The organism is Planctomycetia bacterium, assembly GCA_015075745.1.
Lineage (GTDB): Bacteria > Planctomycetota > Phycisphaerae > UBA1845 > UTPLA1 > UTPLA1.
Genome location: JABTTW010000002.1, coordinates 403,362 through 634,047 on the forward strand (window position 1 = coordinate 403,362; position 230,686 = coordinate 634,047).

The following is a 230,686-nucleotide window of genomic DNA, read 5'->3' on the forward strand; positions in this document are numbered from 1 at the left end:
AGGCGGCCATTGCGCCGATGAAACGATGAACCATCCAGGAGAGAATCGGAAACAGAAGCAATGCCACGAGGGGAATGTACAACATCGCATTCTTGTATTGTCTCTCGTAGATCGCAAACATTAAGAAGAACCACACGGCCGCGCACATACCGATCAGCGGATAGCCGGCCCTGGCGAAGCGGCGAGTCGCATCGACATCGTCACGAAGCCTGAGGCGGTTGTAGAAATCCGCCGGGCGAATCGCGACGTGTGAGACGGTTTGCAGCCATGCGCCGGGACTTCGTACCAACTGCCAGGCGCACCCGCGACGGGGCGTATCGACGAGCGACTTCGCCACAATCATGCCGCACTCCGGGCAGCGAGCTTCCATGGGGAGATCGGTCAAATCGTAGCCGCAGCTTTCGCAGCGTGGGGGCTGATCTTCATCGCTCGGCGCTTGCGCAACACCGCGCGCCGCGGCACTGAGCCAGTAGACCAGCGAGCCCGCGCTGCCAAAAAAAAGAATCGCGAGAAAGTATGGATCAATGATGTCTCTCGAAAGTACAAAACCCGCCGAATCGCTCAGATTATTCGAAAGTACGATTAACCCGCCGATGAGGATGGTCAGCGACCATAAGACGCCGAATCCTGATGCGACGGCGCGAAACGTCCGCCGGAACGCCGCCCATCCGGAACCGCCGCCATAGACCACCGGCAGCAGCAGCCATGCGGAGAACACCGCGGCGCCAAATGCCAACGCGCAGGCCCCGAGGAAGAAAAACTCCAGGTCACCGATCGTGCCGCCGGCATGCGCCTCCTGCCAGACTTCGGCGAACGAGATCGTGCGAGTCGCCAGCGGGGTGTAGATCGGCCTGCTCGTTGGCCCGGTACTGGTGATTGGCGGCGGCGCCCAGGTACGCTCAACCGTCAAATCCCACATGAGCAAACACGTCACGGTGCCGCCGTATAAGAGCAGGCCGCCGGCGAAGAAGACAAAGAACCCCCAGGGCGAACCATTCACCGCCCGCCGCGCCGCCTTCGCGGGACTGAAAATGTGAAAGAACGCCCCCACTAAGACGGCGTACCCCGCGCTCGGCGGAGGCGAAGAAACTCCCGATTCCGTTGCAGTCTGATTCACAAATGAGATGCCCGACCCTGAGTGGATGCTCTCTTCGATGGCTTCACATCAAGTCCGCCGATCGGCGAACCCACTCCATGGTATACGCCAGTGACAGGGAGAAGGCTCAGAACATGCCGCTGAATCGTCGCCGCCGCTACTGGATTTTCGCCGGGCCGCGCTTGTCGAATTCCTCGACCTCGCGGATCGACTCCAAGCTGAATACGTCGGTCGTGCGGCAATAAAGAGGACCGCCCTGCCGCCCTATCGCCTGAAGCTTGACCGGGTCGCAGACCATGTCGCCATCGACCAGGACGGAGTCGTCCACGTGAATCGCCAAGACGTCGCCGAAGACGGCCTGCCCGGCGCCCGGGCCGTCGCCGAGGCTGATGATTTGCCGCAGGCGGCACTCGATATTCACCGGGCTCTCCTTCACAAGCACGGGGCGCACGCATTTGGCGGTGACCGGCGTCAGGCCGCTCTTCTCAAACTCGCTGACGCCGGCGGCGAACTCGGTGCTGCAAACGTTCATCCGCTCGGCGATCGGCTCGGTCACCGTGGCGATGACGAACTCCTTCGTCGCCTGGATGTTGCGAAGCGTGTCCTTCGGCCGGCTGTGGCGATTGAGCGCGGGGGAAAAAACGACGACCGGCGGATTGGCGGAGAGCATGTTGTAGAAGGAGAACGGCGCCAGGTTCGGCCGGCCCTCTTCGTCGATGGTCGAGACAAAGGCGATGGGCCGCGGCTGAACGAAGGAGAGACACAGGCGTTGCGTCGCCCGCCAGGAATGCTCGGTGTTGGAGAGGTCGATGTACATGCTGCGGATTCTACTGATTCTCAGGAATCGTGGCACGCCCCGGTAACTGCTTCAATCCAGCGAGGGATCATACGGGGGTTTATGCTGTCAACAGCCCGCCCAAATGGCTAGAATAGTGGTTGTGAAGATCCCCGATGTCGACATTCCGATTACGCCTGTTCGCGTCCCAATGGAGTGGATCATGCGCGCCGAACGAGCTGTCGAAAAGGTTCGCGAGAAACTAGTCAAGACGTGCCGGGCGCTGGAGGGCGCAGGCGTTCCATACGTCGTCATCGGCGGAAACGCCGTGGCTGTCTGGGTCGGCAGCCGCGACGAAGGGGCCATCCGCAACACAAAGGACGTGGATATCCTGCTTAACCGGGCCGACCTCGATCGAGCGGCTCAGGCCATGTCGGCAGCAGGCTTTGACATGACCGAGATTGACGGCATCACGATGTTCCTGGATCGCGACGACCCGATGCCCAGTCGAGGCGTTCACGTTGTCTTCGCGGGCGAAAAGATCAAGCCGCATGATCGCTTCCCCGCGCCGGCCGTGGTCAAGGGCATTCGCAGTTCCGAAGGCGTGGACGCCATCGAGCTAAGAGAACTCTTGGTCTTGAAGTTGATCGCCTTTCGGGACATCGACCGCGTACACATCCGCGACATGATCAAAGTCGGGCTGATCGATGATGAAGTCGCCGATCAGATTCCAGTCGAGCTTCGCCCGCGGCTTGAGGAGATTCGGGCGAATCCTGACGGCTAGAGGTTCCAACAGCTTAATTTCTAATACTGGACGTCTCTAACCTTGTGCCGCGCCGCATGTCATCGGGACAAAGCCGCTTTTTTTCGTGGAACTGTTCCATAAAGCAATTACAATCCCACAACCAAGCCTCTTCGACAAGGTACTCCCTGTCATAAAGTATCCATATCAGTTTATCCCATTCATAGTTGGTCGGCTTTGCAACTAGTGTGACCTTGCTTCCCCGGCGACCGCTTGGTCTATTCGCCTTTACCTGATATCGAAAGCCGTCATAGGCAAAATCGAATCCTTTGGAAACTGCAGTTCTACTCTGCATTTGACGAGAATACTCTGCTTCACTACATCCGAGCATCATAGCCGCGTCGTACTCGGAGATTGCAGACGTAATCTGAGGCGCGACTCCAAACTGCTTCTGCCACTCCAGTGCCACTAGGATGAGCATTGGACGCAGTGAACATAGGTCCATTCTCTATACCTCATGCTCAACTCGGTCGTGCAGCGCCGCAGGAATGCCAGAATCAACGCACTTCGCCCCAACGGGTGTCCTGCTTGAGCAATTCAAATGCCCGATCGGCAAGAAGCTGAACTTCCTGCGGCAGGGCATCATAGCACTGCCGGAATTTAACGGTGGCCCGGTGCTTCACAGGTCGGTGCAACGTCCTTGCTGTGCGTCACGCAGAGCATCTTCAGCAAGCGAGTCCAACCTGCCGGACGCGATGTCCTGCTCCAACTGCTGATCCCACGCCTCTGCATCAAAACGCGCGAACCAACTACGAAACACGGCCAGCTCATCAGGCGTGAGTTTACAAACCGCGTCTTCGATGTCCTTGATGTTGCTCATGCTTCGCTATTATATCCTGCCGCCTTGACGATTGTCACGATCAGGCGGCTCGTCCCGCGCTGCCGATCTCGCTGAAACCAGACTTACAGGACTCAATTCAACGAGCAGGCGACTCATGCTCCACCCGGTTCTCCAGTGTCCCGAGCACGTCGAACTCCATGCGAATCGTGTCGCCGGGCTTCACAAACTGCTTGTGCCCTTGGCCTCTGCTGCCCGAAGGACCCCGTCGATAAGCTCCTTTCCCTTCCTAATCATTGAAAGATCGAACACATCGACCGAATCCGCTCCCACAATTGCGAGGGCGGTGGGATTTCCAAACATGGTCGGATTTGACCTCACAATCACAACCGTATCTCCACACAGGGAATAACGCCGCAACGCATGCGGGCCGCGACGCCCCTGGGCCTCTTCGACTTCAAGAATACCGGGCAACGTCCTGATCGACACCTTATTACGAAACCCGGTTAACTGCATGGTCAGAGGCAATACAGTAAGCACAACCAAACCACCCAACGCCATCTGCAGAACCTGAAACGGGTTTATCTGACGGCCTTGTGACGGCGGTACGACGATGCCGGTAAGGACTGCGACAAAGCAGAGCAGGACCACAAAGAGCACGATCCATTTAAACATACGGAGAAACCTAAACCGTCCGGCGTCAACTCGCATCTCCGTGAATTCGCCCCCAGCAGCTTTTGGAACTTCAGCTAGTCCGACGCACAACACAATAGGCCGGTCGGATTGCGATGCCCAACTACCAAGGACACATGCCCGTACTGCCCGCCAGTTAGGTTTGACCACACGCCAGCCAAGTTCCTCTTCGAGATCCGAAATTGCCGACGATGGCTGATGTTTGACGCTGGAATGCAAACAACTGCTTCTTAGCAGCTCGTAATGAGATTTTTTCTGACGCATCTTGCCAATGAATACCGCCCCCATAAGCGCGAAGGCAATCACGCAAATCGCGGAAATAAGATTGTTTGTGGAAGTGTCGACCCCACTGGGCTTATCTGTCGCAAGAATAGCCGCCAATCCAAGTCCGAGAGCAAACGCGACAAAGGAATAATACCAAATCAGACTGCCGAATTCGGGAAAGATTTGGACTAGCCTCATGCTTCCGACTTTGATTTCTTCGTCATCCATCACAACACGTCTTTGGTTCAATACCAACAGCCGCGACTAGAGGAAGTTCGCCCGGTGCGTAATAGCCACAATCACCGAAAAAAAAATGCACGAAAGGTCACCAAATCGAGACGGCTAACTCCGGGAACTTGTTGACTTCGCCCATTATGCTATCCCCGCTCGTGCTCTACCCGGTTCTCCAGTGTCCCGAGCACGTCGAACTCCATCCGGATCGTGTCGCCGGGCTTCATGAACTTCTTGTGCTCCGCGCCGCAGCCGCCGCCGACGGTGCCGCTGCCGAGGATGTCGCCGGGGTACATCCAGCGCGCCGTGCTGGCGAAGGCCACCATCGACTCAAACGAATGCTTCACCGTGCCGTAGCGGCCGTTGGTCCACTGCTCGTCGTTGACGAATGCCCTCATCCCGATCGCGCCGAGGTCGGGTATCTCATCCTTCGTCACCAGGAACGGCCCCAGCGCGCTGGCGAAATCCTTACCGGGGGCCGGGCCCATGTTGATCGGCATGGCCTTGGTCTGGCGTTGCCGGGCGGAGAGATCGTTCAAAATCGTGTAGCCGACGATCGCGTCGCGCGCCGTCTCCATCGTCGCATTGCGAATCGGCTTACCGATGATGCAGGCCATCTCGCACTCGAAGTCGATCCGCTCTTCGCCGGGCGGGTAGTAGGCCGTCATGCCGTGGCCGATCATGCTGGTGGCGTTGGAGTTGTAGTACGCGGGAATCTCGTACCACTCCGGCACGATGAAATCGAGACCGCGCTGCTTGCGCATGGTCATGACGTGTTCTTCGAAGGCGTAGAAGTCGAGGTACTGCGACGCGCGCAGGACGCAGGGGCCGAAGAAGACCTTCGCCGGGTCGAGCCCCCCTGCCGACGATAGCTTCTTCGCCTCTTCGCGAAATGCCGCCCACTCCGGCAGACCGGCCACGCTCGCGGTGAGGACGCCGGCGTATTGCGGCGAGTTGATCTCGCCGTGCTTCTTGGCGAGGTCGGTGACGTCGACGATTTTACCGTCGATCTGCAGACCCAGCCGGGCGGCGGTGGGCACGCGGCGAACGAGGTCGGCGGCGCGATCTTTTTCAGATAGATAGAATTGGCAAAGGTGCATCGCTAGTCCTCCATGGTGGAAATTGAAGGGCCTAGTATGCGCGGTGAGCTCAATAATTACAAAAAATAGGGGCTTCGCCCGGCGAATGGCTAAGGTATAGGCGTCGAAGTCGCTACTCGCCCTGGGAGGCCTCGAAGAGCGCCCGGAAGTTCCCCTCGCCGAAGCGCCCGCAGCCGCAGCGCTGGATCAGCTCGACGAAGACAGGCCCCGCATGCGGGCGGCGGAACTGCGTCGCTTGATCCTGGCAGAACGACTGGAGCAGATAGCCGGTCTTGTCCCCATCGACCAGGATGCCAAGGCGGCGAAGATCCTCCACGGAGTGCCCAAGCTGCGGCACTCCCTGAGCCGAAAGGCGACCGGGGAGCTGATCGTAGTAAGCCGAAGGCGTGAGCATGAAGCCGACGCCCTGATGACGTGCATGCTCGACCGCCTTGCCGATGTCGGCGACGGCCAGGGCGACATGCTGTATCCCGGGCCCTCGGTTCATGTCTACGTACATCTGTATCTGCGACTGTTCGAATCGCGGGCGAAGCGGCTCGTTGGTTGCCAGGGTAAAGCCGCCGGCCTCGTCTCCCATGGCGATGGACTTGAGCCCACTGCCGACGCCGGGCCGAAAGTCTTCCGTGTGGAAAGCGACATCCCAGCGCCGCGTGAGCCCCATGACGTGTTCGTAGAATGCGATGACCGGCATCAGCGTGCGGGTGTTGCCGGTGAGGTGATCGAACCCGGTGACGCCCAGCGGATTGACAGACGCGTCAAACGACCCGCACGAGTCCATGCCGGGGGCGAGCCTGTTCGTCGGCCCGGCGATCTCAATAAAGGCGAACTCCACGTCGCCCAGCGGCGTGGCGATGGCGATGTGCTTCCAGCGACCGTCGCCGGCAATCTCGTCGCGCGTGTGATCCACCGGCGTCGCGCTGCGCTCCAGCAGAAGTTCCTCGGTACGGCCGACATCCTGCACCAGAAAGTTGACCCGACTGATGCCTTCGGGGTGCTTTTCGAGATAGCGCCGGACGGTCGAACCGGCATGCACGGCTTCCTGAACGATCAGGCTCATGTCGCCACAGGCAATCATGTGACGGCGCGTGCCGGTGCATTCCAGCGCCGCGCCGGAGCTGACGCCGATATGCTGGAAGCCAAACCCCTGGGTCAGGTATGCCAGCCACGGGGCCGCGTCGTACACGGACATTTCGAGGCTGTGAATTCGTTCTATTCCGAGGCTTGCCTTGGCCATGGTCGCACTCCCTCGCGTGTGGCCTTCCGTTTTCGACGAGCAACCTGCCCGCCGCAGGGCGCAAAATGACGTGGCCCCGTCCACTGGAAGCAATAGGCTACTGCGTCGCCTCCGCCCGGTCGAGAGAAAAGTCAGACGTCGGGGAATCGCAAGAAGCTGATTTCCCGGTATGCTTTGCACTTCTTCACTTAAGGAAACGGTAGCACCGTGGGAAAGAGCCAGACAATTCCACCGGCCAAGAAGGCGGCGAAGACGGCGAAGCCTGCTTCGAGCGTCCCCCCCGCCATGCGGCAATACCTGGAGCAGAAGCAGCGCGTCGGCGACGCGATCCTGCTCTTCCGCATGGGCGATTTTTACGAGACCTTCTACGAAGACGCCAAGACGATCGCTCGGGTGCTGGGGCTGACGCTCACGGCGCGCGATAAGAACAGCGACGCGCCGATCCCCCTCGCGGGCGTGCCCTACCACGCCGTCGATCGCTACATCGCCCGGCTGGTCCGCGCCGGATACAAGGTCGCCCTCAGCGAGCAGCTCGAAGACCCCAAGACGGCCAAGGGGGTCGTCAAGCGCGACGTCGTTCGCATCATCACGCCGGGCACCCTGACCGACGAGAACATCCTCGACGAGCGCGAGGAGAACGTGCTCTGCGCACTTCTGCCGGAAGCCGCGAACTGGCGAACCGGGCAGGTCGGGCTGGCATGCGTGTCGCTTGCCTCGGGCCGGTTCTTTGCGCAGATGATCGACGCTGGCTCGATCCTCGATGAACTCGCGCGACTGCGACCGGCCGAGATCCTCGTCCCCGAATCGGCCATCGACGAGCCGAGCGCGCCGTGGGATGAAGTGCGTGACGCACTGTCGGCGGCGATCACGCCGCGCGCCCGGCATTCGTTCGACGCCCACCTCGGCGAACGCGCGATGTGCGAACAATTCGGCGTATCGGGCATGACCGGCTTCGGCTTCGATCGCTTCGATGCGTCGCTCTGCGCGGCGGCGGCGGTTCTGGACTACCTGAGAGAGACACAGAAATCGTCGCTTTCGCACATTTCCCGAATCACGCCGCGACAGACCGACGACGCCGTCATGATCGATCATTTCACCCTGCGCTCGCTGGAAGTGGAGCGCACGCTGCGCGACGGCGGGCGCGAGGGATCGCTGCTCGGCGCGATCGACATGACCGTCAGTTCGATGGGCTCGAGGCGGCTGCGGGAGTGGATCTGCTATCCGCTGAATCGCGCGAGCGAGATTCTCGGCAGACAACAGGCGATCACCGATCTGCGCTCGCAGCCCGATCGGCTGCGGCGCATTCGCGATCTCATCGGCGACATGGGCGATCTGGAGCGGATCATCGCCCGGGTCGGCGTCGGCAGGGCATCGCCGCGAGACCTGGCGGGCCTGACTCGCACACTGGAACTCTGCGGCCAGATTCCCGAGGCCATCGGCGCCGCCATCAGCGGCAAACAGAGCCAAGGCGACCTGCTCGCCGAAATCGCCCAATCAACAACCGGCCACGAGTCGCTCGCGGGCTATCTATCATCGGCCATCAAGGAAGACGCGCCCGGCGTCGTGCGGGACGGCGGCTTCATCGCGGATGGATTCAATGCCGAACTGGATCGGCTGCGACAGCTGGGCACAGCCGGTCATCAGAGCCTCGCGGAGTTTCAGGCGCGGGAGATCGAGCGGACCGGCATCAATTCGCTGAAGGTCGGCTACAACTCCGTCTTCGGATATTACATCGAGATCACCCATCAACACCGCGACAAGGTGCCGCCGGACTACGTTCGCCGACAGACGGTGCGCAACGCCGAGCGATACATCACCGACGAACTGAAGCAATACGAGAATGAAGTCCTCGGCGCAGCGGACCGGGCGAAGGCCCTGGAGATCGAGATTTTCGAGGAGGTCCGCGGGCGCGTTGCCCAGCAGGCCCCGGGATTGCAGAAGACGGCGGACGCCATCGCCGCGCTGGACGTCCTCGCCGGCCTCGCCGAACTGTCCCGCAGGCGCGATTACTGTCGCCCCGAGCTTGTTGCGGAGAGTGCCGGGCCGATTCTTGAGATCGTTGACGGCCGCCATCCTGTTCTGGATGAAGTCCTCGGCGAGCGATTCGTGCCGAACGATTGTCACCTGTCGGACGAGGCCATGCGCCTGGCGCTGATCACCGGGCCGAACATGGCGGGCAAGTCCACCTATATCCGCCAGGCCGCGCTCCTCGCCCTGTTGGCGCACACCGGCAGCTACGTCCCGGCGAAGTCCATGCGCTGGACCCCGGTCGACAGAATCTTCGCCCGAGTCGGCGCCAATGACGAACTGGCCCGTGGGCAGTCCACCTTCATGGTCGAAATGGTGGAGACGGCGAGAATCCTGAATAACGCCACCCAGCGCTCGCTGGTGATTCTCGACGAGATCGGGCGCGGCACCAGCACCTACGACGGATTAGCCATCGCCTGGGCCGTCACCGAATATCTCGCCGATCACCTGAAGTGCCTCGCGCTCTTCGCGACCCACTACCACGAACTCACCGCACTGGCCGATCGCCTGCCTTGCGCAGGCAATCTGAATGTCGCGGTTAAGGAGGAGCTTCGCCCGGCTGGAGGCGGTCGCGGTGTCGTCTTCCTGCACAAAATCCTGCCGGGCCCGACGGACCGCAGCTACGGTGTCCACGTCGCCGCCATGGCCGGCCTGCCGGGCAGCGTCGTGAAGCGAAGCGAGCAAATGCTCGAAGAGCTTGAGCGCGGGTTCGACAAGAAGGCAAACGCCCAACGCCAAAAGTCACAGGCACATAAGACCTCGGACCAACCCCTGCTGTTTGACTCCGCGCCGACCCTGCCGACTTGGTGGCGGGAATTGGTCGATGCCGTGACCGCGGTGGACGTGAATCGGACCGCCCCGATCGACGCCCTGCAGATTTTGGGGCGGCTCAAGGAGATTACGCAGGAAAGCGATCGGCGAAAGTGACGCATCAGGCGTCCAATCGACGAGACATCAGGCTCTCCAAGAATCCGCGGCGACCGGGACTTGAATTCGCGGCGGAAGTTCACGAGACTACCGGACATTGCCGCGCTGCGAACTTTTCTGTGCGTGCGGCACGGCAGCTCATCTGCGAGGCAAATACGGCATGCGACGATTCCTCATCTTGACCCTGGCCTGTGCGGCTTTCAGCGGCTGTGCCAACCCCAAGGAGAAATTCGGTCGCACCTGGTATATCGACGGGGCCGGAAACTGGGGCTTCGGCGTGCTGGACGTGCCGCTCGGCCTGGAGGACGCCGGTTACAAGGGGTTCGTCAGCAACTATCACTGGTCGCTGACCATGAACCCGGCGCTCGATCAGACGCTGCGCTTCATCGCCCGCGCTTCCGGATCGGTCCTGGCCGGTGAGATCACCGACTACCTCAAGCGAAACCCCGACGCCAATGCCAATATCATCGCACTTTCGGCGGGCACGGGCGTCGCTGTCTGGGCGGCGGAGGATATGAAGCCTCCCTACAAGATCAACAACATCATTCTCGTCGGGTCCAGCATCTCCAGCCGCCACGACCTGCGCAAGGCCCTCGCCAATATGAAGGGCAAGTTCTACTGTTATTACGCCGCGAGCGATCCGGTCCTGCAGGGACCGGTGCGCCTGCTAGGTACGATCGACGGCACCTACGACGACTCCGCCGGACTCGTCGGCCTGCGCGGACAGGGTTTCAACAGCGGTCGAGTCGTCAATGTCGGATGGAGTTCGCGCTACACGCGCCTCGGGTGGACCGGCGGGCATGCCGACTGCACTAACCGGCGATTTGTCGCCGGCGAGATCGCCAAGCGCATCGACCCCAAGCTGCCCGCCGCGAAACAAAGGACCGTCAAAGTGGCTTCGGATGACGGCGGGGACAAGGAAGCCGCCCCCCCGGAAGCCGGTGTCGAAAAAGGCACCTAGCGGGCCTGCGGCTCGTCAAGCCGATGATTTAAGCCTTTGACTGCCGCAGATTTGCAACTCACCGCACACTGATTAGTATAATTTGGTTCAAATGGAAAAGCGGACAGCACAAGGAAGCTCCATGCGCATTTGGTTGATCCTGGGAACAGTCGGTGTATTGGGCGGCGGTACCGCCCTCTTTACGAAATTTGGCAGCAGCGGCGGCGAGGGGACCTGCTTCAACGCCACCGTCGAGACCGGCCCCATCGTCATGACCGTCGAGACGCTCGGCACCATTGAGCCGCTCACCACGGTCACCGTGGGCTGCGAGACCACCGGCAAGATTGTGGAGATCGCCGTCGATTTTGATGAGCCCGTCTCCAAGGATCAGATCATCTGCCGAATCGACCCCGAACTGGCCGAGGCGCAGCATGCCCAATCAAAGGCCGAGCTGGCCAGGGCCAAAAGCTCAATCCTGGATGCCGAGATTCTACAAAAGGAGCAAGCCGCCAACCTCCCCGTTGCCACGCAACAGGCCCAGGGCAAGCTTCAGGAAGCCGAGGCCGCCTTACTCGCCGAAGCATACAACTGGAAGCGAATCGACAAGCTGTACGAATCAGGCGATGCCACGGAGGCCGAGTGGACCCTCATCAAGTCCAATCACACGCGGGCCCAGGCGGCGGTCTTGTTCGCTCAGGCGGCGCTCAAGATGGCGAAGAACAACGAGCAGTTTCTTCCGCAGCGGGCTCAGGAAGCGGTGGATCAGGCCAAGGCAGCCCTGCAACTTGCAGAAGCCAGGATTGAGGCTACGCAGGCCCAGCTCGATAAGTGCATCATCAAGTCGCCGATCGACGGCATCGTGCTCCAGCGCTATCTCGATGTGGGCACCACGGTGAATGCCGCCTTTCAGACCCCCCCGCTGTTTCTCCTCGCGCCCAGCCTGACGCGCATGAAAGTGAACGCCAAGGTCAGCGAGTCCGACATCGTTCACATCGACGTCGGGCAGCATGCAAGATTCACGGTCGAAGGCAAGCAGCGCGTCCATTTTGAAGGGCGGATTCTCCACAAGCGCAATCAGCCCGAGATCATTCAGGGCGTCACCACCTACACGGTCATTCTGGAAGTGGACAATGACGAGCGCAAGACGCTCCTTCCCGGCATGTCGGTCAATGTGGAAATCGAGTGCGTCAACCGGCCCAAAGCGACGAGAATCGCCAACAAGGCCCTGCGCTTCAAGCCGCCGCTTCCCATCGAGCAGCGGCAGGCGATGGTCGACGCGCTCCAGTGGCCGGACGAGCCCACGGCCGAAGGCGGCGGGCCGGCGCTCTATTGCAAGAAGACGCATCTCTGGCAATTCAGCGAAGCCTCGCGCCAGTGGCGGGCCGTGCCTGTCTGGATCGGCGTGACCGACAACGTCAACACGGAGATCCTCCTCGGCGCCAAGCCCGGCGATCAGTTCGTCCGCGAATTCGCCGATAGCTCCAGCGCCGGTTTCAGCCTGAAAGAAGCCATCAAACTGGCCAGCCCCGACAATCGAACACTGTAGCATCACCCTTAACCGTCCAGCGATCGGCGCGACGCCGTAAAGAGTCGGCCGACACCGCCATAGGTCCGTCAAGCATGGTACAAGCCGTCGAAGCACAGCCGAGCGACACCCCGAAGCGCCCCCAAACCGGCGCGGTGATCGAGCTCCGGGAGCTGCACAAGATCTACGACGCCGGCGAAACAGCCGTCCATGCCCTGCGCGGCGTCAATCTGCGCATCGACGAGGGCGACTACATCGCCATCATGGGCGCCAGCGGATCGGGCAAGTCCACCATGCTCAACGTCCTGGGCGCGCTCGACGTCCCCACGCGCGGCACCTACCACCTCGCCGGAAACGTCACCAGTGACATGTCGCGCGACGAGCTGGCCGCCTTGCGAAACACCTACATCGGGTTCATCTTTCAGAACTTCAATCTGCTAACGCGCAGCACGGCCCTCGAAAACGTCGAGCTGCCGATGGTCTACGCCGGCGTTCCCAAGCACACCCGGCACGCCGCGGCGCATGAAGCCATGAAGAAAGTCGATCTCGCCGACCGAACGCACCACCTGCCCTCGCAGCTATCCGGCGGTCAGCAGCAGCGCGTCGCGATCGCCCGGGCCCTGGTGAATAACCCGCGCGTCCTGCTGGCCGACGAACCGACGGGAAACCTCGACTCCCACACCAGCGGAGAAATCCTAAAAATCCTCGCCCATCTCCACGAAGTCGAAGGGCGAACCGTGGTCATGGTCACCCACGACCCGGGCGTTGCATCGTTTGCCGAACGGGTGATCGTGCTGCGCGACGGAGAAATCATTGCCGATCAGGCGACGCCGCGCAAAGGCGGCCCGCCGGTGCCGGATGTACGCGCCCTTTCGGCGATACCTGTATAAGACTGACCCTCGCGCGTTGATGCGCGTGAATTGAACAGGAGTCCGACGGAAAAAGTCATGCTGGCCCTTTGGATTGAATGCTTCAAGATGGGACTGCGGGAGCTGTGGCGGCACCGGCTGCGCTCCATGCTCACCATGATCGGCATGATCATGGGCGTCTCCGTCGTCATCATCTGCGTCAGCGTCGTCCAGGGCGTCAAGGAGTCGCTGATCGGCGACATCCGCAAGGCCGGACGCAACATGATCCTCGTCATCAACGAAGAAGGCGAGAAAAGCCGCGCCTCGTCGCTCGGCGGGCAGACCAGCCACCTCAGCGTCGCCGACAGCGAGGCCATCGAGCTGGAGTGTGATGCCGTCTCGATGACCTGCCCGTCGCATGGCACCAAGGCCGTCGTCTCCAGCGAGACCGACAGCACCTTGATCGACATCACCGGCGTCACCCAGACCTACACCGCCATTCGCAATTGGGGCGTCGCCGAGGGACGCGACTTTGAGCCGTTTGACATCGTCGCCCCGCGACGCGTCTGTCTCATCGGCCAGACCGCGGTCAACGACCTCTTCGGCGATAAGAACCCGGTCAACGAGACGATTCGCATCGGCCGGCTGTCGTTCAAGATCGTCGGTGTCCTCGCCCCCAAGGGTTTCAATCCGCTGGGCCAGGACGAGGACAAGGTGGTCATCGTCCCGCTGCCGATCATGCTCCGCGACATTCTGGCCGTGCGCGATCCGGCGGTTATTCTCTGCTCGGCCATCAGCGATGAGGCCGTAGAGCGAGCCGTCGTGCAGGTGCGCGACCTGCTCAGGCAACGGCACAAGCTGGCCGAGGTTGACGGCGACGACTTCAAGGTGACGACGCTCAAGGAAAAGGAAGAACAGGCCCGCAGCGTCAGCGATCAGATGACCCTGCTCATGTTCTTCCTCGCGCTGGTGAGTCTGGCGGTCGGCGGCGTGGGGATCATGAACATCATGCTCGTCGCCGTGACCGAGCGCACCCGGGAAATCGGCATTCGCATGGCCATCGGGGCCAGCACCAAGGCGATCAACCGGCAGTTCCTCATCGAGGCGTCGGTCATCTCCTCGGCGGGCGGCGCCGTGGGGATCGGGATCGGCGTGGTGTTCTCGATGCTGATCGCCTCGGCGATTCAGATTCAGGCGGTCCTGTCGGCGAGCATCATCATTCTTGCGTTCGTCTTCAGCGCCGGCGTGGGGGTGGTGTTCGGCCTATGGCCCGCGCGCCGCGCGGCGGGGTTGAACCCGATCGAGGCCCTACGGCACGACTAACCGCTAATGAGTGGAAATGTCTTCAAGCGGAATCCCGTCATCGCATGCCTTTCTCAATACCTGGCCCGGCTCGCCTTTGATAATGGCCCATCGATAGCGCATCCCGAATGCACCGACGTTGGCCATCGTGCATGACAAGATGCCCGTCGGGAAGGCTCCGACACAGCAGGTCGATCCGCTTTACTTCAGGCAGGAATTCAGCAGTTGCTGAACCGACTTCGTCACGCGGTCGACCATGACCTTGCGGCAGGCAGGGGCGCTCTGCTTGATCTTGTAGCCCTTGTCGCCGAGGGTGACCGAGATGCCCCAGTCGCTCAGGATCGACAGGTCGCGGAAGATGGTGCGCCGCGACGCCTTCAGTTTTGTCTGGAGCTGCCTGAGTGTCGCCCCGCTGCCGCCGAGCGTGCGACAGAGCTGCATCATCCGCTTCAGGTGTGCGCCATCAACGACGATTGTTCGAGACATGACAAATCCTCCAAACCATGGTCCGCCCCATTCACAATCAACGCCCTGTTCCGCATTCGAGCGCGGCCCGTCATTCGAAGGAATCCTATGAGCCGGGCGCCGATTTGTCACGCGCCAAGCGAAGTTAGTTTTCCGCCCCGACGCCTTGCACTTGGCGTGCCAAGCTAGCGGCCCTCCTGGCGGCCCCCACCGTGTAACTGCCACCATTCTCGCACACGATCAGGATTGTAATGTACGGCCTTTTCCCGCAGTGCCGCCAGGCGTGGCGTGAGATCAATGGACTCCGGATCCTCCTTAATCACGCCGAAAGTCATGCCCCCCACCTTGATCGTCAATATCGTGTTCCCCGACGGACCGTGCGTGCCCAGGATGCGGAGCCTGTTATCGCGGACGAGCAACCTCATGCCGAATTCAGCATATTCGACGCTCTCCGGCAGCAGGCTCTGCGGCAGCCCTGAAGGCCAGGTGAACGCGAGGGCATCCTGGGCCGCCGAAAGCAGCAATTCCCGGTCAATCGTCCCGGATTGCCCCGGCGGCGGCACTACCACGACCTCGACATCCGCAGATTTGATGTTGTCATCGACGATGTCGAGATTATTGATCCGCACGGATAATCGCCCCGTGGCCGTTCCCCTGCCCCAGGGACGCAGCCAATCTTCGACGGTGATGCCCGACACGCTCCCGGAGAGACGCAATCGCTCGATGTGCCCCAGTGCCAGATCGACGGCGTCGAGATTGATCGACGCGTCGCCGGCCAGTTCTCCCTGCCCGAACAGTCGCGCGAAGGGGGCCAGTTGAAGATGCTCGATGCGGCCCTTGCCCCGGAAATGCGTCACCACTTCGCCGCTCACTCGGGCAGCGTCCACGTTGACCGAGAACCGCCCCTCCAACGGACCCCACGCCACCGAACGCGTCAGCTCCGCCAGCTCCACGTCGGCGAGTTCCCCCTGAATCCAGACCTCGGGCCGTTCGGCGTGATCGATGTATTGAAGACTGCCGGCGAATTGGCCGTGCTCAACGTGGCTGCCTCCCAGCAAAGGACCGATGCCCATCGCCTCCAGCGGAATCTTCGGCACGGTGAGGAGTAGCTCGGAGACCTGCACGCCGCCCTGCGGGATAAATCGTGCGTGAATCTGAACGCCCTGGGCGATCGGCCGACCATTCAATTCGTAGGCGTGCAGTCGGGCAATGCCGGACTTCGGATCGGAAAAATCAATGGAGCCGAAAGTGTCGCGACAGCTCAGGCGAAAATCGCCCCGCTCGAAGGAAATCTCAAATCCCTCCATGTCCACATTGACGAGCTTGAGGTCTTCGAAATCGTGGCCCAGGCTCGATTCCAAAACCCGGCGATAGTCCTCCTTGACCCACCGGTCGCTGCGAATCGCCAGCATCCCGCTGACCAACTTAAGCTCGTTCGACTCGATCCCGTCCGATTTGTTTTCCTGCCAGATCGCGTCCTTGCAGGAAAACACCCGGTCGCGCTGATTCGGCAGCCAGATGACCACATCTTCAAACGTCCGGCTCGAAAACGTCCGGCCGCGAATCCGCCCGACTTCGCAGGGCAGCTCGAAGAAGCTGGTCAGATCTTCCTGCACCCTGCGCCGATAGGCGTCACTGCGCAGGTTGTAGGCATAGCTCGCCGTCCAGGTGATCGACCCGCCGACCAGAACGACGGCGGCAACAAGCAGGCTCTTTCGGTGCAACAACATCCCTGGGCATCCTCAACGGCTTTAGGGCACGTTCCTAACGGCCTGCCGTATGCTGTCAAGTTTCCCGCCGCATTATCGCCGGTTGAGTTAGCGGTGAAAGCCGGTAACATCGTCCCCTATTGGAGCGCGGGAATTCGCCCGCCGGGAGTTCGATCTCTATGGCCATCATGCCCGACATTCGCCCGACCCGACTCGAGCGCGACGAACTCGGCGGCGATCTGTGGACGCTGAACTTCGGCCCTCAGCACCCCGCCACCCACACGACCTTGCGACTCGTCCTGGAGCTCGACGGCGAGACGGTCATCGCCTGCACGCCGCACATCGGCTATCTCCACAGCGGCTTCGAAAAGCTCGGCGAGCATCTGAACTACAACCAGTACGTCGTCGTCACCGATCGGATGAACTACATCAGCCCGATGGCCAACAACATCGCCTGGCACGCCGCCTGCGAAAAGCTGTTCGGCATCGAACTGACCCCTCGCTGCAAAGTCATCCGCACCATCATCGCCGAACTCGCCCGCATCCAGGATCACCTCCTCTGCGTCGGTACGGCCGGCCTGGACCTCGGCGCCTTCACCGCCTTTCTCTACGCCTTCAACGAACGCGAGCACATTTACGACCTCTTCGAGGAGATCTGCGGCGCGCGCTTCACCACGAGCTACACCCGCGTCGGCGGCCTGATGCAGGACATGCCCCCCGATTGGCCCGACCACGTGAAGACCTTCATGGAGCGCGTCCCCCGCGCCATCGAAGATACCGAATCACTCCTCACCCGAAACCGCATCTTCGTCGAGCGCACCAAGGGCATCGGCGTCCTCGGTTACGACGACGCCGTCCAATGGGGCTGGACCGGCCCCATCGCCAGGGCATCCGGTGTCATGCGCGATCTGCGAAAGGATGAGCCCTACCTCTGCTACGCCGACAACTGGGACGGCAAAGGCTCGTCCGGTGTCCAGTTCAAGGTGCCCATCGGGCGAAACGGCGACGTGTACGATCGTTATCTCGTGCGCATGGAGGAGATGCGGCAGTCGCTGGCCATTCTTGCGCAGCTCGTGGACAACATCCCCGCCGGGCCGATCAACGTCCTGCCCGACGACAAGCATACCCTGCCCGACAAGCGCGAAGTCTATTTCTCCATCGAGGGGTTGATCAACCACTTCGAGCAGATCATGACCAACCGCGGCTTTCAGCCGCCGATCGGCGAGGCCTACGACGCCAACGAGACGGCCAACGGCGAACTCGGTTTCTACCTCGCCTCAGACGGCGAGAACTGCCCATACCGTGCTCGCTGCCGCCCGCCGAGCTTCATTAACTATTCAGTCTTCCCCAAGCTGGTCATCGGCCACTCGATCAGCGACGTGGTCGCCGTCCTGGGCAGCCTCAACATCATCGCGGCGGAACTGGATCGATAGCGAATCCGCGCCGACTTCGGCCTCACGGCAGCAAATCCGCCACCATGATGATCGCATCCGGCTTCGCCAGCGGAGAAATGACCGCGTCGGCAGAGTGCTGCTGCGATTCCGAGTAGCGAACGCCGAAATCCGCCTCGAGATCTTTGACAGGTTTGCGAAAGATGTGAACGCAGTTCTCGACCATATCGACAACCCAGTAGTCGTCAATGCCCGTCGATGCGTAAAGACTGGTCTTCTTTCCGAGGTCCAGTTCGCTGCTGGCGTCGCTCACTTCGACCACCAGCAAAGCAGTCGTCGGGTGCTGCGGGTAATCTCGCGGCGAGCCCCGCACGACCGCGATGTCCGGCTCCGGCTCCGATCCATCCGGACAGGTCAGGGGCAACTGTACCCGAATCCACACATCCGCCGAAAACACCCGCTGCACGGAGGCTTGGACCAGACCAATGCCCTGCGCGTGCCGATATCCTTGAGGACTCATTTCCAAGATATCTCCATCGATGAGCTGCACGCGCTGCCCCTCAAACAACCCGGCCTCGGCCATCCGGTAGTATTCCTCCCTCGACCATTTCCGGGCTCGGGGCGGCTGCGCGTTTGTCAAATCGACTGCCCGATGCATGATGTGGCTCCCATGCCACCCTTATTATATCATTCTCGACCGGATCGGCTGCGTATGATTTTCCGCCCGATCTGGAGTATCTAAATGTCGGAATCCATGAAGCGCCGCGCCGCCCTCGCGTCAGTCATCGTTGCTGTCTCCATTATGGCCGGCTGCGGCCCCAAGCCTCCCAGCGTGTTGCTGGAGACCCCGGCCCAGTTGCCCGCTGACCTCGGCGAAAAGAAGCTCTTCCACACGCCACAGGCCTACATCTATGCCCGAGACGAACTCGCCGCGGGCGAGATGGATCGCATGGTCAAGGACGTGGCCTCCTACGTGAAACGCAAGCACGGCCGCGAACTGGGCAAGGGGCTGGTCCTGATCATGGACCCGAAGGATGCACCGATCGCCGCGACCATCGAGGACCAGCTCGTATTGGAGCGCGATCCATCCATCATGGTGACAAAGCCGCGACACGCAAAAAGCCCGGCCGAGGTTAGAAACCGACTTGTGGACGAGGGCATCCCGGAGGGGCCAAGCATTCTCGCAGCCTCGGTCCCCCTGCCAACATCTAAGTGTCGCGAGTTGGGAATCGGCGGGACCCAGGCAAAATGGGCGGTTGCAGTTCCGTCGAACGAGCTGGCGCAGGAATGCGCAGTAGAAATCACGGTCGGCGCGCTCAGGAAAAAACGGCCCGACTTACCCGAAGAAAAGACGCGCTCATTGGCCCGCTCACTTTCGCTTTCAAAACCGTTCGAGGTTGGTCGATCCATACCGATTTATGTTTACTGGGCTCAGTCGCAGGCGGACTGGACCGACGGGCAGCGAATAGAAGCGATTCAGCGCTTTATCAAATACACATTTCGCTCCAACTGGCTCCCGGTCCCATCCGACGATGAGTTACAGTGGTGATCCCGGCGACATCGAAACTTCGCCTGATTGACACACAAGAATGACCCGACTGCTCATCAGAATGACCATCGCCGTCATTCTCGCGGCGCCGATCGGCTGGGCCGTGTGGGCTTCCCTCCAGCCCATCGACCGAATCTTCACCGAATCAGTCGCGGCCACATCCGGCGCCGCAAAGGCCCCTCAATGGGAGAACTACCGGCTCGCCATGACCCGCCTGCCCATGTGGCGCTTCATCCTGAACTCGCTGCTCATCACCTCCACCGCCGTCGTCGGCACCGTCCTCTCCGCGTCGATGGCCGCGTACTCATTCACGAGACACGATTGGCGCGGCCGCCGCATCTGGCTCGGCCTCGCCTTCATCGCCATGATGCTGCCTACCCAGATGCTCGTCATTCCGCAGTTTCTCATCTTCCAGCATCTCGGGTGGGTCAACACATACAAGCCGCTGATCGTGCCGGCCTGGCTCGGCGGTTCGGCTTTTTCCATCCTCCTGTTCTATCAATTCTTCAAAGGCGTGCCCCATGCCTACCAGGACGCGGCCCGGCTCGACGGCGCGACGGACTGGCAGGCCTATTGGTGCATCATGCTCCCCATGTCCAAGCCGGTCATCGGCGCCGTCATCGCCATCTCGTTCGTCGCCCACTGGCAGGCCTTCCTCGCGCCGCTCATCTACCTTTCCGATTACGAGCGGTACCCGGTCTCCGTCGGCCTTCAGATGTTCCAGTCGCTCGAAGGAAGCTGGGCCAATTTGACAATGGCCGCGAGCATCGTCGCCCTGCTCCCGCCGCTGGCCATCACGCTGATTTCCCAGCGATATTTGATGAGAAGCCTCTCGTCCCGTTAGACAGCCGTCTAACGCCCCAAGTGTACGTTCGCCCGCTTCCCCCTTATCCTGCCGTAAGCAATCGGAAGCGCCATGACCTCATACCATCTTTCCATTCGGCCCAATCCCTCCGTCCCGTTTGAGGTGCGCCACGCCGATCCCGATCTGCTCGTCGTCTACAAGCCGTCCGGCGTGGTCACGCAGCCCGGCAAAAAGCACGCCCACGACAGCCTGCTCAACGGGCTGTTCGTCGAATACGGCAACGCCCTTCAGAATCTCGGCGAGGCGCGCGGATGGGGGCTGCTTCACCGGCTCGACAAGGACACCTCGGGGCTCCTGCTCGTCGCGCTTCGCAACCGGGCGTTTGAAAACCTGCTCGACCAATTCAAGAAGCGAAAGGTCGCAAAGATCTATTGGGCCATCGTCCGCGGCACCCCGCGCCCGGCCCAGGCGGTGATTCAGGACCCCATCAAGGAAGTGGTCGCGGCCCGGAAAAAGGCGGTCATCGCCCGTGACGGCAAGCAGGCCATCACCGCGTATCGTGTCCTGGAGACCGTTGACGACATTTCGCTCATCGAAGCGCGCCCCAAGACAGGCCGGCTCCACCAGATCCGCGTCCACATGGCCGCGAAGGGCTACCCCGTCCTGGGAGAAGACGTCTACGCCCGCGATGGCGATCTGCCCAAGGTGCCGCGCCTCTGTCTGCACGCGGCGTCGCTCTCCTTCGTGCATCCTGAAACCGGTAAAAAAATGACGGTGTGCGCCGACTGGCCGAAGGACCTCCGCTCGACCCTTAAGCGCTTTTCGCTCCATCAGCCGGGCGACCAGGAATGAAAAGGACAGCTTCGAAAATCCTCTTCAAAGCAAAGCTCCTGCGTCCGGCAACGCCCGGAAGGGGCGGCTCTTGGACCTATTTGATCTTGCCAAAAACCGCCAGTGCGAAGCTTCCCACGCGGGGCATGACGACGGTTGACGGCACGATCAATGGCTATCCATTTCGAGCGACCCTTGAGCCGGACGGTCAGAAAAGCCATTGGCTCAAGGTGACCAAAAAGACGATGGAAGCTGCGAATGCATCCGTAGGAGACGTCGTTACGTTGGAGCTCATGCCTGTTGGAGAAGAACCGGAACCCAAGGTTCCTGCGGACCTGCGAAAGGCGCTCGCGGCCGCACCGAAGGCGAAGGCGTTGTGGTCAGACATCACCCCCATCGCGCGCAAAGACTGGATACATTGGATTACTTCCGCCAAGCGGCCAGAAACTCGCGCGCGTCGCATCGTAAACGCCTGCGATATGCTCGCTTCGGGGAAGAGACGTGTCTGCTGCTTCGATCGATCGGGGTTCTATAGTAAGAGCTTAGCCGCTCCTAAAGCGGCGGATTAGCCGGTCGGTTCTCGACCGTTCGAGGGCGATCTCGATGATGGTTCAGACTTGCTCGGCCAGGGTCTTGTGCAGCTTCTTGAGGGCTTCCGCCTCGATCTGCCGCACGCGCTCCCGCGTCAGACCGATCTTCGCGCCGATGTCCTTCAGCGTCATCGGCTCCTCGTCCTCAAGACCGTATCGCAGCTTGAGAATGGTCGCCTCGCGATCGGTGAGTTGCGAGATCAGGCTGCCCAGCAACTTCGACTCGGCCTCGCTGAAAACGGCCTCGTCCGGCATCTGGCTCTTCTGATCCGGCAGCATGTCCGACAGCAGCGAACCGCCGTCGGCGCCGGATGACTGAGTCGGCGCGGAAAACGCCCGAACAGCCCGGCGAATCATTCGCACCTTCCGCTCGGGAAGCTGCATCCGATCGGCCAGCTCCGGAATCGTCGGCGATCGGCTCAGTTCCTCGTTGAGTTGCGTATGGGCCTGCTTCCAGCGAGCAATCATCTCGACCATGTAGGCCGGAATGTGCACCGGCTGAACCGCGTTGATCAGCGCCCGCTTGATCGCCTGCTTGATCCACCAGCTCCCATAGGTGCTGAATCGCGCGCCCATGTCCGGGTCGAAACCTTCCACGGCCCGGAGCAGTCCCAGGTTGCCTTCTTCGATCAGGTCGGACAGGGGCATGCCGCGATTGCCGTAGGCCTTGGCGATGTTCACCACCAGCCGCAGGTTCGAGCGGATCATCCGCTCGCGCGCCTCGTTGGCCTCCTGCTCGTGCTGCTCTTTTTCGGGCAAAGAAATCTCGCCGCGGCTGAACCGACGCGACGCCGCCGTGCCGCGGGCAATGGCCCTGGCAAGCTCTTTCTCTTCGTCCGCCGTCAGAAGCGCGGACTCATTGATCTGCTTCAGATATTGTTGGAGTCCCGGCTCAACTGAAATGGTAGTTCCTCCGCTCACGCTTGAAGCTCGTCCGGAATTGCGGACCCCTGCGAGGGGCCCATCCCCCCCTCATCATCGGCCATGCAGTGCTTGCGGTTGCTTCAAATCGCTCGACAACCAAAGGATCGCCTGCCGCCAAAGGGGGAACGACTCTCGGACGACGGATTCTAGGACGGGGGAAAACATTCCGCGCCGGCAGGCAGTCATTAAGAAGCCGGGGCCGCTTGCCAGGCGGCCCTGCTGCTTATTGTGCCGTCGCCGATCAATCCGGCGCACGTGACTCGGCGTTCTCCTCCGGACGGATCGTTACGATGCCTCGTCAGTCTCCTCGGTTGGATCTGTTGCCTCGGCTGCCTCGGCTGCTGCCTCCGTTGGCTCGCCGGCATCGGCTGGCACGGGTTTCTCCACATTCGGATCGTTCAGGAGCACCGTGCCGTGGATAATGTCGGTCGTTTCCTCGCCGGTCGAGCCGTGCAGGCCGCCGCGGCGCGCCTTGGGACCGGTCTTCTTTTCTCCGCCTTCGGTGGTCGCGTCGGCGGCCCAGTCGGCTCGCTTCTTGGACAGGCCGATCTTCCGGTCGGCGGTGTCCACGCGAAGAATCTTGACCTCGATCTCCTGACCGATCTGAACCTCCTGGTGAGGGTCTTCGATGCGGTGATCGGTCAACTCGGAGACGTGCAGCAATCCTTCCAGATCCTGCTCCAGTTCCACGAAAACGCCGAAGTTGGTGATCTTGGTGACCTTGCCCTGCACGATCATGCCCGGGATGTAGCGATCCGGAACCGCGTGAAGCCACGGATCCTCGGTGAGCTGCTTGAGGCCCAGGGCGATTCTCTGCTTCTCCTGATCGACCGAAAGAACGACGCAGCGAACCTCGTCGCCCTTCTTGAGCATTTCCGAAGGATGGCTGACCTTCTTGGTCCAGCTCATGTCGGAAACGTGCAGCAGGCCGTCGATGCCGTCCTCGATCTCGATGAAGGCGCCGTAGTTCGTCAGGTTGCGCACCTTGCCGGAAACGACCGTGTTCGGCGGATACTTCTCGGCGACCCGCGTCCACGGGTTCGTCTCGGTCTGCTTGATGCCCAGCGAGATTTCCTGCTTGGCCTTGTTGATCTCCAGAACAATGACCTCGATCTCCTGACCGACCGAGAGCATCTCGGAAGGATGCGTGATTCGCCGCGTCCAGGACATCTCGGAAATATGAACCAGTCCCTCGATGCCGCCCTCGAGCTTCACGAAGGCGCCGTAGTTGGTGATGTTGACGACGCTGCCCTTGACCTTCGTCTGGATCGGGTACTTGGCCTCGACCGCGTCCCACGGATTCTCCTGCGTCTGCTTGAGACCCAGGGCGATCTTTTCCTTGTCCTTGTCGATCGAGAGGACCTTGACGTTCGTCTTCTGGTCGATTTTCAGCAGCTCGCTCGGATGGCCGATCCGATCCCAGCTCATATCGGTGATGTGCAGCAGGCCGTCGATGCCGCCCAGGTCGATGAATGCGCCGAAGTCGGCGATGTTCTTGACCGTTCCCTCGCGAATCTGGCCGACCTCGATTTCCGACATCAGCTTCGACTTCGACTCGGCCCGTTCGACCTCGATCAACTTGCGGCGAGAAATAACGATGTTGCGGCGTTCGGTGTCGATCTTCAAAACGACCGCCTCGATCGTCTTGCCGATGAACTCACCGACATCGCCCGGCCGCCGCGTATCGACCTGGCTTGCGGGCAGGAACACCGGCACGCCGATGTCCACCAAGAGGCCGCCCTTGATCTTTCGCGTGACCTTGCCGCTGACCTTCTGGCCTTCCTGGCAGTTTTCGAGGACGCGCTCCCAGCCGCGAATGCGATCGGCCTTGCGCTTCGACAGGATCACCACGCCGGTGTCCGACTCGATCGACTCGAGAAGCACTTCAATCTCATCGCCGGGATCGATCTCACTCGGATCGTCCCACTCGCTTAGCTGAATATATCCTTCGCTCTTCAGGCCGACGTCAACAACGACTTCCGAGCCGCTGATACCGATGATCTTTCCCTTCAGGATCGTGTCCGCGGTGTATTCTTCGCAGGAAGTGCCGATCGCCTTTTCCAGAACAGCCGTGTCGGTCGTACTCCCGCCCAGGGCCGCCAGCTCCTGATCGAGCTCCTCGTCACTCACGTCGATCCGGGACATCATGTCGTTGTCAATTCGCAGCATGTCTCTTTCGTCTTTCTCTGGCCGACCCATCCCACGCAGGCGACGGCGCGCATCTTTGTCATTTCCTGCTTCGGGGCCGTTGTGAAGTGGGCGACCGCCGTGCAGGCGACCCGTCGCGCCGGCAGGCGTGACGAGTCCTGGTGAATTTACGGCACCCCAACCGCCCGCGACCTGTGCCGCGGATTCCATTCGAGCGGTTCAAGGGAATCCTGCAGTATATCGGTGATATCAGGAGGTGGCAAACAGCACAACGGCCGACGGTTCCCTCGAAATGACCCTCTCGATGGATGCGCCATCCCCGCGGATTTTCAGCCCCCTTATGATCCGCCGATCGCCGCACCGATTGGCCGTGCAGGACCCGCGCACAAAGAGACGAATCGTCAAATGAAACGACCCCCCCAGAATGCCCCGGCCCTGGTCGCCGATCCCTTCGCCGCCGGCAAACGCCGGATGCCGCCCTGGCTCCCGCCTCTGCTCATCGCGGCCGTCGGGGGCGCCATCTACGCCAATAGCCTGAGCGTCCCCTTTGTCTTCGACGATGACGAGTCCATCGCCAAAAATGTCTTCATCCGCGAGCTATGGCCGCTGACCAACGCCCTCCATGCCCCGGCCAAAACCACCGTCGACGGCCGGCCGATTCTCAGTCTCTCCCTGGCGATCAATTACGCGATCGGCGGCCTGGATGTCCGTGTCTACCACGTCACCAATATCCTCATTCACATCGGCGCTGCCCTGGCCCTCTTCGGCGTTGTCCGGCGAACCCTCCTGACCGAAAAGCTCAAGCCTACCCTCGGCGACAAAGCCAATGGAGTAGCGCTGGCCGCGGCGCTGCTCTGGGTCGCTCATCCCCTCTGCACGCAGGCAGTCACCTACGTCATTCAGCGCGCCGAATCGCTGATGGCGATGTTCTACCTGCTGACGATCTATTGTGCTCTGCGCGCGCTGCACGCCTCGCGTTCGAGATTCTGGCCGGTCGCATCCGTCGTCGCATGCGCCCTGGCGATGGGGACCAAGGAGGTCGCCATCTCCGCGCCGGTCCTCGTCTGGCTCTTCGATCGCACCCTCTTCGCCGGCTCGTTCGCAGCGGCCCTGCGAAAGCGGCCCCTCTTCTACGCGGCGCTGGCCGGCACGATGCTCATCCAGATCGCCCTCGTCCTCAACTCACCCCGGCCCGACGCCGCCGGCTTCGGAACCGCCGCCCAGCAGCCGCTGGCCTACCTCGCGACGCAGTTCGGCGTCATCGTGCATTACCTCCGGCTCGCGCTCTGGCCCACCGGCCTGTGCATCGACTATGCCTGGCCCATCGCCAATTCAGCCATGGAAATCGTGCCGCCGCTGATCCTCGTCGCCGCGATCTTTGTCGCAACCGTGCGAGCCATCGCGGTCAATTCAGCCTGGGGCATCGCGGGCAGCGCGTTCTTCATAATCCTCGCCCCGACCTCAAGCGTCCTCCCGATGATGGACCCCATTTTCGAGCATCGCTTCTACCTGCCGCTCGCCGTCGTCTGCGTATCGGCCGTGTGTCTCATCGCGATGCTCCTCAAGCGCATGCCCGCCGACATCGCGCGTCGATTCGTCCCCGTGGCAGTCGCGGCGCTGGTCGTCACCCTCGGCGTGCTGACGATTCAACGCAACGCCGTCTATCAAACCGATCTCGGCCTATGGCAGGATGCGCTGGCCAAGCGACCCGAAAACATCCGCGCCATGGTCAACGTCGGCATCGCCTACATGCTCGAAGGAAAGGACAGCGAGGCCTTCGTCGTATTGCAGAAGGCCGTCGAGAAGAACCCCCGCCACGCCGAGGCCCAACAGAATCTCGCCACCGCCCTGACCCGGCTCGGCAGATTTGAAGAAGCGATCGCTCACTACGAGGAGTCCATTCGCCTCTCCGACAACTACTACCAGGCCCACTTCAACCTCGCCCTCGTGCTTGAAGAATTAAACCGCGCGGAGGAGGCCGCACAGCATTATGAAGACGCGCTGCGAATCTATCCCGAGTACCCGGAAGCCAACGAAAAGTACGCCCGCCTGCTGGCCAAACACGGGCATATTGATGAGGCGATCGCTCATTACGAAGTCGCGCTGCGTCACAACCCCAACAACGCCGTCTCCCATCACGCCATCGGAAACCTGCACGTTCGAGCCGGCCGCTGGAACGAGGCCGTCGAAGAGTACAAGATAGCCGTCGCACTCGATCCCGATTTCCTCGAGGCCACCAATAACCTCGGCGCCACGCTGGCCCGGCTCGGCAATACCGACGAGGCGATCCAGCTCTTCACCTCTGCGTTATCGCGGCACCCCGACAACGCAATGCTCCACGCCAATCTGGGAACGGTGTACTTGAAGGCCGGCGATCACGAGTCGGCAGAGCGATCATTCGCGTCTGCATTGCACCTCGATCCGAGCTGCAAGCCCGCTGAGGTGGGATTGGGACGGCTGCGCAGCAAAAAAGAGCGCGCGGGAGATGGTCTTCAGCCGTAGTCTGAGTCTTATTCGTGATCGATCGGCCACGGCCCGCATCGCAGAAACGCCCGCAGCGCCGCGACGCATCGCCGATCAAGTTGATGCGGCGTCATCTGGTCGAGCTGCCGCAGCGCCTCGTGCATCGTCATGCCCTGCCGATAGTGCCGCGTCTGCGTCAAGGCGTCGTAAATGTCCGCGACCGCCAGAATCCGCGCCTTGAGCGGAATCTGCTCACCCACCAGCTTGTCCGGATATCCCGAGCCGTCGAGCTTCTCGTGGTGCGCCGCCGCGATGAAGTCCAGCCCTTGCAGGTCGGCCATGAATTCGATCTTCGACAGAATCACGCGCGAGTGAACGGCGTGCCGCTTCATCTCCTCGAATTCATCCGTCGTCAGCTTGCCCGGCTTCGTCAGCACCGCCTCGCGAACGCCGATCTTGCCCACGTCATGCACCAGCCCGGCGATCCGCAGCCACTCCAGTTCCTCCGGCGGCAGACCGAACACCGTGCCGATGCCCATGGCGTAATTCGCCACGTTGACCGAGTGCACCGCTGTCAGCGGATCGCGCGCATCCAGCGCCGTCGAAAGCGACTCCACAAAGCTGTTGAACTGCCGGCGCTGCGCCTGATAGAGCCCCGCGTTCTCCAGCGAAATCGCCACCTGTACCGCGATGGCCTCCAACAGCGGCAGATCGTCCTGCCGAAAGTGGCCGATCCGCTGGTCCATCACCTGAAGCACACCAACGCACTTCGTCGGTCCCTGTAGGATCGGAACGATAAGCATCGAACGCGGCGCATAGTCCGTGCGGCATGCAATGGCCCGCGCGAAATCGGCCTCGTCGTGCGTGTCGTGAACGCACACCGGCAGATGCGTCGCAAAGACCCGCCCGCAAAGGCCGTGATCGGCGGCGATTCGCAACTGCTGCGGCCAATGCTCCAGCCCCTCGGCCACCTCGGTCCAAAGTTCACCTTTCGAGGCATCGTGAAGAAAAAGAGACGACCGATCGGCGTCGAACGCCCAGGTGACCTGCTCGATGATCGTCCGCATCAGTGCGCGGCTGTCGCGCGTGGAGCCGATCGCCCGGCTCACCTGCATGAGAACGGAGAGCCACCGCTCCTGGCGCTCGTGGCCGCACCCGGACCGCTGCCCGCTGACTGGGACTGTCGATTCAATCAGAGTCACGTTGCAAGGATACAATTCGGCAAAATGGGATAACTGCTCGGACTCTCGGAAGACAATCCCGCAAACGAACAGTCCCCTCGGATGCTTTTGCGGACCTATGCGAGCGCCGCAAATTGTCGGACCCTGCCATCATCCGGGGATTCCGAGAAAGTCGCGCGCCTCGGTGGCGTTTCACTTAACGAGCCGATAGTCGAGCACGGGTCTCAAATCGTCCCACCCCAAAAAGAGGAGTCCCGGTAAGTCGCCATCAGGCATCCCAACTGCCGCTGATTGCCGTACGGCTCATTCCTCCCCTCACGTCGCTTCCCGCCCCCATTCACTTCTATGTCACCGCGCAGGATTACAAGAAACTCGAAACCGAAATGATGTTCGAAGGCGGCAGTCGCCTGACAAGAGCGAGCAGGGACTCCTTTCTTAGCGCAGGCTTCACAATCTGCAAACCATCACCCAACTCAAAGGACGAAACGGAATGCAGATGCGATTTCACATGACGCAAGGAATAGACATGGCAGCGACATCTACCTACGGCCCATCGCGCAATTGAGCCGGCGCCGGCCTTCTTGTGATATCTGACCCTGCAGGAAGGATTGGAACCGACCCGTCTAAATCCATCGGACGGAGCGATGGGCCATTGAAATTCAGTGTGTGTAAATGCACAGCGCGAGCCACGCTTTTTCGAAAGGAAGTTGAGAAATGACTCCCAATCTTTCGCGCCGCGAAGCCGTGCGCCAACTGGCCGCCGCAGGAATCATCCTCGGAACCGGCAAAGCTGCCTGGGCCGAGGACGATGCATCTCCCAAGCCGGCCTACCCTCCCGCGAAAAAGAAAGTGGAAAAGGGCCCCCGACTCGACCTTGATCTCGTCCGGGAATTCGTCGGCGCTGCGCACGGCGACTTGGAAAAGACCAAAAAGCTCCTCGCCGAAAAGCCGTCGCTGATCAATGCGACTCACGACTGGAGCGGTGGCGACTGGGAAACCGCCCTGGGCGGCGCGTCTCACATGGGTCGTCGGGACATCGCCGAATTTCTCCTGGCGAACAATGCCCGACTCGACATCTTCGCCGCGACCATGCTAGGCAAGCTCGAAGTCGTGAAGGCCGTCTTCGAAGCCTTCCCTGACACGCTCTCCGTTCCCGGCCCACACGGAATTCCCCTGATCCGCCACGCCGAAGCCGGCCGGAGCGAGGCGGCGCCGGTGCTGGAGTTTCTCCGAAGCATCGAATCGGCACGAAAAAGCTAAGCGGATACTCCGCCGAACGAGCCCGCGAATCTCCGCGCGCCCTTAAGACGGAATCGGTACGTTTCGCTGCGCCGCGATTTCCTCCGCGCGCTCATACCCCGCGTCGACATGCCGAAAGACCCCCATCGCCGGGTCACAGGTCAGCACGCGCTCCAGCCGTGCGTCCGCCAGCTTCGTCCCGTCGGCCACGCAGACCATCCCCGCGTGAATCGAGTAGCCGATCCCCACGCCTCCGCCGTGGTGCACGCTCACCCAGCTCGCCCCGCAGGCCGTGTTCGCCAGCGCATTGAGAATCGGCCAGTCGGCGATGGCGTCGCTGCCGTCTTTCATCCCCTCCGTCTCGCGATTCGGCGACGCCACGCTGCCGCAGTCCAGATGATCGCGCCCGATCACGATCGGCGCCTTCACCTTCCCGCTCCGCACCAGCTCGTTAAACGCCAGCCCCGCCTTCGCCCGCTCGCCGTAGCCCAGCCAGCAGATGCGACACGGCAATCCCTGAAACTTCACTCGCTCGCCCGCCAGCTTAATCCACCGCGCCAGGTGCTCGTTCTGCGGGAACAATTCAAGAATCACGCGGTCCGTCACGGCAATGTCCGCCGGATCGCCGGATAGCGCGCACCACCGAAACGGCCCCGATCCCTCGCAAAACAGCGGCCGAATGTACTCCGGAACGAAACCGGGAATATCAAACGCCTTGGCAACCCCCGCCTGCTTCGCGTGCGCGCGAATGTTATTGCCATAGTCAAACGTAATCGCCCCGGCCTTCTGCATGTCCAGCATCGCCTGCACGTGCGCCCCCATCGACGCCATCGACATTTCGACATATTTCTCCGGTTGGCTCGCTCGCAGCTTCAGCGCCTCGCCGTACGAAACCTGGTGCGGCACATAACCGGCAAGCGGATCGTGCGCGCTCGTCTGGTCGGTCAGCAGGTCCGGCGTGATTCCCCGTCGCGCCATCTCCGGCAGAATCGTCGCCGCATTGCCGAGCAGGCCCACCGAAAGCGCCCGCCGCTCCCGCTTCGCCTTCTCAACGCGCGACAGGGCATCGTCCAAATCCGTGCACGACTCGTCGAGATACTTCGTCTGCAGCCGTCGCTCAATCCGATGCGAGTCCACCTCCACGCAAAGACACGCCGCCCCCTGCATCGTCGCTGCCAGCGGTTGCGCACCGCCCATGCCGCCGAGGCCCGCCGTCACCACCAGCCGCCCCGCCAGATCGCCGCCGAAGTGCCGCCGCGCCGCCGCCCCGAATGTCTCATACGTCCCCTGCAAAATCCCCTGCGTCCCGATGTAGATCCAACTCCCCGCCGTCATCTGGCCGTACATCGTCAGGCCCATCGCCTCCAGCCGGCGAAACTCGTCCCAGTTTGCCCAATGCGGAACCAGCATCGAATTCGATATCAACACGCGCGGCGCCATCTCGTGCGTGCGCACAACGCCCACCGCCCGGCCGCTCTGCACCAGCAGCGTCTCATCGTTTGCCAGTCCGCGCAGGCCCCGCACGATGCGATCGAAATCCGGCCACGATCGAGCCGCCTTTCCCGTCCCGCCATAGACGATGAGGTTCGCCGGGTCCTCCGCGACGTCCGGATCGAGATTGTTATGAAGCATCCGCAGGGCAGCTTCCTGATGCCAGCCCTTGCAGGAAAGCTGCGTCCCGGTCGGGGCGTGGATGGTTCGTGCGGTGGATGGCCTCTGTTGCGTGGTCGTCATGATCTAACTCCAGGCTCTCGCGCCGGTCCGGATACGGGGAGTCTCGCTCCACGATCCATCGCCGCTGCGACTCATAATCCACCGTCACAATACCTGCAAAACGAGACGCTCGCCCGGTCACGATTGATTCGTGACGCTCCGATGGCCTATTATAAGCAAAGGGTCAGATCGCAGTGAGGGGTGCCCGCGCGCCTTGCGCTCGGAAGGAATTCCCGCCACCTCATCTACCCTTGTTTTTTGGAAAATGCGCGGCCGCGCAGTTCCGATGGGTAGGAGCGGGAGCCTCCATGCGAGCGGGATTTAAGTCTGCCATTCTTGTCGTTTCGGTGATGTGCGTTCGCGCCTCGCTCCTCCATGCCCAGGTCCCGATGAGCACCAACATCCTGAATTTCAGGATGCCCGGCACGCAACCGGGAGGCCTGACCGACCTCTTCGCCAGTTCCAGTAGCTGCCAGTCGTGTCACGGCGGCACCGTCCCCGGCGTCGGCGATCCCGTACCGATCTTCGACGATTGGACCGGCAGCCTCATGTCCCAGGCCGCGCGCGACCCGCTCTTCTACGCCTGCCTCGACATCGCCGAGGCCGACGCGCCCGGTTCCGGAGATATCTGTATCCGCTGTCACGTCCCCAAGGCCTGGCTCGAAGGCCGCTCCACGCCCACCAACGGAAATCTGATCAACGCCGGCGACAGAGACGGCATCAATTGCAGCTTCTGTCATCGCCTCGTGGATCCCTTCAACACCCTCGGCGACGCACCGGCCGCCGACGCCGCCATCCTCGCCGCGCTCGCTGCTGACGCTCCCAATCAGTCGGCAGATCGCGGGATGCCCAGCATGCCCGGCGACAACGGAAATGGAAACTACGTCATCGACCCCTTCGATCGCCGGCGCGGTCCCTTCCCGCTGCCGCCCATCGGACAGCCCGCCGGTCCCGGCGAGGCCGACTGCGAGCTCTATCACGACGCGTTCTACTCGCCGCTCCACCGCCGCTCCGAGATCTGCTCCACCTGTCACGACGTCAGCCTGCCCCACTTCAAATATGACGCCATGGGCACGTCATTCATCCCGAATGCAACGGGCACAGCCCACCCCACCGGCAACAAGTACGACATGGTTCCCATCGAAAGAACCTACAGCGAGTGGCTGCGAAGCGACTTCGCCGTCGGCATCGGCGTCGACATGCAGGGACGCTTCGGCGGGCCGGGACAAACCTATGTCTCCACCTGCCAGGATTGCCACATGCCCTTCGACACCGGGTACGGCTGCAAGTTCGTCAGCGGCCCACGGCCCGATCTGCCCCGCCATTTCCTCAGCGGAGCCAGCACCTGGCAACTCGACGCCATCGCCCAGCAATATGGCCCTACCGGCCTCAACGAGCTGAACGCCTCCAAGGTCTCGAAGCTCGCCGACAACAAGGCGCGCAATATCGCCATGCTGGGAAGCGCCGCCGACCTGGAGACCGCGCTCGACGACTCCCAAACGCCCGGCACCGACCAGCTCCGCGTCCGCGTCATCAATCAAACCGGTCACAAGCTGCCCAGCGGCTACCCGGAAGGACGCCGAATCTTCGTCACCGTCGAGTTCTTCGACTGCACCAGTTACGTGACGCCGATGGAGGTACGTGGGTATTACGATGCGACGACCGCCGAGCTCGACACGGGCACGACGAAAGTCTACGAAATGCACGGCGGCCTCGACGAAGCCCTCGCCGCAACCCTCGGTCGCACGCCGGGGCCGGCAAGTCACTTTGTCCTCACCAACAAGATCTTCAAGGACAACCGCATCCCCCCGCGCGGCTTTACCAACTTGAAATTCGCCGCCATTCAGGCCAATCCCGTCGCCTACGCCTATGCCGACGGCCAATTTTGGGATGACACCTACTTCGACATTCCCCCCTACGCCGTCGGTGCAAAGGTGACGCTCTCCTACCAGGCCACCACCAAGGAGTACATCGAGTTCCTCCGCGACAATAACCCCTTCCCCGGCAACCCCAACAATCGCGGACAGGTCGCCTACAACCTCTGGCTCGCCAACGGCAAGAGCGCGCCCGTCAAGATGGCCGAAATCGGCAACCCCGTACCCTTTAACGTCGAGCTCAAGGGCGACGTGGATGGCGACCGGCAGGTCACCGTGGACGACATTCCGGGTTTCGTGGATGTCCTTCTCGGCCTCGATGCCGACCCGCGGCATATCTGTGCCGCCGACATGAACAGCTCCCTGTTCGCCGACGGCGCCGACGTGCAGGCTTTTACCGACAAGATCATGAATCCCTGAATTGGCCGTTGTTCCCGACTCGATGGCGAGTTAACATGCCCGGCTTTGTGCCCCTTTGTGGAAACCGGAGCATGAAGCTCACAGAACATCTGACGCCGAATCTGGTGAAGATCCCGCTTGTCGCCACCGACAAGACGGCGGCCATCACCGAACTCATCGACCTCATCGATGCCGCCGGCCTGCTGTCCGCGCGCGAGCCGCTTCTTCAATCCGTCCTCACCCGGGAGAACCAGCGATCGACCGGCATCGGCCGCGGCTTCGCCATTCCTCACGCCAAGTCGGATTCAGTGGACAAGCTCGTCGTCGCCCTCGGCCGTACCGCTCAGCCCATCGAGTTCAAGGCCATCGACGGCAAGCCCGTCAGTCTCATCGCCCTCCTCGCCAGCCCCATCAGCGCCACCAGCATGCACATTCAGGCGCTCGCCAAGCTTTCCCGGCTGGTCACCAACGCCAGCGTCCTCGACAAGATCCTCACCGCCCCCACCGCAGCCGAGCTCTACCAGGTCATCACCGAAAACGACGCTGAAAATTGACCGGCCCCAAGGCCCTCACTGCCGGCGCAATCCACCCCCGCGTCGGGCGGGAATCCGCATCAAGCACGGAAGAATTCCCGAATCTGCGGTCATTCCGTCGATCGGCCGCACGCAGCTAAGGCCCGGGGCCGCTCGACCCGCCGTTTAACCCACCCCGCGTTTCCGATCCGTTGTGGCACACCCCTTGCATCCCATGCCAACGGGTCTCGTTGTGCGAAGGGCGATTGCCATATCCGCTTCGGTCTTCGTCGTCGAGACCCGGTGGATTCACCATCCACATAACTGCTGGAGACGAAGCGATGATCAGCGCCAAAACAAACCCGGGCCCTTCCAGGCGTCGAGTGTCCCGATTGACGGGAGCAGCCCTCCTCCGCGAGCCGCGCTGGAACAAAGACCTCGCCTTCACTCCCGAAGAACGACAGCGCCTCCGCCTCCGCGGCCTCCTCCCCACCAGCATGAGAACCATCGACGAGCAGGTCGCGCTCGAATTGGAGCATCTCCGCTCCAAGCGCGACAATCTGGAAAAATTCGTCGGCCTCATCGCACTGCTCGATCGCAACGAAGTCCTCTTCTACCGGCTGCTCATCGAGCATCTCTACGAACTCATGCCGATCGTCTATACCCCGGTCGTCGGACAGGCCTGCCAGAACTACAGCCACATCTTCCGGCGCCCCCGCGGCTTCTGGCTCACCCCCGAAGACATACATCACATTCCCGAAGTCCTGCGAAACGCCGAGAACGCTGAAGACGTGCGACTCGCCGTCGTCACCGACAACGAGCGCATCCTCGGACTCGGAGATCAAGGCGCCGGCGGCATGGGCATTCCCGTCGGTAAGATCACGCTCTACTGCGCCGGCGCAGGCGTCGATCCCGCGCGCTGTCTCCCCATCAGCCTCGACGTCGGAACCAACAACGCCGATCTAATCGGTGATCCGCACTACATGGGCTACCGACACCGACGCCTCACCGGCTCGGCATACGACGAATTCATCGAGGCCTTTGTCGAGGGATTCTCCGAGGTCTTCCCGCGCGCCGTCCTCCAGTGGGAGGACTTTCACAAGAACAATGCATTCAGACTGCTCGATCGTTATCGCCGACGCATCACCAGCTTCAACGACGACATCCAGGGAACCGCCGCCGTCATACTCGCCGCCATTCGAGGCGCCCTGCGCATCACCGGCGAACCTCTGGAAAAACAACGCATCGTCATCGCCGGCGCCGGAGAGTCCGGCATCGGCTTCGGACGCCTGTGCCGATCCGCATTGCGCGCCGCCCGCGCCCCCGAGGACGCCATCGCCGGCTCGATGGTCTTTCTCGACCACGAGGGCCTGCTCTTCGAGGGCCGTACCATTCACGATCCTCCCAAGCGTGAATTCGCCCTCGGACAAAAGCACTGCGCGCAATTTGGATTCACCGGCAATGGGCCCTTCAACTTGCTCGATGTCGTCCAGAAGGTGCGCCCCACCATTCTCATCGGAACCACCGCGCAACCCGGTCTGTTCACCGAGCAGATAGTTCGCACCATGGCAGAAAATGTGGATCGGCCCATCATCCTGGCCCTGAGCAACCCCAACAGCAAATCGGAATGCACCCCGGCAGAGGCCATTGGCTGGACCGACGGCCGCGCCCTCATTGCGACCGGCAGCCCGTTCGACCCCGTCGAACACAACGGTCAAACCCACGAAATCGCCCAGGCGAACAACGCCTTCGTGTTCCCGGGTATCGGTCTGGGATGCATCCTGGCCGACGCAAGAACCGTCAGCGATGAATTGTTTCTCGCCGCCTCAGATGCTCTCGCCGATTGCATCAGCGAAGACCGATTGCAGCGCAGCGCCATCCTCCCGCCGGTCTCCGACCTCCGCGCCGTCAGCGCCCGCGTCGCGGCAGCCGTCATCCGTGCCGCCCGCGACCACCAGCAGGGCCGCATCATTCCCGACGACGATGTGGAGCGCTTCGTCGCCTCGGCAACCTGGTCACCCGAGTACGCGGAGTACGAGTAGCCCACGACTCGCTCGCAATCGGCCGCCGCCTAGAGCATCGCATCCACAAAGAGTCCCATGTCGACCTCGTCCACCGTGTCGTTCTGGTCCATGTCGGCGCACGCACACTGCGGGCCCGGCGAGATCATGCACTCGATGAATCCCTGAACATCCATGCCCGACGGTGCGCCGTCTTCGTTCATATCGCCCAGCGCGAACGGACAAACCGACGGCGCCACCGACGCCCCCGCCGATGCATACACCTGATTCTGAACCGCAAACAGCGGCGCCAGCGCCTGGCTCTGGTACTGCACCCGCAAAGTGCCCGCCCCGATCGGCGCAACCGACACCATCCCCGGATTGATCGGCAACGGAACCGAATTACCCCCGCCGTCAACCGCGCTGGGGGCGACCTCCATGAACAGGTCGAATTCTACGAATCCGCCGTCCAGGCTGACCGGCACATGAACGTTAAACGCCGGCACATTCGCCGCGAGCGGGTCGAAGTCCAACTGCGGCGGACCGGCGATGTTCAGCAGCGGCAGATTCGTGCTGAGCTGAATGTCCATCTGCACCGTGATCGGATTTCCAGGGTTGTAAATCGGCCCCTGGAAATTCTGCCGGCCCCGCAGCGCGCTCATCCCGCCCACATCCGGCTCGCTGGCCAGAAACACATTGTCCGTGACGACCGTGATCGGCTGAACCGAGTTGAGCGACAGCGAGACGATCTGGATGTCCACGTGAAACTCACTGACGCCCGGCAGATCGCCGCGAATCACCGGTGCCATCGGCGTGAAATCAAAAAAGTCAAACGCGCTGAACATCGGCAGGTCCGTGATGAACAGCCCCGGGTCGTTGCGAATCAACTGCGCCGGCAGGCCGCCGCGCCGCGCCAGCACGATCTCGTCAAACTGCGGATCGGCCGCAAAATTAAAATTGTCCGTCACATGCGCATGGTCTGCCACCGCATCGGCAATCGCATCGACCACCTGCTCCGCCGTCATCCCCGGCGCCGTCGGCACCGGCAACAATTGACCGTCGATCAAGACGTCCACCGAGCCACCCTGCGTCGTACCCTGAATCAAGAACGGCGATCCCGGACAGCACGGCCGCAAACTCACCTCCGCGACATTCACGAAGCACTGATCGCAAACCGCCCCCGCGATCTCCAGCGCACAACAACTGATCATCGCCGGGTCGCAGTACTCGCCCGGTACCATGTCCCACTCGATGTCTCCTTCATCCCCCGCCTCGCCCGCTGCCGCCAGCGAGATCGAACCCCCGCCCCCTGCCGCGCGCGGCTCGCTGAAGCTGTCAGGAATGCCCACCATCGAGCCGTCGCTCTTCTCCGGGAACGAACCGGGATCAATCGGCATGGAAAACGTGTACGGCAAAACAACCGGGGCCGGCGTCAGATTCTTCACCGTCCACCGCGCCGTGAAGTTTGAGCCGTCCACCACCGTGAAATTCGTCTGCGCAATGGTGACCTGGACCCCGTTCTTAACGATCACCTTGAACCGTTGATAATCCCCGGGAATCTCCTCGCCGTTCCCGCAATCGGTAATCACGACATCGAAAAACGCGCACGTACCATCCGGCACGCCCGGCGCGACGATCACCGTCAGCGGAACAGTCGTCGTGGTGCCATTGGGCACGCTGACCGCGCCCGACGGAAACGGCAGCGAAAATCCCGGCGGATTCGCCGGATCAGGCAGAATCTCATAGTAGAAACAGTCCGTCGGATTCCCGCCGTTGAAGATGAAGATCTTCCCGCCGATCGGTCCACCGGGCGGACCCGCGCCCATCATCCCGCCGCCGCGACCGCGACCGCCGTTGCCGGTCGAGTCCGTCATCGCATCCTCGGCGCACTCATCATCCGACGGCGAGTCCGGCGGAAGCGGCGTCAACGGATACTTGCTGCGAAACTGTCGAATCGCCCGACACGCCGCCGCCAGATCACCGCGCGCCAGCGCCTTGCGAATCTTCCGCGCCTTCGATTCCACGTTGCAGGCCGTCACTACCGGACTTGATAAAGTCGAAATCAGTAAAGCCGCACAACACGCCAAAGCCGCGATTCCAACCGGTAATTTGCTTATTTTTCCCATAATACTCCCTCGCACGAAGTAAAAGCGACACAAGCGGCGTGGATAGGGTGCCCCCGACGGCACCCCACCCTCGCGCGATTCTCCGCCCGAGACTTGCGATCCTCATCAGTAATGGCAAGAATCAAGTGAGTAGGGTGCAGGCAATTCTCCCATTATTTTTCCATCTGGGGGCGGCTCCATGACTCCCGAGCAAGGGCGCGACGACCTGACCAAGCTGCTCGCCGCCTCCGGCAAGGGCGATGCGGACGCCGCTGCGCAGCTTTTCCCCCTCGTCTATGAGGAGCTCCACCGCCTCGCCTCCGGCTACATGCGACAGGAACGGCCCGACCACACCCTCCAGCCCACCGCCCTCGTCCACGAGGCATTCCTGCGACTATTTGGAACAGACGCCGACTCCGGCCAATTCGAGAATCGCGGACACTTCATGGCCACCGCCGCCCTCGCCATGCGCCACATCCTGGTTAACCACGCCAGGGCCGCGAAGACCCAGAAGCGCGGAGGCGGACGCCCGCTGCAAATCCTCGAAGACGCCGTCGCCGCCTTCGACAACAGCGCCACCGACCTCCTCGCCCTCGACGAAGCCCTCCACCGCCTCGCCGAACACGACCGCAATCAGGCTCGCCTGGTGGAAATGCGCTTCTTCGGCGGAATGACCAACGACGAATGTGCCGCCGTTCTCGGCGTCTCCCGTCGCTCTATCCAATATGAGTGGGCCCATGCTCGGGCATGGCTCCGCGGCCAATTGGAAGGTCGGTAAAAATGTCGGACCTGTGGCGACAGGCCAAGGATCATTTCTTCGCAGCCCTCGATCAGCCCGAGGCGACGCGGGAATCGTTCGTGCAGGCTCACTGCGCCGACCCTGCCGTCCGCGCGGAAGTGATGCGCCTGCTCCACCTTCACGCCCATTCAGGTGAGTTTCTCCAGACCCCGATCGGAACCGCCGCCGCAGCCCCAACCGCCGGTGACGTGCTCGTCGGCCGACAACTCGGCGAATTCAAAATCCTCCGCCGAATCGGCGCCGGCGGAATGGGCGTCGTCTACGAAGCCGAGCAGGAAAGGCCCCATCGCCGCGTCGCCGTCAAACTCCTGCGACCCGGATTCGCAACGCCCTCCACACTCCGCCGTCTCGAGTACGAAGCCGAAGTCCTCGCCCGTCTCCAGCATCCCGGCATCGCCCACGTCTACGCCGCCGGCACCTTCGACCTCGGCGACGGCGCCCAGCCGTGGTTTGCCATGCAGCTCGTCGAAGGCAAGCCGCTGCACGCATACGCCGGCGACCACCTGCAAACCATCCCACTTCAGCTTGAAGTATTGCTCGAGATTTGCGACGCCGTTCAGCACGCCCACCAGCGCGGTGTCGTCCATCGCGATTTGAAGCCGTCAAACATCCTCGTCTCCGACCAGCCCCGGATCGACGAAACCGCCGCCGCCGCCCGCGCCCATTGCCGACCGATCATTCTCGACTTCGGCGTCGCCCGCGTCATCGACGCCAATCTCCAAACCACCATGCAGACCGCCGTCGGCGAACTCGTCGGAACACTGGGATACATGAGCCCCGAGCAATTGAAGGGCGACCCCGCCGACATCGATGCCCGCTGTGATGTCTATGCCCTCGGCGTTCTCGGTTTCGAGTTGTTGTCCGGCAAGTTGCCCCACGACCGCAAGGGCAGCTCCGTCGGTGAATACATTCGCGCCATCGAGCAGGATGACCCCCAGCGCCTCGGCATCGTCAATCCGGCCCTGCGCGGCGACCTCGACACCATCTTCGCCCGCGCCCTCGAAAAAGACCCCGCCCGAAGATATCAATCCGCCGCCGAACTGGCCGCCGATCTCCGCCGGTTTCTGCGTCACGAACCGGTCCACGCCCGGCCGGCCACAAAATTCTACCAGCTTCGCAAGTTCGCCCGCCGAAATCGCGCCGTCGTCGCCGGTACCTTGACCACCGTCGCGGCCCTCGTCACCGGCATCGTCATGTACGGCCTGGAAGCCCGTCAGGCCCGCAGCGCCGCCGCCGCTTCTCAGTACGAAGCCGACAAGGCCCTCGCCATTAACAATTTCATCACCAACGACTTCCTCATGAAGCTCCTCGCCGCCGCCAACGCCGACAAGTCCGGCCACCCCCTGCCCGTCGCCGACCTCGTCGATCAGGCCTCCGCGCAGATCGCCGTCATGTTTGCCGACAAGCCCCTCGCCGAGGCCGCCGTCCGCAACGAAGTCGCCTCGATCTACTACAACCTCGGCAACTTCGCCAAGGCCGAAGACCAGTTCCGTCAGGCGCTAAACCTCTGGGAATCCAAACTCGGCCCCGATCACGCCGACACCCTCAAGGCCGTCAACAATCTCGGGCAAACCGTCGCTCAGCAGGGCCGCAGCGACGAGGCCGAAGTCCTCTACCGCCGCGCCCTCGATGGACGCCTGCGCCTGCTTGGCGAGGAGGACCACTACACCCTCACCTCAATGAACAATCTCGGAAACCTTCTCGGCTGGACCGGCCGCGCCGAAGAAGGCGAGGCCATGCTGCGACGCACCCTGGCCATTCAAACCCGCGTCCAAGGTCCGAACCACAAGCACACCATCATCATGACCGTGAACCTCGCCACCCAGCTCGCCGGCAGGAACAAGCCCGACGAGGCCGTGATCCTCTATCAAAAGGCCTACGACGCCAGCCGCGAAACCCTCGGCGCCGATCACGTCACCACCCTCATCACCGGCTCGCGCCTCGCCACCGGCCTTCGTGCCGTCGGCCGCCTCGATGAAGCTGAAAAACTTCAGGTAGGTATCGTCGCCGCCCTCGCCAGGACTCTGGGCAGCGCACACAAGGACGTCATCATCGCCCGCCACGTACTCGCCCGAATCTACAAGTCCATGGACCGGCCCGACGACGCCGGCGAGCAGTTCCGCCTCGCCCTCCAGGGCTGCGCCGAAAACCCCGACGTCTCAACCACACTCGCCGCCGACATCAAAAAAGAAATGAACACCCTCGCCGCATCGCCCCCTCCTCCCACCGCCGGCAATTCTCCCTAAGCTCCCATCCGCTTCATCGTGCCACCATCGCGCCCTGCTTCGCCCCTTTCAGGCGCGCACATGGAGCATCAAATTTATAATTGGAGATCAATCCAACCACGACCCGCAAGGCTGCGCGAAATGTCCCCCGCCCCGACATTCCCAACCTCAAGTCCCATGCCACAAGTCTCAGGCCCTTTTCCTCAAAAACCACCCAAGAACTCGCGACACTCTAACTCGCGCCCGCCACATGCGTTGGCACATTCCCCGCGAGGCTTGTGTCACCTTATGTCACCTTCGTCATTCACCAATAATCCGCACCTCATCACCGACCCGCACGCGCCCCGCCTTCACGATCCGCCCATTCACGCCGCCGCGGCAATCGGGTTTCAGCACATCCTTGAGCCCCGGCTCCAGCCGGTCCATCAGCTCGCACGGCCGTGTCTCATCATTCACTTTCAGTTCGATCTCCCCGATCCGAATCCGCTTCCCGATCAGCCCGCCCAGACCTTCGCTATCGATGAGAATGTTGGCCCGCCGCGTGTACCACGGCAGGTCCACTCCAAGCTCCGTGGTCGCCTGCTCCCACTGTTTGGAGGCGATCAAAGTCACCCCGCGATCCGGCCGCGAGGCAAGGTCCCCCTCCAATCCGCCGTTCTCAACGCCGGAAACTTCCGTCACCTCGCGCATCTTCCCCTTGTCCTGGTATCGAAGGGCAATGCCCAGGACAGCGCCGACCAGATCACTCTCCATGCGATGGCTCCATCAATATCAAACCGCACCGCGCCCGGCCGCCCCAGGCGATCCGGCAATGATATGCCCGACGCTGCCCGCCTTCGAGCGGCTACATCGATGGAACAAAAATGCTGGTGAGAAAGGCGGTAATGACATCGAGCGGCACCTGGAACATCGCCGTCACGACCGCGGAAATGATCTGTTGCAATGATGTGAATATCAGATCGAGCGTGAAATTCATGTGTTTTCTCCTGTTAGAACCGAATCGCCAGGCCCGAGCCCGCGAAAAGGTCATCCGCCTCTTCATTCAGGCCGACGCCGACGCGCACGTCAAATTGAAGATTGTCTGTAATCGGAAATGTAAATCCCCCGTTGACGGTATGGGCGCAGTCGCTGCCGCGATCGTTGGGATATATGCCGAAGTACTCGACAAACGAGCCCATCCAGTCCGTCCACGAATACCCCATCGAAACCGACGCCGCCGTCTGAAAGAATCGCCCCTTCTCGCCCGTCGGCACCGCGATATTCACGTTCCCCGACAACGACAGCCGATCCGTCAGCGCATAGGCCCACAGAAACTTCGCCCCCGGATCAACGTCGCCCGACGTCTTCGATCGCGTGCCGGTCGGAATGGAGACTTCACCAATCACGCCCATGTCAGGAATCCATCCGTCCTGCTCCCGAATGTGGTACTTGAATCCGATGCTCATGTCCGTCGCGCCGTCCTCGTGGCCCTTCACGTCCACGCGCCGCCCGGCATCATTGGTCTCGCGGAACATACTCTCCGTCAGCGACCCGCCCAGCCAGAACACGCGCAATTCCCAGTCCTTCGCCAGTCCCACACGCAGAAGCGACTCGGGAAACACATGGTCCCCGACCCGCACGCCGTCCTCGTCATCGTAAACGTAGGTGTAACCGAGTTCGACCTGCGCTCGGCCGCGCGGAACCGTCAGCGTCGACTCCGTGAAGTCCGGACGGTCCGTCACCATCGGCTCATCGATCGGGTCCGCTTCCAGCCCCAGGAAGTTGACCACCGGCTCATCCGCGGGCTGCGTCGTGGCATCCTCCGCCGAAGCGACCGAACCCAGCAGCATCGCAAACCCGGCAATCATCAACCGCAAGGAACCGCCGCGACGAGACTCAAGATTGCATTCGCCATAATGTTCCATATACACGAAGTTGTAGCTTATGGTACATTAAAGGACCCCGTCAAGGGTTTTTTTTTTTGACGCTTCGCCCCATCAATCCCCCGTCTTGTCCCCGTGTTGACAGCCCTTATAGTCCACCGCGAGCCAGACCCGATCGCGACACTTTTCCTGTTCAGGCGCGCCCCCGATGACCGACCAAACCGCCATCCCGACTTTGGACGACGCCCAGGAACGCACCGACCCCTATGCCCACACCCTCCTGGGAAAGTTCGATCGCCGCTTCCTCTCCAAGAAAATCGCCCGTCCGATCGTGGGCGTTGTTCTGCTCATCATCCTGATCGTCCCCAGCATCCAGTTCGTCCACACCATCCAGAAGATCGACGACAGCCCCTTTCGAACAGGCGGCATCCGACATCGAACCGCCCTCGGCCGCTGGCTCCCCAGCGCCGAAGCCCTCGCCGACTATCCGAAGGGCGACAACCCCTACGGCTACGGCCACTGGTTCCCCACGCCCCCGATGGTCCTCATCTGCCTGATCCCGCTCGCCAAGATAGGTTTCGTCGGCGCCGGCATCGTCTGGTCCATCCTCAAGTTGCTCGGCCTCTTCGGCTCGATCTGCCTTCTCTTGCGCGAGTACGACCGCCAGGCACGCCCCATCCCCACCGGCGTCCTCATCGTGGCCGCACTGTTCTCAATCCGCCCCATCATCTCCGACATCCAGCACGGCAACCTGAACATTTTCATGATGATCTGGCTGACCCTCGCATGGACGTACTACCTTCGCAAGGCGGATATCGCCGCCGGCCTCTTCCTCGCCGCCGCCATCGTCACCAAGATCACCCCCGCCCTCGCCCTCGTCTATTTCCTCTACAAGAAAAACTGGAAGCTCTGCGCCGCCGCGCTCGTCTGCCTTGCCGTCTTCGTCCTGCTCATCCCCGGCCTGATGCTCGGCTTCGAGAACAACACGGTCCTTCTGCGCACCTGGTTCGACATGCTGGTCCGCCCCTTCGCCATCGACGGCTACGCAACCCTCGAACTCCCCAACCAGTCCCTCTACGGCGTCATCCTCCGCCTGATGGACAACACCGACTTCATCGCCATCCAGCACATGCCCGCCGAAGAGATGATAAACGTCGGCATGGAAGAAATGGCCCGCCCGAAGTCGCGCGCCTGGCGGCTCCTTCGCACGGCCATATCGCTCGTCGTCGTCGCCGTCCTCGCATGGTCGTGTCGTCGAAAGCACTCCGATCGCTCCGACCCGATTCGTCTGCTCGAGTTCTCCGCCGTGCTGATCGCCATGCTGCTGCTTAGCGAGCGCACCTGGAAGCACCACGCCACGACGCTCCCGCTGGTCTATCTCGCCCTCTGGTACGCTGTCGCGTGTCTGCCATGGACCGACAAGTTTCGCGCCGCCCTCGTCGCCGGACTCGGGGCGCAACTCGTCCTGCTCTCACTCCTCGGAGAAGGATTCGTAGGTGACGACCTCGCCGACAAAATCCTCGACGGTGGCTTCTTCTGCTGGGGCCTTCTCCTCTGCCTCGTCCAGATCGTTATCATCCTCCGGCGCTTCCGCAATCCTCTGCAACCCACCGAACTATCGCCTTCACCACCTCCTAAGCCCGCCATATAGGACGAATCTCTCGCGCTTTGAATCGGGCCCGCCGCCTGCAAATCGTCACGATCCGCATTCAATTCGGATTGGCATTTCGTTACAATGGGTCATGGAAGTGAGAACGCCGCGCCGCCTCTCACCAACGCTTGAGCACTCAACAGGAGCCGGGGGAAATGGCTCGTTTCATCAAAGTCGCGCTCGCATGCTGCCTGCTCTTCGCCGCCGGCTGCGGTGCGTTTCAATTCTCCATCCCCGCCGGCGCCAACTTCGCCACCGCCGCCGGTCCGCCCCTGCCTCCCACCAGCAGCGACGTCAACGGCGGATTTCCCATCTACCCCCAATTTCCCTCAGCGCCGAATCCGGTCGCAACCTTCTTTCCCGTTCTCTTCGGTCCCAACTTCTAATCCCTACGTCGGCACAGGCCACGGCCGTCTCGCTTGACCCGCCTTCCGGGCGCGATACGCTATGGGCTGACCCGGCACCCACAGACTTCGCACGGAGGATTCACCATGACCGAGCGCGTACGAGAAATCCTGAGCTGGTATAAAAGCGACAATCCCGGCACCCTGACCAATATGGCCAGACTGCTCAACCACGGTCGCCTCGGCGGAACCGGCCGAATGGTGATCCTGCCCGTCGATCAGGGTTGGGAGCACGGCCCGGCGCGCAGCTTCGCCCCCAACGCCGAAGGTTACGACCCCCATTATCATTTCAAGATCGCCATCGAAGCCGGTCTCAGCGCCTATGCCGCGCCGCTCGGTTTCCTCGAAGCCGGCGCCGCCGACTTCGCCGGTGAAGTGCCGCTGATCCTCAAGGCAAACAATCACGACTCCCTCGCCGATGAAAAAGACTCCTGGCAGGCCCTCACCGCCTCGGTCAGGGATGCCGTTCGTCTCGGTTGTGTCGGCGTCGGCCTCACCATCTATCCCGGCTCGGCCCTGCGGCAGGAGATGTACGAGAACGTCCAGCACTACGCCGAAGAGGCCAAGGCGAACGGTCTCGTCGTCGTCATCTGGAGCTACCCCCGCGGCAGCAGCCTGAGCAAACAAGGCGAGACGGCCATCGACGTGGCCGGCTACGCGGCGCAGATCGCCTGCCAACTCGGCGCCCACATCGTCAAGGTTAAGTTGCCCACTGCCCACCTCGAACAGGACGCGGCCCGAAAAGTCTACGAGAAAGAGAAGATCGCCATCGGCACGCTCACCGAGCGCGTCAAGCACGTGACCCAGTGCTCTTTCGCCGGTCGCCGCATCGTCATCTTCAGTGGCGGCGCCAAGAACGACAACGACGCCGCGGTCTTCGACGAGTGCAAGGCGATCCGCGACGGCGGCGGCTTCGGCTCCATCATCGGCCGAAACACCTTCCAGCGCAAGCGAAACGACGCCCTCAAGTTCCTCGACGAGATCGTCAAGATCTACTCGAAGTAAGTCCGCAAAACCGCCGCAAGACGATCAGCAACAAGCCCAAACCCAAGCCCACGGATGCCAATCCGTGGGCTTTTCTTATTTCTGGGAAGTCAACTTGTCCGCCGCAAGCACGCGACCCACTTCCTCCGCGAGCATCGCATTACCCTCTTCCCGAAGGTGCCCGTCGCGCGGGAAATAGGGCTTCTCTCCGGCCGCAACGCGCTTCCTGAGGACCGGCAGCATGTCGATGCACTCGATCCCGTTCTTCCGGCACCAATCCGCCGTCATCGTGCAGAAGGTGTCCGCCGGCATGTCAACCGCATACGAAATGATCTTAATCACCCGATCGTGATAGACGTACTCCTTCGCCGGTATCGCCACGACAATCAGTCTCGCCCCGATTTGATTGGCACGATTGCGAAGCTCGACAATCGCCTTTTCACTTTGCCGCCGACCCTCGTCAATGGTGGGGCTGCGCGTGTCCTGCTCCGCATAGGCGGCGCCATCGAACCGGTAACTCTCGCCGTCGATGTCGCAATCCGCGCTGCCCCCCAGCGGCGGTTGCCGCCAATCATCCGGCAGGCGATACGCATTCTGTCGAACCGCGTTGTAGATGGCGTCGGACTGCGGATAATCGACCTGCCCTCCCAGCACCTGACGCTGGGCCCACCAAGCCTGAAAGCACGCCTCATCGAGCCAGTCATTCACGAACGTCGTAAAGATGACCACCTTCGGATTCAGCGGCGCGCCGTACGTCTCAAAAATGCGCAGGGCCTGTGAAGGTGAGCCGCCCGACAGGCCCATGTTCACCACATCCATCTTCAGCGAGTTTTCCAGCAGCTCCGTCCACGCCTTCTCCAGCGCGACCTTGTGTCCAAACGTAAAGCTGTCCCCCACCGCCACGGCAAAAACCTCGCCGTTAATGCCGTCATCGCGAAAGCATCCTCCGCCGGGCTCGATCCTGACGGCCTTATAGCCAAACGGCCGTCCAAGCTCATTGGTGTCGGAAACGCTCACGTCGCAGCGGAGCATCTTCCCGATGATCGGATGCGCGATCCACGCGCCCTTGATCTGCCACTCAGCGGTCAGCGGGGTGTAGCCCCGGCGAAATGCGTCCTCGCCGCCGTGGTGCCACAGCCACGCAGCCGCCAAGAGTGCGACCGTCGAAAGCGCGAAAAGCAGCAGCGCCATCTTCGCGTAGAGCGGCGCTCGTTGAGACTTACCGGATTGTGCGGTGTCGTCAGTTTGCAAGGATCGGCTCGGTTCGTGCCATATACTCCCGCCAGTCGCGCCACGGCCTGCCGCGATGATACACGGTGCACAGATTGCCGACCCGCTGCTGGCCCCCATAGTTCATACGAATCCACGCCTTCAGAGGCGCAAGTTCTCTGCCCTCGGCGTACTGGTGATCCGGATTCGGATCCTCCGCCAGCGAGAATCCCCCGGCGGGAACAAGCAGCTCCGGCTGGCCGTTCGACTGTTCACTCGGCGGCCCGACCCCCACGGGCGTCCAGTCGACAATCACATCCGGCGGATCGGCCTGAAGCCTGCGAATGATCTCCGGCATGGGCGGGTCGAGCAGGTAAATCCGGCCGCGAAAGATGTCAATCGCCTGGCACATCTCCAGCGGCGTCCGTCGATCGGCGTAGTAGCTGATCGTATGATCGGAAGGCCACAGCATGACCGACTGATCGCTCGTCGTCCGGGTCTCCAACACCTGGGTCATCTCCCGCGTGTATCGACTCATCACCGCATACGCCTTTCGGGCGTCGCTATTGGAGTCCGACAGGAACTTGAAATGCTCGTTGAGTTGCAGCGCGCCGACGACAAAGGCCACAAGCCCGACGGCCTTCGCAACGCGTACGGATGGCATCGGTCCGGCATCGCACAACCACGCGACGAGCACCGTCGCCGCCGGAAGCGACTGAAGCAGATAGTGACCGTAGCCGTTGGGGGCAAACACAAAGATGAGCGTGACCGACACCGCGTACGCCGCGATGAGGGCCGGTCCCGCCGGCGCTGCGGCGACCGAGCCCTCGGAATCACCCCGCGGCTTGCCACGGTTCAACACGATGGCAAGACACGCCGCCAGCGCAGGCCCGAAGATCGCCAGCCCGAACATCAGATGTCGGCCGACGTTGGCCCAGTGCTCGGGGTTGGCAAGCTGCGATCGCTCCGCCTCGACGCCGGACGCCCGATGAAGATCGTGCAGCAACACCTGCCGCACAAATGCGTCCAGCGAACCGTGCAGCCCAAGCCAGAAGGTCGTGGCGATCCACGGGACCAGCGCACCCGCCAGAAAAAACGCCGCGCCGCGTTTTCGATCGGCGCGACGATCTATCGCAATGCCGCGTACGCCGCAGACGATCGCAATCAGCAGCAAGAGAAACAGCAGCACGGCCGTCTGCTTGAAGTGAAAGGCAACTCCGCAGCACATGCCCGCAACGACAAATCGCCCTGTCGCCATCGGCATATCTGGTTTGCCGACGTCGCGATGCTCCCCATCCTTTGCTGTCGGAATCGAATGACTCGAAACGCCACTTGCGGGACCGCGCACCAGCAGAAGCAACGCGGCGAGTTCAAAAAAGGCGACGAACTTCTCAAGATTGTCCCCCCAATCGGCGAGGATTCGATGATTCAGCAGGACGCTGAGCAGGCAAACGAGCCACATTGCCGTGCCTCGCGATGCAAATCGCCGGGCCAGGCAAAAAGTGAGGATGCACACCGCCGCCGTCACAACCGCATCCAGCCACAACAGCGCCCGATCGCCGCCGCCGAAAAGCCACTCGACGACCGCAAAGGTCCAGAAGATCCCCGGCGGCTTGCTCTCCCACAGATCGCGATACAGGGCCGCGCCGTCGAGCATCCGCCCCGCGAAATAGGCCCATATGCCGGTGTCGGTCTGCAGAGGAATGGTTCCCCAGACCGTCCGCGACCAGATCAGATGCCCCAGCGCGGCCAAGACCAATATGACAGACAGTAATCCAGCCCGATCAGCATCAGGTGACCGAAGCGGCTCACTTCCCGCCTGCGAACTGACGTTTTGCGAGGGCTCCTCGGTCATGGGAGGCATTGTATCTGCCAAACCGGCATTGACAGCCGGGAATCCCGGGCGGCGTGGAAGTAAAAAAATCAGTTAGAAAAATAATCTCCGTCGCCTCGCTAATACCCTTGTAAGAAGATTCTCCGTTTCTCGGCGCGGCATCGACTGCGCTCGGAGGGGTCTTTGTTCATTCTCAGTTTTTTCGACACATTCAATGGAGGACATGTCATGATTCGATCACGCAAGACGCTGCTTGCCGTCGCCGCCCTTTTTCCATTTCTCGTCCCCCATCTCAGCCTTGCCCAATCGAGTAACGAACCCGCCCTCTACAAGGCCTTCTACCTCGAAAAGCAGGCCCGCGACTTTGCCGCCGCCCAGGCGCTTTACCGCGAAGTGCTGGGACATCGCCCGCCCGAGGAGGTCCGGCGAGTGGCACAGGCCGGCGCCGAACGATGCCGCGACGGCCTCGCCGCCGAAAACTTCGCCGGCCTCATGCCCGCCGACGCCATCGGCTACATTGAGCTGAATCGCCCCGGTCAACTCATCGAAAAAGTCGCGGGCATGATCGGCCTCACCACCGATGACATGCGCGGCGTCCTCGCCGGCAGGCCCAGCAAAAACTCCACCTCAATGGCCTACGTGCCGAGCCAGATGGTCATCAGCCCGGCCCTCTTCGAGCATCTTGCCGCGTTCGGTGGTGTGGCCGCCGCCGTCACCGACTTCGACCCCGAGGGCGATTCACCGCCCTCCGGCGTGATCGTCCTGCACCATGGCGACGCCGCAGGCCTCAAGGGCATCCTCGAAACTGCCTTCCAATTCGCCCCCCTCGCCGAAAAGCTCGGCGACCTGCCGACCTTCGGCACAAACCTCCCCGAAGTCGGACAAGTCACCGGTGTCCTGACCGAGTCGCTTCTCATCGTCGGCACCGGCAGAGAACTGGTGCAGGCCGCTGTCGAACGACTCATCGGCGAGCGATCCGACAGCCTCGCCTCACGGCCCGATCTCGCCGAACTCGCAAGCCAGAGAAAGGGCGCGACCCTCTTCGCCTACTGCGACCTCCAGGGCTTGATCCAGCGTGCCACCAAGAAAATGTCCGAGCACGACCGCAGCGAAATGAAAGTCGTGGATGGTCTCGTCGATCTCGACAGCCTCCGCTGGGCCGCCTTTTCCCTGGGGATTCAGGACAACATCTTCGGCGTGCAATTCGCCGTGCGCCTCGCCGACGATCACCGCTGCATCGCGTACAATCTGATGCGCCTCCCGCCGATGACGCGCGACTGCCTCAAAAACGTCCCCACCGACGCCGCCGGCGTCTTCGGAATGGGTCTCAATCCCGCGCTCACCTACGCCGCCGCAGACGCCGCCCAGAAGCACGGCGAAGATCGGGTCATCACCGGCTTCGACATCTTCCGCGAGTTCTTCGGCAACATCCGCGAGGTCTGCGGATTCGTCGTCCCCGGCGAAATGAAGAATGACGTCCCCAACGCCTGCATCCTGATGTCAGTCAACGACGTCGCCAAGTCGCGGGCCCTCTGGGATCAGTTCCTCAGCCTTCCCGGCCTCGTCGAGGGCAACGAGCCGATCGAGCCGCGGTCCATGAAGATCGGCAGCACCCCGGTCACCGCCTACGCCATTCCCGAACTCGGCAGAATCTACGTATCTGAGCTCGACGGCTGCATCGCCATCGGCCTGACGCGTAGCGCCATCCGCGATGCGATTCAGGCCCACGAAAAGGGCAAGTCTCTGCTCGACGACCCAATGCTGTCCAAGGCCTTTGAGGCCCTTCCCCGCGATACCAGCATCATGGCCATCGCACACATCGGCCGACTCGCGAAAGTAGCGGCCGGCCACGCCGACAGCCCGGGCGAATCAATGCAGGCCAACATGGCCGGCGAACTCTGCGCCAACACCATCGCCGCATTCGCCCTTGGTCAGGCCCACAACCAGATGACGATTCGCCTGTCGCTCGGCGGACTTCCCAACATAAACGACGTGATGGAAAAGTTCGGCCCGATGATCAACGCGTTTATCCCCGCCGCCCCCGCGCACCGCCACGACAACGAAGAGCGCGTCGTGAAAAAGGAAAAGAAGCGCCGCCAACCCGTCGAGCGGCAGGAGCGACCATAACTACGCGGGTGAAGTCATCGGCAGACGGTGACATCGCGTGCGTGAATTCGATTTCCGCCGCGAGATTCGGGGCCTTCGCCCCATCCGTCCGATGCGTCACCACATCGGATAAATAAACGGCGCCGCCCCGGTGCCGCCCAGCAGAATCAAAGCGCCGATGGCCAGAAACGCAAGCAGGATCGGCAGCAGCCACCACTTCTTGTTGTGCCTGAGGAAGTCGAAGAACTCGGCCACGAGGCCGGTCCGTGTCTCTGCGCCTGCGCGGGCAAACTCATCGTGATCGCCGGGATTATTCTTGTCTGCATGCATGGCGAGTTGATCCTCAATTTCAGAACTGTCGGTAATAGCGCCGAATATCGGCCGGCGGCGTACGCCTGATCCAGTAGCTCTGCGCCGCCGGATCGAACTTTCGCCGCATCGGGTCCCTGCCTAAGAGTCTCATCGCGACGCCGATCGGCGTGATCACCAGAAAGTACATTATCAGCATGACGGCGAAGGACACAACCAACCCGATCGGGTAGCCCACCGCGGTGAGAAAAAGATAAACGGGAAGCAGCGCCTGGGGCATGATCATCGCAAAGACCCCGCAATAGCCGGCAAGCCCCAGCAGGATATTCCGCGTCATCGGAACCGCGCTCTCCGCAATCGGGAAAATGACGATCTTGTGCTTCCACTCGACAATGCCCGCCACCACGGCGAACGCAAAGAGGCCGATCAGCCCGAAGCTGCGCAGCAACTTGGCCGACGGCTTCCAGTCGATGTCGATCAACGCCATGACAAACTCCAACCCGGCCCGCCGCCTAGTCCAACTGGAACTGGGCGAGATACTCCTTGATCTCTTCCTCGCTCATCTGCTTCTGCTCGCTCTTGTGCATGATGAAGTTCTCAACCACCAGCACGTCCATATCACACGCCATAAAACACCGATAAGCGTCGCTCGGTGAGCACACGATCGGCTCGCTGCGCACATTGAAACTCGTATTGATGATCACCGGGCAGCCCGTCTTCTCCTTGAAGCGGCTCATAATCTTGTGCATCCGCGCATGTCGCACCGGGTCCACCGTCTGCACGCGCGCGGAGTAGTCCACATGAGTGATCGCGGGCACGACCGAGCGTAACTGCTTGAGCTTCTCAATGCCGAAGAGGTCCTTGCCGTCGCCGTTAAGCGGCACACGCTTGTCCTCGCGCACCGGCGCGACGAGAAGCATATAAGGACTGTCCTCGTTGGGCCGCATATCAAAATACTCGTGCACGTGCTCGCGCAGCACGCACGGGGCAAACGGCCGAAACGACTCGCGAAACTTCACCTTCAGATTCATCACCGACTGCATCCTGGGGCTTCGCGCGTCGCCGATGATCGATCGGCATCCAAGCGCCCGCGGTCCGAACTCCATCCGCCCCGCCATGTGACCGACGACCTTCTCATCGGCAATGGCGCTCGCCACCGCATCGACAAGCTCATTCTCATCGGCGATGTAGTGATACTTCGCCCCGCACCGATCCAGAATGCTGCGAACTTCCTCCATCGGGTAGCTCGGCCCAAGCAGCGATCCATCCTGTCCGTCGAGTTCGCTGCGCGGCGTGCGCGGATGATTGAGCAACTGATGCCACACAAACAGCGCCGCACCCAGCGCCCCGCCCGCATCGCCCGCCGCCGGCTGAATCCAGATGCGCTCAAACGGCCCCTCGCGAAGGATGCGCCCGTTCCCGACGCAGTTCAGCGCAACGCCCCCGGCGAGCACAAGATTCCGGCTGCCCGTCTCCTTGTGAACATGGTTCGACGCCCGAAGCATGATCTCTTCAGTCACCCACTGAATCGACGCCGCGATGTCCATCTCGCGCTGCGTCAGCTTGCTCTCCGGCGGTCGCGGCTCGCCCTCAAACAGCGCATGAAACGCCGGGCTGGTCATCGTCAGCCCCTGGCAATAGTTGAAATACCTCATGTTCATGCGGATCGAGCCGTCGGCCTTGATGTCGACCAGCTCGCGCATGATCAGGTCTTTGTATTTCGGCTCGCCATAAGGCGCCAGCCCCATCAGCTTGTACTCGCCGCTGTTCGCCTTGAACCCGCAGTAGTAAGTGAACGCCGTGTAGAGCAGCCCCAGCGAATGCGGGAAGTGCATCTCGTGCGTGACATCGATGCGATTCCCCTTGCCGTGGCCATAACTCGCCGTCGCCCATTCACCGACGCCGTCGAGCGTCAGGATGGCCGCCTCCTCAAAAGGCGAAGGGAAAAAAGCGCTGGCCGCGTGAGACTCATGGTGCTCCGTGAAAACGTAGCGGCCCTTGTATAGATGCTTCAGCCCCTTATCCATCTCGCGCGGCAGATGGAGCTTCTGCTTGAGCCAAAGCGGCATCGCCTCCATAAAGCTGCGAAACCCCGCCGGGGCAAACGATAGATACGTCTCCAGCAATCGCTCGAACTTAAGCAGCGGCTTGTCGTAGAAAGTGACGTAGTCAAGCCGGTCGGCGCCGATCCCGCCCTCTTTCAGGCAATAGTCGATGGCGTGCTGGGGGAATCTGTAATCGTGCTTGATCCGCGAGAAGCGCTCCTCCTGAGCGGCCGCCACGATCCGCCCATCCTGAATCAGGGCGGCGGCGCTGTCGTGATAGAATGCGGAGATTCCCAGTATGTTCATAGCGACCCAGGCCGCCTTGTCGACGCCGTACGAACCAATCCAGGCGAGGCGGGCAGCAGAATATAGCCCGAGACTCCCTCGCATTCAAAGAACGCCTTGATCGCACGCACACAGAAATCGCCCTGTGCGCTCGCCGGTGTCGCAATCAGCCGCGTCGCCACAATCCTCGTTGCCAGACGCGGACAATTGGAGGATCATTCCAAGGATGACCCAGTGCGGTAATCTGCATTTGTTGAAATACCTGCACCTGCCCTCCCTCCGTCGACCATCGACGACTCGTGCCGTCCTCGCCGCCGCCATCATCCTTCTATGCGGAGCCGAGGTCGCGCATTCCCAGCAACCCACCCAGCAAGAGGCCCGCCCGAAGCCCAGCCAGCGCAGGCTCCCCAGGGGCTTTCTCGGCAAAACCATCACCCTCTCCAATCGGGCCCAGCGGAAGTACGCCGTGTTCACGCCGCCGCAATATGTCAAAGACAAGGACCACAAGTGGCCGCTGATCATCTTCCTCCACGGCAGCGGCGAGTGCGGTACCGACGGCATCAAGCAGACTACCGTCGGCCTGCCCCCCTATGTCGCGCGGCGGGCCATGAAATTCCCCTTCATCGTCGTCATGCCCCAGGCACAGAATATGTGGTTTCGCGGACAGGAAGCCGCCGCCGTCTGGGCCATTCTCGACGAAGTCCAATCGACCTACCGCGTCGATCCAGATCGCATCTACCTGACCGGCCTCTCGATGGGCGGCATCGCATCGTGGGAGTTGTCCGTGCTGCGGCCGGATGTCTTCGCCGCCATCGTCCCGGTCTGCGGATTCGCCCCCAAGGACTATCTCTCAAACATCGTCGATCTGCCCACCTGGGCATTCCACGGCGCCCTCGACAACAACGTCTCCGTTCAGGGCTCTCGCGACGCCATTGAAGAACTCAAGCGACTCGGCGGCTCGCCCATCTACACCGAGTATCCCAAGCTTCAGCACATCTGCTGGGACGAGGCCTACGCCACCCCCGACCTCTGGCGCTGGCTCATCCAGCAGCGCAGGAAGCCGACGCCCCGCGTCATCGACTACGTCTTCCCCGCCGGCCTCTCCCGCGTCTGGTGGCTCGCCGTCGAAGGAGACAAGTCCTACAAAAAGCCGTGCCATGTCCACGCCGAAATCAAGGACGGGGGCCTCATCGAAATCAACAGCCAGGGCGTCCTCGGTTGGGCACTCATCTCCGACGCCGAACCGCTCAAGCCGAACACCCCCATCGAGGTCAAATGGAACGGCCAGCCCGTCTTCAAAGGCGAGTTCACCGGCATCCTCTCGATCGAGCCCCAGCAAACCAACGGGACCGATCAGAAATCATCAACGAACCCGGCAAAATAACTCGGCCCCCGCAAATCGCTCGAATTCGCTTCACTCAATACTCCCAATCCCCCATCGGCCACGGGAGCGACATTTCGGCGAACAACGTGGCATGTCAAGGGTATAATCTATGGTTGCGGCTGGACCGCGCCGGGCCCATCGCTGAGCGACCTACCCTTGACGCAACAAGCGATATGGTTGCTCACGGCCAAACGAGCGAACGAGGAAATTCGTTATACTGTCAATGCGACGGCCCCGGAAAGTACGGAGAAAATCATCCTGACACCTCTTCTTTTCAGCGCTAATTACCCTTGTATCAAGACCGGCAATTCCATGACACTAAACACGCCCCAGACTTCACCCCCTCCCGCGCCATGTGTTTGTGGAGCACCAACAGTGCCTCCCGCTGGAAGATGTGGATGCTAACGAACATTGTGCGCCGTCAACTCTTTGCCTGGTTTGCCATGCTTGCATTCTGGATTTCCGTCGCGGTGTTTGTTCTTGCGATTGTAAGCTACCCTGTAAGTCTGTACTTTCGCGCATTCGAGTTTGCCCTTCTGTACAGACCCTGTAGCAACGAAGCGGGGGCGTGTGGGCACTGTTACTCCGTTTGGGTTGATTCCGGAGTAATTGGCGCTGGGAAATATGCATACTTTGGTGGGCCACTGTTTCCTAAGCCGCGATTCCGCTTAAGGGAACCCTCCCCATTTTTTGTAGGCCAGCATCTGAGGTATTATTGGTTTTCGCTCCCAGATGGTACTCGGTCATTAGGTGTCCCCTTATGGACTGTGCTGATTCCGCCAGCGGGCGTCGCTGCTGCGCTTTGGAAAAAACGTCGCCTACCGACTCCAGGATACTGCCCTGATTGTGGATATGATCTCTTTCGGATCACGGGCAATCGGTGTTCGGAGTGTGGTGCGGACCTTCGCGCGTTTCTTGCCTATCACGCCAGTCGGAGAAGCCCTGTCGTTTGCGCATCCTGCCGCAGCCCCGTCGAGTTTCGTAGCGACTGCAAATGCGAATATTGCGGCGAGCCTATTGACTTTGCGCAAGCGAGCTGGCAAGCTTATCATTCCACATCCTTGATGCTCCCCGCAAGGCTCAAGGGGCTTGCCCGGCCTTCAACAGTGAAACTCCTCGCAGCATGTCTGTATCCTCCGTGGTTATGGAATCGGATCGTGATTTCCCAGACGCCGTCCACCTCCTGCATTACCGCTTTGTGGCTAACGTGCGCCTTCTGGCAGGTGGCCTTGGCGCTCCCAATTGGCTTTTTGCAGCCCCACATTTCATTTGCGCTACTCGATAACAGCGGAATCGTTAAACTAACTCTTCTTCAGGTCTTCTTCTGTTGCGTCACGCCTTATTGGGCTATGTTCTGTTTTACTGCAACTGTCCCGCGATCTGCGGTCACTGTTAGAAAGTCGATACCATTGTTTTATACATTATCTATGCCAGTGTTCGCAAGCGTACTTGGAATTAGTACGATCCTCATGCTGAGAGGATATGATTTGCTTACTGCGATTGCGTTTTGCGGCGGCATGTTCTATTGGACTTATGGTGTTCATTATGCAGTTCGGCGCAACGTGACATACAGTACATATTCGGCCCGCGTCTATCCGAGTCATATTGTTGGCATTGTTGTGATTCCCGCAATCGTGGGTTGCTTATGTTTTTTTGCCGTGCTTTTGTTCGAGACTATCGGCTAACGGCCCGTGGTGAAAGTCGCTTGACACATGAACTCTACTGATAGATGAGGACTATGTCGAAGGGTTGGCACAGAGGACGGGGCGAACGGCGCCTTCGGCAATTCCGATGACAAAACGATCACCTACACCTATGACCCCGTCGGCCCGGCGGACCGAGGTGACCGATGAGGCCGGCCGCAAGACCACGACGACGTACAACACCCTGGGCCGCAAAACGCGGGTCACTGAGGACTCCGCCGGCCTGGCCTGGATCACTGACAGCCAGTTCGACCGCGCGGATCAGAAAAGGTGTCAGGATGATTTACTTGACGCATCCGACTTGGAAGACGCGATCTTGTCGTCAACAGTCACTCGAAACAAACAACCCGGGCTCAGAATCCCCGAAACCTGCGGGCATGGCGATATGTATAACGATACGAAGTTGAGTTCGACCGATACGACGCACTTCACAGCGGCCGGGATTAACGCCGGAATAGTTGAATGTCCCTCTTTTGCTCCCTAGGTCATCAAGAAACTCCCAGTTTATTTGACTCCGCAAAAACCCGCTGTATCTTTTAGACGGGATGCAACCGATGAACCGCGCGCTCCTAAATCCAACTTGGCGAATACTATTCAATCTATTAGTCTTGCTGGTTTGCTTCCCGATTCACTGCGCCCGGGATCCTGAAGGTCCAGTTGGCCACGAGGCCACTTCTTCCAATGGACCAATCATGGATACGACTCTGGGGTGGCGTGTTACAGATGCTGAGATCACTCAAACACAGATAATTCTCACAGGCATGGCCAAGGCATCAGAGAGTCGCACAGTGTTCTTTGAGCAATCGAGGCCCTGGTACGTGGAGTCAAATTACGAACTCGCGCGTGTTTGGCTTCGGTCTTCTTGCTATCGGCCAAAGCCAACCGTATCTCCGGCAGAGATGCGTGTTCTCGAAATCAGCTCTTCTCCTGAGGGATCGGCCCGACTCCTAACTGAAGAAGACCTAACGCGTACTATGGTTCCGGGAGGACTTCAACCTGTCTCGCGAAGCGTGTTTTTCGATTCGGGGGACATTCTACCTTTCCAAGCAATCTCCCTTGCTCAACCTGCGGCAGCAAGACTTCCCCAAAGAAGGCCTCGCCATTCACGTCTCACGATGAATCGTACGCTCCGTCAACCACCCCCAGGGGCGCGGGCGCGGAGCAAGTATCAATGAATAGAGACCGAACCAAACCCGCCCGGAGATGGAATTCTCAATGCCCGCGCGATCCAAAAGCCAAACGACTCAACCCCCTACCCCCTCTTGTGTCACCTTCCTGACTCGTTTTTCAAGGACTTACAAACGAACTTTCCCGAAACTTTCCACGCCCGTTCGGGCATGCACCGGTCTTGTTTCACCTTGCGAGTTTTCACCAAAAACCGCCCATTTCGCGAACCGCCCCAACCCAAGCCCGCCACAAGCGTTGGCACAATTTCCGAATGCTGTGTGTCACTTTATGTCACCTTCAACTCTTCGCACCGCCGCGACAATTATCAGTCCAAATAAACGCCGGCACGCCTTCACAAATGCATTGCCGCACATCAAGCCCCGCAACGTGCACCTGCTTGTACCAACAAGCGAATCCCCCCCGATCGAGCCCCGGCAGGGGCGCCGGGTTGTAGCCACTGGTGGAGCAAGGCGCAGCGAAGCAAGCCGAGCGCAACCAGTGGTCAGCATCTCAGTAAAAACCCCACCCCGGCAGGGGTGGAGGAGTCACTCGAATGCGCGCAAAAAACCACTAAAATCGCGAGTCGCCCCAACACAAGCCCGTCACAAGAGTTGCAAGCGAGAAAATCCGGCTGTGTCACCTTATGTCACCTTGGATTTGATGCCGCCAATCGCCCGAAATCGCAGGTCGGAGCAGTCGATGGTCGCCGCGAATTGTGTGAATTTCGACGTTTCGACGTTTCGACGTTTCCCCGCCGCCCTCAAAAGGCCGCGATCTCCTCGTCAGGCAGCCCCAGCAACCGCAGGAATTCCTGCATATCCGCCGCAAGCGGCGCGTGAAGCGTCAACGGCTTCTGATGAATCGGATGCGTCACCGTCAGCCGCGACGCATGAAGAAGCTGCCGGCGAAAATAAGGCTCGACCCCGTCCTCCGGCCTGCCGCTCACCTGGTGCCGCGAAACGTGCCGCCCGCCGTAAAACGGGTCGCCGACGATCGGGTGCCCGATATGCGACATGTGGATGCGAAGCTGATGCGTCCGTCCGGTCTTGGGGTAAAGCTCAACGACGCTGTAGCCGCGAATACGATTCAGGACGCGATAGCGCGTGACCGCATTCTTGGCCAGCTTCTTCGCGAACTTGGCGCCGAGCCGCTCGGCGAAACCGGTGGCGACGTAGCGATCGTGAACCGTCGGATGCTGCCCAATGGGCACGTCGATGATATCCTCGTCAAACTCCGGCGCGCCGTGGACGAATGCCAGGTACACCTTCTCCGTCTTCCGCTCTTCAAATTGCAGCGAAAGCCGCCAATGCGCCTCGTCGGTCTTGGCGACGATCATGATGCCCGTCGTGTTCTTGTCGAGGCGATGAACGATGCCCGGCCGAAAGGGGTCGTCGGTCTTGGCCAGCGCCTGACAATAAAAGGCAAGGCCGTTGGCGATGGTCCCACTCTGCGTGCGCGTGGCCGGATGCACGATGATCCCCGCCTGCTTGTTGATCGCCAGCAGGTAGTCATCTTCATAAACGATATCGAGCGGAATCTCCTCCGGAACCACGTCATAGACCGGCGGCGGCGGGAAGGCGATCTCGATCACGTCACCGTCTTCAACCTCGTAGCTCTTCTTGGTCGGCTTGCCGTTGAGCGTGATGTCGCCCTGCTTGATGAGCTTTTGCAGCGTCGTGCGCGAAACCCGTGGAAACCGGGCCATGAGATATTTGTCCAGCCGCCGGCCCGGCAGCTTCCGGCGGATATGAATGACGGCGCGCCGCGCCGCCTCATCCGCGTCGGAGCACTCCAACTGAACGAGCGGTTCATCGGCATCATCGACGGCAACCGGCGCACGGCCCGAAGGCGCAGCCTCGCCGGCATCTTCCAGACCGAATACCTCGGCCAGATCGCCCTCCTCGGGAGACTCGTCGTCAGACAATGGGGGTTTGTTTGCGGCGCTCATCATCGAATGGGCATGTTAATCGCTCAAAGGAGATTCCGCACGATCACCCGTCGCCGCACAAAGGGCAGAGTGACGAATGATCGCTGAATACGTGCAGGTGGTGACGAGGATCGCAATGCTACGTAGAGCTCTCGCGCTTCTCGCGATCCGTCTCTTTCGGCCGCTTCACCCAGATCTCGTCGTCCGGCTTCAGCCCGGAGACGATCTCGGTGTAGGTGCCGTCGGTGACGCCGATCTTGACCGGCCGCTTCTCTTCACCCCAGCGACCGCTGCTCTTCTTGATGGGTATGTAAACAAAGCAGTCGCGCCCCTCACTGAACAACGCATCATTCTTCACCAAGACGACATCCTGCAACTTCTCGGTCGTGAAGGACAAGTCAGCCTGAAGCCCGATGAGTTTCTTAAGGTCCTCACCAACAAGGCGGACTCGAACATTAAACGCCAGCGCATTATTCACCCGCTGCGGCTCCGGCAGGATGCGCTCGATCACGCCCTGATACGTCTCGGCCCGATAGGCCTCGACCGTCACTTCGACCCCCTTGCCCTCCATTTCCTTAAGGCGTTCCCCGGCACGGCGGGAATACTCTTCGTCGCTGAGCATCGTCGAAGTACCGGGTCGGGCATAGTCCGGAGCGATCTTGCGAATCGCGCCGATGTCGGCCTCATCCACCTGCGCCATGACATAAACGGAACTGACATCGGCCAGGGTCATGATCGGCGTCCCGCCGGTAAAGCCCGACGTACCGCTCTGAATCATCTCGCCCTGCTGAACCACAATGTTGTAGACCATGCCGTCGTTGCGTGCGCGGACCGTCGTCTCGTCGAGCCGCAGCTTGGCCTCGTCAACCAGTTTCTGCGCGCTCGTGGCCGAAGCCTCTGCCTGAATCACATCCTGCTCGGCGCTGTGCAAAACGATTCGCTCGTTGTTCCTGGCCCGCTCCAGGTCCGCCTCAGCGAGCTGCTTGGCGGCCTTCGCGGCGAGGTAGGTCGCCTTGGTCGTGACACCCTCGACATCGCCGGCGACATCGGACTCAAGGTATTGCCGCATCTTGTTCCACTTGAATTCGGCGTCCTCAAACCGGGACGCCGCATCCAGCAGCCGTGACTCGGCTTGAGCCGTCTGAAGCGGAAGATCCAGTTGCTGGTTCTCCAGCGCGATCTTTGTTTTCTCAAAAACCGACTGGGCCCGGTCCAGATCCGCCTGACTGGATTCCAGCCTGCGCTTTTCATCAACCGGGTCCAGCTCGACGAGGACTTGGCCGGCCTCGACCATCTGACCTTCCACGACGTGAATCTTGGAGACCTGCCCGCTGGCCTTGCTCTTGATGGTGACGAAGCGGTTCGCCTGTACCGTGCCGGTTGCTGTCACGGGAATGATGAGATTGCCGAGCTTGGCCTGGTCCTTCTCGCCATCCAGCCATGCGTTGCTGATGCTCGCCCGCGACAGGGCGTAAAACCCCAGACAAATGAGAACGACGACTCCGCCGCCGATGATCAGTTTTCGACTCATATGGGTGTCTCCAGAGCTATCGAGCCCGACAATGCGCCGGTCGTGGTGCGACAGCCGGCGTCGATCCTAATCGTATTTCGGCGATCACGCTTCATGCGGAATACCGCATCGCCGCCGATTCCCCATATCAGGCAAACGCGGCTTCCGGTGAATGTCTTCGCGTTGGTTCACCGCCATCGGCAATTGACACCGTGGCTGGCTACGAGGCGGGTAAATCGCAATTAAATCCTAGGGCTTGTAAGGGCGGAATTCCATATTAAACACGCGAGCGACGGCTTCATTCGTCACCTGGCCGCGATAGACATCCACGCCCTCCGCCAGGCCCGCATCGGCCGCCGTTGCCTTCTTATAACCCATGTTCGCCAGCCGCAGGACATAAGGCATCGTCGCATTCGTCAGGCCAAACGTGCTGGTACGTCCCACCGCCCCCGGCATGTTGGCCACGCCATAGTGAACAACGCCGTCCACGATATACGTCGGATCGGCGTGCGTCGTCGGGCGAATCGTCTCGCAGCAGCCACCCTGATCGACGCCGACGTCGACGATCACCGCGCCCTGCTTCATCGTCGATAGATAAGACCGGGTAATAAGCGTCGGACAAAGCGCCCCGGGGATCAGCACGGCGCCAATGACGAGATCGGCGAGGATCAGATGCTCGCGGATCATCGCGTCGCTGCTGAAGACAAGCTGCACGTTCGCGGCCATGACATCCGAGAGATATCGCAACCGTTCAAGGTTCACGTCCATGAGGATGACGTGAGCTCCCAACCCTGCGGCGACCTTCGCGGCATTCATCCCGACAATGCCCGCGCCGAGAATCAGTACCGTGGCAGGCTGCACACCGGGGATGCCTCCCAGCAGAATGCCGCGGCCCATCATCGGCCGTTCAAGGTACTTCGCGCCTTCCTGCACGCTCATCTTGCCGGCGACCTCGCTCATCGGAGTCAAGAGCGGCAGACGTCGTTCACGATCGCGCACGGTCTCATAGGCAATGGCTACGCACCCGCTTTTAAGGACGCCCTCGGTCAGCTTGCGGTCGGCGGCAAAGTGAAAATATGTGAAGCAAACCTGCTCTTCGCGAAGCATCGCGCACTCGGAAGGCTGCGGCTCCTTGACCTTGACGATCAATTCTGACTTGGCGAAGACCTCCTGGGCCGTATCGACGACCGTGGCCCCGACCGCCTCATATTCCGAGTCGGTGAAACCTGAGCCGTGACCGGCGTCCTTCTCAATGAGGACCTTGTGGCCGGCGCGAACCAGGTCAGCCGCCCCGCCGGGAACGATGCCGACGCGGTACTCATCCGATTTGATCTCTTTGACACAGCCGACAATCATCCTGGAGGCTCCTGGGGGGACACGAATCGTGGCGGACACACTTTCAGCCGGCGTGTGAGTTCCGCCTGTTCAAGCGGCAACGCCTCTGAGAATCGCGGCCATGCTATTCAAAGGGCCGACTCTCGGCAACGCGACCGACCGCGGCCGCATCTTCGGGCCACCTGGAATACCCGGTCCCGGTGTGCCTTCCGAATCCTAATTCTGCTCGCTAACGAGACTTGGAAACCATTTGGCGGGTTACGTCCGACAATGACCGGGCAACCTGACACAGACCGGCCCATTCTCCCCATAACCTCCAAATGATGCAAAAATGCAACATTTGGCTTGATCGAAGTTCCGACCTACCGATACTGTTAAGGCCCGCAGCGGCACCGTGAACGAGTAATTTCACAGGGGCCAAGCGGCCTGATCACGATTTCTTGAAATAGGCAGGGGTCCATCGGCGCAATGACGACCACGTCGACGAAGTCCATTCACCAAGCTCCGTCAGCGGCCGGCTCGCTGGGCGACCTGCTCGGGTCAGTCATCGAATCGCTGCCGATGGCCATGGTCCTCTTCGACAGGCGTCTGCAGGTCACCCTTGCCAACCGGTCCGCGCAGGACCTCCTCCACGGGGAGCAAGACCTGGGCGTCGCATTGTCGCGTCTGGGCGTCGAAGGGCGCTTCGAGGACTGGACCACCGAATTGCGGCAGGTCATGACGACTCAATTGCCGCGGCGATTGGATGTCTCCATCAAGAATGCGGACCGCGCCGGCGAGACTTTTCTCAATGTGATGGTCAGCCCGCTTCGCCTGAACGGGGAGGAATCCGCATCCGGCGGACTTTTGCTCGCCGAAGATGTGTCCTCTCATATCAGCATGGAGCGACGTCTCGCCGTCTCCGAGCGGCTTGCAGCCGTCGGCAAACTGGCTGCGCGCGTGGCGCACGAACTGAACAACCCGCTCGATGGAATCCTGCGGTTTACGAATCTCGCGCTGCGTCGGGCGACCGAGTTGGGCGATTCGAAGATCGTCGAGTACCTTGAGTCGGCCAGAAGCGCGGTTCATCGACTCGCCGAGATTGGCGGCGACCTGCTGGAGTTCTCGCGCGCCACGCCGAGCACCTTCGAGCAGGCGACGATCAATAAGCTCGTCGAAGACGCCCTGTCGGCCATGGAGGGACGGGCCCAGGAAGCCAAGATCACCCTGGTGTGCAACTTCCACGAATCGGACATGCCCGTCGTGCGTGGTAGCAATCTCTTTCAGATATTCTGCAACCTTATCAAGAACTCGATCGACGCCATGCCGGACGGCGGGACCCTGACCGTGACCACCAGAATTGCCGAACCGGATGTCATCGTGACCGTTTCCGACACGGGCATCGGGCTGCCTGCGGATGTCGATCGCATCTTCGAGCCATTTTTCACCACGAAGCCCATCGGCAGCGGAACCGGCCTGGGCTTGGCGGTGTCGAAAGAATTGATCGAGAAGTATTCAGGTTCCATCACGGCGTCGCGCAACGAGCCGAAAGGCACGGTGATGACGGTTCGAATCCCGATTCGCAATTGCGAGGCCACGCCGCTCCACAAACAGGCGGGCCATCAAGGGGATTCACAGATATCGGATTCGACGAAACCGGGAAACAATTCCCGCTAATGGGGAGGTGCATGTAATGTCGGTAAAACAAACCGTCCATCAGCCCGCCGACGCCGCATCGCGCCGCGGCGCACCGAGCGTCGAGAAGGGCCGCATTCTCATCGTGGATGATGACCGCATTGTCGTTGATTCGCTGAGCGAGTTCCTGCGCCTTGAGGGCTACGACGTGACCGGCGCTCCCGGCGTCGCGCAGGCGATCGAGGCCATCGAGCAGGAACCGTTCAATCTCGTCATCACCGACGTGAACATGCCGCAGTCCGACGGCTTCGAACTCCTTCGCACGCTTCACGACCGATGGCCCGACATCGTCACCATCGTCGTCACCGGCTACGGCACCATCGAGTCCGCCGTCGAGGCGATCAAGATGGGCGCTTACGACTATCTCACCAAACCCCTGTCGGACGACGAGATTCGTCTTGTCGTCCAGCGCGCCGTCGCCCAACAGTCGCTGCTCAAGGAAAATCGCTCACTCCGGCAGCAGCTCGATCTGCGCTACTCGCTCGATAGCGTCGTCGGCCACGACTACAAGATGCTCAAGATCTTCGACCTCGTCCAGACGGTCGCCGACAGCAAGTCGACGGTGCTGATCTCCGGTGAGTCAGGAACCGGTAAGAGCCTCGTCGCCCGGGCGATTCACCAGCGTTCCGATCGTCGCAATAAGCCGTTCATTGAGGTGTCGTGCGGCGCCATTCCCGAAGGCCTGCTCGAGTCGGAGCTGTTCGGCCACGTCAAAGGCAGCTTCACCGGGGCCGTTGCAAATAAGGAAGGCAAGTTCAAGGCGGCCGAGGGCGGGACCATCTTCCTCGACGAGATCAATTCGGCGTCGCCTGCGTTTCAGGTGAAGCTGCTGCGCGTCTTGCAGGAGCGGCGGTATGAGCCGGTCGGCTCGAATGCCACGGTCAATGCCGATGTGCGCGTGATCCTCGCGTCCAACGTCGATCTCAAGCGCGAAGTCGAGGCCGGGCGGTTTCGGCAGGACCTGTACTATCGCGTCAACGTCGTAACGCTCGCCATGCCGCCGCTCGTTGAGCGACTCGGCGATATTCCGCTCTTGGCGGAAACGTTCCTCAAGAAGTATTGCGACGAGAACAAAAAGCAGATCGTCGGCCTGACGGCGGAGGCCATCAATCTCCTCCAACGCTACCACTGGCCGGGCAACGTGCGCGAACTGGAAAATGCGATTGAACGGGCCGTCGTACTCTGCAAGAGTCGGCACATCGCGCCGGAAGACCTGCCCGCGTCGGTGATGGAGGGCCAGACGCCCGGCACGACCTCATCGACCGGCGAGATTCCCTACAAGCCCATCTCCCTGAGGGACGCCCTGGAAGAGCCCGAGCGGCGAATCATCGAAGCGGCCCTGAAGGCGAACAACTGGAACCGCCAGGAAACGGCAGAAGTCCTGCAGATCAATCGCACGACGCTTTATAAGAAGATGAAACACTTCGGGCTGGAATACGACCCGGACAAGCACGCCGGAGGTTCGGCATAGGCGTTCGCGTCCGATTCTAACAGCCGTTGATCGCCACCCGTCGCGAGTGTGCTGTTTGAGTGTACCGCCTGGAATTGCCGGGCAATGTAAACGACTGCCGAAAGTCCTCGTTGTGTCCAAATCCACGGGCGACTCGAATTCTTGACAACACGTTCGAATTCAATGACGTACTGCTCCCATCCCGTTGATACGCTGAAAGCGTTCAAGCCCTCTAGCCCGAATATTTCATCAGGTCGGCGTTGAATAGGAATAGAAAAAGCCTCGAAGCCTTGTAGACTGGGGTTTCGTAAGAACATTCCGGTCCATAGGCAGGGAGGCTTTTTCGTGACAGACTGTAACAGCAAACCGATGTTCTTTTCCAGTCTCGGCCGCAAGAAAATCGTGGCCGATTTCACAGGCGGAACGCTCACCTCAGACGCCGGGGGTCTGCTGCTTCGGGAGGTCGAGCGGCGTCTGGGCCTGGTCGATCAACTGGCCGGGGTCATCAACGACCCGCGTGATCCGGCCTGAATTCAACATGACCAGCGGGTCATGCTGGCCCTGCCGCATCTTTGCCATTGCGATGGGCTACGAAGATCTCAACGACCATCAAGCCCTGCGGAGCGATCCCGTGCTGGCGGTCCTGACCGGGCGGCCGCCGAGCGCGGATGAGCCGCTGGCCAGCAGTCCGACCTTGTGCCGGCTGGAGAACCGCGTCACGCGCGGCGACCTGGCACGAATGTCGCGTGTGCTGGTGGAGCAGTTCATCGCGTCCTATGAATCGCCGCCGGAGGAATTGATCCTCGACTTCGACGCGACCGACGATCCGATCCACGGCAACCAGGAAGGCCGCTTCTTCCACGGCTATTACGACCACCACTGCTTCCTACCGCTGTATGTGTTCTGCGGCTCGCGGCTGCTGGTCTCCTACCTGCGGCCCAGCAACATCGACGGGGCCCATCACGCCTGGCCCATCCTGAAGCTGCTGGTGCAGCGGCTTGCGACAGGCGTGGCCCGGGGTGCGGATCATCGTCCGCGGGGATTCGGCTTCTGCCGCCGGCGAATGATGAAATGGTGCGACCGGCACGGCGTCAAGTACGTGCTGGGCCTGGCCCGCAACACCGTCCTGAGAAAGCGGCCGAGTCCTTCATGCAGGCGGCCGAGGCCCAGTTCGCCACCACGCAGCAGAAGGTGCGGAACTTCCACGAGATCGAGTACGCGGCGCAGACCTGGGATCGCCGCGCGCGCGTGATCGTCAAGGCCGAGCGGCTGGTTCAGGGGCCCAACGTTCGATTCGTGGTGACCAACCTGACCGACCGCACGCCGAACGATATCTACGACGGTCTGTACACGGCCCGCGGCGACATGGAGAACCGCATCAAGGAGCAGCAGCTCGGGCTCTTCGCCGATCGCACCAGTTGCCACGCCTTCCTGGCCAATCAGTTCCGGCTGCTGTTGTCCTCGGCGGCCTACGTCCTGGTGGAAACGCTGCGCCGCACGGCCCTGGCCGGCACCGAACTGGCCGAGGCCCAGGTGAACACCATTCGCCTGAAACTCCTCAAGGTCGCCGCGCGGGTGGTCGTCTCCGTGCGCCGCGTCGTACTGCGACTGTCGAGCAGCTGCCCCCTGCAGGACCTGTGGCGATCCCTGGTTCCACGACTCCGCCTGATCCCGCCCGCCCCATCATGACCCGAAAAACAACCTGATCACCGCTTGGGGGTAAGGGGGCCCTGCGCGCTCCAACCTCCACCTTCGTCCCTCCGCTCACGCACAAAGCCGAAAAACTCCGTCCATCACCATTCGAAGATCACTGATGAAATATGCGGGCTAGCCCAGGGTTGCCGCGACGCGGCTACCCTGGGAAAATGTCCGCCAGACCCATTCAACCCCACCGGGGTTGTGGCATTGAGGAGCCGTCATGCCGCAGTCGCTCTCAGCCGTGCATGTTCATCTGATTTTCTCCACGAAAGGCCGACGCCCTTTACTACACGATGTCGCCCTTCGCGAAGCCCTACACGCGTATTTGGGCGGCATCAGCAGGGAACTCGATTGTCCTCCCGTGCGTATCGGTGGTGTTGCCGATCATGTCCATATCCTTGCCCGATTGGGGCGGACTATCTCTCAGGCCGATTGGGTTAAGGAAATAAAACGAGTGTCAACCTTGTGGCTCAAGGGCCACACAGGAAACCTCGCAGATTTCCAGTGGCAGGCAGGCTATGCATGCTTTTCAGTAAGCCAATCGAATATATCGCGAGTAGCTGATTACATTGCGCAGCAGGAGGAGCACCACCGGCATACGACCTATCAAAACGAGCTTCTCGCGTTCTTCGAAAAGCATCAAATCGAATTCGACAAACGGTATGTGTGGGATTAGGCCACAACCCCGTTGGGGTTGAATCTTCTCGACGATCATGATCCCAGGGTAGCCGCGTCGCGGCTACCCTGGGCTAGAGCAGATTGCGCGTCCCTCTAGCGCCATAGTGCACTAGAGGTTAGGCTGGTTGCCGAAGGAGTACTTTGGCATGGAAGCCTATTCGATGGATCTGCGAAAACGGGTGCTGGCGGCGTGCGATGCCGGGCATGGGACCACGCGGGTTGCGAAGTCGTTCGAGGTGTCGCCGGCCTGGGTTCGGCGACTGAAGCAGCGACGGCGTGAGCTCGGCACCATCGCGCGTTGCCGCATCGGGCCGGACCGATCCCGAAGCTCAACGACGCTCGAAAGCGCGGCTCCGCAGGCTGGTGGAGACCCAGCCCGATGCGACCCTGGCCGAACTGCGCGACCGGCTGGGTCTGGAGGTCACCCTGGGCCACCTTTGCCGCACGCTCCACAAGATGAAGCTGTCGCTAAAAAAGTCGCTCTTTGCGGATGAGCAGAACCGTCCGGACGTGAAGGCGGCGCGGCAGCGCTGGCAGGCGGCGCTGGGCGGCCTCGATCCGGATCGCCTTGTTTTATTGATGAGAGCTCGGCCAAGACCAACCTGACGCGGCTGCGGGGCGCGCCCGCGCGGGCAGCGGGTCAAGGCCCATGCGCCCAATGGCCGTTGGCAGACCACGACGATGCTCTGCGGACTGCGGCTGAGCGGACCCACCGCGCCGATGCTGTTGCCCGGGGCGATCGATGGCGCGGCCTTCACGGCCTATGTCCGCCAGGTTCTCGCGCCCACCCTCAAGCCGGACGACATCGTGGTGATGGACAACCTGGCCTCGCACCACGCCCCGGGCGCGATGGAGGCCATCGCTCAAGTCGGCGCCACCGCTTTGTTCCTGCCGCCGTACTCGCCCGACTTCAATCCGATTGAACCGATGTGGTCAAAGGTGAAGCAGTACCTGCGAAGTGCGGCGGCGCGAAGCTTCGAGCCGTTGTGCAAGGCGATGGGCCGCGCGATTGCCGCCGTGACGCCCGGCGATGCCATCGGCTACTTTACGCACTGCGGAATCGCTACAGAAATGCGCAAACCGCTCTAGTGCTCCGTCATCGTTAGCTTTGCGGGTTATTTTTGGAAAGGGTCGATGTTCATGATTGGATGGCCGTGGATGGCCTGTTGATCATGGAGGATCGGCGATGAAACGGTATGTGGTTCGGCTGGAGGCGGTGGAGCGGCGGCGATTAAAGGAGTTGGTTTCGACGGGCAGGGCGGCGGCCTACAAAATTCGGCACGCGAACATTCTGCTTCAGGCGGATGAATCGAAGTCACGACCGGGCTGGCCCGATACGCGGATCGCAGAAGGCCTGGCGGTGTCGGTTCGGAGCATCGAGTACCTGCGGAAGCGGTTTGTAGAGGAAGGATTGGAGGCCTGTTTGGCACCGAAGAAACGGCCCTTCCGCCGGTGGCGCCAAAGTTCGACGGCCGCAAGGAGGCCAAACTTGTGGCCGTGGCCTGCTCGCAGCCGCCGAAGGGATACGAACGTTGGTCGCTCCGGCTGCTGGCCGACCGGGTGGTGGAATTGAAGATCGTGGACGCGGTGTCCCATGAGACGATCCGGCGTGTTCTTCAAAAACGAGTTGAAACCGTGGCAGAAGAAGATGTGGTGCATTCCGCCGGACCAGGATGCGGCGTTCGTCTGTGCGATGGAAAATGTTCTGGAGGTTTATCACCGGCCCTATGATCCGAAACGCCCGGTGGTCTGTTTCGATGAGAAGTCCAAGCAACTGGTCTCGGAGGTACGTCGGCCGATGGCGGCGAAGCGGGGTCAGGCGGCGCGGTATGACTATGAATACGAGCGCAATGGGACGGCGAATTTGTTTGTCTTCGTGGAGCCGCTCAAAGGTTGGCGGCAGGTGACGGTGACGTCGCGGCGTTGCAAAACCGACTTTGCCGGCCAGATGCGGGCGCTGGTGGACCTCCACTACCGCCGTGCGGAGAAGATCACCGTGGTGATGGACAATTTCAACACCCACACCGTGTCGAGCCTTTATGCCGCCTTCCCTCCAGCCGAGGCAAGACGGCTGATGGACAAGCTGGACGTGGTGCATACGCCCAAGCATGGATCGTGGTTGAATATGGCGGAGATCGAGTTCAGCGTGATGGAAAAGCAGGCTCTCAACGGCCGCGTCCCCGATGAAAAGGCCCTAACAAAGCAAGTGAAGGCATGGGAATCAAATCGGAACCATCGATCCAAACGAATCAACTGGCAGTTCACCACCGATGATGCCCGCGTGAAGCTCCATCGGCTTTACCCGCAAATTGAAACATGACGGAGTACTAGTCCTCGGCGATGCAGTAGAGGTTCTTTCGCCCGCGCAGGAAGATTTCGTCGCCGGCGATGGCCGGGGACGCTTCGAAGCCGTCATCCAGCACATTCGTGGCCAGCACCTCAAACTCACCGCCGTGCTTGATCACCGTCGTCTTTCCATTTCGACCGGCGATGTAGACCTTGTTGGCCGCCCCGACGAGCGAGGCGTAGATCATGTCCGGGCCTTCAATTCGCATCTTCTCGGCGAGCGGCTCGCCCTTCTTGGCATCGAGGCAGGTCAGAATCGGTCGGTTGTTGTCGAGAAAATAGAGCACGTCCTTGTAAAGGAGCGCCGAGGGCACATACGGCGTATCCTTGTCGTATCGCCATGCCACAGTGCCGGAATCGGTGATGTCGCCCTTGGCGGCCCCATAGCGAATGGCCAGGAGCGCTGCGCCGCGAAAACCCGAAATGCAGTAGAGCAGGCCGTTGCCGATCATGGGGGTGGGGATGGTGTTGGCGGTCATCCCGCGACAGCTCCAGATGTCCTTGCCGGTCTTGAGGTCGTACGCCTGAATCGCGTTGGTCGCGGAGACGACGACCTGCGGCTTGCCGTTGGCCCGGAAGACGATGGGCGTGGACCATGTCGTCGGCTCATCGCGGTCCCGGCGCCATAATTCCTTGCCGGTCTTCTTATCCAGGGCCACGATGAAGTCGTCTCCTTCGTGATCCCAATTAACAATGATCGTGTCGCCGTAAAGGGCCGGTGAACTGCCCTCGCCGAACTCGTTGCGCGTCTTCATGTCGCCGAAATCTTTTTCCCACTTCACCTTGCCCTTCATGTCCAGGCAGTAAAGCCCGTAGGATCCGAAGAAGGCGTAGACGTGCTCTCCGTCGGTCACCGGCGAAGCGGACGCCTGCGACGCATCCGGGTGGCCCGCCTCGTGAGGAACCTCTTCGTGGACGGTCGTGTTCCAGATTGTCTTGCCGGTCTTGCGATCGAGGGCCATCACCTGGAACTGATAGGCCTTGGTCGGCTTTGCGTTGCGCATGCCGAAGCCCCCGCGCCGGCGGCCTGGTTGGCCTTGCCGTCCATCACGATCGCCGGGCTGAACATATGCGCCTGCTTCGGCCGGAGTACGATCTGATTCGACCGCCGTCACGATGAAGACCCGATCGCCCCAGACGATCGGCGTGGCGTGACTTCGCCCGGTCATCGGCACCTTCCAGCGGATGTTCTTTTCCTCCGACCACTCGGTGGGCGGATTCGCTCTCAATGCAACGCCGGTTCCGTTGGGCCCCCGCCACTGCGGCCAGAAGTCGGCCCGGCCGGGCGTCTTGGGCGGCGCGGCGGCCGCCATGTTCGCCACGGTCCATGCCAGCACCCATGCACTGATGTTTAGGCTCGTCTTCATCACGACCGACCTCCCGTTTCATTTGAAATCATCCGTACGCCGCCCGCACAGTAGCAAGGAGAGCGCGTCGAGTCACGACTCCGGATCGATCCGTCGTCGCCGTCCCAATCGCACATCGCACGGCGTCGCATTTTCGTTACCAATCCAGTGATCCCAGGCCCCGTGGTCGCTGATGTCCACACCGGCGGCCTTCGCCTGTCGTTGAAGGTAGTTTTGCAGCTCGATGAGGAAATCTGTGTCCATCAGTTCCGGATGTTCCGCCAGGTGCTGATGCAGCACCCGATAGATCAACTTCAGCTCCTCGGCATCCAGCGCCGCCACCACCGCATCGCCCCGTTCTTCAAAGCTCATGTCACACGTCCTTTCGACAGCGGGGCATTATACCGCATCCCGGCAGTTGACGCCTTCCGGGCGAATGCACGGGCGACATTCCCCCCCTATTCCGTGCAGACACCGTATCCGGGGGCCGGGCGCCGTGACGAACCGAGCCCGCGCCGTAGGTGTCACACGGGCGACACTCACCGCGGGGACGATGAATCCACCCGTTGCCGGGCGATGGCGCAGAAGGCTTGAATTCAGTACCAGGGAAAATCGAGCCAGTTGCGACCGAGGGGACTGCCCGGGCTGAGAATCGGGGTGGTCGAAGAGACGAATACGTGGATTTCATGAAGCGTTGGCACTTGTGCCAAACGGCGGCCCGGCGCACGGCTCACGCGGTCGGCCGATCATGCGCGGGATTTGTCCCTATGCTCTGCCTGTCAAGGAGGCTGCGCGACGGATGTCCCACAGTTCCCTTGTTTTGCCATGACGTTCGCATCCGAAACCGTCCGTCCCGCACCCGGCGTGACTTTACTTACTTCAGCCGCCCATGCCTCGTGCCGATAGCTCCAGGCCGGGCGAGGCGACCTTGCCACGGACGGACACAGGACGCTGACGTGAAGGGCACCACGGATGGTCATTGACGAACTTCGTCCACCCTCCAAGACGGACGCGATCAAGCCGGCCGCAAATCCAATTCGAATGGGTGTGCCCTTCATTTCTCCCAGTCATCTCGTTCGGGAAAAGGCATTTCGCATGGCCATCCGGACGGGGTGGATGCCGGACTTCAACCTCATCTGGGAGTCGCAGCGGCAACAGGGTTTCTCGATGTGCTTCGGGTCGCACTCGGCAAGCTGCGATCGTGCATGTCGCTGGTTTGAGACGTGCCACGAGCTGGTGTCTGAGCCCATCGACGCCCGACTACCCGCACCCGATTTCCAGACATCCCGTTGAGCCGCACCGGCTCAAAGTGCGTACCCGCCCCTCAGCGGGCTACGAACTTCCAACCGTTACGATGCGCCATGCGGCGATTATCTCGTCTTCCTAACCATGCGCCCGGGTCGCCGTCGTCGGTAGCCGAAGGCCATAAGCGGAACGAGTCCAAGCGTGGCCGTTGCGGATGATCCCGCCCCGCACGCACCGCTGCCGATCAGTGGGTCGGTCGATCTGACGCCAGAATCCGTGCCAGGTCCCACCCGCTCCGGATTGACCGGGGAATCCGCAAAGGGGCAACCGAACTCGTTGACCGTGGACCCCAGCAGCGAGCCCGGACACTGGTCAAGACAATCCGGCACGCCGTCACTGTCAGCATCTGCATTCGGGTTGATTTGCAGGCAGGAGCAGCCGGACTCATTCACCACAGAACCCAGAGGGGTGTTCGGGCAAGCGTCCGCACAATCGGGGACGCGGTCACGATCCAAGTCTACGATCGGGACGATCTGTGCGCAAGCACAGCCGGTGTTATCGACGGCGTTACCGGCGGGCGTATTGGGGCACAGGTCCACGCAGTCGCCGATCCCGTCGTTGTCGGAGTCACCGGGCGTGAGCTGCTGACAGGAGCAACCGTTGGCGTCCACCGCGGCGCCGGTCAGCGTGCCGGGACATGCGTCGAGGCAATCCAAAACGCCGTCACCATCGCTGTCACCGAGTTCGTCAATCAGTCCGTTGCAATCGTTGTCGATTCCGTCGCAGACTTCGACGGCATTGGGGTTCACGGCGGCCTGACCGTCGTCGCAATCCAGGAAGTTGCTCACAAATCCGGCCGGCTGCGTACATGAAGAGATCAGGTTCAGGGGGTTTCCAAAACCGTCGCCATCGAAGTCGCGATACCAGAGGGCGGCGCTCGGTGCGATGCCGTCGCAATTGCGGTCCTGTCCGCAAACATCGACGGCATTCGGGTTGTAGGCGGCGCTGGCATCATTGCAGTCGAGATTGTTGGAGACGTAACCGGCCGGCTGCGAGCAGCCAAGCTGAAAGTCAAGCGGATTGCCAAAGCCGTCGTTGTCCGCATCGCGGTACCAGGTCATCGAAAACTGAAGAGTCAGAAGCGCCGCGTTACTGGTTGCCGAGCCGCAGGCGTTGGTGACGACGCATCGGTAGGCCCCCTGCGTGGAGGTCGAATAGCAACTGGAAGTCGCGCCGCCGATGTTGACGTTGTCCTTCTGCCACTGGTAACTGAGCGGCGTCGCGCCCGTTGCCACGACGCAGAATTGCAGAGAGTTGCCCGAGCAGACACTGCCCGAGATGGGGTGTGAAGTGATCGCGGGTGCGACATTGACCGTCAGGGTCGCACTGTTGCTCGTGGCGCTGCTGCAGCCGTTGCTGACCACGCATCGGTACGAGCCGGCCAGGCCTGCGTCGTAACAGGATGCGGTGGCGCCGGCGACATCCGCACCGTCCTTCTGCCACTGGTAGGTAAGCGTGCCGCCGCCGGTCGCGGTTATGCAAAACTGCCGCGTCTGGCCGGTGCAGACCGAGCCTGAAGTCGGATGCGAGGTCACGGCAACGCCGGTGTTGACCGTCAGAGCGACGCTGTTGCTGGCCCGCGAACCACAGGCATTCAGGATGATGCACCGATAGGAACCTGCGACCGTCGCCGAGTAGCAAGACGACGTGGCACCGACGATGTTGACGCCGTTCTTCTGCCACTGATACGTGAACGGGCCGACGCCGGAAGCGACGACGCAGAACTGGTTGGATTGTCCCGAGCAGATCGTTGCCGCGACGGGCTGAGTGGCGACGGTGGGGACGTCGTTGACCGTCAAACCGGCTGCATTGCTGGTGGCGGAGCCGCACGAGTTGGTGACGACGCAGCGGTACGAACCTGCTGACGAAGCCGTATAACAGGAACTGTTCGCGCCCGAGACGTTGGCGCCGTCCTTCTGCCACTGATAGGTCAGGGGGGCCGCGCCGGTCGCGGTGACGCAGAATTGATTGGTCTGGCCGTTGCAAATCGTGGCTGCGGAAGGGTGACCGGTGACCGATGGCACAGCGTTATGGGAAAGGGACGCGGAATTACTCAGGACGGATCCGCAATTGTTGGTCACGGTGCAGGTGTAAGCGCCGGCCAGCGTAGCGGAGTAGCAGGACGCCGTGGCCCCGCTGATGTCGACGCCGTTTCTGCGCCACTGATAACTCAGGGGGGGCGTACCGGTGGCCGTCACGCAGAACTGAGCGGAGCTTCCAACGCATGCGGTGACCGGAGCCGGGTGCGTCGAGATTGCGGGAGCCTGCTGGCCGTTCTGCGAACAGGAGCAACCATTCGTGTCGACGGGCTGGCTTGCGGCCGTCCCGGGACAGGTATCGGTGCAATTGAGCACGCCGTCGCCGTCGTCGTCGCCCGAGCCGCAGGTGCAGGGAAATTGCTTGTACCAGAGTAGAGAGTTCGCACCGCCGTCATCGATGGTCAAAAAGACGCTTCGCTGATCAGAGTTACAGTCGGTGTTCGACATAATGGCGAAGCCCTCAAGATTCCAGCTTGAAGGGCTTCCGGCGGGCCGGCCGTAGGTGAGAATCTCATTGAGCTTGCGCTCCCCAGAGACCTGTGTGGAGCCAAGCGTGGTGACCTCGATCCGATTCCAATCTGCCCCGTGCAGGATGTAGAGGCGACCGTCGGAGCGATCGAAGGCCAGTTCGCAGCTTTCGCCGTAGTTCGTCTTGTAGGCCCCGACGAAAGTGAAAGTGCCGTTTGAACGATTGAGATCAAATGCGTAGAGCCGTCCGCCGTTCTGGTGTGCGACGAACATGAGCCCGCCCATGCCGTTCTGGCTCAGGTAAGGATTGCCGCTGCCATCGACAAAGCCCTGCGCGGCAAGGAATGAATCCGGCACGAAGCAAAGCCCCTCCGCCCCGGACCCGCCGTTGAGAGGGAGGTGCGGCGAGGTGTTCCAGTTATTGACAAGTACCGCGGTACCGTAGGTGGCGATGGAGTATTCCTTGATGCGCTCTTCGCCCTCGAGGAGCAGATAGATGGCTGCTTCGCCGTAGTGGGCCTGGGTGACGGCTTCCAGATCGCCGAAGTTGGTCCATTCGCCGCGAAGCCCGTTTTGATAGTCGATCTCGAAGCTTCCGTTTCCATCCTCGCGGAGGGCCCAGAATTTGGAACCGCCGGTGCCGCCGTTTCTGCACACCCAGAGACGGCGCGTCTGCGGATTCCAGAACGCGGAACTCATGTTGACATGGAAGTCGTTGGTACCGGGGCCTTCAACGGCGGTGAGATTGGTCGCGGCGCTCAGCGCCTCGGCCGGCCATGGCACTTCGGCTGCGGCGACAACTGTTACCTGTAGTGCCGCGAGAACCAAACTGGCGCTCGGCGGCAATTGAAATCGATCCCGCATGACGTGTACCCTTTTTGAAACGGGGTCAATTCGCGGGTAAAGGCCAGCTCTTGCCGCCAAGCCTTTACCCAAGCTTACAATTTGCTTATTTCCATGGGCACTTTTCGAAGCCCGAATCTCCTTTTTCCAGACAAGCGGCTGACGCGCCTGGATGTAATTAGGGGACCCCCTAGTCAATCTCCGTGCCACTGACCAAGTGAGTCCGAAAAAGCGGATCGAAACTTGCTTAGGGATGCACGAAAGAACGTTTTACCGGCGTGAATCCCCTCCATGCTCCGTTGAGCTAACCCCCCGTCCCCGCAATGCTCGCATGGGAACTGCGGAGACTGGGCAATTTCACTCTAACGGTGGGGTCCGCGAATTGTCAAGATTACGTTAACAATTCTGGGACCTCCCCAGATCCAGGAGTTCGGAAATTGGCCGCAGACTTAGGCCAGGGCGTGAGTTAGGGGAGTCGGCACGACCCCAGGATCGCGCGGAGCCGGGACCCATCCCCAGCCCCACGGATGGCTCGCTGCGCTGCCTCGGGGGTCGGCATCCCTCCCGCAAGCCGGCGATGATGGTTTGGCTTTCGGGTCCAAGTGATCAACCGAAAGAATGGTTCGATCATCCAGGTCAGTAGGTTGCCGACGAACATCCGTCGCGGCGAAGGCAATGCACGTGCCGGGCCGGGTTGAGAAATTAAGAACCCGCATGCTCGCAGATCCATGAGGAACTGCTCCCACATGCTGCTTTCCTCGCTCAGTCATACTCGGGCGCATCGAACGCGCTTCGAGTTTTGAGCATCGAGAACCCAACACCGAGTCATCTGACGCAAATTACGTCGTTGTTAAAGATATGCGCGAACGCCATCGCGGCTTTCACGTGCATAACGACGCGCCAACCATGGATGGAGCCGCGAATGTCCCGCTTTTGAGCAAATTCGAGACGCTTATCATCGGCCACAAGCAAATCCAAAAAAAAAGGGGCAGCACAGATTTAGCGATGGAATCGTGCATTGTGCAATGAAAAAACGCTTCCCGACACATTAGCTAAGGACAGTGCGTTTCTCTTCTTAGCTCGCGGAATCATCTGGACGCTTAAATGTGCCCGCGGCCGGTAATCAATTGAATTCTGATAATCATTTCGTTAGCATGGATCTCGCCGCAGAGAATTCGCAAAAAAAACGTGGATGGCGCGATCCGCTTTTGAGCTGGGAGGCGTTGGACTGGTGCCCCGGGGGAAAGGAGCATCCAGTTAGACTCGCGCCTGCCAATTACCGCAACAATAGGGTCAGAGTCTCGGGTACGGCCAGCGCATTTAGTGGCCAGATTTACGACCTGCTTTTCGCGACTCAGAAATTCGTTAGTTGCTCAGAATCTTGGGGCACTTCTCGCCCGGCGTTACTCGACGTTTTCGCGCATGAAGCGCACTGAAAGTGATCCCATGAACAACAGCCGAAAATCTCAACTCGCCTGGGGAATCGCACTGTTCCTGCTTACCGGCACACCGGCCTGGGCGCAGGTTCGCATCACGGAGTACATGTATTCGGGCGCCAACGGTGAGTTCATTGAGTTGACGAATCTCGGCGGAAGCGCCGTCGACCTGACCGGCTGGAGCCTGGACGACAGCACGAATACGCCGGGCTCATTAAGCTTGAGCGCCTTGGGAAGCGTTGCGGCAGGCGAGTCGGTGGTGATCACGGAGAGCGCAGAGGCGACCTTCCGTGCTGCGTGGAGCCTCGCGCCGACGGTCAAGATTCTGGACGGCTCGGGTGTCGTTGCCGGTCTGGGCCGAAATGACTCCATCTTCATCTATGACGCTTCGTCTGCGCTTGTCGATCGACTCGACTATGGCGATCAGACATTTTCGGGATCGATCCGCACGCAGAACGCGAGCGGCTGGATCTGTACCCAGGGGCTCGGCGCGAACGATCCATTCCTCTGGGTCTTGTCCGTGGTTGCGGACGCACAGGGCTCCGTCGCCTCGACCGGCGCGGATGTCGGCAGTCCCGGCTCCTTTACGTCTGTCGCGTGTCCATCGGGGCCGACCGGCGCGTGCTGCACCATGGGAAGCTGCGCCGACGGCGTCACGCAGGCCGATTGCGAAAACGGCGGCGGCGTCTATCAGGGCGACGCCTCGCTCTGTTCAGGTGTGACCTGTCCCCAGCCGTCCAACGCCCCGATTCGCATCACTGAGTACATGTATGCCGGTCTCGATGGCGAGTTCCTCGAACTCACGAACATCGGAATGAACCCCGTCGATATGGCCGGCTTCAGCTTTGACGACAACACCAATCTTCCGGGCACCATCGACCTCACCAGCTTTGGAACGGTCGCCCCCGGAGAGTCCGTCATCATTACGGAAGCGGGCGAGGCCACTTTCCGAACCGCGTGGAACCTCGACCCCGGCATCAAGATCATCAGTGGCATCGCCATTGATGCAGCCCTGGGGCGGAGCGACACCTTGAACATCTGGGACGGCTCGAATTCACTCGTTGACCGCCTTCAATACGGCGACCAGGACTTTCCCGGCACGATCCGCACGCAGAACTCCAGCGGCTGGGTCTGCGATGCCGGCCTCGGACAGAACAACCCGCACGAGTGGTTCCTTTCGTTCCCGGCGGACATTCAATCTTCCACGACATCAACCGGAGGAGACGTCGGCAGTCCCGGTTCATACACTGGGGTCGATTGTGCCAGCGGACCAATGGTCACCCTGACCGATCCTCCCTCGCTAATCAGCGTCGACGCACTGCCGTCGGTGACCGTCACCTTCAGTGCCGCCGTGTCGGGCGTTGTCGCGGGCAATCTCACTGTCAATGGTTCTCCGGCGACGAGCGTGTCCGGTTCGGGCGCGGGGCCCTACACGTTTTCGGGTTACGCGGTCCCGATTCCCGGGAATGTCGACATCAACGTCGCATCCGGCTCGATCGTTTCGTCGCCGGGCGGCGTTCCGTTCCTCGGCTATGGCTGGTCGCTGTCGGTCGGCATCCGCATCGTGATCAACGAGCTGAATTACCATCCGCACGATGTGCTTCATCCGACGCAGGACACGGAGTTCGTGGAGTTCTACAACGCCGGGGCCAGCCAGGTTGATTTGAGCGGCTGGGTGATTTCCGACGGCGTCGTGTTCACTTTCGCACCGGCGACATTTCTTGATCCGGCGTCATATCTGGTGATCGCCGTGAACCCGACCGCGCTTCAGGCTGCCACGGGCCATGCAGGCGCCCTCCAATGGACCTCCGGTGCACTGAGCAACGGCGGCGAGCGCGTCGCCATCCGGGACAGCTTCGGCAACCTGATGGACGAAGTGGAATACAGCGACGGCGGCGCGTGGCCGTCGCAGCCCGATGGCAGCGGTCCGTCGCTCGAACTGATCAATCCGAATCTGCCCAACCAGTACGCGGCCTCGTGGCGCGCTTCATCTGGAATCAACGGAACACCAGGGGCTCAGAACAGCGTTTTCAATGCCGCGCCCGCCCCCATCATTATTTCTCCGATGCACACCCCCTCGATTCCCGCGCCGAGTACGCCGGTGACGGTGACGGCCCTGGTCCTCGATGACGGAATGTCTCCTCCCAACGTGACGCTCAACTATCGACAGGACGCCGTTTCTCCGGGGGCGTATCTGCAGACCCCGATGCTGGATGACGGGGCGCACGGCGACGGCGCAGCGGGCGATGACACCTACGGGGCCACACTGACGGGCCTCGCTAACGGTGAACAGTACGACTTCTATATCACGGCGGACGACGGCTCGGCGGTGAGCACATTCCCGCGGAATCACCCCACCGCGAACGGTTCGTGCAGCGCAGTCGGCTGCCAGGCCGATCAGAATCCAACCTGCGTTCTGTGTCAGACGCTCCTGTGCAAATTCTCGAATGAAACGCTGCCGACCGACTTCCCGGTATATCACATCATCGTGTCCCGGCCGAACAAGAGCACCCAGGAATCGCTGTCCTGCAATACAAGTCCGGTGGCGTTCGATCCTTGCAAGACCGAGTTCGACGCCACGTTTGTCGATGACACGGGGAAAGTGTATTACAACGTCACCGAACGATATCGTGGGCAAAGCAGCATCACGCTCTTCCCCAAGTCGTACGCGGTCGACTTCGCCACCGACAACCAATTGCCCACGCCGCTTGGTTTCTCAGTTCGCAAGCTCATCTTGAACGCCAACCAGCCGACGCGGCAGAAGCTCGGCTTCGACATCTTCCGCGACGCCGGGATGCCGGCATCCGTTTGCGAATTCATCCGCCTGCGATTCACGGGCATCAATTACGACACGACGAACATCGGCTCCATCGGATTCAACGGCCTTTACGCCTGCATCGAGCGCGTCGATGGCGATTTCCTCAATTCTCAAGGCGGCGCCGTTGTACCGGACAGAGGCACCAGCTCAACGGGCAACCTGTATCGAGGCGAAAACACGGCCAACTTTGATTGGCGAGGAACCGCTCCTGGCCCGTATCGCGTCAATTTGTGGGGAAGAAACGGCTACTCAAAGGAAAACAACGAAGAGCTGGATGATTTCACGGACGTCATCAATCTCTGCGACGTCTTGAACAACACGCCCGCCGGCTCTTACGTCGCAACGGTGGCTGGGGCGGTGGACGAGGACGAATGGTGCCGCTACTTCGCCCTTCACAACATCCTCAGCAACAAGGAAGGCGGCATCTATCGCGATACGGGCGATGACTACTACCTTTTTATGAACGAGGCTGGGCATGTCGACGGCCCTGACGCGAAGTTCATCACCTGGGATACCGATTCCGTTTTTCGCGACGCCTACGAAACCATCTGGCGCACGGGTAATAACAACAACACGATTGCCGCGGTTCGCAATTTTCTCCGACACAACGCCTTCGCGCCGATCTACGTCAAGGACATCAACGACCTGCTGGCGACCAATCTCTCCATCGCCAATTTCAATGCACGCATCGATACGATGCCGAATGCGGCTTTCTTCACGTCCGGCGGCAGCGCGGCCCTCCCCGCCACAAGGCAACAGTTCAAGGACTGGTTCGCGGGCAGAGTGACGTCGATCAATAACGAGACCATTGACGCCCTCACCCTGACGGGCATCCCAGTTTCCCCGTATACAAACGCGAATCCGATACTTGCCTTAAGCGGCCAACTCAATCAGGCCGGCACCCACAACGTCACGGTCAATGGAGTCCAGGCCACCTTCAGCGTGTACCAGGGCAACTGGTCGTACAACTACAACCTCTATCCGGGCCTGAACACGATCACGGTCAAGTCGTTTGACCGGCAGGCACAGGAAACGGCGAGCATCACCAGCACCGTTCTCTACGATCCTCCCCCGGCGACGCCGGGCCTGCGACTGACGGCGCCGACGCGCATGGTCGACAGCAAGACGCTGACGCTCCGCGCGGACATCCTCGATTCTTCCGGCAACATTGACTGGCGAACGTGCACGCAACTCGGCACGGTCTCCGCGACCCGCCTCTCGGACGGCAGCCCGGTCCCGACCTCGATCACCATCTTCGAAACACTCAACGGCGGCGCCGGCGGAGGAACCCCTCCAGCGGACTCGATTCGTTTCTACAACGGCGTCGGCAGTGTCTCGATCACACTGGACCAGGGAGCGGGAACGCCACCGGGAGATATTCTCATAACTGTCACCGTCGGCCCCATGATCGTGTCGAAGATCGTCAACGTTCTCGACGGCGATAATCCCGCGCTGTTCAGGAACCTTTCCGGGACGCTTACCGGCGCCGGATTGTTATGGGGACCGAGTGACGGCGTCATTCATCTGACGGGCACCGTCACGGTCAATAGCGGCAACACGCTGACCATTCTGCCGGGCACCTTGATCATGGTTGATGCCGGACCGGTCAACGACGGCACGGCAATCATCCCAACCGGCGGCGGGCAGATCAGCGCACCGGGTTCGCGCGCCGAGCCGATTTACTTCTTTGCCACCAATGGTCCCTCGGCCATGGTCCTTCCGCAGAATGCGCAGAACAATAGTCCATCGTGGCGCGGCATCTACCATCAGGGCAATGGAAACTCTACCTACTCATTTGTGTTCTTCACCGGCGCTGGCAACGGCATCGTCTCCAGCCATCCGCGACCGCCTATTATTCGCGCGGAGAATTCGCACATACTCACGTTTAATGACTGCATCGTCGCGGACTGTCCGGGCATGGGAACTTCCGCCCTGGGCGGCTCCAGCGGCACTTACACATTCCGCCGTTGCCTCTTCTCGCGCGTCGGCATCGGCGGCGAGTGGCTCGGCTCGGGACTGACGCTGCTCATCGAAGACTCCTGGTTTACGCGCATTGGTCGCGCGCCTGAGCCGAACGGCGTGGACGGCGACATCCTGCACCTGGATCGCCCGGGCAACTCATACATCATTCGCCGAAGCGTGTTGACGGACTGCGGCGATGACATGATCGATCACAGCACGGGCGCCCAGCCGGTCGTTGAAAACTGCCTCTTATACGACTGCCGCGACAAGGTCGTGAGCATCGGCCCGTTGGTGAATGGCCCCGAGGCCACCATCACCATGACAAACTGTCTCATCTTCAACGGCCCGGGCGGCCTTCGCTGCAACCAGGCGCCGGCCATCCTGACAAATTGCACCCTGGGGGCGGGCACCAACGTAAACGGTCAGGGCTGCACCGGCACCTCGATTCAGCGTTGTATCCTCTGGACCAACAGCGCGAATACATGCTGCGGAGATGTTGACTACACCATCGTCGGGAATGCGGGACACCTCGAGTGCGGCACCGGCAACTTGTCCACCGACCCGTTATTCGTCAATACGACCTGCAACTATGAACTACAGGCCGGTTCGCCGGCCCTCACGGCGGGCCCATCCGGCGACAGGATCGGCTGGCTCGGTTTCCCGGTTCCGCTCAACGGCTGCATTGACAACGGAGATTGCGACGACGGCGATCCCTGCACCACCGATTTCTGTAACAACGGCATCTGCGAATACACGTCTGTTCCCGGTTGTTGCCACATGGACGCTGATTGCGACGACGGCAGTCTCTGCACCGTCGACGCATGCGTCAATAACGTCTGCTCCAACACACCCACGGACTGCAGCGACGGAGACGCCTGCACGACGGACACCTGCAACCCACTGACCGGGTGCGAACACGCCGCCGCCAATTGCGACGACGGGAATCCCTGCACGGTCGATTCCTGCGACCCGATGCTCGGCTGTCAGAACATCCCGATTAACTGTCCGAAAGGGCATACATGCAATCAAACCAATGGTCAGTGCGAAATCCTGCCGATCACCGTGGTCTTCCAAAACGGTCTCAACGGTTACGCCGATACTCAGGATACCTACTTCCAAGAGTCGGTTCCGACTGCGATCAATGGCGATCTCGAAACCATCCGCTGGGATACCTCTAGTGGTTCGCCGGCGGGACCGGTCTATATGGTTGTTCGCTTTGACAACATCTTTGGAACGGGGCCCGGGCAGATTCCGACGACCGCAACCATCCAATCGGCCACGCTGACCTACACGATCGGCGGCGATGCCAATGCGACCGGCAATGACGGTGATCTACGAGAGGTGCTCGTCAACTGGGATGAAGCCACAACCACCTACAACAACTTCGGCGGCACCGCCGGTGTTCAGGCGGGCGATCATACGGGCACCAGCCTCGCCGTTATGCCCGGCAGCCCGCTGGGCGCGAAGAATATCGACGTCACGAGCAGCCTCGCAACCTGGCTTGCCGCCCCGGCGACGAACCTGGGATGGATTGTGCTCCCGATAAGCACCGACGGCGTTCAAGTTCGCTCCAGCGAGTTCGTCGCGACGCCGGTGGATCGGCCGACCCTTTCTGTCACGTTCCTGCCGATCAGTTGCGCAAACGATGGGGACTGTGACGATCTCGATCCGTGCACGATCGACGCCTGCGTCAATGACGCCTGTGAGAACACGCCCATCAACTGCGACGACATGGATCCATGTACGTCCGACGTCTGCAACGGTGGAATCTGTGATAACACGCCCATCATCGGCTGCTGCGAAGTCGATGGTGAATGCGACGACGGCAGCGTCTGCACGACCGATTCCTGCGTGAACAATATCTGTCAGAACACGCCGATCAACTGCGATGACGGCGACGCCTGCACGGAGGATACGTGTGACCCGATCAACGGTTGTCAGTACGCCGTAACAAGCTGCGACGACGGTGTTGATTGCACCGACGACTCCTGCGATCCCATGCTCGGCTGCCAGAACGTGAGCAACTGTCCGATGGGGCTGACATGCAATACCGGCAACGGCCAGTGCGAGTCGCAGCCGGTGATGTTGATGTTCCAGGACGGCGTGTCGGGATACGACGCGACGGTGGACACCTTCATTCACGCCGGCAGTCCGACGGCCAACAACGCCGCGGCGACGGTTCTGGTTTGCGACGGTGCGATGCCGGCGGCGGCCGATGATCGCCAGGTCCTGCTTCGCTTCGACAGCATCTTCGGCGACAACATCGATCAGATTCCACTGGGCTCGACGATCCAGTCGGCATCACTGACGGTCATGATCACCAACGCCAGCCTCACCGGCGCCTCGCTGCATCGCATGACGCAGGCCTGGCTCGACACCAACAACTGGAACACCTTCAACGTCAATGGCGACGGCATCCAGCCGGGCACCGAATGCGAAGCCGCGGCCGACGTGAGCAGCTTCCTCAACGCGACCAGCTCGCATTCCATCGACGTCACGGCGAGCCTGGTGGCATGGTCCGCCGGTCAGACGAATAACGGCTGGGTCTGGATCAACAACGGGGACGACTCCTGGCAGTTCAACTCCAGCGAGTTCGGCACCGTCGGCAGCCGGCCCAAGCTGAGCGTCACCTTCCTGCCGCCCACCGGCTGCATGAACGCCGGCGACTGCGACGACGGGAATCCCTGCACCGACGACGCCTGCAACATGGGGATGTGCGAATACACGAACAACTCTGCCGCCTGCGACGACGGCCTCTTCTGCAACGGGCTCGAAACGTGCGATCCTCAGTTGGGTTGCGTGGCGGACCAGCCGTGTCAGCCGGGCGAGCAATGCGATGAGGCGGCCGACCTGTGTCGTCAACCGCTGATGAGTTGCCAGATCACAGATCCGATGCCGTCGGCAGGCGGAAGCACACGCCTCGAGGTATTCCTTTCCGATGTGCTGAGCGTGCTAGGCTATGAAACCGAGATCAGCATCGTTCGCACCTCCGGCACGGGAACGGTGACCGTCGGTTGTCCGGGAGGGGTCGCCGTTGACGACGACCGTCCCGATTTCATCTTCTTTGGCGTCCCGGATGTCTTCCCGGCCGCGAACTGCGCTGCCAAGACGGCCGCCGCCGCGCGCTTGTCCGGCGGCACAAGCGTCACCAGTGCGCCGGCTTATCTTTCGGAGTATGCCCTGACGGTCTCGCCGGACGCGTCCCCGGGCAGCACGTTTGAAATCTCAATCGTGCCCTCCCCCGGTGCCGACCTGACCAATCCGAACGGTCAGCCCATTCCGTTCCAAGTGGCGCCTGCCTGCGTCCTGACGGTCGTCGGTGGGTGCGCGGCGCCTGCCTGCCTGACCGTGCAGATCACGATACCCGGGCTCGCGGCGGGCCCTGTCGATCGCGATGTCGAGTGCACGCTGACCCGTTGCGGTTCTTCACCCGTGACGGTCACCGAGACGGTCTTATTCACGCCGAACGCGGGCAATGGGATTGGCGCATTGACGCTGACCAATGTTGATCCGTTGACGACCTGGGTTTCGGTTCGGGAAGGACACACCCTCAGCAGATTGGCGGCCGTGGACTTCAGCGGCGACAACGAGGACACCGTGTCGGTCTCGCTCGTATCCGGCGATCTCCAGACAGCCGTGATGCCACAGGACGACATCGTCGATATCCTCGACTTTGCGATTCTTTCGTCCCGGTTCAACACGACCGTGACCGACTGCGTGACCGGCGACCCCGAGGATTGCTCGCTGGGCGCAGACGTGACCGGCGACGGAGATCAGGACACAGTCGATTTCACGGCTCTCCAGATATATTTCTTCCAGGTCAGCGATCCACAGGATGCCTGTCCAGCCTTCGCGCCGCCGGGCAAACCGGGCCGCGAACCGCTGGCGCAGGATGATTTGAAATCGACTTCAAACAAGGCGCCGCCCCTGGCGATTCCGCGTGGGTTGGGCCGCATCGGCACAAGCCGATTGCGCGCGATGGATGCATCGCTCGTATCGGCTGATGAAAACGGCGACGGTATCGTCGACGCCGGGGACATCAGAGAATTTTTCCGTCAGCATGGGATAGCCATTCTGCCGGCATTTGAGTTGAAGCTGCGGTCGATGGAGGCCGCTGAGAATAGTTTGCAACAGGACAGCCGCTAAGTCGGCTTCTTCGTTGCCGAATTGTTGAGAGTTTTTGAAGTTGACCGCTCTTGACAATAGAGCGGGCAACACTGGGCCATGTAGCTGTTATTGATGTCCTGAAAGGGGAAATACGTCATGAAGAGCCTTTCACAAATCGCACGCAACGCCTTTTTCGGCGCCTGCCTGTTTCTGTTGATCGTGCAGTCCGCACATGCCATTACAGGAACCGTGCAGCTTCGAACCGGCCTTGAGCCGGCGGCGGTGTGCGAGACCACGGCCACATCGACCGTCAGCGTGACCCTCGAGGTCGCTGACCTTGTGGACGCACTCGGCGTCAACGGCGTGCAGGTACGATTGAGCTACGATAACTCCGTCTTGGCGCTGAATTCCGGCAGCACCACCGAGCTCTCCGGCTTCACTCGAATCTACCTCGCCGACAGCGCCGGACTTGTCACCTACGCAATCGTCAACAATGGCGGTTCCGTCGGTCCCGGGGTTGGGCCGTTCTCCGTGGCGACGCTCGTTTTTGACGTCATGGGCGAGGGAAACACCGCGGTCACCTTTCAGGCGGATAGCAGTCCCTTCGTGACCAGCTTGACCACAGCCGAACAGAACCCCCAATTCATCACCGGCGCGAACCTCATCAAAACTCCCTCCGGCGCCATCAGCATCGACGACACCACTGCGACCGCCTCCAGCAACAGTCCGGTCTGCGAAGGCGACTCCCTCACCCTCGACGGCGGTACCACTGGCACGCTTCCAAATTCTCCCTATTCATTCTCCTGGTCCGGCCCTGACGGCTTCTCCTCGAATGATGAGGATCCCGAAGTCTCCGCCAGCGCCACATCCGCGATGGCAGGAACCTATACCCTGACCGTGACAAACGCCCAGGGTTGCACATTCCAGGCAATGACCGAAGTTGTCGTCAACGCGAACCCCGCTTGCTCCATTACGACTGCCTCCCCTGTTTGCTCCGGGTCCAACAACACCGCCGATGGGCCGGCCGGCATGACCACCTACGTCTGGTCCGTCATAGGCGGCTCGCTCGACATGGGACAAGGCACTTCCCAAATTTCCTACACAGCAGGCGCAGGCCCGACGGTCACGATTGATCTGACCGTCACCGACGCCAACGGTTGCAGCAGCAGTTGTCAGGAGATCGTAACGGTTGAAACGGCCCCGACCGCCGACGCAGGCATGGATCAGACCATCTGCTCCGGCAGCGACGTCACCCTCGACGGAACCTGCGGCGGCGCAACCGGCAGCCTCTGGTCCTCCATCGGCGACGGCACCTTCGGCGACGACTCGATGGAAGACACCACCTACACACCCGGCGCAGCTGACCTGCTCGCCGGAACCGTGACACTCACCCTGACCTGCAGCGGCAACGCCTGTCCGGCCGCGATGGACTCGCTCGTCGTGACCATCGAATCCGCACCCACCGCCGACGCCGGCATGGATCAGACCATCTGCAGCGGCAGCGACGTCACCCTCGACGGAACCTGCGGCGGCGCAACCGGCAGCCTCTGGACCTCCAGCGGCGACGGCGCCTTCGGCGACAATTCGCTCGAAGACACCACCTACACACCCGGCGCGGCCGACCTGCTCGCCGGGACTGTCACGCTGACACTCACCTGCAATGGCAACGCCTGTCCGGCCGCGATGGACTCGCTCGTCGTGACCATTCAAGGATGCGTCACCGTAAATCTCGAAGTGCCCGGCCTGCTCGGCGACGCCGCTGAGGGCGAGCATGTGGCGGATCGGTCCGTTCAGTTCGACCTGACCACTTGCCCCGGAACGGTCGACTCCCGAACGCAGACCGTTGAATTCAAGCGGACTGGGTTGAATGGCACGGCAACGGTGATCCTCGCCAACCCGAATCCGTCGGCGACCTGGCTGAGCGTCGTCGAAGGTCACACGTTGCGCCGGCGCGTGCCGATTGACCTCTCCATAAACGGTTCGGACGTCGTAACAGTAAGCCTGATCTCCGGAGACCTGCAGACTTCAACGGTGCCGCAGGATGCGCTGGTTGACATCGTTGACTTTTCCATCCTTGCATCTCGATGGAATACGGTTGTGTCCGATTGCGTGGGCGGCGACCCCGAGGATTGCTCGTTGGGCGCAGACGTGACCGGCGACGGCGAACAGGACACGGTCGACTTCACCGCCATTCAAATTTACTTCTTCAGTGTCGGTGATGACGTGAGCAATTGCGGGGTGATCAGTCCTCCCGCCGGCCCCAAGAAGAAGGACGGCGGGATCGCAGTCGCTACCGTCTCCGTCCCAGTACCGATTCGCAGGGGCGCCACCGGGCTCCCGGGCAGAACGTCGATTTCCGTCGGTGAACTGACAACTCTCGACGCCCGGGCCGCTCTGGCAGACGTCAACGGCGATGGCACCGTGGATGCCAGTGACATTCGACTGTTCGCCCGACAGCAAGGACTTCCGATCCTCGAGTCGTTCGATCAGAAGCTCAAGGCCATCGAGGCCTCGAATTTTGAGCAGGGCAACTAATAATGCCCGGTTCTTGGGAGTAAGTACCTATGTGTGGCACAGTAAAAACACAGTTAACTTGGTTAACGGGCTTTGCGAATCGCACGTTCGCTGAGCCTTCCCGGAGGCTGCGCGGTCATCGGACGCCATGGGTGGTGCCGCTGCTCACCCTTGTCACGATGTTGCCGTCCGTTTCCATCGCCGCGATCAATCTCGAATTCCGTCCGCCGCAAAAAATTGCCCGGCCGGGAGAGTGGGTCGATGCGGGTCTCTATGCCGTATCCGACAACGCCTCGAATCAGCCGATCTCCGCCATGGACGTCCTCCTCCAATGGGACCCGACAACCCTTCAACTCATCGGCGTCATCAATAACGGGCCCTTCGGCTGGTTCCAATCGGGATTTCTTGACGACAGCGGTCTTGACGGGCTGAATAACACATTCGCCGACGGAGATGCCAAATATACGGCACTGGGGCAGTTTGCCAATCCAGCCATGGCGACTCCCGCGGGCCTGCTGGTGACGACGATCCGCTTTCAGGCGATTGCCGAGACGCCGCTCAACACCGTCACGATACCGCTCATGCTTGGGAATTCCACCGAAACCGGGGTTTACGGCACTGCCGTTCCCGGTCAGGACGTGACCGGCACGCTTGGCGTGTCGGAGGTCATGATCTGCCCCGGGGCAGCCGACGGCGATATCAACCTCGATGGCAACACCGATGGCTTGGATATCCAAAGTTTTATCCAGGCCATGATACTAGAATCGACCGCCTTTTCCGACGTTTGTCGCGCGGATTTCAGCGGAGACAGCGAAGTGAGTGTCAACGATATCGCCGGAATGGTTCAGTCGTTACTGGATGGATGATCTCGTGGATCGTGTCGCCGCGCGACAAAACGTGTCACGCCGCGGCCGGGTCGTCAAGAGTTTGCTTATCATGCGAGGGTCAAGGGAGTGGCAATATGCCCGCAGGTGGTGCTCAGGTTGCGAAGGATGCTCGACATTTGATTCCCCATCGCCGCTGGTTGCCGCGGTTTCTTGCCGCGCTGGTAACTGCTGCGCTTTGCTCGACATCATTTGCCAATGTGGTCATCACCGAATTGATGTACCACCCGCTCAACGACAACGAGGCGCAAGAGTTCCTCGAAATTCAAAATACCGGGGCCTCCGCCGTTTCTCTCACCGGTTGGTGCGTCGAGGGCATTGACTACTGTTTCACCGCCGGAACGACCATCGCACCGGGCGACTACATGCTCCTCGCGAAGGACGCCGCCCAATTCCAGACCGCCTACGGTTTTCCTCCCGACTTTGTTTACACAGGCCAGCTCAGTAACAGCGGTGAGCGCATCGCGATCAAGAACGCTTCCGCCGTCGTCCAGGATGAGGTCGAGTACTCCGACGTGGGTTTCTGGCCGACAAAGGCCGATGGCCAGGGACCATCCCTGGAAAGAATCGATCCGTTGCTCAACGGCAACACCCCGCGCAATTGGCGCGCCTGCATCGCCGGCCCGGGCCACACGGCCAATGCGGTGAACAGCGTCAACGCCGTCGGGCTTCCCCCGTGGATCAGCGAGATCACTCACACTGCCGATCCGTCCGCCATGGCGACGATCACCGTCACCGCCCGCATCGAAGACGCGACAACAAACAGCTTCTACTACAAGATCGGTTTTACCGCCGAGGTCGCCGGCGTTATGTTCGATGACGGCGCGCATGGCGATGGCGCGGCAGGCGACGGGGTCTTCGGCGCGGAAATCCCCGGCCAGCCCGTTAGCACGCTCATCCGCTACCGGATCACAGCCAGCGGCCCCACCGGCCAGATGAGCTACCCGCGCACCGATGACACCATCACCTACGCCGGTCTCATGGTGCAGGACCCCGGCCTCGTCACGGACCTGCCCGTGTTTCACTGGTTCATGGACCCGGCTGCCTACGCCGCGGCGATCGCCCACAAGCTGACGGATCAACTTGAGCCCGCCGTCTTCGCCTATGACGGCGTCGTCTATGATGGCGTGATGGTGCGCGTGCGCGGTCAGACATCTCGCCAATGGCCGAAGAATCACTGGAAGTTTTACATGCCGCAGGGGCACGATTTCTTCGCCCCCGGCCTGTTCGCGCTGCCGGTTGACCAGTTCAATCTCCAGTGCAATTACTCCGACAAGGCCTACGTCCGCGAGATACTGGCTTACGAATCATTTCGTGACTCCGGCAACCCGTCGAACCAGGTTTTCCACGTCCGGCTCCAGCAGAACGGCCAGTTCTTCGGTCTGTACAACTTCCTTGAGTCCATGGATGAAGACTACATCGCACGAAACAAACTCGACACGAATGCCGCGTGGTACAAGGCCGACGACGATTGCCGTTTTCGGTCGCTGGCTCAGCTTCCAAACGAATATCAGAAGGAACAGCGCCTGACCGAAGACTATTCCGACCTCTTCGCCCTGCTCGACGGCATCAACAACCTCACCGGCCAGGCAAAGACGGACTTCATTTTTGACAACGTCAACATCCCGGCCATGCTCAATTTCCTGGCCGCCCAGTGCATCGTTCACAACAACGATCACGTCGCCAAGAACTACTATCTCTACCGCGACACCGAGGGCACCGGTCGCTGGACATGCCAGACCTGGGACATGGACCTGACCTTCGGAAGGAATTTCGGCGCAGGCGGCGGCGTCCTCAGCGACGGAATCTGGGCAGACGACGACGCGCCCCATCCGAGCAATACGCTTGTCTCACCCAGCCATCCGCTCTTCGGCGATACAAACCACCGCAAATGGGACGACCTCTGGAATCGGCTCATCAACGTCGTGCATGCCGATCTTAACATTCGCGCGATGTATCATCGCCGGCTTCGAACACTGGCCGATGAGCTCCTTCAAGCCGGTAGATACGAAGATCGCATCGACGAACTCGTCTCCCACATCGGCCCCGAGGCCGTTCTGGACGTTGCGAAGTGGGGCCAATATGGCCAATCTCAATCGCTCGCCACGGCCGTCAACATTCTCAAGAACGACTACCTCGCCGTCCGCAGAATCCACCTGCTCACGAACCATCGTGTCCCCGGCGAGATTCCCGAGGCCCAATCATTTCACCCGAAAATCGTCATCAACGAGCTGATGTATAACCCCGCCGTCTCCGGCGATCACGAATTCATTGAGCTGTACAATCCATCTCCGACCGAGGCCGTGGACCTGTCCGGATGGCGGCTCGACGGCGTCGCACTCGTCATCCCGCCGGGATCGGTCATTCTCCCCAATGGATATATGCTCGTGGTCCGAGGCGACGTTCAGTTCCGCACACAATACGGATCGGGCAAATTCGTAGCGGCCCAATACTCCGGAAATCTCGACGGCGGAGGAGAGACCCTCACGCTGCGTCACAAGGACGGTACTGTCATCGATACAGTCACTTACGACGACGCGACCCCCTGGCCGACAAGTCCGGACGGCGGCGGCTACTCCCTGGAGTTGATCGATGCCTCCCAGGACAACGACCGAGTCGGCAACTGGGCGGCCAGCGCTTCTCCCGGCGGCACGCCCGGGCTGCCCAACAGCATGGCCGGCTTCACGCCGACCGTACCGCCGATTTTCATCAACGAGGCCCTACCGGATAACGAGTCGAAGAATCGGGACGAGGCCGGACAGTTCGATCCCTGGGTCGAGCTTTACAACGCCGGAGAGGCGACCGTCGAAATCGGCGGAATGTATCTGACCAATACCTATGGAAATCCGACCCTTTGGCAGATTCCCCCCGAAACTCAGATTTGCGGCGGAGAGCACCTGCTCATCTGGACGGATGGTTCAGTCGGCGAGGGCCCGCTTCACGCAAACTTCACGATCGGGTTGACGACCGGCTCGGTTGGTCTTTACTCATCCACCGGGCACATTATCGACTACTTGAACTATGCCAACGTCCCTTCCAACATCTCCTTTGGCCGGCTTCCCGACGGCGGTCATCAGCTGCTCCAATTTGCCATCGTCACGCCGGTCGCCCCGAATGACGGCGACGCAACGCCGATCATCCTGAATGAATACAACGCCGTCAGACCCACCGGACTCCTCAAGGACAACGGCTCCGACACGTTCTGGGGCCGTGTCCTCGCCAATGGCGGCGATTGGTTTGAAATGGTCATCACCCGGGACCACACCGACATCAGAGGATGGCAGTTGGTCGTCAGTGACAACACGGGCATCGGGACGCCGCTGACGCTGACCCTGACCAATGACCCGATCTGGTCAGACCTGCGCAGAGGAACCTTGATCACCGTCTCCGAAGACCTCCCCGATGACGTCTCCTACAGTCCGGCCTCGGGCGACTGGTGGATCAACGTTCGCGCGGCCAACGCCGGGACCGGCACATACATCACGGCCGCCGACTTCGAAGTGTCTCACACCAACTGGCAACTGACCATCAAGGATGAAGTCGGAGTCACGATGTTCGGTCCGGCCGGCGAGGGAATCGAGCCGGTCAGTGGGATTGGCAACGACGAAGTCTTCAAGCTTGAGCAGGATCCCGGCGCATTTATTCACCCCAAGTCCGACTACAACGACGGAACTTCCAGCACTTTTGGTTCCCCAAACATCTATTCCGCCGGCACCGTGACACAGGACTTCACGGTGCTGCGAGGCAGTTTCATGCCCTGCATGCTTCCCGCCGAATGTGACGACGGCAATCCCTGTACCATCGACGACTGCGTCGACGGCGAATGCGTCAACACGCCAATGTCACCCTGCGACCAGCTCAGCCTCAACTGGCCGGAGGCAACGGGGCCGGAAATTAAGGCCTGTCCGGGCTCGCAAATCGTCCTGACACTCGATGTCTCCGGCCTGCACGCGCCCATCAACGGTGTCCAGGCGATTCTGAACTACGACACAAGTCTCCTGAGCCTCGTCAGCATGACGCCCGGAGACGGCGGAGCGTCGCCCTGGAATTCCGCCGCCGAAGTCTTCGAAGACGACACCGACGGACTGATCAAGTACGCCGTGATTCTCCTCGCGACAAGCTCTCAGGCGGACGCCACGGTGGCCACGTTGACGTTTGACGTTCTCGCTCCCGGCGGCAACATAAACCCCAGCCGGGTCGCCTTCTCAACGACCTGCCTGCCCGTTCGCAACAAGTTGACGACCTTCGATAACCAGACCATCTCCCCTGTCACCATCGATTCCGATCCCATCACCATTGGACCGCGCATCGACGTGGCCCTTCAGATTCAGGGACTCGGCTTCGAGGTCACGCGGGACGTGACGTTTACGATAACGAACTGCACCCAAGTGCTGCAGGTCATCACCACCCCCGTCACGTTTGGGCCGGGAGGCCTGGCCGAACTTGTTCTGACCAATGTCGATCCGACAGCCGAGTGGATTGCCGCGGTCGAAGGACACACGCTTCAGTCCCGATTGCCGATTGCCTTCACCACCTGTTTCGCAAGTGCCCACTTTGTGGCCTCTGATCAATTGATCTCCGGCGACCTCCGCACCAGTGGAGTGCCGCAGGATAACCTCATCGACATCCTCGACTATGCCATTCTCGCGGCACGCTGGAATACCATGGTCACCGATTGCCCGATCGGACTTCCCGCGGATTGCGGCTTTGGCGCCGACGTTAATGGTGACGGCCAGCAGGGGACCATTGACTTCACGGCGCTTCAGATTAACTTTTTCCTCGCCGGGGATTCGGCCGCCGATTGTCCGCCGCCGACCCCGCCGCCGTCGACCGGCCCCAAGGGTGGGACGCCGATCGCGGACGCCGGCGTTGCATCGGAGCCGATCCGACCGAGGGGACCGTCGGCCGTACGGACCGGCAAGCGCTCACTGTCCGTGGCGGAGGCAGTCAGGCTCAATCCCCGCCTGGGTGTTGCCGATCAGGATTCGGACGGCATGATTGACGCGAAAGACGTCCGCGCCTTCGCCGAGAAACACGGGATCGTGATGCCCCGGGAAGCATGGGATCGCCTGTCCGATGCTGATCAGGGCGTGGGAAGTCCTGCCGTCGAAAACTCGGCTCGATAAAGGCGCCATCGCCCGCTGCCGAGCGGCATTCAGACTCGTAATTCAGGCCCATTTGCACATGGGGTTGCTCGGGGGATCGCGTAAGATTATTCCATAATCGGCGGTCGCCTGTGATAACTGCCGCAGGATGGGGGGAGGGGTTTGTGAAGCGGTTAACGACAAGGCTATTAGCCCTCGCTGCAGGGCTCGCCGCGACTGCCGGCACGCTCGCACCAGTACGCGGCCAGGCCGTGATGACCTGCGAACTGTCGAGCATCACAGCCGTTCCCGGCAGCGAACTGTCGATGCACACGTTACTTCAGAACGCGGCCAACGTCCGTGGCTATCAGACCAGAATTTCCATCATTCGCCTCAGCGGCGCCGGCACACTCAGCGTTCCCTGCCCCGGCGGAAACGGGGACTCCCACGTCAGCGTTAATACGCTTCGGCCCGACTACATCTTTTTCGGCCTCTCCTCGACAAACACGGCGACGAACTGTCCGGGCAAAGCTGCCGGCGCTTTATACAACGCCGGCGGAGTGACGATCGGCACTACGCCGGCATACCTTTCAACCTATGAATTGGAAGTCTCTCTCGACGCGACTCCAGGCAGCACATTCCAGATTTCAATCGAGCCATTTCCGCTGTCCAGCATCTCGTTGATGGGCGGCGGATTTCTTCCCTTCAAGGCGGATTCGCCCTGCATTCTGACCGTCCTGGCTTCAGAGTCGCTGACATTCGATCTCGATTTCTGTACCACCTGCGTTCCCACTTCATCGGTCGTTCGCGTGCCGCTGCGTGTTTCAGGCCTCCTGGAGCCCGTCAACGGCGTACAGGCTCTCTTCAGCTACGATCCTTCGATCCTGACGCTCACCGGCGCCACGGTCGGAGACCAGATGGGCTCGCCCTGGGACACGGCCTCGCTCGTCCATCTAAACGGCAACGCGGGTAATGGGGTCATCGCCGTCGGCCTGAACGGCAGTTCCTCGCAGTCCGACGCGACCGTCGCCACCCTGCTTTTTGACGCAATCGGCCCCGGAGAAACCTCCGTCGATTTCCGCGCCGCTTCGCCCCCGTTCGCAACCAAGATCACCTCGGTGACCAATGAGGTCATCGTCCCGAACGAAATCGACTCGCCAACCATCGTCTCCGGCGCTCATTCCAAGGGCGACGTCAACGGCGACGGCCAGCGCGACGGCCTCGATGTTCAGCAATTCGTCGACACGATTCTCAATCCGGGCGCCGCAACAGCAGGCGAGCTCTGTGCCGGCGACTTGAGCGGCGATGGAAGCGTGACCGGAGATCAGGACGTCCCCCTCTTCGTCGATTGTCTCGTCAACGAAATCTGCGTTTGCCCATGACTTCCCAACGGTGCATGCCCGCCTTCAGGCTGGGCCGCTGCGGCCCCCCTGTGAGCCTCTGACGGCCGTCCGGACACAGATCCCCTGTTCACTCCAGGCAGCCACCAGGCTTCCAGGCCGTTCCGCGCTCCACATGACTACGATCATTATGAGACATCGTCGCCGGCGGCGGCCGAAAATGTCGGCGTCTTTTCCTCGCAGCCGCCGGCGATCGAGATCGTAGAAGATTGCAAGCGCTGATGGATGTTCAAGCCGATCTGAGAAACCAGAGCGGCATGGTGAAACGAGCCCAGGCGTCCGTTAACTCAATAGATGCATGATTAAGTCAGTCCGACAACTTGCGATCGCCGGCATCTTCGGCGCGGCGGCCGGTTTCATGGTCCTCCGCTTCGGCGGACAGGAAGTGCGCGAACTCAAGGCTCGCGTGGACCTTTTGGAGCAGGAGCGCGCCGAGCTCGTCGAATACGCCCGAAAGCTCACCGCCTCGCGCCGCATTGCCCAGGTCGACATCCTCGGCCAGTCCGAAATCGCCCCCCAACGGTTCACCACCACCCTTCGCTGGCAGGAGATCGCCGACAACGGCGACATCGGCGCGCCCCAGCAATTGGACGTCTTCGGCACCTCGGTCTATTTCGAGGCCATGGTGCTTAAGTTCGAGCACGAAAAGCTCCGCGAAGGCAGCGCTGGACAATACGCGAGCCTCGCCCTGTTTCGTCGCATGTTCGGCGACCAGCAGGAGCCCGCCAGCGCTCAACAGCTCCCCGCCGCCGCCATCGCCGGCATGAACGCCGAGGCGTCGTCTCGCGGGCCCGGCGAGCGAATCTTCGACCGCTTCTGGAGCCTGATCGACGACGCCGCTCTTCGAAAGTCCCTCGGCGTACGCGTGGCCCAGCTCGAGGCCCCTGCCGTGCCAGTCAAGATCGGCCAGCGTTGGCAAATCAGCCTCGACGCCGCCGGTGGGCTGAATCTCACCCTCGCCGACACGCCCGCCCATTCAAAGTCGCCATTCGGCGTAGAACGCCAGCCACCGATTCACTAGCCATCTCTCGACTCCCCCCATTCCGCCGCCCGTTCCATAGAATGACCCCATGCCCGAACCGAGCCTCACCGCTGATCTCGCTGTCGTCGGGGCCGGAGCCGCCGGTCTCGCCGCAGCCATCTTCACGGCACGGCAAGACCCCGCCCTTCGCATCGTCGCCCTCGACGGCGCCAAGAAACCCGGCGCGAAGATCCTCGTCAGCGGCGGCGGACGCTGCAACGTCACCAACCGCGAAGTCCGCGCGGAGGACTTCTGCGGCGGCAGTTCGCACATCATCAAGCGCATCCTGAACGAACTGCCCGTCGCCGAGACGATCGAGTTCTTCCGCGAAATCGGCGTCGATCTCCACGAAGAGGAATTCGGCAAGCTCTTCCCGGACACCAACAAAGCCCAAACCGTCCTCAGCGCCCTCCTCGCCGAGGCCCGTCGCTTAAACGTGGACCTGCGCTGCGAATATCGCGTCATCGCCATTGAAAAAACGCCTGACGGCTTCGACATCTCTACCGACCGCGAACAGCTTCGCGCCGAGCGCGTCGTCCTCGCCACCGGCGGCAAATCGCTCCCCAAAACAGGCAGCGACGGCTTCGGCTACTCCCTGGCGGAAAAGCTCGGCCACACCATCGTGCCGACCACGCCCGGCCTCGCACCCCTGCTGCTCGACGGCACCTTCCACCAACCGCTCTCCGGCATCGCCCACGACGTGCAACTGACAATCCTCGCCGAAGGCCGCAAGCCCGTTCGCATTCGCGGCCCCATGCTCTGGACCCACTTCGGCGTCAGCGGTCCGGCAGCCCTCGACTCATCGCGCCACTGGCACCGCGCAAAGATCGAAAACCGCCCCGTAACTATCAAAGCAAACCTGCTCCCCGACGAAACACTCGATTCGCTCGAAGCGCGCCTCGTGCGCCGCGCGGCAGTTCACCCCCGCCAGCAGATCGCCGGCGTCGTTGCAGACCTCCTGCCCACACGCCTCGCCGGCGCGATCCTCGACGCCCTGAAAATCAATCATCAAATACAGATGGCCCATTTCAGCCGCACCGACCGCCGCAGACTCGCCTCCGCCCTGATCGAATGGCCCATGCCCGTCACCGGCAGTCGCGGATACGCCTACGCCGAAGTGACCGCCGGCGGCGTCAGCCTGACCGAGATCGACGCGAAGACCATGCAATCGCGCGTCTGCCCCGGGCTCTATCTTGTGGGTGAAATTCTGGACTGCGAAGGGAGACTTGGCGGGTTCAACTTTCAATGGGCCTGGTGCACAGGTCGCGTGGCCGCGCGCGGCATCACCGGCCGCTGAGCGCTATTCGTCCGCTTCCATCGTTACCGTAATCTTGCACGATGCGAATTGCTCGACGTACAGCTCGGCACGCTCCTTGTGCGTCACCAGCAGCAGGGCACAGCCCGTCTTGTGCGCCTCGAGCATGCGAAGAATTGCTTCCTGCTCACGCAGCGGCGTCAGCATCAAAATGGAGGCCACCACGTCCTCCATCATATTCTTGTCGTCGTTGTGCAAGAGCACCTTGAACGGCGGCAACATCTTCGGCTTCGGCTTCCGCCGTGCGGGAGCGGGCTTCACGGCCGTCATCGACTTCTCACTCGATTGCCCCGAATTGTCTGCACGCTTGTCTGCCATCAAAATGCCCTCGCCTGACCCGTTGATCCCGCTAACCTCAATATAACTTTCGGCCGCCCGCCGAAGCAAGTGCCCGCACGATGCGTGCCTCAGGCGCCTTTCCGTATTATAATTCGACCGACCACCGGGCACCAACATGACGCAATCCACAATTTCACCCGCCCCACCCAAAGCCCGCCAGCCGCTGCTCGATCCCGATTTTCTCGCCCGGCTGGAGCAATTGGAGATCATCTCCCGCAAAATCACCGCCTCCCGCAACAAGGGCGAACGCAAGTCCCGCCGAAAGGGCGAATCCGCCGAGTTCGCCGACTACCGCAATTACGTGTCCGGCGACGACATCCGCCACGTCGATTGGAATATCTACGCCCGGCTCGACCGCCTCTTCCTCAAGCTCTTTCTGGAAGAAGAGGAACTGAACGTCTCCATCATCGTCGATGTCTCGGGCTCGATGGACACCGGCGATCCTTCCAAGGAGCGCTATGCCCGCCGCGTCGCCGCCGCCGTCGGTTACATCGGCCTCTGCAACTACGATCGCGTCAATCTGTATGCATATGCCGACGGCCTGGTCGCCTCTCGCATCGGTCTGCGAAGCCGGCGCGTCCTGCCGCAACTGCTCCAATTCCTGGAGGAAACGCCATTGGGCGGTCCCAGCAAGTTCGTCTCCGCCGCCAAGCAGTTCGCCATGCGCCACACCCAAAAAGGCGTCTGCCTGGTCATTTCCGACCTGCTCGACAAATCCGGCTTCGAGCAGGGCCTCCCGTACCTCCTCGGTCGCAATCTCGACATCTACGTCCTCCAGGTCCTCAGCCCGCAGGAATTGGAACCCGACCTCACCGGCGACCTCAAGCTCGTCGACTGCGAAGACGAAGACATCGCCGAGATCACCGTCAGCAAGCTCCTCCTCGACAAATACAAATCGAATCTCCAGGCCTACTGCGAGTCCATTCGCGCATACTGCAACGGCCGCGGCATCAACTACATGCTCGCCGCCACCAACCACCCCTTTGAAACGCTCATCCTGACCTACCTCCGCGCCAGGGGGCTCGTCCGATGACCTTCCTCTCCTGGCCCGTCGGTCTCCTCTTCGCGGGCATCACCATCCCGCTTCTGCTGCTGCTCTACTTCCTCAAGCTCCGCCGCCAGGAGCGCAAAGTCTCATCGACCTTCCTCTGGAAGAAGGCCGTTCAGGACCTTCAGGTCAACGCCCCGTTCCAGAAGCTCCGCAAGAACCTCCTGCTCTTCCTGCAACTTCTCCTGCTCGCCGCCCTGCTCTTCGGCATCGCCGAGCCGATCGCCAACTTCACCCGCGAATCGCAGCGCAACATCGTCATTATGATCGACCGCTCCGCCTCCATGAAAACCCTTGAGGCCGACGGCCGCACCCGACTGGAGCACGCCCAACAGGCCGCCACCGAGTTTGTCTCGCGCCTCCCCGACAATTCCAACGCCATGGTCATCGCCTTCGGCAGCGTGCCCTCTGTCGGCTGCACCTTCACCGACGACAAGCGCCGTCTCGAACAGGCCATCCGCAACATCGAGCCTTCTGACGAGCGCAGCCTCGTCGGCGAGGCCCTCCCGCTGGCCATCGCCTACTCCTCCAATCTCGTCGATGTCGGCGGCGCCGAAGGCGCGGCGGTCCCAAGCGGCGGTAGCCCCCTCTCGCAGTCCTTCGCCGACATCGAATTCTTCAGCGACGGCCGCATCGCCGACGCCGGCCAGCAGTTCGTCACCCGCGGCAAGATGCGCTTCTACCGCGTCGGCCAGACCGCCGACAACGTCGGCATCACCGCCTTCGACGTCCGCCGCGACTTCGAGCGACCCGGCATGTTGTCCGTCTTCGTCCAGGTGGAGAACTTCGGCCCCACTGCCGTCAAGGCCGACATCACCATCGCGTTGGACGGCAAGCCCCTGCCCGGCCCCGGTTCGATCCGCGAACTGCACCTCGGCCCCGCCCGCGACCCCGCTCAGCCGCCGACCACCAGCGCCCCCGCCTCCGGTTCAATCGAGTCTCAGATCGCCCCCGCCCAAAACGTCATCTTCGAGTTCCATCATGAATCCGGCGGAATCATCCAGGTCGAGCTGCACCACGACGACGCCCTGGCCGTCGACAACATCGCCAGCGCCCCCATCGACCCCCCGCGCGAAGTCCGCGTCCTCACCGTCTCCGGCCGCTCCGCCGTCGAGCGATTTTTCGGCAAGGCCCTCCGCGCCCTCGAGATTCCCGATGTCACTACCATGACACCCGAGGAATACGAAAAATCCCCCGACGACGCCCTCATCCGCGACGGCCGCAGCGCCTTCGACCTCGTCCTCCTCGACAACCACGACACCGATCGACTCCCCCCCGGCAATTACCTCTTCTTCGGCGGCGTCCCCAAGGTCGACGGCGTCGCCGCGACCGACGAAATCGAAGGCCAGCCCATCATCTTCGGCCGGCAGGACGACCCGCTCATGCGCAACGTCAACTACGACGGCCTCTACGTCACCCGATGGCGAAAGCTCACCCTGCCCGAACACGCCCTCGGCCTCCTCGAAGGGCCTGACAGCCGCGTCATCGCCCTCCTCAGCGATCCCGGCCATCGGTATGTCATCTGCGCATTCGACCTGCTCGATTCAAACTTCCCCCTCAAAGAGGCCTTCCCCATCTTCATCCAGAACGCCGTCGGCTACCTCGCCTCCGGCGGCCTCATCGATGTCACCCGCATGTTCCGCCCGGGCGAGACCCTCGCCGCCGCCAACCCCGCAGGAGCAACCGAGGTCGAAGTCGTCCGCCCCGATGGCCACATCGACAAGTCCCCGGTCCGCGCCGGCGGCACCTTCACCTATGCCCGCACCAAGGACGCCGGCGTCTATCGCCTCACCTTTAACGACGCCGCCAGGACCACCGAGCTCTTCGCCGCCAACCTGCTCGACCCCGAAGAGTCGCGCATCCTCCCCAACGAAAAGTTCTCCATCGGCGCCGAGGCCGTCGAGTCCGTCACCGCCGAGACAAAGGTGAACCAGCCCCTCTGGCCCTACGCCGTCCTCGCCGCCATCGCCATACTCATCATCGAATGGTGGGTCTACAACAAACGCGTGATGATCTGATCACCCGCCTCAGGTTTCCTGCATTTCGGCGCGAACGGGGAGCAAGAATCTCCCAATAGAGCCCAATCCGCGCAGACTCAACAAAGATGAACCTGATGCATGCAACGCCCATCATCCAAACCACAAGCCCCAGGCCTCAGGTCCCAGGCCCGTTTCGCGCGCTTTTCACCTTTTTCGCGCATCACCCCAACACACGACCACCACAAGAGTTGACACACTTTCCAAAGCCCGTGTGTCACTATATGTCACCTTCGATTTCGGCGCTCCCCGTAGCGTCCGGCGCCCCTGCCGGACGCATGACACCGACTCGCTCTCGAATGCATCCGCGCGACTCAGCCGCCGCGAAATGTACTGACGACTTGACTCGTTGCCGTCCGGCAGTTTTCCCCCATCCCTCAAGCCTCAGGTCTCAGGCCTCTTCGCGCGTTTTCACCCAAATCGCACACCGCCCCAAACCACGCTCCGGCCAAGAGAGAAAAGGTGTCAGGATGGAATGGCACTAACCTAAGCTGATTTTCTGCGTAATTCCAGCTCTTTTCGAAATACGGCGCGAGGTTTCGTCATCAGCTTGTGAGACTTCGGCCGCCGCTTGACGACGCGAGGCTCGATTCGATTCGGGCGTAACGGGTTAACGACGAGTGCCGGAAGCGTGGCAGCGGCCGGCGCGGCGGCCAGCCAGCGCAGGGCATCGACAAAGCTGATGCGATCCATCGCGACGTTCTGCCGGCGGGCGGCCTCCAGCATGACCATGCGTACCAGATTGTAGACCAGTGCAAACATCCATAGTTCCTTCATCACGCCGGCCACGCTCTTGCAGTGCAGCTTCTCCATGCGCATTGTGGTCTTGAGGTGACCGAAACTGGTTTCCACCGCCCATCGCGCTTGGTACAATTCCGCGAGATCCTCGGCCGTCTAAGTCTCCGCGTTCAGCAGTGTGGTGACCAGGGTGATTTCGCCGGGACGATAGCCCGGCGCCTCGATGCGGTAACGCAGCTCGCGGACCGTGACCGTATCCGGCATCGAGAAGCTCGAACCATCGATCAGAATCGTGCGATGGCCCATCCACAATCCGGTGTGGGCCGCGGCCTGCTGCATGCGAGCGCCAATTCTGGATACGAGCGTCTTGATGACCTCCAGCGGCAGTCGAGATCGCGCCTGGCAGTAGGCAGCGGCGCTGAACGCCTCGCTTGCCAGATGCCGCAAGTGGCTGCATGCCGTATTGCCATGGAGAATCTGCAGAATGAACAAGTGAATCGTCGTGACCGGATCCAGCACCCGGTCGCGCCAGTGGTGTCCGACCTCTCGGCAGATCGACTCGACAAATGCGGCGGACAAGTACGTCGCCAGATCGTCCTTGATCTGACGCAACGCGCGCGTGATACTGACCATCCGTGGCCTCCTTTTGATGACGGTGTGTCTTGACAACAACATCATCCCAGGAGGCCACGCTCCGCGCCAGCGCGCGTAAGTGCGCCGTGTAAAAGAACTTACGGCATCAAGATCGCAAACTTAATGCCATTCCTTACGGGCTCCATTGTCATGGGCACGTCGGATTACCTGCGGGTCGCTCGCCCGACGATGGGCCATTTCGCAACAATGCCTGAAACGGACGGTCCGAAGGCCTGAAAATCGCCGGTCCCTTGACCGACAGCCTCTGGTTCCGTACGACATAGGATAAGACTTACCGCTTTGCGGCCCTCCCGACGCGCCGGGCCGGCGAAGCCTTGCCCGCCTCGCAAGCGCAACAGAGGCTGCGTCATGGATGAGCCGGCAGGACATGGATAAGCCGATCGTCAGCGTCGTCATACCGACTTATAACCGGGCGGGCTACCTGCGCGAGGCGCTGGATTCCGTCGCTGCGCAGACGTTTCAGGACTTCGAAGTCGTTGTAGTGGATGACGGCTCGGATGAGGATATCGCGTCGTCCGTCAGCGGACATGCCGCCCGTCCTCGCCTGATTCGCCAGGCGCGCCAGGGCCCGGCGGCGGCGAGAAATCGGGGTATTTTCGAGTCGCGGGGCGAATTCATCGCATTTCTGGATAGCGACGATCACTGGCTACCGAACAAATTGGCGGTTTTCGTGACGGCCCTTCAAGAGGCCAAGAATGTCAATGTTTTCTACGGCCCGATGATCCCGGTCGATGACGCGGGGAGGACGGTCAGCGGCCGGACAAAGCCGCGGTACGAGGGCTGGATCACGCAGCGACTCTTTGAGAGTTGCTTCGTTGATGTGCCCAGCGTCGTTTGTCGGAAATCCGTGCTCGTTGACGCCGGTTGCTTCGATGCTTCATTGCCGGTTTGCGAAGATTACGACCTCTGGCTCCGGATCAGTGTGGCAGAGCCATTCGGCCTCATCAGCGAACCTCTTGCCAAGCGAAGATTGCACGATAATCGGCTTAGCAAGCAATTAATGAGTCGCAACCTTGGTGTGAAGGCCCGCGTGCTCGAAAGGTTCTACGAACAGCATCGCGATGGTCGCCTATTGGATCAGCGTTCGGCCGCCGCTCGCCTCTCCCGGGTTTACTTTCAGGCCGGGCGGGCGGCATTTCATGACGGGGCCTATCAGCAAGCCGTCGAGTATTGCAGAGCCAGCCGGGCGCACGGCAGATCGCCATTTCGAACGATTCTGTTTTCGGCCGCCGCCGCCACGATGGCCATGTTGTCGGGCGACCGAAAGAAAGTCGCCGCAGGGGCAGCAAAGGTCTGACGGCCCGGAAAATGCCCTCACTTTGCCATTACGCTGAACTATGATGCATTGATGGATCAAGACGACCAGATCTGCTATTGCTACCACGTGTCCCTTAGAAAACTGGTGGCGTTTGCCCGGCGCGAGAAGCCACAACGGGCTTCGCAGATGTCTAATTGTCTGGGGGCCGGAACGGGCTGTGGATGGTGCATCCCCGTCTTGATGCGGATTCAGCAGCAGGCACTCGCCTCGGATGCAGATTCCGTCGGCGAAGACGCGCCGGCACTCCCGGAATCGGCCGGGGATTATGCCTCAGCGAGGCGCGAGTACCTGCGATCGCCCACGAAGAATACCTTCGAGGGTTGACGTATTCCCGGCAACTCAGTTCGTCGCCGTAAGACTTGCAATCGACGCCCGATTGCCGGTACTCTTTACACCATCGTCCCGAGCAGAATCCTCCGCGCACAGTTGCGCACAGCCAATGGAGAACTCGGGACCATGTACACTCATCAAACTTCAGCAGGCTTTCTCTTCGCCATTCTCATGGTGGCCCTCTTCGGCGCGCCGGCCACCGCTTTCATCACCGCCGGTCAGATTGATGATTTCGAGGACGGCACCGTCATGGGCTGGGGCGGCGGAGATAATCCGACCAACTTCGCAAGCGGCGGTCCGGCAGGCGTCGACGATCATTTCCTGCGGATCGTCGCCAATCAACCAGTCGGCCCGGGCAGTCGTTTGGCCATGACGAACGACCTTCAATGGTCGGGCAACTACATCGCCCAAGGCGTGACGGCCATCGGCCTGGATATTCGCAATACCAGTCCTGTGCCTGTCCAACTTCGAGTGCTGTCTCTTTTCGGCCCGGGCGGCGACTTCACGTCCGCGACGCCGGTCATGGTTGCGAATGACGGCCAGTGGCGCCACATTGTGCTGAGCATCCTTTCGGCAGACATGTTGCCGGTCGGCAGCGCACCTATTGGTGGGTTTAATTACGCTGCGACATTCAGCGCCTTGCCGCGTCTGATGCTGCGACACGATCCCGATCCACCGAGCCCATCAGGGTCAGGCGACCCGATCAACGGCGTGCTGGATTTCGACAACATCACTGCGATTGTCCCTTGCCCATGTGAAGGCGATGTTGATTCCGACACGACACCGAATGGACAGGATATTCAGGTCTTCACCGAAATGTTTCTTGGCTCGATAACCGCAACGAACTGCGCCGATCTCGCCGCCCCGATCGGCGGGCCCCTGGACGCGTCAGACCTGGCTGCGTTCGTGGATCGCCTTCTTGACGGAAACTGCTCCTAGTCGGTAGCGCGTCGAAAATCCCCGGTTGCTGTAATCCGAAGGAGATCTCCGGGGGATAAAGGGCCAGCGCCGATGCCTGATAACTTCTGGGATTGTCGTCTCGGACCTTGCAATCTACCGCCGAATGGGGGTATACTAAGTAGCGAATAGGAGAAGGTCCGCTGCATCCCTAAGCGATGCGCGTGGGAAGGGAGATTCTAGGGGAAATGAGCCACACTAATCGATTCCAAATTACACTCTTCGCGGCCTTATTTGCGGTCAGCGCCGTGACGTCGCTCGCGCAGGCGTCCATTGTCGTCGGTCAGATTGACGACTTCGAGGACGGCACGGTGATGAACTGGGGCGGCGGCGCGAATCCTGTCAACATCGCGACCGGCGGCCCTGCCGGTGCGAATGACAACTATGTGCAGATAACGGCTGATCGACCGTCGGGCCCCGCGAGCCGACTGGCGATGTTTAACGATTTGCAATGGAGCGGCGATTACATCACTGCCGGAGTCACCGCCATCGAGATGGACGTTCTTAACTCAAGCGGTCAGGACGTTCATATGCGACTGCTGAGCCTTTTCGGCGGCGGTGGTGACTACACCTCGCTCAACGCGACCATCGTTCCGGACGACGGCCAGTGGCACCACATCGTCCTCAGCGTGCTGCCGGGCGACCTCGTTTCCGTCGGCGGCTTCGATTACAACGCGACGTTCAGCGCGTTGCCGCGGTTGATGCTGCGACACGATGCCGATCCAGCCGCGGGCGCCGGTCAGGGCGACGCGATCATGGGCGTGCTCGGCTTCGACAACATCACGGCGACCCCCGAGCCGGCAACGCTTGGCCTGCTCGCGTTGGGCGGCTTGCTGTTCGTTCGACGGCGACGGTAGAACCGATTTTTCTCACTCAATTTTAGAGTTCGTCGCTTCTCATATTATCGCTGCGCACAGACCGTGGCGCGGTCAGATGTGCGCTATTTCACAAACATCTGTGCGAAGTACTTTGCCGTCAGCGGCTCTCCGGTCGCCCGTTTGGTCAGTTCGTTCCACGAATAGAGATTGCCCGGACCGAAGATCTCTTTCTTGAGAAACGCCCCCGCCTCCTTGCGGCCGTAGTAGCATGTCTTGAGCGGATCACTTTCGCCGCACACTTTGCGGGCGATCGTGTTATGCACCTGGCAGGCGAAGAGGTCGCCTAACCCGCATATTTCATCAGTGATCTTCGAATGGTGATGGACGGAGTTTTTCGGCTTTGTGCGTGAGCGGAGGGATGAAGGTGGAGGTTGGAGCGCGCAGGGCCCCCTTACCCCCAAGCGGTGATCAGGTTGTTTTTCGGGTCATGATGGGGCGGGCGGGATCAGGCGGAGTCGTGGAACCAGGGATCGCCACAGGTCCTGCAGGGGGCAGCTGCTCGACAGTCGCAGTACGACGCGGCGCACGGAGACGACCACCCGCGCGGCGACCTTGAAGAGTTTCAGGCGAATGGTGTTCACCTGGGCCTCGGCCAGTTCGGTGCCGGCCAGGGCCGTGCGGCGCAGCGTTTCCACCAGGACGTAGGCCGCCGAGGACAACAGCAGCCGGAACTGATTGGCCAGGAAGGCGTGGCAACTGGTGCGATCGGCGAAGAGCCCGAGCTGCTGCTCCTTGATGCGGTTCTCCATGTCGCCGCGGGCCGTGTACAGACCGTCGTAGATATCGTTCGGCGTGCGGTCGGTCAGGTTGGTCACCACGAATCGAACGTTGGGCCCCTGAACCAGCCGCTCGGCCTTGACGATCACGCGGCGCGGGCGATCCCAGGTCTGCGCCGCGTACTCGATCTCGTGGAAGTTCCGCACCTTCTGCTGCGTGGTGGCGAACTGGGCCTCGGCCGCCTGCATGAAGGACTCGGCCGCTTTCTCCAGGACGGTGTTGCGGGCCAGGCCCAGCACGTACTTGACGCCGTGCCGGTCGCACCATTTCATCATTCGCCGGCGGCAGAAGCCGGAATCCCCGCGGACGATGATCCGCACCCCGGGCCACGCCTGTCGCAAGCGCTGCACCAGCAGCTTCAGGATGGGCCAGGCGTGATGGGCCCCGTCGATGTTGCTGGGCCGCAGGTAGGAGACCAGCAGCCGCGAGCCGCAGAACACATACAGCGGTAGGAAGCAGTGGTGGTCGTAATAGCCGTGGAAGAAGCGGCCTTCCTGGTTGCCGTGGATCGGATCGTCGGTCGCGTCGAAGTCGAGGATCAATTCCTCCGGCGGCGATTCATAGGACGCGATGAACTGCTCCACCAGCACACGCGACATTCGTGCCAGGTCGCCGCGCGTGACGCGGTTCTCCAGCCGGCACAAGGTCGGACTGCTGGCCAGCGGCTCATCCGCGCTCGGCGGCCGCCCGGTCAGGACCGCCAGCACGGGATCGCTCCGCAGGGCTTGATGGTCGTTGAGATCTTCGTAGCCCATCGCAATGGCAAAGATGCGCTGGGCCAGCATGACCCGCTGGTCATGTTGAATTCGGGCCGGATCACGCGGGTCGTTGATGACCCCGGCCAGTTGATCGACCAGGCCCAGACGCCGCTCGACCTCCCGAAGCAGCAGACCCCCGGCGTCTGAGGTGAGCGTTCCGCCTGTGAAATCGGCCACGATTTTCTTGCGGCCGAGACTGGAAAAGAACATCGGTTTGCTGTTACAGTCTGTCACGAAAAAGCCTCCCTGCCTATGGACCGGAATGTTCTTACGAAACCCCAGTCTACAGGGCTTCGAGGCTTTTTCTATTCCTATTCAACGCCGACCTGATGAAATATTCGGGCTAAGACGTAGCTGTGGTAATAGACGGGGGCTGCCACGACATGAATCTTGGCGGCATATGCCGGCAGGCTCACGTCATCCGGCGGCGGAAGCATCTGATACCTGGCCTTCAGATCCCACCAAAGCTTGCCGAGATTCTGATCGGGATTCTCATACATGGCCTTCTCGAAGCGCACGATGACCTGCCCCCAGCGAGAAAAGATGAGCTTCTCTGCCCTAAGCTGGGCCCGGGCGGAGGCGATTACATCGGCCGCCTTGGCCGGATCGATCTTGCGCACCTTGGTGAGCCACTCTTCGTTCTTGCACATCGCCCCGAGCATCATCGCAAAGCCTTCCGTGGTGATGCTGTGTGACGCCTCGTGAAGGACAAAGGGCACGGACTTGTCAATGTACTTGTCATACACCGCGTGGCCCAATTCGTGCAGCAGCGTGTCCATCCAATAAGCGTTGGGCTTCAGATTGCAGAGCGTTCGAACGTCACCCTCGCGGTCGAGGTCCGTCGAAAAGGCGTGCGGGCTCTTGCCGGGCTTCTCGTACAGGTCGCTGCGGGCGATGATGTCCGAGACTTCGAGGCCGATGCTTTCGTAGTAAGCTTTCGTCAGGGCCAGTAGGTCCTGGTCTGCAAACACATCGTCGAGATTCACCTTTTGAATGTCAGGGGCGTCCTGGAAGAATAGGTCGCCGAAGCACCAGGGACGCAGCTTACCCGTCTCGACCCCGAAGCGCTTGGCCATTGCGGCGTCAATTTGCCCCTTCAAGGCGGCGAAAGGGCCGGCGGTCAGTTCGTCCAGTTCGTCGAAAAGATTGATGAGCTGGTCCCCGTCAATCTCCCCGACCGTCATCTGCATGACCCAGAAATTCTTGAAACCGAGGCTGCGTGCAAGCTCGTTTCGTAGGCCCACCAGTTCCGTGAGCTTCTTTTCGACCTTTCCGCCGACGGCCATATAGCCCATCCAGGCCTTCTTGGCCTCAGACATGTCTTTGGTTTCGGAAAGGATCTTGCGGACGTCGTTTTCCGAGAGCTGCTTGCCATTCACGTCGCTACGGTGAGTGTTGAAGAGTTGCTCGACCTCGTTCTTAATGGCGACGATGCGCTTTTGAAGGGCGGTATCCGCCTGACCGGGAAGATAGGTTCGGTACATCACGTCCAGAACCCTCGCCGATACTGCGTCCTTCACGAGGCCGTCAGCCTTGAGCGACTTGAGCTGGGCAAAGGTCGCCTTGTCGCTGTGAAGCTCGACCAGCGCGTTCTCCGCATCCGTTTTCTCCTTGTAAGCCTCGTCTGAACCGGTGGTGTTTGCGACCCACCATGCCGTGGATGCCCGGCGAAAAAGCGGCCGGAATTTCACGACGTATGCATCATGAATCTTGAGGAATTCCTCCTCGGCAGCGTTTCCCGCCGCCGGCAAAGCGGGGCTCCCCGCCTGAAGGGAAGCGACTCCGACGAACACAAGGCCGATGGAAAATGCCAATCGCGTATGCATCTGAAGACTCCTGAAATGGACGGGATAAAACGAGTTTCCAGAGGCGAAGGATACCGCAAAACAGCGGTGATCGCCAAATTTCGCATCCGTCGATTCGGCGTACTCATTCGCGAATTCGGGCCGGCATTTCGGAGCCCGGGTCGCCGGCAGAAGGCGTGGGGCCGTTCACTGACAAAGCACGGGTTGATTCGCCGCGAATCAGGATTGACGTGGACCATCGGACCGGCGCGCGTTAGAATATGTCGTGTATCCGCCAGAGCGACTCAGTTCGAAATCGCCTCTCCGTGCGATCAAGTCTCCGTGCTCGGGCGAAACGAATGCATGGGGTGGCGCGTTGCGTCCGCCCGAAATCCGGCGAGATGGAGGTGATTGGCCATGATTAATCTTAAGGGTAAAGTCAGTCTCGTCACCGGAGCTTCGCGTGGTATCGGAAAGGCCATTGCCATGGCCCTGGCCGAGGCCGGTTCTGATGTTGCGCTGAATTATCACACACATCGCGAGCCCGCCGAAGAGGTGGCCGCGGAGATTCACAAACTCGGCCGCAAAGCGGTTGTATACCAGGCGGACGTCTCCCATCACGAGGAGAACGACGCGATGGTCGCCCAGATCAAGAAGGACTTCGATCACGTGCACATCGTTGTCAACAACGCGGGGATCACGCGCGACAAATCCTTCGTGAAGATGGATCGAGAAATGTGGCACGAAGTCCTGGACGTCAACCTGACGGGGCCGGCCATGATTATCCACCGACTTGCCGGACCGATGATCGAGGCCGGCTGGGGCCGTATCATCAACATCACCAGCATCGTCGGCCAGATCGGTAACTTCGGTCAGGCGAACTACGCCGCGGCCAAGGGCGGATTGATCTCACTGACCAAGACGCTGGCCCGCGAATTTGCGCGTAAGGGAGTCACGGTTAACGCCGTAGCGCCCGGCTTTATCGAGACGGATATGACGGCCCTGGTGCCGGAAGCGAACCTTGACATTGTGCGTCAGATGACGCCCATGGCCCGTCTCGGCAAGCCTGAAGAAGTGGCGGCCGCGGTGGCCTTTCTGGCATCCGAGGAAGCATCCTTCATCACGGGTGAGGTGCTCGGCGTCAACGGCGGAATGTACATGTGAGGTCGATGCCGAGGCGAGGGTCAACATGGCGCCCTCGGCGACGACTCGTGCGCAACGTGACCAAGCTGCCCCCTTCTTTGCTGATTTCCGCCTACTTGCAGGGCGTCTTCCCGATGGGCGTCGACGGCGAGCTGCATTGGTTCTCGCCTGATCCTCGGGCTATCGTGCCACTCGACGCGTTTCACGTCTCCAAGACACTTGCCCAGACGATTCGGCGGCAGCCGTTCGAGATCAGGATCGACGGCGCATTTCGGGAGGTCGTCCTGGCCTGCGCGGATCGGCCGGAGGGGACATGGATCACCGCCGAGATCGTGAAGGCCTATACGGAGTTAAACCGGCTGGGGTTTGCTCACAGCGTGGAGGCCTGGCACAACGATTCACTCGTCGGCGGACTGTACGGCGTCTCAATCGGCGGGGCCTTCTTCGGCGAGAGCATGTTTCACCGCCGGCGCGATGCGAGCAAGGTGGCGCTTGCCCATCTTGTCGAATGCCTGCGCTCGCGCGGGTTCGCGCTCTTGGACATTCAATTCATGACCGCGCATCTCAAGAGATTTGGAGCCGTCGAGATACCACGAGATGACTATTTGAAGCTGCTCCGCAAGGCCGTCGCAGCACCGGTTTCATTCGTTTAGCGAGTCACCCGTCGATTGTACGAGGGCCCATCGCGTCGATGAGCCGTCGACATGTCCCAACGTCGTGGACGCGAACCATGTCTGCGCCGGTCAATCCGCAGGCCAGGACGACCGCCGCTGTGCCGGCGTCTCGCAATTCCATGCGATCGTCGCCCATCAACTCACTGATGAATCGCTTGCGCGAGACTCCAACGAGAAGCGGCCAAGGCCCGGCCAGCCTTGATAATGAACTGAGCAGCGACAAGTTGTGCTCAGTGGTCTTGCCAAAGCCGATTCCCGGGTCGATCAACATGTTGGAACAATCGACGCCGGCGCGAGCAAGCCGATCGGCGGTCTCCGAGAAAAATGCGGCGACCTCTGCAACGATATCGGTGTAATGTGGAGACCGCTGCATCGTCGCCGGAGTTCCCTGCATGTGCATGACAACAAATGGCACACCGGACCGCCTCAGCAGATCCGGCATCTGCGGATCGTGCCGAATGCCGGACACGTCGTTGAGCATGTCGGCCCCGACATCAAGCGCCGCGGCGGCGACGGACGCCGAGCGCGTGTCAATGGAGATTGGCTGACGAACGCCGGCCGTTCGAAGACCCTTGATAACCCCGACGACCCGGTCGATCTGAACCTCGTCATCCTCTCCCTCCGAGCCGGGCCTTGTGGATTCGGCGCCGATATCGAGGATGTCGGCGCCCTCGGAAAGCAGCCTGCGGCCGTGCATGATCGCGGCCTCGGTTTCGAGAAACTCTCCGCCGTCGCTGAAGCTGTCCGGCGTCACGTTCAGGATACCCATGACGAGACACCGCCCGCCGAATTCGAGGGGGCCGTGTCGCGTGTTGAGTATCCGCCGCGTAAGATTCATGGATGCTGATTGCTCCTGACCTTGATGATATGCAGCCCTCGCCGGAGAGGATAGAGGGCGAAGATGCGACGCCGGCGCGCCGTTGGCAATGGCTCTGCTGTCCGCTCATCATCGCTGCGATTGCGCTGGCCTTTGGATGGCCGACTCGCCACGGCGCGTTTCTCAGCGGCGACGACCAGCGATTGGTCACGGAGCATTTTCTCGTCAATCATCCGTCGCTTGCTCATGCCGGCGAGTTGTTTACGACTTTTCACGGCGACCTGTATCAACCACTCCCGATGGTGACGCTTCAGTTGGACTATGCACGCGCCGAGCCGACACCGACGGAGCGGTTCCCGGTCAGCGCTCGCCCGTTTCACGTGACGAACATCGCTCTTCATGCGCTCAACGCGGTCCTGGCCTATCTGTTGGCCACGCGCCTTGCGCAGTGCCGACGCGTGGGGCTTCTTGTCGGGCTCATGTTCGCCTGCCACCCGTTTGCGGTGGAGCCTGTTGCCTGGGTCAGCGGTCGGATGATCCTGCTAGCGACGACATTTTCGCTGGCGACGTTGTGCCTTTGCATCGGTCCGGCGAAATCGCGATTGGGAACCGACGCAGCAGCGATCCTGACGTGGATCGCCGCGATTCTCTCGAAAGTCGTGCCGACGGTGCCGATCGCAGCCGCGTGGTGCGATTATGTACAAGGCGGCCGATTATCTCGAAGAAAGATCGCGATCTATGTGGTGTTAATTCTGTTGGCAATCGGCGGAAGCTACCTCGCTTTGCAGGCCACCGAGGAAGCGGGCTTCCTCGAAGGAATGCAGGCCCAAGACGTAGCACCGATGCCGATACGCTTGCTTCTCGCGACACGGTACTACCTGGAAAACTACATCTGGCCGAGTCGGCTGGCCGCATGGTCGCCGCCGCCGGCTGACATGACGATCGGCTCACCGCCACCGCTGACGGCGATCGTCGAAATCGCCCTGCTCGTGACGCTGGCCTGGGTCGCAAGAAAACGTTTGCCCGCTGCGTATGTCGGGATCGTGCTATTTGGCATCTTGCTGACTCCCCTGCTTGCAGCGAGCGCGGCGAGGAACTTTCTTTCCGCTGACCGGTACATGTATCTGCCGATCATCGGCTTGCACCTGGCCGTGGCGGCGACGGCTGTTACTGCGCTGGATGAACTCTCGCAGCGATTTACGCGGGGCCGCGCCGACCTTCTGGTCGGGTTACCGCTCGTTCTTGTGCTGGCGGCGTGGATGTCGTATTCGTGGCTGCTCACATCAACTTGGAGAAGCTCGGTGAGCCGCGACAGCCGCGTCGTTCACGTGTACCCCGATTCCGAGCTTGCTTATGCGGAGTTGGCAAAGGCCTTCAACTTCGAGGGCGATCCGGACGGGGCAGTTCGTGTGGTAGAGACGGCTCGAAAACTCTGGCCGGAGAGCGGACCACTGGCTGCGGCGGCGGGAAATGCCTATCGGCTCAAGGGCGAATACGAAAAGGCACGGGAGGAACTCGAAATCGCCGTCAAACGCATGCCCGAACATGTGCTGACGCGATACCGGCTTGGGCAGGTGCTTGAAGAATCCGACGCATTGCCCGAGGCCCATGAGACGTTTCGCACCATCGTCACGAGGCATCCCGATTATTTTCCTGCGCACGTTGCATTGGCGCGATTATACAAATCGCAAGGTGAAGACTCATTGGCTCTCGTCGAGTGGGAGAAGGCATTGAAGCTAAACCCGATCGATCGGGAGGCGATGTTTGAGGTGTCCGCGATCTTCATTGGCAACGGGCAGCTTGAGGCCGCGAAGGGCGTACTCGAACGGCTTTTGCGAGTGTATCCGTCCGATGTGCCGGCGAAGATGAACCATGCCGCGACACTGGCACAACTGGGTGAAGCCGAACGAGCTTTGAAAGCGTACGATGCCCTGATTGCTGACCGGCCGCGCAGTATTAATCTGTTGATGAACCGAGCGGCATTGTTAAACTCGCTTGATCGCGGTGCGGAGGCTGAACGCGACTATCTGGCTGTGCTTAACCGGCGACCTCGTTACCTTTCGGCCATGACCGGACTCAGCCTTGCCCTTCAACGTCAGAAAAAGTACCTGGAAATGGTCGACTTCTGGCGTATGCAGTCAGGAATCACCTCTTGGATCCTCGGACAGGATGACCAAGTCAGGGCATGGCTGACTTGGTCGCACGCGATACGTGGAGATTCGTCCCATACAACGATGATGGCGGGACTCGTCTCACGGGATAGTCCTTGTTTCGAACTTGTCAGGTGGGCATATATCCTTGTGGAAATAGAAGATGTTGGGTTTGACAACCTCATGACAATTCTCGGGTCGTCGGATGCTGCGCTAAGCCGTTCGCAGCCCCGGAGCGACGAAAGCCGGGCGGTCATGCTGGCGGTCGGTGATCTGCCGAGAGACGTCAAGGCATCCACGGTGGGAGTATACCTTCTGACGCGGGCGGCGCTATTCGCGGGAAAGCTTGAGATCGCTCGAACGGCTGCCGAGCAACTCGCGTCCTCGCCCGAAGACGAGAAATGGAGAAGAGCGGGGACAGATGTCTTGAACTACCTCAGCAACATGTCCAAACCGGATGCTACTTCCCAATCAGCGCCGCGTTGAGCAGATTCACGCGATCCTGTACATCGCCGCGGTCGCCGAAACCAATCTCGATCGTCAGCGTCTCGCCGCCGCTCACGTCCACATCGACGAGTCTGAGGGCCTCATTTTTCCTGACGTGTTCCAGCTCCACAAGTAGCCGACCATCAATCAAGATGCGGACATCGGCATCGCCAAGCGGGCCGGCGGTGTCATCCAAGGCAACGGCCGCGCGAAATTGTCGAAACCGTTTGTCGAGTGCGTAGGAAATTCGGCACGCCGAGTGCAGACCAATTCCCCGGGCGTATGTCTCGCCCGCGACGCACAACGGACCGCCGACGACATTGCGATCTCGCTCGAAGCCCCAGCGAATGTCAAAGTAAGGCGTGGTCTTGTACTCCGCGGGCTCCATCATGCTGAGCCAGGTTCGCCGCCCGCCGATTGGCTCGATCGAAACCAACTGATCGATGGGAGCGGACATTTTCCGGTCCAACACAGTCTTGATTGATAAGGAACCACTCTCAATCCGAAATGCCGTCCCCACCAGCGATGTCCCGTCGGTTAGCGTGACGATCCACTGAAGGCCCGAGCCTGGCCGACGAGTGAGAGCGGCCAGTTGCAGGCCCGCGATGTCGGCCCAGCGAAACTCCCGATCTCTCTTGCCGTCAAAAAAAGTGACGCCGGAACTCGCGCAGCCTGCAACGGCTCCACGGAGGAAGTCGCCGTTTGTCAATTGAAGCAGGTCCTCTTCGCCGGCCATGGGTTCGGTAGTCACGGCTGCTGCGACCCGCTGGACGCGGGATATCTCCGTAAGCGCAATCTCCAACTCGCCCAATATGGCGTGCTTCAGTTGTAGCTGCTTTGAGTTGCCTCCGACGATCTTTCCAAACAGGCGATCTCCGGCATGCAGCGACACCGCCCAGGCACCGACGGCCTTCGAAGCGGGCGGATTATCGAACCGTACAACATCGACGTCTTCCCAGGCGACCTTCGAATCGGTCCCGTCCTTGCCATGGCACAACAGTGAGTCCGGCGCAGCGATGGAAGCGACATCGGCCTGGTAGACTGTTCCATTGATGGACTGTACCACGGCGGCCAGCTTGGTCTGTCCAACCGATCCCGTAGCCAATAGGAGTGATAGAAGGTACGTCGTCATCATCATGTTGATTGCACCGTGAAGGCCTCACTTCTGGAAGATCGGCAGCGTCTGCTTGGGTATTTGAAGGATGATGAGCGCCATGGCGGTTCCGTATTCGCTGCCGGTCTGTCCGTGCCAGTAGCCTTCATCGGTTTGCTTCTCAATGAGCTCATCGCGAATGGCTGGCCACCACCTTTTCCAGGTCTTGCCGCCGGCGAGATACATCGCCTGGGCAGCGTAGTAGTGACCGTAGAAGTAGTGCGTTTGCTCCTGCGCTTTTCCGGGCGTGAACTTCTCCAGATAAGCCAATCCGGTGCGGATGGATTCGTCATCGTAGATGCCGGCGTAAAAAAGCGCCGCAACCCCCGCTGCCGATCGGGCGAACATCGAGCCTGCCGAATCTAGCATGTAACGAAAGCCGCCGTCGGGGTTCTGGCTGTCCTGAACATATTTGATGGCGCGGTCGATCGTGCTCTTTGGCACGGCGATGCCGGCATTGCGCGCCGAGCGCAGGGCCATGATCTGGCAGATGGTGACGGAAAGATCGGCATCGGCCTTGACCGGGTGGTATCGCCAGCCGCCTTGATCATTCTGCGTTCGCACGATGAGAGAGACCGCCTTTTGAAGCTTCTCGCGCAGGTCGGGGCGGTTGGACATACCGTAGACCTCTCCGAGGAAAAGCGTGGCGAAGCCGTGACCGTACATCGGCCCATAGGAAGTCTCGGCAGCAACGAGGCCGGACTGCTCAGAAGCGGAGTCGAGAATGAATTTGAGTCCCGCATCGATGTTCCCGGCGTATCGACCGCGGCCGGGGACGCTGCCCTCACTCATGAAGGCCAGGCACGCCAGCGCCGTGATGCCAACGTGACGACCGTACTGCGAATCCGACCCGAAAGAGCCATCCTTCTCCTGTCGACGGGCAAGCCATTCCAACCCGCGATGGATGGACTCCTGCATCTGCGACGAGGAAGCGCCGTCGTCGGAAATGCGCGTCATCTGCCGCGTCGGCGCAGGCGAATCCGCTGACTGAGCGGCCACCGGCGCAGAGATAAGTATCAGGAGCGTCAACGCGCCTACGCCCATCCGCACGGTGCGGGACGACTTATCTGATTGAAACTCGTCAGTCATTTTCATGCGCCATCCGCGCCTGCTCGGCGAGCGTGCGATAATACTGCTTTATCTCTTCCCGGTATTTCTCCATGAATTGCTCGTCGAAGCCCTGGGCGATCTCTTCGCGATCACGCTGCGGAAGGAAGCCCCATCCCCGCGTCAACTCTCCCTGAACCGAGCGGCCCTGCTTTTTTTTGTCGGCATCCGGACCCTGTGCTGGCTTGCCGCCCTCACCCTCCCCTGTCGGGTGCGGCGCTGCTGAGCCTGAGGCGCGGCGCGACGAGGATTGACGCTGTCCGGACCGCTCTTCGCGCCGGCGCTTCGACTTATTCCCACCGCGCGACGCTGCGCGACTCTTTCGCGCCTCTTCTATCAGCTTGTCAAGACCAGCGATCACCTCTTGCTGAGCCTCCTGAGTTCTTGCTCCGGCATCGTGTTGTCGAGTGAGTAAATCGGTCGCCCGATCGAGCTTTGCGAGGGTCTGGTCTACCGTGTCAACCGAGGTGGACTGCCCACCCAAAAGCCGTCGCACCAGTTCCGGGTCCACGACGTCCGACGGACGAGTCGTCGGTAGCGTCGGACCAGGCTGCGGGGCTGTAGTGGACTGCTGATCAGCCCGAAGCGGTGCAATCAGAAAAACAAGCATGAGGGTAGCGGCTGTCATTTGCTCTCGGCCTCCTTCTCGGCATCGGCGATCATTTGCGCGGCGAGCCCCCGAATCTCCGATTGCGCCGCCCCGAGCAATTCGATCTGCCGAACTTGCGGCTCCGCTCGCCGGTCAGCTTCCGGTAGTTCCTTTGCCAAAGTGGCTGTACGCTCCTTTACATCAGCCTGCATGGCGCGCAGGACTTTCAACTCCGCGAGCTTCGGCACCGGCTTGCTTGCGGTCGGTTGGCCTGCCGCGCCGCCGCCGGCGTCGACAGAATCCTGGACAAACGTAGGATCGTTCGCCCGTTCATTTTCATCAACGGAATCGATCAGCCAACCCAGATCGCGGATGATCCGGTCTTCCTCGAGCAAGGATGCATGTACCTGGTGACCCGACAAGAGCGATGCCGCTTTTTCGACACGCCCGACGACTCCTGTCAGGACATGCGAATAGACTACGTTCTCCCCGAGCTTCTCAACCAGAGGCCGAATCGGCTCAGCAAGCTCAAGCTGGAGCTTTCCAAGTCGGGCGAGCCTGAACATGTCGGGCCGGGCCAGATCGCCGTCGGTGTTCGCGCGCGCGGCGATGTCGGAGGTCTCGGCGCGGATCGCCTGCTCTTTGGCGCGAACTTCACGCAACGCTTCGATCATCGCATCCAGGGATCGCTGGCCAATCTCCTCATCCACGCGATTCTCAATGCGCAGCAGTTCATCCTTCGCCGCCTCAAGCGCATCCTTGGCGGCCAGTTGATGCACGCCCGCCTCCTCGCCGGACAGCGATTCCAGGCGAAGTGAGGCCGCGCCCATTTCCCTTTTACCTCGCCGGACGTGCTCGCCCACCGATCGGGCATCCGGCTGCTCGGCCTTGAGCAGATTCTGCAAGCTGCCGGCTGTAGTCTGCAGGCTGTACTGCCGATCCGCGAGCGCCTCATACTCCTCGGTCGGATCGGCCTCCTCGGCCGCGGCTCGGGTCCGATCGATCAGGGCTTGTTGACTTGCGATGATTCGATCGAGCCGGGCGAGGATATTCTTCAAGTCTCGCGAAAGTTCCGCGAGCTCGCGGTCCGGCTTTGAATCGAGCGCGGAAAGCATGGCTCGAAGCCCAGCCGCGGCATTTCGCTGGTGCTCAACAGCTCTGGCGAATTGGCCGGCCTGTCCCGCGCCGACGGCCTCGTCCATTCGTTCGAGCACACCCTCCTGACTTGCCACGACCAAGGCAGCCCGCACCGATTCTGCGGCGAGGCGATCAGCGGTCTCCTTTTTCTGAGCAAAGGCGTCCATCGCGACAAGAAGATCAGCCGCGTCGGATCGCAATAGCGATTGAGAAAGCGCGGCCCCGACACGCCGCTGCTCCTCATCAGTCTCTGCCGACTCACCCGATTCAGCGGATGGAGCGGCGCTTGACGCGAATTCCCGTTCGAGCGACTCCTGGCGATCGAGTACGTCACGCAACTGCCGGACGAGGTCGTCGTACTGATTCCATCGCTCCATCTCCGAGAGAACGGAACGGAGCGATTCGACGAAGTCCTGCTGGGCGGCGGAAGCAGCACGAAGCCCCGCGAGTTGCGCTGAGGTCCCTGAAGACTCCGCCGCCTTAAAAGCGGCCTCCTGCGCCTGTCGCGCGGAAGGAAGAGACTCTCTCATCAATCTGCCGGCCAGGCGACGGGCCTGCTGAGCCGTACTCGACTGGCTTTCGCTGTTGCGCAGTGCTTCCTGATAGATAAGAGCCAGCGTTTCCGCAGATGCCTGGGAGGCTGCGCCGAGTCGGTCCAGGTCGGATGCCAACTGTCGCGCATCGGCCTTTTGAGAGTCCGAGAGCGGTACATCGGCCGCGGGCCCAACCTCCAGCGCCGCGGTACGCTTCATGGAGCCCTGAGTGCTGGTCATGAGTCTGCGAAGCTGTTCGCGAACGCTCAGTAGATCGAGCCGAAGCTTCTCGCCGATCCGGGCCGACGATACGACACGAATGCGTCCAACCGGGGATCGGACAGGATCGTGCATCCGTCCGTCGTGGAGATATGCATCGCGAGCCTCGGCGTAATACTCGATGGTGTCGTCGATGGTCGCGCTCAGCGCTCTAAGCGACAGGTCATGCTCCGCTGTCAGCTCACGCGGCTGAGCGATCTGTCCGGACGCATCGCCAATGAGCTCGGCAACGAGGGTGGGCGGGGCATTGTTCCTGGAAGCAAACAAGGTTAGCGACTGCAGGCCAACATCGTCGGACGCCTTGATGCGCATCGCGATGACGGCGTCGGCGGTGACCTCGATGACGCTTTCCGGTTGCACAATCGAGACCAACGGGGACTCGTCCGGCCTGACGATCAATTGATACATCTCACCACCGCGGGATCGCAGCCCGTTGCGGTCAATGAGTGAAACGTCGAATCGCAGCGGTTCCCGCGCCTCAAATTCAACTCGGAGTCGCCCGTCGGCGGATTGAACCAACGGCCATTCGCTCGATTCGCCCGCGTCATTAAGAGTACGAATCGTTGACTCAGCATCGGTCGCCGGTTGCTTGCTGGGACGAACCGTGATTGCAACCAGACTGCCCTCAAGAACCTCTGCCACGCGGTCGTCCAGTGAGTCGCGAAGAGCAGGCAGATGGCGGGCATAATCGGGCGGCGAGGCGTCCATGGTGATCGACTCAATCTCGGGTCGCTGGACGACGCGAATCAGGCTTGCGTGCTCAGAGGTATCGTCGTCGCCGGCGACGAAGTAGTATCGAACCGGCAGGCGCAGGTTATCCAAGGCCAGTCGATAGATGCCGTCCGGATCGCGCCGCATGAGCGTGCGCTGCTTTTTTTCATTGCCAAGTGCCCAGTGGAGATAGGCTCGCACATTCGGTTTGTCTCCCCGGGTAAGGCGCATCTGGGCTGTGAACGATTCGCCAACCGCGACGACGGCATCCGCGGTCAAGGGCTCGATTTGCCGGCTTCGCGGCCACTCGTCGCCTCCCAAGGGGTGAAACACCCGCGCGACGCCGATAGCGGCCGCGCCGGGGTCAATCCAGACGAAAGCCGCAACTGGAAGGATACTCGCCGCCAGCGCAGCGGAAGTCCGAATGAGTCCACGATGACTCAGAAGCCGGCTTCGCTGAAGCAGCTCCGCCGCCCCGCCGACTTGTTCGAAGACGCGCCGCCACAGTTCCGCTGAGCCGTCCCCTGCCCCGCGAAGATACGAGACGGCGCTGGCCAACTCATCGCGCATTCCAGCGGGCAATCCTTTCAGCCCGAGAGCGAGTTGATCGAGCGGAATCGGCTGGAGCAATGGCCGGGCAATCTTCCGGCATGCCCATACGGCCGCGATCCCGGCGCCCAGCAACAGGATGCACAGCCGGACGAAATCGGGAAACCGCACGAGCCAGTCCAGAATTGCGATGAGCAAACCGATCGCAATGGTCGCAGTCAGCAGACGGCCCATCGCATCTACGGAGAGAAAAACTCGCAGACGCAGACGCAGACCCTTGATCGCCCGAAGGGTCTGTGCCGCCGATTTTGGAGCATCAGCAATGTCCGGCTCCCGTCTCATGCGACCCCCTTCCATCGGCGTATGGCCCATTCGGAGGTCAACATGATCATCAGGAGCGCGAACATTAATCGAGAATCCCAGATCGGCTCCTCAATGTCGTCCGCAATCTGAACACTTCGGTCGGGAATGATATCGGCCAGGTCCAGGTAGCCGTCGCTGAGTCGACGAAATACTCCGCCGGTCCCGGCGGCGATGCGTTGCAGATACTCGTGATTAGCCTCTCGACGGGACATCTCGGGGTTCAGTCGCTCGACGACAATGGAGCGACTCAGCACGCTCGGTTGAAAAGTGTGACCCGGAACACTCATCGTGAGGAACAGGCTGCCCTCCGAGGTTGGCACGAATCGGCCTTCCCATACTCGATCGGATCCTTCGACGGGCCGAAGCTGCACGCGAGCCTCCGGCGCTCCATGGGCGTCCTTAACCCACACTTCCAGATCCGCTCCCTGGGCCGACGGGCCGGACTCAGTGCACGCCAGAGAAATCCTCACTTCCTGACCCAACTCGTAACGTCGACGATCCGTTTGGAGCTGCCAGGGCGTCGCGGTACCGAGCTTTCGACCACGGGCAAGCGTGTGAATGATCTGCAGCCAGATACTCTCGTAGTAGGTATCTCCGGAGTACTGTCGCCATCGCCATAGTTCGTCCGTGCCAAGGAAGAAGGTCCTCCCCGCCCCGTATCGACCCAAGACGGCCAATGGCAAGGGACCTGCCTGCGTTGATGCAGTCGGGTGAACAGCGAGAACCGTGGCGCCGAACTGCGCGCGGGCGACCTTGGCAAACCAGTAGAAGCCCGGCATGCCTCGGAACGTCTGTTCGTTCGCTTCGGCCTCACGCTCCAGGCGAAAGATCGGATTCGCTCGACCGTCCGTCGTCAGTTCCGGCAGATAGTCCGCGGTCAACGTGCTTGAACTGGTTGACGATCGCCCCCGTTCAATCACGACCGGCAGGATCTTCTCCAAGGGCGTGCGCTCCAACGCGGCGGGCATAAAATGCTCCCCTGCGAGGAACGCTATGCCCGCTCCCTGCACGGAGACATAGTCCGCCAGCATCGTTAATTGTGCCGGCGCAATCCAATTCGCCCGCAGATCAACGTCCCCGAGGATAATCACGTCGTATTGCCCAAGCTTCTCGATGCTGTCCGGAAAACGCCGAATCGGCCGGGTCCCCTCCGGCGGGAAGCCCGGCGATGCATCGAGGAGAAGGCAACTGCTCTCGATATTCTGTTCGCGAAGGATCAGATTCTTGAGATACCGGTACTCGAACCGCGGCTGTTTTTCGACATAAAGAACACCGATCTTCTCGTCGTGGGCATTGATGCCGGTTCGTGCCTCGTTGTTTTCGATGATCTCCTCATCCGGCAGCGGAACCACTCGAACGACCAGGCCTCTACGACCCTTTACGCCCGGCGCGAACTGCAGTTCACCCGCAAACTCGGCCTCGCCCACGGGAAGATGCTGCGTCTGCGAAACGAGAAGTTCACCATCTCCCTCATCGCGAAGTTCAATCATTAATTCCACGGGCTGCGTGACTGCCTTCGCCGAGCCTTCGTAATGAACGGAGACGGTATCTCGCAGGAAAACTTCTTCCGGGGCCCAAAGTGAAGTGATCGCCAGATCGCGTCGAGGTTCGGGCGAGCCGGCGGCAAGGACGTGGATCGGAAGGGAATTAGAACGGGCCAGCGAAATGATCGGTTCGAGGTCGTCCTGCTCAGTCTGCGAACCGTCGCTGATGAGAATGAGGCCTGCGCCGCGGCGTCCCTGAGATTCGTGAAGCACCTGCCGGACGGCTCGCGGTATATTCGTTTGATCCTGCTCGGGCGAGATACCGTCCAGCATTTCGGCGACTTTTGACATTTCCGGTTCTTCAATCCCGAGACCAAGTGAGGTAGCGGATCGTCCAAAGCCCCAGAGGCCCAGTTGATGTCGTTGGACGAGCCTTTGCATAAGCCCACCCTCTGACGCGAGCGCTTCCACCGCTGCGGTCCACCGGTTAACGCCATCGACGTGGCCGACCTGCGATCTAAGCCGGTCCGAGTTCGACATGCTTGCGGAATCATCGATGAGGATGCCCACAAAGCTGGGCTCGGTGCGTACCCGGCTCAATACGAGAAGCGGCTGCCCGCAGACGAAAAGGACACTCATGATGATGCCAAATCGCAGTAGTCCCAGGAGCCATCGTAGATGAACGGGCAGCTCATAGCGACGATAAGACATCGCTACAACAACCGAGGTAATCAGCGCACCGAAAAGCATGATCCACGGCGCAGGAGGCGTTCCGAAGCGAAACGAAATCGGCGCGGAGTCGTCGAACCTGATTTGATCGAGACCCAGCAACCAGTGAATTACTTCGTTCATCGCACGCCGCCAAGTACCGTTCCGACAATGGTCTCAACGACGACCACTGCAAGCAGACAGATCATCATGATTTGGGCGAATTCTTTTGGCGGCGCGGCCCGGCGGATCGCCGACGTAATACCGGCTTCCGTCACGATTTCGACGTTGGCGCCGAGAGCTCGCCGAACCTGCTCGATCGAGGCCCGTGACAAGTCGCTGTCACCCGTATCGCTGTTCACGGCCGCCAATCGACGCAGTACACCCGCACCAGCGCTGTAGAAGCCGGACTCGTCCACTTTCTCAACGGTCAAGATTGCGAAGCCCTCGTCGGCAAGCAATCCGGATTGATGCGTGTGGCTGCCCGGCGTGACAACCGGAAACTGCTCGCCCGCCGACTCCATGGGAAAAGTCCAGATGACGTTTCTCCCAATCATCGTGTTCACTTCTCGGGATGCACCCGACGCCGCGAGGTGGGCGAGATTGAGCATCAGCGGCACAAAATCCGGTTTCCCGGGGAGGTTTGTCCATGACATATCGATGCTGGTGAGCCAGCATAGTACCACACCTCGGCCGACACGCTGCTGTACCAGCGCCGGCGCACCATCGGAAAAAGCAATCAGCGTCTGCAAACCGGGTTTGCCCGCTATTTGCGCCTCCCGGTACGCAGTGACGTTAGCGCGCTGAAGACCCCCCACCGGGTTGTCGCCAAAATCTCGCAGCGCGAAATTGTGAGGATCGGCCAGTTGATATCCCAGAGCCTGGGCGGGATTGGCCGCTCTCACGACGGCGCCCGGCTGCACGGGCAGCCATGAGGCATCGCCATCGCGATGAACCGAGTAACCCTCCGGCGCCGCCCTCTCGGCCAGGACAACGATTAATCCACCGCCGGCCACCACGAATTGCTGAAATCTCCGGCCCGTCTCGACGCTGATGCGTGGCAGGTCACCGAGAATCACAACCTCGTAATTCGACAGCACCTCCGACGCGAGGCCGTGCGAAGAGCATGTACGAATCCAAACCCGATCTCGATCGTCGACCGAATCGGAACCACCCAAGGCCGCCCGGACATAGAACAACGGCTCCGCCTCTGCATTGGAAGTCGGGACATCCTGCACGCACAGAACGCGCATCTCATTGACGACATCCACCGCGAGAAAGCGAACATCATCCTCGGGCAGGCCATCGTCGGCATTCTCTATTCTTGCGACGATCCTGTGCGGTCCGGGTACACTCAGCGTCAGCTCAAACTCCTCCACCACAGTCTGCCAGGGTCCGATCTGCTCGAGCTGAAGTTTTCTCGTTGTGACGCCATCCAGCCCGATCGAAACCGTCAGGGAATTGACGACCTCATCAGACTCGTTGGCGAGCTCCAGGGAATAGGTGGCAGGACGCTTTGAGCCAATGACCTGGCTGATCCGATTAAGCCTCTTAATCGAGAGATTTCGCCGAGCTTTCGGCCCGACATCCAGGATGATCAGCCGATCGACGGACTCGCTGACCTTCGCGATCGAAGCCGATGATGCGGCCTCCGCCAGACCCCCGTGCGCGAACGCGCCGGCGGTCATGTCGGTAATCACGTAACAATTTCGCGATCCTGACGCATCGTCTCCCGTATCGAGATTTGCAGCGGCGCTCTCCAACGCGCCGCCTAAGTCGTTCATCCTGAGGGAGCATTGCAGCGCATCCAGGGCCGACCGCACCGCCTGATGATCGCGCGTGCAGCGCTGAATCACGCTTCTCGCGGGAGCGGACGCCAGGACCAAGCCGATCGCATCCCGCGCATCCGACGAATCGACGATTTGTCGCGCCACTCCCAATCCAGCCTCAAACGAAGAGGCCCCGTCGTCTCGTCGGGCCCGCATGGAAAGACTGTCGTCCAGCACAATGACTTTGGACTCGGCGGCATGACCGAGCGCCCCGATGACGGATGACGAGGCGAGAAAGGGCCGGCTCAGCGCCAGACCCACCAGGAGAACTGTGAGGATCCGAAGGGCCAATAGCAGCCATTGCTCGATTCGCAGCCGACGGCGAGTGACGGTCTGAGCCGCGGCCAGAAACTGCATGGCAGCCCAGGGCTCGGTGCGATAGGCGCGGCGACTGAGAAGGTGGATCAGGAGCGGGACTCCAGCCAGTCCCGCGGCCGTAATCATCAATCCTGTGTGAACAAACGACACACTCGCTCCCATTCTACGCGGCAATCGCTTGCGCGCTTACCGCCATTCACCGTCAACGCGCCTTGGCACAGCGCACTATCGCCGAACCCGTGAGGCCCTCGCCGCGAGGTATGTTCCCAGTGCACCACCGACGGGATTACTCGTATCGAACGCGGCATAGTCCGCCTGCTGGTCGTGACATCGCCGGCGCAGCTCCGTCATGAATGAGCGCAAAGCGGTCAGGTACGCTTCGCGCATGACTCGAGGCTCGACTCGCATGATGTCCTTCTCCTCGAGGCCGACCAGACGTGTCGGTGTCTTGAAAGGGAAAGTCATCTCTGCGCGATCGAGCACCTGCATGACAAGCGGCTCGTGTCGGCGGTAACGCATGTGCTTGAGGCCGGCCGCAATCTCCTCCATCGGTCCCAGGAAGTCGCTGATGATCACAATGAGATGCCGCTCATGCGTGCTCTCAGCCAATTCATCCAGCGCATGGCGAAACGAAGTTCGACCGACGGTCGTAGCCGCCGCCAGCTCGTGAACGATGGACTTCCACTTGGCCGGATTGTTTGACCCGCGACTGGTCCGGTGAGTCTTGGAATCAAACGTCGCCAGAGACACCGAGTCCGCTTGTCGCAAGGCAAGGTACGAGATGGAAGCCGCGAGCGTTGTCGCGTAATCGAACTTCGACCAGGCAGAGTCCGCCGAACGGTAGCCCATGGATTCCGAGCAGTCGACGGCCAGTAGGAGCTGAAGATTCGACTCCATCTCGTACTCTTTAATGTAATGTTTGTCGGTCCGGCCGTAGACCTTCCAGTCGAGGAATCGCAGATCGTCCCCCTGGGCATATTTTCGATGTTCGGCGAACTCAACCGAAAAGCCGTGGGAAGGAGAACGATGCATCCCGCTCAGAAATCCGCGGACAAGCAATCTCGCACGCAGATCAAGCCCACCGATTCGGGCCAATACCTGCGGATCGAGATACCTTCGAAAGCTCTCGGTCGACTGTACCACGCGGCGAGTCCTCCCCCATCATCACGATCGATTCAAGACACGATCAGCTCCCACCGCGTCCAGCGCCGGGGTTGAATCCTTCGGTGTTTCACTGATCAGTCGAGCCACGAGGTCGTCCGTCGCGACCGCGTCGGCCTCGGCGTTGAAGTTGGTGACAAGCCGATGTCGCAGCACCGGATATGCCACGGACGTGATGTCTTCAACCGTGACGTGAAATCGTCCGTGGAGGATGGCGCGGGCCTTGGCCGCAATGACCAGGTACTGCGACGCACGCGGACCGGCGCCCCAGCTTACATAGTCCCGAATGAACTGCGGTGTGCCGGGCTCCTGTGGACGCGAGCTGCGTGCAAGGCGCATCGCGTAACGCATGACATGGTCCCCGCAGGGCACGCGACGGACAATATCCTGAATAGACAGAATGTCGTCACTGTTGAAAATCCGCTGCAGCGGAGTCTCGCCGCCTGAGGTCGTGAGGCTGATGATCCGAAGCTCCTCCTCTTCGCTCGGATAGCCCACAAGGATTTTGAACATGAAACGGTCGAGCTGAGCCTCGGGCAATGAATAGGTGCCCTCCTGCTCGATAGGGTTCTGCGTCGCAAGCACGAAGAATGGCTGAGGCAGGCGATGCGCAAAGCCTGCGGCCGTCACCTGGTATTCCTGCATCGCCTCAAGCAGCGCCGCCTGCGTCTTGGGAGGCGTACGATTAATCTCATCCGCAAGGATGACGTTGGCGAAGATCGGACCGTTGACAAAACGAAGTTGCCGAACGCCGGTCGCCTTGTTTTCCTCGATGATCTCGGTGCCCGTGATGTCGCTGGGCATCAGGTCCGGCGTGAACTGAATTCGATTGAACGAGAGACTCAGCGTCTGGGCCACGGCGCGGATGGCCCGAGTCTTAGCGAGACCGGGCACGCCCTCAAGAATGCAGTGGCCCCTCGAGAAAAGGCAAATGAGCAACTGCTCAAGAACCTCCTCCTGACCCACGATGGACTTCGCGAGTTCTTCCGTAATTCGCTTCCTGCTTTGGGCCAGCATTTCGACGGCCGCGATCTCGTCGTGCCCGAGCTGGGCGGGCATTCCGGCATCCTCGGTTGACAATGGACCATCTCCCCTGGGCGACGAGGCGCTCCTGCTGATTCTACGCACGCCAGCCGCATGAATGCCCAACGAGCATCAAGAAACCGAGACCGGCATACGACTATATCGACCTGATAAATGGCCTCTCGCTAAGCATTTAGATTCCGGCTAGGTTCCTGAAAGTCAGCCCGCCATGCCGAAGATTTGACGCCCGACATGGGTCAGCCAGATGGCGCGATTAAGACCTCTTGGAGGAGATTGGGGGCCGCTTTCCAAGGTAAGGACTTCATCGGGGGGCAGTTCGGCGTGATCAGGCAGCAGCCTTGCACTCCCGAAGCCTGACCCCGGATTGGGCTACCGGTATCATGTGAGGTTCGAATGACGCGGTCAGAGATCCGACAATATCACCACGAACGGACAGCACACGCGGGACTGCCGCGCATAGGGAATCGCACTTTGCAGTACTGAAAATGAGAATCAGCGGATGGCGACGATCGGTCATACACTCGTCGGTCTGACCCTTGCGGCGGGCCCCAAGTCTCGTCCACCGGGCCGCTTTCTGGGCCTTATGTGGATCGGCCTGATGGTCCTGTTCGCCCACTTGATCGATCTTTCCGAGTGGATGCTGTTGCTCCTGGCCCCGAGCAGGTTCTCAACTCATTCCGTGACGAATCAGCCCTGGCTGATCACTACAGTGACACTTTGCGCCTTTGCCCTGCTCGCCTTTGGGCGTGTCAAAAATCCAATTCTCTATCTGGTCGCAGGGATATCAATACTCAGCCATGTTGTGCTCGATCTTCGTTTCATCCGCATCTCACTGGCCAATCTCTACGGTTGGAGTGGAGACCTGGGCTTTCCGACTTTTCGAGAAGTGTTCATTTCAGAGGTATGGCTGTTCGGTCTCGCCCTTTCACTCGTCATGCTCATTCGCAGCTTGCGAGAATCGAGGATCAAGCGGCCCACGAAGTACCTCGGAGCCGCCCTGGCAACGATTGCGACGGTCGCTGCAATGTCGCGCATGCCGTACCTGTGGGCTCCCGCCTATTCGATTGCCGTCATTCACGCCCTCCTGGTCATGAAGTGGAAACTTCGTCCGGCCCATGCGTGGGTCCTGGTTCCACTTGCGCCGCTTTTGGCCCTTGTGGTAACGGAGGTTTACGCCGGGCAACTTCAATCACGTGGACAGAAACTGACTCAGGCCAAGGAATATCAGGCCGCCCTCAAACCACTCCAGGCAGCGCTCCGCATCGCCACAAGGTCTTCAAAGGTCGGCACTCGTGTCTACCTCAGCACTTGCAAGTACATGCTGAACGATTTACCCGACGCAGAGCATCAACTGCTACAGGTCATCGACGATCCCGAGAATCCTTACTGGCCCCGCCTCATGTTGGCCTATTTCTATGTCGCGCCAAAGACGAGGAACACGCCGTTCCACAGACCGGAGGAAACCCGAAGACTCCTGGAGTCAATCGCTGCTGACCCACGTGCCGGGCGAACCAGTGAGATTGCGCGCGAACAACTCAAGAGAATGATCAATGAACACCTCATTCCTCCGGCCGCCCCCAGATAGGTCTTCCGCCGCTCGCAACCGTGCGTCTGCGCGAGGTTTCGCACATTCCCCCAGACGGCTACCATACCGGTCATCCTGATCGAATCGGCCTGGCGAGGCTCGGGAAAGGCCCCGCCGACCGGATTTAGTATTCGTTCAGGAATGACGAGGAATACATGAAAGCACTTATCACCGGCGGCGCAGGTTTCATCGGTTCACACCTGGCGGATCGACTCCTATCCCGGGGTGACGAGGTCACGGCGCTGGACGACCTCTCGACTGGAAGCCTTCGAAACCTTGAGTCGGTTATGAAGACTCCCCGATTTCGCTTCGTCCAGGATGACGTCCGTAACAGCCAGGTGATGCACATGCTCGTTGAGCAGTGCGATATGGTCTTTCACCTTGCCGCGGCCGTGGGCGTGCAATTGATTGTCGAGCAGCCGGTTCACACGATCGAGACAAACATCCACGGGAGCGAAGTCGTCCTCAGTATCGCCAACAAGTTTCGCAAGCCCGTCCTGATCGCCTCCACGAGCGAGGTGTATGGCAAAAGTGAAAGAGTGCCGTTCCGCGAGGATGACGACACCGTGCTGGGGGCCACTCGGTTTTCTCGTTGGTCCTACGCCTGCTCGAAGGCCATCGACGAATTCCTGGGACTCGCCTATCACCAGCAATTTGGCCTTCCGGTCGTAGTCGTCCGATTCTTCAACACCGTCGGGCCCCGGCAGACCGGCCAGTACGGCATGGTCATCCCACGATTCGTGGAGCGTGCGCTGCGCAACGAACCGATCCAGATCTACGGCACAGGTACGCAGGCGCGCTGCTTCGGCTACGTCGGCGACGTCGTCGACGCAGTCATCGATTTAATGCATTCAACGGAAGCGCCGGGCCGAGTCTACAACATCGGCTCGACCGAAGAAGTGACGATCAATCAGCTTGCTGATCGTGTGATCGAGCTTGTCGGCAGCAAGAGTCCAAAGGAGTACATCTCCTACGAACAAGCCTATGGAAGGCCGTTTGACGACATGATGCGCCGAATCCCCTGCCTGGACCGCATTAAGGGCGTGATCGGCTATCAGCCGAAAACGGGCCTTAATGAGATCCTCCGGCAAGTCATCGCCGAGAAGAAATCACTAATGGGAAAAAAGGGCTAAGTCGGCATCCTCGGAGTGCGTAATTTCTTAGGCATTATCCGAATCGCCGAACGTGAGATGCCAGTTAGACAGGCTTGATGGGTCGTGCGGAAGGCCGGTAACGCCCGTTCGCCGGTAGACAAAGTGAAATCGCTTTCGAATCACTGAAGGCGGCCCATTTCGAAATCCCTCAAAACGAAGCGCACGGAGCAAAGCCGGACTCGTTGCCTGGCATGTGACGATTCCGAAGCCGCGCTGCCTGAGGTCATTCTCTGCAAAGCGGATGAGGCTCCGAATGACCGCCTCGTCGGCCTGGCTCACCAGATCCACGATCATCCCGACCTTGATTCGCGCTCGAACACCATGCGATGTCACGACCGCGCCCGCGATATCGCTCCCCCGCCGCGCCACGAATAGCTGATATGCCGATTCCGGGCGCGCCGCATATCGCCAGTTCAGGTAGTCGGACGTACGCCGGATCAGCAAACTTCCGATGTGATCGGCGAACTGATCGGCCGCGATGTCAAGCTCCTTGGGAAAGTCAGCCACTCGCTCGAACGACAGGCCGCCGTCACTGCCCCCTACGCGCCTTCGACGAAACGCAACCGCCGGCACCCACTGAAGAATCGTTCCCAATGGCTGAAAACCGGCATCCCTCATCACGGCTCGCGGATTGACAACCTTCAGCATCAGGCTGATGAGACCTGGATACTGCCAGTCGCCAAACCTCTGAAAGCCCGGCAACGACGCATCGTTGGGCAGCGTCATAATGAACTGCGCGCCGACTTGGGCCGCATGTTCGTTACTGCTGTCAATCAATGAACGAAACACGCCCCGGCGCCGATGATCCGGGTGAGTCAGCACACCCGTGTACATCGCCCCCTTGAGCGCGGCCGAGCCCCACTGCCAATCGAAAATGGCGATGGGCTGAATGCCGATGGGCCGGCCGTCGTGCTCCGCGAGCATGACGCTTGCTCGAAACGGAGTGTCATTCAGATAGCGCCAGCAAAAGTATGCGTCATCGAGCTCAAGATGGGAATCGCCATGAACAGCGCGCACTAATTCAAGAATCGGCCCCTGCTCATCAGGGCGTGCAAGCCTGTTGACCCAATACGGCCGCGTCGATCGGGCACTCCTGTCATCTTTTTGCTGCACGGGGTCCACGGGTTGCCCTTGCGTCGGATGACTTCCAGACGTCTCGACACTCAGCGGAGGCAGGACTCGAACACTTCGGCGAGTTGCTCCGCGATCATCCGTCGATCGTATTTTGCATACGCAACTTCTCGCGCATGCTTACCAATCGCAGCCCGCTCATCAGGATTATCCGCGAGCCGGCGAATCTTCGCCGCCAGATCTTCCGCGTCGCCGGGCTTACTGGCAAAACCCGCCCCGTCCGCCTCGACCATCTCCGCTGTCGTCCCCGCGAAGTTCACGATGCTGGGAATTCCTGTGAACATATAATCGAATATCTTGTTCGGCGTGACCCAGCGTGGGCGAGAAATCTGCTTGAGAATCATGAGCCCCATGTCGCAGGCGGCCAATATTCCCGGCAGCTCCCGCTTGGGCACCGGGTCCAACAGGTGCACATTGGACAGCCCTCGTGCCGCAACGTCGGCCTTAAGAGCCTCCTTCATTTTTCCTTCCCCCATCAGGACAAATGCGATGTCCGGGCGATCTATCAGCAATGCGGCAGCGTCGAGAATCTGCGGCAGACCGTTGGCGTCGCCATGGGCGCCGGTGTAAATGGCAATCTTCTTGTCTTGGAGTCCACGTTGCTCAAAAAACTCGCGATTGGGTACCACATCTCGAAATAGACTCCCGTCGGCGCCGAGAACGATTGTCTGCAATCGGTCGGGCGCCATTCCTCGTTCAAGCAGCCGATCGTGAAAGCCCTTTGAGACCAGGAGGATCTTCTTCGCTTTCGCGTAACTGAACTGCTCGATCCACTCCCACACCTTGTATTGAAGACCAGGCCCTAACCGTCCGGCATCGAGCAGATCTTCCGGCCATAGATCTCGCACCTCGAACACATAAGGAATGCGCTTGAAGGCCGCCCCAATTCTGCCGGGAATACCGACCGTGAGCGGCGTGCTGGTGGCGAATATCAAATCGGCCCCGCGCTCGAGTACCGTGACCAGCAGCGCCACAAGGGCAAACTTACCAAATGCCCAGAGTCGGGCCGGGACCCCCTGCTTATTGCTGTAATATGCGTTGCAAATCCTGACCTTGATCCCGTCAATGTGCTCCGTTCGGAACAACCGCCAAAAGGCCATTCGTTTCAGATTACTCTGATCATGGAGCCCGCAGACGATCGTGACTTCATGCCCCATCTGAACCAGATAGCGGCTTACGTCGTACGTGCGCGTCCCGGTCGTGCCTTCGTTGGTAACGAAATGCTGATGAATGTAGATGAGCTTCATGGTCGCTCCAACCGGAAGAGCACATATGTGACCAGTGCGACAGGGAGGTTCTCGTTCAACTCAATTTCCAGCGTTGGGCGCGATGTCCGCTCTCCATAGTAGAGCGATTGCCACCCCACCGCTTGATCGGGTTCATCCTCTCCGCGCCGTAACCTCAGCGAGCAGTTGGAAGGGGCTTCGATCTCGATTCGGACCGACTGATCTCCAACCATTGCCGAAACACTCTTATCGTCGGCATTCAGAGTCCAGTTAAGGTCGGCAAGATGCCAGCGCAGAATCACCCGCTGCGTTCCATCGCCCTCCAGATCATCGCGAATGGTCCAGTTGCCGCCGACCGACAGTTGAACGGAGCGGCGATGAACGACCCACCACGGGTCGCGATCATAGGAGTCATGCTCGCCAATGAATCGATCGTGGCCAGATTCCAGGCATCTTCCCGATGGCCACGGCATCCATAGAAACCTTGAGACCAAATCAAGTGGCCCTTTGCCGCCGATTTCCACGCAGTTATGAGCCTGGATATCTTTGAAGCCCTTGTCGAGACTCGGCGACTCCGGACAGTAATACTTGTAGGTGCCGCTATCGGAGAGGATGTTCACCCCTCCATGCCAGAGGTCCACATGTAATGGGTCCACATGTGCCGGACGGTCGTGATAGCTGTGGCATCGAACCATGCACCAGCTTTCGGAACCGCGAATCGTGTAATAGCCGCCGGCGTCGAATCGCTGGGAAGTCGGTCGATCCTGCAACGAAGCCCCCGCAACCGCCTTGGACCCGAAGAGCCAGAACAACGCCTCATTCCAGGGGCCGTCAGCCAGGACTCGCCGTTGAGTTGAGAAATACTGTGCTGCCTGCACCGTCGCGCGAAAATCCTGATAATCGCAAGATGAAAGAGGCAAGACGAGCGCCCCGTCGTTCGAGCCGTAATTCGGCACATGCCCGCTTTCCACATCCAACATCTGAAACAGAAACTCGCCCGCCCGACTAATTCGCAGCAGGACTTCGTCGGATAGCGGCTCGTCCGCAAGATCGCAGAGCTGCGCGGCCCAAAGGCAATCGTGCAGCATCACCCGATGGTAATTCATCGAATGCTGCACGAAGCTACCGTCAACGTAAACTTGGCGCAAGACCTCCTGATCCAAGAGCTCTCGGCCCCGGCGAAGCCATCTTGCTGAATGCCTCAGCTCCGGAAATAACAGACCCACGGTAAGCAGCCCTACCGCCTCGCTGATTCCGTGGTTGTTCTTTTGAGAGATGGCGTATTCGATGTGCCCCTCGATGCGCTCGGCCGAAAAAGCGATGGCCTTGACGATCGCGGCCACACGACTGGGCGTCGTCGCCGGACTGCGCCAGAAACCGTAAAGGGCGAAACACCACCCAAAGACACGGATGGCCGTCTCCTGGCCGCATTTCCAATTCGGCCCGCGATTGGGCGGATTCTGTCGACACCAGGACTCGAATAACTCCCAAAACGCGACGGCATACTTATCATCACCTGTCATCGCGTAGGCACGCACCAGCCAGTATGCGCACGCGAATCTCGATGGCTCCCAGACGTCCTTGATGTCTCCCAACTCAGGAGAAAACGTCGGGTAATCGCACCAGTGCGTCTTATTCTCGTGTTGACCGCCCGTAGATGGGTTCCTCAGCCAATTCACGGGCCATCCGAGATCGTGGACGTGCTTGCTATAGTAAAGAAATTTACCTGCCGAATAATCATCGGCCACGGAAATTGTTCGGTAGACGCCGGCTTCGCCAACGACCCGACGAAGCGCATCGGAGGAAACCGGCTCTCCGATGGGGAGGAAGAATCGCGCCGGACTCAATGCTCGAAATCGTGAGTACTCGGCAGATTCCGAAGGGACGCCATCGTGACACAACTCTCGGAGCGAAATGGCATCCCACGCGGGCGTCTCGAACCGTCGCCGCAGAGCGCCGCTGCGCTTTCGAAGGGCCATACCCCCGCGGTACAGTACCCAGCCCGCCCCCAGGTGTGTCACCAGGCGAGAAAATGTTCGAAGTGACGATTTCAAAATGCGTCTCTCTTCATATTTTCACATCGTGTCGCATCTTCCAAATTCGAGACGTCGCGCCGAATTTGCTCCAAACGGGAGATTCGCTTGCATAAGACACAATCGTCACATTGCCGATAGGGCGATCGGGAAGGGCCTAACCGGGCGGCGGAAAAAAATCAGGCGGAGCACTTCGAGGAATCGAGTAGCTGCCCAAAACCAGAATAGATCGCAAGAGCGCGATGAACAGAGCCTGGGTTCCAACCTGCTGATCTAACTTAGCAAATGAACCAAGCCTCGCTTGGAAACCTGAATCAATTTACAACCGCGAATTACCGTGCAATCTCAGGTGTTTCCGCTCCATTCGGCGGTGATAACCCGGTTGTCAATTCCGCGCAGGGCCTGTCCGCTGAAGATGATTGTGTCGGATTGGCATGCCCCGCGCGGCAGCACCATCGAACCGAATTGAAACAAAACCGGATGCCAGCGGTCTTTTTCAGCCGCGAAGACTCGCTCCCAGCGATCGCAATCAACGGATAGATAAAGTGCCGCCTCACGAGAGAAATTAACGCGCGATGGCTCAACCGTCGTCGAAATCGCGTAGTACTTCCCAAACCGACAGGCATATATGCAACTGCCCTCTATCGGTCTGATATCCGTGACCTTTCCAGTTGACTTATCCAGGGAGACGATGCGATTCGCCTCTAATTCACTGTCGGTTCCATAAACGAGTCGATCGCCCAGATCAAAGATCTCCACGGCGCGATATTTCTGCTCGCCCCTGCCAATCCACTCGATGCCCGAGAAGTCCTTGGCCAGAAGTCCGATTCCGGGCTCATGGTTAACGTCACCGACAAGTATCCAGTATTTCTCCAGTCGCCGATCAAACAGAAAATTATGGACATGGCGGACAGTCCCGGCATCAAAGACGTAAGCAACTTCAAAGGTCCGGCCGCCATTCTCGGAGACATAAACTCTGACCGGCTTTCCGTGGGCGTCACGAGGATCGTATTCACCCCAGATGACTCGATCGTCCGGCCCCACATGGATGCACATCGGGGGCGATAGAGGCTGATTGTCAACCGGAACGCGCGAAGGGCTCATCAATGGGTCATTCGGCCTCGAGAAAAAAACTCCTTCGCGATTGCATGCGACCAGCCCTCCGTCGCCCAGACGGCCGCATGCTCTGATTTCATGTCGCGCGAGGCGCGCCCCGAGTCGGGTCGTGCCCAGAAGGCCTCGCAGACCTCGCGGCGGTATCCGAGTAACATACTGCCAGTTGTGCCCGTCATCCGTGGAGCGAAAGATCGCCTGGCGAATGCATACGTACACGGCATTGTCGCGACCGAGATGAAGGGCCCTACCTCGGGATTTCGCGAGCACCGTGAGCCCGGAAGCATTCACATCGCCTGTCATTCCAACCCTATTTGCACATTCGCCCCCGAATGCGCCGATTCCACCGCCGCAAGAGTCGCCCGCATGACGTTGTCAATTTGTTCAAACGGCATTACCGCCGGACCACCGCTCGCGACGGCGCCGATCAGTTGCCGAAACTCCTCCGCGTGCCCCTTGTCCTGCCGCCGCAGCTTCATGCTTGCGAAACCGGGCCAGCCATAGCCGCGCAACATTCGGAAGTTCTCCAGCCGCAGTACCTTTCCGTCGCAGAAGACTTCCATCGTCTCCTTCTCGTAGGATTTGTGGCCATTGCCGAAATAGTGCAGCGTCCCGATCGACCCGTCAGCGAATGACATTGTCACGCTCATCTTGTCATCGCGCACCGTGACGCCGGGCGAATCTCCGATGCGCGTGGCGCTGACCTGCACGACCCGCGAGCCAGTGAGATACACCATCAGATCGATCCAGTGACAGCCCTCACCGATCATGCGACCACCGCCGACTGAGGGATCGTTCACCCAGCTCTCGGACCCGATGATGCCGGCGTTGACCATCATGCTCATGCACATCGGCTGCGATCGGGCAGCCAGTAACTGTCGCATTTTGATCGCGTGCGGAGAGAATCTGCGATTGAACCCTACGAGCAATTGCAGGCCCGCCGTCGTCGCGTATGCCGAGCGGATTTCGTTCAACTCTTCCGACGTCACGCAAAGCGGCTTCTCCACCGCAACATGCTTGCCCGCCGCGAGCGCCTCGAGTGTCATCTTTGCATGCAGGTCATGCCGTGTCGTAATGACGACCAGGTTAATCTCCGGATCTGACAACAATTCGCGATAGTCCGTCGTGGCCAGCTCGAATCCGAATTTTCGCCCAGCATGGACGCCGCTCACACCCCCGGCACTGGCAATCGTTCGTAGCCGAACATCGCAGCCCTTCAGCGCGGGAAGCAACGTCACCTTCGTGAAATTCCCCGCTCCAATGAAACCCATGACCACCCTGCCTGCCCGAGTGCTTTCAACCGGCTTCGGCAAGGTCACGGTCCGGGCGACGCCGGCGGCCTCTGCGGGATAAGTGAGAATGATGCCGAGGGCATCCTTGTCACCTGTCAGCGACTGATACGCCAGATCCGCCTGCGCCTGTGGAATCTGCTTGCTGATTAACGCCTGAACGTCAACTCTGCCTGAGGCGAGCAGATCAAGAATCGCTGTAAAGTTACGTCCCTCGGTCCATCGCACAAACGGCAACGGATAATCCCGGCCGCGGTCCTCATACTCCGCGTCATAGCGACCGGGCCCATAGGAACAGGAAACCTGAAATGACAGCTCCTTTTTGTAGAAATCAGATCGGCTCAATTCAAGCCCCACCACGCCGACCAGCACGATGCGGCCGCGCTTTCGACACATCGTCGCGGCCTGCTTCACGATCTCATTGCTCTTGGACGACGCGGTGATCAGAACGCCGTCAACCCCGACTCCCTTACTGAATGCTTGCGCCGCCGCAATGGGGTCCGCGCCCGAACGAATGTCGACCGTCTCCGCACCGAACGATCTGGCCAATTCCAGCCGGGATGGGTCGAGGTCGATGCCCAGCACGCGGCATCCGTTGGCCCTGAGAATCTGGACCGCGACAAGCCCGATGAGCCCCAGCCCTGTCACGACAAACGTCTCGCCGATCGTCGGATCTATAAGCCGAATGCCCTGAAGTGCGATCGAACTGAGTACGGTAAACGAAGCCTGTTCATCGCTGACGCCTTCGGGAATCTTCGCGCATAGATTCCGGGGTACGCACACGTATTCCGCGTGCGGTCCGTTTGAAATCACGCGATCGCCGACTTTGAGGTCACCGACCCCCTCGCCGACCTCCACGACAATTCCGGCATTGCAATAGCCCAGTGGAAGCGGCTCATCCAGGCGAGAGAAAACGGCCTCCAGCGTGGGAAGCAATCCATCCGTCTTGATCTTGTCGAGCACCTGTCGAACCTTATCAGGTTGGGCCCGCGCCTTGGCGAGCAGGGAGCTTTTCCCGAATTCGACAAGCATTCGCTCGGTACCGGCCGAGATCAGACTAGCTCGGCTGCGGATCAGCACCGACCCAGGCCGGACCAGCGGGCAGGGCACCTCCGTCACTTCCACAACGCCAGTCTTGAGATTCTGTAGGACTTGTTTCACTTATTATCTATCGGCCTTGGGAGCAAAGCATCATCGGGCATGCACGTTCAACGAGACCTCGCTGCCTGCCTGGTCAATGAAGGTCTGCATCCATACTTCCAGCGTTAGCAGGGCATAAAGGAGATAGGTATGGTCCGCCTTCCCGGCCCGGTTGTCGCGTAGAACTTGAGTGATCGCCCCCGCGTCGAACAGCCCTCGATGGCCGACTCGCTGCTCCCCAAGCAGATCGTTGATTTCCGCGTCAAGGTCTTCGTTGATCCACTTCCGCAGCGGAGCGCCGAAGCCGGTCTTGCTGCGGTAGATGACCTCTCGCGGCAAGTATCGCTCCATCGCCCTTTTGAGTACATATTTCGTTGTCTGACCTTTGAGCTTCACATCCTCTGGCATTCGCGCCGCCAGACGCATCAACTCGACATCCAGGAACGGAACGCGAGCCTCAACTGACGCGGCCATGCTGGTCTTGTCGGTATAGAGGAAATTGTGCGATGCGAGAAATGTCTGAATCAGCACATGGGACCGGCGATTCAATTCACCGCGCCCTTGAAACTCGTTGTAGTAACGGCGCATGCTCGCCGGGGGATTCTCGCAGCCCGCCAGGGCTGAGCTCAGCTCCCTCGAATAGAGCCGGGCCCGCACGTCGTCACTCGACCAATCAGAGAGCGCCATGTGTCGATGAATGCCGTTCCGCGACAACAGGTTGCTGAACTTCGCCAGCCGCCTCGGCAGGGCCTTGTGCGCCCCTAAAGCACCCCGGGTCACGGATGCCGCCGCTGCAAGCAGTGGCGCCGTCAGCCATCGCGGCATGGCCGATATGGCCTGCAATCGCCGAAGGGCCTGATGGCTTCGGTATCCGAAAAAGATCTCGTCCCCACCGGTCCCGGACAGGAGTACCGTCGTGCCATCCTCACGGGCAAGCTTGGAGATCAGGTATGACGGGAAGATCGCGGCATCGGCATCCGGCTCGTCAAGGTGATAAATCAACTTGGGAAGAAGCGAGATGACCTCTGAACCGAGTTCGACGGCCTTCAGACGAACACCAAGATGATCGGCCACCCGTTGGGCGTGCGGATAATCGTCCTCAAACTGGTCCAGCCGCATGTCGCCGGGCCGGAGCTTCACGGTGTAGCAGTTGATCTCGCGTTGAGGAAAGGCCTCCCTCATGCAGGCGACGATGCTCGAAGAGTCGAGTCCGCCGGACAAGAATGCACCGAGGGGCACGTCGGAGACCATCTGTCGTCTTGTCGCCCGGAGAAACGTGTCATGAGTCGCGTCCACCCAGGCGTCTTCGCTGAGCGAGTAATCCGGCTCATAGGCCAGATGAAACCACTGCCTGGTCTCGATGCGACCGTCTCTCCATGTCAGCCAATGGCCCGGTTCTACCTTCATGATCCCCTCGAGCATTGTCTCCTCGCCGGGAACCCAGAGGAATGTCAGGTAGGCATCCAACGCTTCGTGATTAAGCCGCCTCGGAATTTCCGGAATCTTGAGCAGCGCCTTAATCTCCGATGCAAAAAAGAGTCGCCGACCATCCTGCATATAGTAAAGCGGCTTAATGCCGGCATGATCCCGCGCAAGGAATAACTCCCGCTTGTGCGTATCCCATATCCCCAGTGCGAAGATGCCGTTCAGATCGTCAAGGCACGCCGGCCCCTTTTCCGCGAACAAGGCGAGAATGACCTCGGTATCGCTGTGTCCGCGCAACTGCATCCCCTGCTTTTCGAATCGCTCACGATGCTCCTGAAAGTTGTAGATCTCCCCGTTGTAGGTGATCCAGTAGCGGCCGTCCGGCGTGGACATCGGCTGATGACCTGCAGGGCTCAGATCGAGAATCGACAGCCGTCGATGCCCCAGACCGACCTGACCCTCCGTGCTGTGCCACGTCCCCATGTCGTCCGGTCCGCGATGAACCATGGCCAATGCCATGGGCTCAAGCAGCTCAGGTCGATGATCGCCTACGTATCCGCAGATGCCGCACATTACGCTTGCTTTCGATTCATTGGTTCGTTACCTGTCTTCCGCTGCCCGCCAATTCCTTGCAAAACCGGGCGAATTCATCAACCCAACGCGAAGTGCTGTAGAACTCGCGCCGGGCACGAACACCGCTGCACAGTTTTCGATAAAAGTCTGCGTCGTCGATCAATTTCTGCATCGCCCTCTGAAGCTCATCGGCGCTTTTAGGCTCTACGAGAATTCCACAGGTATGGTCAACGATTTCTGGAATCGCCTTCCACTTCGTTGTGATGACCGGTAGCCCCGCGCCAAAGGCCTCAAGGATAATGCCCGGATACCCCTCGCCGACCCAATACGTCGGGAGCAGAAGGGCGTCGTATTTTGAAAGCAGTTCGTCCGCCGCTCCGGGTTTGATTTTCCCGCAGTACCGAACCCGCTTCAGCCCATCAAAGTACGCCTCGGTTGTTCCGTCGAGCAAAGGCCCGTAGACATCCACCTCAACGTCTCCCTCAAGCTGCTCGGCCGCCTGAACCAACTCACCAATGCCCTTGGAAGGCTTGACATGGCTTAGGAACACAAAGCGACGACAAACCTTGGCGGGGGCTAAGGGGGCCAATCCTCCTGGCGCCATCGGGCGATTCGTTGGATACCATTCGACGCGTCGAAGCCGGTCTGAATTCGCCGAGGCAACAAGCGCTTTCGTCTGCGCAAGATAGAGATCAGTTGATCGCACGATAAATCGAACGATGTAACCGCGAATGCCGCCAACACTCAAGAAGTCCTGGCCACCGAACATACGGATCATGAATGGACGTCGCCACAATCGCACAGAACCCCATACGACCGGCCCCATGAACGGCAGCCCACTCGGAACAGGCTGAAGGCTCACGACATCGGCCCGACACGCACCCCAGAAAACCCGCCACGCGATCCAAAGAAATCGAAACGGCCCGGTGATCGGGTGCCCCCTCACTCGCCCGGTATTGACGGCAACGACCCGAAAGTCCTTTCGCTCGGATAGCGCGCCGATAAGGTGTTGAAGAGATACCGCCGCTCCGCCAATGGGCGGCGGCAACGTGCCAATGATGAGAACTGTCAAAGGTCTTGAGCTCATGTCAATAACTCTCGGCCCAGCTCGGTAAGTCGGGAGTTACGAAAGGTATAGATTGCGCCAGATGACGAGTTGAATCAGCTTGTAAAGCAATAGTCCGTTGTTTCTCGAACGAGAAACGTGATCGTTGATGCAGCTTTCCAAAGCTCCCCTGTCGAATACACCCCAATTGAGGGTGGATTCATCCAGTAGAAGTGATTTCATGTAATCGACGAGCGGACCACGCAACCAATTTGCAACCGGCACACTGAAGCCGGCTTTCGGAGCATCGAGTACCCAGTCGGGAACTGTGCCCCGCAATGCCTTGCGTAAAATCCACTTCTTCTGTGTCCCGCGTACTTTGAGTCGTGAGGGCAGAGCCATCACATAGCTCGTCAGATTCGCGTCGAGGAATGGAACACGAATCTCAATTCCATGTGCCATCGTGGACTTGTCGACTTTTTCCAGAAATGTGTCCGGCAGTAGGATCTGACTGTCGATGTAGAGCATCCGCTGAACCGCGTCCAGATGCTCAAACCGTCGGTACATCTCCAGATAACGAGAAAACGGATCGCTTCTCGACAAGTGTGCAAGGGCATCTCTTGAGAACACGCGCGTCGGCGGCGGTTGTCTGACCTCGGTCGTCATGAATAGCGCTGTGCGCAAGTTCGGATCGGTCTGGCTCATCACATCGAAGAACCTCAGCGCGCGTTGCATACGCGGTCCACGAGGCAACGCGAATCGGGCGCTGACTGCGGCACGAGACACTGTCTGCCAGAATCTCTCATGAGCGAGGACGTTATACCGACGATACCCCGCGAAGATTTCATCCCCTCCATCGCCCTGAAGAATGACTTTGGGCTGACCGCCAAGCTGCTCACATAACAGGAAGAGCGGGATATTAGCGGGGTCTGCAAACGGCTCGTCGTGAGAGCGCACAAGACGTTCAATGATTTCCGGAATATTCCACGGAGCATAGCGAAGCGGGTGATGGTCCGTCTTGAAATGCTCGGCCACTCGCTGCGCCTGGGGCAACTCACTCTTCTCTTCGTCAAAATCAAATGCGACCGAATAGGTGCTCAGTCGCCCCTTGTAATGCCTTGTAGCCAGCGCAGTAATCGCCGATGAGTCAATGCCGCCGCTTAGAAACACTCCAACTGGAACATCGCTGATCAGGTGATCGCGCACCGCACAATCCAGACGCTGGCGAACCTGGTCAATTGCGTCGGCTGCGCCTGCTCTAATGGGCTTCAGCTCCTCTAGCTGCCAAAAAGGCTCGATCTGCAATCCGTTACGATTAAGCACGGCGTGATGCGCAGGCAAGAGCTTCTGAACGCCGTCGAAGAGCGTTCGGCTACCGAGGGCGTTGCCGTAGTACAAGTACTCGTGCAGGGCCGGCCAGGATAAGTCGCGATTGACGCGCCCGGAAGCGAGAATGGACTTGATTTCAGATCCAAAAACTATGCTCCTCGGCAAGTGGTGGTAGTAAAGCGGCTTGATGCCGAATCGATCCCTGGCAAGGTGCAGTTGCTGGAGTGCCGTGTCCCAAATCGCGATCGCAAACATTCCGTTGAGTAAGCCAAATACCCGCGTACTCCAGCTTGCAAATGCCTCCAACACGACCTCCGTGTCAGAGGTACCGCGGAATGAACAGCCCTCAATTAAAAGGCGCTGCCGGATCTCCGGAAAATTGTAAACTTCGCCGTTATAGCTGATCCAGTACCGACCATCGCTGCTTTGCATCGGCTGATGACCGGTCGCGGAAAGATCAATGATGCTCAATCGTCGATGCCCGAGCGCGGCAGACCCAAGTAGAGCGACGCCCTGGTCGTCCGGCCCCCGATGGCGGATTGAGTCTGTCATTGCCTGAATCGTCGCACTCACAACAGGCCGATCGAAGTCAACGATTCCACAAATACCGCACATTCGTCACCAAACCCCGAGGGAATTCCGTCTATTGTCGCGATCGATCGAATGCTTCCTGATAAACAGCATATAAATTGCGGGCCATCGCCGACATCGTGAATCGACTGCGAATGGTTTCGCGGGCCGCCTCGCCCAGCCGCTCGCGCAACTTGGCGTCAAGCAGCAGACTGATGACATGGGATGCAAGCGCCCCGGCATCTCCCATTGGAGCAATTAAGCCGTCATGACCATCGGTGATCAGCTCATTGACGCCTGCATACGCAGTCGAGACCACGGGGCGCCCGACAGACATGGCCTCTAGCAGGCTGTTCGAGACTCCCTCATAGTGTGAGGTCAGCATGATAATGTCGGTCGCGGCAAGCACATCAGGTATGTCGGACCGGCTTCCAAGGAACCTCACCTGCTTGCCAACGCCTAGTGACTCGGCAAGACGCTCAAATACCTGCTGCTCATCACCGGTTCCGTGGCCAACAACCAGAAACTCGGTCGCAGGAAGTTGCTTGGCTACAAGCGCTGCCGTCTGAATAAATAGAGAGTGGTTCTTTTGAGGGCGTAATTGTCCAATGATCGAGACCGTTCCGGCGTTCTCGGGAATCCCGAGCTTTGCTTTTGCTTCAACAGCGGTCAGCCCGGATGTAAAGGCCTTGGGATCGATGCCATTATATACGACCCGCACCTTGGACGGGTTCGCCCCAACGCCCCTGACCAGGGACGGCACGGTGGCCTTCGAGTTGACAATCCAACCCGTAACAAGCTTGTTCACGACGCGATGCGCCGTTTTCGTGGCGCCAGTCCCATCGTACTCGCATCGATAGCCCGCAAATACGACTGGAACACCGGCGACCCGACCGGCAATGCCCGCGTAAATGCTCGGACCGCCCATCCAGCCGTGCACAACGTCAAATCGTTTGCTGCGGAAGTAAGCTTGAAGTTGCCAAAGAAAGCGAAATGGCCTGCCCTTCTTCGGCATGAAGGAAACAGTATCGGGCCGCAGAGCGGACGCATCGTAGGCCGCGTCGACTCGATTATAGTAAATGAGTTCAACATCGTAACCGAGATTTGTAAGTTCCCCGGTGGCGTAAAGCGCTTGGCGCTCTGCTCCCCCACGAATTAACGAGTCCAGAACAATCGCGATACGCATAGGAATGTGGGGGCTGAGCGGACCAGGGCTGGTTGCGGATGCCAGGGATCTCCGGAACCATTGGCGCTAGGCTTCAGAGCTTTAGAGCGGCTTGCGCATCTGCGTAGCGTCCGGCGCCTCTGCCGGACGTGAATCGCAAGGAACATTTCCTGATATACAACGCTGCATCAACGCGCAATCTGCCATAGCTTTGCATTCAGGGATGGTATTAGTCGGATGATCGTGAGTCGTGAGTAGCCTGCCCTGAAGACAACTCAACGACGCTGGGATGCTGGAAAACCGCGACGAGGTAGCGCTGCGAATGTGCCGAGTCCAGGTCTGATTGAAGTCGCGGCATACTTCTGCTGCATGTTCCACAGATACGCGGCGAATGCTCCGCATAGCGGCCAGATCAGGCGATGCGTATCAACGATGGCGACCGCGTTAAATGAAATGATCATGGCAAGCATGGACATGATCATGTTGGCAACTACCCTCTCTTCCTTTGGTAAATCCAATTTGCGGACCCGTCTGACGAGTTGGAACATCGCAAACAGGCTCGCAAAATAAAAGAGAAATCCCGGAAGCCCTGTCGTCGAAAGCGTCTCCGCAACCGAGGTATGCGAGTAGTGGCCGATGCCTTTGCTCGATTTACCCAGCTTGTTCAATGCAAATCCACCCAATCCTAATCCGAACACCGGGCTCTCCGAAATCACGTCGAGTGCTGTGAAAAAGTAGCGTACCCTCGGCTCCTTCATCAGTTCCTCTTTGCTTGAAAGCACATCCACCATGCGATAGAAGAATGGGAGCTTTGTGATGAACACGCCCGTGCCGACCAGCAGGCCCAGTCCAAAGATGACCGCCGCCATCTTCGCGGTGATGCTCGAGAGTCCTAGCTTTCGGAAGTGAAAGACAAATGTCGCTACGACGCCGCAAGCCAACCCCACCATCGCAGTCCTGGAACCGGAAGCGGCCACAAGATACAAGCCTGAGAGGGCCCCGGCGACAGCGAGACCCTTCAATATCAGGTTTCGGTAAGCCAAAAAGCAAGTGAGTCCGCACAGGGCAACAAGAGCCGCAAACATCCCCAGATAGTTTGCGTTACCCAGCAGCGTATCACTCGCACGCGCTTTCGCCGCATCGCCGACAACCGTGTGAGCCGACAGTGCTCTGGCAATTTGGTCCCGTCCCAGTATCGCGACCACAATGCTCGACAAGGCGATTGCCATACAGCACGCCAATACGTCTTTTCGGGTCTTAATGGTCTGTGACAAGACCCAGGTAATGATCGCGACCTTCCAATAGGTCTTTAATACCAAGAGGAAATATTCTTGATCGATCGTCACAAGGATTCCGGTGCAGGCCCAACCGCAAAAAAGCAAATAAAGCGAAATCGGCTTGATCCAGCGAATCCGTTGGCCCTGAAGAATCACTCCGACGCAAATCCACAATGCGCCGACACAGCCTGCGACCACCTGGGGAATCCACGAAACCGACTCACTCGCCGTACTGGCGAGGCACGTACTCATGATAAAAGCCGCCGATGCTGTGCCGAGAAAAGTCGGCATCTTCGGCTCGCGGACCTGCGCCGTCGCCGAATGGGCACCCCGAATGGGCGCAGATCGCCCGCGCATCGGGCTCCTCGGCGATTGAACAATGGTCCAAGATCCAGCCATCAAAGTGTTCCGTCAGGAGCCAACTGAGCGGTCACAGCGAGCGACCGCGGATTGACTCGGTATTCTATCGCTGGCACAAAGACTCTGCGCCTCTACATGCCGTGCGCGCTTCGTATATATTGCTATTCATCGGCCGAACTCGATCCAGGCGCGCAGGCGTTCTCGTAGACGCCATCCGGCAATGGCCTTACGTCGCCGGCCTCATCGAGCTCGCAGTGGCCCCGCCAACCGACGGGCGGTATGAATCTCCTGCCATACTCGGGAAACAACTTATTTAATGAAATGGGGCTTCCGGCGGCGATGATCTGGATGTCGTCTGGGGCGAAGTCAGTTAGCGGGAAGCGATGGTCCGCAAACGCCTCTCTAACAAGAGCAATCTTGTTGGGGTCCAATCCCATCAGAATGCAGTGGACCCACTCTATCGCCGCCGTATTCAACCCCATGGTAAGCAGGCCCAGCGGAACTGGAATGGGACAAAGAGGTCCCTCGCCCTCACCGGCAATCAGGGCATCGGTGATTGACAGCACCGTCCGCTGTCGCGCTGCCGAGAGGCTTCCATCGACCTGGCCATAATGAAGGATCCGCTGAAGATCGAGGCACGTTCGCCAGATCGTGTCGTTTCCGTGCCAGGCGCCTTCAAAGTTCGAGTCCGCTCCCAGCACCTTTCCGACGGCAGATCCAATCCGCGACGCGACGACCATGGCCCTTCGCATGGCCAGGTTCTCAGTGCGGTTGCCAATGTCAAGAAAGTCCTCTACGACGCTCTTCACCCAGAGACCGCCGTCGTAACAGTCCCCGCCCTGGCCGACCCCGCCCTTGCGATGATGAGGAAGGTACTCTTTGTGACCGTTAATCCCCACCATGTTCTTCAGCGCGCCGGTCACGCATGACTTGCGATGAGTCTTGAGCTTCGGAACGTTGATAACGACATCCGCCTCTATGACGTCTCGAGCGATCAGATACTGATGTCGCCCCGGCCCATGAGTCTTCTTCATCAGATCGGGGTTGTACATCGTGACTCGAAAATCCGGATCTTCGCCGCTGATATCCTCCAGCGCGCTATCCTCGCCCATGTCATAGAGGACGAACTCATCAAGCGGTCGACAATCGTGACGTTGACCCGCCTGTGCCTTGTCCTCATGCCGAATCGTCCTGCGGAAGTCCTTCACAATGACCTTCGTATCCGCCGAACTAAACTTCCCCGCAATTCGATCGAACCCGCAGCTAGTGTTCAGGCTCTCAAAATCGCACCCTTGAATTGGAGCGTCTCCCACGACCACCACCGAGGGTCCGGCCTTGACAACATATGTCAGGATCGCCTCGATGACGGAAATGTGCGTGATCAGACAATCTAATCCCAGACCGGACTTATTGACATGCAGAACCCAGTTTGGCTTCAAAACAACCCGCATGCCCTTTTGCACGAATTCGCCCAGCGGATTCCAGTCTCGCGTGCCGAAGCGCGCCCGATCTAATCCGGCGTCATGCAAGAGTCTGCGGAGAGTCGCCAGTGCCTGCGTCGCGGGGATCTCTTGCGGTATCTCCGGCCATTGGCCTCTTGGGCATGGGCCGTATCGGGGCTCCGCTGCGCGGGCGATATATACTTCATTTGGCTTCATCATCACCACTTCCGGAGCCCAGGCCCTGCATGGCATTGGCTCGCGTTCGCGCTGGTTTCGCATTCACTTCCTTGATCAGATCCTGAAGAATCACGTCCTGCGGCCAATAATGCCCCTCATGCCATTTCAATTCCGGATCCCAGTAACCCGGACATTCGTAAATGAAGTCAGCCAAAAAAGTATAGCTGATCTCCACGAGGATGAGCGATTCCGACGGGCCCTTGATGTAATCAAAAGCCAACGCCTGGGTTCCGAGCCTCCTGGCAATTCGAAATGCTGACTCGATGCAGCGAGGGTCTATCTGATTCTGGTCGAATACATTCAGGCCGCTCCCGGATGCTCGAAAGTCATCGGCCCTCACCATGCGCAGGTAGCCAAACGCGCGATTCCCAATGACCGTGATCCTCGTGTCGTACTCGTTGTTGGGCAGGAACTCCTGAAAGTAAATGTATCCTCGCTCGCGCGGCATCTGCCTGCTCAAGCGCACGAATTCCCGCAAAGTCTTCGGCAACCGCTTGACCGTCGGCCAGATATCACCCTTTCTGCGGTGCTTTGCCAATTTCGACCGTGCATCACCCCAACCTGACGCAACGGAACGAAACCCTGCGCCGAATGCGCGGTTCACAAGCTTTCTAGCCTTTGCCGCCGAGTGAATGAGCTGGACATTCTGAGACCCCGCGCCTCGGCTGAGCTTGAAGACCTTAGGCCACTTTGTGCTCGCAACCCACTTAAGTGCCGACTCCTTGTCATAAAAAACGAAGGTCGGGGCAAGCTCCGCGCCAATTGCCTCAAGCAGATACTTTTGGCCGACTTTGTCGTCATAGTGCTCGCATGTCGCGGAATTGGGGAAGACAACAAGGCCCATCGCCTCTGCCGCGCGAATCACTCTCAGTGCCGCGAGCACATCCCTCGGATCCCCGTATTTCCACTGCCAAAGCAGTCCGCCGCAACCCGCCAGTTGAGAGATAATGTCAGAGTCATAGCAATTAACGATGCGATGTGGGACGCGGTGTCCGCAACAGTATTCAAGCCACCTATCAGAATAGGAGCCTTCGCAATGATGAATAGCTATCTCCGGACAAGTCTCCATGTTATGACTCAATTCCATGTTCAATCGATCATCCGTTGACTTGGTATGGATTAACTGCGGCTCACGTTCGGCATGACCCGGGCCTTGACTCGACTCATGAATGACCCCAGATGCGCTCGCTCTTCGACGCCCAATCCCAGTGCGATGATCAATCCGAGAAACACAACTTCCCCGATGCCGACTGCACCCAATATCCGAAGCCAGTCTCCCGTGCCGATCTGACTCGACACCACCCACGTTAGCAACGCGGAGGCCGCCCCAAGTGCCGCCGGCAGCGCCATGCCCTCAAGGATCAACCGACGAACGCCCACTCCGATCTCCCGACTACCGTGAACAAACACGACTAAGCTGAAAAATACTTGAATGGCATATAACCACACGGCGGCTCCGGTTAATGACGGCTCTTCTGAAAAATACATGTAGAGTCCGGCCACTACCAGGCTCACCGCCCCCCGCGAAAAAACCGCGGGACTGGTGATCCTCAGCCGACCAAGACCAATCAGCATCTGTTGCGCGCTCAGCGAGGCCGAGATCGGCAACTGCGCCAGCATGATCACAATCAGAAGGGTCGTTAGCGATGCGAACTCCTCCCCCAACCACAGGCGAAGAAACGGGCCAAAAACGGCAAGCGGTACCAGGCACATCGACGCAGCCGCCACAGAGGAGTACTTCGTCGACGCCACAAGAAGCTTCCCAAGTGCCTCGGCGGACCCGCGGGCCTCGAGCGCGCTCGCCGTGGGCGTGAGCACATTGGTCATGCTGCAAATGACCATGAACACCATCGAACGAAACGCCCACACCGCGGACAGGCCGCCGACGTCGGCCATGCTCAGGCCCTTTCCGACGAGCACGCGAAATCCCTCCTGGCCGAGAACATTTCCGACCGTCATCACCAATCCCGCGGCGGCAAAAACCAGAAGAATCTTGAATCGATCGAGACGAATATGGCGTACAGAGAATTCGAGCTTGGGTATGGCCCGTTTCAGGCAAATGAAAAACATGACTGACGCGAGGATCATCGCGACCATGTGAGACAGGGCGAATACGACGATGCTGCCCGCTCCAAGCTTGAAGAATGCGATGATCGCCAGCATGCGAAGTACGGTTGTCGCTCCCGTATAGGCGCCGACAAGATCGAATCGTTGGATCGCCTCAAGTCCAGCCTGAAAGGTGAGCAACGGCCCCTCAACGAGCATGAAGATCGCGACGATGAAGAAGGCCATATTGCCGTCAGCCCTCAGTTCGGGGGTGATGCCCGGATCATCAAGATACCAATCCCGCAGAAGCAAGATGGTAATGGCTGCCAGGAGCCCGAGCATTCCGAACATTGCCATCGCGGAATTGAATGTCCCGTTGACGCGCTCCGCGTCGGCCGACTCCAGATCCTGTGGCAGGTACCGCTGCATGGCGCGATTGACCGCATTGCCGAGAGTGGTTGTGACAGTGATGCCCGAAAGGAGCATCATGGCAAGGCCGTATCCAGTCTGCGTCAGGTCGTTGACCACTATCGGCACGACAATCAGCGATGCAATGCCCGCAACCACGGTCAGCCCGTAGTTGGACAGAACATTAATGATGAGTCGGTCAGTTTGGCGCATGTAAGGAAAAGCGCTGGAAGGAACTCAGCTTCCCGGATTTGAAATCGCTCTTATCCGTCGCGGGGAGATGGTTTGTAAGAAGGTGATGCGATGCGACGCGGCAATCGCTACTTTAACGGAATGTGATACAGGCTGGGCTTCGGACGACCCACGAGACTCGAAAAGTACCGGTTGGCCATCACCGCGATCGGAAAAACGCCGGGCAAAAAGGGCACATAGGCGAGCATCCATCCAATACGTCGGAGATCTTTAGTCAACGGAGCCGCAGCCCCCCGCCGACCAGGTCTCGATGAATGTATGTGTGACAAAACTCCGTCTCCGGAAACATGGCAATGCCGAAACGTCGATCCAGCATTACCGCAAGCGCCGTCGTCCCGCTCCATTGACTGCCGACTAAAAAAATCGGCTTCGTCCTTTCGATGAATCGGAAGAGCTTGACCCGATCTTGATCGCGAGTACACCGACTCTGCTCTTCGAGAAGTGCAAATGACTGGTTACAGATTCGCGATGATCGTATGAAGCTCTCGTAAAGATTCGGTCTCGCTCACCCTCGCCCCCATTAATTCGGGGCTCTGAATCCAAGCAAATCCCATTACCGTTCGCTCCGCAAAAGGATAGCGGCGGTTCGCTCGTTTGACGCGCCATCCTCCGCGGACGTCATGGCGCCGATCTCAAACGACACGTTGTTCCGAAGCTCGCCAAGGTACCGCTCGACATCAGCCCGCGTGTCGAACTCATGTCCCTCATAGATCAAGAACGACCACGGGATCCTCGCAATTGATTCCATCCACCCGATGTGCCCATGAACCGCCAGGTATGAAAGGCCGCAACCCTGAACCGACGGCCCCAGCCAGTCGGGCAGGTCGTCTCCCAGGCGCCGATCACGTTTGAGTTGAGCGCCCGTCGTCGAGTACCGCGTACAGCCCAGACTGGAAAGCAATCGCTCAGTGTGCGGCACGACATTCGGAAAGTCCCAACCATGGCACCACTTTGCGCCCCACTTCAGATACTCGGCGATCATCATGCCGATGTTGCAGCCGACATCGAGCATCAGCCGATCCCTCACTTGAACCCCGGCCTTTTGGAGTAATTCCGTGAACATGGTCGATCGTGACTCCACCGATCGCTTGGCTGGCATGTTCACGCCGGGAATGGATTGATAAAGTATTCGACCCCCGCCGAGCAGACGCTTATCCCCGAAGTGTGAGTCGTCGACGGCCGTACGGGCAACCTGGTCCAGATACTTGCTGTAGTTTCCGGTGACGAAGTTCTGAAAGTCAACGTACTGAAACTTCCCGTCCTCATCGATAATGGCGTTCCCATTACAGGAAGGTGGCAGAAAATCAATATTGCGATGCGCCCCCGTCGCAATCGTCATCAACGTGCCTTCTTCTTCGAGCCGGCGCATCTTCGCGACACCCGCCTCGCACTCCTCCGTCGTCGGCTCTCGTCCCTGAACGTGCCGCATCACGTACGCAGTCCAGATCTGGCTGCCGCAAACCAATTCCACAAGATCGTAAATGCGCGGCCCAAGTCCCTCGTTGTAAAGCATGTTCGCCGCAAGCAGCAAATGGCGATCGATTTCCTTTCGCTTAATCCCCGGACCATACGTACTCTCGCCGACAGGGCCCGCAGCCTTCAGGAGTTTTACCCCGGCGTCTGGCGGATACTCGTTCTTAAGAACCTTAAACGGCGTTCCCGCCACGGTCTCGGGAGGCAGGTACAACGCAAATACGCCGTTTCCATGCTTTAAGCCCGCTGCCTCTACGCAACCCTTGATCGACTCCACTGTCGGAAAGTCTGCCTGAGGAATCTCGATTCGCCGAATCCCCTGATACGGAAGCACGTTCTGCCAGCTCGCCGCCTTCTGAAGTCCGGGGAACAAGTGTCGCCAGCTCAAACGCCGGACGACGTAATATTCCATTCGCGCGCGATCCTTGATGTCTCGCGCAGCGGCGAATGCTCTTGGAAACTGGGCCTTCAGAAATGCCTTCATCTCTCTTCCTCTAGGGTGCTACGGACTTGCTCAACCATTGAGCGAACTTGGCCAACCCGGCCTCAATCTCCGTGCTTGGTTCGTATCCCAGTTCCGCCTTCGCTCTGCTTACGTCTGCATAAGTCTGATGCACGTCCCCCGGCTGAAGCGGAAGTCGCTCAATCATCGCCTTCTTGCCGACCGCCCGCTCAATCGCTGCGATCAAGTCACTGAGCGACACCGGCCGGGATTCCCCAAGATTGTAAATCTTGTATCCACCACAGTGATCGATTGCGGCAACAACCCCGGCGATGATGTCATCAATATAGGTGTGGTCCCGCATCATGCTGCCGTCGCCAAAGACCGGGATCGACTTGCCCGCAAGAATCAACTTTGCAAACTTATGGATCGCAAGGTCCGGCCGCTGTCGCGCGCCATACACCGTAAAGAACCGAAGACACGTGATATCCATCCCGAACAGATGGTGATAGGCATGGCAGATCAGTTCGCCGGCCTTCTTTGTCGCCGCATATGGCGAGATCGGATTGTCCACCACATCCGTCTCGGAGAACGGCACCTTCTTAATGTTCCCGTACACGCTCGAACTGCTGGCAAAGACCAGCTTCTTCATCCCCAGCTTTCGCATCGTCTCAAGGATGACGTTCGTCCCGCGAACGTTCACGTCCTGATAGAGCAGCGGATCCTCGATCGATGGTCGCACCCCGGCACGCGCCGCCAGATGAACCACCAGATCACACCCCTTCAGCGCGGCGGCCACAACTTCCGCATCGCGAATGTCACCCTCAACCAGACGAAAATTGGAATTCGTCAGGCATCCGGCGATGTTCGCGCGCTTGATCTTCGGATCATAAAAACTGTCGAAACTATCCAGCCCCACGACGCGCCGGCCATCCGCCAGCAGTCGCTCGCAAAGATGGGAGCCGATGAAGCCCGCCGCACCGGTTACAAGTATCGTCTGCATATTCTCTCACCCACACTGACCGGCCGTCGGTCGGCCCACGCTGTGATATTCGAAACCCATTCGCTTCATAAACGCGGGGTCGTACAGATTCCGCCCATCGAACACCACCGGCCGCCGCAGGTTCTTCTTCATCAGGTCGAATTCCGGCACCCGGAACTCCTGCCAGTCCGTGAAAATCACCAGACCATCGGCCCCGTTCAATGCCTCGTAACCATCCTCATGATATGTGATGCCGGTCTCGCCAAGCGTCCTTCGCGCATTCGGCATGGCTTCGGGATCGTGCGCCCGAATGGTGACACCGTTCTTCAGAAACATCTGGATGGCCGTGATCGCCGGCGCCTCGCGGATGTCATCAGTCCGCCCCTTGAACGCCAGCCCCCATACCGCCAGCGTGACCGGGCCCTTGCCCTTCTCAAAACGCTCAATCACGCGCTGAGCGAAATGCCGCCGCTGCTTTTGGTTCGTATCCTGGGCCGCCTGCGTGATGAGCGGGATGTAATCCACCTCGCGCCCCATCGAAACCAGCGCGCTCACGTCCTTCGGAAAACACGATCCGCCATACCCCACACCGGGAAACAAGAATGGATGGCCGATTCGCGAGTCCGAACCAACGCCCGCACGAACCAGTTCCACGTCCGCCCCATACCGCTCGCACAGGTTGGCGATCTCATTCATGAATGAGACCTTGGTCGCCAGCAGCGCATTCGCCGCGTACTTGGTCATCTCCGCGCTCGCCGGGTCCATCACCAGAATCCGCTCGCGCTTCCGCATGAACGCCGAGTAGAGCTGCTTCATGATCTCCACGACCGCCGGATTCGTCGTACCGATCACCACTCGGTCTGGCTTCATGAAGTCGTCGAGCGCCGCTCCCTCCTTCATGAACTCCGGATTGCTCACGCAATCGAACGGGTGATCCGTCGCTGCCTTGACGACATCTCCAATTTTCTTATGCGTCCCCACCGGTACCGTGCTTTTCGTCACAATGATCCGGTACCCGTCCATGACCTTGGCGATCTGCTCGGCGACACTGAGCAATGCCGACAAGTCCGCGCTGCCGTCGTCCGCTTGCGGCGTCCCCACCGCAAGGAACATGATCAGCGAATTGGCCGTCGCATGAGCCAGGTCGGTGGTAAACTCCAGCCGACCGGCCTTGGCATTCCGCTGAACAATCTCAGCCAAACCGGGCTCATAAATGGGAATCTCGCCCTCGCGCAGCTTGGCAATCTTCGCCTCGTCAACGTCAACGCAGATGACGTGATTTCCAACATCCGAGAAGCACGCTCCCGCGACGAGCCCGACGTAACCAGTCCCAACCACACCTACTCGCATAGCTATTCCGCCCTTATACCTACGAGCCCCCGAAATACATCAGGTACTTTGGCTCTGGATAGACTCCGTCCCCGTCAACCGCTTATCGCGATCTCACCGAATCCCTTGTCTATTCTGGACTTGCGCACGAAACGTGCGCCCCCGCAAGGGGCATCAATGATATCGGTTTCGCCTTGTGAGAACTACAGACTGAATGGATCCGCCGATCCCCCCACAATTGCCGCTCTCTCAATACGTTCCGCGCCTATGCAGGGTTTGATTTGAGGCTGAACCTCTTGATCGGGCGACCCCGCGCCGACTGCTCAGACATACCGACCAAAGAAACTCATAAGCCATGTATTTGCAACATCTTAAGACATGGACGGATGATCGATCCTCGGATTAGCCCGCATATTTCATCAGTGATCTTCGAATGGTGATGGACGGAGTTTTTCGGCTTTGTGCGTGAGCGGAGGGATGAAGGTGGAGGTTGGAGCGCGCAGGGCCCCCTTACCCCCAAGCGGTGATCAGGTTGTTTTTCGGGTCATGATGGGGCGGGCGGGATCAGGCGGAGTCGTGGAACCAGGGATCGCCACAGGTCCTGCAGGGGGCAGCTGCTCGACAGTCGCAGTACGACGCGGCGCACGGAGACGACCACCCGCGCGGCGACCTTGAAGAGTTTCAGGCGAATGGTGTTCACCTGGGCCTCGGCCAGTTCGGTGCCGGCCAGGGCCGTGCGGCGCAGCGTTTCCACCAGGACGTAGGCCGCCGAGGACAACAGCAGCCGGAACTGATTGGCCAGGAAGGCGTGGCAACTGGTGCGATCGGCGAAGAGCCCGAGCTGCTGCTCCTTGATGCGGTTCTCCATGTCGCCGCGGGCCGTGTACAGACCGTCGTAGATATCGTTCGGCGTGCGGTCGGTCAGGTTGGTCACCACGAATCGAACGTTGGGCCCCTGAACCAGCCGCTCGGCCTTGACGATCACGCGGCGCGGGCGATCCCAGGTCTGCGCCGCGTACTCGATCTCGTGGAAGTTCCGCACCTTCTGCTGCGTGGTGGCGAACTGGGCCTCGGCCGCCTGCATGAAGGACTCGGCCGCTTTCTCCAGGACGGTGTTGCGGGCCAGGCCCAGCACGTACTTGACGCCGTGCCGGTCGCACCATTTCATCATTCGCCGGCGGCAGAAGCCGGAATCCCCGCGGACGATGATCCGCACCCCGGGCCACGCCTGTCGCAAGCGCTGCACCAGCAGCTTCAGGATGGGCCAGGCGTGATGGGCCCCGTCGATGTTGCTGGGCCGCAGGTAGGAGACCAGCAGCCGCGAGCCGCAGAACACATACAGCGGTAGGAAGCAGTGGTGGTCGTAATAGCCGTGGAAGAAGCGGCCTTCCTGGTTGCCGTGGATCGGATCGTCGGTCGCGTCGAAGTCGAGGATCAATTCCTCCGGCGGCGATTCATAGGACGCGATGAACTGCTCCACCAGCACACGCGACATTCGTGCCAGGTCGCCGCGCGTGACGCGGTTCTCCAGCCGGCACAAGGTCGGACTGCTGGCCAGCGGCTCATCCGCGCTCGGCGGCCGCCCGGTCAGGACCGCCAGCACGGGATCGCTCCGCAGGGCTTGATGGTCGTTGAGATCTTCGTAGCCCATCGCAATGGCAAAGATGCGCTGGGCCAGCATGACCCGCTGGTCATGTTGAATTCGGGCCGGATCACGCGGGTCGTTGATGACCCCGGCCAGTTGATCGACCAGGCCCAGACGCCGCTCGACCTCCCGAAGCAGCAGACCCCCGGCGTCTGAGGTGAGCGTTCCGCCTGTGAAATCGGCCACGATTTTCTTGCGGCCGAGACTGGAAAAGAACATCGGTTTGCTGTTACAGTCTGTCACGAAAAAGCCTCCCTGCCTATGGACCGGAATGTTCTTACGAAACCCCAGTCTACAGGGCTTCGAGGCTTTTTCTATTCCTATTCAACGCCGACCTGATGAAATATTCGGGTTAGGGCGCGTTCATTCTTTCCAGTACGTCGTCCGATACCTCTACGCTCACGGATTGGCCCAGCATCACCACATTGAGCACCAGGCGTACGCGTACGCGTCCGCTTCGCTGGAGGACAATCCCCTCAACCCCCATCAGCGGCCCCGACGTCACGCGCGCCCAATCCCCCACCTTGATCTCGGGATGCCAGCGAAGTCCGACGCCGGTCGAGATCGCTTTGTAAATCTCCCGAAGCTCGCGCACCAGCGACTCCTGCCGAGGCACATCGATCACCGTCACGATGCGGTTCGTCTTCAGCGCTCGCAGCCGCTCCTCCTCCGTCGCATTGAAAAACAGGTAACCGGGAAAAATAGGGACGACGCTCTTGTAAACACGTCGCGAAATGCGGCCTCGCGTCTGTCGCGGCTGAAGCGGCAGAAAGTGAACGATGCCCGACTGCACAAGCTCCCCGGCCAGCGACTTCTCATTACGCGGCTTGGTGTGCGCGACCCACCAGCGCCCCGCGAGACCATCGGGAATCGCTTCCTCTGCCGGCAACATGATCATCGATGCGTCCGTCACAACTTGATGCCCCGCTCGTTGCAGTACCAATCCACCGTTCGTTGCAGCCCCTCGTCGAACCCCGTCGTCGCCTCGAATCCAAACGCCGCCTTCGCACGACTCGTATCCAGACACCGTCTCGGCTGTCCGTCGGGCTTCGTCGAATCCCAAATAATCCGCCCCCTGTATCCGACGATTCCGCGAATCTTCTCCGCTAGGTCGCGGATCGTGATCTCCCGCCCCGTCCCGATGTTCACAGGCTCCGCACCATCATAGCGCTGCGTCGCCATCACAATCGCCCGGGCACAGTCCTCGACATAGAGAAACTCGCGGCTCGCCGACCCCGTCCCCCACAGCGTAACCTCCGCCGCCCCCGACACCCTGGCATCGACAAACTTGCGAATCATCGCCGGAATGACGTGACTCGTTTCCAGATCAAAGTTGTCGCCAGGCCCGTAAAGATTGACCGGAATCAAATACACGCCGTTAAGCCCATACTGCTGCCGATAGGCCTGAAGCATGACCAAAAGCGCCTTCTTCGCAATCCCATAAGGCGCATTCGTTCCCTCAGGATAGCCGTTCCAAAGATCGTCTTCGCGAAACGGAACCGGCGTATGCTTCGGATAAGAGCAAACCGTCCCGACCATGACGATCTTCTTCAGTCCGGCATCTCGGGCCTGTTCGATAAGATGCATGCCCATCGCCAGATTGGCATAAAAAAACCGCCCGGGACTCGCGCGATTGGCCCCGATCCCCCCCACTTCCGCCGCCAGATGAATGACGATATCAGGTCGCAATTGCACATACATCTGCGAGACCGCTTCCCGTTGCGTCAGATCAAATTCCGCCCTCCGCGGCACCGCAATTTGCTCGCGGCCCATTTCATTTCGCTCCAAATCTGCGCAGACGTTTCGACCGAGGAACCCCGCCCCTCCAGTTACTGCTATGCGATGTCCCTCAAATGACAAGTCAATTCTCGATGTGCAGTGGTTTAATGCGCTTGCGAATTAGAAGTCGTAGCAAACGATCGCATATTCGTTCAATCGCCAAGTCTCGAAGCGACACCAACCCTAACTAGACCGCGACTTGCGCCCTGAGAGCAAACCTTCGACACTAAGATCCTCGTCGATGAGCGGCCAGTGTATCCCCTCGCCGTCGCCCAGCAGTTCCCATTTATTTCTCTGCTCAGGCGTCGCCCTGCTAAGCCGAGGAAACCAGACGATCGGCACGGATATCCGCCGCCCATCTGCAAGTGAAACGACCAGTTCCTCATCGGTCACTTCGACGCCCTGAGCAAGCGGAGTTATCTCAACCACCGAAGAATTCATTCCACGCCTCCAGAAACCTGCCCTTGTTCTCCAAGACGAGCTTCTCAATCTGTCGAAGCTCATGCGCGGCAAAGCCTCGCGACTTCGCTAGCGCCACTTCGTTCAACCAATACTTGGCCAACAGCCGCTCCCGCTGAACGTGTATGTGAGGAGGCTCGTTACCCTCGTTGCCAAAAAAGAAAAACCGGTAGGGACCGATTCTTGCGACCGTCGGCATATCATTATACCTCGCGAATTCGGGCAGGTATCTCGTGACCTAGCCGTTTCTCGCCCGGTGATCCGTCAGTACCCGCTCTTCCTTCGCCAGCCGCCAGTCGTGTTCCGTCATCAGCTTGGCCAGCTCGGCAAACATCACGATCGGCTTCCAGCCCAGCTTGGTGCTTGCCTTCGAGGCGTCGCCGCACAGTTCGTCGACCTCCGTCGGCCGCAGGTACCGCGGGTCATGCTCGATGGATTTCTGCCAGTCCAGACCGAGCTGCCCGAAGACCGCCTCGGCAAACTCGCGCACGCTGTGCATCTTCCCGGTCGCGATCACATAGTCGTCCGGCTCGCCCTGCTGCAGCATTCGCCACATCGCCTCGACGTAGTCCCCGGCAAATCCCCAGTCGCGCTTCGCGTCCAGATTGCCGAGAAACAGCTTGTCCTGCAGGCCCTCCTTGATCCGCGTCGCCGCGCGCGTGATCTTTCGTGTGACAAACGTCTCCCCGCGTCGCGGGCTCTCGTGATTGAACAGAATCCCGTTGCAGGCAAAGATGCCGTAGGCCTCGCGGTAATTGACCGACTGCCAGTGCGCATACGCCTTGGCACACCCATAGGGGCTGCGCGGTCGAAACGGCGTGGCCTCATTCTGCGGCGGCGGCATGTTGCCGAACATCTCGCTGCTGCCTGCCTGATAGAACCGCGTCGGCATCTGCAGATCGCGGATGGCCTCCAGCATCAACAGCGTGCCGATCGCCCCCGTCTCCGCCGTATAGACCGGCTGATCGAAGCTCAGTCGCACATGCGACTGCGCCGCGAGATTGTAAACCTCATTCGGTGCGACCTGGTGCAGCACGTTGCGCACACTGGCGCCGTCGTTTAAGTCGCCGTAGTGCAGGAAAAGTGCCGCGTCTTTGTCATGCGGATCGCGGTAGAGATGCTCGATGCGCGCCGTGTTAAAGCTGCTCGACCGGCGAATCAGGCCGTGGACTTCGTAGCCCTTGGATAGCAACAACTCAGCCAGATAGCTGCCGTCCTGGCCCGTGATACCGGTGATGAGCGCCTTCTTCATACCATCCCGCCGCAGCCGTCACTTGCGGTGCCTTGCGTCACGCGATCGCCGCGAAGATCGCCGCGATGCGCTCCGCCGCCTTGCCGTCCCAGAGCTCGGGCCGCTTCGCCGATGCGCCGCCGCGCGCGAGCTGTTCGCGGTAGGCCTGCATGATGCTCGCCGACTCCGGCTTGCACAACCGGTTCGTCCCCTCGGTGATCGTCACCGGCCGCTCGGTGTTCTCGCGCAGGGTGAGACAGGGCACGCCCAGAATCGTCGTTTCCTCCTGAATCCCGCCGGAATCGGTCAAGACCATCGCCGAGTCCGCCATCAGTTTCAGGAAGTCCAGATACCCCAGCGGCTCGGGCGTCTGAAAGCCGGCTATGGATCCTACGCGCTGTCCAAGGCCCATGTTCGCCATGTTCTTGCGCGTCCGAGGGTGCATCGGAAAGACGATCGCCATGTCCTTCGCGATCTGCTCGAAGGCATCGAGGATCGATCCCAGCGTCCTGGCATCGTCCACGTTGCTCGGCCGATGCAGCGTGACCACGGCGTATTTCTTCGGCGTCAGGCCCAGGTCGGTCAGAATCTTCGACTCGTTGGCCCGCTGGCGGTTCTTCATCAGCGTGTCGATCATGACGTTGCCGACGAAGTGAATCTTGCTGTCGTCCACGCCTTCCTTGCGAAGATTCTCAACGCCCGACGGCTCGCTGACCAGCAGCATGTCAGAGATGGAATCCGTAAGGAGCCGGTTGATCTCCTCCGGCATGCCGCGATCGAAGCTGCGCAGGCCGGCCTCGACGTGGGCCACTTTCACGCCGAGCTTCACGGCGACTATGGCGCAGGCGATCGTGCTGTTTACGTCGCCGACGACGATCACCCAGTCCGGCCGATTCTCGATGACGACCGGCTCGAAGCGGCGAATGATCTCCGCCGTCTGCGAGGCGTGGCTCCCGCTGCCGACTTCGAGATTGATGTCCGGCTCGGGTATGCCGAGGTCGCGGAAGAAAAGCTGACTCATCCGCTCGTCGTAGTGCTGACCCGTATGCACGAGGACGGCTTTGACCTTTCCGGTGCGGGCAAAGGCGTCCATCAACGGCGCGATCTTCATGAAGTTCGGCCGGGCACCGCAGACACAAATCACTTTAAGCATCAGAACCCTCGCTCCGAACTTCGCCTCGACAAAAAAGACACCGCCGCGTGCGCTGTCTCCCCGTATCCAAGTTCGGACCGTATCGGGCGGCCATTGAGTTTAAGCCCAGCGGCAGCCAGCGGATAGGCGCCGGCGGGCATTCGCTGCGGCCTGCGTGTCCGATAAGGCCGGCCTCACTTGTCGGTGGTGGTTGCCACCCTTAAAACCTGCGCGATGCCTGTTTCGAGTTGGGTTCTGATTTTAGTTCGCTACGGCCGCCGATTATTCACCGCGGCCGCATTGCTTTCCGCCATTCTCCTTTCTGCCTGCGCCGCGACCAACGAGCTTCAGGTCGCCGATCGGGCCGGCTCCACGTCGAGCATCGCGCCCATCACCTCGCTTGAGATTCTGTCGACCGAATCGCTGCCGACGACCTACGCGTACAACCACGCGTCGACCATTATCGAGGCGGCCAATGGCGACCTGCTCACCGCATGGGGCGCCGGGTCGGAGGAACTGGCCGACGACTGCGTCATCGTCCTGTCGCGCAAGCGACCGGGCGAAACGACTTGGAGCGAGCCGATCGTCGTGGCGGACAAGCCGGGCTATGCGGATGCGAACCCGGTGCTGCTCGCGGGCGAGGGCGACGAGCTTCGGCTCTTTTACGTCGAAATGTTCGGCGACTCGTTTTGCCTGGGCCGGGTGATGGAGCGCGTCAGTCGCGATCACGGCCTGACATGGGGACCGCCGCGCGATGCGCTCAAGACCGTTTGCACGATGATCCGCAATCACATCCTCATCACCCGAAGCGGGCGCTGGGTGATGCCCGCGTATCAACAGGCGATTTATCAATCGCAGTTCCTCCTTTCCGAGGATCGCGGCGCGACGTGGAGCGCGACGGGCGGCCTGCTGACCCCGTCGGCCAACAATCTTCAGCCGGCCGTGGTCGAGCTTTCCGACGGCTCGCTGTATGCCCTGATGAGGACGGGCGGCGGGAACAACGAGACATGGGAAGGCCGCTCGACGGACGGCGGCCGAACGTGGAAGCTGGGCCAGCGGCCGGAGCTGCCCAACCCCAACAGCGGCCTCGACCTGATCCGGCTCTCGGGCGGCCAACTCGTGCTGGCCTACAACCCCAGCAAGACGGAGCGGACGCCGCTTTCTGTCTCGATTTCAAACGACGAGGGCCGCACCTGGTCGGCCCCGCAGACGATCGAAGACGGCGAGGCTCAGCTTTCATATCCAAGCCTCTGGCAATCGAGTGACGGCGCGATCCACCTGACATACTCGCAGCGGTTGCAGCGGATTCGGCACGTCGAACTGCGGACGGGGGACGCTCGCGGGGCAGCAAATCGGAAGTGACATATAGTGACACAGCGCGTTCGGGGATTGTGCCAACAGATGTGGCGGACAAGGGTTGGCGTGGTTCGGGTTTGGGTGATTTTTTGAGCGCATTCGAGTGACTCCTTCACCCCTGCCGGGGTTGGGTTCTTGCTGGGATGCTTACCACCGGTTGCGCTCGGCTTGCTGCGCGGCGCCTTGCTCCACCGGTGGCTACAACCCGGCGCCCCATTCGGGGCTCGAACGGGGGCGATGCATTCGTGGGTATGTGCATCCACATTGTTTGGGCTGAAGTTTGTGGCGGGGATGCGATAAATCGATGGTGACAATAGGCGAAAGAGAATGGGCTGAGCGACCGAGGGGCCGAAGGGTCCAGGGTGAAATCGAAGACGATGATCTCGCGCAAGAGCTGCAAATCTGAAGGTGACATAAGGTGACACAAGGCCTCTGGAAACTGTGCCAACACTTGTGGCGGGCGCGGGTTGGGGCGGTTCGAGTTTTTGGCGGTTTTTGGTGAAAAACGGCAAGGTGAAACAGGACCGGTGTATGCCCGAATGAGCACGGAAAGTTTCGGGAAAGTTCGTTTGTAAGTCCTTGAAAAATGTGCCGGAAAGGTGACACAGAAGGTCGGCGGGATTGCGGGTCAAGACAGGGCGGGAGGTGGGCACGCGTCGTGACGACTTTGCCGGCGCTTCGGGCTGGTTCGGGCGCGGAATGGGCGGGGCATTACGCATTGCATAGGAGATACTTGCCCCATGTGCGCGCGGATTTTTTTGGGAGCGGGCGGGGATGGTGCGTGGGGATGAGCCCCCGATCAATGGCCGGAGCAAAACGGTTCGGGGTGCGGTTGCGCGGAAGACGGCGGCGATGGGGATGTCGAGCGTTAATTCGTCACCCACAAGGGGTGACGGTACGGATGGGGCGCGAGGGGACGGTACGGATGGGGCGCGGGGGGACGGTACGAATGGGGCGCGGGGGGACGGTACGAATGGGGCGCGAGGGGACGGTACGGATGGGGCGCGGGGGGACGGTACGGATGGGGCGCGTGCGGCGCTACGGATCGGGGTGCGGGGGTGGTTTGTTTGTGGCGAGCGCGGACGAGGTCGTGGGGAGTGGGTTGGTTGTCCGTCGCCAAACGGCAAGCCGCGGTGGGGGTCGCGCGGTGATCGGATCGGAGCGAGGATAGGGCTACAGGGAATGATCGCGGGGCGGCGGCCGAGGTCGGCGGGCAAATGCGGGGGCGATAGGCCGAACGGGGATGATTCGGTTACGGCCCAATGGGGGCGGACAATGATGCGTCGCGGGCCCCTGTTAGCCCGCATATTTCATCAGTGATCTTCGAATGGTGATGGACGGAGTTTTTCGGCTTTGTGCGTGAGCGGAGGGATGAAGGTGGAGGTTGGAGCGCGCAGGGCCCCCTTACCCCCAAGCGGTGATCAGGTTGTTTTTCGGGTCATGATGGGGCGGGCGGGATCAGGCGGAGTCGTGGAACCAGGGATCGCCACAGGTCCTGCAGGGGGCAGCTGCTCGACAGTCGCAGTACGACGCGGCGCACGGAGACGACCACCCGCGCGGCGACCTTGAAGAGTTTCAGGCGAATGGTGTTCACCTGGGCCTCGGCCAGTTCGGTGCCGGCCAGGGCCGTGCGGCGCAGCGTTTCCACCAGGACGTAGGCCGCCGAGGACAACAGCAGCCGGAACTGATTGGCCAGGAAGGCGTGGCAACTGGTGCGATCGGCGAAGAGCCCGAGCTGCTGCTCCTTGATGCGGTTCTCCATGTCGCCGCGGGCCGTGTACAGACCGTCGTAGATATCGTTCGGCGTGCGGTCGGTCAGGTTGGTCACCACGAATCGAACGTTGGGCCCCTGAACCAGCCGCTCGGCCTTGACGATCACGCGCGCGGGCGATCCCAGGTCTGCGCCGCGTACTCGATCTCGTGGAAGTTCCGCACCTTCTGCTGCGTGGTGGCGAACTGGGCCTCGGCCGCCTGCATGAAGGACTCGGCCGCTTTCTCCAGGACGGTGTTGCGGGCCAGGCCCAGCACGTACTTGACGCCGTGCCGGTCGCACCATTTCATCATTCGCCGGCGGCAGAAGCCGGAATCCCGCGGACGATGATCCGCACCCCAGGCCACGCCTGTCGCAAAGCCGCTGCACCAGCAGCTTCAGGATGGGCCAGGCGTGATGGGCCCCGTCGATGTTGCTGGGCCGCAGGTAGGAGACCAGCAGCCGCGAGCCGCAGAACACATACAGCGGTAGGAAGCAGTGGTGGTCGTAATAGCCGTGGAAGAAGCGGCCTTCCTGGTTGCCGTGGATCGGATCGTCGGTCGCGTCGAAGTCGAGGATCAATTCCTCCGGCGGCGATTCATAGGACGCGATGAACTGCTCCACCAGCACACGCGACATTCGTGCCAGGTCGCCGCGCGTGACGCGGTTCTCCAGCCGGCACAAGGTCGGACTGCTGGCCAGCGGCTCATCCGCGCTCGGCGGCCGCCCGGTCAGGACCGCCAGCACGGGATCGCTCCGCAGGGCTTGATGGTCGTTGAGATCTTCGTAGCCCATCGCAATGGCAAAGATGCGCTGGGCCAGCATGACCCGCTGGTCATGTTGAATTCTGGGCCGGATCACGCGGGTCGTTGATGACCCCGGCCAGTTGATCGACCAGGCCCAGACGCCGCTCGACCTCCCGAAGCAGCAGACCCCCGGCGTCTGAGGTGAGCGTTCCGCCTGTGAAATCGGCCACGATTTTCTTGCGGCCGAGACTGGAAAAGAACATCGGTTTGCTGTTACAGTCTGTCACGAAAAAGCCTCCCTGCCTATGGACCGGAATGTTCTTACGAAACCCCAGTCTACAGGGCTTCGAGGCTTTTTCTATTCCTATTCAACGCCGACCTGATGAAATATTCGGGTTAGCCGTGGTGATAGGCGAATTCATCAATAGATGCGGCCGGGGCCTGAGCGGGATATGATTCCCCCATGGCTCAAAACACACCCCCACAAAGCGTAGCAGCGGATCCGAAGCCCGCCGGCGGATTTCCGTGGTTGCTGGCGGTCGGTGGCATCGTTGTCTCGCTTGCCGGGCCGGTTGTTTACACCGCGCTGATGGGCGTGCCGTGGATTCGCTCGACGGGATTGCCGGCGTTCGCGTTGATTTTTCTCGGCATTGCTCTCTCGTTGACGGCGGTCGCGAAACGACCACGACTTTCCACCAAGATCATGGCGGGTCTGAACACGGCGTTTCTGGCGCTCTTCGGGTTCGGGTTTTTCGTCATGGCGGCAGTCCCGGAGTCTCCGAAGTTCGAAGGACTCAAGACCGCGCCGGACTTCACGCTGAAGGATGAAAACAACAACGCCGTCTCGCTGGCCGACGCGCGGGCGCGTGGGCCGGTGCTGCTGGTATTCTATCGCGGCTTCTGGTGACCGGTTTGCATCTCGGAGCTCGTTGGGCTCCATCCGGTAGTTGATGAACTGAAGGAGTTGGGCGGCCGAGTTCTGGCGATCAGCGTGGACCCACCCAAGGACTCGCTCGGTGTCGTCAAGAAGGCGAAGCTGGAGTTTCCCATTCTGTCTGACGAGACGCGCGAAACACTCGAGGCCTATGGGCTGGTCCATGCGGGCATGGGGCCAGGCAAATCGGACATCGCCATGCCGGCGATGGTCCTCGTCGGTCAGGACGGCAGCATCCTTTGGCGTCGCAAAAGCGTTCGCGTTCAGGATCGGCCGGCGCCGGAGGAAGTCCTCGAGGCGGTTCGCGCGGCGGTCGGAAAGCCGTAGAATCTACCGCGAATCGAACCTGTAACGACGGGCCATTCCCTGACGGTCCGGCATTCCGAGACGACATGAATCGCCATCAATTCCACTTTGTCAGAACCCGAGTGTTTCGCGCCCTTTCCGCGACGCTGATTTTCCTGGCGGTGTGGTCGCCGGCGCTTGGTTTCGACGGCAAGCCGACGCCGATCATGGACTTGGTACCGTCGGATGCCTTGGTGGTGTATGCCGCCAAGCCGTACTCGTTTCTGATGGGTGAGAGTCCGACTCAGTCCGACGGCGAGACGAAGGGGCCGACGGTCTCGCTCACGTCGATCGTGGGGTTCTTGAACGCCGCGGGGCTCATTCCCGGCGACGGCCAGGTCTATGCGGACATCATTTCCGCCCTGCCGCTATTGGGTCGATACGAGCACGCGCTGGCACTGTTGGACGTGTCCACCAAGCTGGTCCAGCCGGCCGGCGACGACGATCAAACGGGCACGCAGAAGAAGATTCTCCGGCTCGATCGGCTTCAGGTCGCGGTTGTCTTCCGCACAGGGGAGAACTGCAAACCGGTGACCGATCAGCTTTATCGCGTCATGAGCCGTTACACCAACCGGGATGTGGCGGCGCTGTCGACCCACAAGACGGGCGACTATGAATATCAGCGGTTGGTGGACGAGCGGCTCAAGGAATGGGCCGTCTGGGAATGGGGCACAATCGGCGACTGCTTTGTGCTGACGTTTGGCGAGGGCGCTTACGACCGGCTGGTGTCGGTGGCGAGCGGCAAGACGACGTCGATGTCTCGGAACGACTGGTATCGCAGGGGCGCCGAGCAGACGCACGTAGGCGACTGTTTCGCGCACTGGGTGACCGATTTCACGCAGCTTCGCGAGCGCCTGGGCGAGGCGGCCGAGGGCCGGGTGGCGCGTGTGGCGGCGGCGCTTCAGGCTGACGACATTCGGCAGGACATGTGGGCGGTGGGCATCGAAGGTCGGGCGCTGACCTGGCGTCGATATTATCGTCGCGGAAGTGAGGACGTGACGCGGCTGTACAGCGATCCGTCGCTCTATTCAAAGGAGCATCTGCGAATTGTCCCTGACGAGGCCCGGCACTTTGCGATCATCAAGGTGCCGACGCGGTGGCTGGTGGACAATCTTCCGCGGGCCTGGGTCGCGGCGCAGTCGGAGAGCAACTATCGAAAGTGGAAGACCGCATGGCAGCGCCTCGAACAGGAGCGAGGCCTCGACATCGGCGGAAACCTGATCGAACACATCGGCGAGACGGTGATATTGTTCGACTACCCCGAGCATCCCCTGCGCATCCCCTTCGCGCTGACGATCGCCATTGAGATCGATAACGGTCGCGCCGTCTCCGCGGCGATCAATTCGCTGCTCGAGGCCTGGAGCCGATACCTCGATGAGCGCGCCGAACGCAATAAGACGGTGCTGGCTCGGGTGAGCGTCAAGCGCGACGACGAGGGCATCTGGTACCTTCAGGCGGCCATTCCCGGCCCGGCCTTGAAAGTCACCGACCGATACATGGTGATCAGTTGGTCGCCACAGGCACTGCGCGACGCGCTGCGGTTTATCGAACCCGAAAAGAAGGCCCGCCGGTAATGAGTCTGCTGATCCGCTCGCCGCAGGGTTGGGCCGTTTGCGGCATGCCGCGAAAGGCCCCGGCCGGTTGACTTTGGGCGTCAAGCGTGATAAATATGGCATCCGCAAGCTTTTGGCATCATGCATGCCCCGGGGGGAGTTCGGTCACGCGCCAATTGCGGGTCGAACCCGGTAAGTTCAACTAAGGGATCACAAACGTGGCAGGAAAACCCGGCGGAATACTCGGTCTGGGCCTCGCCGTTGTCCTCGTGGGCGCGCTCGCAGGCTCTCCGTTCTACCTCAGGATGTTGCGCTCGGACGATCGGGCGCTGGCGGAGGCAGCTTCCGCGGACTCTGACACGCTGCGCCGGGCCGTCGCAAACCTCGATCACGAACTGGCCCTTCTCAACTACATGATGCACAGCGGCGACGATCCGGAAGGGATCGACTCCGCGGTGGGATTTCGCTTCGCTCGGGAGAACCCGGGAATCTGGAACCGCGAAGTCATGCGCGAATCGGCCGCCCTGGTTGAAGAATTGACGGCGATAGAAAATCGCGACATGGAGCGCAACACGATCGTCCTGGGCAAGGGCACCGTGAGCCGCGTGAATCCGCGCGGCGAGGATGTCCTGAGGGAAGCGCTCGAGCCGCTTAAGGCCGGCCAGAGCATTCTGTCACGGGCCGACGCGGCGATGAATCAGATTCGATCGCTGACGGTTGGCAGCGCGTCCGCATCCAACAGCCTGGACGTCAATCGCGTGCGGTCGCTTTACCTGATGGCCAAGGCGCGATTGGAAGTTGACAAGGCGCGATTCGAGCGATCGCAGGCGTCAATTCTGCGTACCGGCGTCGAGCAGCGGGCCACCAGTTTGGGCAAGACACGATCGGTTCTCACCGCGCTCGAAGCAAGGCAGACCGAGACGATTATTCAGCAAAAGCAGGAAAGCCTGGCACGCGCCGATGCGGGAAGCCAACAGGCGGCGCAGGCGATGGCCGGGCTTGAGGCATTGATCGCTTCTCGCAAGGCGGACATGAATTCGCTGTTGGAAGAGGCGGATCAGGCACGATCTGAGCTTGCGGAGCTGGCGGCGTCCGGAAACATCGATTCTCAAAGCGATCGCTATGCGGCGCTGTCGAAGAAGGCGCGCGAGGCAGAGGCAGCGGCGGCTGCCATTCAGAACGGCACGCTCCGGGGAGCGACCGAGGTCGCGGCCGACGATCGGGAATTGGCAGGGCCCGCCTACGAAGGCGGCACGCCGGAGCCGGGCATCGGCGTGCTGGAGTTTCGGATGGAACAACTTCGCCAGCAGACGGCGGCGCTGAACTCGATGCGCGAGTCGCTGACGAAGGAGATCGCGGCGCTTCAGGAAACGGCCGAGGCCACCGCGACGAGCAAGGCACAAATCGCCGAAGGACTCCAGGCGGAAGTTGCACGCATCGACGAGCAGCTTGCTCAGGCTTCGCAGCGCGTGAAGAATGCGGAGAAGAGCGAAGACGCTGCCCTGAAGCTACTGAAGGAAGCAGCCCTGGCCGCGAAGTCAGCAGTCGGCGCCGCCAAGAAGCGCACCAGTGATGCGATGCAAGGCACCGGCTCCGGCGAAAGCGTTGACGAGCGATTGCAGCGCGTCAGCCAGGATCACGAAGCCGAGGCTTATGTACAGACGCTCGTAGGTAATGCGCTGTTTGCCTCCGCCGCCGTTCGATTTGATCAGATTCAGGGAATGCTCGCTGAGAAAAAGATTGCCGCCTATGTCGCCCAACTCAGCGGCGCCGGCGAGCCGGGTTCGGTTTCGGAGGATGTCGAGAAGCAGAAGACCGAGGCGATCAACGAACTCGCCGAGGCCGCGAAGGCCTATCAACAGGTGGCGACGCTGATCAATCGAGTCAATCTTCGATTCCCGGACAACACGCCCATCAGCGGCAAGAACTATGTCTGGGAGGCGCAGGTCGGTGAAGCGGCATGCCTGCTGCTCGAAGCCGCGATCAAGGCGGACGACGCCGACGCCAGCTTCGAATCCCAGTCGAAGGCCTACGACCTTCTGAAGGAGGCGGTCGAAAAGCGTGAGCAGAGCCCACTTCTGGGCTCCGCGCTGGACGCCATTTTGTATCTTCAAAAGACCGCCCGCTAGACACGGCGCCACAACTCTCTTTTTCACTGACACTTACGACCTCGACTGAATCACGGCGGTGTCCCCCGCCGCCGATTTCCGGCTTGGCAATGGGGGGTATTACGGCACCGGCCCATCGGGCCCGGTAAGTTGGCAAGTTCCTCCTAAATCCGGATTGACAACTAGATGGAGAATCATATAATCCGGCTGGATGGATACTAGCACGCGACAGTCCGGATCGACCGCCCCATCGACCAGCGATGAAGTCTTTCGCTGTCTGGCGGACACCACGCGCCATCGACTGCTCCAACTGCTTCTGGCGGAGGAACTGAACGTCGGGCAACTGGTGACGATCCTTTCGCAACCGCAGTCCACTGTCTCGCGCCATTTGAAAGTGCTGCGCGATAGCGGCCTGGTCAGGGACCGGCGGATCGGAACAACGGTCTTCTATCAGGCCGTCACCGACCCGAGAGCGTCGGACGACGTTCGCGGAGTGATCCTCGAATGGCTGCGCTCGCAGCCGCTGCCCGCGACTTTGGAAGCTCGACTGCGCCGAGCCCTGCGACATCGCAGCGACGGCGATTTGAGCTTCTTCGAGCGCATGGGGCAGCGGTGGGACGATCTTCGCACCACGGCGTTCGGCGAAGGATTTGCGTGGGAGGCGTTTATCAGCCTCCTGCCTGCCGATTGGGTCGTCGCGGATGTCGGTTGCGGGACGGGATATCTCCTGCCTCACCTGGCCGCGCACTTCCGACAGGTCGTGGCGGTGGAGCCGGCGGCGGCGATGCTGGAGTGTGCCCGACGGCGCGTGAGCGAAATGGGACTGACGAACGTTCAGCTTCACTCGGGCAATCTGAGTGAGCTTCCGCTGGGCGACGCCGGCTGCGACTTGGTGATTGCGTGCCTGGTGCTGCATCACGTCCCGAAGCCCCCAGAGGCGCTGGCGGAGATGCATCGCGTCCTGCGGCCCGGCGGTCGGCTGATCGTGATCGAGCAGCACTCCCACGAGAATCAGGCGTTTTATGACACGATGCAGGACTTCTGGTGGGGCTTCGATCCGGAGGAACTGGCAAAAATGGCGATGGCCGGCGGTTTCGCAAAGGTCCGCCGAACCGAACTGATATCCCCGACGACCGCGCCGCGAGAAATGGATGCCCCCGGACTTTTCGCGCTGACCGCCGAACGAAAGTAGAACGGCCGCGCGGACGATCCGATTAAGTGATGAGTAAGAGATCAACTTTTTTTTGAGAACTGACGGAGACAGACGATGGCGACAGCAGTGATGACTCAGGACTTCAAGGTTGCGGACATGACGCTGGCCGACTTCGGCCGCAAGGAGATCGAACTCGCCGAGCACGAAATGCCAGGCCTGATGGCGATCCGCGAGCAGTACGCGGCCAAGCAGCCGCTCAAGGGCGCGAAGATCGCCGGCTCGCTGCACATGACGATCCAGACGGCCGTCCTGATCGAGACGCTGACCAAGCTCGGCGCCGACGTGCGCTGGGCCAGTTGCAACATCTTCAGCACCCAGGACCACGCCGCCGCGGCCATCGCCAAGGCGGCCATCCCGGTCTTTGCCTGGAAGGGTGAGACGCTGGAGGAATACTGGTGGTGCACGCTTCAGGCGATGACCTGGCCAGACGGAAGCGGACCGAACATCATCCTCGATGACGGCGGCGACGCGACGATGCTGGTCCAAAAGGGCTACGAATACAACAAGTCGGGCAAGGTCCCCGGCCCGGAGACGACCGACGTCGAGGAGATGCAGATCATCCTCAAGCTGCTGGCGGCGGAGCAGAAGCGCGACCCGCAGCACTGGGTGAAGGTGGCGAAGGACATCATCGGCGTTTCGGAGGAGACGACGACGGGCGTCCACCGCCTCTACGAAATGCAGAAGGCCGGGACGCTCCTCTTCCCGGCCATCAACGTGAACGACTCCGTCACCAAGAGCAAGTTCGACAACCTGTACGGCTGTCGGCACTCGCTGGTGGACGGAATCATGCGGGCCACGGACGTCATGCTGGCCGGCAAGGTCGCGGTGATCTGCGGCTACGGCGACGTGGGCAAGGGCTGTGCCCAGAGCCTTCGCGGGCAGGGCTGTCGCGTGATCGTCACCGAGATCGACCCGATCTGTGCCCTTCAGGCGGCGATGGAAGGCTATCAGGTACTCCCGCTGGAGGACGTACTGAGCACGGCCGATCTCTTCGTCACCACCACGGGCAACTTCGGCATCATCACCGCCGAGCACATGAAGAAGATGAAGCACAACGCGATCGTCGGGAACATCGGCCACTTCGATAATGAAATCGACATGGCCGGCCTCAAGAAGATCTCCGGCGTCCGAAGGATCAACATCAAGCCCCAGGTGGACGAATGGGCCTTCCCCGACGGCCATAGTGTCATCGTGCTGGCAGAGGGACGGCTGCTCAACCTCGGCTGCGCCACCGGTCACCCGAGCTTCGTGATGAGCAACAGCTTCAGCAATCAGGTGATCGCCCAGATTGATCTCTGGCTGTCGAGCCAGGGCAAGCCGACGCTCTCGGGGATGAAGTACGAAAAGGGCAAAGTCTACACGCTTCCCAAGAAGCTCGACGAACAGGTCGCCCGATTCCACCTCGATAAACTGGGCGTGAAACTGACTCGTCTCACGCAGGCGCAGGCCGATTACCTCGGCGTGCCGGTGGACGGTCCCTACAAGCCGGAACACTACCGCTACTAGGGCGCACGCTCGGCCCCGATTTGACATCGCGTTAACCCGCATATTTCATCAGTGATCTTCGAATGGTGATGGACGGAGTTTTTCGGCTTTGTGCGTGAGCGGAGGGACGAAGGTGGAGGTTGGAGCGCGCAGGGCCCCCTTACCCCCAAGCGGTGATCAGGTTGTTTTTCGGGTCATGATGGGGCGGGCGGGATCAGGCGGAGTCGTGGAACCAGGGATCGCCACAGGTCCTGCAGGGGGCAGCTGCTCGACAGTCGCAGTACGACGCGGCGCACGGAGACGACCACCCGCGCGGCGACCTTGAGGAGTTTCAGGCGAATGGTGTTCACCTGGGCCTCGGCCAGTTCGGTGCCGGCCAGGGCCGTGCGGCGCAGCGTTTCCACCAGGACGTAGGCCGCCGAGGACAACAGCAGCCGGAACTGATTGGCCAGGAAGGCGTGGCAACTGGTGCGATCGGCGAAGAGCCCGAGCTGCTGCTCCTTGATGCGGTTCTCCATGTCGCCGCGGGCCGTGTACAGACCGTCGTAGATATCGTTCGGCGTGCGGTCGGTCAGGTTGGTCACCACGAATCGAACGTTGGGCCCCTGAACCAGCCGCTCGGCCTTGACGATCACGCGGCGCGGGCGATCCCAGGTCTGCGCCGCGTACTCGATCTCGTGGAAGTTCCGCACCTTCTGCTGCGTGGTGGCGAACTGGGCCTCGGCCGCCTGCATGAAGGACTCGGCCGCTTTCTCCAGGACGGTGTTGCGGGCCAGGCCCAGCACGTACTTGACGCCGTGCCGGTCGCACCATTTCATCATTCGCCGGCGGCAGAAGCCGGAATCCCCGCGGACGATGATCCGCACCCCGGGCCACGCCTGTCGCAAGCGCTGCACCAGCAGCTTCAGGATGGGCCAGGCGTGATGGGCCCCGTCGATGTTGCTGGGCCGCAGGTAGGAGACCAGCAGCCGCGAGCCGCAGAACACATACAGCGGTAGGAAGCAGTGGTGGTCGTAATAGCCGTGGAAGAAGCGGCCTTCCTGGTTGCCGTGGATCGGATCGTCGGTCGCGTCGAAGTCGAGGATCAATTCCTCCGGCGGCGATTCATAGGACGCGATGAACTGCTCCACCAGCACACGCGACATTCGTGCCAGGTCGCCGCGCGTGACGCGGTTCTCCAGCCGGCACAAGGTCGGACTGCTGGCCAGCGGCTCATCCGCGCTCGGCGGCCGCCCGGTCAGGACCGCCAGCACGGGATCGCTCCGCAGGGCTTGATGGTCGTTGAGATCTTCGTAGCCCATCGCAATGGCAAAGATGCGCTGGGCCAGCATGACCCGCTGGTCATGTTGAATTCGGGCCGGATCACGCGGGTCGTTGATGACCCCGGCCAGTTGATCGACCAGGCCCAGACGCCGCTCGACCTCCCGAAGCAGCAGACCCCCGGCGTCTGAGGTGAGCGTTCCGCCTGTGAAATCGGCCACGATTTTCTTGCGGCCGAGACTGGAAAAGAACATCGGTTTGCTGTTACAGTCTGTCACGAAAAAGCCTCCCTGCCTATGGACCGGAATGTTCTTAAGAAACCCCAGTCTACAAGGCTTCGAGGCTTTTTCTATTCCTATTCAACGCCGACCTGATGAAATATTCGGGTTAACATCCCGCCGCTCCATGCGGACAGGCTGGCCCTCAAAGGGGTTCAGCCGTCCGCGTGGCGCGGCGTTCTGTTTATCCGACGAACCCATCGAGAATTTGGCTTCGGCGTCAGTTACTACCGGACCCACCCGGGCATCCTGGGTCGATAACGGGGCTTACCTTTTGCGCGAGCAAGTGACACCCGCCATTGCTTGACCCGGCCCTAAGCTTTTAGGTATAAAAGAGCTATTGAACACGCCGGGGTCAGAGCATTAAAAACAACTCCTCGCAGCGGGCACCCCGTGCGCCTTGCCGAGGATGGTGAAAAGACTCTCGATGGGAGGAAGAAAGATGACCGTTAGGAAGCGACTTGGATCAGTGGCTGCCTTCGTGGCATGCGGGATCGTCGTGATCGGCGCCTGCGACGCGTTGCGAAGCCTCAACAATAATGTCGGCGGCATTCCGGTTCCCGACACGTCAGGAACGGTCGGCACCAGCATTTCGCAGGGACGCGACAATGCCTCGCGTCTGATCAACACGGCGGTCGGCAATTTCCTGTTTTTTGACCTTCGCCAGTTCACCGGCGCAGGCACGCAGAACCGCTGCAATCCGCTTGGCACCGGCGGCATCGACCCGTGGCCAAGCCGCATCGGCGGCCCGGTGATCATCACACCGAACCTGTTCAACAGCCCCAGCGAATATGACTGGGTCGCCCGAATCGGCGAGACGGAATACTGCCTGGCCCTTCGCGTGCCGGTTGAGCCGTTCTTCCCGCTTCAGTTCTCGCAGGTCGAGTTCAGCCTGCGGGCGGTCAACCCCGTGGCCAACGGCCACCTCCTGGTCGCGCCTCCCGGCAATGACTATTTCCTGACCCAGGCGGATTTCCCGTCGAACGATGACATCGCCGCGAATCGCAGCCTGATCGACACCACCGGCGGCGACGTGGCCCTGATCGTCTCGGGTATCGACTTCATCGGCTCGCCGACCAGCACGGTGGCCACGATGAACTTCCTCGGCCCGACCGGATGGCTGGTCTTCATGCGCGACAACGCCTTCCGCAGCGGCCGCTTCTTCAACATCACCGGCGCCCTCAAGGGCGGCCCCCCGGCCTTCTTCGATACGCCGGGCACGGCGGACGACGGTTTCTTTGAGTCGGTCCAGGTGAACGGCGATAACTTCGACTCCTTCAGCGAGCCGTTCGCCAATACGACCCTGTTCCCGACGGCCCTCACCTGTGCCGGCGGCGCACCGACGCCCGGCCGAACCTACTCGTTCGTCGATCTCTCGAACCTGAACGAGATTCTTGCCCCCGGCCCCGGCCAGGGCGGCGGCATCTTCATCATTCGCCGCGAGGCCTTCATCGGCACCGGCGTTGTGGTGAATCCGAACGTTCCCGGTCCCGCCCCGGCCCCGGTGGCCATCGGCGACCTGATCGTTCCGCCGTTCTCGGGCTACAACGAGACCATCATCCCGGCCATCACCGCTAACGGTCCTTACACCGAGACCGACAACTCGTTTAACGGACCCGGCGGCGTGCACGAGATCGGCTGGTCGATCTTCTTCGTCCACGGCAGCTAGTCCGAAGAATCGCCCGTACTATCGGGCGCAACGTTATCAAACCCCGCGGGGCGTGTCATAACCATGACACGCCCCGCATTTTTTTTGCGCAGATATCCACGGACGTTGATCGGGCCGAACCCGGGGTCATACCATGACGTGGGGGAATCGGTATCACCTTCGCTGTTGGCGAGGCGAGACCGTTTCGGGGGGATTCTCGAAAGATTGATACACAAAGGCGCTTCCGCCGGATGCACCCCGCAACCAACCGGCAAGATCGGTCGCGCGACCGACAGAACGCCTGGCACGAATCGAATGAGATATGGGAGGGAGAAAGATGACCATCACCAAGAAGGTATTGCCGATTGTCGGCGTCCTGATCGTCGGCATTGTGGCGATCGGCGCGTGTGACGCCATCAAGAGCCTGAGCGGCACGCTGCCCGGCGGCGCGCCGCAGATTACGGACGTCTCCAGCGGACGGGCCAATGCCGCCCGCTTGATCGACTCCGGCGTCGGAAAGATGCTGACGTTCGACCTCCGGCAGTTCACGGGCACCGGCACCCAGGTCCGCTGCAATCCGCTTGGCACCGGCGGCTTCGACCCCTGGCCGAGTCGCATCGGCGGCGCGAAGACCTTCACGCCCAACCTGGCCAACAGCCCCAGCGAGTACGACTGGCTCTTCACGCACGGCGAGACCGAGTACTGCCTCGCCATCCGCGTGCCGTTTGAGCCCTTCTTCCCGCTCCAGTTCTCGCAGGTCGAGTTCAGCCTGCGGGCGGTCAATCCCTGTGCCTACGGCCATATCCCCGGCACCGACTACCTGATGACCGCGGACGGCAGCCAGGCCGACTATCCTTCGAACGATGACGTCGTGGCGCGGCGCAGCCTGATCGACCTGAACGGCGGCGACGTCGCTCTGATCGTGACCGGCATCGACTTCGCCGGCAATCCCGCCAGCACCAGCTCGACGATGAACTTCCTCGGCCCGACCGGCTGGCTGACGTTCATGCGTGACAACGCCTTCCAGAGCGGCCGATTCTACAACATCACCGGCGCGCTCAAGGGCGCTCCGCGGGCCTTTGCCGACACGCCCAGCACCTTTGATGACGGCGCTTTCGAGTCGGTCCAGGTCAACGGAGACAACTTCGACGACAATAGCGAGCCCTTCGCCAGCACGACGATGTTCCCGAGCGTGCTGACCTGTGCGGGCTTCCCGTCGCGGGCCTACGCGTTTGTCGATCTTTCCAATCGCAATGAGCTTCTGGCCCCCGCGCCGGGTCAGGGGGGCTTCGTCTTCGTCATTCGCAGCGAGGCGTTCTTCGGCAAGGGTGTCGTTGTGAATCCGAACACGCCCGGCCCGGCTCCCGCGCCCGTGGGGATCGCGGATCAGCTTCAGCCGCCGCTCTCGGGTTACAACGAGCCTGTCATTCCGGCGATCACCTGCCCGGATGAGGACGATAACTCGGGCATCGGCACTGCTGGTGTTCATGAGATCGGCTGGTCGGTGTTCTTCATTCACGGTAGCTAATGAGAAAACCGGCACTTTGATTAGTGTGATCCGACGGGGCGTGCCGAATGGTGCGCCCCGTCGGCATTACGCCGAGGACGGGTGGAAAATTGAAAAGGCAGCAAGGGCTCTTTAGAATGTGTGAATCCACCCGAGACTCTTGTTGTTTTCTTCGGCGCGGGGGAAGTGCGGTCATGTCGAATCAGTCAAATCGACTTTGGGCATGTGTCCTGCTCACCATGCTGGCCCTCGTAACCGGCGGATGCGACGTCTTTCAACCCGCACCGCCGAACACGCCGGGCGGCCAACCAAATGACCCGCCGACCGATTCGCTTCCGACCGTCAACATCGACGGCACATGGCGACACGAAGCATCGGGAGACATCAACGCCACCTGCCTGACGATTCAGAACGCTCGAATCACTTCCATCGACGACCTCTGTGACGGCTCGCTGCTGACCCTGCTCGCCTCGCCGCAGGCCCAGGCCAACGCGTCGGGCATCACTCTGTTCGCGGGCTTCGGCGCGTCGCCGACCGACAATATCAACGGCGGCCTCTACACCTACATGGTGGTGTTGCAGGCGAGCGGAACGCTTCAGGGCACCGTCATCCTGCGCATCGAGCCGGGCGGGCCCATCACAACGGCGCCCGTGACGCTGGTTCGCCAGTAGCCCCAATGCCGGCAACGGTACTGCTCTAATAGGCCCCGTCGTACACGATCCGGGTATCGATAGCCCATAAATAGTCGATAGTGGTGACAGTCTCGTTAACGGTCGACGACGACTGTTAGCGGCAGGCTGCCGTCGGCCCTTGGCAGCGGGTCCGGGGGTTTGATGGTGACGCCGCCGTGGCGGAGTTGCACTTCTCCGCGCTCCACGCGCTGGGCGAAGGCGAGCGACTCCTCGTAGAGCGCGTCGAGCATGTCCGCTTCGCTGACGGTCCGCGTCTGCTCGCCTTGCACATAAATGATGCCCTTGCCCTTGCCTGCGAAGATGGCGACATCGGCCCCTTCCGCCTCGCCGGGGCCATTGACCACGCAGCCCATGACCGCGACCTTGACCGGCGTCTTGATCGTCGCCAGCCGCTGCCGCACTTCCTGCACCAGCTTGATCAGATCGATCTCGATCCGACCGCAGGTCGGGCAGGCGATCAACTCCGGCTCGACGCGCGGCTTAAGGCCGAGGCAGTTGAGCATTTCCTTGGCGTCGACGACTTCAAAGACCGGGTCGCTGGCGTAGCTGATCCGCACGGTGTCGCCGATGCCGTTGGCCAAGAGCGTCCCCAGCGCGACAACGCTTCGTATGCACCCCGTCTCCTTCGGACCCGCGTGGGTGACGCCCAGATGCAGCGGGTAGTCGTACTTCTCGCTGATGGCCGTGTAGGCCTTTATGACGATGCGCGGGTCGATGCTCTTGGCGGAGATGACCACGTCGTGGAAGTCGTTCTCGTCGAAGATGCGCATGTACTCGGCCAGCTTGTCCATCATGATGCCGACGAGATGGTCTTCGTAGTTCTCTTCGAGCTTCGCCTTTTCGCCGGCGCGCTTGTCCTTGTCCTTGCGCTCGATGATGCCGCCTTCGTTAACGCCGACGCGAATGGGAACGCCCCGCTCGCGGCAGGCCCGAATGACGCGATCGACCTGTTTGCGGTCCTGAATGTTGCCGGGGTTCAGGCGAATCTTGTGGACGCCGGCCTCGATGGACTCCAGCGCCCGTTGAAAGTGAAAATGCACGTCGGCGACGATCGGCACCGGCACCTGCGGGAGGATGTGTTTCAGGGCCTCGGTGTCGCGCGGGTCGGGGACGGCAACGCGGACGATGTCGGCCCCGGCGGTGGCGAGGTCGTGAATCTGTTTGACGGTCGCGTCGATGTCGTAGGTGTAGGTGCTGGTCATCGACTGGATCGAGACCGGTGCGTCGCCGCCGATGGCAACGGGACCGACCTTGAGCTGTCGTGTGGGACGGCGACTTCGCATGGACTCGATTCCTCCGGTACGGCGCTACGACGCCGACAGCCGTCTATTGTAGCGCGCCGGCGGCAGGTCGAAAGTCGGCGATTTATCCATACTTCCCCCTTGACGAGGCCGCGCAACCCGCGATTATGGGCGGCTCAATCAGGAGCGACACCCGGTCCGGTGCATCTTACGAGGTCGAGTCTTGCCTTACTCATGCAGCATGCAACGGTCGCCCCGCCGCACCCTCTCCTCCGGATCGCATCGGCGTTTGCTGGGGGTCATCGTGTTGACACTTTCGACGCTGGCCGGTTGCCAGGACCCCAAGGATCGGATTCGACCCGGACAAACACACGGCGGCCTGGAGCCGGCGCGCAGCGTCATCGGCACGTCGGTCGAGGGGCGGCCGATCGAGTGCGAAGTCTTCGGCGACGGCCGCGACACGATTCTGATCCTCGCGACGATTCACGGGAACGAACCCGCCGGGACGCCGATTTTGCACGAACTGAGTGCCCATTTGTCCCAGCATCCTGAACTCATCGAGGGCCGGCGTATCGTGCTGGTACCTGAGGCGAACCCCGATGGCTACGCGAAGAATCTGCGGCACAACGTTCGCGGTGTGGATCTGAATCGCAACTTTCCCGCCGGGAATTATCAATCGGTGGGTCGTCACGGTGACAATCCCCTTTCGGAGCCGGAGAGCCAGGCGATTTACCGGCTGATCCGCGAGTACTCGCCGAACCGGATCGTCAGCATCCACCAGCCGACGACGCTTCCGGCCTGCATCGACTACGACGGACCGGCCCAGGGGCTCGCTTCGGCGATGGCGCAGCACACCGATCTGCCGCTGAAAAAGCTCGGCAGCCGGCCAGGCTCGCTGGGGTCGTACGCGGGGATCACGCTGGGCATCCCGATCATCACGCTGGAAATCCCGCGGACCCACGACGACCGGGATGGCCCGACGCTCTGGCGGCGATATGGGAAGATGATGCTGGCGGCGATTGAGTATCGGTAGCGGTCGGAAAGATCGTTCGCTAGGCCATGCCGGGAACGGTGCCCGAACGATTCGCCCGCGCGTACAAGATCACTGACAAGAGCGTGCCTGCCAGCAGCAGCGTGTTGCGCCCGATGGTGAGCCAGCCGGCCTCGCCGCCGCCTTTGCCGGTGCAGCCGCATTCGATCTTCAGACCGAGATAAAGCGCCGAATAGCTGATGGCCGCGATGAAGGCGAGGAGCATGCCGCCGATGAGGATGGCGCCGGCGCGGCGCGAGAACGGGGCGAGCAGCGCGAGGGCCGCGCCGATTTCCAGCCAGGGCATAAGAATCGCCGGCAGGTTCACGAACTCCTTGGGCAGGATGCGGTAGTTGCTGATCTCGATGGCGAACTGCCGCTGATCGTAATAGACCTTGGTGATCGCCGCGTAGAGAAAGAAGCCTGCCACGCCGAGGGCGCAGAGGTGCGAGATGATCCGCATCAGGCTCTGTCGCTGCTCAATGGTCATGGGGGATTGACTCCACCATTCCGGCGAAGCGGTCACTCGCCGAAATGACTTCTTCCCAGCCCTTGGTGTAAATCCAGACGTTGGTGTAGCCGAAGTCGCTGCGAAGGGCGCCGGCGACGTTGTGACTGGCCTCGCAGTTGCCGCCGCCGCAATAGACGATGACGCGCGAACTCGTATCGGGCACGACGCTGAGAACCGCCTCGATACTCGCATAGATCGCGCTGGAGGGAAGGTGAATCGCCCCGCGAAGGTGGCCTTCCTGAAAATCGTGCAGCTCTCGGGCATCGATGAAGAAGGCGGTGTTGGACGTCAGCGCCTCGATCACGTCGTCGATGACGACGGTGCCGTCGGCGGCGTGAGCGGGCGATTCGCCGGATTCAGCGCCTGCCGGACCCGAGGTCGAAGTCGACTGCGCGTCGGCGCTTTTTGCCGGACTGGTCGCGGGAGTCGCGGCGACATCGCGGCGAACCCAATCGATGGGCCGCTCGCGCGACTGATTGACGACCACGCCGACGCCGCAACTGACGGTGGCGATGATGACGCACATTCCCAGATCGCGAAGCATCCACTTACCTCTTCGTCAACGGTCGGCGGACTTCTTGTCCGATGTCGAAAAAAAATCCCTGGCGATGCCTTGAATCATCTCGGCACCGCCAGGGATGTGAGCAGGACTCTGTTACTTACCTGCGCCGTTGGCAGGCTGAGGCTGTGCGGGCTGCGGCTGAGCAGGCTGCGGCTGGGCAGGCTGCGGCGTCGTAGCGCCGTGGTTATGACCCGCATGGTCATGACCGGCATGGTCTTGGCCTGCTTGCGCCGGCGGCTGGGTCATGATGCCGGGATTCTGTCCGGCCTGCATGCCGAACTGCTTGGTCACGTCGCCCATCGGCGGAACCTGATTGATCGGGATGATCAGGTTCGGCACGTTGGGATTGTCGGTCTTGAGGGTGATCTTGTCGCCACTCTCTGCCACGACGTAATCCTGGGGAATATCGACCGTCAAGCGGTAGGCCTTGCCGACCGGCTGGGTTTCGACAATGTTCAACTGGAGCTTCTCGTTCGAGGCGGTCTGCTCGCTGATCTTCACCGGGTTGACGGTGTTGTTGCGGATGAAGAACTGGCGCTGGACCGTGCCGTTGCGATTCGGTGTGAGGGTCAACTGGTTCGGGGTAACGTCCACGTCGGCGGTGACGTAGGCGTTCACCGGGATCAGCATCTTCTGATTGTCCTGCATGGTCGTGGTCAGCTCGATGTTGCCGGTGACCGGTCCGGTGGACAGCGGCGGGACCACGGCGACGGTGAGCTCGAACTTCTTGCCTTCCTCAAGCTCGGAGACGTCGGCCTTGAAGGAGGGATTCGAACAGGTGACCTTGGTGATCTTGATCTTCTCGTCGGTGTTGTTGACGACGGTCAGCTTGCGCTCCATCGAGGCCGAGGCGGCCGTGTCGGTCGTCAGTCGGCCGAACGACGCGCTGGCGGGAGTCGCCTGAATCGGCTGCCAGACTTCGCCCTGAATGTGCAGGGTGACCGCGGCGCCTTCGCCGGGGGCGTTGGTGTTGATCATGATCGTCTTGTGGATGGGGCCACTGGCATGACCGGTGTTAAGGCGAATCGGAATCTTGCCGCTCTGGCCGGGCTGGACGATCTTGTCGTGCTCGCCGGCGGTGGTGCAGCCGCAGGACGGCCGGACCTTGAGCAGCTCCAGGGGACCGGTGCCGGTGTTGGAGAACCAGAAGTCGTGAGTGATCTCCTGACCGCTGCGAACACGGCCGAAGTCGTAGGTCGGCGTGTCAAACTTGACCGACGGAACTTCGCCTTCCTTCAGCTTGACCGTCGGCTCGGGAATCTCCTGGCCGGGAACCTTGACCTGCGGAGGATTCGGATTCATCGCGCCGGGCTTGGGCATCGGCTGCTGGGCGCCGGGAACCTCGTGGCCCTTGGCGGGCGGAACGACCTGGGGCTGTCGGGGCTTGGTCTGCTCTTCCGCGCGAAGGCCGGCGGAAAGGCACAACATGGCCATCGCTGCCAGGCAGACGAAGGCGGCAGGAATCCGCGATTTCGAACAGGTCATACTTTTCTCCTAAGGTTTGAGGGCTTTCGTGACTACACTGAAGACGGCCGGCACACAGGACCGAAAAAACGATTCTCAACCGGCCATGACATGCCATGAGTATAACTCACGCTGGGGCCGACTCCTGTAACGGGTGAGTAACACCACAAAGCCCGCTGATACGCGATTCATCACAGTATCTGCCGCCTTTTTTAGGACCATCCGGGTTGCGCGTCGTGCCCGCGCAATGGACGGGGCGGCGGACCGAATCGCTGATCTGCGTTATGATCCCCCAATGGAGGGCTTGCAGAAGCCGCTAGCGGCCGACTCGGGCGAAAGCCTTTGACGGTCGCCGGTGGGGAAGACGTAAACTGCAAAGAGCAGCGCGGCGTGATTCTCTCGCGCCCGATCATGCTCTTTGCGTTTTTTTCAGCCCGTCTTGTCGGCGAGCGTGGCCGACAATTTATCGCGAACGATGCCGCCGATCTGATTCACGTCGAGCCTTTGCATGCACGCATGCTCGTGCGGGCACTGGCTGAGCTTCTTGAGATAGCACGGGGAACATTCCAGATCGATCCGCACCACATCCTGCGCCCGGCCATAGGGGCCGGTTCGCTCCGGGCTGGTCGGGCCGAACAGGGCGACGAGCGGACGATCCAGCGCTGCGGCGAGGTGCATCGGCGTCGAATCGGCGGTAACGACGATCGCCGCGCGCTCAACCAGCGCAGCGAGTTGGCGAAGGGTCGTACGGCCGCAGAGATTCACCGCCGCGCCCTGCGACGCATTGACCGCGCTTTGCCCCAACTGCACATCCGCCGGTCCCCCGACCAGCACCGATCTGATCCCGCGCTCGCGGTGCATCATCGCCGCCAGCATTCCGTAGCGATCGGCCGGCCAGCACTTCGTCTCCCACCGCGTGGCGGGCACGAGCATCACAAACGGCGACGAGGCATCAATGCCTGACTCGGCCAGCAGCTTCGCGGCGGCTGCGCGGTCGTCATCATCGAGTTCGACGGAGAAATCCATCGGCACATCGCCGAAGCCGAGCATCGCGGCAAGGCGATAGTTCCGGTCGGCGGCGTGAATCTCGCGCGAGGGGCTCGCGGGAATCTTGTCGGTGTAAAAGAGCGGCGACATCTCGCGGGCATCGGCGAAACCGATACGCACCTTCGCCCCGCTGGCCATCGAGAGGAAGCCGCTGCGAAAGAGACCCTGCAAGTCGATGACCAGATCGAACTCGCGATCCCGCAGCGACTTGACGAACTCCCAGAACTCACCGGTCACGCTCAGACTGCGCCCGAGCCGGCCGAAACGCTTGCGATCGAACAGGATGATCTCGTCGATTCGCTTGTCGCGCTCGAGCAGATTGGCAAACGGTGAAGCCACGAGCCATGCGATGCGTGCGGCGGGATAGCGCCGGTGAAGCCCCTCCAACACCGGCAGCGCGTGAATGATGTCGCCCGGCGAACTGGGCTTGATGATCAGGATTCTCTCAAAGGCGCGCGTCGCCAGGTCGCCGTCGGTCATGCGGGTAGTGTAAGCTCGATGGCCCGTTCGATCCCGCCCAGGTCGCGAAACCGTCCGGCGGCCGCGAGCCCCCCATCGGCGACCATCATCTTCTCCACGCTGTCGGCCTGGCCGCTGCCGACCTCCAGGATCAGCACGCCGCCGGGCCGCAAGACCGAGCGCGCCTTCGCGGCGATCTTGCGGTAAGCCGAAAGCCCATCGTCCCCGGCAAAGAGCGCCACGGAGGGCTCGTACTTTCGAACGTTTTCCGGAAGCGAATCTCGATCAGTCTCGGCGATGTACGGCGGATTGGACACGATGACGTCGAACCCGCTCGGCGGAAGCGCTTCGGGCGGCAGGTCGAGCATGTCGGCCCGAACGCATTTCACGCGTTCGGCAACGCCGTGCCGCGCGGCATTGCGCTGCACAACCGCGAGGGCCGGTTCGGAGATGTCCCCGGCAACCGCGTGGACGGAGCCGGCGCGCTTGCAGATCGTCACCGCCAGACAGCCCGATCCGGCGCCGATGTCCAATAGCTCGTGCCGATCGGCGGGATGCCCCTTGATCCAATCGAGGGCCCGCTCGACGAGCAGCTCGGTCTCCGGCCGGGGAATCAGCACATCCGGCGTCACTTCAAACTCCAGCGAATAAAACTCGCGCGTACCGATGAGGTAGGCGATAGGCTGATGCTCGGCCGCCGCGCGCACCAGTTCGCGAAATGTCGCGCGCCGCGCCTCATCGGGAACCTCCTCAAAACGCGCGTACAACTCGATGCGTTTGCAACCGAGAGCTTTGGCCAGCAGGAGTTCGGCGCAGAGCCGCGCATCGTCGACGCCGCGCGACTCAAAATGCGATCGCGTCCACGCCAGAAGGCGACCGATCGTCCACGACTCGGACGCTTGAACAGGCGTATCAGACATGCGCGCTCGATGGTTGGAGTGTGAACAGATTCGCGGAGCTAGCCCGCATTCTTAAGGTGTTCTTTGAGCCGCTCCATGTCGGGCCGGCTGCCGACGAACAGGGGCGTGCGCTCATGGAGTGACTTGGGCTGCTTATCAAGGATTCGCCTCGTGCCATCGGTCGCCGTGCCGCCGGCCTGCTCGGCGAGGAATGCGATCGGATTCGCCTCGTAAAGCAGCCGAAGCTTGCCATTGGGCGCCTTGGCCGTGGCAGGATACAGGAATATTCCGCCGCGTAGCAAGATGCGGTGGAAATCTGCAACCAGCGAGCCGATGTACCGCGCCGAATACGGGCCCGCCCCCTCGGTCTTGCACCATCCCAGGTAAGACTGCACGCCCTTGGGGAACGAGTTGAAATTGCCCTCGTTCACGCTGTAGCTCTTGCCCTTATCCGGCATTTTCACATGCTCGTTGGCAAGGATGAAGGCCCCGACCGACGGGTCGAGCGTGAACATATGCACGCCCTCGCCGGTGGTATAGACCATGACCGTGCTCGAACCATAGACGATGTAACCGGCGGCAAGCTGGCGATGACCTGCCTGAAGAACGTCGGCGGCGGGGTCGCGCGACTCAAACCCGCTGGGATCGCGCTCGAGGATCGAGAAGATCGTGCCGACTGAGACGTTAACGTCGATATTCGATGAACCGTCGAGCGGGTCAAAGATGACCACGTATCGTCCGTTGGCGCCGCTGCGCGTAACGACGGTCGGCTCGTCCAACTCCTCGGAAGCGATGATGCCGATGTTGCCGCGATAGCCCAGGCAAAGCTCGATGGTTTTGTTCGCGAGCAGGTCTAGCTTTTGCTGCTGCTCGCCGTGGACGTTGGATGCCCCGGCGTCGCCGAGCACGTCGAGAATCCCGGCGCGCCGAACATTGGCCGAAATGATTCGCGCCGCGAGCGTGATGCCGGAGAGCAGCCAACTGAATCCGCCCGTCGCAGTGGGGTGGCTGCGCTGCTGGCTGAGAATGTGCTCCTGAACGGTGATGAACCGATTCCGTTCCGAGGGCATATCCTCCATCGGCGATACCCCTTCTTCCGACGGATCCATCGGCGGCAAATCAATGGTGGTCATGGTGACTATTATAACTCAAAGCGCGTCGCATCACAGGACCGGCGCGTCTGTCAGTGGCGGCGAGAATGCACGTTTCATGCGACGCGCCACGAGATGAATCAAATCGCCCCACCTAGTCCATTCTTGTTTATTGGGCCGTCGACCGTAGACTTGAAATCGCTTGTAAATTAAGAGAAAACGTTTTACCGCAGAACCCGACCAGTTGCTCCGCGGGTTCGCGGATTCTATCATCCGGCAAACCAGACCCCATTCATTGAGAGGAACCCCGCATGATGATTTCAAAACCCATGAACGCCGCCCTGGACAAGCAGATCGCCAACGAGCTGGCGGCCTCGCACAAATACCTGGCGTTGGCGTTCTGCCTGGAGGGCATGGGGCTCAAGATTTTCGCCCAGCGGTTCAAGCAGCAGGCCGACGAGGAACGCGGCCATGCACTGAAGATCGCCGCATACATTCAGGATGTCGGCGGCAAGGTCACCCTCGGAGCGATGGACAAGCCCAAGGCCGACTACAAGACCGTGCGCGAGATCGTCAAAGCCGCCGTCGATAGCGAAATCACCGTCACCCGGCAGATCAACGACCTGATGGCCAAGAGCGAGAAGGAGCAGGACTACACGACGCGCAGCTTCCTGAAATGGTTCGTCGATGAGCAGGTCGAGGAAGTCTCCTCCATGACCGAGCTTCTTCAGCTCGTCACGCGCGCCGGCGAGAGCAACCTGCTGTACGTGGAGGCCCGGCTGGCGGCGGCGATGGCCGCGCCGTCCAAGGAATGACCGCTGTTTATTGTTCGCGTCCTTTTCTTAACCCGGATGGCCTGAAATGACGCCTTCCAGAAAGGTGAAGCTCACGGCGTACGCGTCGTGCGCGGGTTGAGCCGGCAAGCTCCCGGCCGGAGCCATCTCGCAAGTCTTGCGAGCCTTGCCCGCGATGACCCATCCTGACCTGCTGCTCGGAGCCGAACACTTCTCCGACGCGGGCGTGTATCGACTGCGCCCCGATCTGGCCATCGTGCAGACGACCGACTTTTTCCCGCCGCTGGTTGACGACCCGTTCACCTTCGGCCAGATCGCCGCCGCCAACAGCCTGTCGGATTGCTACGCCGCCGGCGCAACGCCGATCACCTGCCTGAACATTGTCGGCTTCCCGGACAAGGACCTGCCCATCGAGATCCTCAGCGAGATCCTCGCCGGTGGCGCCAACAAAGTCGCCGAGGCAGGCGCCGTCATTCTCGGCGGCCATTCCGTCCGCGACGCGGAGATCAAGTACGGGCTCGCCGTCACCGGCACCGTGCATCCGGACAAGTTCCTGTCCAACGCCGGCGCGAAGCCGGGCGATCGTTTGATTCTCACCAAGCCCATCGGCTCCGGCGTGATGACCAGCGCCTGCAAGTCCGGGAAGATTTCCGAATCTGATCTCGCCGAGACCATCGAGATCATGATCGCCCTCAACGCCGTGGCCTCGCGCATCGCCGTCGAAGCCGGCGCGCACGCGGTCACGGATATCACCGGCTTCGGCCTTGTCGGACACGCATGGGAAATGGCGTCCGCATCGGGCGTCACTGTAGAACTCAGTGCGGCGGCCGTCCCGCTGATTGGTCCGACGCTCGACCTGGCCCGCGGCGGCGTGTTGACGCGCGCGTGGAAGAGCACGCTGGCGGCGATCGGCGATCAGTTCAGCACGGCGCATGTCGAAGAGGCATTGGTGGGCGTCCTCGCCGACGCACAAACCTCCGGCGGACTCTTGATCGCGGTCGCCGAAGCGAATGCCGACGGGGTCGTGCGTCGCCTGCGGGAAAGCGGCGTGCCCCACGCCGCAGTCGTCGGCCGGGTCACGGCGCGCGGCGATTTTGATTTGATTTTAGGGGCCTGAAACCGGCATTCGGCAATTCGTTGAAATTCCCGCAAAACGCGGTATGCTAGCCCCAAACATTTACAGCTCGACTCGCGTACGAATCCTGAATCGAATCGTGCGCGGCAAACTCAAGGATGGACCACCGCCGTGAAACCGACCAGACGAGGACCGAGCCTTTTTGAGGTCATGAATAAAGCGCCGATGACGCAGCATGCGCCGGCCGGTCGCTCCTTCTGGAGGCGCTCGAAACCGAGCGGCACGGTGCTCCCCGTCGCCGAAGCCCTCACCGACGCACAAGCCGCCGAGGCCCTCGCCGAAGAAAAGGCCAGGATGGAGGCTCAACGCGCGACACGTGAGATGAAGGCACAGGCCAAGGCCGCCGCCAAGGCGGAGCGCGAGGCGCGCAAGATCGCCAAACAGGCGGCAAAGCAGGCGGCGCTGGAAGCATCGCGTGAAGAGCGGGCCCGTTCGGGTCGATCGCCTTCGGGCGGTGACGGTCGTCTGCATCTGTCAATCGGCGGCGCCGGTTTCGTCGCTGCCGCGGGCGCGCTGGTCGCCATCATTTTCGGCGCCTACACCATCGGCAAACAGTCGCTGGGCACAGGTGCAAAGCTCGCCACGGTCGCGGCCAGCACGGCGCCGGCCAATGCCACGCTCGGCTCCCCCCTACTGCCCCGCACCACCGAGAGCCCGGTCGTCGTGCCCAAGCCGCTCGCCGACAAGGTCGAGTCCGACCCCGATCTGCGACACCTGTTGCAGCAGCCGACCCTTGCCCAGCAGCGGGTGGCCGCGAACAAGCCGGTGTCGGTCAACGGCCCCGCCGCGGCCGCCGTCGAGGCCGCTCGCCCCGAAAACCTCAATTATTTGCAGATAGAGTCGTTTCTTATCACCCGTGAGCGGAGCGGCGAGCAGCTCGCCCGGGACCTGGCCGACGTTCGGGCCTTCCTCCTGAACAAGGGTATCCGGACATTTGCCCGAAAACGCAGCAACGGTTATGTTCTATTCGCTGAAGACGGTTTCCCGCCCGGCAAGGCAAGCCGAGATGACCGCGGGGGATTCAAAAGGAAAATTGAAGGTTTTGGAGCTGAATATCGAAGCCAGGGCGGCTTGTATCAGTTCAAGGGTTGTTTGTTCGTGAGCTATTCGGCGACGAAAGCCGGCGACCCCGTTTGAGAGTGCAGGAGTTTTTGCATCATGTCCATGGATCGATCCCTGAAGAGCAAGGCTTCGCTGGCCCGCCACCGAAATGTTCTGACTCGAGCCGAGCGTATCGAGCGATTGAGGAATGAGGAGCGCTTTCCGGAGGGAAGAAGTGCGACCGGCCTGCCCAAGGTAGCAAACCGAAAGGCGCCGATCGGCGGAAAGACAAAGAAGGGACCGGCCAAGGAGGGCGAGGCTGAGGCAGCAGCGCCTGCAGCAGCCGCGCCGGCGAAGAAGTCAGCCGCGCCGGCCAAGAAATAGGCTCGTAACTCGGTTCTTGTTGTGCCTGCCCTGCCCGCCGTTTTTCCGCTGGGAATTCGCGGCAGGCGCGGACCCTGTTGGAGTTGGTCAGTCATCTCTACCCCTCGCGAGTGAAGATGGATTCGCGTCAAATCCTCGCCGAGCGATCCAAGAAGGTCGAATTCTCCGGCATCCGCAAATTCTTCGAGATGGCCTCGCGGATCACCGATCCCTGCGACTTGTCCATCGGCCTGCCTGATTACGACGCGCCCGAAAACGTCAAAGACGCCGCCATCGCCGCGATTCGCGAAGGGAAAAACCGCTACCTCCCCAGTTCCGGCCTCCCCGAACTGCGCATGCGCATCATTGAAGCGCTCAAGGCCGAAGCAGGTGTGGAGCAATCGGTGCTCATCACCTCCGGCGTCTCCGGCGGACTGACCCTCGCGCTCCTGGCGATCACCAACCCCGGCGACGAGATCGTCTTTCTCGATCCCTACTTCGTTTCCTATGTGCACCTCGTCAACATGGTCGGCGGCACGCCTGTTCCGGTTTCGTCCTATCCTGATTTTGCGTTCAACGCCGCCGACATCGAGGCGGCCATCACGCCGAAGACCAAGGCCCTGATGATTAACACGCCCGGCAACCCGACCGGCCGGGTCATGAAGCCTGCCGAGGTGGAGGCCGCGGTCGCGATCGCCAAAAAGCACAACCTCGTCCTCATCTGCGATGAGATTTACGACAAGCTCTGCTACGACGGCCCCAACGTCAGCCCGATCGCCCTGGCCCCGGACAACGCCCTCATCCTGCGCGGCTTCGGCAAGACCTACGGCATGACCGGCTGGCGCATGGGTTATGCGGCCGGCCCGGCCTGGCTCATCGAAGAAATGACCAAGCTGCATCAGTACACTTATGTATGTGCCCCTTCGATGGCCCAGTTCGCGACGCTCACCGCCCTGGAGACCGATGTGTCCGGCCATCGCCGGGACTATTCCGCCAAGCGCGATCTGGTGTGCGATCTGCTCAAGGGCTCATTCGATTTCGTCCGGCCCGGCGGCGGCTTTTACGTCTTCCCGCCTGCGCCGAAGTCATTTCCAAACGCCACCGCCTTCGCCGAGGCGGCCATGAAGGAAAGCGTCATCGTCATCCCCGGCGGCATCTTCTCTCAACGCGACACCCACTTCCGCATCAGTTACGCGGCGTCGGACGCCATGCTGCGGCGCGGCTGCGAGGTCCTGTGCCGACTCGCCCGTTAGCCCCGCCGAACATGAACACGATCGCGCCGTTCGGATTGACTCACGCACCAGCGAGCCGTAGAGTCCCCAAGGGGCGGATTCATCGTCGATTACAATGAGCCCAAGCGTGCCACGGATCATCGATCATCGCTGGATATCACCATCTATCGCCGTGGGTCTGATTGCAATGGCCGGTTGTTTCGCCCGGCCCGACACCCCGCAAAGCGACCCCCAGATCGACGCGGAGAACTCCCCCTTCAAGGTCCCCGTTCAGACCAATCGAACGTCGAATTTCGATCGTCCGGCGCAGCGCCTCGTCGTCGAGTTCTCTGTTTTTCGCTGGACGGCCCCGAAGGGCGTGTTCACCGCCGCGGATTCCATTATCTGGAAGCGCGTCGCCGGCGTCCTGTCCTCCTCCAACACAACCATGCATCTGGCCGACAGCGGCTTTCGCGCGGCCATCGGCCGTGAGTCCGATCGATCCGAACTCGTCGACGCGCTCAAAGAGCTCGCCGAGTCCGTCGACCTGCGCAGCGTCATCGATCAGGTCGTCCCCGACGTCTCCCGGGCCGCTGAAATCGGCATCGGGCAATTGCCGACGCGGACCCTTACCGTCTTTTACCAGAACGGCGACGGCCGCGCCGTGGGCTATGATTTCAAGGATGCCCGGCCAAAGCTGCTGCTTTCCTTCGGCATGAGGGCCGACAACCTGCGCGAGGTGGTCCTGCGCGTCGTGCCCGCCATTGACGAGCCCCCGGGCCCGCCGAAATGGGTGGGCGTGCCCGGCGGAGGCTTCCAGCAGATTCAGGAGGAGCGTCGGAAGGTCTTCACGGACCTGGAGTTTTCGGCGACGATTCCGGAGGATGGTTTTCTTCTGATCGGCGGCATGCCGATCATCTATGAACGGCCCTATCTGGGTCGGGCATTTTTTGTGGAGCAGCCGGCGAACGGCATGGACGAAGAGGCGACCCGGGAAAGCATCTTTATCATCTGTCCGGTGATTCACACGGTCGCGGACCGGCTTGGGGTGGTCAGCGCGCCGCTTGGATCGCCGGCGGACAACGAACGCGGGGCAACAGACGGAAAATGACGGAGCACCCGAATCTCTTTCACGATCTGTGGGATCACCTGGGATTTATTTGTCTGGCGCTGGATCCCTCCGGAAACATCCAGCACGCCAATCGAGCGGCCTGCCTTCAGTTTGGAATCTCAGCGCAAAACCAGGGCACGCCGTTCATCGATCTGCTCAGTGAGCCGGATCGCCCGGTGGCGACTGAGCACTTTCGCAGCGCCATCGAGAAAAGCGAATCCAGCGAGATGGAGACGACCTACATCGACGAGGAGGGCGCGCGAACCACGTTCGTCCTGGTCGTATCTCCGATCATTGAGCTCGGTGGCCGCGTGCTCGGCATTTCCCTGTGCATGAGGAACATCTCCGAGCGCAAGCGCCTCTCCAAGGACCTCGCGAGGGCCCGCCGGATGACCTCGCTCGGCAAGATGGCCGGGGCCGTGGCGCATCACTTCAACAACATCCTCGGCGGCATGCTGACCAGCATCGACTACGCCCTGCCCAGCGACAGCCCGCGCGAATTGCGTAAGACGCTTCAGCTTCTCTCCCAGTCGATCGGCCGCGCCACCCGAATCACCCAGCAACTCGCCGCATTCGCCGAGTCGGAAAACGCACAGCACGAACAATCCACCCTCGATCCCATCATGACCAAGTTCATCGCCGTGCTCCGGCCTCGCTGCGAGAAGGCACGCGTCGAGTTGATCGCCAAAGTCGAAGCCACCCCCTCCGGTCTGCTCGATGAAGCGCGCATCGTATCGGTCCTCGAGGGCATCGCCCAGAACTCGATCGACGCCATGCCCGACGGGGGAACCCTGACGGTCGAACTGTCTCACGACGCCGAGAACGCCACCATCTCCATCACCGACTCGGGCTGCGGCATTCCCGAGGATGTTCTCGAACACATCTTCGAACCGTTCTTCACGACAAAGGGGGGTCTGGGCGGTGGAGACAGGGACAACATCGGCCTGGGCCTTGCAGCAGTGCACGGCCTCGTGGCGGAAATGGGCGGCTCCATCAAGGCCTATTCCAAAGTCGGCAAGGGAACCACGGTGCAACTCACCCTCCCCCTGCACCGCAAAGCCGCGCCGCCGCTCGTCGACTCGACCGGGCACACCGATACGCCCAACGCCTAATACCCCGTGACGGCCGGGTTCTTGCGCGGCTTATCCCCCTGGGTGCGGTCAAATACCATGAGGAGCTTCTCCTTGTCGAAGATCATCTCCTCGCGGGTTAATCCGACGAGTTTGAATTCTGGTGTCAGCTCAATGGCATCAACCGGGCACGCTTCTTCGCACATCCCGCAATAGATGCAGCGCAGCTCGTCAATATCGAACTTGATCGGGTACTTCTCCCGATCCGGCCAGGGGCTTTCCGTGCCCTCGATGTGAATGCAATGCGCCGGACAGGCCGTCTCGCACATGAAACAGGCCACGCAGGCCACCCGGCCCTGATCGTCCCGGTTGAGTCGATGAACGCCGCGGTAGTTCTCTCGCCGAAGGGCGCGCTTCTGCTCCGGATACTGGACGACGGTCTGGTCGCGCAGTTTCTTCTTGAACATGTGCCGAAGCGTCGTCCTCATGCCGCCGAAGATCTGCGGCAGATAGGTCCGCTCCGACATGGACAGTTCCGGCTGGTCGACCTGGATGACGTCGCGATCGCGCCAACTACCGGGCGGTACGGATGTCGCGGGCGCGGACGACTGCTCCGCGTCGCCGAATTCCTGAATGGATGGATGATTGCTCACTTCCGAATCCTCATCGGTAGGCGAATGCTCCGCCGCCCGACCGTCTCAAGCTGTGCTGCCGGCCGGTGATGACGCGGCCGCTGAACCGCCCCACGAACCCGCCGAACACAAGCAACCCCACGTTCGCCGGCAGTGCCCACCAGGCCGACGCGTCGAAATAAATAATGAGCACCTGAACGACCACAAGGGCCATCGTCAGCGGAACAAGAGACTTCCACGCCAGCCGCATCAATTGATCGAACCGAAACCGCGGCAGCGTCCAGCGGATGAACATGTACAGGCAGATGAACAGAAACACCTTGCCCATCAGGACGCCCATTCTTGCAAGCATGGCCCCCGCCGTCTGGCTCGTATTGAGCCAGTCCCACCCGGGAATCAGCGACCCGCCGAAATAAAGGCACACGATAAACGCGCTGGCGGTGATCATGTGGGCATACTCGGCCAGGAAAAACATGGCCAGCTTCATCGCGCTGTATTCGGTGTGATACCCGCCGACGAGCTCCTGCTCCGACTCGGCCAGGTCGAAGGGCATTCGATTCGCCTCGGCCAGGGCGGTGACGAACAGAATCATCGCGGCAATGGGGTGGTACATCACGATCCAGCCGTGATGAAGCTGATAATCCACCATCTCTTCCAGCCGCAGCGAGCCGGTCGCCAGGATGGCGATCAGCACCGCCATGCCCAACGGAATCTCGTAAGAAAGCATCTGGGCCGCGGCACGCATCGCCCCATAGAAAGAATACTTGTTATTGCTGGCCCAGCCGCCAAGGACCACCCCGTACACGCTCATCGACGAAACGGCGATGATGTAAAGCAAGCCGATATCGACGGTGGCCACCTGAGCGACCAGCGGCGCGGCGTCCGCATCCATCCACGGCCAGCGAAACTCTCCGCCCCAGGGAATGACCGCGAAGCCGATCAACCCGACGATAAAAATCAGCCACGGGGCAAGCAGAAAGAGCGCACGATCCACGTTCGCCGGGATCACGTCTTCCTTCAGGAGAAACTTCACGCCGTCGGCGATCGGCTGAAACAGACCCATCGGCCCGACGCGATTGGGACCGTAGCGATCCTGCATCCACGCGGAGATCTTGCGCTCCAGCAAAATGGAATACGCCACGGCGGTCATAATCAGGCCGAAGACCACGAGGGCCAGTATCAGACTAAAGTAAAACTGGTCAGCCAGAATAGCCTGCACCGGCGCGCGCCAGTGGATCCATGCATAGATCGCCAGCGTCAGCCCCCCACTGCCGACGATCGTCAGTGCGAGCAGCCCGGTGATGATCGGATGCGCCTTGATAAAGGCCACGCTTCGACTCCTTTAGTGGGCGTGCGCGGCGAGTGGCGGCGCGACGTGCAATTCAAGGAACTTCGGCATCTTCTCCGCCATCATCTGGCGGATCTTCGCCGGTTGATAGAGCCCTTCGATTCCGTTGAGGGCGGCGAGGTAGTTACCGTCTCGCTGACAGCCCTCGATCGGCGGGATCGACCCCTCAAACGGCTGAATCTTCCCGTCCACGTTGACAAAACTGCCGGACCGCTCGGCCCACGAGCAACCGGGCACAACCACCGTCGCCGCCTCGGTCAGCTTGCTTGGGAAAATATCATGTGCAAATAGCAGCGGAATCTTCGCCAGCGACTTCTCCAGCGCCGGCGTGACCCAATCCGTCGGATAGCCCCCGCTGATCCACGCTGCCGCAAATACGCCCTCGCCCGCCTTCGTAACCCATTCATCAAATGAGACAACCGTTCCGCCGGCGTCACTGAGAATCATCTCCACGCCCTGCCGGTTTGGACACTTCTCCGCGCGGATCGTAAAGCGAACCGGCGCCCCGTTGCCCTTCGGAAATGTCTCGTCCTCGCCGGAAACCGGCACCGGCCCCATCACCAAAACCGCCTTCGGAGCGACATCGCGAATGAACCGCGCCACCAGCCACGCCTCCTCGCACGACATGAACGGCGAGAGCACGCAGCCCACCTTCTCATCCCCATTCGCCGCAACGGCCTGCTCCAGCCGCACCCGCGCGATGTCCGGCAGTTCGCTCCAATCGGGATAATTCACTTTCGCGCCCCGGCGAACCATCAGCCGATTCAGCCGCTTCTCGTCATGCACGTACTTCCAGCCGAATCGTCCGGGATCGCACATCCAGTACTCGTTCACACCCGGGTTCCAGCGCGGCCTGAGCCGCCAGATTTGGCCCTGGTTGTGGTCGATGTGAATGGCGCAGCCCTGCGAGCAACCGGCACAGACGCTGCTGGCTTCCTTCAGGTACCAGACCCGCTGCTCCATCAGAAAGTCTTTATCCAGAAGCGATCCCACCGGGCAGAGGTCAACCACGTTGCCTTGGAGCGCGTTCTCCAGCGGAACACCGGGAAAGATGTCGATTTCGACGCGGCTGCCGCGGTCTACGAAACAAAGTTCGCTCGTACCGGCGACCTCATCGCAGAAGCGAACGCACCGCGAGCACATGACGCAGCGATCCTGATACAAGAGAGTCTTGCTGCCGACGTCCTTCTTGGGATTCTTGTACTTCGCCTCGACCATGCGGCTGGTCGCATGACCGAACTTCTGGCTGTAGTCCTGCAGGTAGCACTCGCCGGCCTGGTCGCACACCGGGCAGTCCAGCGGATGATTCAGCAGGAAGTACTCCATGCAGTGCTTCTGATTGTTGCGAACTGACTCGCAATCAAACCGCACCTCCATACCGTCCTTCACCGGTGTCTGACAACTTGGAAAGAGCTTCGGGGCCCAACCCATCTCCTTGGTCTTGGGATTGGGCATCTTCATTTCCATCAGACAAAGGCGGCACGAGGCCACAATGCTGAGGTCCGGGTGATAGCAGTAATGAGGTACGTCCCAACCGGCCTCAAGCACCGCCTGGAGAACAGGGATCTTTTCTCGGCACTTGAGGGTCTTTCCGTCTACGATGATGCTGACCATGCGATTTCCCGGGCGCTTGCGCTGGATATTTATCGGGCGGTACCGCCGAAATGCGGCCCCGTCCCAGGGGATGTGAAGCTTATCACGATGTCCCTTTCCTTGCCAATGTCCTCGGCGGTCCACCGACGACGTTTGCCCGGCCTCCCCGCGGCCATCCCGTTCGCCCGCCGGAATGATAGAACAGGGTCCCCACTTGCTGCCGATTCTGATGTGGAGCCCGCGACAATAGGGCATCATTCCTTCGGCCAATCGGGGGAGATTTCGCTGACCGCCCATCTCGGAGATAATCTCCCAAAACAAACGCCCGGAGTCCGTCCATGAGCCATGCATTGAGAAACCAAAAAGATTCTGTTTCCGGGGCTGCACGCCTCCGCCGCCTGCTCCCCATCGCGGCGATCCTCACGGCCGCGCTCGCATCAGCGCCTCGCCCGGCAATCGGCTTCGAGGACGACGCGAAGGCAGGTGACAAGCCACCAGAGGTCAACCTCATCGGCATTCCCGATGGCATCCGCAAACACATCGAAGAGGCCTACGCCGAGGCAGACGCCCACCGCGATCACGCAGACAAGCTCGGGCGACTCGCGATGCGGTATCTCATCCCCGCGCCCGCCATCGCCGCCGACTGCTTCAAGAGGGCATCGCAGTTGGCGCCGAACGACGCCCGATGGTGCTACTACGAAGGTCTTGCGGACATGGCGGCCTATCGCCGGGAAGACGCCCAGAAGGCCTTCGAGCGCGGCGCCAAGCTCGATCCGAAGTTCGCGCCGCTCTTCGTCGCCTGGGCAGACACCCTTCTCACTTCAGACCCGTCAGCCGCCGAGGAGAAATACAAGTCCGCCGTGGCTGCCGATCCCAGGCTTGCCCGCGCCCATTTCGGTCTGGGGCGCGCCTGCATGGCCCAGGATCGCAGTGCCGACGCGATCAAGCACCTTCAGGAGGCCGTCAAGCTCGCGCCGCAATACTCGGCCGCCCACGCCGCCCTCGCTGAACTCTTCGACAAGGCCGAGCGCTTCAAGGACGCGAAGATGCATCGCCAACTCTCGGAGTCCGGCACCGCCGCCCCACCGGGCAACGACCCGCTCCTCTTCGATTTGTACGCCGAATGTTCGAGCGGAACCGAGTTGCTCGAATTCGCCGAGGGCCTGGCCGGCGAAGGCAGACTTGAGAAAGCCATCGGCCTCCTTGAAGGTGCGATTTCGCGCAACAACGATGACGTCGCCCTGCTCCACGCCGCCGCGGTCCTGCTCGATAAGGCCGGTCGCTATCGCGAGGCCGTCACGCGCTTCCGCCGTGTCCTCGAACTGGCCCCCGCTCAATTGGAGACCGTCCTTTACCTCGCGCAGGCCCTGACCCACACCGACGACTTCATCTCCGCCGGCGCACTCGTCAAGGAAGTCGTTCAGCAGGAGCCGGACAACCTCGCCGCCCTGCGCCTCTACTCCGGCCTCATGCTTCGCCTGCGCAGGCCCGAAGACGCGATGCCCTTTCTGGAGAAGGCCGCCAAGCTCCATCCCAATGACGGCTCCATTCGCCTCGCACTCTCCATGACCTGTCTTTGCCTCGACCGCATCGGCCCTGCCATCGAACACTTCAAGGTCGCCAAGTCCGGCGAGCCCGCCCCCGGTGACACTGCCCGGTCACTCCTCTCCAACCTGGCTCAGGTCTTTGTCGACCAGCGAAAGTCATCGGCCGCCGTATTCTCCGGTTTCGCGCCCGTCGTTGCCGGCCGACTCCGAATGATGGGCGAAGCGATGGACGCCGGCGACCTGCCCGCCGACGGCAAGGTGCTCATCGACTATCCCGTCTTCTTCGCCCAACGCGCCGCATACCTCGCCGGGCAGGGTTCCTTTGATGAGGCGGCCCTCGTCCTGCGCACCGGCGCCGGCGATCCCGAAGTCAAGGCCGATGCGCCCGCCGTCTCCGAGTATCGCAAAATTCTGGCAAGCGCCGGTGATAGCTCGCCCCTGCGTCATGTCCTTGCCCGGGTACTCTCCGCCGCCGGTGATGTGTCGCAGGCCAACGACGCCTGGCAGAGCATCATCAAGGACGATCCCAGGTTCGAGCCCGCCGTGATTTTCCTGGCGTCGAGCCATCTTCAGGCAGGCGAATTCGCCAAGGCCGAGTCGGTCCTCCGCTCGGGCCTCAAGACAATTCCCGATTCGGTGGCGATCGCCAACGCATTGGCCTGGGGCCTCGCCACGAATCCGGCGTCCGACGAGAAGGCGAAGAAAGAGGCCGTCGAATTGGCCGAGCGCGTCTGCAAGCAGGAGCCGACCGACGTGCCCTCCTATTGGGACACCCTCGCCACGGCCCACGCGGCCAACGGAAACTTCGACCGCGCATTCGAGTGTGAAGGCACCGCCATCCGCCTCGCCGCCGAAAGCGGCAAGACCGCCGGCACCGACGGCTTCAAACGACGCCTGAAGTTGTTTGAACTGAAGCTGCCCTACCGCCAGGAGCCCGCGAAACCGGAAGAAAAAAACTAGCGCCGCCCGCTCACGTGCGCCCCCACGCCCCATCCGTAGCGTCACCCCTTGTGGGTGACGACGTAGCGCTCGATACCCTCGCCGCCGTCACCCCCCGCGCAACCGCACCCCCCAAAATATTCACCCCCCGCGTCAATGACCGGGGGCTCTTCTCCACCCACCAACCTCGCCCAACACCCAGGGAATCCGCGCGCACACGGAGCAAATATCTACTATGAGATGTCCACCATCAATCCCACTCCCGCGCCCGCCGCCCTCATACCCCAACCCGCAACCCCTCTGCCACTCTGTGTCACCTTCCCGACTCGTTTTTCAATGACTTACAAACGAACTTTCCCGAAACTTTCCGTGCTCATTCGCGCATACACCGGTCCTGTTTCACCTTGCCGTTTTTCACCAAAAACCACCAAAAACTCGAAGCGCCCCAACCCTCGCCCGCCACAAGTGTTGGCACAATTCCCAAAGCCCTTGTGTCACCTTATGTCACCTTCAAGTCGTCGCATCGCCGCGCCAAAAATCAGCCCAGGCAGGGCGCGTGCACATACCCTCGAATGCATCGCCCCCGCTCGAGCCCCGAATGGGGCGCCGGGTTGTAGCCACTGGTGGAGCAAGGCGCCGCGAAGCAAGCCGAGCGCAACCAGTGGTCAGCGTCATAGAAGGAATTCCACCCCGGCAGGGGTGGAGGAGTCATTCGAATGCGAGCAGATAAATCACCCAAAAAGCGAAACGCCCCAACTGATTCGCGCCTAGAAAAACTGGAAAATTTTCTAGGGGGCAAAACTGGCACAAGTGTTGCTATGGGCTAGGCTTAGGGGGAAAACGGGCATTTTCCGAAAACTGGAAAAAGGGGGCGATTTCGGACAATCCGCGCTGGGGTTCTGGACGGGCGTCCCATCGGGCGAGCGGATTGTAAGTCTAGATGCGTGCGTGAGTTAATGGCGATTTTGGGGGTCCGGCTGGAAGGGGGCGCTTCCGATGGCCTAGAAGGAAGCGCGGAAGCGCCGGCGGCGAACCTTCTAGGCCCCGACGCGCCGGCCTGGTGGTTCATCGGACGAGTGACAGCGGTGCGACACGTGGCAACGTGGCGCGAACCGTGGGCAACGGCTGGCCTATCGAGGGCGGCTCGACGATCGTTCGCGATGGCGTCGAACGGGCTTCGAGCCGGGCTTTGATCGCGGTCGCCAGCGGGCACCCTTGGTGTGGCGGTGCGGGGCGTCGGCGACGTCAACCGGCTGGCAATGCGGGCTGATCCAGAGTCGTTCGAGGTGGCGCTTGCCGCTCTTTTCGTCACGGCCAAAGCAGTGACTGGCCGACCAGGGGATGACGCGCCATCCGGGCAGGTCGTATTCACCGTCGAGGCCGGCCAGGACGATCCGCACGTTCTTCTTCTTCCCATGCCGGCGGCAGAACTCCGCGACACCATCGGTGCTTTCCATCTCGATGCGGTAGAGGGTCTTGTCTCGTCCCGTCGAGTGGGCGTAAGGCGGATCGAGGAAGATGCCGCAGCGATGCTTCTGCATGAGCGACGGGAAGAAGATACGCGACCAATCTCCGCATGTGATCGATAGGTGACGAAGTCGGTCTGACAGCGCGGTGATGATCTTCGTGACGGCCTGGCGTCGTGACCTGGCAAAGGTTCCATTGACATTGAGCTGGGGAATCTTGCCGGCGTTGATGCAGGTTCCGCGATTGCGAGCGTCGCCGGGGCCGAACCACTCCGCCTCGCAGATGCCGCCGCCGATCCATGCGCTCTTGCAGTAGAGCCAGTCTCCCGCCGCGACGGCGTCGAAGTACTCCGGCTCAAGGCCCATGCGTTCGACCAGGCGGCGCTTGCGCTTGTGGTCGCAAAGTCTGCGGTGCCGGGCCAGCATGTCGAGTTCGCTGAGGGGATGTTCGCATCTGCGGGCGACGGCGGCCGGGTTGTGTTTGATCGATCGCCAGAGGTTGGCGACGAAGGCGTCGGCGTCGTTGATGATCTCCAGCCGACTGCCGGGGAAACCCTCATCCAGCGGCCTGCCGAGCAGTGCGGCGGCGCTGCCGATGAAGGGTTCGATGTAAAGGGTGGGATCGCCCAGCGCCTTCCAGATGATGGGCGCGACGCGGCGCTTGCCGCCGTAATACGGGAATGGGGCTGATAGCTGCTCGGCGTCATGTTGCTTGGCGGATGGCACTCACATTTCACTTGCTCCGGGGCCGATTCATAAGCTGGTCGAACGTGGCCGGCGTGATAAATCCTCGTGCGACAACACGAGTGTCGGCACCCGGATTCCGGGGCCAACCGACGCGCCGGTCCTTCTCTCATATAACCCAGTTGTCGGCGGCGTCGGCCGGTTGGTTGGAGTCCGACTCGATCGCGTTGCACTGGGCCAGCATGTCGGTCGCCAGACGGCGGGCCTCCGCCAGGTTGAATCTCATCCCGATCGATGACCGGGTCTTGTCGCGCACAACCGCCGTGAGCAGGATGCAGGGCTTCAGCTGTCCGGATGGATCGGCGCGCTGCACCGCCGATGCATCGAGCGCGCTCATCTGCACGCTTTGAACCTTGTTCTTCGACGGCACGCAGTGGTAGGCGGGGCGCGGGGTATGAGATTCGGAGCGCAGTCGCTCCAGCGATTCGGCGAGAAGATTGAGACGTTTTCGCGGCATCGGTCATTGCACCATTCTCAAGTCGGGCCAACCTCTCTGCGCGTGGGCGGCCAGTCGCTGGCGTTGAGGCCGGCGGCGGCGAAGTAGGCCTCCTCGGTCGGACAATCGAGCCGCTCACCAAACTGCCCATCACCGAATGATTCGTTGAACCTGCCGGTGCAGTGGTCCAGGACCCTGTGGAGATACCCCTCGTGCTGACGATGACCGCGCCGGCGCAGGCGCGTCACGAGGCACCTGGCGAAGTCGCTGCTGCCGGTGCGGATGGCGAGGATCGGGCCCCAGTTCTCCGCGAAGCAATAGTAGAGCTCGTGCGGCACGCCCTCGAAGGTGACGCTGGTTCGGCGGTCGCCGGTGGAGCGAATGATGAGTATGCGGTCGCGCCAAAGCTCATGGGCGCGAATCGCCATCGCGGACTCCAACCGCATGGTGCCGAACAGATCGTTGGGAACCTCGATCCACTTGGAGATGACGACGTGGTCGATGTCGCCGACCTCGGGGCGGCGGCGGCGGATCGAGCCGGCGAACTCCCACCTTTCGTAGCAGCCGTCGAACAGGTCTCGAAGGCGCTTCGCGTGGGCCTCGGCATCGGCCAGCGGGATTTTTGTCTTCGTGGCGCTCACGTCTTCCTCAATGAGACACGGCACCGGCGGCCATCGCCGGTGCCGTGCGGGTTGCACTTATCCGCCGACCGGGCCTTCGACCGGGGTGCCCTCGACGGGCGGGGCCTCGACGGGGTGGATTTGCTCGGGCGGCATGGGGCCGGGCGGCGGCGGGCTCGCCTCGTCGCTGGTCTGGTCCGGAGGGCCATCGGGTGATTGCATGATTGCTCCTTGGCTATCAAGTATCCCTGGCGGCGAAGCGCCACACGGCGCTTCGCCTTGAATCATGAGGTCCAGCGGCATGTCGAACATGAGCCTCGCGTAAGTGATGTCGTCGTCGTCATAGCCGCCCGGGCTGTGGGTGCAGGGAAACTGCCGGAACCAGAAGAGCGAGTCCGGCCCGCCGTCGTCGATGGTCACGAACACGCTGCGCCGGCCGCCGCTGCAATCGGCGTTCGAAGCGACCGCGAAGCCCTCTAGATTCCAGTTCGAGGGGCTGCCCTCCGGGCGGCCGTAGGTGAACAACTCGTTGATGCGGCGCTCGCCGCCGTAGGGCGCTGAGCCCAGGGTCGCGACCTCGATGCGGTTCCAGTTTGCGCCGTGCAGGATGTAGAGCCGGCCATCGGAGCGGTCGAAGGCGAGCTCGCAGCTTTCGGGATAGTTGGTCTGGTAGGAGCCGACGAAAGCGAAGCTGCCATCGGAGCGATTGAGATCGAAGGCGTAGAGTCTGCCGCCGTTCTGGTGTGCGACCAGCATGACGCCGCCCATGCCGCCGCGGCTGGTGTAGGGATTGCCGCCGGCGTCCACAAAGCCCTGCGAGGCGAGGAAGCTGTCGGGCACAAAGCAAAGCCCCTCGGCCCCGGCGCTGCCGCTGGTCGGCAGGTGCGGTGCTGTGTTCCAGTCATTGACGAGCGGAGCGATGCCGTAGTCGGCGATCGAGTACTCCCTGATGCGCTCCTCGCCCTCGATGAGCAAATAGACGACGGCCTCGCCGTAGTCGGCCTGGGTGATGGCTTCGAGGTCGCCGAAGTTGGACCATTCGCCGCGCTGGCCATTCTGATCATCGACTTCAAAGCCGCCTGCGCCGTCTTCGCGCAGGGCCCAGAACTTCGAGCCGCCGGTGCCGCCGTTACGGCACACCCAGAGGCGGCGCGTCTGCGGATTCCAGAAGGCCGAGCTCAGGTTGACGTGGAAGTCGTTGACGCCGGGCCCCTCGACGTGGGTGAGGTTGGTCGCGGCGCTGAGCGATTCGGCCGGCCACGGGATCTCCGCAGCGGCGGTGTGGAGAGAGGCGAGCAGGAGACAGGCGACAGGTGAGATTCGGGTCATGGGTGCGGCTCCTCGCGATCGGGCGGGCTGTCTGATTTGGTGGTGAATTCCAGGTCGCAGTAGGCGCAGGTGACGTGGGTCGGCTGCATGACCCACTCACCCTCGTTGGCCTCGGCCTCTTCACGGCTGATGTCGTACCTCTCCATCAGCTTGACGATCGTCTCCTCGCGGTCGATCGACTCGGGGCGGATCATGCGCACGAAGTTCTCGCGGCCGCACTCGGGGCAGTCGTAGCCCGAGGCGGTGTGGAGCTCGACCTCGGTGCGCGCGGCCCTGCGTCTTTCCACGTCTGATGGGTCGCGTCGGAAAATGAAGACCAGCATCGGTAGCGGACAGATGTAGAGGGTGCGCTTGTCCGCATCCCAATACGCACCGATCCACATGTCACGGCGGTCTAATTTGATGGTCAGCGTCACGTGGTCTCCTTGTTGTCGCGGCTCGCCACGGCGCGGCGGGCGTCGAAGTCCATCAGTGACAGGATGATTGCACGGCAGAGGGTGCAGTCGTCTCCGCTCTCCATCGGGGAGCGGCCCTTGAGGGCGGTGAAGGCCGTGTCGGCCCGCGCCCGCAGCGCGTCGCGGTCGGTCTTGTCGAGGGCCTTGTAGCGCGCCGCCAGGGCGAGCAGCCGCAGGCAGGCGGCGCGGGTGGCCTTGTCGGCGGCGCGGGGATGGCGCATGCGGTCGATGCGGACCTTGATCCCGCGCAGGTATTCGGTGAGGGCCATCGACTCCTGATTGGCCTGCTGAGCGAAGCGGCCGACGCCGAGGTTTTCGACGACGCGGACGGCGGCGGCGTAGCGCCCGTTGGTCTTGCCGATCGGGCGGCCGATGCGGCGAAGCTGGTGGTCGATGTTTTCCTCGGCCTCACGCATCCAGTCGACGTAGCGCTTCCAGCTTGAGAGCTTCACATTGACCGGGCAGGTCGCGTAGGCGGTGATCGCGGCGCAGACATCGTCGTCGGTGAATCGCTCGGCGGCCGGGCGTGCGCAGTTGCGGCGGTGGAACTGGATGGCGACGAAGCGGTTGTGCCGCTTGTCATAGACGCTGTAGCCGCCGGCGAGCTGCTTGAAGACGTTGTTCCAGGTGGTCATCGTCAAGACGGCGAACTGATTCTCGTCAGCGCTCCAGCATGAGGCGGATTTTTTGCGCGGGGCGGTGTCGTTGAAGAGTGCGGGTTGAGCGCTCATGCGACGGCCTCCTGGATAATCCACTTGGGAATGTCGTCGCTGAAGTGCACGTTGATTACTTTGTGAAGGAGCCGAAAGAACACGCGTGACGATGGATCGCGACGGACTGTGTAGCGACACAGCAAACGCCTTGTGTCCTGATCTATGAAGGCCCACCGATACTGGAAGAAGCGAATCAGGTAGCACCAGTACCGCAAGAAATCATGCGGCAGGAACCACTCGCCGTTGATGCGAAGTCGAGCAAAGTGAGTGTGCAGCCAGCCTTCGATGTCCTCTCCGCCGGGCGTGATCGCCAGGATGCGAATTCCTCCTGGTACCACATTTGAAAAACTACGGAATCTACCTTCGAGACTGGAGGAGACGCCAATCTTGATGTGCCGGGATGCAACGGACTGAATGAAGTAAACGTATCGCTCGTTGGCCCATCGTGACCAGTTCAGGCTCTCGAAATACCCGCATTCTGGGGACTTGCGGACTCGTCGGCCGCCAAAGTACTTGTGAAAGTGACTATAGCCGTAACCAAAAACCGGCAGCGTTGGAGGAACCCGGAATCCACGGTCGGATCGGGATGGAGAACGCCAAATGGCTATCGTCATCGCGCCCCTCCGATCTTCGCAATGACGGCGGGCGGATCGTCGTCTGATTCGTCGGGCTCGTTGGCGGCGCTCAGGGTCGGGTCGGCGAAGAGCTCGGCCTCCATGCGTTCGATGAGCCGGGCCATTTCGGCGCAGGTGGTCGGGCAACTCGTGCGCCGGCCCGATGCCTGGGCCTCGGCGTCGGCCCACTTGGCCCAGTCAGATTCCGGGTTGGCTGTGCGCCAGCGGCCGCAGCGCTCGGTGAAGAGCTCTATCAGGGCGTCGTGCGGCGGCAGGACGCGCATCATCGCGGGCAACTCTTTGACGTTCGGCTCGTCGGCTTTCCGCATGCCCAGATTGACGCCGTGGAAGTGGAGCTTGCGCGTCGCGATCTTGCGCAGGTGCTCGATGACGGCGACGGCGTCGGGCGAGGACTGCATCACGCTCATCTTGCGCGACGGGTCGGACTTGTAATGCTTGGCGTCGAGGTGCTCGCCCATGTGGCGCTTGGTCCAGCCCATGCAGATGCGGAGCTTGTCGATGTAGGCGAGCTGGTCGGATGAGATCATGCGCGTCACGTCGCGCGCGCCGGACTTACGCCGCTTGGTTCGGCGGGATCGGTCGTCGTCGGTTTTACCGTTGAGGCGGTCCAGGACGCGCGAGGCCTCGAGACTCGACAGCATCGAGACGGAGCCTTTCGGGCATAGTGCGCGGACATCATCGGTGGACATGCCGCGCTGCCGTGCGGCGGCGAAGATGGCCTTGCGCTGCGGCTCGGTGATGGGCCGGGGTGAATAGGATCGCGCGGCGGCGGTCATGCGGGACCTCCAGGAGCGAGTGAGCCGGGGATGCCGCGAAGAGCGACGCCGCTTTCTCCGTCGATGATGACGTTAAAGGACTTGTCGGGGTGGCGGTCCTTATTCCAACGGGCGAAGGACACGGCGAAATCAATCAGTGCCATCGTGATGGCGTGGAGCATCTCCGGCCGCTCGCGCTTGAACGCAGCCAGCGCCGGGTCGGAAATCACCAGGAAGTTTTCGCCGTCGAATTCGAGCTTCAGTAGGTGCTTCTTCATGCGGTGGCCTCCTGCGGAAGCGCCGCGTTGATGCGAGAAATCCACGGCTCCTTGACGTTCCAAAGTTGCTGAGCGCCGGCCTTCGGGATCGGCTCAGCCAGTTGGCGCACGTTCGCCAGGATGAAACACCATGGGCCGTTGGTGTGCGGATGCTCGCGCGCCCAGTAGTACTCCTCGGGGATCGACAGGCGATCGATATCGTCGGTGTGCAGGCAGGCGACCAGGTCGGCGACGGCGAGGAATGCGCCGAAGTACTTCCCGCTGTCCGGCATCGGGTACTCGGTCGTGAGCCATTGGCGCGAAAGGCCTGCGTGAATCGCCAGCGGTCCGCGATAGCCGGTGTACCACGTCCGATTCTCGACGCGCTTCTTGCCCGTCGCGATCAGCCATGCATAGGGGTTGCAGATCGTGAGGGCTTTCACGGCGCGGCCCTCCTTTCGGCGCGGGCCTTGTCGAGCTCAGTGTTGACGGCGCGGAGGTCGGACTCGCAGCCGCACACCTGGCGGAGAAGACGGACGAGATCGGCCCGGGCGGCGACGTGACGGGTCCAGTGGATGTTGGCCTGGCTCTCCATGAAACGCTTGCGCGTGCGATCGACCCGGTCACGCGCCGCCGCGATATCATGATCGATCTGCTCGATCAAAGTCGCGTAAAGCACGTTGTCGGCGTCGTAGGGATTCTTCACGGCGCGGCCCTCCTTGCCCGGCGCGACTGGCCGTCGCCGGTCAGGCCGATCATGGCCATGCCGTCATTGAGTCGATCAGCGTAGGAGCGGCCGAACTGCCGGGCGTCGAAGTCGGCCTCGCGGTCTTCGTCGATCTCGTCGAGCACGCGCTGCGGGCACCGATGCTGGTTCTCTTCAGAACCGGCAATAGATGAGTGCCACTCAAACTCTCCGCAGATCGGACACCGCATAACTAAAACTGCCTCCGTGCAATGCGCCGCCCGAAATCAGGCGACGCGAAATATCAGCATGTCATCCTTCACGGTCGTCTCTCTGCGACCGGGCAATGGCCTCAAATCCATCAGCCTGAAAACCTTCGACAGGGCGAGCCGCTTACACAGCCGGCCCTTCGTCATGCAAAGCCGCATCGGACTCTCGCTGCGGCGGGGGGATCGAATCGCGATCTGCCGCGACTCCTTGTCAAAAAGGACCGTGGCCTCATTCTCGATGTGCAGGCGCATCAGGTCGGCGATCGGGAAGTTGCACCGCCCGCCTGCGCCGACGGTCATTTCACCGCTCGGAATCGGCTGCGAGCCCTTCGGCCTGGTGTCGAAGACTTCAAACGCCACGGATCAACCTGCCTTGGCGGCGGCACGCGGGCCTTCCGCCGAAATCTGTTCCCTGACCAGCTTGGCCTCGCTCGGGCCGATGAAGAGGACTAATGCCGCGCGGATGTCATCGGCGGTCACCTGCGGGCCGCGCTTGATGTCGATGGCGATCTCCATGACGCGACAGGCCAGGCGCAGGGCCCCGTGGCCGGGGAGATTGGCCAACTGGACGGCGAGGCCGATGGCATCGGGGCGGAAGATGCGCAGTCGCTGGCCCTTGACGATCTTGTCGATGTCCTCGCGCGTGTACTTGGTGCCGGCGATCCGCGTGCCGTCGGCGTCGTGATCGAGGCAGTCGCGGTCCAGCGAGATCACCGGGAAGAATCGCGAGGTGATTTGCGGGCTGATCGGCGTCCGATCGCCGCCGCGCGTGCGAACGATGACCTCGTAGAAGTGCTCATCGCCGAACAGGATGATGGGGACGTTTCGCACGTTCTCCGGGTCGCTCTTGTCGTGCAGGCCGCGCAGCATTTCCAGCGCGCCGTTGGTGAGCTTCTGGGCCTCGTCCACGAGGATGACCGTGTTGCGGTGCTTCTGGAGGTATTCGTCGAGCTCACGCTTCTTGCCGCGCGCGTGCGGGCTGTAGGTCTTGAAGCCGAAGGCCTTATGCAGTTCATCGATGACGAACTTGGCGTCGCAGTCGGCGTCGTCGCAGGTGATGAGAACCGCGCCGTCGTGCTGGTCGCGGAACCAGCGGGCATGGGCGCTCTTGCCGTCGCCGGGCTCGCCGGTGATGACGCCGATGGATCGTCGCGTCAATGCCTGATTGATGGCCCCGACGATGTGCTCGGTGATCTTGATCCGCTGGAAGCCGCGTATGTCGGGGCGCTTGCGCTGGGTGTCCTCGGACGCGAGGAACTGATCGATCATCCGCAGGATGCGGTCGGTGTCGCCCTTGTAGGTGCCGCTTGCAGTCTGAAGGACGACGGTCGATCCGACGCCGATGTTCTCGGCGATCTTGGCCCAGGGCATCGGCTTGCCGCCGACCTTGTGGCCTTCACGGTAGCTATTCAGGTCGCGGATAATCGCGTCGCGCTGCTGCTTGGTGATGGGTTGGTCTTGTATGAGCATCCTTGCCGTTACCCTCGCATCCTTGCTGAAGACGTCCATCGCCCGGCCTTCCTGGCCGGTGGGCTCGATATCTTCAGGATTCAAAATGGGGCCTCCTCACTGAAACACCTGAAATCGACGTGGCGCTCCGGCTCGCTGGCCGACTCGGCATCGCTGCCGGGCATGTTGCGCAGGTCGATCGACGGGAACTCGTTGAGCGCTTGTGCCGCCGCGTTGGCGTCGGAGAGCTTCTTGATCGCCTCGGCTCCGGCGGCGCGCTTGATCTTCTCCACGCCGGCGGCGAGCTCGCTGTCGCCGCCGACCAGGCGCAGGCCTTCGCGCTTCGCGGCCGGCACCTGGCTGTCGGGAATCTGATTGAGCTTGGCGGCGCGGCGGCGGAGCTTCGATATCAATTGCGGGTTTGAAGCGATGGCGTCATCGCGCACCTGGTGGAACTTCTTGATCTGCCGCTTGGCGCTCTTGCGCATGTTCTCGGCGGCGCGGAGTTCGCTCTGCGTCATGCCGAGATTGCGATCGGCGAAGGCCACGCAGATCGGAATGCCGTCTTCATCGCAGAGGGTGATTTGCTGGGCGTTGACCGGATCGGCGAGGTAGAAGACCTCCTTGCCCATGAGCCGCCAGACCTCTTTGTCGAGCTTGCCGTAGCGGATGTTCTTGTGGCGGATGCCGTCGCGCCCGACCTTGCGCGGGCCGAACATTCGCGAGCAGGCGAGCTCCAGCACGTCGGCGGGCAGCAGCCTCGGCGTCGCGGTGAAGTACCGGGCCATCGCCTGGCGTGGGCAGAGGCCGAACATGCCGTCGCCCTCGACCGTCTCCTCATCCATCGCGGCAATGAAGGCCTCGAACTGGTCGCGCACTTCCTCCACCGTGGGAAGCTGGTCGATGAATTCATTCGTCCATCGCTCGGCATCCCAGGGGCGCTCGCTGTGCGTGCCGCCCCAGAAGCCGGCGAAGAAGCGGTCGAAGCGATCCTTCACCGTGTTGAATCGGGACTCGATCGACTTTGACCACGGGTGCTTTTTCAGGGCAAAGTGCGTCTCGATCTTGAGGCGCTCGAAGGCCCCGAGAACGCGCTTCGAGTCGAACTCATCCCACTTTCGATCGCGGCGCATCTTGCCGGCGACGGCGCGGTAGTCGCGGCCGTTGTCGATGGTGACTTCGTTGGGCAGGGTTCCCATCGCCTCGCAGGCCATGCGGAATGATGAAAGAATGGTGTCGCTGTTGGCGTCTTCGGAAATGATCCATCCGGCGATCTTGCGGCTGCGGACGCACATCCACGCGGTGACCTTGACGCGGCACCGCTCCCATCCGCGCGCGCCGGCGACGCGGGCCATGAAGTCGAAGATGCGTTCGTCACCGCACAGGTGGGTGCCGGCGGCGATATGCTCGATCGAGCGGGCGATCTTCGGCAGGAATGATGCCTCGGTTCGGTATGGCCCCTGCGCCGTGATGGCCGCTTCGGCCGGGTGGACATTGGCCGCGTAGTACTTCAGGACCGTTCGATATTTCCCCCACGCCCAGGCGTCTTCGCCCTTGTGCTCGGTGCGGACGAGGGTGTCCACGAGTCGCCAGCAATCCTTCATCGACGGCGAGCCGGCTCCGTGATGGAGGCGAAGGAACATGCCCCAGGCCTCGGCTCCGATGGTCGGCGGTTTCTGGTCGCCGCCGTTGTATTCGGGAGCCAGCGCGGCCAGTCCGCCGTCCGGCGCTTCGTACTTCGCGGCCCAGACGTAGAAGGTGGAGGCCGAAAGTTTCTTGATGACTGATGCGCCGCCGACCATGCCGGTTGCGTAGCACTCGCCGACGTAGAGGCTCAGCACGTCATGGGCCGAGCGGCCGCGGTGCCTGAGTCGGAACGCGGCGAAGCCGACGATGATGTCGCGGCGGGCCTCGGCGATCTTGATGTGGCGGGGTGGGACCTTGGCGCGGCGCAGTTCACCGAGTTGATGCAGGTCGCGGTCGATGGTGTTGATGTCGGTTCGAAGGGCGGCAGCAGCGCCGACGTGGACCTGCCACTGGCCGGCGAATTTTCGGGCGAGGTTTTGGTTCTGCCATCCTTCGCATCGGTACAGGCAGGCGCGCACGGTGATGCCGAGCTTCTTCGCCGCTTCGGCGAGCGTGATCCAGTCGGCGTCGGCCGGCTGAGTCGAAAGCTGCAGGCGCTGTGCGGGAAGGGACACTAGTCGTCGTCCTCCATGTCATCGTCGATGTCGCTGAAGGACTGGCGGGAAACGATGTCGCTGGCGAGCTCGTCGAGCATCACGTGGAATTCTCGCTCGGGCAGTTCGGCCTCAGCCTTGTTGATCGCGTCGATGACGATCCTGGTGTGATTGACGCGGCGGAAGTGATCCGCCTCCACCTTCTTGCCGCCGACCTGCAATTCTCTGAATTCGCGGGCCTTCATGCCGGCACCTTCTCCAGTGTGCGCGTCGGGAGCTTGCGGGCGACGCGGTTGATTTCGTTGGGTGAGGCGTGGTGCGTGACGCGGCGGATGAACTGGCGGCCATCCTGCTCGGCGGTGAAGTAGCCGCAATGCTCGCAATGAATCGTGATCCTGCGGTAACATCCGGAAACGCGGCCGCGCGTGTCGAACTCGTCGGTCCACTCGCCAATGTGGAAGTGATCGGCGGCGACGGGTTGTTCGCATTGCGGGCAATTCATAGGGCACCTTCCAATCAGGCTCGCTCGTCGATGAGCCGTCCCTTCTGGACCAACGGCGCGTCGCTGATGCCGGCGAGGGTGATCATGCGCATCTCGTCGTTAATGCGCTCCAGCGTGGTCGCGGTCTCCGAAAGATTCAGGCCGTCTCTGTGTTCTTCGATCCACTGGCGGAGCGATCGCAGATTGCGGATGGCGAGGTCAGCCCATCGGTCGGCCCAGACCTGGGCGCTCACGACGTGCGGCGCATTGGGCGGGACGTTCCACTCCGCGCCGGGCGGCGGGGGTGATTGAGAAAAATCGCCACGGACGGTCGGTGCCGCGTCATGCGTGCGATCCATCGCATCTTCGCGCCGTCCGTGGCGGTGCGGCAAAGCGCCGGAGTTACCCGGCGCGCCTGACCTCGCGACCTCAGCCGTCGCGGGTGATGAGCTCGAAATATCGGCGATCATGCGACGCTCCTTTGTTGGTGAGCGGATACAGCCGCCGTGGTCAGGGCGATGAGGCGCTGGGCCTCGGCGGCGTGGCGGTTGAATGAGTCGATGGCCTTCCCGTCACTGGCGTCGATGCGGCCGTCGGCGACGATCTTGTGGATGTACTTGAGGCTGGCGGCCAACTGCTCGATCGCCGTCGATGCCTGGGGAAAGAGTTGATCGATCGGCGGGATTCGCTCCGGCTCCCTGGGCTGTTGATTCTGGGGGCCATTGGCCTGAGCCGGGTGGGTGTGACCGATGGTGTGCCAGCAAACTGGCACACTGCCGGATACCAGCGTCACCAGGCGAACGTCGCCGGTGAGTTCGAAGGCGGCGCGAAGGACGGTCGAGGGTGTTGTGCGCTCGCCGGATAGGTAGCGGTAAACCGACTTGTCGTCGTAGCCGGCACGTGCGGCCAAGGCTTGGACCGTGATACCTCGCTCTTCGATGACCTTCGCCAGGAGCGTTGCGTCGTAGGGCATTACGTCGAACTCGCTGGTCATAGTGCCCTCCGTGGCGAAAGAATCCGTCGCTATTCGCTCGACCGCTGCGTCGCGGTGAGGCAGACTTATCAAAAGGGCCGGCGGCGAGGGAGGCTCGATCGGGTTGGAGAGCGCCGCCGACCGTGTTTTCAAAAATCCCCGGCGGATGATGAGTCCGCCGGGGTTGGCAAAAAAGAGGGTTGAGCCGTCGCAGACTCACCCCGTTCGTGCGGCCCGCGAGAACATCTCGTCGGAGACACCGCCGGGCCGGCAAGTCAGCCGGCCTTACGCTTCATCTCGCGCTCGGTTCTGTTGACCCACTCGCGCAAAAGGCGGGAGGTGAGGCCGTTCAGCTTCAACCCAAGGGCCTTGCACGCCTTTTTCACGCGAGCGTGCAACTCGGAATCGACCGCGATCTGCTTGCTCATACCCTAAACGATACAGCGAAAAGATGAAAAGGCAACACGAAAAGATGAAAATAATCGACTTTTTGTGAAGCGGGCGATAATCGGGCTGTGAAATGGCATGACAAACTTGACCGGCTGCTGCGGGATCGCAACGTTTCGGCGATCTCACGGGCGGTCGGACTGCATCCAGGACGGCTGGGAACCCAGGTCGCCCTGCGGCAGATGCCGCGCGCGGATCGGGCGGTCAAGCTGGCTCGGCAATTGGGGGTAGATACTGACTGGCTCTTCGATGACACGAAGGACTGGCCGCCCCACCATGTCGAGGTAGGCCCCACACCTTTCGGCAGTGTTGAATCGGTCGGCAAGCGGCGAGCTCCCGCCCGCATGAAGGCTCGATCGAGCGTGATCTGTTATCGAATTCTTCCCGGGAAGTTTGACGGGGCCAGAAGCCTGCAACTATTGGGCGCTACGCAGCAAATTGAGCCGGAGGATTTTTGTGGGCAGAAAGGGCTGATCCCGGTGGTCGCGCCGATTGCCGCCGGCGAACCGAAGGAGGCTCACGACAATGGTTTTCCGGTCGGGGTGGCCGACGCCTATGTCGCCTTCGAGTGCGACGATCCCAATGCCTTTGGGCTGTCCGTCGACGGGGCCAGCATGGAACCGGACTTTCGGCATGGCGACATCATTATCGCCTCGCCTAAGTTTGGCCAGAGTAATGGCACTCTTCGGGACGGCATGGTCGCTGTGGTGATCTTCGGCCCGGAGCGGACGGCGACCTTCAAGCGGGTGCGATTGGGGACGATGGGCAAGCGCTTGGTGGAGCCGCTGGACTACGTTCTGGAGCCGCTCAATCCGCACTTTCCGCCGATGAGACTCAAGACGCGGGAAGTATCGGCGATTCATCCGGTGATCGGTCTGGTGAGAAGGGAGGTCGTGTCATGATTGCGGCATTACTCTGTGTCATGCTTGCGGCGGGTGCGCCGCCGGCCAGTGGCAAGGACCCCGTAAACAAAGGGGAAAAGGACAATGATCTAGTCCGACTGCGGGGACAGGTGGCTGATCTCGCAGAGCAGAACAGGGCCTTCGCGTCACAGGTCGTGGCGCTTGAAAAACGCCTGTCAAAGTGTCAAAAGGAATTCGATCGATTGAGCCGCTCGGATAAGGTGGAAGACGCCGAGGCGGTGCGCCGCGAGGATGGGCAGCTGCTGGCCCGCTACTTTCGGGCGATGGCCGCCGGGGCTGACAAGGTCGGCCTCAGCGCATCACAGAAGCGGTCGCTTCTGGGCGCGCATGAAGCGATGATGGAGGAGTGGGCCGAGGGCAAGGTGGAGCGGACTCTGCTTATCGCACCGAGTCAGAAGTGGCTGCGCGGCTATTGTCGAAAACTCGAGGAACGTATTCGTTGGGAGACGCGCGAACTGACCATCCAGGAGACGCCGGCCATCATCATCGGCGAGCTCTCCGGCATGGACCGGGCCGAAAAGGCGCGGCGTATTGCCGGCTATGTCGGGCTGGAGGTTTACTGGCGAGGGAAGGTTGTCGAGATTCGAGATAATCCAATCGGTCACCAGGTCGAGGCGTACTGCGATGGTGCGCTGGTGAGAATCAAACTGCAGGTGCCGTATCCCGGCGAGTTGCCGCGGCTAAGAATCAACTCGGAATTCAGCTTTCAAGGTGAAATCTCGGCAGTCGAAGGCGACGCCTACAACGACTTTGTCATCACGATCCGCGACGGCGTGATTCGTGAATAACATCCGGCCCTAAAAAAAAGTTCTTGACAGGCGACGACCGCTTGTTTTAGCATCCCCGCCGCAAGTCAGCCGGCCATTCGGAGAAATCCGCAATGGCCAACGCAGGTGCCAGGGACGGCGCACGGGCGACACAGACGGATCGACACGCCCGATCACTCCGCGCGAAGACATCTCCGACTTTTCACCGAACTGATTCCGCCTTCGACCGGGCGCATGGTCGCCCCGGCTCAAAACTTTTCTTTCATGTGCCGGCGCGCGCCGTGACTATCGGCGTGCGTCCGGTCGAGGGCGGCACGTCTTTTCGCAGAATCCCCTTTTTTCAAACAGGAGAAAATCATGCACGATGAAGACCTGATGCCCGAACTCTGTGCCGCACGGCTGGCACGCTTCCACAACCGAACAACGTGGCCGGAAAAGATTCTCGGTGGACTCGCGGGGGCCGGGCTGATCATCATGCTGCTTGTAGCGCTCGGCGGTTGTGGGCAGCAAACCTCCACGCCGGTTGCTCAGCAGACCGACCAGATGGCGGCGACGCCGGTGGCCACCGATCAGAACGCGGCCAGCCAGGGATCGCAGGTCAACGTCTGGCTGCTCAATACCACCGCCGACGGCGGGCTGCCCAATCCCGATGCGATCAAGATCGAAGCCGCCGACTATGCCAGCGTAGCCAGTGAGGGCCAAAGCACTGGCACCGGCAACGCCAGCAAGGACGCCAAGGGCGGGTACGTTATCAGCGGCGTGACCATCAACGTCACCACCGGCGACACCACGCCGAGCCTGACCGGCACGGCGACCGGCACCGGGAGTGCTTCGCAATCTCCGGCGCAGACGGTGAGCGCCTATCCGACGCAGGACATCCGGCCGGAACTTACCGCGTCGATGCCTATTGCCGTCCCGATCAACGGCAGCATCGCTAATCCGCAGGCAGTCACCACCGGTCGGGGTCAGACCTCCGACACTGGGATGACGAGCGAGAGCCAGGCGATCTACACGCAGGTCAAGGCGATGCAGGATCAGCTTGGAAAAATCCTTGAACAGTTGAAAACGTCGGCGACCCCTCCCGCGCCTGGACCGGGGGGTGAGACGCCGCCGCCGATCCCGCCGACTGATCCGGCGAGCACGGAACCGACGGAGCCAAATCCCGCCAACGGCGGGTGAACGCGGATGGGGCGGGAAGGGATTCCCGCCCCCCTATTTTTTTTTTTGCAGGAGTGACGAATGGCCGCGGTGGTGATCGACATGAAACGGTGCCTGTTTATTGGCACTCGCGAGCAGATCGATCGGCAGATCGCGGTCATGACCCGGAAGGCCAAGGCGGGCGTGATTGACATGAAGGGATCGAAGTTCCTGATCCTCGATAAGCCCGCCGACGCGGCCGCGATTGTCGCGGCTTTGGAAGGGAAGTGATGAACCGCTTTGAACGTGCCATCCGCAACTGTGTCGTCGCGATGTTGATCGCGGGGCTGGCCGCAATGATCGGCATGTGCCTGGCCGGTTGCACGATCACCCACGTTCACCGATTTGAGTTTGAACCGGCGCGGCCGACGACGACGCAGGCCGCGACACCTTTCCAGGGATTCGTGGAGCAATTGAGCGATGAACGCACTGAAGAATGAGGCGACCTGGGCGATGGGCGGCGCGATGCTGGGCGCGGTGGCTCTGGCGCTTTTGAGCGATCAGAACGTCGTGAAGGTGGACAGCTACGCGACCACCATCGGCATCATCGCCGGCGGCATTGCCACGGCGATGGTCGCTTTCAAGGCGGCGATCAAGAAGAAGCAGGGATGACGCAGCCGCTGGGCAAGAAACTGGAGGATCACGTTGCGGCGGTGCTGCAACTGGAGCAAGGCGCGATCGTGAACAAGAACGACGAATTCTACGGCGGACTCCTGGCGGACCTGCCCGATCGCGGGTGGTCGGCGGTCGCCGAGTACTGCAAGGAGCGCGGCGTGTTTGCCGACCTGGCGAAGAATCAGTTCGGCTGGCATCTGCGGCTGACGAGGATGCGATGAGGGCGAGAGATTGGATGCGATGGCTGCCGCGTATTTACTCGCGGCCTACAAAGGTGTTGATCTGGCCGCGAACCGGGAGAACGTCTCGGTCATCGCACTTGTGGCGGCCGGGTACCTGACGGCGGACTTGACGCTGACAGCGATTGGAGAAGTCTCCGCCCGGCGAGCAGAGAACGACTTTAAGGACTGGCACCGATCACTGGTGCTGGCCGGCGCAGTCGAGGGACCGTAGGGCATGGATGCCCAGGAATCCATTGAGGACCGAGTGATGCGAGCCTTGCGGAACATGAGAGCCATCGGCGCGGCGCGAGCCGTGACCCAGGCGGCGCTCGCCAGTGCCTGCGGCACCAACACCCGGCACCTGCAGGAGGCGACACTGGAACTCAATCGGCGCGGCGTAGCGGTGCTGTCGTCGTGCGTCGAACCGTTTGGCGTGTTTATCGCCGAGACGGACGCCGAGATTGCCGCCTACGACCGCCAGCTTCGAGCGCGCCTCATCGGTAACGCCATGCGGCGCGGGTATGTGCGGCGGATCCTACGAGACCGCATCGCGACGCGGAGCGTCGAGCCAGACGGCCAAGGGAGATTGTTTGCATGATGGACCTGCAGACGGGTGTGGCGCTTGCCAACTGCGTGATCGTTCCCGTGGCCGGGTGGCTGCTCAAGAACGCGATGGGGCGATTCACGGATCGCCTGGAGCGGGCCGAGGCCCGCATCGAAAAGACCGAGCAGGCGATAGAAACCAAGGTCAGCGACGAGGAATGGCTGCGCGAGGTTATGCGACTGCGGAATCAGGTCGAGAAGATGAGCGACAGGCTGGCGACACTCGACGGGAAACTGGATTCGACCTTGCAGGTGGCGATGGCCGTCAACCGGCTCGCCGACTCGGTCGACCGACAGACGCGAGGCGACGATGGCGAAGGATGAGAGAGCATTGGGAATCACCGAGGACATCAAGCATGTTCTCGGAATTCTGAATCTGCGTTACCCGAACTGGGTTCCAGGGGAGACGGTCTATCGCACAGTGATCGGCGTGTCGTCGGAGTACACCAAGCGGCGGGCGCACCGCGACCTGACGTACCTCAATGACAAGGGAATCATCAAGTTCAAGGGCATGAACGGTATCGAAGCAATGTCGATCACCGTCAACGACTGCGCGTTTGCATTGACGGCAAAGGGCTTCGAACTGGCCAACCGGCTGGCCGACGACCCGACGCTGGACTTGTGGCCGGAGATGTAGAGCGAAAGATGAATGGGCAAGCGAGGACGAAAACCTATCGCGGCGACGATCGACGATCTCGACGACACCCTGCGCGGCGAAGTCGACGAGGCCCTGCGCTCCGAAGCGCGGGAGTCTGCCTCGTCTGTCTTTCGACGGTTTGGTTTGGCGCAGCGCGGGCTGAGGCTCGACACTTTCATTCGCTACGCGCGCAAGCTGCGACAGTTGGTGTGGACCGACGAGCCGCCGCTGGACCGCGAGACGCCGTCGATGGAGGAAATCCGCAATCGGCTGCTGGTCGCGATCTACGAGACCGCGCAGTCTGGAGCGAAGCCCTACGAGCTCGCCTCGCTCTTTGCCCGCGTCCAGGATCACGACCGGATCGAGATTCAAAAGGCGGCGGACGAGCGGGCGGCGGACAAACACGACGCCTGGAAGAAGGAGTTCGAGAAGTCGGTTCGAAGCACGCTCGACGACGAATCGAATGCCGGCAAGACGACGTTCAGTCGCGCGGATGTCGCCGACATGGTGGACAAGATCATGAGGGGGACATAGTGGCCAAGTACGGCGACTATCTCACGCCCTATCAGAAGGCCTGGGTCAACGACCCAGCCCCGGTCAAGATCGCCGAGAAGAGCCGGCAGATCGGCTGGACCTGGGCGGAGGCCTTCGACTCGGTCAGCAAGCGCTTCCGGCGGACTCAGCCGCGCGACTTGAATTACTGGTACAGCGCTACCGACGAATCGGCCGGTGCCGAGTACATCGAGTACTGCGCCTGGTTCGCCAAGAAGCTGTTCTCCGCCGTGGCCGATCAGTTCACCGATCAGGTCGAAGCGCCGGAGACGCGCAAGGGATTTGTCACCGCCCACTGCATTCGATGTCCGAACGACACGCGCATCACCGCGATGAGCTCCAACCCCCGACGCTTTCGCGGGAAGAAGGGCGACGTGCGGGTTGATGAGGCGGCCTTCCACGACGACGCGGAGGGCATGCACGACGCGGCGAGCCCGGCGACCCAGTGGGGCGGCACCTACGCGACATGGTCCACTCACAACGGCGAAGGGGCACTGTTCAATCAGTTCATCAAGACGGCGCGCAAGATTTACGCGGCGCTGGGCATTGATCCTGATCACCCGATCGTCACGCCGTTTGACGTGCTGGAGGCCAAGGCGATCGAGCTCGGAGTCGGCCCGGTCTTTTCCTACCACCGCGTGACGATCATCGATGCGATCGATGCGGGGATTGTCGAGAAGATCAATGAAGCAACGGGCCAGTCGCTTACCCGCGAGAAGTTCCTGCAGCGGATCAAGCTGAAGGTTCGCTCGATCGACGCCCTGAACCAGGAGTACTACTGCATCGCCAGTGCCGACGCGACGGCATGGCTGCCGTACAAGCTGATCGAATCTTGCGAGAGCGATCAGGTTCCTCAGCCTGTCCTTATCGACCCGGACAACCGATCGATTCCGCCGATCCGCAACTATCAAGGCGGGCCGGTTTATCTCGGTGTCGACGTCGGCCGCATCAAGGACCTCTCGGTCATTCCCGTTTGCGAACTGGTTGGCGACGTCCTGTGGCCGCGAATGATTCTGTCACTGGAAAGAATCGACATCCCTGACCAGGTGTACCTGATCACGCGCGTGGTCAAAGTGAACAAACTGAAGCTCATTCGATGCTGCGTGGATTACACCGGCGTCGGCATTGGTGTCGGCGACGGGCTCAAGAAGCCAAACGCACTTGGTGAATACCGAGTGGAGAACATCGCCCAGACGAATGAGGCCAAAGAGTTTGAGGCGATCGGACTCCTGACCGCGATGCAGGACAAGCTGCTGAGGCTGCCTGCCAACAATCAACGGATGCGTGACAGCCTGCACAGTGTGCGCAAGGAATTCACCGCAACGGGCAAGCCCCGATTCGTCGCGCCGAGGACGGACGAGGGGCACGCCGACGACTTTTGGGGTTTTGCGCTTGCGGTGCATGCACATGGCAGCGAGCCGCCCATTAACTGGGCTGGTGCGGGAATCCTGCCCGTCAATTTTGAATGGATGTAATGGCAACGACGCGGACGAAAACTCGATCGAAGAAATCCACCAAGCCGCCTGAGGTCGGCCTCGTGGTGATGCCGCGCGTCAATCAGGACTTCGGCAACTTCTTCCAAATCGAATTGACGCCGGAACGGGCCAAGCGCGTCCTGCATGCCGCCGCCTACGGCGAGCCGTTTGAACAGCACGTTCTGTTCGATGAGATGCTGGAGACTGACACAGACCTGGACAACGCCTACCGCACTCGCCTGCTCGGCCTCACCGGCCTGGAGTGGGAGCTCGTTTCGGCGCTTCAGGTCGGACGGGCACCATCCAAGATCACGCCGGCCGACGAGCGGCTTGCTCAGGAAGTACTTGACTACTGCCTAGAGGTCGTCGATCAGATCGAGGGCCTAGACGCACTGCTGTGCCATACGGCTGACAGTATTGGCCGATCGGTCGCAGTCGGACAGTTCATCTGGGACACCGTCGAAGGTCAACGCCGGCCCGTTGCCGCCGAAGGTATCGCCGGCACGCAGCTGCGAATCGAAAGCTCCGATCCGACGCAGCTGCGAATCGTGACCGAGGACGACACCATTGGGATTCCCATCTCCATGTATCCGGCCGGACAGTTCCTGGTGCGGCAGCCGAGGTCCATCGGCGGCTCTTACTTCCGGGGCGGCCTGCTTCGTGGAGCAGTCGTCGGGCACATGGTCAAGCGCGTCGGTCGGAAGAGTTGGTGGTTCGGCATCGAGAAGTTTGGCCTGCCGGTGAGCATTGCCAAATACGATACGGCCGACGAGGCCACGAAGAACAACATCCTTTCCATGATTGCAAGTCTCGGTGTGGCGCGCGGCGGCCTGTTCCCCAAGGGCTGCGAATTCGAGTTTCTCGAATTTAATCAGCAAGGCCAGTGGCCGCATGAGCGCCTGCTGCAATACATCGACGCCGGTTTTTCAAAGCTCTTTCTTGGGCAGACGCTTACCACGCAGATCGGTGAAACCGGCGGAGCAATGGCGGCGGCGACGGTCCACAACGAAGTACGAGAGGATCTCCGTGATGACGACCGGGCCAGCGAGGCCCGCGATGTGCGCGAGCAACTGCTTCGGCCGCTCGTGCTCTATAAGTTCGGTGAGCGTGCCATCAGGTTCATTCCGCATTTCCGGCGCATTGTCGAAGAGCCGCAGGATGACGTGGCGGACATGGCCACGCTCAAGGGGGCCGTGAATGATCTTGGATTCCCGGTTCCGATGCGGCACGTCGTCGATCGGTTCGGCCTGCCTGTAGTCGAGGGGACTGACTTGGACGCGGCGCTGCCCGGTCGGACCGTTGCTCCGAGTCCGTTTGATCTGTCGGCGGAGCTTGCAACGGCAAGTACTCGTCGCCGGGAAATTCAGCTTCACGCTGCAGGATTATTGGATCGCATCACCAAGCGCGGCTCCGCCGTCGCTCGCATTATTCCGTGGGTGGTGACGGCTGTGCTGGCGTCTCAGGCTCACAGTGAGGAAGTACTCGATCGATTCTCAAAGGCGCTGGTTCCATTCGACAACGCAACGGTGATGTCAAGCGACATCGCGTTAGCGCTGGCCAACGCATTCGATGAACTACCGACCAATGATCTTCAGGAACTTGTGCGTCAATCGCTCCTGGCTGCCGAGCTCTTCGGGAGAGACCTGGCGATGCAGCAGGTGCAATCGCGGCGCAGCCGTCGCGGAAACTCGGCTGCCCTACACGCCGCGTCGATCGACTTCGAGAAGATTCCCTTCGTCGAGGCGATCGAATCATTCCGCGATCGTATCGGCCTTGATCCGCAGGTGTTCATTAAGCTCGACGCCGAGGCACGCAGCCGGGCATGGCGTGTGGCCGGCGTCTGGGATATGGACCTGCTCGCAGTTCTGCACACCAATCTGACGCAGTCCTTCGCCAACGGCGAGACGGTCCGCGACTTCCGGCTGCGTGTTCTTCCGCTCATGGGAGATCGCGAAGGTTGGACGGGCGAAGTCCCGTGGCACGCGGACGTGGTGTTCTTCCAGAACTTCAAAATGGCGACTTCGGCGGGGAGTTACCGGCAGTTCGTCGATCTCGGCGTTCAACACTTCCGCATCGTTGGCAATGGCAAGAGTTGCAAGATTTGTGAACCCGAGATCGGGCGCGTCTATCCGGTGAGCAAGCCCAGTCGCATGGACCCGTTCCATTTCGGCTGCGACTGCGACCACGAGCCTGTCTTCGAGGGCGAGGTTTCGGACAGTGAGGTGAGCGACCCGGATAAAGCGCCAAATGAGGCGCTGGCTGCGGAGCGTTCGCGCGAGAGTGGATTCCGATTCGACGTGCGGCAATACGCGGCCGTCGATCCGATTCCTTTGACAAAGTATCCAACCGAGTACCACGCCGCATTCCGGCGGCTGGCTGAGGCTCGCGGTCTGGAGGTGGCAGAGTGACGACTGTATTGCACCGTGCCGGCGCTTATGTTTGCCGTGTCGCCATCCCAGTAGATGCTCCCGAGCGAGTGCTCATCTTCCCGTGGGGCGATGTTGAATTCTGGGACCGCGACAAGACGTTCATCGTCGACGAGACGGCAGCCGCAACGACACTCAAGGCATTTGTCGATCGCGGCGTTGATTTGCCGTTTGACTACGAGCATCAATCGATGGGCGGGAAATTCGCCTCGCCGGATGGTAAGGCCATCGCCGCGGGGTGGATCAAGTCCTTGGAGGTTGTACCAAACGAGGGCATCTACGCCAACGTCGAATGGACGGAAGCGGCGGCCAAACACATCGGCAAAAAGGAGTACCGGTATCTGTCGCCGGTTTTTTATACACGGAAGGATGACTCGCGGCTGATCGAAGTCGTGTCGGTGGCCCTCACCAACACACCCGCACTGCGGCGCATCCCGGCAATCGTTAGTGAGGATTCTCGTATGGACGGCATGGACCGCATTTATGAGTGGCGCTACCGCCTGAACCTACCGGAGACGGCGACGCCCGAGGAGATTGTGATGGAACTTCAGAAGTTGGTGGATCAGTTCAAGGCCCTGCTCGGCAACAGCGCCCCGAGTGAGCCGGCGGCAATTGTCGCTTCGATCAAGTTGCGTCTGGATGAACTCGACGCGATCAAAGAGGCGCTTGCCAAGGAACTCGGCATTGCCAAGGACGGTAGGGCCGACGCGTTTGTCGCGGCCATCGCCAAGGCTAAGACCGATGCGGCCGAGGCGGCGAAGTCGACGGCTCCCGCACAGGCGGAGCTCTCCGTCCTCACCGATCGCGTCAAGAGGGCTGAGGAGCGAGCTCAGTCAGCAGAGGATCGGCTCACTGATCGTGATGCTGAGGAGCGGATCGCCAAGGCCCTGTCGGCGGGCAAACTGACCGAGGCCGATCTCAGTCACGCAGAGCACGGTCCCTATTTCAAATCGCTCGCGCGAGACGGCAAGGCGTGGGCGGCCTGCATTGATCGGCTGCCGAGCAAGGCACCTAAGGATGGCCCGGCCGTCAAAGCCGGTACGCGCCATGTCGCCAGTGCGACGGGCGGACGGGCGGCTGTCATCGCCAGTGCCAAGTCGGAGTTTGCCGACAACGCTGACAAGATTCCATGCAGCGTCCGTGAGTACGTCGACGAAGCGCTGCGTGAGTCGAACGAAGCGAAGCTCACGGAAGACGAAGCAAAGTCTCTGTCGGTCTGATACGGAAGTAAGTTGCGGTGCCGCACGGTCGGCATCGTCTGTGACAACGAAGCGTCGAAAACATGGCGGGGCCAGACAACCCCGCCAAGTGACACAAGGAGAATGACATGGCGGCACTTACCGCTAACACAGTCGTGAAGAGTAGGGGCGAGGGCGGCGTGATCGAGTTTTCGATGGCCGCCGCCGTCCGCGTCTATCGGAATGCAATCGTTGGCATCGCGGTCGCCAGTGGCCTGGCCCGTGGGGCGACGGCCAGCGCGACGCCGGACGTGCGGGCCGGGATCGCCCGCGAAGAAGTGGACAACTCGGCCGGCGCAGCCGGTGCGAAGACTGTCGAGGTCTATACCGAGGGCGAGTACCTGCTGACCGGATCGGGCTTCGCCCAGACCGATGTCGGCGTCGTGGTCTATGCGTCTGACGATCAGACGATCACGAAGACGTCCACCAACAACGTGCTGCTCGGACGGATCACGCGGTACGTCTCGGCGACCCAGGTGTGGGTCAAACTGCTTCCGTTCGCGGTGGCAAGCTAACAATAAGGCGATCAGCGGTCAGCCTTTCGCAGTCAGCGGCTGACACGCTTCAATGAATGACTGGCTGACGGCTGAAAGCTAAACGGAGACTTGAAACATGGCAGTAACAATTAACACCGGGGTGACCCTGAGAGGGCTCAACGGCGCGTTTCGTCCCGCCTTCATGGAGGCGGTGACGTTATGGAAGATGATCTGCTCTTACGTCAAGAGCACCGGCAAGGACGAATCGTACAAGTGGCTTGGCCAGCTGCCGATGCCGACCGAGTGGAAGGGCAAGCGCCGCACGCAGGCGCTGCGCGACTTCGGCATGACGCTGACCAACCTCCACTGGGAGGAGACCCTCCATATCGACCGCAACGAGTTCGCGGACGATCAGACGGGCCAACTGAATCTTCGTGTACAGGAGATGGCGCGGCGGTTCGCCATGCATCCCGACAAGATTCTGATCGACCTGATCATGGCAGCCGAGGCCGCTCTTTGCTATGACGGGCAGTTCTTCTTCGACACCGATCACGTCGAGGGAGAGAGCGGCGCTCAGTCGAACGACCTCACCTACGACGCCGCGGCACCGACTGCGCCGACCGAGGCGGAGTTCGAGGCCGCATTCTGGCAGGCGATTGAGGCGCTGGCCGGCTTCAAGGATGACCAGGGTGAGCCGTGGAACCTGTTCCAGTCCTTCGAGGACTTGTCGGGCATCCTCTGTGTCGTCCCGGTCCGCTTCATCAGAGTGGCGTCGCGGGTGCTTGGTGCTAACGCGGCGGCACTTCTGAACAACTCCACAAACATCCTCGCCGGCAAGGCCAAGCTCATGGTCAATCCGCGACTGACGTGGACGACGAAGTTTATGGTCGCCAAGGTCGATGACCCGATGCGGCCCTTCATCATGCAGGACCGCCAGTCCGTCGAGCATGAGATCAAGGATGACAAGGAGGACAAAGAGGTCAAGTACATGGCGGACGCCCGCTACAACGTCGGTTACGGCTTGTGGCAGAAGGCCGTCCTCACAACCTTCAACTGATTCGTGAACCGGGCGGGGGACGGTCCCCCGCCCGGCTCCCGTTTTGATAAATGCGCCGCGTGATTGGCGGCGACCATGATAGATGGAGACATGCATATGGCACTTGAAGTGACGAGTCGGTCCGGCAATGACTTCTGGCGTTGCGGAATCAAGTTCGGCGCGGAGCCGACGATCGTGGATGACGAGACGCTGTCCAAGCAGTTCGATAGTCCCGCCATCCGCAAGAAGAGCCCGACCGTTGGAGAAGTACTCGAGGCCGAGAAGGCCCTGATCTGTCGGGCCGCGAGGCCGACAGACGCCGGCGAAGCTCAGGCCATCGCCGGCAAGAAGCCTCGCTAGTCAGTAGAGAGACGCGGCCAGCGGGCTAAAGAGGGAGCGACATGATTCGTGGAAAGTTCGAGATCGTCGGCGGCCTGGGTGAAATCGTTGAGCAGAATATTCGAGCGATTGACCCCGGTGAAATCGGGTTCGAGCTGCTCGAAGTCAAGCTGCGGTTTGACGCGAACGGCGAAGCTCAGGCTCGCATCCCTTATGTCTCGGGGCAACCCTCGATGTGGGCCGTGAAGCTGGGTACCGGCGGAGATGCCCCGGCACTTCCGTTTAACATCGACGTGACCGGAAAATTCGGGCAACTCGTGGGCCTCCCGCTGCCGGGTAACATCGCTTCAGCGGCCGACGTGGCAGGAGACATTACGCCCGCCGCCATCACGTTGACCAACGTCGGAAATCGGCCATGCGGCGAGATCAATATCGCCGCCAGCAACAGCGGTGTCGCGAACGCCGGCAAGACGTTCACGGTCGCGCTGCAGCTGATGCTGCCGGTACGGACCTTGACGGCCTAGCTAGGAGAGTCTGTGAGCGTCTTTGCGTTACTCGATGACTTGAAGGAACGCCTGGGAATCCAGTCGAGTCCACCTGGTCTCTACAACCAGCTGACCGACCGGCTGACCTCCACCTACGCCGACGACGTTGTTGGGCAGGGGCTGGTCGATGAGGCCGAGGGCGAGGTCCGCGACTGGCTGGGTCGGCGGTATTCGCTGCCGTCCGTGACGCCGAGTGACGCCATTCTGGCACGCTCGCTCAAGACGCTCACGATTGACATTGCCGCCTATCGTGCGTTCGTCACTCATCCGGCAAAGCCCGAGGTCCGCAAGAGCCACGCCGAGAACTATCGTCGTGCACTCGAAAGGCTACAGGCCATTGCGGATGGCAAAGCCGATCTTCCCGGCGCTACCGTGTTGCCCGGACCTTCAACCTCGGGACCAACGTCGGCCGTGTTTGGCCACCAATCAATCCTCACCGAAGAAGGCATGCAGGGATTTTAGGAATGAATGGCTGGTGTGCGACTCCATCTAACGCCCAACCCTCGCGACCTTGCGAAGTTGCTCCGCGTCTTCGCGGCGATGCGCCGGGTCGGGGCTTCGCCTCGGCGGGCACTGGGACGCACGGCGCTCTTTCTGATTCGAGAAGCGCGGCGGCTGCTGCGCACACGGATCAGGGAGTGGGGGCCGCAGACCGGAAAGCTCGGCAAGAGTCTCACGATGCTGCTCGATTCCATGAGCGTCATCGTCGGATCGAATCTTCCTTATGCAGCGATCCAGCATTTTGGTGGAACGATCAAACCAAAGGGACATCCCTACCTGGCCATCCCGGCGCTGGCACATCTGCGGCGCAGCGGCGTTTGGCCGCGCGATCTCGACGCCGACTCCATGATGTTCATGCCCAATGCGAAGATTCGCATCGGCTCCCGCTCATGGACCGGTCCCGCGCTGGTGCGCGTCGAGGACGAGTTTCGCACGGGCAAGAATGGAAAGCAGCGGCGTGTTCGCAAGGCGGGCGAAGTGATGTTCGCCCTCATCAAGCGTGCGACAATTCGAGGGCGACCTTATCTGATCTTCGGACCATCTGGGCGGGAATTTCTCTATGGCGAGCTCCGGCGCGACTACATCCGCGCGCTACGGGCGGCTTGATGACGGTGACGCATGGCCAATGAGAACCCGCTGACCTCGCTGCGACTGATGATCGGTGAGTCGCTGACCACGTTTCAGCCGCTCGTCGACGCGGTCGGCGGCGCTCACAACATTCAGATTTGGGACCGGCCGCTGGATATTCGCGGCGATCTCTCAGATGCCGAGACGGGTTCGCGTCGATTGCAGATGGCCCCTGAAGGCGGGCGATGGGCGTTCAATGCTTCGAGCGGCGCGGTCGATTTCGAGCGGCGGTTCATGATCGAAATGTACTCCGACTCGACGACGGATGCCGCGCCGCCTGAGTACCTCGAATGGCTGGTCATCATTGCGATGGCCTTCCTGTGGGAGGGTCTTTATCCCGAGACGGGATCGCCGCTGGTTGTGCCGGAGCCGCTCATTATCGATTCAATCGGCGTCGTCGAGGCCAAGGAGGATCGTGATCCACTTGGCGCGGACACCGAAAAATGGACGGGGGTCTGTGACGTCGTCGTCATTGGCCGCGTGGAACGTCGGAAACTCAAGGAATGGGTGAACCCATGAGCAAGAAGGACAGGAACAAGGATCAGCCGGAAGTTGCGGCGGCCACTGAGGCGCCGGCGACGGAGGCAATCATCATGGTCAAGAAGATTCTGCCGCCGGATGGCGCGAACGCGATCATCGGGCGGTACGTCAAAGTCGGCGAGACGTTTCAGGTGAGCGCCGAACAGGCTGAGGAACTGCTGCGGCACGGAGAATTCGTAGCCGTCGAGTGATAGTCGAACAGGGATCGATGCCGGCTCGAAGTGCCGGACTTTTGCACGGAGGCAAACATGCCAGTCAATATGCTCAATGTTGTTCGCGTCGGAAAGGAAGCGACGCGCGGCACGGTGGCGGCCTCGCTTCCGCTGCATCTGCCGTTCCTCGGTGACGGCCTGAAGATCGGTCATCGTAACCACCTTGGCCAGATCAAAAGCTCGTCAACGTTTCCCGACGTGACCGAAGAGGTCCCATTGGGAATGACGCCGGCCGTCCGGCTGACGCCCGATGTCAACATCAACACGATCCGCGACATCATTCAGATGTCGATCGCCCGAGTGTCCAACGCGCTCAACGCATTCTCCTTCGCCGAGAACTGTGCCGGCATCGGCGCGCAAGCGGCGCTGGGTAGCGTCCTGCGAACAACGTCACTGGAGTTCAGCCGCAGCGACAATCCCGATGCCTCGGCGCTTCTGAACGGCACGATGGAATTCGCGGCGATGAAGCTCATTGATTCGTCCGCCACGGCCGGCACGCAGGCCATTGCGCGGCGGCTCAAGCTGGCCGCCAGCAGCTTCACGATCAATGCCGTGAGTGAATTGGAGATCCTCTCCTGGGCGTGGACGATCACGAACAATCTCTACATTGGCCCGCATGGGCCGGATCGCAGCATCCTTTACATCGAGGACGGCGACACCATGCACGAGTTCCGCGTGCGGGCTCGCATGGCGACAACCGCATGGCGAGCCATCGTCCGCAACGGGACAGAGTTTGCGGCATCCTTTGTCCTCGCGTCGGGAACGGCCACTGAAGACGTGACGCTGACCGTGGCAAAGAGCCAAGCTGAGACGCATGAGTTGTCGGGTGGCGAGGGTGTCATCGAGCAGGAAATGATCATCCGGCCATTCCGTGGAAGCGGGAGCGCCGCCGTAGGCGTGGCGTTCGGCGCTGGGATCGGCGCTTCGGCACTTTCACTCTAATAAAGCAAACAGCGGAATCGCAGAAAGCAAGAAGGGAAGAACATGAAGATCGACATAATCTCACCGCCGCCGCCCCTGACTTTCGGTGAGGGCGACAACAAGTTTCAGCTGCACCTGAAACGGTTCACAGGCGGTGACCGAGCAGCGGTCCTGGACGCGATGGTCGCGTTGGAGAATCCGGTTGCGCAAATCAATCACGCGATCGAGCGGATCATTGAGACATGGTCCGGCGTCTGCGATACCGGAGGCAACCCGATTCAGATGA

General features: G+C 61.1%; 185 protein-coding genes and 6 pseudogenes (2 of these 191 only partly in view). 95 read left to right on the top strand and 96 right to left on the bottom strand.

The features are described from left to right. Nucleotides 1–1,117 carry the 5' portion of a hypothetical protein gene (locus HS101_15215; GenBank protein MBE7507618.1) on the bottom strand. Its footprint begins 290 nt before the window's first position, so only the first 1,117 of its 1,407 coding nucleotides appear in the window; the start codon lies at nucleotides 1,115–1,117; its stop codon lies beyond the left edge, outside the window. A 136-nt stretch (nucleotides 1,118–1,253) separates the two neighbouring features. Then, a complete protein-coding gene (locus HS101_15220) occupies nucleotides 1,254–1,913 on the bottom strand; it encodes a flavin reductase family protein (GenBank protein ID MBE7507619.1) in 660 nt (219 codons plus the stop codon). Between the two features lie 181 nt (nucleotides 1,914–2,094). On the opposite strand from HS101_15220, the gene HS101_15225 reads away from it, so the two are divergent. Further along, on the top strand, nucleotides 2,095–2,655 hold the full coding sequence (locus HS101_15225) for a nucleotidyltransferase family protein (protein ID MBE7507620.1): 561 nt from the start codon (nucleotides 2,095–2,097) through the stop codon (nucleotides 2,653–2,655). Nucleotides 2,656–3,292: 637 nt separating this feature from the next. On the opposite strand, the gene HS101_15230 is transcribed toward HS101_15225, so the two are convergent. The 4 genes from HS101_15230 to HS101_15245 form a co-directional block, all read right to left on the bottom strand. Next, on the bottom strand, nucleotides 3,293–3,493 hold the full coding sequence (locus tag HS101_15230; protein MBE7507621.1) for a hypothetical protein: 201 nt from the start codon (nucleotides 3,491–3,493) through the stop codon (nucleotides 3,293–3,295). Nucleotides 3,494–3,673: 180 nt separating this feature from the next. Next, complete coding sequence (locus HS101_15235; protein ID MBE7507622.1) at nucleotides 3,674–4,636, bottom strand: hypothetical protein; 963 nt, start codon at nucleotides 4,634–4,636, stop codon at nucleotides 3,674–3,676. Between the two features lie 149 nt (nucleotides 4,637–4,785). Continuing rightward, complete coding sequence (locus HS101_15240) at nucleotides 4,786–5,739, bottom strand: fumarylacetoacetate hydrolase family protein (protein ID MBE7507623.1); 954 nt, start codon at nucleotides 5,737–5,739, stop codon at nucleotides 4,786–4,788. Nucleotides 5,740–5,851: 112 nt separating this feature from the next. Continuing rightward, the gene (locus tag HS101_15245; protein MBE7507624.1) at nucleotides 5,852–6,973 is read right to left on the bottom strand and encodes a VOC family protein; all 1,122 of its coding nucleotides are present in this window, start codon (nucleotides 6,971–6,973) and stop codon (nucleotides 5,852–5,854) included. 285 nt (nucleotides 6,974–7,258) lie between these two features. Here HS101_15245 and mutS point away from each other — a divergent pair, with 285 nt between their 5' ends. The 5 genes from mutS to HS101_15270 all read left to right on the top strand — a co-directional run bounded on the left by mutS (nucleotide 7,259) and on the right by HS101_15270 (nucleotide 14,564). Further along, entirely contained in the window at nucleotides 7,259–9,928 is a 2,670-nt protein-coding gene (mutS, locus tag HS101_15250) for a DNA mismatch repair protein MutS (protein ID MBE7507625.1), read from the top strand. 160 nt (nucleotides 9,929–10,088) lie between these two features. Beyond that, nucleotides 10,089–10,889 carry a hypothetical protein gene (locus HS101_15255; GenBank protein ID MBE7507626.1) on the top strand — a complete coding sequence of 267 codons (801 nt, stop codon included), beginning with the start codon at nucleotides 10,089–10,091 and terminating at the stop codon, nucleotides 10,887–10,889. Nucleotides 10,890–11,010: 121 nt separating this feature from the next. After that, complete coding sequence (locus HS101_15260; protein MBE7507627.1) at nucleotides 11,011–12,414, top strand: efflux RND transporter periplasmic adaptor subunit; 1,404 nt, start codon at nucleotides 11,011–11,013, stop codon at nucleotides 12,412–12,414. 74 nt (nucleotides 12,415–12,488) lie between these two features. After that, on the top strand, nucleotides 12,489–13,283 hold the full coding sequence (locus HS101_15265) for an ABC transporter ATP-binding protein (protein MBE7507628.1): 795 nt from the start codon (nucleotides 12,489–12,491) through the stop codon (nucleotides 13,281–13,283). 57 nt (nucleotides 13,284–13,340) lie between these two features. Next, nucleotides 13,341–14,564 carry an ABC transporter permease gene (locus HS101_15270; protein ID MBE7507629.1) on the top strand — a complete coding sequence of 408 codons (1,224 nt, stop codon included), beginning with the start codon at nucleotides 13,341–13,343 and terminating at the stop codon, nucleotides 14,562–14,564. A 180-nt stretch (nucleotides 14,565–14,744) separates the two neighbouring features. On the opposite strand, the gene HS101_15275 is transcribed toward HS101_15270, so the two are convergent. Further along, nucleotides 14,745–15,029 carry an HTH domain-containing protein gene (locus HS101_15275; protein MBE7507630.1) on the bottom strand — a complete coding sequence of 95 codons (285 nt, stop codon included), beginning with the start codon at nucleotides 15,027–15,029 and terminating at the stop codon, nucleotides 14,745–14,747. Between the two features lie 164 nt (nucleotides 15,030–15,193). After that, nucleotides 15,194–16,738 (bottom strand): hypothetical protein, encoded by a 1,545-nt coding sequence (locus tag HS101_15280; protein MBE7507631.1) that lies wholly within the window; start codon nucleotides 16,736–16,738, stop codon nucleotides 15,194–15,196. 167 nt (nucleotides 16,739–16,905) lie between these two features. Here HS101_15280 and nuoD point away from each other — a divergent pair, with 167 nt between their 5' ends. Then, a complete protein-coding gene (gene nuoD / locus HS101_15285) occupies nucleotides 16,906–18,150 on the top strand; it encodes an NADH dehydrogenase (quinone) subunit D (protein MBE7507632.1) in 1,245 nt (414 codons plus the stop codon). 22 nt (nucleotides 18,151–18,172) lie between these two features. Here nuoD and HS101_15290 read toward each other — a convergent pair whose 3' ends face one another. Next, a complete protein-coding gene (locus tag HS101_15290; GenBank protein ID MBE7507633.1) occupies nucleotides 18,173–18,766 on the bottom strand; it encodes a Uma2 family endonuclease in 594 nt (197 codons plus the stop codon). 84 nt (nucleotides 18,767–18,850) lie between these two features. Here HS101_15290 and HS101_15295 point away from each other — a divergent pair, with 84 nt between their 5' ends. The 4 genes from HS101_15295 to HS101_15310 all read left to right on the top strand — a co-directional run bounded on the left by HS101_15295 (nucleotide 18,851) and on the right by HS101_15310 (nucleotide 21,862). Continuing rightward, on the top strand, nucleotides 18,851–19,657 hold the full coding sequence (locus HS101_15295; GenBank protein ID MBE7507634.1) for a hypothetical protein: 807 nt from the start codon (nucleotides 18,851–18,853) through the stop codon (nucleotides 19,655–19,657). Nucleotides 19,658–19,697: 40 nt separating this feature from the next. Beyond that, nucleotides 19,698–20,501 carry a carbohydrate ABC transporter permease gene (locus HS101_15300; protein ID MBE7507635.1) on the top strand — a complete coding sequence of 268 codons (804 nt, stop codon included), beginning with the start codon at nucleotides 19,698–19,700 and terminating at the stop codon, nucleotides 20,499–20,501. Between the two features lie 72 nt (nucleotides 20,502–20,573). Next, complete coding sequence (locus tag HS101_15305; protein ID MBE7507636.1) at nucleotides 20,574–21,314, top strand: RluA family pseudouridine synthase; 741 nt, start codon at nucleotides 20,574–20,576, stop codon at nucleotides 21,312–21,314. Continuing rightward, on the top strand, nucleotides 21,311–21,862 hold the full coding sequence (locus HS101_15310; GenBank protein MBE7507637.1) for a DUF1905 domain-containing protein: 552 nt from the start codon (nucleotides 21,311–21,313) through the stop codon (nucleotides 21,860–21,862). The genes HS101_15305 and HS101_15310 overlap by 4 nt, the downstream gene beginning before the upstream one ends. A gap of 42 nt (nucleotides 21,863–21,904) precedes the next feature. Here the strand turns inward: HS101_15310 and HS101_15315 are convergent, their stop codons facing one another. Together HS101_15315 and HS101_15320 are read right to left on the bottom strand one after the other, a co-directional pair. Beyond that, nucleotides 21,905–22,804 (bottom strand): sigma-70 family RNA polymerase sigma factor, encoded by a 900-nt coding sequence (locus HS101_15315; protein ID MBE7507638.1) that lies wholly within the window; start codon nucleotides 22,802–22,804, stop codon nucleotides 21,905–21,907. Between the two features lie 288 nt (nucleotides 22,805–23,092). After that, nucleotides 23,093–24,976, bottom strand: coding sequence for a 30S ribosomal protein S1 (locus tag HS101_15320; GenBank protein MBE7507639.1), 1,884 nt, complete (start codon nucleotides 24,974–24,976; stop codon nucleotides 23,093–23,095). 384 nt (nucleotides 24,977–25,360) lie between these two features. Here HS101_15320 and HS101_15325 point away from each other — a divergent pair, with 384 nt between their 5' ends. Then, complete coding sequence (locus HS101_15325; protein ID MBE7507640.1) at nucleotides 25,361–27,457, top strand: tetratricopeptide repeat protein; 2,097 nt, start codon at nucleotides 25,361–25,363, stop codon at nucleotides 27,455–27,457. Between the two features lie 8 nt (nucleotides 27,458–27,465). Here HS101_15325 and HS101_15330 read toward each other — a convergent pair whose 3' ends face one another. Further along, a complete protein-coding gene (locus HS101_15330; GenBank protein ID MBE7507641.1) occupies nucleotides 27,466–28,620 on the bottom strand; it encodes an HD domain-containing protein in 1,155 nt (384 codons plus the stop codon). Nucleotides 28,621–29,448: 828 nt separating this feature from the next. Between HS101_15330 and HS101_15335 the strand changes: the two genes are divergently transcribed. Further along, entirely contained in the window at nucleotides 29,449–29,859 is a 411-nt protein-coding gene (locus HS101_15335) for an ankyrin repeat domain-containing protein (GenBank protein ID MBE7507642.1), read from the top strand. 42 nt (nucleotides 29,860–29,901) lie between these two features. Here HS101_15335 and hutU read toward each other — a convergent pair whose 3' ends face one another. Next, nucleotides 29,902–31,572 (bottom strand): urocanate hydratase, encoded by a 1,671-nt coding sequence (gene hutU, locus HS101_15340; GenBank protein MBE7507643.1) that lies wholly within the window; start codon nucleotides 31,570–31,572, stop codon nucleotides 29,902–29,904. 287 nt (nucleotides 31,573–31,859) lie between these two features. Between hutU and HS101_15345 the strand changes: the two genes are divergently transcribed. From HS101_15345 to HS101_15355, 3 genes are all read left to right on the top strand, one after another. Then, nucleotides 31,860–33,845, top strand: coding sequence for a hypothetical protein (locus tag HS101_15345; protein MBE7507644.1), 1,986 nt, complete (start codon nucleotides 31,860–31,862; stop codon nucleotides 33,843–33,845). A gap of 71 nt (nucleotides 33,846–33,916) precedes the next feature. Beyond that, nucleotides 33,917–34,378, top strand: a complete 462-nt coding sequence (locus tag HS101_15350) for a PTS sugar transporter subunit IIA (protein MBE7507645.1) — start codon at nucleotides 33,917–33,919, stop codon at nucleotides 34,376–34,378. Between the two features lie 350 nt (nucleotides 34,379–34,728). Beyond that, nucleotides 34,729–36,378 (top strand): NAD-dependent malic enzyme, encoded by a 1,650-nt coding sequence (locus HS101_15355; protein ID MBE7507646.1) that lies wholly within the window; start codon nucleotides 34,729–34,731, stop codon nucleotides 36,376–36,378. Nucleotides 36,379–36,407: 29 nt separating this feature from the next. On the opposite strand, the gene HS101_15360 is transcribed toward HS101_15355, so the two are convergent. Further along, nucleotides 36,408–38,375 (bottom strand): hypothetical protein, encoded by a 1,968-nt coding sequence (locus tag HS101_15360; protein MBE7507647.1) that lies wholly within the window; start codon nucleotides 38,373–38,375, stop codon nucleotides 36,408–36,410. Between the two features lie 265 nt (nucleotides 38,376–38,640). On the opposite strand from HS101_15360, the gene HS101_15365 reads away from it, so the two are divergent. Continuing rightward, a complete protein-coding gene (locus HS101_15365) occupies nucleotides 38,641–39,219 on the top strand; it encodes a sigma-70 family RNA polymerase sigma factor (protein MBE7507648.1) in 579 nt (192 codons plus the stop codon). Nucleotides 39,220–39,221: 2 nt separating this feature from the next. Next, nucleotides 39,222–41,486, top strand: coding sequence for a serine/threonine protein kinase (locus HS101_15370; GenBank protein ID MBE7507649.1), 2,265 nt, complete (start codon nucleotides 39,222–39,224; stop codon nucleotides 41,484–41,486). 279 nt (nucleotides 41,487–41,765) lie between these two features. On the opposite strand, the gene HS101_15375 is transcribed toward HS101_15370, so the two are convergent. Together HS101_15375 and HS101_15380 are read right to left on the bottom strand one after the other, a co-directional pair. Continuing rightward, nucleotides 41,766–42,218 (bottom strand): MOSC domain-containing protein, encoded by a 453-nt coding sequence (locus HS101_15375; protein ID MBE7507650.1) that lies wholly within the window; start codon nucleotides 42,216–42,218, stop codon nucleotides 41,766–41,768. Nucleotides 42,219–42,454: 236 nt separating this feature from the next. Next, entirely contained in the window at nucleotides 42,455–43,312 is an 858-nt protein-coding gene (locus tag HS101_15380) for a transporter (GenBank protein MBE7507651.1), read from the bottom strand. A 223-nt stretch (nucleotides 43,313–43,535) separates the two neighbouring features. On the opposite strand from HS101_15380, the gene HS101_15385 reads away from it, so the two are divergent. The 3 genes from HS101_15385 (at nucleotide 43,536) to HS101_15395 (ending at nucleotide 46,387) form a co-directional block, all read left to right on the top strand. After that, nucleotides 43,536–44,978, top strand: coding sequence for a DUF2029 domain-containing protein (locus tag HS101_15385; GenBank protein ID MBE7507652.1), 1,443 nt, complete (start codon nucleotides 43,536–43,538; stop codon nucleotides 44,976–44,978). Between the two features lie 155 nt (nucleotides 44,979–45,133). Beyond that, nucleotides 45,134–45,364, top strand: a complete 231-nt coding sequence (locus tag HS101_15390; GenBank protein MBE7507653.1) for a hypothetical protein — start codon at nucleotides 45,134–45,136, stop codon at nucleotides 45,362–45,364. A 105-nt stretch (nucleotides 45,365–45,469) separates the two neighbouring features. Continuing rightward, a complete protein-coding gene (locus tag HS101_15395) occupies nucleotides 45,470–46,387 on the top strand; it encodes a class I fructose-bisphosphate aldolase (protein ID MBE7507654.1) in 918 nt (305 codons plus the stop codon). Between the two features lie 75 nt (nucleotides 46,388–46,462). On the opposite strand, the gene HS101_15400 is transcribed toward HS101_15395, so the two are convergent. Together HS101_15400 and HS101_15405 are read right to left on the bottom strand one after the other, a co-directional pair. Further along, on the bottom strand, nucleotides 46,463–47,617 hold the full coding sequence (locus tag HS101_15400) for a hypothetical protein (protein ID MBE7507655.1): 1,155 nt from the start codon (nucleotides 47,615–47,617) through the stop codon (nucleotides 46,463–46,465). Then, entirely contained in the window at nucleotides 47,607–49,430 is a 1,824-nt protein-coding gene (locus HS101_15405) for a hypothetical protein (protein MBE7507656.1), read from the bottom strand. The genes HS101_15400 and HS101_15405 overlap by 11 nt, the downstream gene beginning before the upstream one ends. Before the next feature lie 207 nt (nucleotides 49,431–49,637). On the opposite strand from HS101_15405, the gene HS101_15410 reads away from it, so the two are divergent. Continuing rightward, nucleotides 49,638–51,536: a hypothetical protein gene (locus HS101_15410; GenBank protein ID MBE7507657.1), complete on the top strand. Its 1,899-nt coding sequence runs from the start codon at nucleotides 49,638–49,640 to the stop codon at nucleotides 51,534–51,536. 96 nt (nucleotides 51,537–51,632) lie between these two features. Here the strand turns inward: HS101_15410 and HS101_15415 are convergent, their stop codons facing one another. From HS101_15415 to HS101_15425, 3 genes are read right to left on the bottom strand one after another with little or no spacing between them, the layout of a single operon-like run. Beyond that, nucleotides 51,633–51,845, bottom strand: a complete 213-nt coding sequence (locus tag HS101_15415; protein ID MBE7507658.1) for a hypothetical protein — start codon at nucleotides 51,843–51,845, stop codon at nucleotides 51,633–51,635. A 19-nt stretch (nucleotides 51,846–51,864) separates the two neighbouring features. Continuing rightward, nucleotides 51,865–52,311, bottom strand: coding sequence for a hypothetical protein (locus tag HS101_15420; GenBank protein ID MBE7507659.1), 447 nt, complete (start codon nucleotides 52,309–52,311; stop codon nucleotides 51,865–51,867). Nucleotides 52,312–52,336: 25 nt separating this feature from the next. After that, nucleotides 52,337–54,175: a carbamoyltransferase gene (locus HS101_15425; protein MBE7507660.1), complete on the bottom strand. Its 1,839-nt coding sequence runs from the start codon at nucleotides 54,173–54,175 to the stop codon at nucleotides 52,337–52,339. 205 nt (nucleotides 54,176–54,380) lie between these two features. Between HS101_15425 and HS101_15430 the strand changes: the two genes are divergently transcribed. The 3 genes from HS101_15430 to HS101_15440 all read left to right on the top strand — a co-directional run bounded on the left by HS101_15430 (nucleotide 54,381) and on the right by HS101_15440 (nucleotide 57,725). Then, nucleotides 54,381–55,538: a hypothetical protein gene (locus HS101_15430; GenBank protein ID MBE7507661.1), complete on the top strand. Its 1,158-nt coding sequence runs from the start codon at nucleotides 54,381–54,383 to the stop codon at nucleotides 55,536–55,538. A gap of 1,157 nt (nucleotides 55,539–56,695) precedes the next feature. After that, the gene (locus HS101_15435) at nucleotides 56,696–57,223 is read left to right on the top strand and encodes a hypothetical protein (protein ID MBE7507662.1); all 528 of its coding nucleotides are present in this window, start codon (nucleotides 56,696–56,698) and stop codon (nucleotides 57,221–57,223) included. A gap of 130 nt (nucleotides 57,224–57,353) precedes the next feature. Next, nucleotides 57,354–57,725: a hypothetical protein gene (locus HS101_15440; GenBank protein ID MBE7507663.1), complete on the top strand. Its 372-nt coding sequence runs from the start codon at nucleotides 57,354–57,356 to the stop codon at nucleotides 57,723–57,725. 1,443 nt (nucleotides 57,726–59,168) lie between these two features. Here the strand turns inward: HS101_15440 and HS101_15445 are convergent. From HS101_15445 to ald, 3 genes are all read right to left on the bottom strand, one after another. Then, nucleotides 59,169–60,359: an RluA family pseudouridine synthase gene (locus tag HS101_15445; GenBank protein ID MBE7507664.1), complete on the bottom strand. Its 1,191-nt coding sequence runs from the start codon at nucleotides 60,357–60,359 to the stop codon at nucleotides 59,169–59,171. A gap of 115 nt (nucleotides 60,360–60,474) precedes the next feature. Next, entirely contained in the window at nucleotides 60,475–61,866 is a 1,392-nt protein-coding gene (locus tag HS101_15450; GenBank protein MBE7507665.1) for an efflux RND transporter periplasmic adaptor subunit, read from the bottom strand. A 228-nt stretch (nucleotides 61,867–62,094) separates the two neighbouring features. Next, a complete protein-coding gene (gene ald / locus HS101_15455; protein ID MBE7507666.1) occupies nucleotides 62,095–63,201 on the bottom strand; it encodes an alanine dehydrogenase in 1,107 nt (368 codons plus the stop codon). A 447-nt stretch (nucleotides 63,202–63,648) separates the two neighbouring features. Between ald and HS101_15460 the strand changes: the two genes are divergently transcribed. The 7 genes and pseudogenes from HS101_15460 (at nucleotide 63,649) to HS101_15490 (ending at nucleotide 71,000) form a co-directional block, all read left to right on the top strand. Next, the gene (locus tag HS101_15460) at nucleotides 63,649–64,836 is read left to right on the top strand and encodes a hypothetical protein (GenBank protein ID MBE7507667.1); all 1,188 of its coding nucleotides are present in this window, start codon (nucleotides 63,649–63,651) and stop codon (nucleotides 64,834–64,836) included. Between the two features lie 16 nt (nucleotides 64,837–64,852). Continuing rightward, the gene (locus HS101_15465) at nucleotides 64,853–66,325 is read left to right on the top strand and encodes a sigma-54-dependent Fis family transcriptional regulator (GenBank protein ID MBE7507668.1); all 1,473 of its coding nucleotides are present in this window, start codon (nucleotides 64,853–64,855) and stop codon (nucleotides 66,323–66,325) included. Nucleotides 66,326–66,673: 348 nt separating this feature from the next. After that, a pseudogene (locus tag HS101_15470) lies at nucleotides 66,674–67,993 on the top strand (IS1380 family transposase). A gap of 229 nt (nucleotides 67,994–68,222) precedes the next feature. Further along, nucleotides 68,223–68,678 (top strand): transposase, encoded by a 456-nt coding sequence (locus HS101_15475; GenBank protein ID MBE7507669.1) that lies wholly within the window; start codon nucleotides 68,223–68,225, stop codon nucleotides 68,676–68,678. 148 nt (nucleotides 68,679–68,826) lie between these two features. Next, complete coding sequence (locus tag HS101_15480) at nucleotides 68,827–69,174, top strand: hypothetical protein (protein ID MBE7507670.1); 348 nt, start codon at nucleotides 68,827–68,829, stop codon at nucleotides 69,172–69,174. A 127-nt stretch (nucleotides 69,175–69,301) separates the two neighbouring features. Continuing rightward, a pseudogene (locus tag HS101_15485) lies at nucleotides 69,302–69,769 on the top strand (IS630 family transposase). Nucleotides 69,770–69,866: 97 nt separating this feature from the next. Continuing rightward, nucleotides 69,867–71,000: pseudogene (locus HS101_15490) on the top strand (IS630 family transposase). 7 nt (nucleotides 71,001–71,007) lie between these two features. Here the strand turns inward: HS101_15490 and HS101_15495 are convergent. Next, nucleotides 71,008–72,393, bottom strand: coding sequence for a PQQ-binding-like beta-propeller repeat protein (locus HS101_15495; protein MBE7507671.1), 1,386 nt, complete (start codon nucleotides 72,391–72,393; stop codon nucleotides 71,008–71,010). 162 nt (nucleotides 72,394–72,555) lie between these two features. After that, nucleotides 72,556–72,744: pseudogene (locus HS101_15500) on the bottom strand (hypothetical protein). Between the two features lie 600 nt (nucleotides 72,745–73,344). Here HS101_15500 and HS101_15505 point away from each other — a divergent pair. After that, nucleotides 73,345–73,665 (top strand): hypothetical protein, encoded by a 321-nt coding sequence (locus tag HS101_15505; protein ID MBE7507672.1) that lies wholly within the window; start codon nucleotides 73,345–73,347, stop codon nucleotides 73,663–73,665. A 77-nt stretch (nucleotides 73,666–73,742) separates the two neighbouring features. On the opposite strand, the gene HS101_15510 is transcribed toward HS101_15505, so the two are convergent. After that, entirely contained in the window at nucleotides 73,743–77,048 is a 3,306-nt protein-coding gene (locus HS101_15510; GenBank protein ID MBE7507673.1) for a hypothetical protein, read from the bottom strand. A gap of 1,401 nt (nucleotides 77,049–78,449) precedes the next feature. Between HS101_15510 and HS101_15515 the strand changes: the two genes are divergently transcribed. The 7 genes from HS101_15515 to HS101_15545 all read left to right on the top strand — a co-directional run bounded on the left by HS101_15515 (nucleotide 78,450) and on the right by HS101_15545 (nucleotide 99,550). Next, on the top strand, nucleotides 78,450–87,389 hold the full coding sequence (locus HS101_15515) for a lamin tail domain-containing protein (protein MBE7507674.1): 8,940 nt from the start codon (nucleotides 78,450–78,452) through the stop codon (nucleotides 87,387–87,389). 117 nt (nucleotides 87,390–87,506) lie between these two features. Then, nucleotides 87,507–89,885, top strand: a complete 2,379-nt coding sequence (locus HS101_15520; GenBank protein MBE7507675.1) for a hypothetical protein — start codon at nucleotides 87,507–87,509, stop codon at nucleotides 89,883–89,885. 134 nt (nucleotides 89,886–90,019) lie between these two features. Next, nucleotides 90,020–90,730: a hypothetical protein gene (locus tag HS101_15525; protein ID MBE7507676.1), complete on the top strand. Its 711-nt coding sequence runs from the start codon at nucleotides 90,020–90,022 to the stop codon at nucleotides 90,728–90,730. 95 nt (nucleotides 90,731–90,825) lie between these two features. Next, entirely contained in the window at nucleotides 90,826–95,874 is a 5,049-nt protein-coding gene (locus HS101_15530) for a CotH kinase family protein (GenBank protein ID MBE7507677.1), read from the top strand. A gap of 143 nt (nucleotides 95,875–96,017) precedes the next feature. Beyond that, entirely contained in the window at nucleotides 96,018–97,214 is a 1,197-nt protein-coding gene (locus HS101_15535) for a hypothetical protein (protein MBE7507678.1), read from the top strand. Between the two features lie 316 nt (nucleotides 97,215–97,530). Next, nucleotides 97,531–98,253 carry a hypothetical protein gene (locus HS101_15540; GenBank protein MBE7507679.1) on the top strand — a complete coding sequence of 241 codons (723 nt, stop codon included), beginning with the start codon at nucleotides 97,531–97,533 and terminating at the stop codon, nucleotides 98,251–98,253. Nucleotides 98,254–98,302: 49 nt separating this feature from the next. Next, a complete protein-coding gene (locus tag HS101_15545) occupies nucleotides 98,303–99,550 on the top strand; it encodes an NAD(P)/FAD-dependent oxidoreductase (protein ID MBE7507680.1) in 1,248 nt (415 codons plus the stop codon). Between the two features lie 3 nt (nucleotides 99,551–99,553). Here HS101_15545 and HS101_15550 read toward each other — a convergent pair whose 3' ends face one another. Next, complete coding sequence (locus HS101_15550) at nucleotides 99,554–99,886, bottom strand: ATP-dependent Clp protease adaptor ClpS (GenBank protein ID MBE7507681.1); 333 nt, start codon at nucleotides 99,884–99,886, stop codon at nucleotides 99,554–99,556. 136 nt (nucleotides 99,887–100,022) lie between these two features. Here HS101_15550 and HS101_15555 point away from each other — a divergent pair, with 136 nt between their 5' ends. Continuing rightward, nucleotides 100,023–100,940 carry a DUF58 domain-containing protein gene (locus tag HS101_15555; GenBank protein ID MBE7507682.1) on the top strand — a complete coding sequence of 306 codons (918 nt, stop codon included), beginning with the start codon at nucleotides 100,023–100,025 and terminating at the stop codon, nucleotides 100,938–100,940. After that, nucleotides 100,937–102,973, top strand: coding sequence for a VWA domain-containing protein (locus HS101_15560; GenBank protein MBE7507683.1), 2,037 nt, complete (start codon nucleotides 100,937–100,939; stop codon nucleotides 102,971–102,973). The genes HS101_15555 and HS101_15560 overlap by 4 nt, the downstream gene beginning before the upstream one ends. 504 nt (nucleotides 102,974–103,477) lie before the next feature. On the opposite strand, the pseudogene HS101_15565 reads toward HS101_15560, so the two are convergent. Then, nucleotides 103,478–104,404, bottom strand: a pseudogene (locus tag HS101_15565) (transposase). Between the two features lie 346 nt (nucleotides 104,405–104,750). On the opposite strand from HS101_15565, the gene HS101_15570 reads away from it, so the two are divergent. From HS101_15570 to HS101_15585, 4 genes are all read left to right on the top strand, one after another. Then, nucleotides 104,751–105,680: a glycosyltransferase gene (locus HS101_15570; GenBank protein ID MBE7507684.1), complete on the top strand. Its 930-nt coding sequence runs from the start codon at nucleotides 104,751–104,753 to the stop codon at nucleotides 105,678–105,680. Nucleotides 105,681–105,731: 51 nt separating this feature from the next. Next, nucleotides 105,732–106,025 (top strand): (2Fe-2S)-binding protein, encoded by a 294-nt coding sequence (locus HS101_15575; protein MBE7507685.1) that lies wholly within the window; start codon nucleotides 105,732–105,734, stop codon nucleotides 106,023–106,025. A 132-nt stretch (nucleotides 106,026–106,157) separates the two neighbouring features. Continuing rightward, complete coding sequence (locus HS101_15580; protein ID MBE7507686.1) at nucleotides 106,158–106,970, top strand: hypothetical protein; 813 nt, start codon at nucleotides 106,158–106,160, stop codon at nucleotides 106,968–106,970. 206 nt (nucleotides 106,971–107,176) lie between these two features. After that, complete coding sequence (locus tag HS101_15585) at nucleotides 107,177–107,845, top strand: PEP-CTERM sorting domain-containing protein (GenBank protein MBE7507687.1); 669 nt, start codon at nucleotides 107,177–107,179, stop codon at nucleotides 107,843–107,845. A gap of 83 nt (nucleotides 107,846–107,928) precedes the next feature. On the opposite strand, the gene HS101_15590 is transcribed toward HS101_15585, so the two are convergent. From HS101_15590 to HS101_15600, 3 genes are all read right to left on the bottom strand, one after another. Further along, nucleotides 107,929–108,105: a hypothetical protein gene (locus tag HS101_15590; protein MBE7507688.1), complete on the bottom strand. Its 177-nt coding sequence runs from the start codon at nucleotides 108,103–108,105 to the stop codon at nucleotides 107,929–107,931. Nucleotides 108,106–108,291: 186 nt separating this feature from the next. Further along, a complete protein-coding gene (locus tag HS101_15595; GenBank protein MBE7507689.1) occupies nucleotides 108,292–109,611 on the bottom strand; it encodes an IS1380 family transposase in 1,320 nt (439 codons plus the stop codon). 101 nt (nucleotides 109,612–109,712) lie between these two features. Continuing rightward, nucleotides 109,713–111,227 (bottom strand): M2 family metallopeptidase, encoded by a 1,515-nt coding sequence (locus HS101_15600; GenBank protein ID MBE7507690.1) that lies wholly within the window; start codon nucleotides 111,225–111,227, stop codon nucleotides 109,713–109,715. Nucleotides 111,228–111,602: 375 nt separating this feature from the next. On the opposite strand from HS101_15600, the gene fabG reads away from it, so the two are divergent. Together fabG and HS101_15610 are read left to right on the top strand one after the other, a co-directional pair. Further along, nucleotides 111,603–112,349, top strand: coding sequence for a 3-oxoacyl-[acyl-carrier-protein] reductase (gene fabG / locus HS101_15605; GenBank protein ID MBE7507691.1), 747 nt, complete (start codon nucleotides 111,603–111,605; stop codon nucleotides 112,347–112,349). Between the two features lie 5 nt (nucleotides 112,350–112,354). Beyond that, the gene (locus HS101_15610) at nucleotides 112,355–112,981 is read left to right on the top strand and encodes a leucyl/phenylalanyl-tRNA--protein transferase (GenBank protein MBE7507692.1); all 627 of its coding nucleotides are present in this window, start codon (nucleotides 112,355–112,357) and stop codon (nucleotides 112,979–112,981) included. Between the two features lie 4 nt (nucleotides 112,982–112,985). Here HS101_15610 and folP read toward each other — a convergent pair whose 3' ends face one another. After that, nucleotides 112,986–113,840, bottom strand: a complete 855-nt coding sequence (gene folP, locus HS101_15615; GenBank protein ID MBE7507693.1) for a dihydropteroate synthase — start codon at nucleotides 113,838–113,840, stop codon at nucleotides 112,986–112,988. Nucleotides 113,841–113,842: 2 nt separating this feature from the next. Between folP and HS101_15620 the strand changes: the two genes are divergently transcribed. Continuing rightward, on the top strand, nucleotides 113,843–116,455 hold the full coding sequence (locus HS101_15620) for a tetratricopeptide repeat protein (protein MBE7507694.1): 2,613 nt from the start codon (nucleotides 113,843–113,845) through the stop codon (nucleotides 116,453–116,455). Here HS101_15620 and HS101_15625 read toward each other — a convergent pair. The 8 genes from HS101_15625 to HS101_15660 form a co-directional block, all read right to left on the bottom strand. Then, nucleotides 116,430–117,593 carry an NPCBM/NEW2 domain-containing protein gene (locus tag HS101_15625; protein MBE7507695.1) on the bottom strand — a complete coding sequence of 388 codons (1,164 nt, stop codon included), beginning with the start codon at nucleotides 117,591–117,593 and terminating at the stop codon, nucleotides 116,430–116,432. The two genes, HS101_15620 and HS101_15625, sit on opposite strands and share 26 nt — an antisense overlap. Before the next feature lie 21 nt (nucleotides 117,594–117,614). After that, nucleotides 117,615–118,703: a terpene cyclase/mutase family protein gene (locus HS101_15630; GenBank protein MBE7507696.1), complete on the bottom strand. Its 1,089-nt coding sequence runs from the start codon at nucleotides 118,701–118,703 to the stop codon at nucleotides 117,615–117,617. Further along, nucleotides 118,690–119,343 carry a hypothetical protein gene (locus HS101_15635; protein ID MBE7507697.1) on the bottom strand — a complete coding sequence of 218 codons (654 nt, stop codon included), beginning with the start codon at nucleotides 119,341–119,343 and terminating at the stop codon, nucleotides 118,690–118,692. The genes HS101_15630 and HS101_15635 overlap by 14 nt, the downstream gene beginning before the upstream one ends. Further along, complete coding sequence (locus HS101_15640; GenBank protein ID MBE7507698.1) at nucleotides 119,340–122,855, bottom strand: hypothetical protein; 3,516 nt, start codon at nucleotides 122,853–122,855, stop codon at nucleotides 119,340–119,342. The genes HS101_15635 and HS101_15640 overlap by 4 nt, the downstream gene beginning before the upstream one ends. Then, a complete protein-coding gene (locus HS101_15645) occupies nucleotides 122,852–125,212 on the bottom strand; it encodes a hypothetical protein (GenBank protein ID MBE7507699.1) in 2,361 nt (786 codons plus the stop codon). Before HS101_15645 ends, HS101_15640 begins: the two co-directional genes overlap by 4 nt. Then, nucleotides 125,209–127,341 (bottom strand): VWA domain-containing protein, encoded by a 2,133-nt coding sequence (locus HS101_15650; GenBank protein ID MBE7507700.1) that lies wholly within the window; start codon nucleotides 127,339–127,341, stop codon nucleotides 125,209–125,211. The genes HS101_15645 and HS101_15650 overlap by 4 nt, the downstream gene beginning before the upstream one ends. 99 nt (nucleotides 127,342–127,440) lie before the next feature. Continuing rightward, nucleotides 127,441–128,358 carry a DUF58 domain-containing protein gene (locus tag HS101_15655; GenBank protein MBE7507701.1) on the bottom strand — a complete coding sequence of 306 codons (918 nt, stop codon included), beginning with the start codon at nucleotides 128,356–128,358 and terminating at the stop codon, nucleotides 127,441–127,443. Nucleotides 128,359–128,379: 21 nt separating this feature from the next. Next, complete coding sequence (locus HS101_15660) at nucleotides 128,380–129,435, bottom strand: MoxR family ATPase (protein ID MBE7507702.1); 1,056 nt, start codon at nucleotides 129,433–129,435, stop codon at nucleotides 128,380–128,382. 484 nt (nucleotides 129,436–129,919) lie between these two features. Between HS101_15660 and HS101_15665 the strand changes: the two genes are divergently transcribed. Together HS101_15665 and HS101_15670 are read left to right on the top strand one after the other, a co-directional pair. Continuing rightward, nucleotides 129,920–131,005 carry a hypothetical protein gene (locus HS101_15665; protein MBE7507703.1) on the top strand — a complete coding sequence of 362 codons (1,086 nt, stop codon included), beginning with the start codon at nucleotides 129,920–129,922 and terminating at the stop codon, nucleotides 131,003–131,005. 155 nt (nucleotides 131,006–131,160) lie between these two features. After that, on the top strand, nucleotides 131,161–132,138 hold the full coding sequence (locus HS101_15670; protein MBE7507704.1) for a GDP-mannose 4,6-dehydratase: 978 nt from the start codon (nucleotides 131,161–131,163) through the stop codon (nucleotides 132,136–132,138). Nucleotides 132,139–132,165: 27 nt separating this feature from the next. On the opposite strand, the gene HS101_15675 is transcribed toward HS101_15670, so the two are convergent. The 23 genes from HS101_15675 to wecB all read right to left on the bottom strand — a co-directional run bounded on the left by HS101_15675 (nucleotide 132,166) and on the right by wecB (nucleotide 162,713). Then, complete coding sequence (locus HS101_15675) at nucleotides 132,166–133,272, bottom strand: GNAT family N-acetyltransferase (GenBank protein ID MBE7507705.1); 1,107 nt, start codon at nucleotides 133,270–133,272, stop codon at nucleotides 132,166–132,168. 50 nt (nucleotides 133,273–133,322) lie between these two features. Further along, complete coding sequence (locus HS101_15680) at nucleotides 133,323–134,537, bottom strand: glycosyltransferase family 4 protein (protein ID MBE7507706.1); 1,215 nt, start codon at nucleotides 134,535–134,537, stop codon at nucleotides 133,323–133,325. Beyond that, on the bottom strand, nucleotides 134,534–136,195 hold the full coding sequence (locus HS101_15685) for an alginate lyase family protein (protein ID MBE7507707.1): 1,662 nt from the start codon (nucleotides 136,193–136,195) through the stop codon (nucleotides 134,534–134,536). Before HS101_15685 ends, HS101_15680 begins: the two co-directional genes overlap by 4 nt. Before the next feature lie 699 nt (nucleotides 136,196–136,894). Then, nucleotides 136,895–137,653 (bottom strand): hypothetical protein, encoded by a 759-nt coding sequence (locus HS101_15690; GenBank protein ID MBE7507708.1) that lies wholly within the window; start codon nucleotides 137,651–137,653, stop codon nucleotides 136,895–136,897. Nucleotides 137,654–137,961: 308 nt separating this feature from the next. Continuing rightward, nucleotides 137,962–140,112: a zinc-binding dehydrogenase gene (locus HS101_15695; protein ID MBE7507709.1), complete on the bottom strand. Its 2,151-nt coding sequence runs from the start codon at nucleotides 140,110–140,112 to the stop codon at nucleotides 137,962–137,964. Nucleotides 140,113–140,142: 30 nt separating this feature from the next. Further along, nucleotides 140,143–142,089 (bottom strand): asparagine synthase (glutamine-hydrolyzing), encoded by a 1,947-nt coding sequence (asnB, locus tag HS101_15700; GenBank protein ID MBE7507710.1) that lies wholly within the window; start codon nucleotides 142,087–142,089, stop codon nucleotides 140,143–140,145. Nucleotides 142,090–142,105: 16 nt separating this feature from the next. Further along, entirely contained in the window at nucleotides 142,106–142,639 is a 534-nt protein-coding gene (locus tag HS101_15705) for a glycosyltransferase family 4 protein (GenBank protein MBE7507711.1), read from the bottom strand. Between the two features lie 573 nt (nucleotides 142,640–143,212). Next, nucleotides 143,213–145,036 carry an asparagine synthase (glutamine-hydrolyzing) gene (gene asnB, locus HS101_15710; GenBank protein ID MBE7507712.1) on the bottom strand — a complete coding sequence of 608 codons (1,824 nt, stop codon included), beginning with the start codon at nucleotides 145,034–145,036 and terminating at the stop codon, nucleotides 143,213–143,215. Nucleotides 145,037–145,106: 70 nt separating this feature from the next. Continuing rightward, nucleotides 145,107–146,219 carry a glycosyltransferase family 4 protein gene (locus HS101_15715; GenBank protein ID MBE7507713.1) on the bottom strand — a complete coding sequence of 371 codons (1,113 nt, stop codon included), beginning with the start codon at nucleotides 146,217–146,219 and terminating at the stop codon, nucleotides 145,107–145,109. Nucleotides 146,220–146,473: 254 nt separating this feature from the next. Beyond that, nucleotides 146,474–147,766, bottom strand: coding sequence for an O-antigen ligase family protein (locus tag HS101_15720; GenBank protein ID MBE7507714.1), 1,293 nt, complete (start codon nucleotides 147,764–147,766; stop codon nucleotides 146,474–146,476). A gap of 230 nt (nucleotides 147,767–147,996) precedes the next feature. Further along, nucleotides 147,997–149,496 carry a DUF362 domain-containing protein gene (locus tag HS101_15725; protein MBE7507715.1) on the bottom strand — a complete coding sequence of 500 codons (1,500 nt, stop codon included), beginning with the start codon at nucleotides 149,494–149,496 and terminating at the stop codon, nucleotides 147,997–147,999. Next, a complete protein-coding gene (locus tag HS101_15730; GenBank protein MBE7507716.1) occupies nucleotides 149,480–150,397 on the bottom strand; it encodes a hypothetical protein in 918 nt (305 codons plus the stop codon). Before HS101_15730 ends, HS101_15725 begins: the two co-directional genes overlap by 17 nt. A 236-nt stretch (nucleotides 150,398–150,633) precedes the next feature. Then, nucleotides 150,634–152,181: a lipopolysaccharide biosynthesis protein gene (locus tag HS101_15735; protein ID MBE7507717.1), complete on the bottom strand. Its 1,548-nt coding sequence runs from the start codon at nucleotides 152,179–152,181 to the stop codon at nucleotides 150,634–150,636. 592 nt (nucleotides 152,182–152,773) lie between these two features. After that, complete coding sequence (locus tag HS101_15740) at nucleotides 152,774–154,177, bottom strand: hypothetical protein (GenBank protein MBE7507718.1); 1,404 nt, start codon at nucleotides 154,175–154,177, stop codon at nucleotides 152,774–152,776. A 10-nt stretch (nucleotides 154,178–154,187) separates the two neighbouring features. Then, nucleotides 154,188–155,138: a GDP-mannose 4,6-dehydratase gene (locus tag HS101_15745; protein MBE7507719.1), complete on the bottom strand. Its 951-nt coding sequence runs from the start codon at nucleotides 155,136–155,138 to the stop codon at nucleotides 154,188–154,190. A 6-nt stretch (nucleotides 155,139–155,144) separates the two neighbouring features. Further along, entirely contained in the window at nucleotides 155,145–156,467 is a 1,323-nt protein-coding gene (locus tag HS101_15750; protein ID MBE7507720.1) for a UDP-glucose/GDP-mannose dehydrogenase family protein, read from the bottom strand. 523 nt (nucleotides 156,468–156,990) lie between these two features. Continuing rightward, the gene (locus tag HS101_15755; GenBank protein MBE7507721.1) at nucleotides 156,991–158,310 is read right to left on the bottom strand and encodes an IS1380 family transposase; all 1,320 of its coding nucleotides are present in this window, start codon (nucleotides 158,308–158,310) and stop codon (nucleotides 156,991–156,993) included. 133 nt (nucleotides 158,311–158,443) lie between these two features. Further along, a complete protein-coding gene (locus HS101_15760) occupies nucleotides 158,444–158,983 on the bottom strand; it encodes a hypothetical protein (GenBank protein ID MBE7507722.1) in 540 nt (179 codons plus the stop codon). A 17-nt stretch (nucleotides 158,984–159,000) separates the two neighbouring features. Further along, nucleotides 159,001–159,957 carry a GDP-L-fucose synthase gene (locus HS101_15765; protein ID MBE7507723.1) on the bottom strand — a complete coding sequence of 319 codons (957 nt, stop codon included), beginning with the start codon at nucleotides 159,955–159,957 and terminating at the stop codon, nucleotides 159,001–159,003. Nucleotides 159,958–160,053: 96 nt separating this feature from the next. Then, nucleotides 160,054–160,311 (bottom strand): DUF2442 domain-containing protein, encoded by a 258-nt coding sequence (locus HS101_15770; protein ID MBE7507724.1) that lies wholly within the window; start codon nucleotides 160,309–160,311, stop codon nucleotides 160,054–160,056. Next, on the bottom strand, nucleotides 160,292–160,528 hold the full coding sequence (locus HS101_15775; protein ID MBE7507725.1) for a DUF4160 domain-containing protein: 237 nt from the start codon (nucleotides 160,526–160,528) through the stop codon (nucleotides 160,292–160,294). The genes HS101_15770 and HS101_15775 overlap by 20 nt, the downstream gene beginning before the upstream one ends. Before the next feature lie 39 nt (nucleotides 160,529–160,567). After that, the gene (gene gmd, locus HS101_15780; protein MBE7507726.1) at nucleotides 160,568–161,581 is read right to left on the bottom strand and encodes a GDP-mannose 4,6-dehydratase; all 1,014 of its coding nucleotides are present in this window, start codon (nucleotides 161,579–161,581) and stop codon (nucleotides 160,568–160,570) included. A 37-nt stretch (nucleotides 161,582–161,618) separates the two neighbouring features. Continuing rightward, nucleotides 161,619–162,713 (bottom strand): UDP-N-acetylglucosamine 2-epimerase (non-hydrolyzing), encoded by a 1,095-nt coding sequence (gene wecB / locus HS101_15785; protein ID MBE7507727.1) that lies wholly within the window; start codon nucleotides 162,711–162,713, stop codon nucleotides 161,619–161,621. Nucleotides 162,714–162,926: 213 nt separating this feature from the next. Between wecB and HS101_15790 the strand changes: the two genes are divergently transcribed. Further along, the gene (locus HS101_15790; GenBank protein ID MBE7507728.1) at nucleotides 162,927–164,054 is read left to right on the top strand and encodes an exo-alpha-sialidase; all 1,128 of its coding nucleotides are present in this window, start codon (nucleotides 162,927–162,929) and stop codon (nucleotides 164,052–164,054) included. Between the two features lie 1,432 nt (nucleotides 164,055–165,486). Here HS101_15790 and HS101_15795 read toward each other — a convergent pair. Further along, nucleotides 165,487–166,807 (bottom strand): annotated as a pseudogene (locus tag HS101_15795) (IS1380 family transposase). A gap of 494 nt (nucleotides 166,808–167,301) precedes the next feature. On the opposite strand from HS101_15795, the gene HS101_15800 reads away from it, so the two are divergent. The 6 genes from HS101_15800 (at nucleotide 167,302) to HS101_15825 (ending at nucleotide 174,203) form a co-directional block, all read left to right on the top strand. Continuing rightward, the gene (locus HS101_15800) at nucleotides 167,302–167,451 is read left to right on the top strand and encodes a redoxin domain-containing protein (GenBank protein MBE7507729.1); all 150 of its coding nucleotides are present in this window, start codon (nucleotides 167,302–167,304) and stop codon (nucleotides 167,449–167,451) included. 9 nt (nucleotides 167,452–167,460) lie between these two features. Next, a complete protein-coding gene (locus HS101_15805) occupies nucleotides 167,461–167,805 on the top strand; it encodes a redoxin domain-containing protein (protein MBE7507730.1) in 345 nt (114 codons plus the stop codon). 65 nt (nucleotides 167,806–167,870) lie between these two features. Continuing rightward, entirely contained in the window at nucleotides 167,871–169,397 is a 1,527-nt protein-coding gene (locus HS101_15810) for a hypothetical protein (GenBank protein ID MBE7507731.1), read from the top strand. A 197-nt stretch (nucleotides 169,398–169,594) separates the two neighbouring features. After that, on the top strand, nucleotides 169,595–171,505 hold the full coding sequence (locus HS101_15815; GenBank protein MBE7507732.1) for a hypothetical protein: 1,911 nt from the start codon (nucleotides 169,595–169,597) through the stop codon (nucleotides 171,503–171,505). 190 nt (nucleotides 171,506–171,695) lie between these two features. Continuing rightward, nucleotides 171,696–172,676, top strand: coding sequence for a metalloregulator ArsR/SmtB family transcription factor (locus tag HS101_15820; protein ID MBE7507733.1), 981 nt, complete (start codon nucleotides 171,696–171,698; stop codon nucleotides 172,674–172,676). A gap of 90 nt (nucleotides 172,677–172,766) precedes the next feature. After that, the gene (locus HS101_15825; protein MBE7507734.1) at nucleotides 172,767–174,203 is read left to right on the top strand and encodes an adenosylhomocysteinase; all 1,437 of its coding nucleotides are present in this window, start codon (nucleotides 172,767–172,769) and stop codon (nucleotides 174,201–174,203) included. A 173-nt stretch (nucleotides 174,204–174,376) separates the two neighbouring features. Here HS101_15825 and HS101_15830 read toward each other — a convergent pair whose 3' ends face one another. Continuing rightward, nucleotides 174,377–175,696, bottom strand: coding sequence for an IS1380 family transposase (locus HS101_15830; protein ID MBE7507735.1), 1,320 nt, complete (start codon nucleotides 175,694–175,696; stop codon nucleotides 174,377–174,379). A gap of 466 nt (nucleotides 175,697–176,162) precedes the next feature. Here HS101_15830 and HS101_15835 point away from each other — a divergent pair, with 466 nt between their 5' ends. From HS101_15835 to HS101_15845, 3 genes are all read left to right on the top strand, one after another. Next, the gene (locus HS101_15835) at nucleotides 176,163–177,389 is read left to right on the top strand and encodes a hypothetical protein (protein ID MBE7507736.1); all 1,227 of its coding nucleotides are present in this window, start codon (nucleotides 176,163–176,165) and stop codon (nucleotides 177,387–177,389) included. A gap of 316 nt (nucleotides 177,390–177,705) precedes the next feature. Continuing rightward, complete coding sequence (locus HS101_15840; protein MBE7507737.1) at nucleotides 177,706–178,896, top strand: hypothetical protein; 1,191 nt, start codon at nucleotides 177,706–177,708, stop codon at nucleotides 178,894–178,896. A gap of 173 nt (nucleotides 178,897–179,069) precedes the next feature. Next, the gene (locus tag HS101_15845) at nucleotides 179,070–179,546 is read left to right on the top strand and encodes a hypothetical protein (protein ID MBE7507738.1); all 477 of its coding nucleotides are present in this window, start codon (nucleotides 179,070–179,072) and stop codon (nucleotides 179,544–179,546) included. 95 nt (nucleotides 179,547–179,641) lie between these two features. On the opposite strand, the gene ispG is transcribed toward HS101_15845, so the two are convergent. Beyond that, complete coding sequence (ispG, locus tag HS101_15850) at nucleotides 179,642–180,850, bottom strand: flavodoxin-dependent (E)-4-hydroxy-3-methylbut-2-enyl-diphosphate synthase (protein MBE7507739.1); 1,209 nt, start codon at nucleotides 180,848–180,850, stop codon at nucleotides 179,642–179,644. 262 nt (nucleotides 180,851–181,112) lie between these two features. Between ispG and HS101_15855 the strand changes: the two genes are divergently transcribed. Further along, nucleotides 181,113–181,841, top strand: coding sequence for a murein peptide amidase A (locus HS101_15855; GenBank protein MBE7507740.1), 729 nt, complete (start codon nucleotides 181,113–181,115; stop codon nucleotides 181,839–181,841). Nucleotides 181,842–181,860: 19 nt separating this feature from the next. On the opposite strand, the gene HS101_15860 is transcribed toward HS101_15855, so the two are convergent. From HS101_15860 to fbp, 6 genes are all read right to left on the bottom strand, one after another. Continuing rightward, nucleotides 181,861–182,328 carry a hypothetical protein gene (locus HS101_15860; GenBank protein MBE7507741.1) on the bottom strand — a complete coding sequence of 156 codons (468 nt, stop codon included), beginning with the start codon at nucleotides 182,326–182,328 and terminating at the stop codon, nucleotides 181,861–181,863. Further along, nucleotides 182,318–182,893, bottom strand: a complete 576-nt coding sequence (locus HS101_15865; GenBank protein ID MBE7507742.1) for a rhodanese-like domain-containing protein — start codon at nucleotides 182,891–182,893, stop codon at nucleotides 182,318–182,320. The genes HS101_15860 and HS101_15865 overlap by 11 nt, the downstream gene beginning before the upstream one ends. A gap of 111 nt (nucleotides 182,894–183,004) precedes the next feature. Beyond that, nucleotides 183,005–184,396 (bottom strand): DUF1573 domain-containing protein, encoded by a 1,392-nt coding sequence (locus HS101_15870; protein MBE7507743.1) that lies wholly within the window; start codon nucleotides 184,394–184,396, stop codon nucleotides 183,005–183,007. Nucleotides 184,397–184,804: 408 nt separating this feature from the next. Continuing rightward, nucleotides 184,805–185,902, bottom strand: coding sequence for a lipopolysaccharide heptosyltransferase II (waaF, locus tag HS101_15875; GenBank protein ID MBE7507744.1), 1,098 nt, complete (start codon nucleotides 185,900–185,902; stop codon nucleotides 184,805–184,807). Beyond that, entirely contained in the window at nucleotides 185,899–186,801 is a 903-nt protein-coding gene (gene prmC / locus HS101_15880) for a peptide chain release factor N(5)-glutamine methyltransferase (protein MBE7507745.1), read from the bottom strand. The genes waaF and prmC overlap by 4 nt, the downstream gene beginning before the upstream one ends. 38 nt (nucleotides 186,802–186,839) lie before the next feature. Then, the gene (gene fbp, locus HS101_15885) at nucleotides 186,840–187,850 is read right to left on the bottom strand and encodes a class 1 fructose-bisphosphatase (GenBank protein MBE7507746.1); all 1,011 of its coding nucleotides are present in this window, start codon (nucleotides 187,848–187,850) and stop codon (nucleotides 186,840–186,842) included. Nucleotides 187,851–188,182: 332 nt separating this feature from the next. Between fbp and HS101_15890 the strand changes: the two genes are divergently transcribed. The 7 genes from HS101_15890 to HS101_15920 all read left to right on the top strand — a co-directional run bounded on the left by HS101_15890 (nucleotide 188,183) and on the right by HS101_15920 (nucleotide 194,638). Then, the gene (locus HS101_15890; GenBank protein MBE7507747.1) at nucleotides 188,183–188,686 is read left to right on the top strand and encodes a ferritin; all 504 of its coding nucleotides are present in this window, start codon (nucleotides 188,183–188,185) and stop codon (nucleotides 188,684–188,686) included. Nucleotides 188,687–188,732: 46 nt separating this feature from the next. Further along, a complete protein-coding gene (gene selD / locus HS101_15895; GenBank protein ID MBE7507748.1) occupies nucleotides 188,733–189,782 on the top strand; it encodes a selenide, water dikinase SelD in 1,050 nt (349 codons plus the stop codon). A 129-nt stretch (nucleotides 189,783–189,911) separates the two neighbouring features. Further along, nucleotides 189,912–190,937: a hypothetical protein gene (locus HS101_15900; GenBank protein MBE7507749.1), complete on the top strand. Its 1,026-nt coding sequence runs from the start codon at nucleotides 189,912–189,914 to the stop codon at nucleotides 190,935–190,937. A gap of 21 nt (nucleotides 190,938–190,958) precedes the next feature. Continuing rightward, nucleotides 190,959–191,225 carry a small basic protein gene (locus HS101_15905; GenBank protein ID MBE7507750.1) on the top strand — a complete coding sequence of 89 codons (267 nt, stop codon included), beginning with the start codon at nucleotides 190,959–190,961 and terminating at the stop codon, nucleotides 191,223–191,225. Nucleotides 191,226–191,341: 116 nt separating this feature from the next. Further along, nucleotides 191,342–192,457, top strand: a complete 1,116-nt coding sequence (locus HS101_15910) for an aminotransferase class I/II-fold pyridoxal phosphate-dependent enzyme (GenBank protein ID MBE7507751.1) — start codon at nucleotides 191,342–191,344, stop codon at nucleotides 192,455–192,457. A gap of 106 nt (nucleotides 192,458–192,563) precedes the next feature. Then, on the top strand, nucleotides 192,564–193,526 hold the full coding sequence (locus tag HS101_15915) for a hypothetical protein (GenBank protein MBE7507752.1): 963 nt from the start codon (nucleotides 192,564–192,566) through the stop codon (nucleotides 193,524–193,526). Further along, nucleotides 193,523–194,638, top strand: a complete 1,116-nt coding sequence (locus HS101_15920; protein MBE7507753.1) for a PAS domain S-box protein — start codon at nucleotides 193,523–193,525, stop codon at nucleotides 194,636–194,638. The genes HS101_15915 and HS101_15920 overlap by 4 nt, the downstream gene beginning before the upstream one ends. Here the strand turns inward: HS101_15920 and HS101_15925 are convergent. The 3 genes from HS101_15925 to HS101_15935 all read right to left on the bottom strand — a co-directional run bounded on the left by HS101_15925 (nucleotide 194,635) and on the right by HS101_15935 (nucleotide 198,190). Next, a complete protein-coding gene (locus HS101_15925) occupies nucleotides 194,635–195,123 on the bottom strand; it encodes an NADH-quinone oxidoreductase subunit I (protein ID MBE7507754.1) in 489 nt (162 codons plus the stop codon). The two genes, HS101_15920 and HS101_15925, sit on opposite strands and share 4 nt — an antisense overlap. Before the next feature lie 136 nt (nucleotides 195,124–195,259). After that, on the bottom strand, nucleotides 195,260–196,435 hold the full coding sequence (nuoH, locus tag HS101_15930) for an NADH-quinone oxidoreductase subunit NuoH (GenBank protein MBE7507755.1): 1,176 nt from the start codon (nucleotides 196,433–196,435) through the stop codon (nucleotides 195,260–195,262). Between the two features lie 135 nt (nucleotides 196,436–196,570). Beyond that, nucleotides 196,571–198,190: a (2Fe-2S)-binding protein gene (locus tag HS101_15935; GenBank protein ID MBE7507756.1), complete on the bottom strand. Its 1,620-nt coding sequence runs from the start codon at nucleotides 198,188–198,190 to the stop codon at nucleotides 196,571–196,573. 317 nt (nucleotides 198,191–198,507) lie between these two features. On the opposite strand from HS101_15935, the gene HS101_15940 reads away from it, so the two are divergent. Further along, nucleotides 198,508–200,676, top strand: coding sequence for a tetratricopeptide repeat protein (locus HS101_15940; GenBank protein MBE7507757.1), 2,169 nt, complete (start codon nucleotides 198,508–198,510; stop codon nucleotides 200,674–200,676). Nucleotides 200,677–201,785: 1,109 nt separating this feature from the next. Here HS101_15940 and HS101_15945 read toward each other — a convergent pair. The 20 genes from HS101_15945 to HS101_16040 all read right to left on the bottom strand — a co-directional run bounded on the left by HS101_15945 (nucleotide 201,786) and on the right by HS101_16040 (nucleotide 214,530). Continuing rightward, a complete protein-coding gene (locus HS101_15945) occupies nucleotides 201,786–202,847 on the bottom strand; it encodes a DNA adenine methylase (GenBank protein ID MBE7507758.1) in 1,062 nt (353 codons plus the stop codon). 127 nt (nucleotides 202,848–202,974) lie between these two features. Further along, complete coding sequence (locus HS101_15950) at nucleotides 202,975–203,322, bottom strand: hypothetical protein (protein MBE7507759.1); 348 nt, start codon at nucleotides 203,320–203,322, stop codon at nucleotides 202,975–202,977. A gap of 17 nt (nucleotides 203,323–203,339) precedes the next feature. Beyond that, complete coding sequence (locus HS101_15955; protein MBE7507760.1) at nucleotides 203,340–203,942, bottom strand: hypothetical protein; 603 nt, start codon at nucleotides 203,940–203,942, stop codon at nucleotides 203,340–203,342. A 57-nt stretch (nucleotides 203,943–203,999) separates the two neighbouring features. Then, on the bottom strand, nucleotides 204,000–205,250 hold the full coding sequence (locus tag HS101_15960; GenBank protein MBE7507761.1) for a hypothetical protein: 1,251 nt from the start codon (nucleotides 205,248–205,250) through the stop codon (nucleotides 204,000–204,002). Then, entirely contained in the window at nucleotides 205,247–205,666 is a 420-nt protein-coding gene (locus HS101_15965; GenBank protein MBE7507762.1) for a hypothetical protein, read from the bottom strand. The genes HS101_15960 and HS101_15965 overlap by 4 nt, the downstream gene beginning before the upstream one ends. Further along, complete coding sequence (locus HS101_15970) at nucleotides 205,663–206,436, bottom strand: hypothetical protein (protein MBE7507763.1); 774 nt, start codon at nucleotides 206,434–206,436, stop codon at nucleotides 205,663–205,665. The genes HS101_15965 and HS101_15970 overlap by 4 nt, the downstream gene beginning before the upstream one ends. Then, nucleotides 206,433–207,032, bottom strand: a complete 600-nt coding sequence (locus HS101_15975; protein ID MBE7507764.1) for a GIY-YIG nuclease family protein — start codon at nucleotides 207,030–207,032, stop codon at nucleotides 206,433–206,435. The genes HS101_15970 and HS101_15975 overlap by 4 nt, the downstream gene beginning before the upstream one ends. Then, entirely contained in the window at nucleotides 207,029–207,829 is an 801-nt protein-coding gene (locus HS101_15980) for a hypothetical protein (protein MBE7507765.1), read from the bottom strand. The genes HS101_15975 and HS101_15980 overlap by 4 nt, the downstream gene beginning before the upstream one ends. Next, a complete protein-coding gene (locus tag HS101_15985) occupies nucleotides 207,826–208,086 on the bottom strand; it encodes a hypothetical protein (protein MBE7507766.1) in 261 nt (86 codons plus the stop codon). The genes HS101_15980 and HS101_15985 overlap by 4 nt, the downstream gene beginning before the upstream one ends. After that, the gene (locus HS101_15990) at nucleotides 208,083–208,508 is read right to left on the bottom strand and encodes an ASCH domain-containing protein (protein ID MBE7507767.1); all 426 of its coding nucleotides are present in this window, start codon (nucleotides 208,506–208,508) and stop codon (nucleotides 208,083–208,085) included. Before HS101_15990 ends, HS101_15985 begins: the two co-directional genes overlap by 4 nt. Further along, on the bottom strand, nucleotides 208,505–208,771 hold the full coding sequence (locus tag HS101_15995; GenBank protein ID MBE7507768.1) for a hypothetical protein: 267 nt from the start codon (nucleotides 208,769–208,771) through the stop codon (nucleotides 208,505–208,507). The genes HS101_15990 and HS101_15995 overlap by 4 nt, the downstream gene beginning before the upstream one ends. Beyond that, nucleotides 208,768–209,001 (bottom strand): hypothetical protein, encoded by a 234-nt coding sequence (locus HS101_16000; GenBank protein MBE7507769.1) that lies wholly within the window; start codon nucleotides 208,999–209,001, stop codon nucleotides 208,768–208,770. The genes HS101_15995 and HS101_16000 overlap by 4 nt, the downstream gene beginning before the upstream one ends. A gap of 36 nt (nucleotides 209,002–209,037) precedes the next feature. Next, nucleotides 209,038–209,379: a hypothetical protein gene (locus HS101_16005; protein ID MBE7507770.1), complete on the bottom strand. Its 342-nt coding sequence runs from the start codon at nucleotides 209,377–209,379 to the stop codon at nucleotides 209,038–209,040. Between the two features lie 3 nt (nucleotides 209,380–209,382). Continuing rightward, nucleotides 209,383–210,573, bottom strand: coding sequence for an ATP-binding protein (locus HS101_16010; GenBank protein ID MBE7507771.1), 1,191 nt, complete (start codon nucleotides 210,571–210,573; stop codon nucleotides 209,383–209,385). Next, entirely contained in the window at nucleotides 210,570–212,669 is a 2,100-nt protein-coding gene (locus tag HS101_16015) for a DDE-type integrase/transposase/recombinase (protein MBE7507772.1), read from the bottom strand. Before HS101_16015 ends, HS101_16010 begins: the two co-directional genes overlap by 4 nt. Beyond that, complete coding sequence (locus tag HS101_16020; GenBank protein MBE7507773.1) at nucleotides 212,669–212,893, bottom strand: hypothetical protein; 225 nt, start codon at nucleotides 212,891–212,893, stop codon at nucleotides 212,669–212,671. Before HS101_16020 ends, HS101_16015 begins: the two co-directional genes overlap by 1 nt. Then, nucleotides 212,890–213,150, bottom strand: coding sequence for a hypothetical protein (locus tag HS101_16025; protein MBE7507774.1), 261 nt, complete (start codon nucleotides 213,148–213,150; stop codon nucleotides 212,890–212,892). Before HS101_16025 ends, HS101_16020 begins: the two co-directional genes overlap by 4 nt. A gap of 14 nt (nucleotides 213,151–213,164) precedes the next feature. Then, nucleotides 213,165–213,599, bottom strand: coding sequence for a hypothetical protein (locus HS101_16030; protein ID MBE7507775.1), 435 nt, complete (start codon nucleotides 213,597–213,599; stop codon nucleotides 213,165–213,167). After that, nucleotides 213,596–214,123, bottom strand: coding sequence for a helix-turn-helix domain-containing protein (locus HS101_16035; GenBank protein MBE7507776.1), 528 nt, complete (start codon nucleotides 214,121–214,123; stop codon nucleotides 213,596–213,598). Before HS101_16035 ends, HS101_16030 begins: the two co-directional genes overlap by 4 nt. A gap of 254 nt (nucleotides 214,124–214,377) precedes the next feature. Next, nucleotides 214,378–214,530: a hypothetical protein gene (locus HS101_16040; protein MBE7507777.1), complete on the bottom strand. Its 153-nt coding sequence runs from the start codon at nucleotides 214,528–214,530 to the stop codon at nucleotides 214,378–214,380. A gap of 87 nt (nucleotides 214,531–214,617) precedes the next feature. Between HS101_16040 and HS101_16045 the strand changes: the two genes are divergently transcribed. The 25 genes from HS101_16045 to HS101_16165 form a co-directional block, all read left to right on the top strand. Continuing rightward, nucleotides 214,618–215,451 (top strand): hypothetical protein, encoded by an 834-nt coding sequence (locus HS101_16045; GenBank protein MBE7507778.1) that lies wholly within the window; start codon nucleotides 214,618–214,620, stop codon nucleotides 215,449–215,451. Further along, nucleotides 215,448–216,260 carry a hypothetical protein gene (locus HS101_16050; GenBank protein MBE7507779.1) on the top strand — a complete coding sequence of 271 codons (813 nt, stop codon included), beginning with the start codon at nucleotides 215,448–215,450 and terminating at the stop codon, nucleotides 216,258–216,260. The genes HS101_16045 and HS101_16050 overlap by 4 nt, the downstream gene beginning before the upstream one ends. A gap of 336 nt (nucleotides 216,261–216,596) precedes the next feature. Continuing rightward, nucleotides 216,597–217,418 carry a hypothetical protein gene (locus HS101_16055; GenBank protein ID MBE7507780.1) on the top strand — a complete coding sequence of 274 codons (822 nt, stop codon included), beginning with the start codon at nucleotides 216,597–216,599 and terminating at the stop codon, nucleotides 217,416–217,418. Nucleotides 217,419–217,478: 60 nt separating this feature from the next. After that, nucleotides 217,479–217,667 carry a hypothetical protein gene (locus tag HS101_16060; GenBank protein ID MBE7507781.1) on the top strand — a complete coding sequence of 63 codons (189 nt, stop codon included), beginning with the start codon at nucleotides 217,479–217,481 and terminating at the stop codon, nucleotides 217,665–217,667. Beyond that, complete coding sequence (locus tag HS101_16065) at nucleotides 217,667–217,876, top strand: hypothetical protein (GenBank protein MBE7507782.1); 210 nt, start codon at nucleotides 217,667–217,669, stop codon at nucleotides 217,874–217,876. Before HS101_16060 ends, HS101_16065 begins: the two co-directional genes overlap by 1 nt. Next, the gene (locus HS101_16070) at nucleotides 217,857–218,048 is read left to right on the top strand and encodes a hypothetical protein (GenBank protein MBE7507783.1); all 192 of its coding nucleotides are present in this window, start codon (nucleotides 217,857–217,859) and stop codon (nucleotides 218,046–218,048) included. The genes HS101_16065 and HS101_16070 overlap by 20 nt, the downstream gene beginning before the upstream one ends. Then, nucleotides 218,045–218,272, top strand: coding sequence for a hypothetical protein (locus HS101_16075; GenBank protein MBE7507784.1), 228 nt, complete (start codon nucleotides 218,045–218,047; stop codon nucleotides 218,270–218,272). The genes HS101_16070 and HS101_16075 overlap by 4 nt, the downstream gene beginning before the upstream one ends. Before the next feature lie 19 nt (nucleotides 218,273–218,291). Further along, nucleotides 218,292–218,504, top strand: coding sequence for a hypothetical protein (locus HS101_16080; GenBank protein ID MBE7507785.1), 213 nt, complete (start codon nucleotides 218,292–218,294; stop codon nucleotides 218,502–218,504). Between the two features lie 3 nt (nucleotides 218,505–218,507). Next, complete coding sequence (locus tag HS101_16085; GenBank protein ID MBE7507786.1) at nucleotides 218,508–218,870, top strand: hypothetical protein; 363 nt, start codon at nucleotides 218,508–218,510, stop codon at nucleotides 218,868–218,870. After that, complete coding sequence (locus tag HS101_16090; GenBank protein ID MBE7507787.1) at nucleotides 218,867–219,199, top strand: hypothetical protein; 333 nt, start codon at nucleotides 218,867–218,869, stop codon at nucleotides 219,197–219,199. The genes HS101_16085 and HS101_16090 overlap by 4 nt, the downstream gene beginning before the upstream one ends. Then, nucleotides 219,186–219,512 carry a hypothetical protein gene (locus tag HS101_16095; protein MBE7507788.1) on the top strand — a complete coding sequence of 109 codons (327 nt, stop codon included), beginning with the start codon at nucleotides 219,186–219,188 and terminating at the stop codon, nucleotides 219,510–219,512. Before HS101_16090 ends, HS101_16095 begins: the two co-directional genes overlap by 14 nt. Nucleotides 219,513–219,524: 12 nt before the next feature. Continuing rightward, nucleotides 219,525–220,046 carry a hypothetical protein gene (locus HS101_16100; protein MBE7507789.1) on the top strand — a complete coding sequence of 174 codons (522 nt, stop codon included), beginning with the start codon at nucleotides 219,525–219,527 and terminating at the stop codon, nucleotides 220,044–220,046. Continuing rightward, entirely contained in the window at nucleotides 220,046–221,539 is a 1,494-nt protein-coding gene (locus tag HS101_16105) for a hypothetical protein (protein ID MBE7507790.1), read from the top strand. The genes HS101_16100 and HS101_16105 overlap by 1 nt, the downstream gene beginning before the upstream one ends. Further along, nucleotides 221,539–223,947, top strand: coding sequence for a DUF935 family protein (locus HS101_16110; GenBank protein MBE7507791.1), 2,409 nt, complete (start codon nucleotides 221,539–221,541; stop codon nucleotides 223,945–223,947). The genes HS101_16105 and HS101_16110 overlap by 1 nt, the downstream gene beginning before the upstream one ends. Beyond that, nucleotides 223,944–225,185: a hypothetical protein gene (locus HS101_16115; protein MBE7507792.1), complete on the top strand. Its 1,242-nt coding sequence runs from the start codon at nucleotides 223,944–223,946 to the stop codon at nucleotides 225,183–225,185. The genes HS101_16110 and HS101_16115 overlap by 4 nt, the downstream gene beginning before the upstream one ends. Nucleotides 225,186–225,292: 107 nt before the next feature. Beyond that, nucleotides 225,293–225,718 (top strand): hypothetical protein, encoded by a 426-nt coding sequence (locus HS101_16120; protein MBE7507793.1) that lies wholly within the window; start codon nucleotides 225,293–225,295, stop codon nucleotides 225,716–225,718. Between the two features lie 97 nt (nucleotides 225,719–225,815). Next, nucleotides 225,816–226,736, top strand: a complete 921-nt coding sequence (locus tag HS101_16125) for a Mu-like prophage major head subunit gpT family protein (GenBank protein MBE7507794.1) — start codon at nucleotides 225,816–225,818, stop codon at nucleotides 226,734–226,736. A gap of 96 nt (nucleotides 226,737–226,832) precedes the next feature. Further along, complete coding sequence (locus tag HS101_16130) at nucleotides 226,833–227,075, top strand: hypothetical protein (GenBank protein MBE7507795.1); 243 nt, start codon at nucleotides 226,833–226,835, stop codon at nucleotides 227,073–227,075. A 41-nt stretch (nucleotides 227,076–227,116) separates the two neighbouring features. Continuing rightward, a complete protein-coding gene (locus HS101_16135) occupies nucleotides 227,117–227,578 on the top strand; it encodes a hypothetical protein (protein MBE7507796.1) in 462 nt (153 codons plus the stop codon). Nucleotides 227,579–227,590: 12 nt separating this feature from the next. Next, nucleotides 227,591–228,061, top strand: coding sequence for a DUF1320 family protein (locus HS101_16140; GenBank protein MBE7507797.1), 471 nt, complete (start codon nucleotides 227,591–227,593; stop codon nucleotides 228,059–228,061). Nucleotides 228,062–228,076: 15 nt separating this feature from the next. Next, nucleotides 228,077–228,706, top strand: coding sequence for a hypothetical protein (locus HS101_16145; protein MBE7507798.1), 630 nt, complete (start codon nucleotides 228,077–228,079; stop codon nucleotides 228,704–228,706). A gap of 12 nt (nucleotides 228,707–228,718) precedes the next feature. After that, nucleotides 228,719–229,246 carry a hypothetical protein gene (locus HS101_16150; GenBank protein ID MBE7507799.1) on the top strand — a complete coding sequence of 176 codons (528 nt, stop codon included), beginning with the start codon at nucleotides 228,719–228,721 and terminating at the stop codon, nucleotides 229,244–229,246. Next, entirely contained in the window at nucleotides 229,243–229,458 is a 216-nt protein-coding gene (locus HS101_16155) for a hypothetical protein (GenBank protein MBE7507800.1), read from the top strand. The genes HS101_16150 and HS101_16155 overlap by 4 nt, the downstream gene beginning before the upstream one ends. Before the next feature lie 57 nt (nucleotides 229,459–229,515). Beyond that, nucleotides 229,516–230,421, top strand: a complete 906-nt coding sequence (locus HS101_16160; protein ID MBE7507801.1) for a hypothetical protein — start codon at nucleotides 229,516–229,518, stop codon at nucleotides 230,419–230,421. A 42-nt stretch (nucleotides 230,422–230,463) separates the two neighbouring features. After that, nucleotides 230,464–230,686 carry the beginning of a hypothetical protein gene (locus tag HS101_16165; protein MBE7507802.1) on the top strand. The gene runs 245 nt beyond the window's last position, so the window shows 223 of its 468 coding nt (coding positions 1–223); its start codon is at nucleotides 230,464–230,466; its stop codon lies beyond the right edge, outside the window.

Bases quoted from the DNA above. Each gene is read 5' to 3' on its own strand.
- HS101_15220 (MBE7507619.1), bottom strand. From the start codon at position 1,913: ATGTACATCGACCTCTCCAACACCGAGCATTCCTGGCGGGCGACGCAA.
- HS101_15225 (MBE7507620.1), top strand. From the start codon at position 2,095: ATGCGCGCCGAACGAGCTGTCGAAAAGGTTCGCGAGAAACTAGTCAAG.
- HS101_15230 (MBE7507621.1), bottom strand. From the start codon at position 3,493: ATGAGCAACATCAAGGACATCGAAGACGCGGTTTGTAAACTCACGCCT.
- HS101_15235 (MBE7507622.1), bottom strand. From the start codon at position 4,636: ATGGATGACGAAGAAATCAAAGTCGGAAGCATGAGGCTAGTCCAAATC.
- HS101_15240 (MBE7507623.1), bottom strand. From the start codon at position 5,739: ATGCACCTTTGCCAATTCTATCTATCTGAAAAAGATCGCGCCGCCGAC.
- HS101_15245 (MBE7507624.1), bottom strand. From the start codon at position 6,973: ATGGCCAAGGCAAGCCTCGGAATAGAACGAATTCACAGCCTCGAAATG.
- mutS (MBE7507625.1), top strand. From the start codon at position 7,259: ATGCGGCAATACCTGGAGCAGAAGCAGCGCGTCGGCGACGCGATCCTG.
- HS101_15255 (MBE7507626.1), top strand. From the start codon at position 10,089: ATGCGACGATTCCTCATCTTGACCCTGGCCTGTGCGGCTTTCAGCGGC.
- HS101_15260 (MBE7507627.1), top strand. From the start codon at position 11,011: ATGCGCATTTGGTTGATCCTGGGAACAGTCGGTGTATTGGGCGGCGGT.
- HS101_15265 (MBE7507628.1), top strand. From the start codon at position 12,489: ATGGTACAAGCCGTCGAAGCACAGCCGAGCGACACCCCGAAGCGCCCC.
- HS101_15270 (MBE7507629.1), top strand. From the start codon at position 13,341: ATGCTGGCCCTTTGGATTGAATGCTTCAAGATGGGACTGCGGGAGCTG.
- HS101_15275 (MBE7507630.1), bottom strand. From the start codon at position 15,029: ATGTCTCGAACAATCGTCGTTGATGGCGCACACCTGAAGCGGATGATG.
- HS101_15280 (MBE7507631.1), bottom strand. From the start codon at position 16,738: ATGTTGTTGCACCGAAAGAGCCTGCTTGTTGCCGCCGTCGTTCTGGTC.
- nuoD (MBE7507632.1), top strand. From the start codon at position 16,906: ATGCCCGACATTCGCCCGACCCGACTCGAGCGCGACGAACTCGGCGGC.
- HS101_15290 (MBE7507633.1), bottom strand. From the start codon at position 18,766: ATGCATCGGGCAGTCGATTTGACAAACGCGCAGCCGCCCCGAGCCCGG.
- HS101_15295 (MBE7507634.1), top strand. From the start codon at position 18,851: ATGTCGGAATCCATGAAGCGCCGCGCCGCCCTCGCGTCAGTCATCGTT.
- HS101_15300 (MBE7507635.1), top strand. From the start codon at position 19,698: ATGACCCGACTGCTCATCAGAATGACCATCGCCGTCATTCTCGCGGCG.
- HS101_15305 (MBE7507636.1), top strand. From the start codon at position 20,574: ATGACCTCATACCATCTTTCCATTCGGCCCAATCCCTCCGTCCCGTTT.
- HS101_15310 (MBE7507637.1), top strand. From the start codon at position 21,311: ATGAAAAGGACAGCTTCGAAAATCCTCTTCAAAGCAAAGCTCCTGCGT.
- HS101_15320 (MBE7507639.1), bottom strand. From the start codon at position 24,976: ATGCTGCGAATTGACAACGACATGATGTCCCGGATCGACGTGAGTGAC.
- HS101_15325 (MBE7507640.1), top strand. From the start codon at position 25,361: ATGAAACGACCCCCCCAGAATGCCCCGGCCCTGGTCGCCGATCCCTTC.
- hutU (MBE7507643.1), bottom strand. From the start codon at position 31,572: ATGACGACCACGCAACAGAGGCCATCCACCGCACGAACCATCCACGCC.
- HS101_15345 (MBE7507644.1), top strand. From the start codon at position 31,860: ATGCGAGCGGGATTTAAGTCTGCCATTCTTGTCGTTTCGGTGATGTGC.
- HS101_15350 (MBE7507645.1), top strand. From the start codon at position 33,917: ATGAAGCTCACAGAACATCTGACGCCGAATCTGGTGAAGATCCCGCTT.
- HS101_15365 (MBE7507648.1), top strand. From the start codon at position 38,641: ATGACTCCCGAGCAAGGGCGCGACGACCTGACCAAGCTGCTCGCCGCC.
- HS101_15370 (MBE7507649.1), top strand. From the start codon at position 39,222: ATGTCGGACCTGTGGCGACAGGCCAAGGATCATTTCTTCGCAGCCCTC.
- HS101_15375 (MBE7507650.1), bottom strand. From the start codon at position 42,218: ATGGAGAGTGATCTGGTCGGCGCTGTCCTGGGCATTGCCCTTCGATAC.
- HS101_15380 (MBE7507651.1), bottom strand. From the start codon at position 43,312: ATGATTGCCGGGTTTGCGATGCTGCTGGGTTCGGTCGCTTCGGCGGAG.
- HS101_15385 (MBE7507652.1), top strand. From the start codon at position 43,536: ATGACCGACCAAACCGCCATCCCGACTTTGGACGACGCCCAGGAACGC.
- HS101_15390 (MBE7507653.1), top strand. From the start codon at position 45,134: ATGGCTCGTTTCATCAAAGTCGCGCTCGCATGCTGCCTGCTCTTCGCC.
- HS101_15395 (MBE7507654.1), top strand. From the start codon at position 45,470: ATGACCGAGCGCGTACGAGAAATCCTGAGCTGGTATAAAAGCGACAAT.
- HS101_15405 (MBE7507656.1), bottom strand. From the start codon at position 49,430: ATGACCGAGGAGCCCTCGCAAAACGTCAGTTCGCAGGCGGGAAGTGAG.
- HS101_15410 (MBE7507657.1), top strand. From the start codon at position 49,638: ATGATTCGATCACGCAAGACGCTGCTTGCCGTCGCCGCCCTTTTTCCA.
- HS101_15415 (MBE7507658.1), bottom strand. From the start codon at position 51,845: ATGCATGCAGACAAGAATAATCCCGGCGATCACGATGAGTTTGCCCGC.
- HS101_15420 (MBE7507659.1), bottom strand. From the start codon at position 52,311: ATGGCGTTGATCGACATCGACTGGAAGCCGTCGGCCAAGTTGCTGCGC.
- HS101_15425 (MBE7507660.1), bottom strand. From the start codon at position 54,175: ATGAACATACTGGGAATCTCCGCATTCTATCACGACAGCGCCGCCGCC.
- HS101_15430 (MBE7507661.1), top strand. From the start codon at position 54,381: ATGACCCAGTGCGGTAATCTGCATTTGTTGAAATACCTGCACCTGCCC.
- HS101_15440 (MBE7507663.1), top strand. From the start codon at position 57,354: ATGACCCCGTCGGCCCGGCGGACCGAGGTGACCGATGAGGCCGGCCGC.
- HS101_15445 (MBE7507664.1), bottom strand. From the start codon at position 60,359: ATGATGAGCGCCGCAAACAAACCCCCATTGTCTGACGACGAGTCTCCC.
- HS101_15450 (MBE7507665.1), bottom strand. From the start codon at position 61,866: ATGAGTCGAAAACTGATCATCGGCGGCGGAGTCGTCGTTCTCATTTGT.
- ald (MBE7507666.1), bottom strand. From the start codon at position 63,201: ATGATTGTCGGCTGTGTCAAAGAGATCAAATCGGATGAGTACCGCGTC.
- HS101_15460 (MBE7507667.1), top strand. From the start codon at position 63,649: ATGACGACCACGTCGACGAAGTCCATTCACCAAGCTCCGTCAGCGGCC.
- HS101_15465 (MBE7507668.1), top strand. From the start codon at position 64,853: ATGTCGGTAAAACAAACCGTCCATCAGCCCGCCGACGCCGCATCGCGC.
- HS101_15475 (MBE7507669.1), top strand. From the start codon at position 68,223: ATGCCGCAGTCGCTCTCAGCCGTGCATGTTCATCTGATTTTCTCCACG.
- HS101_15480 (MBE7507670.1), top strand. From the start codon at position 68,827: ATGGAAGCCTATTCGATGGATCTGCGAAAACGGGTGCTGGCGGCGTGC.
- HS101_15495 (MBE7507671.1), bottom strand. From the start codon at position 72,393: ATGAAGACGAGCCTAAACATCAGTGCATGGGTGCTGGCATGGACCGTG.
- HS101_15505 (MBE7507672.1), top strand. From the start codon at position 73,345: ATGGTCATTGACGAACTTCGTCCACCCTCCAAGACGGACGCGATCAAG.
- HS101_15510 (MBE7507673.1), bottom strand. From the start codon at position 77,048: ATGCGGGATCGATTTCAATTGCCGCCGAGCGCCAGTTTGGTTCTCGCG.
- HS101_15515 (MBE7507674.1), top strand. From the start codon at position 78,450: ATGAAGCGCACTGAAAGTGATCCCATGAACAACAGCCGAAAATCTCAA.
- HS101_15520 (MBE7507675.1), top strand. From the start codon at position 87,507: ATGAAGAGCCTTTCACAAATCGCACGCAACGCCTTTTTCGGCGCCTGC.
- HS101_15530 (MBE7507677.1), top strand. From the start codon at position 90,826: ATGCCCGCAGGTGGTGCTCAGGTTGCGAAGGATGCTCGACATTTGATT.
- HS101_15540 (MBE7507679.1), top strand. From the start codon at position 97,531: ATGATTAAGTCAGTCCGACAACTTGCGATCGCCGGCATCTTCGGCGCG.
- HS101_15545 (MBE7507680.1), top strand. From the start codon at position 98,303: ATGCCCGAACCGAGCCTCACCGCTGATCTCGCTGTCGTCGGGGCCGGA.
- HS101_15550 (MBE7507681.1), bottom strand. From the start codon at position 99,886: ATGGCAGACAAGCGTGCAGACAATTCGGGGCAATCGAGTGAGAAGTCG.
- HS101_15555 (MBE7507682.1), top strand. From the start codon at position 100,023: ATGACGCAATCCACAATTTCACCCGCCCCACCCAAAGCCCGCCAGCCG.
- HS101_15560 (MBE7507683.1), top strand. From the start codon at position 100,937: ATGACCTTCCTCTCCTGGCCCGTCGGTCTCCTCTTCGCGGGCATCACC.
- HS101_15570 (MBE7507684.1), top strand. From the start codon at position 104,751: ATGGATAAGCCGATCGTCAGCGTCGTCATACCGACTTATAACCGGGCG.
- HS101_15575 (MBE7507685.1), top strand. From the start codon at position 105,732: ATGGATCAAGACGACCAGATCTGCTATTGCTACCACGTGTCCCTTAGA.
- HS101_15580 (MBE7507686.1), top strand. From the start codon at position 106,158: ATGTACACTCATCAAACTTCAGCAGGCTTTCTCTTCGCCATTCTCATG.
- HS101_15585 (MBE7507687.1), top strand. From the start codon at position 107,177: ATGAGCCACACTAATCGATTCCAAATTACACTCTTCGCGGCCTTATTT.
- HS101_15595 (MBE7507689.1), bottom strand. From the start codon at position 109,611: ATGTTCTTTTCCAGTCTCGGCCGCAAGAAAATCGTGGCCGATTTCACA.
- HS101_15600 (MBE7507690.1), bottom strand. From the start codon at position 111,227: ATGCATACGCGATTGGCATTTTCCATCGGCCTTGTGTTCGTCGGAGTC.
- fabG (MBE7507691.1), top strand. From the start codon at position 111,603: ATGATTAATCTTAAGGGTAAAGTCAGTCTCGTCACCGGAGCTTCGCGT.
- HS101_15610 (MBE7507692.1), top strand. From the start codon at position 112,355: ATGCCGAGGCGAGGGTCAACATGGCGCCCTCGGCGACGACTCGTGCGC.
- folP (MBE7507693.1), bottom strand. From the start codon at position 113,840: ATGAATCTTACGCGGCGGATACTCAACACGCGACACGGCCCCCTCGAA.
- HS101_15620 (MBE7507694.1), top strand. From the start codon at position 113,843: ATGCTGATTGCTCCTGACCTTGATGATATGCAGCCCTCGCCGGAGAGG.
- HS101_15625 (MBE7507695.1), bottom strand. From the start codon at position 117,593: ATGATGATGACGACGTACCTTCTATCACTCCTATTGGCTACGGGATCG.
- HS101_15630 (MBE7507696.1), bottom strand. From the start codon at position 118,703: ATGAAAATGACTGACGAGTTTCAATCAGATAAGTCGTCCCGCACCGTG.
- HS101_15635 (MBE7507697.1), bottom strand. From the start codon at position 119,343: ATGACAGCCGCTACCCTCATGCTTGTTTTTCTGATTGCACCGCTTCGG.
- HS101_15640 (MBE7507698.1), bottom strand. From the start codon at position 122,855: ATGAGACGGGAGCCGGACATTGCTGATGCTCCAAAATCGGCGGCACAG.
- HS101_15645 (MBE7507699.1), bottom strand. From the start codon at position 125,212: ATGAACGAAGTAATTCACTGGTTGCTGGGTCTCGATCAAATCAGGTTC.
- HS101_15650 (MBE7507700.1), bottom strand. From the start codon at position 127,341: ATGATTACGGCCGCGGGACTGGCTGGAGTCCCGCTCCTGATCCACCTT.
- HS101_15660 (MBE7507702.1), bottom strand. From the start codon at position 129,435: ATGCCCGCCCAGCTCGGGCACGACGAGATCGCGGCCGTCGAAATGCTG.
- HS101_15665 (MBE7507703.1), top strand. From the start codon at position 129,920: ATGGCGACGATCGGTCATACACTCGTCGGTCTGACCCTTGCGGCGGGC.
- HS101_15670 (MBE7507704.1), top strand. From the start codon at position 131,161: ATGAAAGCACTTATCACCGGCGGCGCAGGTTTCATCGGTTCACACCTG.
- HS101_15680 (MBE7507706.1), bottom strand. From the start codon at position 134,537: ATGAAGCTCATCTACATTCATCAGCATTTCGTTACCAACGAAGGCACG.
- HS101_15690 (MBE7507708.1), bottom strand. From the start codon at position 137,653: ATGAGCCCTTCGCGCGTTCCGGTTGACAATCAGCCTCTATCGCCCCCG.
- asnB (MBE7507710.1), bottom strand. From the start codon at position 142,089: ATGTGCGGCATCTGCGGATACGTAGGCGATCATCGACCTGAGCTGCTT.
- HS101_15715 (MBE7507713.1), bottom strand. From the start codon at position 146,219: ATGCGTATCGCGATTGTTCTGGACTCGTTAATTCGTGGGGGAGCAGAG.
- HS101_15720 (MBE7507714.1), bottom strand. From the start codon at position 147,766: ATGCCGACTTTTCTCGGCACAGCATCGGCGGCTTTTATCATGAGTACG.
- HS101_15725 (MBE7507715.1), bottom strand. From the start codon at position 149,496: ATGATGAAGCCAAATGAAGTATATATCGCCCGCGCAGCGGAGCCCCGA.
- HS101_15735 (MBE7507717.1), bottom strand. From the start codon at position 152,181: ATGCGCCAAACTGACCGACTCATCATTAATGTTCTGTCCAACTACGGG.
- HS101_15740 (MBE7507718.1), bottom strand. From the start codon at position 154,177: ATGAAGGCATTTCTGAAGGCCCAGTTTCCAAGAGCATTCGCCGCTGCG.
- HS101_15745 (MBE7507719.1), bottom strand. From the start codon at position 155,138: ATGCAGACGATACTTGTAACCGGTGCGGCGGGCTTCATCGGCTCCCAT.
- HS101_15750 (MBE7507720.1), bottom strand. From the start codon at position 156,467: ATGCGAGTAGGTGTGGTTGGGACTGGTTACGTCGGGCTCGTCGCGGGA.
- HS101_15755 (MBE7507721.1), bottom strand. From the start codon at position 158,310: ATGTTCTTTTCCAGTCTCGGCCGCAAGAAAATCGTGGCCGATTTCACA.
- HS101_15760 (MBE7507722.1), bottom strand. From the start codon at position 158,983: ATGTTGCCGGCAGAGGAAGCGATTCCCGATGGTCTCGCGGGGCGCTGG.
- HS101_15770 (MBE7507724.1), bottom strand. From the start codon at position 160,311: ATGAATTCTTCGGTGGTTGAGATAACTCCGCTTGCTCAGGGCGTCGAA.
- HS101_15775 (MBE7507725.1), bottom strand. From the start codon at position 160,528: ATGCCGACGGTCGCAAGAATCGGTCCCTACCGGTTTTTCTTTTTTGGC.
- gmd (MBE7507726.1), bottom strand. From the start codon at position 161,581: ATGAAGAAGGCGCTCATCACCGGTATCACGGGCCAGGACGGCAGCTAT.
- wecB (MBE7507727.1), bottom strand. From the start codon at position 162,713: ATGCTTAAAGTGATTTGTGTCTGCGGTGCCCGGCCGAACTTCATGAAG.
- HS101_15790 (MBE7507728.1), top strand. From the start codon at position 162,927: ATGCCTGTTTCGAGTTGGGTTCTGATTTTAGTTCGCTACGGCCGCCGA.
- HS101_15800 (MBE7507729.1), top strand. From the start codon at position 167,302: ATGGCGGCAGTCCCGGAGTCTCCGAAGTTCGAAGGACTCAAGACCGCG.
- HS101_15810 (MBE7507731.1), top strand. From the start codon at position 167,871: ATGAATCGCCATCAATTCCACTTTGTCAGAACCCGAGTGTTTCGCGCC.
- HS101_15820 (MBE7507733.1), top strand. From the start codon at position 171,696: ATGGATACTAGCACGCGACAGTCCGGATCGACCGCCCCATCGACCAGC.
- HS101_15825 (MBE7507734.1), top strand. From the start codon at position 172,767: ATGACTCAGGACTTCAAGGTTGCGGACATGACGCTGGCCGACTTCGGC.
- HS101_15830 (MBE7507735.1), bottom strand. From the start codon at position 175,696: ATGTTCTTTTCCAGTCTCGGCCGCAAGAAAATCGTGGCCGATTTCACA.
- HS101_15835 (MBE7507736.1), top strand. From the start codon at position 176,163: ATGACCGTTAGGAAGCGACTTGGATCAGTGGCTGCCTTCGTGGCATGC.
- HS101_15840 (MBE7507737.1), top strand. From the start codon at position 177,706: ATGACCATCACCAAGAAGGTATTGCCGATTGTCGGCGTCCTGATCGTC.
- HS101_15845 (MBE7507738.1), top strand. From the start codon at position 179,070: ATGTCGAATCAGTCAAATCGACTTTGGGCATGTGTCCTGCTCACCATG.
- ispG (MBE7507739.1), bottom strand. From the start codon at position 180,850: ATGCGAAGTCGCCGTCCCACACGACAGCTCAAGGTCGGTCCCGTTGCC.
- HS101_15860 (MBE7507741.1), bottom strand. From the start codon at position 182,328: ATGACCATTGAGCAGCGACAGAGCCTGATGCGGATCATCTCGCACCTC.
- HS101_15865 (MBE7507742.1), bottom strand. From the start codon at position 182,893: ATGCTTCGCGATCTGGGAATGTGCGTCATCATCGCCACCGTCAGTTGC.
- HS101_15870 (MBE7507743.1), bottom strand. From the start codon at position 184,396: ATGACCTGTTCGAAATCGCGGATTCCTGCCGCCTTCGTCTGCCTGGCA.
- waaF (MBE7507744.1), bottom strand. From the start codon at position 185,902: ATGACCGACGGCGACCTGGCGACGCGCGCCTTTGAGAGAATCCTGATC.
- prmC (MBE7507745.1), bottom strand. From the start codon at position 186,801: ATGTCTGATACGCCTGTTCAAGCGTCCGAGTCGTGGACGATCGGTCGC.
- fbp (MBE7507746.1), bottom strand. From the start codon at position 187,850: ATGCCCTCGGAACGGAATCGGTTCATCACCGTTCAGGAGCACATTCTC.
- HS101_15890 (MBE7507747.1), top strand. From the start codon at position 188,183: ATGATGATTTCAAAACCCATGAACGCCGCCCTGGACAAGCAGATCGCC.
- HS101_15905 (MBE7507750.1), top strand. From the start codon at position 190,959: ATGTCCATGGATCGATCCCTGAAGAGCAAGGCTTCGCTGGCCCGCCAC.
- HS101_15910 (MBE7507751.1), top strand. From the start codon at position 191,342: ATGGATTCGCGTCAAATCCTCGCCGAGCGATCCAAGAAGGTCGAATTC.
- HS101_15920 (MBE7507753.1), top strand. From the start codon at position 193,523: ATGACGGAGCACCCGAATCTCTTTCACGATCTGTGGGATCACCTGGGA.
- HS101_15925 (MBE7507754.1), bottom strand. From the start codon at position 195,123: ATGTCGGAGCGGACCTATCTGCCGCAGATCTTCGGCGGCATGAGGACG.
- HS101_15935 (MBE7507756.1), bottom strand. From the start codon at position 198,190: ATGGTCAGCATCATCGTAGACGGAAAGACCCTCAAGTGCCGAGAAAAG.
- HS101_15940 (MBE7507757.1), top strand. From the start codon at position 198,508: ATGAGCCATGCATTGAGAAACCAAAAAGATTCTGTTTCCGGGGCTGCA.
- HS101_15950 (MBE7507759.1), bottom strand. From the start codon at position 203,322: ATGCCGCGAAAACGTCTCAATCTTCTCGCCGAATCGCTGGAGCGACTG.
- HS101_15960 (MBE7507761.1), bottom strand. From the start codon at position 205,250: ATGACCCGAATCTCACCTGTCGCCTGTCTCCTGCTCGCCTCTCTCCAC.
- HS101_15970 (MBE7507763.1), bottom strand. From the start codon at position 206,436: ATGAGCGCTCAACCCGCACTCTTCAACGACACCGCCCCGCGCAAAAAA.
- HS101_15975 (MBE7507764.1), bottom strand. From the start codon at position 207,032: ATGACGATAGCCATTTGGCGTTCTCCATCCCGATCCGACCGTGGATTC.
- HS101_15980 (MBE7507765.1), bottom strand. From the start codon at position 207,829: ATGACCGCCGCCGCGCGATCCTATTCACCCCGGCCCATCACCGAGCCG.
- HS101_15985 (MBE7507766.1), bottom strand. From the start codon at position 208,086: ATGAAGAAGCACCTACTGAAGCTCGAATTCGACGGCGAAAACTTCCTG.
- HS101_16000 (MBE7507769.1), bottom strand. From the start codon at position 209,001: ATGCGGTGTCCGATCTGCGGAGAGTTTGAGTGGCACTCATCTATTGCC.
- HS101_16020 (MBE7507773.1), bottom strand. From the start codon at position 212,893: ATGAAGGCCCGCGAATTCAGAGAATTGCAGGTCGGCGGCAAGAAGGTG.
- HS101_16025 (MBE7507774.1), bottom strand. From the start codon at position 213,150: ATGAATTGCCCGCAATGCGAACAACCCGTCGCCGCCGATCACTTCCAC.
- HS101_16030 (MBE7507775.1), bottom strand. From the start codon at position 213,599: ATGATCGCCGATATTTCGAGCTCATCACCCGCGACGGCTGAGGTCGCG.
- HS101_16035 (MBE7507776.1), bottom strand. From the start codon at position 214,123: ATGACCAGCGAGTTCGACGTAATGCCCTACGACGCAACGCTCCTGGCG.
- HS101_16040 (MBE7507777.1), bottom strand. From the start codon at position 214,530: ATGAGCAAGCAGATCGCGGTCGATTCCGAGTTGCACGCTCGCGTGAAA.
- HS101_16050 (MBE7507779.1), top strand. From the start codon at position 215,448: ATGATTGCGGCATTACTCTGTGTCATGCTTGCGGCGGGTGCGCCGCCG.
- HS101_16055 (MBE7507780.1), top strand. From the start codon at position 216,597: ATGCACGATGAAGACCTGATGCCCGAACTCTGTGCCGCACGGCTGGCA.
- HS101_16060 (MBE7507781.1), top strand. From the start codon at position 217,479: ATGGCCGCGGTGGTGATCGACATGAAACGGTGCCTGTTTATTGGCACT.
- HS101_16065 (MBE7507782.1), top strand. From the start codon at position 217,667: ATGAACCGCTTTGAACGTGCCATCCGCAACTGTGTCGTCGCGATGTTG.
- HS101_16070 (MBE7507783.1), top strand. From the start codon at position 217,857: ATGAACGCACTGAAGAATGAGGCGACCTGGGCGATGGGCGGCGCGATG.
- HS101_16075 (MBE7507784.1), top strand. From the start codon at position 218,045: ATGACGCAGCCGCTGGGCAAGAAACTGGAGGATCACGTTGCGGCGGTG.
- HS101_16080 (MBE7507785.1), top strand. From the start codon at position 218,292: ATGGCTGCCGCGTATTTACTCGCGGCCTACAAAGGTGTTGATCTGGCC.
- HS101_16085 (MBE7507786.1), top strand. From the start codon at position 218,508: ATGGATGCCCAGGAATCCATTGAGGACCGAGTGATGCGAGCCTTGCGG.
- HS101_16090 (MBE7507787.1), top strand. From the start codon at position 218,867: ATGATGGACCTGCAGACGGGTGTGGCGCTTGCCAACTGCGTGATCGTT.
- HS101_16095 (MBE7507788.1), top strand. From the start codon at position 219,186: ATGGCGAAGGATGAGAGAGCATTGGGAATCACCGAGGACATCAAGCAT.
- HS101_16100 (MBE7507789.1), top strand. From the start codon at position 219,525: ATGGGCAAGCGAGGACGAAAACCTATCGCGGCGACGATCGACGATCTC.
- HS101_16110 (MBE7507791.1), top strand. From the start codon at position 221,539: ATGGCAACGACGCGGACGAAAACTCGATCGAAGAAATCCACCAAGCCG.
- HS101_16120 (MBE7507793.1), top strand. From the start codon at position 225,293: ATGGCGGCACTTACCGCTAACACAGTCGTGAAGAGTAGGGGCGAGGGC.
- HS101_16125 (MBE7507794.1), top strand. From the start codon at position 225,816: ATGGCAGTAACAATTAACACCGGGGTGACCCTGAGAGGGCTCAACGGC.
- HS101_16130 (MBE7507795.1), top strand. From the start codon at position 226,833: ATGGCACTTGAAGTGACGAGTCGGTCCGGCAATGACTTCTGGCGTTGC.
- HS101_16135 (MBE7507796.1), top strand. From the start codon at position 227,117: ATGATTCGTGGAAAGTTCGAGATCGTCGGCGGCCTGGGTGAAATCGTT.
- HS101_16150 (MBE7507799.1), top strand. From the start codon at position 228,719: ATGGCCAATGAGAACCCGCTGACCTCGCTGCGACTGATGATCGGTGAG.
- HS101_16155 (MBE7507800.1), top strand. From the start codon at position 229,243: ATGAGCAAGAAGGACAGGAACAAGGATCAGCCGGAAGTTGCGGCGGCC.
- HS101_16160 (MBE7507801.1), top strand. From the start codon at position 229,516: ATGCCAGTCAATATGCTCAATGTTGTTCGCGTCGGAAAGGAAGCGACG.